Annotated in this window: 211 protein-coding genes, 2 tRNA genes, 1 pseudogene and 1 other annotated feature (1 of these 215 cut by a window edge); of the genes and pseudogenes, 105 read left to right on the plus strand and 109 right to left on the minus strand. The window is 53.9% G+C overall.

The genetic code is table 11. The features are described from left to right. A protein-coding gene (locus RAC65_RS02110) for an MFS transporter (RefSeq protein WP_164481968.1) crosses the window boundary here: on the minus strand, window positions 1-54 show its 5' portion. Its footprint begins 1,326 nt before the window's first position; 54 of the gene's 1,380 nt are visible here — the first part of the coding sequence; the start codon lies at window positions 52-54; its stop codon lies beyond the left edge, outside the window. Between the two features lie 521 nt (window positions 55-575). Here RAC65_RS02110 and RAC65_RS02115 point away from each other — a divergent pair. Beyond that, a complete protein-coding gene (locus RAC65_RS02115) occupies window positions 576-1,208 on the plus strand; it encodes an acyl-homoserine-lactone synthase (protein WP_006119202.1) in 633 nt (210 codons plus the stop codon). Here the strand turns inward: RAC65_RS02115 and RAC65_RS02120 are convergent. Beyond that, on the minus strand, window positions 1,180-1,929 hold the full coding sequence (locus RAC65_RS02120) for a LuxR family transcriptional regulator (protein WP_039340302.1): 750 nt from the start codon (window positions 1,927-1,929) through the stop codon (window positions 1,180-1,182). The genes RAC65_RS02115 and RAC65_RS02120 overlap by 29 nt on opposite strands. Window positions 1,930-2,540: 611 nt before the next feature. On the opposite strand from RAC65_RS02120, the gene RAC65_RS02125 reads away from it, so the two are divergent. Beyond that, window positions 2,541-3,434 carry an SDR family oxidoreductase gene (locus tag RAC65_RS02125; RefSeq protein WP_033741719.1) on the plus strand — a complete coding sequence of 298 codons (894 nt, stop codon included), beginning with the start codon at window positions 2,541-2,543 and terminating at the stop codon, window positions 3,432-3,434. 50 nt (window positions 3,435-3,484) lie between these two features. On the opposite strand, the gene ampC is transcribed toward RAC65_RS02125, so the two are convergent. Next, the gene (gene ampC / locus RAC65_RS02130) at window positions 3,485-4,627 is read right to left on the minus strand and encodes a class C beta-lactamase (protein ID WP_375096309.1); all 1,143 of its coding nucleotides are present in this window, start codon (window positions 4,625-4,627) and stop codon (window positions 3,485-3,487) included. 336 nt (window positions 4,628-4,963) lie between these two features. Beyond that, window positions 4,964-6,145: a glycosyltransferase family 4 protein gene (locus tag RAC65_RS02135; protein ID WP_375096310.1), complete on the minus strand. Its 1,182-nt coding sequence runs from the start codon at window positions 6,143-6,145 to the stop codon at window positions 4,964-4,966. 269 nt (window positions 6,146-6,414) lie between these two features. Here RAC65_RS02135 and hpxO point away from each other — a divergent pair, with 269 nt between their 5' ends. Beyond that, window positions 6,415-7,572, plus strand: coding sequence for an FAD-dependent urate hydroxylase HpxO (gene hpxO, locus RAC65_RS02140; RefSeq protein WP_039340296.1), 1,158 nt, complete (start codon window positions 6,415-6,417; stop codon window positions 7,570-7,572). A 34-nt stretch (window positions 7,573-7,606) separates the two neighbouring features. Here hpxO and dcp read toward each other — a convergent pair whose 3' ends face one another. From dcp to guaD, 5 genes are read right to left on the minus strand one after another with little or no spacing between them, the layout of a single operon-like run. Next, complete coding sequence (gene dcp / locus RAC65_RS02145; RefSeq protein ID WP_375096311.1) at window positions 7,607-9,649, minus strand: peptidyl-dipeptidase Dcp; 2,043 nt, start codon at window positions 9,647-9,649, stop codon at window positions 7,607-7,609. Window positions 9,650-9,709: 60 nt separating this feature from the next. Then, window positions 9,710-10,486 carry a xanthine dehydrogenase accessory protein XdhC gene (gene xdhC, locus RAC65_RS02150; RefSeq protein WP_054633734.1) on the minus strand — a complete coding sequence of 259 codons (777 nt, stop codon included), beginning with the start codon at window positions 10,484-10,486 and terminating at the stop codon, window positions 9,710-9,712. Further along, window positions 10,483-12,840: a xanthine dehydrogenase molybdopterin binding subunit gene (gene xdhB, locus RAC65_RS02155; protein ID WP_375096312.1), complete on the minus strand. Its 2,358-nt coding sequence runs from the start codon at window positions 12,838-12,840 to the stop codon at window positions 10,483-10,485. The genes xdhC and xdhB overlap by 4 nt, the downstream gene beginning before the upstream one ends. Beyond that, window positions 12,830-14,269: a xanthine dehydrogenase small subunit gene (xdhA, locus tag RAC65_RS02160; protein WP_375096313.1), complete on the minus strand. Its 1,440-nt coding sequence runs from the start codon at window positions 14,267-14,269 to the stop codon at window positions 12,830-12,832. Before xdhA ends, xdhB begins: the two co-directional genes overlap by 11 nt. After that, window positions 14,266-15,594, minus strand: a complete 1,329-nt coding sequence (guaD, locus tag RAC65_RS02165) for a guanine deaminase (RefSeq protein ID WP_375096314.1) — start codon at window positions 15,592-15,594, stop codon at window positions 14,266-14,268. Before guaD ends, xdhA begins: the two co-directional genes overlap by 4 nt. A gap of 381 nt (window positions 15,595-15,975) precedes the next feature. On the opposite strand from guaD, the gene ydfG reads away from it, so the two are divergent. Beyond that, window positions 15,976-16,722, plus strand: coding sequence for a bifunctional NADP-dependent 3-hydroxy acid dehydrogenase/3-hydroxypropionate dehydrogenase YdfG (gene ydfG / locus RAC65_RS02170; RefSeq protein ID WP_033742210.1), 747 nt, complete (start codon window positions 15,976-15,978; stop codon window positions 16,720-16,722). A gap of 28 nt (window positions 16,723-16,750) precedes the next feature. Here the strand turns inward: ydfG and RAC65_RS02175 are convergent, their stop codons facing one another. After that, window positions 16,751-17,077 carry a YnfA family protein gene (locus RAC65_RS02175; RefSeq protein WP_054633950.1) on the minus strand — a complete coding sequence of 109 codons (327 nt, stop codon included), beginning with the start codon at window positions 17,075-17,077 and terminating at the stop codon, window positions 16,751-16,753. A gap of 132 nt (window positions 17,078-17,209) precedes the next feature. Here RAC65_RS02175 and RAC65_RS02180 point away from each other — a divergent pair, with 132 nt between their 5' ends. Then, window positions 17,210-17,533: a DUF1283 family protein gene (locus tag RAC65_RS02180; RefSeq protein ID WP_006119218.1), complete on the plus strand. Its 324-nt coding sequence runs from the start codon at window positions 17,210-17,212 to the stop codon at window positions 17,531-17,533. 45 nt (window positions 17,534-17,578) lie between these two features. Next, window positions 17,579-17,875: a DUF1161 domain-containing protein gene (locus RAC65_RS02185; RefSeq protein ID WP_033741733.1), complete on the plus strand. Its 297-nt coding sequence runs from the start codon at window positions 17,579-17,581 to the stop codon at window positions 17,873-17,875. An 88-nt stretch (window positions 17,876-17,963) separates the two neighbouring features. Here the strand turns inward: RAC65_RS02185 and RAC65_RS02190 are convergent, their stop codons facing one another. Next, window positions 17,964-19,427 carry an MDR family MFS transporter gene (locus RAC65_RS02190; protein ID WP_054633730.1) on the minus strand — a complete coding sequence of 488 codons (1,464 nt, stop codon included), beginning with the start codon at window positions 19,425-19,427 and terminating at the stop codon, window positions 17,964-17,966. Between the two features lie 377 nt (window positions 19,428-19,804). On the opposite strand from RAC65_RS02190, the gene RAC65_RS02195 reads away from it, so the two are divergent. From RAC65_RS02195 to osmV, 4 genes are read left to right on the plus strand one after another with little or no spacing between them, the layout of a single operon-like run. After that, a complete protein-coding gene (locus RAC65_RS02195; RefSeq protein ID WP_006119222.1) occupies window positions 19,805-20,521 on the plus strand; it encodes an ABC transporter permease in 717 nt (238 codons plus the stop codon). A 14-nt stretch (window positions 20,522-20,535) separates the two neighbouring features. Beyond that, window positions 20,536-21,447: a glycine betaine ABC transporter substrate-binding protein gene (locus tag RAC65_RS02200; RefSeq protein WP_033741735.1), complete on the plus strand. Its 912-nt coding sequence runs from the start codon at window positions 20,536-20,538 to the stop codon at window positions 21,445-21,447. Window positions 21,448-21,456: 9 nt separating this feature from the next. Further along, complete coding sequence (osmW, locus tag RAC65_RS02205) at window positions 21,457-22,104, plus strand: osmoprotectant ABC transporter permease OsmW (protein WP_006119224.1); 648 nt, start codon at window positions 21,457-21,459, stop codon at window positions 22,102-22,104. Further along, window positions 22,104-23,240, plus strand: a complete 1,137-nt coding sequence (osmV, locus tag RAC65_RS02210; RefSeq protein WP_054633729.1) for an osmoprotectant ABC transporter ATP-binding protein OsmV — start codon at window positions 22,104-22,106, stop codon at window positions 23,238-23,240. The genes osmW and osmV overlap by 1 nt, the downstream gene beginning before the upstream one ends. 109 nt (window positions 23,241-23,349) lie before the next feature. Here the strand turns inward: osmV and bioD are convergent, their stop codons facing one another. From bioD to RAC65_RS02225, 3 genes are all read right to left on the minus strand, one after another. Then, window positions 23,350-24,048 carry a dethiobiotin synthase gene (gene bioD / locus RAC65_RS02215; protein WP_054633728.1) on the minus strand — a complete coding sequence of 233 codons (699 nt, stop codon included), beginning with the start codon at window positions 24,046-24,048 and terminating at the stop codon, window positions 23,350-23,352. Window positions 24,049-24,163: 115 nt separating this feature from the next. Next, on the minus strand, window positions 24,164-25,381 hold the full coding sequence (locus RAC65_RS02220) for an ROK family protein (protein WP_375096315.1): 1,218 nt from the start codon (window positions 25,379-25,381) through the stop codon (window positions 24,164-24,166). 118 nt (window positions 25,382-25,499) lie between these two features. Then, window positions 25,500-26,402 carry a LysR family transcriptional regulator gene (locus RAC65_RS02225; protein ID WP_058701865.1) on the minus strand — a complete coding sequence of 301 codons (903 nt, stop codon included), beginning with the start codon at window positions 26,400-26,402 and terminating at the stop codon, window positions 25,500-25,502. Window positions 26,403-26,500: 98 nt separating this feature from the next. Between RAC65_RS02225 and RAC65_RS02230 the strand changes: the two genes are divergently transcribed. The 6 genes from RAC65_RS02230 to RAC65_RS02255 all read left to right on the plus strand — a co-directional run bounded on the left by RAC65_RS02230 (window position 26,501) and on the right by RAC65_RS02255 (window position 30,935). Then, window positions 26,501-27,748, plus strand: coding sequence for an MFS transporter (locus RAC65_RS02230; RefSeq protein ID WP_054633725.1), 1,248 nt, complete (start codon window positions 26,501-26,503; stop codon window positions 27,746-27,748). Window positions 27,749-27,912: 164 nt separating this feature from the next. After that, window positions 27,913-28,170: a hypothetical protein gene (locus RAC65_RS02235; protein WP_033741742.1), complete on the plus strand. Its 258-nt coding sequence runs from the start codon at window positions 27,913-27,915 to the stop codon at window positions 28,168-28,170. A gap of 203 nt (window positions 28,171-28,373) precedes the next feature. Continuing rightward, the gene (gene cybB, locus RAC65_RS02240; RefSeq protein WP_006119234.1) at window positions 28,374-28,919 is read left to right on the plus strand and encodes a cytochrome b561; all 546 of its coding nucleotides are present in this window, start codon (window positions 28,374-28,376) and stop codon (window positions 28,917-28,919) included. Window positions 28,920-29,084: 165 nt separating this feature from the next. Continuing rightward, window positions 29,085-30,269 carry a sugar transporter gene (locus RAC65_RS02245; RefSeq protein WP_058708116.1) on the plus strand — a complete coding sequence of 395 codons (1,185 nt, stop codon included), beginning with the start codon at window positions 29,085-29,087 and terminating at the stop codon, window positions 30,267-30,269. Between the two features lie 218 nt (window positions 30,270-30,487). Further along, window positions 30,488-30,811 carry a hypothetical protein gene (locus RAC65_RS02250; RefSeq protein ID WP_375096316.1) on the plus strand — a complete coding sequence of 108 codons (324 nt, stop codon included), beginning with the start codon at window positions 30,488-30,490 and terminating at the stop codon, window positions 30,809-30,811. Window positions 30,812-30,836: 25 nt separating this feature from the next. Beyond that, window positions 30,837-30,935: a YoaK family small membrane protein gene (locus tag RAC65_RS02255; protein WP_015700245.1), complete on the plus strand. Its 99-nt coding sequence runs from the start codon at window positions 30,837-30,839 to the stop codon at window positions 30,933-30,935. 2 nt (window positions 30,936-30,937) lie between these two features. Here the strand turns inward: RAC65_RS02255 and RAC65_RS02260 are convergent, their stop codons facing one another. Further along, complete coding sequence (locus RAC65_RS02260; RefSeq protein ID WP_006119238.1) at window positions 30,938-31,204, minus strand: DksA/TraR family C4-type zinc finger protein; 267 nt, start codon at window positions 31,202-31,204, stop codon at window positions 30,938-30,940. A 100-nt stretch (window positions 31,205-31,304) separates the two neighbouring features. Then, window positions 31,305-32,900 carry an ABC transporter substrate-binding protein gene (locus RAC65_RS02265; protein ID WP_039340267.1) on the minus strand — a complete coding sequence of 532 codons (1,596 nt, stop codon included), beginning with the start codon at window positions 32,898-32,900 and terminating at the stop codon, window positions 31,305-31,307. A 127-nt stretch (window positions 32,901-33,027) separates the two neighbouring features. On the opposite strand from RAC65_RS02265, the gene pepT reads away from it, so the two are divergent. Then, entirely contained in the window at window positions 33,028-34,281 is a 1,254-nt protein-coding gene (pepT, locus tag RAC65_RS02270) for a peptidase T (protein ID WP_039340265.1), read from the plus strand. 40 nt (window positions 34,282-34,321) lie between these two features. Here the strand turns inward: pepT and RAC65_RS02275 are convergent, their stop codons facing one another. Then, window positions 34,322-36,004 carry a methyl-accepting chemotaxis protein gene (locus RAC65_RS02275; RefSeq protein WP_375096317.1) on the minus strand — a complete coding sequence of 561 codons (1,683 nt, stop codon included), beginning with the start codon at window positions 36,002-36,004 and terminating at the stop codon, window positions 34,322-34,324. A 171-nt stretch (window positions 36,005-36,175) separates the two neighbouring features. Continuing rightward, entirely contained in the window at window positions 36,176-37,693 is a 1,518-nt protein-coding gene (locus RAC65_RS02280) for a carboxylesterase family protein (protein WP_325990837.1), read from the minus strand. 186 nt (window positions 37,694-37,879) lie between these two features. On the opposite strand from RAC65_RS02280, the gene RAC65_RS02285 reads away from it, so the two are divergent. After that, complete coding sequence (locus tag RAC65_RS02285; RefSeq protein WP_058701859.1) at window positions 37,880-38,314, plus strand: DoxX family protein; 435 nt, start codon at window positions 37,880-37,882, stop codon at window positions 38,312-38,314. Window positions 38,315-38,347: 33 nt separating this feature from the next. On the opposite strand, the gene RAC65_RS02290 is transcribed toward RAC65_RS02285, so the two are convergent. Beyond that, on the minus strand, window positions 38,348-39,688 hold the full coding sequence (locus RAC65_RS02290) for a VOC family protein (protein ID WP_054633717.1): 1,341 nt from the start codon (window positions 39,686-39,688) through the stop codon (window positions 38,348-38,350). Window positions 39,689-39,755: 67 nt separating this feature from the next. Beyond that, a complete protein-coding gene (locus RAC65_RS02295; RefSeq protein WP_033741755.1) occupies window positions 39,756-41,096 on the minus strand; it encodes an aromatic acid/H+ symport family MFS transporter in 1,341 nt (446 codons plus the stop codon). Between the two features lie 314 nt (window positions 41,097-41,410). Here RAC65_RS02295 and RAC65_RS02300 point away from each other — a divergent pair, with 314 nt between their 5' ends. Next, window positions 41,411-42,331, plus strand: coding sequence for a LysR substrate-binding domain-containing protein (locus RAC65_RS02300; protein ID WP_054633716.1), 921 nt, complete (start codon window positions 41,411-41,413; stop codon window positions 42,329-42,331). Here the strand turns inward: RAC65_RS02300 and smrA are convergent. Continuing rightward, window positions 42,328-42,894, minus strand: coding sequence for a DNA endonuclease SmrA (smrA, locus tag RAC65_RS02305; RefSeq protein WP_033741758.1), 567 nt, complete (start codon window positions 42,892-42,894; stop codon window positions 42,328-42,330). The two genes, RAC65_RS02300 and smrA, sit on opposite strands and share 4 nt — an antisense overlap. A gap of 318 nt (window positions 42,895-43,212) precedes the next feature. On the opposite strand from smrA, the gene RAC65_RS02310 reads away from it, so the two are divergent. Next, window positions 43,213-43,953 carry an FNR family transcription factor gene (locus tag RAC65_RS02310; RefSeq protein ID WP_006119246.1) on the plus strand — a complete coding sequence of 247 codons (741 nt, stop codon included), beginning with the start codon at window positions 43,213-43,215 and terminating at the stop codon, window positions 43,951-43,953. A gap of 118 nt (window positions 43,954-44,071) precedes the next feature. Then, on the plus strand, window positions 44,072-45,025 hold the full coding sequence (gene uspE, locus RAC65_RS02315; protein ID WP_006119247.1) for a universal stress protein UspE: 954 nt from the start codon (window positions 44,072-44,074) through the stop codon (window positions 45,023-45,025). Between the two features lie 46 nt (window positions 45,026-45,071). Here the strand turns inward: uspE and pntB are convergent, their stop codons facing one another. Then, window positions 45,072-46,460: a Re/Si-specific NAD(P)(+) transhydrogenase subunit beta gene (gene pntB / locus RAC65_RS02320; RefSeq protein ID WP_205950216.1), complete on the minus strand. Its 1,389-nt coding sequence runs from the start codon at window positions 46,458-46,460 to the stop codon at window positions 45,072-45,074. A gap of 3 nt (window positions 46,461-46,463) precedes the next feature. Beyond that, a complete protein-coding gene (gene pntA / locus RAC65_RS02325; protein WP_205950217.1) occupies window positions 46,464-47,996 on the minus strand; it encodes a Re/Si-specific NAD(P)(+) transhydrogenase subunit alpha in 1,533 nt (510 codons plus the stop codon). Window positions 47,997-48,529: 533 nt separating this feature from the next. Here pntA and ydgH point away from each other — a divergent pair. Beyond that, on the plus strand, window positions 48,530-49,483 hold the full coding sequence (ydgH, locus tag RAC65_RS02330; protein WP_006119253.1) for a DUF1471 family protein YdgH: 954 nt from the start codon (window positions 48,530-48,532) through the stop codon (window positions 49,481-49,483). 205 nt (window positions 49,484-49,688) lie between these two features. Then, the gene (locus tag RAC65_RS02335; RefSeq protein ID WP_205955336.1) at window positions 49,689-51,077 is read left to right on the plus strand and encodes a basic amino acid/polyamine antiporter; all 1,389 of its coding nucleotides are present in this window, start codon (window positions 49,689-49,691) and stop codon (window positions 51,075-51,077) included. Here RAC65_RS02335 and RAC65_RS02340 read toward each other — a convergent pair. Then, window positions 51,074-51,484, minus strand: a complete 411-nt coding sequence (locus tag RAC65_RS02340; protein ID WP_006119255.1) for a hypothetical protein — start codon at window positions 51,482-51,484, stop codon at window positions 51,074-51,076. The two genes, RAC65_RS02335 and RAC65_RS02340, sit on opposite strands and share 4 nt — an antisense overlap. Before the next feature lie 174 nt (window positions 51,485-51,658). Here RAC65_RS02340 and rstA point away from each other — a divergent pair, with 174 nt between their 5' ends. The 5 genes from rstA to RAC65_RS02365 all read left to right on the plus strand — a co-directional run bounded on the left by rstA (window position 51,659) and on the right by RAC65_RS02365 (window position 56,929). After that, the gene (rstA, locus tag RAC65_RS02345; protein ID WP_006119256.1) at window positions 51,659-52,384 is read left to right on the plus strand and encodes a two-component system response regulator RstA; all 726 of its coding nucleotides are present in this window, start codon (window positions 51,659-51,661) and stop codon (window positions 52,382-52,384) included. Then, on the plus strand, window positions 52,381-53,682 hold the full coding sequence (rstB, locus tag RAC65_RS02350; RefSeq protein ID WP_006119257.1) for a two-component system sensor histidine kinase RstB: 1,302 nt from the start codon (window positions 52,381-52,383) through the stop codon (window positions 53,680-53,682). The genes rstA and rstB overlap by 4 nt, the downstream gene beginning before the upstream one ends. Before the next feature lie 18 nt (window positions 53,683-53,700). Beyond that, window positions 53,701-55,188, plus strand: a complete 1,488-nt coding sequence (locus RAC65_RS02355; protein ID WP_033741765.1) for a carboxypeptidase M32 — start codon at window positions 53,701-53,703, stop codon at window positions 55,186-55,188. Between the two features lie 167 nt (window positions 55,189-55,355). After that, window positions 55,356-55,841 carry an acid resistance repetitive basic protein Asr gene (asr, locus tag RAC65_RS02360; RefSeq protein ID WP_006119259.1) on the plus strand — a complete coding sequence of 162 codons (486 nt, stop codon included), beginning with the start codon at window positions 55,356-55,358 and terminating at the stop codon, window positions 55,839-55,841. Between the two features lie 278 nt (window positions 55,842-56,119). After that, window positions 56,120-56,929, plus strand: coding sequence for a serine protease (locus tag RAC65_RS02365; RefSeq protein ID WP_006119261.1), 810 nt, complete (start codon window positions 56,120-56,122; stop codon window positions 56,927-56,929). A 76-nt stretch (window positions 56,930-57,005) separates the two neighbouring features. Here RAC65_RS02365 and hrpA read toward each other — a convergent pair whose 3' ends face one another. Then, window positions 57,006-60,905, minus strand: a complete 3,900-nt coding sequence (gene hrpA / locus RAC65_RS02370) for an ATP-dependent RNA helicase HrpA (RefSeq protein ID WP_375096318.1) — start codon at window positions 60,903-60,905, stop codon at window positions 57,006-57,008. A gap of 247 nt (window positions 60,906-61,152) precedes the next feature. On the opposite strand from hrpA, the gene azoR reads away from it, so the two are divergent. Then, entirely contained in the window at window positions 61,153-61,752 is a 600-nt protein-coding gene (azoR, locus tag RAC65_RS02375; RefSeq protein WP_283786568.1) for an FMN-dependent NADH-azoreductase, read from the plus strand. A 72-nt stretch (window positions 61,753-61,824) separates the two neighbouring features. On the opposite strand, the gene RAC65_RS02380 is transcribed toward azoR, so the two are convergent. The 3 genes from RAC65_RS02380 to RAC65_RS02390 are packed head-to-tail and all read right to left on the minus strand — an operon-like array spanning window position 61,825 to window position 64,963. Next, complete coding sequence (locus RAC65_RS02380; RefSeq protein ID WP_033741770.1) at window positions 61,825-62,145, minus strand: YdbL family protein; 321 nt, start codon at window positions 62,143-62,145, stop codon at window positions 61,825-61,827. 11 nt (window positions 62,146-62,156) lie between these two features. Then, window positions 62,157-62,345, minus strand: coding sequence for a YnbE family lipoprotein (locus tag RAC65_RS02385; protein ID WP_006119266.1), 189 nt, complete (start codon window positions 62,343-62,345; stop codon window positions 62,157-62,159). After that, window positions 62,342-64,963, minus strand: a complete 2,622-nt coding sequence (locus tag RAC65_RS02390; protein ID WP_375096319.1) for a YdbH family protein — start codon at window positions 64,961-64,963, stop codon at window positions 62,342-62,344. Before RAC65_RS02390 ends, RAC65_RS02385 begins: the two co-directional genes overlap by 4 nt. Window positions 64,964-65,116: 153 nt before the next feature. Between RAC65_RS02390 and RAC65_RS02395 the strand changes: the two genes are divergently transcribed. Beyond that, entirely contained in the window at window positions 65,117-66,109 is a 993-nt protein-coding gene (locus RAC65_RS02395) for a 2-hydroxyacid dehydrogenase (protein WP_375096320.1), read from the plus strand. 32 nt (window positions 66,110-66,141) lie between these two features. On the opposite strand, the gene RAC65_RS02400 is transcribed toward RAC65_RS02395, so the two are convergent. After that, on the minus strand, window positions 66,142-66,417 hold the full coding sequence (locus tag RAC65_RS02400) for a DUF333 domain-containing protein (protein WP_006119270.1): 276 nt from the start codon (window positions 66,415-66,417) through the stop codon (window positions 66,142-66,144). Window positions 66,418-66,600: 183 nt separating this feature from the next. Here RAC65_RS02400 and RAC65_RS02405 point away from each other — a divergent pair, with 183 nt between their 5' ends. Together RAC65_RS02405 and ttcA are read left to right on the plus strand one after the other, a co-directional pair. Next, complete coding sequence (locus tag RAC65_RS02405; protein WP_006119272.1) at window positions 66,601-67,257, plus strand: MgtC/SapB family protein; 657 nt, start codon at window positions 66,601-66,603, stop codon at window positions 67,255-67,257. Between the two features lie 433 nt (window positions 67,258-67,690). Next, window positions 67,691-68,626, plus strand: a complete 936-nt coding sequence (gene ttcA, locus RAC65_RS02410) for a tRNA 2-thiocytidine(32) synthetase TtcA (protein ID WP_283786561.1) — start codon at window positions 67,691-67,693, stop codon at window positions 68,624-68,626. Window positions 68,627-68,680: 54 nt separating this feature from the next. Here the strand turns inward: ttcA and RAC65_RS02415 are convergent, their stop codons facing one another. The 3 genes from RAC65_RS02415 to RAC65_RS02425 all read right to left on the minus strand — a co-directional run bounded on the left by RAC65_RS02415 (window position 68,681) and on the right by RAC65_RS02425 (window position 71,817). Next, the gene (locus RAC65_RS02415) at window positions 68,681-68,809 is read right to left on the minus strand and encodes a hypothetical protein (protein WP_255421282.1); all 129 of its coding nucleotides are present in this window, start codon (window positions 68,807-68,809) and stop codon (window positions 68,681-68,683) included. Between the two features lie 288 nt (window positions 68,810-69,097). Continuing rightward, window positions 69,098-70,081, minus strand: a complete 984-nt coding sequence (gene zntB, locus RAC65_RS02420) for a zinc transporter ZntB (RefSeq protein WP_006119281.1) — start codon at window positions 70,079-70,081, stop codon at window positions 69,098-69,100. A 116-nt stretch (window positions 70,082-70,197) separates the two neighbouring features. Next, window positions 70,198-71,817, minus strand: a complete 1,620-nt coding sequence (locus RAC65_RS02425; RefSeq protein ID WP_375096321.1) for an ABC transporter substrate-binding protein — start codon at window positions 71,815-71,817, stop codon at window positions 70,198-70,200. Window positions 71,818-71,971: 154 nt separating this feature from the next. Here RAC65_RS02425 and mpaA point away from each other — a divergent pair, with 154 nt between their 5' ends. Continuing rightward, a complete protein-coding gene (gene mpaA, locus RAC65_RS02430) occupies window positions 71,972-72,679 on the plus strand; it encodes a murein tripeptide amidase MpaA (protein ID WP_039340227.1) in 708 nt (235 codons plus the stop codon). Here the strand turns inward: mpaA and ycjG are convergent. Beyond that, the gene (gene ycjG / locus RAC65_RS02435; RefSeq protein WP_058701846.1) at window positions 72,654-73,637 is read right to left on the minus strand and encodes an L-Ala-D/L-Glu epimerase; all 984 of its coding nucleotides are present in this window, start codon (window positions 73,635-73,637) and stop codon (window positions 72,654-72,656) included. The two genes, mpaA and ycjG, sit on opposite strands and share 26 nt — an antisense overlap. Window positions 73,638-73,789: 152 nt before the next feature. Between ycjG and tpx the strand changes: the two genes are divergently transcribed. Next, a complete protein-coding gene (gene tpx / locus RAC65_RS02440; RefSeq protein WP_006119290.1) occupies window positions 73,790-74,293 on the plus strand; it encodes a thiol peroxidase in 504 nt (167 codons plus the stop codon). A 42-nt stretch (window positions 74,294-74,335) separates the two neighbouring features. On the opposite strand, the gene tyrR is transcribed toward tpx, so the two are convergent. The 7 genes from tyrR to pspA form a co-directional block, all read right to left on the minus strand. After that, window positions 74,336-75,907 carry a transcriptional regulator TyrR gene (gene tyrR / locus RAC65_RS02445; RefSeq protein WP_058701845.1) on the minus strand — a complete coding sequence of 524 codons (1,572 nt, stop codon included), beginning with the start codon at window positions 75,905-75,907 and terminating at the stop codon, window positions 74,336-74,338. A 224-nt stretch (window positions 75,908-76,131) separates the two neighbouring features. After that, window positions 76,132-77,193 (minus strand): YcjF family protein, encoded by a 1,062-nt coding sequence (locus RAC65_RS02450; protein ID WP_033741789.1) that lies wholly within the window; start codon window positions 77,191-77,193, stop codon window positions 76,132-76,134. Next, entirely contained in the window at window positions 77,190-78,587 is a 1,398-nt protein-coding gene (locus tag RAC65_RS02455; protein ID WP_375096322.1) for a YcjX family protein, read from the minus strand. Before RAC65_RS02455 ends, RAC65_RS02450 begins: the two co-directional genes overlap by 4 nt. Continuing rightward, window positions 78,568-78,816: a phage shock protein PspD gene (gene pspD / locus RAC65_RS02460; RefSeq protein WP_006119296.1), complete on the minus strand. Its 249-nt coding sequence runs from the start codon at window positions 78,814-78,816 to the stop codon at window positions 78,568-78,570. The genes RAC65_RS02455 and pspD overlap by 20 nt, the downstream gene beginning before the upstream one ends. A gap of 54 nt (window positions 78,817-78,870) precedes the next feature. Continuing rightward, complete coding sequence (gene pspC, locus RAC65_RS02465; protein ID WP_033741792.1) at window positions 78,871-79,221, minus strand: envelope stress response membrane protein PspC; 351 nt, start codon at window positions 79,219-79,221, stop codon at window positions 78,871-78,873. Continuing rightward, window positions 79,218-79,445, minus strand: a complete 228-nt coding sequence (gene pspB, locus RAC65_RS02470; protein WP_006119299.1) for an envelope stress response membrane protein PspB — start codon at window positions 79,443-79,445, stop codon at window positions 79,218-79,220. Before pspB ends, pspC begins: the two co-directional genes overlap by 4 nt. A 37-nt stretch (window positions 79,446-79,482) precedes the next feature. Next, entirely contained in the window at window positions 79,483-80,148 is a 666-nt protein-coding gene (pspA, locus tag RAC65_RS02475; protein WP_006119300.1) for a phage shock protein PspA, read from the minus strand. A 163-nt stretch (window positions 80,149-80,311) separates the two neighbouring features. On the opposite strand from pspA, the gene pspF reads away from it, so the two are divergent. From pspF to RAC65_RS02515, 8 genes are all read left to right on the plus strand, one after another. Further along, window positions 80,312-81,325 carry a phage shock protein operon transcriptional activator gene (gene pspF / locus RAC65_RS02480; protein WP_283786549.1) on the plus strand — a complete coding sequence of 338 codons (1,014 nt, stop codon included), beginning with the start codon at window positions 80,312-80,314 and terminating at the stop codon, window positions 81,323-81,325. A 345-nt stretch (window positions 81,326-81,670) separates the two neighbouring features. After that, window positions 81,671-83,299 (plus strand): ABC transporter substrate-binding protein SapA, encoded by a 1,629-nt coding sequence (gene sapA, locus RAC65_RS02485; protein WP_283786547.1) that lies wholly within the window; start codon window positions 81,671-81,673, stop codon window positions 83,297-83,299. Beyond that, window positions 83,300-84,265, plus strand: coding sequence for a putrescine export ABC transporter permease SapB (gene sapB, locus RAC65_RS02490; protein WP_039340214.1), 966 nt, complete (start codon window positions 83,300-83,302; stop codon window positions 84,263-84,265). Then, window positions 84,252-85,142 (plus strand): putrescine export ABC transporter permease SapC, encoded by an 891-nt coding sequence (gene sapC / locus RAC65_RS02495; RefSeq protein WP_164481992.1) that lies wholly within the window; start codon window positions 84,252-84,254, stop codon window positions 85,140-85,142. The genes sapB and sapC overlap by 14 nt, the downstream gene beginning before the upstream one ends. Beyond that, complete coding sequence (gene sapD / locus RAC65_RS02500) at window positions 85,142-86,137, plus strand: putrescine export ABC transporter ATP-binding protein SapD (RefSeq protein ID WP_006119309.1); 996 nt, start codon at window positions 85,142-85,144, stop codon at window positions 86,135-86,137. Before sapC ends, sapD begins: the two co-directional genes overlap by 1 nt. A 1-nt stretch (window position 86,138) precedes the next feature. Continuing rightward, window positions 86,139-86,942, plus strand: coding sequence for a putrescine export ABC transporter ATP-binding protein SapF (gene sapF, locus RAC65_RS02505; protein WP_039340210.1), 804 nt, complete (start codon window positions 86,139-86,141; stop codon window positions 86,940-86,942). A 141-nt stretch (window positions 86,943-87,083) separates the two neighbouring features. Next, window positions 87,084-87,872 carry an enoyl-ACP reductase FabI gene (gene fabI, locus RAC65_RS02510; protein WP_006119311.1) on the plus strand — a complete coding sequence of 263 codons (789 nt, stop codon included), beginning with the start codon at window positions 87,084-87,086 and terminating at the stop codon, window positions 87,870-87,872. 198 nt (window positions 87,873-88,070) lie between these two features. After that, window positions 88,071-89,180, plus strand: coding sequence for a CMD domain-containing protein (locus tag RAC65_RS02515; RefSeq protein ID WP_283788878.1), 1,110 nt, complete (start codon window positions 88,071-88,073; stop codon window positions 89,178-89,180). Here RAC65_RS02515 and RAC65_RS02520 read toward each other — a convergent pair. The 3 genes from RAC65_RS02520 to RAC65_RS02530 form a co-directional block, all read right to left on the minus strand. After that, on the minus strand, window positions 89,177-90,073 hold the full coding sequence (locus RAC65_RS02520) for a LysR family transcriptional regulator (protein ID WP_033741802.1): 897 nt from the start codon (window positions 90,071-90,073) through the stop codon (window positions 89,177-89,179). The two genes, RAC65_RS02515 and RAC65_RS02520, sit on opposite strands and share 4 nt — an antisense overlap. A 253-nt stretch (window positions 90,074-90,326) precedes the next feature. Then, complete coding sequence (locus tag RAC65_RS02525) at window positions 90,327-90,464, minus strand: hypothetical protein (RefSeq protein ID WP_162835482.1); 138 nt, start codon at window positions 90,462-90,464, stop codon at window positions 90,327-90,329. A 226-nt stretch (window positions 90,465-90,690) separates the two neighbouring features. Beyond that, window positions 90,691-92,277 carry a PTS transporter subunit EIIC gene (locus RAC65_RS02530; RefSeq protein ID WP_110267455.1) on the minus strand — a complete coding sequence of 529 codons (1,587 nt, stop codon included), beginning with the start codon at window positions 92,275-92,277 and terminating at the stop codon, window positions 90,691-90,693. 251 nt (window positions 92,278-92,528) lie between these two features. On the opposite strand from RAC65_RS02530, the gene RAC65_RS02535 reads away from it, so the two are divergent. The 5 genes from RAC65_RS02535 (at window position 92,529) to pdeR (ending at window position 101,549) form a co-directional block, all read left to right on the plus strand. Beyond that, window positions 92,529-94,832: an FdhF/YdeP family oxidoreductase gene (locus tag RAC65_RS02535; RefSeq protein ID WP_039341548.1), complete on the plus strand. Its 2,304-nt coding sequence runs from the start codon at window positions 92,529-92,531 to the stop codon at window positions 94,830-94,832. 111 nt (window positions 94,833-94,943) lie between these two features. Then, a complete protein-coding gene (locus tag RAC65_RS02540) occupies window positions 94,944-96,875 on the plus strand; it encodes an exoribonuclease II (protein ID WP_033741804.1) in 1,932 nt (643 codons plus the stop codon). A 182-nt stretch (window positions 96,876-97,057) separates the two neighbouring features. After that, the gene (locus tag RAC65_RS02545; RefSeq protein ID WP_033741806.1) at window positions 97,058-99,124 is read left to right on the plus strand and encodes a carbon starvation CstA family protein; all 2,067 of its coding nucleotides are present in this window, start codon (window positions 97,058-97,060) and stop codon (window positions 99,122-99,124) included. Further along, window positions 99,117-99,407, plus strand: coding sequence for a YbdD/YjiX family protein (locus RAC65_RS02550; protein ID WP_039340200.1), 291 nt, complete (start codon window positions 99,117-99,119; stop codon window positions 99,405-99,407). Before RAC65_RS02545 ends, RAC65_RS02550 begins: the two co-directional genes overlap by 8 nt. Window positions 99,408-99,563: 156 nt before the next feature. Beyond that, window positions 99,564-101,549, plus strand: coding sequence for a cyclic di-GMP phosphodiesterase (pdeR, locus tag RAC65_RS02555; protein ID WP_039340199.1), 1,986 nt, complete (start codon window positions 99,564-99,566; stop codon window positions 101,547-101,549). Window positions 101,550-101,561: 12 nt separating this feature from the next. On the opposite strand, the gene RAC65_RS02560 is transcribed toward pdeR, so the two are convergent. Then, window positions 101,562-102,428: a crotonase/enoyl-CoA hydratase family protein gene (locus tag RAC65_RS02560; protein WP_033741810.1), complete on the minus strand. Its 867-nt coding sequence runs from the start codon at window positions 102,426-102,428 to the stop codon at window positions 101,562-101,564. Between the two features lie 269 nt (window positions 102,429-102,697). Continuing rightward, the gene (gene araD, locus RAC65_RS02565) at window positions 102,698-103,396 is read right to left on the minus strand and encodes an L-ribulose-5-phosphate 4-epimerase (RefSeq protein ID WP_006119322.1); all 699 of its coding nucleotides are present in this window, start codon (window positions 103,394-103,396) and stop codon (window positions 102,698-102,700) included. Between the two features lie 344 nt (window positions 103,397-103,740). On the opposite strand from araD, the gene osmB reads away from it, so the two are divergent. After that, a complete protein-coding gene (gene osmB / locus RAC65_RS02570; RefSeq protein WP_006119323.1) occupies window positions 103,741-103,956 on the plus strand; it encodes an osmotically-inducible lipoprotein OsmB in 216 nt (71 codons plus the stop codon). An 80-nt stretch (window positions 103,957-104,036) separates the two neighbouring features. Here the strand turns inward: osmB and yciH are convergent, their stop codons facing one another. From yciH to pgpB, 5 genes are all read right to left on the minus strand, one after another. Continuing rightward, window positions 104,037-104,360, minus strand: coding sequence for a stress response translation initiation inhibitor YciH (gene yciH, locus RAC65_RS02575; RefSeq protein ID WP_006119324.1), 324 nt, complete (start codon window positions 104,358-104,360; stop codon window positions 104,037-104,039). Further along, window positions 104,357-105,070 (minus strand): orotidine-5'-phosphate decarboxylase, encoded by a 714-nt coding sequence (pyrF, locus tag RAC65_RS02580; protein WP_054633698.1) that lies wholly within the window; start codon window positions 105,068-105,070, stop codon window positions 104,357-104,359. The genes yciH and pyrF overlap by 4 nt, the downstream gene beginning before the upstream one ends. Before the next feature lie 206 nt (window positions 105,071-105,276). Next, window positions 105,277-106,446: a lipopolysaccharide assembly protein LapB gene (lapB, locus tag RAC65_RS02585; RefSeq protein WP_375096323.1), complete on the minus strand. Its 1,170-nt coding sequence runs from the start codon at window positions 106,444-106,446 to the stop codon at window positions 105,277-105,279. A gap of 6 nt (window positions 106,447-106,452) precedes the next feature. Continuing rightward, the gene (locus tag RAC65_RS02590; protein WP_033741817.1) at window positions 106,453-106,764 is read right to left on the minus strand and encodes a LapA family protein; all 312 of its coding nucleotides are present in this window, start codon (window positions 106,762-106,764) and stop codon (window positions 106,453-106,455) included. A 128-nt stretch (window positions 106,765-106,892) separates the two neighbouring features. Next, window positions 106,893-107,657 carry a phosphatidylglycerophosphatase B gene (gene pgpB / locus RAC65_RS02595; protein WP_033741819.1) on the minus strand — a complete coding sequence of 255 codons (765 nt, stop codon included), beginning with the start codon at window positions 107,655-107,657 and terminating at the stop codon, window positions 106,893-106,895. A gap of 229 nt (window positions 107,658-107,886) precedes the next feature. On the opposite strand from pgpB, the gene ribA reads away from it, so the two are divergent. After that, on the plus strand, window positions 107,887-108,480 hold the full coding sequence (gene ribA, locus RAC65_RS02600) for a GTP cyclohydrolase II (RefSeq protein ID WP_006119329.1): 594 nt from the start codon (window positions 107,887-107,889) through the stop codon (window positions 108,478-108,480). Between the two features lie 33 nt (window positions 108,481-108,513). On the opposite strand, the gene acnA is transcribed toward ribA, so the two are convergent. The 5 genes from acnA to topA all read right to left on the minus strand — a co-directional run bounded on the left by acnA (window position 108,514) and on the right by topA (window position 116,196). Further along, complete coding sequence (acnA, locus tag RAC65_RS02605) at window positions 108,514-111,195, minus strand: aconitate hydratase AcnA (RefSeq protein WP_054633697.1); 2,682 nt, start codon at window positions 111,193-111,195, stop codon at window positions 108,514-108,516. A 402-nt stretch (window positions 111,196-111,597) separates the two neighbouring features. After that, complete coding sequence (locus RAC65_RS02610; RefSeq protein ID WP_033741823.1) at window positions 111,598-111,777, minus strand: hypothetical protein; 180 nt, start codon at window positions 111,775-111,777, stop codon at window positions 111,598-111,600. A gap of 3 nt (window positions 111,778-111,780) precedes the next feature. After that, window positions 111,781-111,939 carry a YmiA family putative membrane protein gene (locus tag RAC65_RS02615; protein WP_006119333.1) on the minus strand — a complete coding sequence of 53 codons (159 nt, stop codon included), beginning with the start codon at window positions 111,937-111,939 and terminating at the stop codon, window positions 111,781-111,783. 495 nt (window positions 111,940-112,434) lie between these two features. Further along, entirely contained in the window at window positions 112,435-113,409 is a 975-nt protein-coding gene (gene cysB / locus RAC65_RS02620; RefSeq protein ID WP_033741825.1) for an HTH-type transcriptional regulator CysB, read from the minus strand. A gap of 189 nt (window positions 113,410-113,598) precedes the next feature. Next, on the minus strand, window positions 113,599-116,196 hold the full coding sequence (gene topA / locus RAC65_RS02625) for a type I DNA topoisomerase (RefSeq protein WP_006119337.1): 2,598 nt from the start codon (window positions 116,194-116,196) through the stop codon (window positions 113,599-113,601). A 371-nt stretch (window positions 116,197-116,567) separates the two neighbouring features. Between topA and RAC65_RS02630 the strand changes: the two genes are divergently transcribed. Further along, the gene (locus RAC65_RS02630; protein ID WP_375096324.1) at window positions 116,568-116,816 is read left to right on the plus strand and encodes a DUF2498 family protein; all 249 of its coding nucleotides are present in this window, start codon (window positions 116,568-116,570) and stop codon (window positions 116,814-116,816) included. 28 nt (window positions 116,817-116,844) lie between these two features. Here RAC65_RS02630 and sohB read toward each other — a convergent pair whose 3' ends face one another. Beyond that, entirely contained in the window at window positions 116,845-117,891 is a 1,047-nt protein-coding gene (gene sohB, locus RAC65_RS02635) for a protease SohB (RefSeq protein WP_375096454.1), read from the minus strand. Between the two features lie 173 nt (window positions 117,892-118,064). Here sohB and RAC65_RS02640 point away from each other — a divergent pair, with 173 nt between their 5' ends. The 3 genes from RAC65_RS02640 to RAC65_RS02650 all read left to right on the plus strand — a co-directional run bounded on the left by RAC65_RS02640 (window position 118,065) and on the right by RAC65_RS02650 (window position 121,194). Continuing rightward, window positions 118,065-118,826, plus strand: coding sequence for a YciK family oxidoreductase (locus RAC65_RS02640; RefSeq protein WP_006119341.1), 762 nt, complete (start codon window positions 118,065-118,067; stop codon window positions 118,824-118,826). Then, complete coding sequence (cobO, locus tag RAC65_RS02645; protein WP_039340187.1) at window positions 118,826-119,416, plus strand: cob(I)yrinic acid a,c-diamide adenosyltransferase; 591 nt, start codon at window positions 118,826-118,828, stop codon at window positions 119,414-119,416. Before RAC65_RS02640 ends, cobO begins: the two co-directional genes overlap by 1 nt. A gap of 464 nt (window positions 119,417-119,880) precedes the next feature. Next, complete coding sequence (locus RAC65_RS02650; RefSeq protein ID WP_006119344.1) at window positions 119,881-121,194, plus strand: CitMHS family transporter; 1,314 nt, start codon at window positions 119,881-119,883, stop codon at window positions 121,192-121,194. Window positions 121,195-121,282: 88 nt separating this feature from the next. Here the strand turns inward: RAC65_RS02650 and rluB are convergent, their stop codons facing one another. Beyond that, the gene (gene rluB, locus RAC65_RS02655) at window positions 121,283-122,167 is read right to left on the minus strand and encodes a 23S rRNA pseudouridine(2605) synthase RluB (RefSeq protein ID WP_006119347.1); all 885 of its coding nucleotides are present in this window, start codon (window positions 122,165-122,167) and stop codon (window positions 121,283-121,285) included. Window positions 122,168-123,246: 1,079 nt separating this feature from the next. On the opposite strand from rluB, the gene RAC65_RS02660 reads away from it, so the two are divergent. Beyond that, on the plus strand, window positions 123,247-123,888 hold the full coding sequence (locus RAC65_RS02660) for a hypothetical protein (RefSeq protein ID WP_006119348.1): 642 nt from the start codon (window positions 123,247-123,249) through the stop codon (window positions 123,886-123,888). A gap of 5 nt (window positions 123,889-123,893) precedes the next feature. Here RAC65_RS02660 and RAC65_RS02665 read toward each other — a convergent pair whose 3' ends face one another. Further along, window positions 123,894-124,514 carry an L-threonylcarbamoyladenylate synthase gene (locus RAC65_RS02665; protein WP_039340183.1) on the minus strand — a complete coding sequence of 207 codons (621 nt, stop codon included), beginning with the start codon at window positions 124,512-124,514 and terminating at the stop codon, window positions 123,894-123,896. 12 nt (window positions 124,515-124,526) lie between these two features. Next, a complete protein-coding gene (locus RAC65_RS02670) occupies window positions 124,527-125,411 on the minus strand; it encodes a PHP domain-containing protein (RefSeq protein ID WP_006119350.1) in 885 nt (294 codons plus the stop codon). 154 nt (window positions 125,412-125,565) lie between these two features. After that, window positions 125,566-125,668, plus strand: a sequence feature (Trp leader region). A gap of 23 nt (window positions 125,669-125,691) precedes the next feature. Here RAC65_RS02670 and RAC65_RS02675 point away from each other — a divergent pair. The 6 genes and pseudogenes from RAC65_RS02675 to RAC65_RS02700 all read left to right on the plus strand — a co-directional run bounded on the left by RAC65_RS02675 (window position 125,692) and on the right by RAC65_RS02700 (window position 132,713). Beyond that, the gene (locus RAC65_RS02675; RefSeq protein WP_054633693.1) at window positions 125,692-127,254 is read left to right on the plus strand and encodes an anthranilate synthase component 1; all 1,563 of its coding nucleotides are present in this window, start codon (window positions 125,692-125,694) and stop codon (window positions 127,252-127,254) included. Beyond that, a pseudogene (trpD, locus tag RAC65_RS02680) lies at window positions 127,254-128,847 on the plus strand (bifunctional anthranilate synthase glutamate amidotransferase component TrpG/anthranilate phosphoribosyltransferase TrpD). Before RAC65_RS02675 ends, trpD begins: the two are co-directional and overlap by 1 nt. Before the next feature lie 2 nt (window positions 128,848-128,849). After that, window positions 128,850-130,211 carry a bifunctional indole-3-glycerol-phosphate synthase TrpC/phosphoribosylanthranilate isomerase TrpF gene (trpCF, locus tag RAC65_RS02685; protein WP_039342988.1) on the plus strand — a complete coding sequence of 454 codons (1,362 nt, stop codon included), beginning with the start codon at window positions 128,850-128,852 and terminating at the stop codon, window positions 130,209-130,211. A 44-nt stretch (window positions 130,212-130,255) separates the two neighbouring features. Further along, the gene (gene trpB / locus RAC65_RS02690) at window positions 130,256-131,446 is read left to right on the plus strand and encodes a tryptophan synthase subunit beta (protein WP_033741842.1); all 1,191 of its coding nucleotides are present in this window, start codon (window positions 130,256-130,258) and stop codon (window positions 131,444-131,446) included. Further along, on the plus strand, window positions 131,446-132,249 hold the full coding sequence (gene trpA, locus RAC65_RS02695) for a tryptophan synthase subunit alpha (RefSeq protein WP_375092450.1): 804 nt from the start codon (window positions 131,446-131,448) through the stop codon (window positions 132,247-132,249). The genes trpB and trpA overlap by 1 nt, the downstream gene beginning before the upstream one ends. A gap of 149 nt (window positions 132,250-132,398) precedes the next feature. Further along, window positions 132,399-132,713, plus strand: coding sequence for a BON domain-containing protein (locus RAC65_RS02700; protein ID WP_006119359.1), 315 nt, complete (start codon window positions 132,399-132,401; stop codon window positions 132,711-132,713). Window positions 132,714-132,761: 48 nt separating this feature from the next. Here RAC65_RS02700 and ompW read toward each other — a convergent pair whose 3' ends face one another. Continuing rightward, window positions 132,762-133,394 carry an outer membrane protein OmpW gene (gene ompW, locus RAC65_RS02705; protein WP_205953220.1) on the minus strand — a complete coding sequence of 211 codons (633 nt, stop codon included), beginning with the start codon at window positions 133,392-133,394 and terminating at the stop codon, window positions 132,762-132,764. Between the two features lie 252 nt (window positions 133,395-133,646). On the opposite strand from ompW, the gene RAC65_RS02710 reads away from it, so the two are divergent. From RAC65_RS02710 to yciA, 4 genes are read left to right on the plus strand one after another with little or no spacing between them, the layout of a single operon-like run. Then, window positions 133,647-134,063, plus strand: a complete 417-nt coding sequence (locus RAC65_RS02710; RefSeq protein WP_033741845.1) for a YkgJ family cysteine cluster protein — start codon at window positions 133,647-133,649, stop codon at window positions 134,061-134,063. A 27-nt stretch (window positions 134,064-134,090) separates the two neighbouring features. After that, window positions 134,091-134,825: a YciC family protein gene (locus RAC65_RS02715; RefSeq protein ID WP_058708082.1), complete on the plus strand. Its 735-nt coding sequence runs from the start codon at window positions 134,091-134,093 to the stop codon at window positions 134,823-134,825. A 56-nt stretch (window positions 134,826-134,881) separates the two neighbouring features. After that, window positions 134,882-135,421: a septation protein A gene (locus RAC65_RS02720; protein ID WP_006119363.1), complete on the plus strand. Its 540-nt coding sequence runs from the start codon at window positions 134,882-134,884 to the stop codon at window positions 135,419-135,421. Window positions 135,422-135,481: 60 nt separating this feature from the next. Further along, the gene (gene yciA, locus RAC65_RS02725) at window positions 135,482-135,904 is read left to right on the plus strand and encodes an acyl-CoA thioester hydrolase YciA (protein ID WP_033741850.1); all 423 of its coding nucleotides are present in this window, start codon (window positions 135,482-135,484) and stop codon (window positions 135,902-135,904) included. A 103-nt stretch (window positions 135,905-136,007) separates the two neighbouring features. On the opposite strand, the gene tonB is transcribed toward yciA, so the two are convergent. Further along, window positions 136,008-136,766 carry a TonB system transport protein TonB gene (gene tonB / locus RAC65_RS02730; protein ID WP_054633691.1) on the minus strand — a complete coding sequence of 253 codons (759 nt, stop codon included), beginning with the start codon at window positions 136,764-136,766 and terminating at the stop codon, window positions 136,008-136,010. 198 nt (window positions 136,767-136,964) lie between these two features. Here tonB and RAC65_RS02735 point away from each other — a divergent pair, with 198 nt between their 5' ends. Continuing rightward, complete coding sequence (locus tag RAC65_RS02735; RefSeq protein WP_006119366.1) at window positions 136,965-137,261, plus strand: YciI family protein; 297 nt, start codon at window positions 136,965-136,967, stop codon at window positions 137,259-137,261. Window positions 137,262-137,301: 40 nt separating this feature from the next. After that, window positions 137,302-137,475 carry a hypothetical protein gene (locus tag RAC65_RS02740; protein ID WP_006119367.1) on the plus strand — a complete coding sequence of 58 codons (174 nt, stop codon included), beginning with the start codon at window positions 137,302-137,304 and terminating at the stop codon, window positions 137,473-137,475. Between the two features lie 29 nt (window positions 137,476-137,504). Here the strand turns inward: RAC65_RS02740 and RAC65_RS02745 are convergent, their stop codons facing one another. Then, window positions 137,505-137,678 carry a YciY family protein gene (locus RAC65_RS02745; RefSeq protein WP_006119368.1) on the minus strand — a complete coding sequence of 58 codons (174 nt, stop codon included), beginning with the start codon at window positions 137,676-137,678 and terminating at the stop codon, window positions 137,505-137,507. A gap of 162 nt (window positions 137,679-137,840) precedes the next feature. Between RAC65_RS02745 and cls the strand changes: the two genes are divergently transcribed. After that, window positions 137,841-139,301, plus strand: a complete 1,461-nt coding sequence (cls, locus tag RAC65_RS02750; protein WP_033741857.1) for a cardiolipin synthase — start codon at window positions 137,841-137,843, stop codon at window positions 139,299-139,301. A 44-nt stretch (window positions 139,302-139,345) separates the two neighbouring features. After that, on the plus strand, window positions 139,346-139,669 hold the full coding sequence (locus RAC65_RS02755; RefSeq protein WP_006119371.1) for an HI1450 family dsDNA-mimic protein: 324 nt from the start codon (window positions 139,346-139,348) through the stop codon (window positions 139,667-139,669). A gap of 47 nt (window positions 139,670-139,716) precedes the next feature. Here RAC65_RS02755 and oppF read toward each other — a convergent pair whose 3' ends face one another. From oppF to RAC65_RS02790, 7 genes are all read right to left on the minus strand, one after another. After that, window positions 139,717-140,715 carry a murein tripeptide/oligopeptide ABC transporter ATP binding protein OppF gene (gene oppF, locus RAC65_RS02760; RefSeq protein WP_039343011.1) on the minus strand — a complete coding sequence of 333 codons (999 nt, stop codon included), beginning with the start codon at window positions 140,713-140,715 and terminating at the stop codon, window positions 139,717-139,719. Next, the gene (locus tag RAC65_RS02765) at window positions 140,712-141,725 is read right to left on the minus strand and encodes an ABC transporter ATP-binding protein (RefSeq protein WP_006119374.1); all 1,014 of its coding nucleotides are present in this window, start codon (window positions 141,723-141,725) and stop codon (window positions 140,712-140,714) included. The genes oppF and RAC65_RS02765 overlap by 4 nt, the downstream gene beginning before the upstream one ends. Window positions 141,726-141,736: 11 nt before the next feature. Continuing rightward, window positions 141,737-142,645 carry an oligopeptide ABC transporter permease OppC gene (gene oppC / locus RAC65_RS02770; RefSeq protein ID WP_006119376.1) on the minus strand — a complete coding sequence of 303 codons (909 nt, stop codon included), beginning with the start codon at window positions 142,643-142,645 and terminating at the stop codon, window positions 141,737-141,739. A 14-nt stretch (window positions 142,646-142,659) separates the two neighbouring features. After that, window positions 142,660-143,580: an oligopeptide ABC transporter permease OppB gene (gene oppB, locus RAC65_RS02775; protein WP_006119378.1), complete on the minus strand. Its 921-nt coding sequence runs from the start codon at window positions 143,578-143,580 to the stop codon at window positions 142,660-142,662. Window positions 143,581-143,665: 85 nt separating this feature from the next. After that, entirely contained in the window at window positions 143,666-145,306 is a 1,641-nt protein-coding gene (gene oppA / locus RAC65_RS02780) for an oligopeptide ABC transporter substrate-binding protein OppA (protein WP_058701821.1), read from the minus strand. A 155-nt stretch (window positions 145,307-145,461) separates the two neighbouring features. Further along, window positions 145,462-147,081, minus strand: a complete 1,620-nt coding sequence (locus tag RAC65_RS02785) for an ABC transporter substrate-binding protein (protein ID WP_375096325.1) — start codon at window positions 147,079-147,081, stop codon at window positions 145,462-145,464. 585 nt (window positions 147,082-147,666) lie between these two features. Next, complete coding sequence (locus RAC65_RS02790; protein WP_006119393.1) at window positions 147,667-148,314, minus strand: YchE family NAAT transporter; 648 nt, start codon at window positions 148,312-148,314, stop codon at window positions 147,667-147,669. A 425-nt stretch (window positions 148,315-148,739) separates the two neighbouring features. Here RAC65_RS02790 and adhE point away from each other — a divergent pair, with 425 nt between their 5' ends. Beyond that, a complete protein-coding gene (gene adhE / locus RAC65_RS02795; RefSeq protein WP_375096326.1) occupies window positions 148,740-151,424 on the plus strand; it encodes a bifunctional acetaldehyde-CoA/alcohol dehydrogenase in 2,685 nt (894 codons plus the stop codon). 238 nt (window positions 151,425-151,662) lie between these two features. Here the strand turns inward: adhE and tdk are convergent, their stop codons facing one another. Next, window positions 151,663-152,283 carry a thymidine kinase gene (gene tdk / locus RAC65_RS02800; RefSeq protein ID WP_006119396.1) on the minus strand — a complete coding sequence of 207 codons (621 nt, stop codon included), beginning with the start codon at window positions 152,281-152,283 and terminating at the stop codon, window positions 151,663-151,665. Window positions 152,284-152,689: 406 nt separating this feature from the next. On the opposite strand from tdk, the gene hns reads away from it, so the two are divergent. Next, a complete protein-coding gene (hns, locus tag RAC65_RS02805) occupies window positions 152,690-153,097 on the plus strand; it encodes a histone-like nucleoid-structuring protein H-NS (RefSeq protein ID WP_033741865.1) in 408 nt (135 codons plus the stop codon). 92 nt (window positions 153,098-153,189) lie between these two features. Here hns and RAC65_RS02810 read toward each other — a convergent pair whose 3' ends face one another. The 5 genes from RAC65_RS02810 to rssA form a co-directional block, all read right to left on the minus strand. Then, window positions 153,190-154,197, minus strand: coding sequence for an NAD-dependent epimerase (locus tag RAC65_RS02810; RefSeq protein WP_006119398.1), 1,008 nt, complete (start codon window positions 154,195-154,197; stop codon window positions 153,190-153,192). Window positions 154,198-154,211: 14 nt separating this feature from the next. After that, complete coding sequence (locus RAC65_RS02815) at window positions 154,212-155,552, minus strand: UDP-glucose/GDP-mannose dehydrogenase family protein (RefSeq protein WP_006119399.1); 1,341 nt, start codon at window positions 155,550-155,552, stop codon at window positions 154,212-154,214. A 24-nt stretch (window positions 155,553-155,576) separates the two neighbouring features. Further along, window positions 155,577-156,479 (minus strand): UTP--glucose-1-phosphate uridylyltransferase GalU, encoded by a 903-nt coding sequence (galU, locus tag RAC65_RS02820; RefSeq protein WP_006119401.1) that lies wholly within the window; start codon window positions 156,477-156,479, stop codon window positions 155,577-155,579. A 195-nt stretch (window positions 156,480-156,674) separates the two neighbouring features. Then, window positions 156,675-157,691 (minus strand): two-component system response regulator RssB, encoded by a 1,017-nt coding sequence (gene rssB / locus RAC65_RS02825; protein WP_006119402.1) that lies wholly within the window; start codon window positions 157,689-157,691, stop codon window positions 156,675-156,677. Between the two features lie 99 nt (window positions 157,692-157,790). After that, entirely contained in the window at window positions 157,791-158,702 is a 912-nt protein-coding gene (rssA, locus tag RAC65_RS02830) for a patatin-like phospholipase RssA (RefSeq protein ID WP_039343037.1), read from the minus strand. 97 nt (window positions 158,703-158,799) lie between these two features. Here rssA and RAC65_RS02835 point away from each other — a divergent pair, with 97 nt between their 5' ends. The 5 genes from RAC65_RS02835 to xthA all read left to right on the plus strand — a co-directional run bounded on the left by RAC65_RS02835 (window position 158,800) and on the right by xthA (window position 161,581). After that, window positions 158,800-159,255, plus strand: coding sequence for a YchJ family protein (locus RAC65_RS02835; RefSeq protein ID WP_006119404.1), 456 nt, complete (start codon window positions 158,800-158,802; stop codon window positions 159,253-159,255). Window positions 159,256-159,311: 56 nt separating this feature from the next. Next, the gene (purU, locus tag RAC65_RS02840; RefSeq protein ID WP_006119405.1) at window positions 159,312-160,160 is read left to right on the plus strand and encodes a formyltetrahydrofolate deformylase; all 849 of its coding nucleotides are present in this window, start codon (window positions 159,312-159,314) and stop codon (window positions 160,158-160,160) included. Between the two features lie 144 nt (window positions 160,161-160,304). Further along, window positions 160,305-160,389, plus strand: a tRNA-Tyr gene (locus RAC65_RS02845). A gap of 35 nt (window positions 160,390-160,424) precedes the next feature. Further along, window positions 160,425-160,509 (plus strand) — tRNA-Tyr (locus RAC65_RS02850). A 265-nt stretch (window positions 160,510-160,774) separates the two neighbouring features. After that, window positions 160,775-161,581: an exodeoxyribonuclease III gene (gene xthA / locus RAC65_RS02855; protein WP_054633684.1), complete on the plus strand. Its 807-nt coding sequence runs from the start codon at window positions 160,775-160,777 to the stop codon at window positions 161,579-161,581. 39 nt (window positions 161,582-161,620) lie between these two features. On the opposite strand, the gene RAC65_RS02860 is transcribed toward xthA, so the two are convergent. From RAC65_RS02860 to RAC65_RS02870, 3 genes are all read right to left on the minus strand, one after another. Next, on the minus strand, window positions 161,621-161,911 hold the full coding sequence (locus RAC65_RS02860) for a YnjH family protein (protein WP_006119407.1): 291 nt from the start codon (window positions 161,909-161,911) through the stop codon (window positions 161,621-161,623). Then, a complete protein-coding gene (locus RAC65_RS02865) occupies window positions 161,911-163,827 on the minus strand; it encodes a DNA topoisomerase III (protein WP_375096327.1) in 1,917 nt (638 codons plus the stop codon). Before RAC65_RS02865 ends, RAC65_RS02860 begins: the two co-directional genes overlap by 1 nt. A 257-nt stretch (window positions 163,828-164,084) precedes the next feature. After that, entirely contained in the window at window positions 164,085-164,636 is a 552-nt protein-coding gene (locus RAC65_RS02870) for an NAD(P)H nitroreductase (RefSeq protein ID WP_006119410.1), read from the minus strand. Window positions 164,637-164,808: 172 nt separating this feature from the next. On the opposite strand from RAC65_RS02870, the gene sppA reads away from it, so the two are divergent. The 3 genes from sppA to pncA all read left to right on the plus strand — a co-directional run bounded on the left by sppA (window position 164,809) and on the right by pncA (window position 168,398). Continuing rightward, a complete protein-coding gene (sppA, locus tag RAC65_RS02875; protein WP_039343039.1) occupies window positions 164,809-166,674 on the plus strand; it encodes a signal peptide peptidase SppA in 1,866 nt (621 codons plus the stop codon). Between the two features lie 85 nt (window positions 166,675-166,759). Further along, the gene (gene ansA / locus RAC65_RS02880) at window positions 166,760-167,773 is read left to right on the plus strand and encodes an asparaginase (protein ID WP_033741878.1); all 1,014 of its coding nucleotides are present in this window, start codon (window positions 166,760-166,762) and stop codon (window positions 167,771-167,773) included. Between the two features lie 16 nt (window positions 167,774-167,789). After that, entirely contained in the window at window positions 167,790-168,398 is a 609-nt protein-coding gene (pncA, locus tag RAC65_RS02885; RefSeq protein ID WP_006119415.1) for a bifunctional nicotinamidase/pyrazinamidase, read from the plus strand. An 84-nt stretch (window positions 168,399-168,482) separates the two neighbouring features. Here the strand turns inward: pncA and RAC65_RS02890 are convergent, their stop codons facing one another. Continuing rightward, window positions 168,483-168,764: a YeaC family protein gene (locus tag RAC65_RS02890; protein WP_006119416.1), complete on the minus strand. Its 282-nt coding sequence runs from the start codon at window positions 168,762-168,764 to the stop codon at window positions 168,483-168,485. 2 nt (window positions 168,765-168,766) lie between these two features. Further along, window positions 168,767-169,177, minus strand: a complete 411-nt coding sequence (gene msrB, locus RAC65_RS02895) for a peptide-methionine (R)-S-oxide reductase MsrB (protein ID WP_006119417.1) — start codon at window positions 169,175-169,177, stop codon at window positions 168,767-168,769. 340 nt (window positions 169,178-169,517) lie between these two features. Here msrB and gapA point away from each other — a divergent pair, with 340 nt between their 5' ends. Beyond that, the gene (gene gapA / locus RAC65_RS02900) at window positions 169,518-170,516 is read left to right on the plus strand and encodes a glyceraldehyde-3-phosphate dehydrogenase (RefSeq protein ID WP_006119418.1); all 999 of its coding nucleotides are present in this window, start codon (window positions 169,518-169,520) and stop codon (window positions 170,514-170,516) included. A gap of 72 nt (window positions 170,517-170,588) precedes the next feature. Continuing rightward, the gene (locus RAC65_RS02905; protein WP_039343042.1) at window positions 170,589-171,464 is read left to right on the plus strand and encodes a D-hexose-6-phosphate mutarotase; all 876 of its coding nucleotides are present in this window, start codon (window positions 170,589-170,591) and stop codon (window positions 171,462-171,464) included. Window positions 171,465-171,471: 7 nt separating this feature from the next. On the opposite strand, the gene RAC65_RS02910 is transcribed toward RAC65_RS02905, so the two are convergent. Further along, the gene (locus RAC65_RS02910; RefSeq protein ID WP_172912566.1) at window positions 171,472-172,323 is read right to left on the minus strand and encodes an aldo/keto reductase; all 852 of its coding nucleotides are present in this window, start codon (window positions 172,321-172,323) and stop codon (window positions 171,472-171,474) included. Window positions 172,324-172,396: 73 nt separating this feature from the next. After that, the gene (locus RAC65_RS02915) at window positions 172,397-173,146 is read right to left on the minus strand and encodes a MipA/OmpV family protein (protein WP_375096328.1); all 750 of its coding nucleotides are present in this window, start codon (window positions 173,144-173,146) and stop codon (window positions 172,397-172,399) included. Window positions 173,147-173,568: 422 nt separating this feature from the next. Here RAC65_RS02915 and yeaG point away from each other — a divergent pair, with 422 nt between their 5' ends. The 6 genes from yeaG to RAC65_RS02945 all read left to right on the plus strand — a co-directional run bounded on the left by yeaG (window position 173,569) and on the right by RAC65_RS02945 (window position 182,319). Further along, window positions 173,569-175,503, plus strand: a complete 1,935-nt coding sequence (gene yeaG / locus RAC65_RS02920) for a protein kinase YeaG (protein WP_006119423.1) — start codon at window positions 173,569-173,571, stop codon at window positions 175,501-175,503. 93 nt (window positions 175,504-175,596) lie between these two features. Next, the gene (locus RAC65_RS02925) at window positions 175,597-176,871 is read left to right on the plus strand and encodes a YeaH/YhbH family protein (RefSeq protein WP_006119424.1); all 1,275 of its coding nucleotides are present in this window, start codon (window positions 175,597-175,599) and stop codon (window positions 176,869-176,871) included. Window positions 176,872-177,119: 248 nt separating this feature from the next. Then, complete coding sequence (locus RAC65_RS02930; protein WP_033741886.1) at window positions 177,120-178,847, plus strand: potassium/proton antiporter; 1,728 nt, start codon at window positions 177,120-177,122, stop codon at window positions 178,845-178,847. A gap of 77 nt (window positions 178,848-178,924) precedes the next feature. Then, the gene (locus tag RAC65_RS02935) at window positions 178,925-179,158 is read left to right on the plus strand and encodes a DUF1480 family protein (protein ID WP_033741887.1); all 234 of its coding nucleotides are present in this window, start codon (window positions 178,925-178,927) and stop codon (window positions 179,156-179,158) included. A 379-nt stretch (window positions 179,159-179,537) separates the two neighbouring features. Then, a complete protein-coding gene (gene wbaP, locus RAC65_RS02940) occupies window positions 179,538-181,004 on the plus strand; it encodes an undecaprenyl-phosphate galactose phosphotransferase WbaP (protein WP_033741889.1) in 1,467 nt (488 codons plus the stop codon). A 121-nt stretch (window positions 181,005-181,125) separates the two neighbouring features. Further along, the gene (locus RAC65_RS02945; RefSeq protein ID WP_033741891.1) at window positions 181,126-182,319 is read left to right on the plus strand and encodes a multidrug effflux MFS transporter; all 1,194 of its coding nucleotides are present in this window, start codon (window positions 181,126-181,128) and stop codon (window positions 182,317-182,319) included. Here RAC65_RS02945 and dadX read toward each other — a convergent pair. Both dadX and RAC65_RS02955 read right to left on the minus strand, forming a co-directional pair. Next, window positions 182,312-183,382, minus strand: a complete 1,071-nt coding sequence (dadX, locus tag RAC65_RS02950; RefSeq protein ID WP_325990804.1) for a catabolic alanine racemase DadX — start codon at window positions 183,380-183,382, stop codon at window positions 182,312-182,314. The two genes, RAC65_RS02945 and dadX, sit on opposite strands and share 8 nt — an antisense overlap. A gap of 19 nt (window positions 183,383-183,401) precedes the next feature. Beyond that, window positions 183,402-184,703 (minus strand): D-amino acid dehydrogenase, encoded by a 1,302-nt coding sequence (locus RAC65_RS02955; RefSeq protein ID WP_006119433.1) that lies wholly within the window; start codon window positions 184,701-184,703, stop codon window positions 183,402-183,404. 502 nt (window positions 184,704-185,205) lie between these two features. Between RAC65_RS02955 and RAC65_RS02960 the strand changes: the two genes are divergently transcribed. Beyond that, window positions 185,206-186,741 (plus strand): SpoVR family protein, encoded by a 1,536-nt coding sequence (locus RAC65_RS02960; protein WP_375096329.1) that lies wholly within the window; start codon window positions 185,206-185,208, stop codon window positions 186,739-186,741. 40 nt (window positions 186,742-186,781) lie between these two features. Here the strand turns inward: RAC65_RS02960 and fadR are convergent, their stop codons facing one another. Next, the gene (gene fadR, locus RAC65_RS02965; RefSeq protein WP_375096330.1) at window positions 186,782-187,501 is read right to left on the minus strand and encodes a fatty acid metabolism transcriptional regulator FadR; all 720 of its coding nucleotides are present in this window, start codon (window positions 187,499-187,501) and stop codon (window positions 186,782-186,784) included. A gap of 365 nt (window positions 187,502-187,866) precedes the next feature. Between fadR and dsbB the strand changes: the two genes are divergently transcribed. Next, entirely contained in the window at window positions 187,867-188,397 is a 531-nt protein-coding gene (gene dsbB / locus RAC65_RS02970) for a disulfide bond formation protein DsbB (protein ID WP_039343052.1), read from the plus strand. 41 nt (window positions 188,398-188,438) lie between these two features. Here the strand turns inward: dsbB and RAC65_RS02975 are convergent, their stop codons facing one another. The 3 genes from RAC65_RS02975 to RAC65_RS02985 all read right to left on the minus strand — a co-directional run bounded on the left by RAC65_RS02975 (window position 188,439) and on the right by RAC65_RS02985 (window position 190,180). Next, window positions 188,439-188,885: a YcgN family cysteine cluster protein gene (locus RAC65_RS02975; RefSeq protein ID WP_033741898.1), complete on the minus strand. Its 447-nt coding sequence runs from the start codon at window positions 188,883-188,885 to the stop codon at window positions 188,439-188,441. A gap of 63 nt (window positions 188,886-188,948) precedes the next feature. Beyond that, a complete protein-coding gene (locus tag RAC65_RS02980; RefSeq protein ID WP_058701812.1) occupies window positions 188,949-189,608 on the minus strand; it encodes a fumarylacetoacetate hydrolase family protein in 660 nt (219 codons plus the stop codon). 296 nt (window positions 189,609-189,904) lie between these two features. Beyond that, window positions 189,905-190,180 (minus strand): YcgL domain-containing protein, encoded by a 276-nt coding sequence (locus tag RAC65_RS02985; protein WP_375096331.1) that lies wholly within the window; start codon window positions 190,178-190,180, stop codon window positions 189,905-189,907. A gap of 154 nt (window positions 190,181-190,334) precedes the next feature. Between RAC65_RS02985 and minC the strand changes: the two genes are divergently transcribed. The 3 genes from minC to minE are packed head-to-tail and all read left to right on the plus strand — an operon-like array spanning window position 190,335 to window position 192,152. Then, the gene (gene minC, locus RAC65_RS02990; RefSeq protein ID WP_375096332.1) at window positions 190,335-191,033 is read left to right on the plus strand and encodes a septum site-determining protein MinC; all 699 of its coding nucleotides are present in this window, start codon (window positions 190,335-190,337) and stop codon (window positions 191,031-191,033) included. A gap of 33 nt (window positions 191,034-191,066) precedes the next feature. Beyond that, window positions 191,067-191,879, plus strand: coding sequence for a septum site-determining protein MinD (gene minD / locus RAC65_RS02995; protein ID WP_006119445.1), 813 nt, complete (start codon window positions 191,067-191,069; stop codon window positions 191,877-191,879). A gap of 3 nt (window positions 191,880-191,882) precedes the next feature. Then, the gene (gene minE / locus RAC65_RS03000) at window positions 191,883-192,152 is read left to right on the plus strand and encodes a cell division topological specificity factor MinE (RefSeq protein WP_006119446.1); all 270 of its coding nucleotides are present in this window, start codon (window positions 191,883-191,885) and stop codon (window positions 192,150-192,152) included. A 48-nt stretch (window positions 192,153-192,200) separates the two neighbouring features. On the opposite strand, the gene rnd is transcribed toward minE, so the two are convergent. The 6 genes from rnd to RAC65_RS03030 all read right to left on the minus strand — a co-directional run bounded on the left by rnd (window position 192,201) and on the right by RAC65_RS03030 (window position 198,923). After that, on the minus strand, window positions 192,201-193,322 hold the full coding sequence (rnd, locus tag RAC65_RS03005) for a ribonuclease D (RefSeq protein ID WP_033741901.1): 1,122 nt from the start codon (window positions 193,320-193,322) through the stop codon (window positions 192,201-192,203). A gap of 99 nt (window positions 193,323-193,421) precedes the next feature. Beyond that, complete coding sequence (gene fadD, locus RAC65_RS03010) at window positions 193,422-195,098, minus strand: long-chain-fatty-acid--CoA ligase FadD (RefSeq protein WP_152999658.1); 1,677 nt, start codon at window positions 195,096-195,098, stop codon at window positions 193,422-193,424. A 206-nt stretch (window positions 195,099-195,304) separates the two neighbouring features. Next, the gene (locus RAC65_RS03015; protein ID WP_375096333.1) at window positions 195,305-195,898 is read right to left on the minus strand and encodes a Slp family lipoprotein; all 594 of its coding nucleotides are present in this window, start codon (window positions 195,896-195,898) and stop codon (window positions 195,305-195,307) included. Between the two features lie 60 nt (window positions 195,899-195,958). Further along, entirely contained in the window at window positions 195,959-196,657 is a 699-nt protein-coding gene (gene tsaB / locus RAC65_RS03020) for a tRNA (adenosine(37)-N6)-threonylcarbamoyltransferase complex dimerization subunit type 1 TsaB (protein ID WP_375096334.1), read from the minus strand. Between the two features lie 44 nt (window positions 196,658-196,701). After that, window positions 196,702-198,612, minus strand: coding sequence for an ATP-dependent DNA helicase (locus RAC65_RS03025; RefSeq protein ID WP_110267436.1), 1,911 nt, complete (start codon window positions 198,610-198,612; stop codon window positions 196,702-196,704). A 143-nt stretch (window positions 198,613-198,755) separates the two neighbouring features. After that, on the minus strand, window positions 198,756-198,923 hold the full coding sequence (locus RAC65_RS03030) for a hypothetical protein (RefSeq protein WP_006119453.1): 168 nt from the start codon (window positions 198,921-198,923) through the stop codon (window positions 198,756-198,758). Window positions 198,924-199,074: 151 nt separating this feature from the next. On the opposite strand from RAC65_RS03030, the gene RAC65_RS03035 reads away from it, so the two are divergent. Then, window positions 199,075-199,419, plus strand: a complete 345-nt coding sequence (locus RAC65_RS03035) for a RidA family protein (protein ID WP_006119454.1) — start codon at window positions 199,075-199,077, stop codon at window positions 199,417-199,419. Between the two features lie 17 nt (window positions 199,420-199,436). Here the strand turns inward: RAC65_RS03035 and RAC65_RS03040 are convergent, their stop codons facing one another. Further along, window positions 199,437-199,619 carry a YoaH family protein gene (locus RAC65_RS03040; RefSeq protein WP_006119456.1) on the minus strand — a complete coding sequence of 61 codons (183 nt, stop codon included), beginning with the start codon at window positions 199,617-199,619 and terminating at the stop codon, window positions 199,437-199,439. A 108-nt stretch (window positions 199,620-199,727) separates the two neighbouring features. Here RAC65_RS03040 and pabB point away from each other — a divergent pair, with 108 nt between their 5' ends. The 4 genes from pabB (at window position 199,728) to RAC65_RS03060 (ending at window position 204,979) form a co-directional block, all read left to right on the plus strand. Then, window positions 199,728-201,086: an aminodeoxychorismate synthase component 1 gene (pabB, locus tag RAC65_RS03045; RefSeq protein WP_058701807.1), complete on the plus strand. Its 1,359-nt coding sequence runs from the start codon at window positions 199,728-199,730 to the stop codon at window positions 201,084-201,086. After that, a complete protein-coding gene (locus RAC65_RS03050) occupies window positions 201,087-201,650 on the plus strand; it encodes a CoA pyrophosphatase (protein ID WP_006119458.1) in 564 nt (187 codons plus the stop codon). Between the two features lie 185 nt (window positions 201,651-201,835). Continuing rightward, a complete protein-coding gene (locus RAC65_RS03055; RefSeq protein WP_375096335.1) occupies window positions 201,836-203,200 on the plus strand; it encodes an L-serine ammonia-lyase in 1,365 nt (454 codons plus the stop codon). Between the two features lie 216 nt (window positions 203,201-203,416). Beyond that, entirely contained in the window at window positions 203,417-204,979 is a 1,563-nt protein-coding gene (locus tag RAC65_RS03060) for an EAL domain-containing protein (RefSeq protein WP_375096336.1), read from the plus strand. A 62-nt stretch (window positions 204,980-205,041) separates the two neighbouring features. Here the strand turns inward: RAC65_RS03060 and RAC65_RS03065 are convergent, their stop codons facing one another. Then, a complete protein-coding gene (locus RAC65_RS03065) occupies window positions 205,042-206,610 on the minus strand; it encodes a TerC family protein (protein WP_033741917.1) in 1,569 nt (522 codons plus the stop codon). 501 nt (window positions 206,611-207,111) lie between these two features. Here RAC65_RS03065 and manX point away from each other — a divergent pair. From manX to RAC65_RS03085, 4 genes are all read left to right on the plus strand, one after another. Beyond that, window positions 207,112-208,083 carry a PTS mannose transporter subunit IIAB gene (gene manX, locus RAC65_RS03070; RefSeq protein ID WP_039343077.1) on the plus strand — a complete coding sequence of 324 codons (972 nt, stop codon included), beginning with the start codon at window positions 207,112-207,114 and terminating at the stop codon, window positions 208,081-208,083. Between the two features lie 43 nt (window positions 208,084-208,126). Continuing rightward, window positions 208,127-208,927 carry a PTS mannose/fructose/sorbose transporter subunit IIC gene (locus tag RAC65_RS03075; RefSeq protein WP_033742216.1) on the plus strand — a complete coding sequence of 267 codons (801 nt, stop codon included), beginning with the start codon at window positions 208,127-208,129 and terminating at the stop codon, window positions 208,925-208,927. 15 nt (window positions 208,928-208,942) lie between these two features. Further along, window positions 208,943-209,788: a PTS mannose transporter subunit IID gene (locus RAC65_RS03080; protein ID WP_375096337.1), complete on the plus strand. Its 846-nt coding sequence runs from the start codon at window positions 208,943-208,945 to the stop codon at window positions 209,786-209,788. A gap of 73 nt (window positions 209,789-209,861) precedes the next feature. Next, window positions 209,862-210,320 (plus strand): DUF986 family protein, encoded by a 459-nt coding sequence (locus RAC65_RS03085; protein ID WP_058701804.1) that lies wholly within the window; start codon window positions 209,862-209,864, stop codon window positions 210,318-210,320. On the opposite strand, the gene rlmA is transcribed toward RAC65_RS03085, so the two are convergent. The 5 genes from rlmA to RAC65_RS03110 form a co-directional block, all read right to left on the minus strand. Beyond that, window positions 210,317-211,126 carry a 23S rRNA (guanine(745)-N(1))-methyltransferase gene (gene rlmA / locus RAC65_RS03090; protein ID WP_006119468.1) on the minus strand — a complete coding sequence of 270 codons (810 nt, stop codon included), beginning with the start codon at window positions 211,124-211,126 and terminating at the stop codon, window positions 210,317-210,319. The two genes, RAC65_RS03085 and rlmA, sit on opposite strands and share 4 nt — an antisense overlap. A 136-nt stretch (window positions 211,127-211,262) precedes the next feature. Then, window positions 211,263-211,472 (minus strand): transcription antiterminator/RNA stability regulator CspE, encoded by a 210-nt coding sequence (cspE, locus tag RAC65_RS03095; RefSeq protein WP_001062678.1) that lies wholly within the window; start codon window positions 211,470-211,472, stop codon window positions 211,263-211,265. Window positions 211,473-211,552: 80 nt separating this feature from the next. Further along, window positions 211,553-211,621: a DUF2627 domain-containing protein gene (locus RAC65_RS03100; protein ID WP_235318805.1), complete on the minus strand. Its 69-nt coding sequence runs from the start codon at window positions 211,619-211,621 to the stop codon at window positions 211,553-211,555. Between the two features lie 529 nt (window positions 211,622-212,150). Further along, window positions 212,151-213,155: an MBL fold metallo-hydrolase gene (locus RAC65_RS03105; protein WP_033741929.1), complete on the minus strand. Its 1,005-nt coding sequence runs from the start codon at window positions 213,153-213,155 to the stop codon at window positions 212,151-212,153. Between the two features lie 17 nt (window positions 213,156-213,172). Continuing rightward, window positions 213,173-213,445, minus strand: a complete 273-nt coding sequence (locus RAC65_RS03110; protein ID WP_185199370.1) for a YebO family protein — start codon at window positions 213,443-213,445, stop codon at window positions 213,173-213,175. A gap of 218 nt (window positions 213,446-213,663) precedes the next feature. Between RAC65_RS03110 and RAC65_RS03115 the strand changes: the two genes are divergently transcribed. Beyond that, on the plus strand, window positions 213,664-213,903 hold the full coding sequence (locus tag RAC65_RS03115) for a YobH family protein (RefSeq protein ID WP_033741931.1): 240 nt from the start codon (window positions 213,664-213,666) through the stop codon (window positions 213,901-213,903). Window positions 213,904-213,934: 31 nt separating this feature from the next. Here the strand turns inward: RAC65_RS03115 and kdgR are convergent, their stop codons facing one another. Continuing rightward, window positions 213,935-214,729: a DNA-binding transcriptional regulator KdgR gene (kdgR, locus tag RAC65_RS03120; protein WP_006119473.1), complete on the minus strand. Its 795-nt coding sequence runs from the start codon at window positions 214,727-214,729 to the stop codon at window positions 213,935-213,937. A gap of 184 nt (window positions 214,730-214,913) precedes the next feature. Here kdgR and RAC65_RS03125 point away from each other — a divergent pair, with 184 nt between their 5' ends. Continuing rightward, entirely contained in the window at window positions 214,914-216,287 is a 1,374-nt protein-coding gene (locus RAC65_RS03125; protein ID WP_110267432.1) for an MFS transporter, read from the plus strand. 37 nt (window positions 216,288-216,324) lie between these two features. Here RAC65_RS03125 and htpX read toward each other — a convergent pair whose 3' ends face one another. From htpX to RAC65_RS03145, 4 genes are all read right to left on the minus strand, one after another. Continuing rightward, window positions 216,325-217,206, minus strand: a complete 882-nt coding sequence (gene htpX, locus RAC65_RS03130) for a protease HtpX (RefSeq protein WP_033741934.1) — start codon at window positions 217,204-217,206, stop codon at window positions 216,325-216,327. A 245-nt stretch (window positions 217,207-217,451) separates the two neighbouring features. Continuing rightward, window positions 217,452-219,497 (minus strand): carboxy terminal-processing peptidase, encoded by a 2,046-nt coding sequence (gene prc / locus RAC65_RS03135; protein ID WP_033741935.1) that lies wholly within the window; start codon window positions 219,495-219,497, stop codon window positions 217,452-217,454. A gap of 19 nt (window positions 219,498-219,516) precedes the next feature. Continuing rightward, window positions 219,517-220,221 (minus strand): RNA chaperone ProQ, encoded by a 705-nt coding sequence (proQ, locus tag RAC65_RS03140; protein WP_375096338.1) that lies wholly within the window; start codon window positions 220,219-220,221, stop codon window positions 219,517-219,519. A 96-nt stretch (window positions 220,222-220,317) separates the two neighbouring features. Further along, on the minus strand, window positions 220,318-220,818 hold the full coding sequence (locus RAC65_RS03145) for a GAF domain-containing protein (RefSeq protein WP_039343102.1): 501 nt from the start codon (window positions 220,816-220,818) through the stop codon (window positions 220,318-220,320). 209 nt (window positions 220,819-221,027) lie between these two features. Here RAC65_RS03145 and yebS point away from each other — a divergent pair, with 209 nt between their 5' ends. The 3 genes from yebS (at window position 221,028) to rsmF (ending at window position 226,389) form a co-directional block, all read left to right on the plus strand. Continuing rightward, window positions 221,028-222,272, plus strand: coding sequence for a membrane integrity lipid transport subunit YebS (gene yebS / locus RAC65_RS03150; protein WP_033741942.1), 1,245 nt, complete (start codon window positions 221,028-221,030; stop codon window positions 222,270-222,272). Then, window positions 222,241-224,880 carry a PqiB family protein gene (locus tag RAC65_RS03155; RefSeq protein WP_033741944.1) on the plus strand — a complete coding sequence of 880 codons (2,640 nt, stop codon included), beginning with the start codon at window positions 222,241-222,243 and terminating at the stop codon, window positions 224,878-224,880. The genes yebS and RAC65_RS03155 overlap by 32 nt, the downstream gene beginning before the upstream one ends. Before the next feature lie 81 nt (window positions 224,881-224,961). Continuing rightward, entirely contained in the window at window positions 224,962-226,389 is a 1,428-nt protein-coding gene (rsmF, locus tag RAC65_RS03160; protein WP_375096339.1) for a 16S rRNA (cytosine(1407)-C(5))-methyltransferase RsmF, read from the plus strand. Window positions 226,390-226,533: 144 nt separating this feature from the next. On the opposite strand, the gene RAC65_RS03165 is transcribed toward rsmF, so the two are convergent. From RAC65_RS03165 to RAC65_RS03175, 3 genes are all read right to left on the minus strand, one after another. Continuing rightward, window positions 226,534-226,752, minus strand: a complete 219-nt coding sequence (locus tag RAC65_RS03165; RefSeq protein WP_054633659.1) for a DUF1272 domain-containing protein — start codon at window positions 226,750-226,752, stop codon at window positions 226,534-226,536. Between the two features lie 79 nt (window positions 226,753-226,831). Then, a complete protein-coding gene (locus tag RAC65_RS03170) occupies window positions 226,832-228,211 on the minus strand; it encodes an MFS transporter (RefSeq protein WP_375096340.1) in 1,380 nt (459 codons plus the stop codon). Between the two features lie 255 nt (window positions 228,212-228,466). Further along, window positions 228,467-230,497, minus strand: coding sequence for a choline transporter (locus RAC65_RS03175; RefSeq protein WP_033741948.1), 2,031 nt, complete (start codon window positions 230,495-230,497; stop codon window positions 228,467-228,469). Window positions 230,498-230,686 lie beyond the last annotated feature (189 nt).

A 230,686-nucleotide genomic window follows, 5' to 3' on the forward strand; every position in this document is an offset into this window, starting at 1 on the left:
ACCGATGCCGTAACCCAGTTTTTCTTTCGTTTTAAGCTCAGAGGATATAGTCATTATAATTCGCCTTATAATTCGGTAATTACCTGTCTTAATCAGCTATCCCTGGCCCACGCGCAGGCAGGCCCGGCTCAAGTATTAGTAAACTGCGCCAGGTCAACAATTACCGAAATTAACAGCCAAATTATGATTTTTAGTTTTTTCTGTGGTTTGTGATACAGGACATATTGATTACTCTCTAATATAAAATTTTACGCGAACCGGGGATGAAAAATAGCGATGTGCATCTGGCATTAATCTGTTAAAAGCCCCTTTAGCACAAACCGACTGGGAAAATATGCATTTTTGAAATAGTATTGTTTAGTTACTATTTGTATTGTGTTCTGCCGCGTTATGACAAATAATATCCCTTCAGGGACAGTTTTACCGCTTGAGACGCTTTATCCTGCCCATTGACAGACAGAAAACGACGCCATTCGCTCGAATAATGGTTAATTAACTGAACGTCATAGTGAAAAGCTTGTAAAATCAGTGCAGGATAACCGCGAGGGCCGCAGTAACTTTTAAGAGGAAATGGAATGCTTGAACTGTTTGACGTCAGTTACGAAGAACTGCAAACCACCCGTTCAGAAGAACTTTATAAACTTCGCAAGAAAACATTTAGCGATCGTCTGGGATGGGAAGTCATTTGCAGTCAGGGAATGGAGTCCGATGAATTTGATGGGCCCGGTACACGTTATATTCTGGGAATCTGCGAAGGACAATTAGTGTGCAGCGTACGTTTTACCAGCCTCGATCGTCCCAACATGATCACGCACACTTTTCAGCACTGCTTCAGTGATGTCACCCTGCCCGCCTATGGTACCGAATCCAGCCGTTTTTTTGTCGACAAAGCCCGCGCACGTGCGCTGTTAGGTGAGCACTACCCTATCAGCCAGGTCCTGTTTTTAGCGATGGTGAACTGGGCGCAAAATAATGCCTACGGCAATATCTATACGATTGTCAGCCGCGCGATGTTGAAAATTCTCACTCGCTCTGGCTGGCAAATCAAAGTCATTAAAGAGGCTTTCCTGACCGAAAAGGAACGTATCTATTTGCTGACGCTGCCAGCAGGTCAGGATGACAAGCAGCAACTCGGTGGTGATGTGGTGTCACGTACGGGCTGTCCGCCCGTCGCAGTCACTACCTGGCCGCTGACGCTGCCGGTCTGATAAGATCCAGTTCTACACCCAGTCTGATAGCCTGTCGGGCGTTACTGACGCCCAGTTTCACAACCACATTCTTGATGTGAAACTTCACGGTACTCACAGAAATGCCCGTAATAGCGGCTATCTCAGCATAGGTTTTGCCCATACTCGCCCAGTACAACACCTCATTTTCACGCGAGGAAAATATCGTTTTGTCCGCGCTCTGATTTAACGCCGGGGCTCGCTCGCCTTCGGTACCGGCCAGGCGGTACATCTGCTCGTTAAAATCAATCAGCAGCATCTGCATCGTGCCCTGTTCGGCAGCAAGGCGTTGCTCCAGCGCAGCCTGATCGTTGCCTTTAATGATCACGGACAACAGAGCAAGGTTGTTCATGTGGTCGTGCAGGACATAGGTAAAGCCGTTAACAATGTTGTATTGCTTGGATAAAGAGAAAATTTTGGTGAACCGCAGGTCGGACATCAGCGTAATATTCTCATCCCAGGCAAACGGCGAGGTGCGTTTAAAGGCCGTGAGAATAACCGGATCGGTCAGCTGAAAGTTGTTAGCGCGGTATAACCTAATCCATTCGTCAGGATAACTGGAAATAATCAGAACATTTGAAGGATTTTTTTTGCTCACAACAGTGTAAGCGTAATCCGGACTACCCAGCGGAGATAACTTTCTCTGTATGTAAGTCTGAAGCGTATCCGTTATTGTTTGATTTTCAAGGAAAAAAGAAAACATTCAGGCTCCATGCTGCTTCTTTTACTTAACGTGGACTTAACCTGCACTATAGTACAGGTAAGATGATACTTAAGAGTAACTTACAATGAATCATTCAGAGGTTACAATGGCTTCAGTTGTTTAGCGGTAAAAAAAAACCTGACCTGTACGGCCAGGTCGCTAAAACAGCCAACACCAGGGAAAACGTCCGGCCAGACGTCACAAAATATAAAGTGATGCTGGCCGGGACACTCATAGTAACATCTTTGAAACATTTGTACAAACATTCACGGTTACTCAATCTGCAGCAATTCTCCCCCTTAATGACTGTTAATACAATCTCTTATTTTCTCCCGTAATAACTGCTAGTTTCTCAGCCACTTAGGCGCTATTCCCCTTTCGTGCACGCCCTCTCTGTTTCCTGTCAGGCTGGTCTGCGCCCCTGAATGCGGCCCCGCTGGCCCTATATTCCACTATTTCCGCTGCGCTTATCGGTAAATTCAGGGGATTTAAAACGTCTTTTTGCCGTTTTTTTAACTGCCTGAGCGCAAATAATAAGCATTTGAATGTGACAAAAATCACATCTGTGCCAGGCTTAAGTTCTCTGACACGACTGTTTAAGGAGCTTACGCATGACAACGTCAAATAAGGCTATTCTCGATCCCGATCGTTTCCCGAAGCCGCCGTTCAGACAGCAGCCGCAGCAGGCACCCGGCCTGGCGAGCGAAATGGACCCGCCACCCGACCACGGTGAAACCAGCTATCGTGGTCACGGTCGTCTGACTGGCCGTAAAGCCCTGATCACAGGGGGAGATTCCGGTATCGGTCGCGCTGTGGCCATCGCCTATGCACGTGAAGGTGCCGATGTGGCAATTAACTATTTGCCAGAAGAAGAGTCCGATGCGGCTGAAGTGATTAAACTGATTGAAGCCGAAGGCCGTAAAGCCGTGGCCATTCCCGGCGATCTGCGCTCAGAAGCCTTTTGCCAGAAACTGGTGAATGAAGCCGCCGACAAACTGGGCGGACTGGATATTCTGGTCAATAATGCCGGACGCCAGCAGTTTAATGAATCCATTCGTACGCTGAGCACCGAAGATTTCGATGCCACCTTTAAAACGAATGTTTACGCGCCCTTCTGGTTAACAAAAGCGGCGCTGGCTCACCTGCCGCGCGGTGCAGCGATTATTAATACCTCATCTGTGCAGGCGTTTAAACCCAGCGATATCCTGCTGGATTATGCGCAGACCAAAGCCTGTAATGTAGCCTTTACCAAAGCGCTGGCAAAACAGCTGGGGCCGGAAGGCATCCGCGTGAATGCCGTTGCGCCAGGTCCGTACTGGACACCGCTGCAGCCCAGTGGCGGCCAGCCGCAGGAAAAAGTGGAACAGTTTGGTGCTGATGCGCCGCTGGGCCGTCCCGGTCAACCGGTTGAAATCGCACCGCTCTATGTCACTCTGGCTTCCGATGAGTGCAGTTTTGCCTCCGGTCAGGTGTGGTGTTCAGACGGCGGTACAGGCACAGTGTAACGCATCGATCTCCGTCGATATGATGGCCGCCCTGTGCGGCCATTTTTAGTTCAGTCCGATGCCAGCATAGCCATGATGGCAACCGCCGCGTTGATACGCTCCGGATTGGGATAGTTTTTATTGGCCAGCAGGATTACCCCGCTGTTTTGTTGCGGGACGAACGCGATATAGGCACCAAAGCCCTTTGTGGAGCCGGTTTTGTGCACCCAACTGGCGCGATCCATGGGTTGAGCCGGGCTCAGAATGGTCGCGGGCTGTGTGGACAGCGCGGCCTGAGTGTCACTGGCGGCAACGATCGTCTGGCTGTCAATGGGCCAGGGGTAAATTTCCCACCCCAGCCCCTGATACAGTTCACCTGCGCGCAGGTAACGAGATTGCGCGGTCAGAATGCCATTGCGCAATGACGTATTCCCGGACGACAACCCATTGGGATTCGCATTGGCCTGCATAAAAGCCATCATGTCGCGCGCGGTGGACTTCACGCCGCTGGTCTCTGCTGACAGCATACCCGGCGAGACGCGTACCGGTTTACCGTCCTGATAACCCCAGGCGTAATCAAACATCATCGACGGGGGCACCGTATAAAAGGTGCGTGTCAGCCGCAACGGCGTGATAACGTCCTTTTGCATCGCCTCCTCAAATTCCCCCTTCACCATCAAATAGCCCAGCAGACCAATACTGACATGAGAATAGTGACGCTGTGTACCCGGCGCGGCGTCCGGTTGCCACTGCTGCGCGTAAGCCAGTAGTTCATCCTGACTGGTTACCTCATCGGGCAGATGTAACGGCAGTCCGCCTGCGCTGTAGGTGGCAAGATGGACCATCCGTCGGCTTTGCCACTGCGGGCCGTTTAACGCGGGCCAGTAGCGGGAGACCGGATCGTTCAGACGCAGCGCACCGTTACGAATCAGCACGCCCGCCAGCACGCCCGTGAATGTCTTACTGACGGACCCCAGTTCGAACAGCGTATTTTCTGTCACCCGGCGTTCGCTCGCGGTATCGGCCACACCAAAGTTAATGTACTGAGGGCGACCTTTATAGAGCACGCCGACCGACATGCCGGGAATGCCCTGCTGCGCCATCAGCGGATCAATCACGCTTTTCACCCGTTCGGCGATGGTCTGAGACGACAAGTCAGCCGCCTGGGCGCTGGCGGTAAACGCAATCAGTAATGCAGTGAGAAAAGATTTCATCAGTACTCATTCAGGTGACAGGTTATTGACACTGTGCCGCACAGGATTGCACACAGAGCTGTGCCTGAGTACTGCAGTCACTTGAGTTTCGCGTATTACAATGAGATTGCTCAACATAACAGCGAGTCTGACAGCTGGAGAGATCACATTTCGCCGCGACGGGCGTGAGTTGCGGCAACGGTGTGCGAGGGGGAAACGTGTGAGCGGGCTGCGCCAGGGCGCTGCTGCCCATGAAGCAGGTCAGCAGCAGAGCATACAAGTTTTTCATAACCGATCTCCAGAGATATGCGTCAGACAAGTATGATGACTCTGACGCATAACGTCTGGTAAATCTTGCTAAATTGAGAGCGCGGGCGGATGTTCCACGGCCTGGACCACGCCACGGCGATAAATATCGTTCAGTCTGGCGCAATACTGACGCGGATCGTGCTGCTGCTTGATGCGCAGAATCGCGCCCTCGCCTTTTTCCGTTAACTGCTGTGGCTGCGCAAGAATGTCCAGCAGGGTTGTCTTAATGCCGTCTATTAATGCCCGACGTAGCCGGTGTTTCTCGGCTTCGCTGTTGACCTGATATTCGCGGTCATCGTTGAGTTCGCCATCAATCAGCCAACCGGCGGTAGGCGGATTAATTTCAGGCAACGCACGAACGTTACTGGTCAATACCGGACAGCCGCTGGCCTGCATTTCCAGTACGGAAAACCCGTAGGTTTCCTGCCAGGTCGGCAGCAACCCCACATCGCTTTGCTGGAACAACTGCATCAGTTCACGATTATCCTTGCGGGAATGGTGCGTGAAGCAGGCATGGCGCGTGATGCGATCTTCAATGTCCCGATAAAACGCGTCGTTATCCTGGAAAGCGCGATGGGCAACATTATGACGTTTCGTCAGTTCACCAATCAACTGAACGTCGAGTTGGCCAGCATCAATCTGTCCCGTCTCAATCAGTTCACTGATGGCCAGCACGACTTCTGCGCCGCCTTTACGGTAAAACTCGTTGCCAACGAACACCAGGCGGAGTTTATCGCTTTGCCGTGGGCGCTTCTGTTGCGTAAACAGGGTTTGCGGTGGATGCATCACCAACGTTTTTGCGCGAATTTTCGCGGCGACATCGGGTTTAAACAGCTTCATCTGAATATGCAAGGTGGCATCGGAAATGGCGATCAGGCCAAAACAGTTATCCTTGAGCAAATACGGAATCAGTTGTTTGAGTTCAGGATTATTCTGCTTGGCGACGCCCGCTACAGGCAGAACACGCGGCAGCTCAGTCTCGAAGGTCGCGACCCAGTTCATGGGCGTAATGGCGACTTCATTAAACAGATGCAGGATATCGGGCTTCTCCCCCATTGCGAAGGGCACGGGGACAAACACAAAGCGTTTATTCTTCTTGAGTAAACGTGTACGCAGCGGATTGAGGAAATAAAACAGGTTGCGCTTTTTCAGGTTGATGTAGTGATTGTCCGGATTCACCAGGATATTGCGCTGCTCCGGATAGTGCGTATTGCTGATGCCAATTTTCATGAAAGATTCCGAAGTCGTTGTCATAGGGCGTGATCTATATCACGCTCTGAATTGCATGTTTCATAGGCAACATCTTAAAAGCGCGTGGTTTATGTGGTTTACAGAATATTCCTGCACTGGTACGGTGCGGCCTTTTGCACGGTTTGCGTGCAGGCTGAAAAGATTATTCCTCAATATCAGCGAGTTGCATCCTGTTCATGCGGGTTGCCGCCTTTTCATCGCCTGGAACAAAAATTGCAAGATATGACGCAATGCAAAGGAGAGAACATATGAAAGCGATCGTTATCGGTGGCGGAATGGGCGGCATGACGGCGGCCCTCGCGCTGGAGCAACAGGGTTTCCAGACGGAAGTCTATGAGGCGGTAAAAACCATTCGGCCCGTCGGCGCTGCGATTTCGGTCTGGCCAAATGGCGTGAAATGCCTGAATTCGCTGGGCCTGAAAGACAAAGTCCGCGCGCTGGGCGGTAATATGGCCTTTATGGCCTATAAGGATGCATTGTCGGGTGAAACCCTGACACGGTTCAGTTTATCGCCGCTGGTGCAGCAGGTAGGTGAATTCCCCTATCCGATTGCCCGCGCCGAGTTGCAGGCCATGCTACTGGATGCCTACGGCCGCGACAGAGTGCATTTTGGTAAACGTATCGTGCAGGTGGAACAGCACGCCACGGGCGTTGTCGCCACCTTCGAAGACAACAGCCAGGCTGAAGGCGATTTTCTGGTCGCGGCAGACGGCACGCACTCTGTTGTGCGGGACTATGTGCTGGGGGAAAAGCTGCCACGCCGTTACGCGGGCTATGTGAACTGGAACGGTCTGGTGAACATTGATGAGTCCATCGCGCCTGCGGACCAGTGGACAACCTTTGTAGGGGATGGCAAGCGCGTATCGTTAATGCCGGTAAGCGGAAACCGCTTTTACTTTTTCTTTGATGTCCCGCTGCCTGCGGGGCTGGAACAGGACCGCACTACTGCACGTGACGATTTGCGCCGCTATTTCAGCGGCTGGGCAGCCCCGGTGCAAAAACTGATTGCGGCCATTGATGTGGACACCACCAACCGGGTTGAAATTCACGATATCGAGCCGTTTCAGCGCTTCGTGAAAGGCCGGGTGGTGCTGCTTGGCGATGCCGCGCACAGCACCACGCCGGATATTGGTCAGGGCGGCTGTGCCGCGATGGAAGATGCCATTGTACTGGCTTCAGCCCTGGCTGCGCATTCGCTTGGCATCGAAGATGCGCTGCTGCGTTATCAGGCGCGCCGCGTTGACCGTGTCAAAGACCTGGTTCTGAAAGCGCGCAAGCGTTGTGATATCACGCATGCAAAAGATCCGGTGATGACGTCGGAGTGGTATCAGTCATTAAGAAATGAAACCGGCGAGCGCGTACTGGCGGGCTTGTGCGAGACCATTGAAGGCGGTCCGCTGGGGTAAAAAAACAAAGGGCGGATTCTCCGCCCTTTGTTGCTCAGTCGGCCAGGCCGCGATTTTTTAACATCGGCTCAAGCTTCGGTTCGCCCCCGCGCCAGGCTTCATATAACGCTTTGAGATCACTGCTGTTGCCGCGAGACAGGATCTTCTGGCGGAAAATATCGCCATTTTTGCGCGTCAGTCCGCCGTTTTCGACGAACCACTGGTAGCCGTCATCCGCCAGCATCTGCGTCCAGATATAAGCGTAATAACCCGCGGCATAACCACCGCCCCAGATGTGCTGGAAATAGCTGGAGCGATAGCGCGGCGGGACGGCCGCCATATCGAGATCATCACTGCGCAGCGCCTGTTGCTCGAATCCGTCAACAGACTGTACCGGCTGACTGCCATCCAGGCTGTGCCAGTGTAGGTCCAGCAACGCGGCGGCCAGCAGCTCGCTCATCTCGTAGCCTTTATTAAACTTGCCCGCCCTGATGATTTTTTCATGCAGCTCGGCGGGCATCTGCTCACCCGTCTGGTGATGGCGGGCATAATGACGAAACACCTGTGGCTCGCTGGCCCAGTGCTCGTTGATTTGTGAAGGGAATTCAACAAAATCACGTGGCGTTGCTGTGCCGGACAGGCTGGGATAACGCTGGCTGGCAAACAGGCCGTGCAACGTATGCCCGAACTCATGAAACAGGGTTATCACCTCATCCCAGCTCAGGAGCGCGGGTTCCCCCTCCGCGGGTTGCGTGTAGTTGCAGACGTTGTAAATCACGGGTTTGCTGTCGAGGAGCGTGGACTGATTAACAAAGTTGCTCATCCAGGCGCCACCGCCTTTACTGTCGCGTTTGAAGAAGTCCGTGTAAAACAGCGCAAGCCCACTCCCGTCAGCATCGAAAATTTCGTACACCTGTACATCCGGATGGTAAACCGGCAGATCGTGACGTTGCGCGAACGTAATACCATAAAGCTGCGTGGCCGCCCAGAAAACGCCCTGTTCCAGGACCGTGTTGAGCTCAAAATAGGGCTTGATCTGATTCTCATCTAAATCGTACTGCGCTCGCCTGACCTGCTCGGCGTAGAAATTCCAGTCCCAGGCGCTGAGGGTAAAATCCCCCTGCTGCTTGTCGATCGTTTGCTGAATCGCCGCGGCTTCGCGTTCGGCCCTTGCCCGGGCGGCAGGCACAATATTACGCATAAACGCCAGAGCGGCCTCGGGCGTTTTGGCCATCTGATCCTGCAGTTGCCAGGTCGCAAAACTGGCGAATCCTAACAGCCTCGCCTGTTCGGCACGCACCTGTGACAGCCGAAGCACTAACTGTCGGGTATCGTTATCATCGTTTTTCTCACTGCGCGTCAGGGCCGCATGAAACAGGGCCTGGCGCGTTGCGCGCACCGTCAGCGATTGCAGCGCGGGCTGTTGCGTCGTGTTTTGCAGCACCAACAGCCACGCGTTTTCCAGACCGAGCGCCTTCGCGGCGGCCCTGGCGACGGCCAGATCGGACGCGCTCAGACCGGCTAACTGTTGCACATCCTCGACGACCAGACCGCCGGCCTTCGTGGCCGCCAGCAGCTTATTCGTGAACTGGGTACTGAGCCGCGCCGCCTCCTGATTCAGGGTTTTCAGTTGCTGTTTCTGCGTTTCGGGCAGATTGGCACCGGCAAGCTGAAAGCGCTGCCAGAGAATTTCTACCAGACGTCTGGATTCGGCATCCAGCTGGTTTCGTTGCACATAGACCTGATCGATGCGTGAAAACAGCGGACGATTCAGCATGATCTCATCATTAAGCGCGGTCAGTTGCGGCGTAATCTCTTCATCGATCTGTTGTAAATAGGGGCTGGTATTCGCCGAGGTCATGGCATTAAACACCAGGCTTACCCGGGTCAGCAGCTGGCCACTTTTCTCCAGCGCTTCACAGGTATTCTGGAACGTCGGGGCATCAGCGGATGTCGCAATGGCCAGGACTTCCTGACGTTTCTCTTCGATACCGGCCTGCAGCGCGGGCAAAAAGTCCGTTTCCTGAATCTGGTCAAACGGTGGCGTGTGATAAGGCAGACTGCTGACGCTAAAGAAAGGGTTTTGACGGGCGTTCATAGGCGCTCCTGATAGTCTACACAGTGTTTCATAGTGGCAGGTCGCCTCGGGCAGAACAACCTATCCGCGTTGTTGCTGGTACACCGCAATTATCTCACCCGCAATCGCCACGGCGATTTCGGCGGGCAGTTTCCCTTTTACATCGGGTAAGCCCACCGGGCAGCGCAGGCGCGCCAGCCGGACGTCGTCGATGCCTTTGCCGGCCAGACGATAGCGAAAGCGCTGGCTTTTTGTCTGCGAGCCAATGACGCCAGCGTAGTGGAAATCTCCCCGCTTAAGAATGGCTTCACAGAGCGCCAGATCCAACGGATGGTGGTGCGTCATCACGATATAATAGCTGCCAGCGGGCGCCTCAGCCACTGCGTCCAGCGGATCGTCAGGCTGCTGGATGCGCACCCCGGGCGGCACGGATAAAAAAACATTTTCCCGGCTGTCAATCCAGTTAATGTGACAGGGTAACGTTGCCAGCACATTCACCAGCGCCTGGCCCACATGGCCCGCGCCAAACACCAGGATTTCCGGCTGTGCCTGCAACAGGGGTTCGAATAACATGGTGGTCATGCCGCCGCAGCACTGGCCCAGCCGTGCCCCCAGACTGAAATCCTCTGTGTGCGGGCTGGCCTGCCCGCTTTCCAGCAGTGCGCGGGCCTGCGCGATACACTGAAATTCCAGATGTCCGCCGCCAATTGTTAAAAAGGTTTCCTTCGCCGTCACCACCATTTTAGCGCCGCCGTCCCGGGGCACCGAGCCACGATCGCGCAGCACAGTGACCAGTACGCAAGGCTGGCGCGTTTCACGGAGATGGTGCAGGATGCTTATCCAGTCATGGAAAATCATCCGCGCCTCCCGGCCATACGCTGTGCGCCCCAGAATACCCGCTCCGGCGTAGCAGGCGCGTCCAGCCCCGGATGTTGGCGATAGTCCGCGAGACTGGCGACCGCATCCTGTAATGCGCACCAGGCGGCGATCCCCAGCATGAAAGGCGGCTCGCCCACTGCCTTGGAATGGAATACCGTATCCTGCGGATTCTTACGGTTTTCGACCAGTGTGACGCGCATATCGGCGGGCACATCGCTGATTGCCGGAATTTTGTAGCTGGCCGGACCGTTCGTCATCAACTGGCCTTTGTCATTCCAGACCAGTTCCTCACAGGTCAGCCAGCCCAGCCCCTGCACGAAGCCGCCCTCGACCTGACCGATGTCAATGGCTGGATTCAGTGAGGCCCCGACATCATGCAGAATATCCGCCCGTAATAACCGGTATTCGCCCGTCAGCGTATCCACAATCACTTCGCAACAGGCGGCCCCGTAAGCGAAATAGTAAAACGGTTCGCCCCGACCAGCCTGACGATCGTAGTGGATGCCAGGCACGCGATAATATCCCGTCGCGGAGAGCGGCACCTGATTCAGCCAGGCAAGCTGGGCGACCTGAGCGAACGTGTAATAGTGATCGCCTGCGCGCACCACGCCGTTGTTGAAACTTACCGCCTCGGGGAGACAGTTATGCAGCGAACACAGCATAGTGCGCATGCGTTCACGCAGGATCTCCGCCGCATTTTGCGCCGCTTTGCCGTTCAGATCCGTACCACTGGAAGCCGCGGTCGGCGACGTATTGGGCACTTTGCCGGTGTCTGTGGCGGTGATCTGGATCTTATCGATATCGATTTGCAGCACCTGCGCGACAATCTGCGCCACTTTGGTATTGAGCCCCTGGCCCATTTCCGTTCCGCCGTGGTTGAGTTGTACTGTGCCATCGGTGTAGATCAGAATCAGCGCACCGGCCTGGTTGAGAAAACTTGAGGTGAAAGAAATCCCAAACTTCACCGGCGTCAGCGCAAGACCGCGTTTTAGCAGCGGACTGCTGGCATTAAAGGCCGAGATGGCTTCCCGCCGCGTGTGGTAATCACTGCTGATTTCCAGCTGTTCCGTGATCTCATCCAGCAGATTATCTTTCACCTGCTGGTGGTAATGCGTGATATTGCGCTCGTGTTTACCGTAGTAGTTCCGTTTACGCAGCGTCAGCGGATCGATTCCGCGCTCGCGGGCGATATGGTCCATAATCTGCTCTATCGCCACCATGCCCTGCGGGCCGCCAAACCCGCGAAACGCAGTATTGGACGCGGTATTGGTGCGGCAGCGGTAACCGGTAATCCGCGCATCGCCGAGGTAGTACGCGTTATCGGCATGAAACATTGCCCGATCCACAATCGATCCGCTGAGATCCAGTGAGTAACCACAGTTACCTGCCAGATCGATTTTCACGCCACACAAGCGGCCGTCATCCTCAACCCCCACGTCGTAGCGCACAAAAAACGGATGCCGTTTGCCGGTAATACGCATGTCATCACGCCGCGCGAGGCGCATTTTCACGGCGCGCCCGGTCAGCCTGGCGGCGACAGCACACAGGCAGGCAACACCGGCGGCCTGGGTTTCCTTGCCGCCAAATCCGCCGCCCATACGCCGCATATCAATCGTGACCTTGTTCATGGTGATGCCCATGACCTCGGCCACCAGCTTTTGAATTTCAGTGGGGTTCTGCGTCGAACAAAAGACCTGCAATGCGTCGTCTTCACCGGGAATCACCAGGGCGGTTTGCGTTTCCAGATAGAAATGCTCTTGTCCGCCAATGTGGAACGCCCCCTGAACCCGATGCGGCGCACGCGCCAGTGCCGCCTCAACGTCACCGCGCTGATGAATATGGGGTTCCTGCACGAAGCTGCCCTGCTTCAGCGCGTCTTCGACATCCAGCAGCGCCGGAAGAATGGCGTACTCAATCATCGCCGCGTTAGCGCCCTGACGCGCCGCTTCGGGCGTTTCGGCCAGTACGGCAATTACAATCTGGCCCACATAGTGGACGATATCCTGTGCCAGAAGCGGATCGCCTGGCTGTAAGGGCCCGATATCATTGACGCCGGGCACATCCTGCCAGGTCAGTACGCGTACTACGCCCGGAACCGCGTAACAGGGTTGCAGATCGACACGTGTAATACGCGCATGCGCGTGGTCGCTCAGACGCGGACAAAGGTGCAGTAAGCCCGGCTGTTCTGGTTTATCGTCAATATATTGCGCTTCACCGGAGACGTGTTTTTCCGCACTTTCGTGTTTTTGACTGCGTCCTACGCCCGTGGTCATATTGCTGGCGAACAGGACGGGTAACGCAGATTCAGGCAATGCCGGACGATTATGAGACATAGCGGCTTACCTCTGTGATGGCGAGTCCGTTTGAACGGTAAACATAACGACGCAACAGGTTACAGGCGACCTGCAGACGGTAATCTGCGCTGGCCCGGAAATCGCTCAGCGGCTGAAACGTCGCTTCCAGCGCCTGACAGGCTCTCGCCAGCGTTTCCGGCGATAAAGCGGCACCACACAGCGCCTGTTCACAGGCGACCGCACGAAGCGGCGTTGCCGCCATACCGCCGAATGCAATATGCGCACGCGTGACGATGCCGTTATCGGTATGAATATTAAAGGCGGCAAACACCGCTGAAATGTCATCATCCAGTCGTTTTGAGACTTTCCAGGCCACGAAATCCGGTGACACTGTCACTTTAGGAATCAGAATGGTGTGAATAAACTCCCCCGGCCTTAGCACCGTCTGTCGGTAGCCCGTGAAAAAGCCATCGAGCGGCACGGTGCGTTGCGTGTCGCCGTGCTGCAGCAGTAGCGATGCATTAAGCGCCAGCAGCGTAGGCGAGGCATCACCAATCGGCGAAGCGTTCGCAAGGTTGCCGCCCAGCGTGCCGAGTTGACGAATTTGTAGCGAGGCAAAGCGCGTCAGCATTCCGGCAAAACCCGGAATGCGCGTCGCCATAAAATCGGCAATGTGCTCCAGCGACGCAGCGGCACCCAGTTGATAGTGTTTATCGTCCTCGCCGCAGGCTTTCAGTGCGTCAACCTGCCCCAGGGCAATCATTTTGGGGAGATGCTGGTCGCGCTGGGTAATCAGCAGGCTGAGATCGGTGCCGCCCGCCAGCAATGTGGCATCAGGATGGGCGATACAGCATTCGGCAAGCTGCTGCACGGTTTTCGGGATAAAACAGGTGCGACCGTTCTTTTCCAGCGTCTGGATAGCCTCGTGTGTCAGGTTCATCAGCTGTTCAGTCACCTGCTGTGCCTGACGATCAAAGCTGTCGGGCTGAACATCGCTCAGGCTTTGCTCGGCAGCCGCCATGATGGAACGGTAACCGGTACAGCGGCACAGGTTACCCGCCAGCGCATGTTCGGCCTGCTGACGATTCCACTCAGGCTGGTTTTTTTGCAGACTAAACAGCGACATGACAAAACCCGGCGTACAGAATCCACACTGCGAGCCATGGCAGTCCACCATTGCCTGCTGTACCGGATGCAGGCTTTTTCCCTGGCGTAAATCCTCAACCGTAATGAGTTGCTTACCCTGTAGCCCACTGACCAGCATCAGGCAACTGTTCACGGTCTGATAGGTGAGCTTCCCGTCTACGACACTGCCCAATGTGACGCTACACGCGCCGCAGTCGCCGGAGGCACAGCCCTCTTTGGTGCCGCAGCGACGCTGATGCGTACGCAAATACGACAGGACCGTCAGATTGGGATCGAGCTGCTCTTCTGTCACCGGACGGTCATTAAGCAGGAACTGAATCATGCGGCGTTCTCCTTTGCAGCGGATTGCCAGACGGGGCGACCGTTAACCCAGGTTTGTACGATATTTCTGTCATCGCCGAGCGTCATCAGCACAAACAGTTTTTCCCAGATATCTTTACTGTTTGCCATGCGTAACCTCTGCAAGGCGGACACGGCGGGATCGAGCACCACAAAGTCCGCTTCTTTGCCCGGGGCGAAGTTACCGATGTGTTTGTCGAGATCCAGCGCATGGGCGCCGCCCAGTGTGGCGTGATAAAACGCTTCTGCGGCGCTCAGTTTGTACTGCTGCAGTTGCCCCACTTTGTAGGCTTCTCCCAGCGTTTGCAGCATATTGAAGGTGGTGCCGGCGCCTACGTCGGTGCCGATGCCCACCTTAACGCCCTGCTGCCAGCTCCGCTGGATATTGAACAGGCCGCTGCCCAGAAACAGATTTGAGGTGGGGCAAAATGCTATGGCGGAGTTCGTATCATGCAGGCACTGCCACTCCTGTGTTTCCAGATGCAGACAGTGCGCGAATACGCTGCGGCGCCCGGTCAGCTGATACTGATGATACACATCCAGATAACCGTTATGGTCAGGAAAAAGCTGCTTCACCCAGGCCACTTCGTGGGGGTTTTCGCTAAGGTGCGTATGAACCCAGACATCCGGATAACGCTGGCGAAGCGCCTGAACTTTCTCCAGCAGCGCCGGAGAAGAGGTCGGAGCGAAACGCGGCGTCAGCGCATAATTAAGGCGGCCGCGCTCGTGCCAGCGCGCAATCAGCGCCTCCGTCTGGGCATAGCTCTCTTCTGGCGTTTCTGTCAGGTAGTCCGGGGCATTGCGATCCATCATCACTTTGCCTGCGATAATACGCATATTAAGCGCCTCGGCTGCGCTGAACAGCGCATCTACCGACTGCGGGTGCACCGTGCCGAAAATCAACGCGCTGGTCGTGCCGTTCGCCAGTAACTGCTGCAGGAAAAATGCCGACATCTGCGCGGCATGATCCGGGCAGTGATACTGCGCTTCCACGGGAAAAGTGTACTGATTCAGCCACTCCAGCAGTTGCTCGCCAAAGGCACCGATCATTTCCGTTTGCGGATAATGAATATGGCAATCGACAAAGCCCGGGATGATCAGCTTACCGCGCAGGTCAATCATGACGCCTGCATTCAGGCTGTCTGTGCTCTCCTGCCAGGGACGCAGATCGACAACACGCCCTTCACGCAGCGTCAGCACGCCATCGTCCAGATAGCGTGCCTGCGCCAGTATCGATTCGGGATCGTGTGCCACTGCGGCAAAATCGAAGAAGCTGGCGCGAATCGCCGCGTCCGTATATGTCAGCATAATGTTTCCTCTGCCGGGCGGGATAAATGTCGCCCTGTGCCTTAACCCTGGTCTCTGTTTGAACATTTTGCAAGAGTCATGCCAGCCTTGCTTATAAAATAAAAACTTATATATCAGCAACTTAATCAAAAATATTCGTTGCGCAACGAAAAAACGTCTTAATACACGACGCAAACGGTTGCCATTCTTTCGCAATCGGTTGCCTGCATGATGATGGCCAAAATGCGCCTTGCCAGCCTGAGGGGTTTGCACAATAACGGGGCAGGCTGCACAATAACGGCGCAGACCGTGGGCGACCGTGCACGTAAAATTCAGCGGACATCGCCAAAAATGCCGTGTTAAGGTGAAAGGAACACCATGAAACGGAATAAGGGAAACACGATGATTATTTTTGTTACGGGGGCAACGGCAGGGTTTGGTCAAAGCATTACCCGCCGGTTCATCGAAACAGGACACAAAGTGATCGCAAGCGGCCGTCGCGCAGAACGTCTGAAAGCGCTGAAAGACGCGTTGGGCGACAACCTGTATACGGTGCAACTGGATGTGCGCAACCGGGCCGCCATTGAAGAGGCAATTGCACACCTCCCTGCAGAATGGCGCGACATTGATGTGCTGGTCAATAACGCGGGTCTGGCATTAGGCATTGAACCGGCGCACCGGGCAGATGTGAATGACTGGGAAAATATGATCGACACCAACACGAAGGGGCTGGTGTATATGACGCGCGCCGTCTTGCCTGCGATGGTTGAGCGTAACGTCGGTCATATCATTAATATCGGGTCGATTGCCGGAAGCTGGCCCTATGCGGGCGGTAACGTGTATGGGGCCACCAAAGCCTTTGTCCGTCAGTTCAGCCTGAACCTGCGCACCGATTTGCACGGCACCGCCCTGCGCGTAACGGATATTGAGCCAGGCCTGGTTGGCGGCACCGAATTCTCTAACGTGCGCTTTAAAGGCGACGATGACAAGGCTGATAAGGTTTATGAGGGCGCGACAGCACTGACGCCGGAAGATGTGACTGAAGCGGTTTACTGGGTGGCAACCCTGCCTAAACACGTCAACATCAACACCCTGGAAATGATGCCCGTCAGCCAGACGCTGGCAGGCCTTAAAGTGCATAAACCCTGATTAAGAGGCCAGCCCTCGGGCTGGCTTTTTACGCTTTGCCCCAGCCCAGCACGATAATCATCATGCCGCTGAACGCAATCAGCGCACCACTCCAGTCCCAGATACTCAGTTTCACCCCGTCTACGATGCGCAACCAGACCAGCGCCGTGAGAACATAAACGCCGCCGTAAGCCGCGTATACGCGTCCACTTGCCGCCGGATGGAGCGTCAGCAGCCAGACAAACAGCGCGAGACTCAGTGCGGCAGGCACTAACAGCCAGGCCGACGCGCCCTTTTTCAGCCACAGCCAGGGCAAAAAACAGCCTGTGATCTCTGCCAGGGCGGTAATAAAAAACAGTAATGCAGTCTTGATCAGCACGTTAATCTCTCAGGCAGGTAAACGACATGCACACTGCTGGTGAGCATCTGAGCGGCAATGGTATACTATTGCGCACAGGCTGCAAAAGTTTACCCACAGGTAAGCCCGTGTTAACTGAAGGATATTACGATGAAAAAATTGCTTCCGGTTCTGATGGTGGCCCTGCTTTCTGTCACGGCATTTGGCGTGAGTGCAAACACCGATCGCCTGATAATTGAAAATGGCAGTAGCGCGCTGAATAATGAAGCGGCCCGTCAGAGTAAAGAGCAGTGGAATGACACGCACATGCTGCGCAATAAAGTGAACCGCCGGGTGGAAAAAGAGTTTGATAAAGCGGACCGCGCGTTTGATACCCGCGACAAGTGTGAGCAGAGCGCTAACCTGAATGCCTACTGGGAACCCAACACGTTGCGCTGTCTGGATCGCCGCACCGGTCGTCCGGTACTGCCGTAATTTTAAGCTATAGTAATGACTGACGCATGACAAAAGGAAAAGGTTATGAAGATGAAGCATGCATTACTGACAGTGACGTTTTTGGCATTCCCGCTGCTGGCGCAGGCCTCCTGTGAATCCGTAAAAGCGGATATCAGCCAGAAAATTATCCAGAACGGTGTGCCCGAATCAGGCTTTAGTCTGGATGTGGTGCCCAACGATCAGGCCGACCAGGCGGGCGGACAGGTTGTCGGTCATTGCGATAACGACACACAGAAAATCGTTTATAAAAAGCTGGGTCGCGATGACGGGGCGGCGGTCCCTGACAGCGCGGGTAGCTCGCAGGACACCTCAACGCAGTAACGTTCAGGGCGACATTGTCGCCCTTCTCTTTTTCGTTTTCTCTCCTGTTGCCGTCCGAATCGCACCCTGACGACTAAACGGTCCGGTATCAGTCGGCCTGTTGCGGCTGCTGACGCGGCATTTTTCCGGCGACCCACATCGCCGATAACGCGATAACCAACGCCACGATAAACACCCAGTGCAGTGAGGCAGCAATCGCCTGTAACAGGTGCTGCAGCTCATCCGGGGCCAACTGGTCGCGGGTTGTCTGCGACATAATTTGCTGAACCGGATCCTCTGCATGTGGCAACCGCCACTGCAGGTTGAGGTTTAGCACGGCGCCCATCACCGCCGTTCCCAGCGCGGAGCCAATCATACGGCTGAACATTACCGAGGCCGTGCAAATACCGCGAATGCCATATTCGGCATGATTCTGCACAGACACCAGAAACGTCGTGCTGGTCATCCCCATGCCGGTGCCGATGAGGAATGAGGTGAAGCCCGCCTGCAGTAGTGAACTTTCTCTGTGTAACAGCAGCAGTAAGGCGCTGCCTGCAATTAACAATAATGCGCCCAGCTGGGCGGTAAAACGATAGGAAGTGAACAGCATCAGGCGGCCACTGACCGTACTGGCCAGCGGCCAGCCGATGGACATCATCGCCAGCGCGGTGCCGGCCTGAAGTGGCGAACCGCCCGTGACGCCCTGTATCCATGTCGGTAAAAACGCGCTGACGCCCATCATGGTCGCCCCAATCACCAGGTTGCCTATATTGCCGGCAATAATCAGCTTACTCTGCCAGAGACGCATCGGAAACAGGGGCGCCTGTGCCTGCTGTTCATGGCGGGTTAACTGCCAGCCGGCCAGCCCGCCCACGAGTAAAAACAACAGGAGCCAGTAGCCCAGTTGTTCTGCCTGTAACAGGGCAATCAGTACGGCGCTGATGCACAGCGTCAGCCAGCCACTGCCAATCAGATTCAGTGACGGGGCCGGCTGTTTCTGTGGATGTGTTGGCAGCAGGATGGCCAGCAACAGCATACTGATGATGCCAATCGGGACATTGACCCAGAAAATCACCGACCAGTTGAAGTGCTGGACCAGCCACGCGCCCGAGAGCGGCCCGACAATCGCCGCCACGCCCCAGACGCTGGACAGCCAGCCCTGCACGCTGGCCCGCTCACGGGGGGAATAGATATCGGCCACAATCGTGGACGTCAGCGGCATGATGGCCCCCGCGCCCAAGCCCTGAAAGGCGCGGAACACGATGAGCCAAAACATGCTGTGCGCAAAGCCGCATAACACCGACCCTGCCAAAAAAAGCGTGATGCCCAGAAACAGCATCCTCTTTCTGCCCCACAGATCCGCCAGGCGCCCATAAAGCGGTACGCTTATGGCCTGCGTCAGCAGGTAAACCGAAAATACCCAGCCAAACTGCGCAAAGCCCCCCAGCTCGGCGACAATTGTTGGCATCGCGGTGGCCACAATAGTGACTTCGATGGCGGCCATAAACATGGCGAGCATGCAGGCGAAAAGAATCCAGTTGCGGCGCAGCGGCGCGGAAGTGCTGTTGATCATGATGCTCCCTTTTTGCGTTCCCTAAGGCTAGCGCAAATCTGCGCGTCCAGGAATCAATTCAGTGCTTTTGTGACGTTGTCACCTAAATTGGGACGAATCAGGTAGTTTCGCTGTTAAACCAGTTGTAGTAAGGGCTGCGGCGATTTTGCCCCCATGCTATCTCCATGATTTTACCGATAAAAGCTGGCGCGCTTCGCTTGACGTTGCTATAGGTTTAAAACTGCGTTGACTGTGATTAACGAAATTACGCAGAAATTCGCAAACGTTTTACACGTTTAACAATCGGCATGGTTTTGGACGCGGCGGCCCTTTTTGTGGCGTCTGTCATGTCGGTTCAGGGTTTGATAACAACAGAATGGTCTACAGGGAGAATCCGTATGCATAACGCTTCGCTGGCCAAACGTGCCGGTCTGGCGCTGCTTGCTGTGATAGCAGTGTTGGGCGCACTGGTTTGGGGGCTGGGCTGGGATACACTGGTCGCCCGCCGCGTTGATCTCATCTATCTTGGCCAACAGCACCTGTTTTTAGTGTTCTGGTCAATGCTGTTTGCCCTGCTGGTCGGTATTCCCAGTGGGATCCTGCTAAGCCGTCCCTTTGCCCGTCGCTGGGCAGAATATGTCATGCAAATCTTTAACGTGGGCAATACGTTGCCGCCGCTGGCCGTACTGGCGCTGGCCATGGTGGTGATCGGCATTGGCGATAAGCCGGCGCTGTTTGCCCTGTTCCTGGCCTCGCTGCTCCCCATTGTCCGCAACACCTATGCCGGACTGAGCGCCGTTCCGCCCTCACTGATTGAAGCCGCTAACGGTATCGGCATGACAAAATGGCAACGCCTGCGTCAGGTTGAGCTGCCGAATGCGCTGCCAGTCATTCTGGCAGGGGTGCGCATTGCGACAGCCATTAACGTTGGTACCGCCCCGCTGGCCTTCCTGATTGGTGCCAGCAGCTTTGGCGAGCTGATTTTTCCGGGGATTTACCTCAATGACTTCCCGGTCCTGATTCTGGGCGCGGTGGCAACGGCGTTAGTGGCCCTGATACTGGATATGTTGCTGGCGACGTTAGGCCGTTATCTGAGTCCGCACGCTGCGGCATAAAACAGGAGTTGATGATGCTTACGCGTTGGATTAAGCACTGTACGCTGGCCCTGACGGCGACGCTGGCGCTCAGCCAGAGCGTTCAGGCTGCCGCCCCGCTGGTGCTGGCGACGAAAAGTTTTACGGAACAACACATCCTTTCTGCCATGACCGTGATGTGGCTGCAAAAGAAAGGGTTTCAGGTTATCCCAAAACGCAACATTGCCACGACAATCAGTCGAAATGCCATGATTAACAAGCAAATCGACATGACGTGGGAATATACCGGTACCTCACTGATTATTTTCAACCATATCAACAAGCCCATGTCCTCACAGGAAGCTTACCAGACCGTTAAAAATCTGGATGGCAGGCTGGGTCTGATCTGGCTTAATCCAGCCCCGATGAACAACACCTATGCTTTTGCCATGCAGCGGGCGCGGGCGGATAAAGAAGGTATTTCTACCCTGTCGCAACTGGTGGCCAAAATTGATCAGGTGCGCAAAACCGACCCGAAACATAACTGGCGACTGGGGCTGGATCTGGAGTTCTATGGCCGTTCGGATGGGATGAAGCCGCTGCAGAAGACCTACAACCTCACGCTGGACAGACCGCAAATTCGTCAGATGGACCCGGGGCTGGTGTACAACGCGATCCGCGACGGTTTTGTTGATGCGGGCTTGATTTACACCACGGATGGGCGCGTAAAAGGATTCGATCTCAAGGTGCTGCAAGATGATAAGCACTTCTTCCCCAGCTACAACGTGACGCCGGTCGTACGCAAAGATGTGCTGGAGAGCCATCCCGGCCTTGAGGCGGCGCTGAATCAGCTTTCACCGCTGATTACGGATGAGGCCATCACCGAGATGAACAAGCGCGTGGATATCGATCATCAGTCACCGGAACAGGTGGCGCGCGATTTCCTTCAATCCCAAAACATGCTGTAAGGAGGCATCGTGGATACCCTTCATTACATCATTGATAACTGGAATAACCTGCTCACGCTGACCTGGCAGCATACCTGGCTGGTGCTGGTCGCTGTGGGCTGCGCGATTCTGGCCGGCGTGCCGCTGGGCATTTTAATTGTCCGCATTAAATGGCTGGCCACGCCGGTACTGGGCATCGCCACCATCGTGTTGACCATTCCGACCATCGCCCTGTTTGGTCTGATGATCCCGCTGTTTTCGCTGATCGGTCAGGGAATCGGTGCGGTGCCTGCCATCACGGCGGTGTTCCTGTATTCCCTGCTGCCGATTGTACGTAATACCCATACCGCGCTGGAAAACCTGCCGGATGGCTTGCGTGAGGCCGGTCGGGGCATTGGGATGACGTTCTGGCAGCGTCTGCGCTGGGTTGAGATCCCCATGGCCCTGCCCGTCATTTTTGGCGGTATCCGCACCGCCGTCGTGATGAATGTCGGCGTTATGGCCATCGCGGCGGTGATCGGTGCGGGCGGACTTGGCCTGCTCCTGCTTGATGGCATCAGCGGAAGTGACGTGCGCATGCTGATTGCCGGCGCACTGATGATTTGCCTGCTGGCGATTGTTCTTGACTGGCTGCTGCACCGTTTGCAGCTGGCGCTGACTCCTAAGGGAATTCGATAATGATAAAACTTGAAAATCTGACGAAAACCTTCAGCCAGAAAAATGGCACGCTGATGAAAGCGGTGGACAATGTAAGTCTTGAGGTGCCGGCGGGCGAAATGTGCGTACTGCTGGGCCCTTCCGGCTGTGGTAAAACGACCACACTGAAAATGATTAACCGCCTGATTCCGGCCACCAGCGGACGTATTCTCATCAACGGTGAGGACACCAGCACCCAGGACACGACCACGCTGCGCCGCAATATTGGCTACGTTATTCAGCAAATTGGTTTGTTTCCTAACATGACGATTGAGGAAAACATTACCGTCGTGCCGCGCATGCTGGGCTGGGACAAAAAACAGTGCCGCGAGCGGGCCACCGAATTAATGAGCATGGTGGCACTGGATCCCACGAAATTTCTGCATCGCTATCCGCGTGAAATGTCGGGCGGGCAACAGCAGCGTATAGGCGTTATTCGCGCGCTGGCGGCGGATCCGCCGGTTTTGCTGATGGATGAACCTTTTGGTGCGGTGGACCCGATTAACCGTGAAGTCATCCAGAATGAGTTCCTGGATATGCAGCGTCAGTTAAAGAAAACGGTCATGCTGGTCAGCCACGATATTGACGAGGCGCTGAAACTTGGCGATCGCATCGCCGTATTTGGCCAGGGCAAAATCGTGCAGTGCGCCAGCCCGGACGAATTACTGGCGACGCCAGCGAATGATTTTGTCGGGTCGTTTGTCGGTCAGGACCGCACTCTGAAACGTCTGCTGCTGGTGCAGGCGGGTGATGTGACCGATCAGCAACCGACCATCACGGTGAAACGTTCGACGCCACTGATGGACGCGTTCAGCACTATGGACGATAACGATATGCGTTCCATTACCGTCGTGGACGACGATGGTAAACCGCTCGGGTTTGTTAAACGTCGCGAGGCGCGTAACGCCAGCGGTCGCTGTGAGGATATCCTGCACACCTTCCGGGTAACCGGCAAAGCCGAGGAGAACCTGCGCGTGGTGCTGTCAAAGCTGTATGAACACAACACGGTGTGGATGCCGATTGTGGATGAAGAAGGCCGTTACAGCGGGGAAATTTCGCAGGATTATATCGCGGACTACCTCAGTTCCGGCCGTACGCGTCGCCGTCTGAATCCCTGAAAAATCAGGGCCGCACCCCGGTTGCGGCCCTTTTCCATCGAGCGGGTTTCGTGTTTCGCATCCTGTGTCACTGTCTTTCTTATTAGCGTGTGTTTTCAGATGAAGGGCGTCAGGCTATTTTCGCCTTTGCAACCGGCAGCTTGTCGGCATCGAGCAGGGAGATATCCAGGTAGCGGGACACATCACGCTGCTCAACACGCGGCAAATAGGGCAACTCACCCAACAGCGGCGCAGGAAGCTTGTCACGCAGGACTGAAATGATCTCCGCATAGTGCGCCAGCCCCGGATTGATCCGGTTTGCCACCCAGCCTGCCAGCGGTAAGCCATCACCCAGAATAGCCTCAGCCGTCAGCAACGCATGGCTGATGCAGCCCGTTTTAATCCCCACGACCAGGATCACCGGCAACTGTTGTTCCACCACCCAGGCCGATAACGGCTGGGCATCATTCATCAGGCTGCGCCAGCCTCCTGTGCCCTCAACCACGACGCGATCGGCCAGTTGATGCAGGTTCTTTAACCCCTGACTGATTCGCGCATAGTTAACCTCACAAGGCGGATAACCCCCGATTTCTTCTTTTTCGAAAATAACGGGATTCACAGCCTGATAAGGCAACGTCATGGACGAGGCGCTTTGTAAAAACAACGCATCTTTATTTCTCAGGCCCTCTTCCGTTTTGACACCACAACGGGCAACAGGCTTGTAGCCTGCGGCACTGAAACCGGCCTGAATAAAACTCTGTAACAGGGCGCGCGACACAACGGTTTTTCCCACTTCGGTATCTGTTCCCGCAATAAATAGCGTTTTCACTCGACGTCTCCTTCACCAGCGGTTTCGACTCATCGGCGATGAGTCTTTCGTGCGAACAGACATTCTAAGGAAGGAAAAGCACAGGCAGATTGCGTTAGCGCAAGGTTAGTGTTGCTTAACCTTGTAGTAACTTCACTAACAGGTAACCGCTATAGAGCGAATCTTTAATGAGCGCCGCCGCACCGAGTGTGCCAGGCTCAGTAAACTCAGTAGGTGCAAGCTGAATGCCTGCGCTGTAAGCCGGTAACGACTGCTGATGAATGGTGTTTTGTACCGCCGGGAACAGGATATCCGCCGCCTGATTTAGCGGTGAACCGATAAGAATATGTTGAGGATTGAAGATATTTACCATCATGCCAAGCAGCCTGCCCACATGATGCCCTACCGTGGCGATGGCATCGCGGGCCAGCCTGTCACCCGCCCGGGCCGCCTCACAGACCGCCTCCAGCGTTAAGGTTTGATGATGTAACAGGCTGTCGGGCTGTCCCGGCAGACGCTGAGCAACAAGGGCCAGCAGACTGCCGGTACTGGCCACCGTTTCCAGGCAGCCATGATTCCCGCAGTAACATTGCTGACCATAGGGATCGACCTGCGTATGGCCCACTTCGACCAGCGCACGTCCGCTTTTGTGCAGTAACTGTCCGTCCGTGATCACGCCCGCCCCCACGGTTTCATCAATGACAATCTGAATGACATCCTGCGCACCGCGCGATGCGCCAAACAGGGATTCTGCCAATGTCCAGGCCGAGATATTATGCTGGATAAACACCGGCAGGCCGGTTCGGGCCGCCAGGGTGCTGCCCAGTGGCATATCATGGCAGGTATAACCGGGTAACCGGTGCACCACGCCTGATGCGACGTTGATCAGCCCCGGCAACGTGATAGCAATGGCGGTCAGCCTTTCCAGCCGCTTTTGATGGCGGATAAAAAACGCATCAACATGGTCGGTCAGTGTGGTCAGTAAGGATTGGGTGGGATCATCCGGGAGGGGCAAATGGTCTTCAACCAGCGCCCTGCTGCTCAAATCGCGAAGCGTCAGGGTTAATGTGCCACGGTGCAGGCAAAGGGCCAGGTAGTGCCAGGCCTCCGTGTCCAGAATTAACCCGATAGCGGGACGACCACGCGCGCCCGGATCCTGAAATTCGGTTTCCTGAACCAGATGGGCATCCAGCATTTCCCGGACAATTTTGGTAATACTGGCTGGGGCTAACTGGGCGCGCCTGGACAATTCAATGCGCGAGACGGGGCCATGCTGATCAATTAATCGGTAAACGACGCCAGCATTAATTTGTTTAATTTGGTCAATATGGCCAGGTTGGCTGTCCGAAATCACACCCTGCTCCGGTTATTTTCGCGCTTCTAAATAAATATCCGCTATGGTGCGGCAGATTCACCTTTTGCGGCAAATATTTGCTTAGATATGTGATTTATCACACATAATTTTTCCGCCTTTAGCGAGAGCGTTCGTTTTCCCGCCGCAACAGCGCCATCATATGGGCCATCTGCGCGCTCATTTCCCGTTGCGCAGACCAGACCAGCCACATTTCCGAAAGTGCATCCGGTTCCTCAAGCGGCAGCCAGACGACATTCGTCAGGCGGGCATGGCTGAACGATGCCGGTAAAATAGACACGCCTAAACCGGTCGCGACCAGACCGAGAATTGTCATCGCCTCGCCCACTTCCTGAGTGATATAGGGTTTGATCTGATAGCGTTGCAGTAAATCGAGTATTTCGCTGTAAAGCGCCGTTCCCACCTGCGGATCGAAAAAGACAAAAGGCTCACTGGCCAGCGCCTGTAAAGAAATCTTCCCGGCGGATGCCAGCGGATGGGCTTTGTGCACCACCGCGCATAGCGGCTCCTGTAACAGCAGTTGATGATGCAGATCGGCAGGCAGCGGCGTGTTGCGCATCACACCCAAATCGAGTTTCCCTTCATGGAGCGGCGTCAGCTGCTGCCGGGTATTGATTTCCTGCATCTGAACATGAACATCAGGCCAGCGCTGGCGGAACAGATAGAGCGCATCCGAGACGACACCAATAAAAGCGGCAGAGGAGGTAAAGCCAATGCGCAGTTCCCCTTCTTCTCCCCGATGTAGTCGTGCCGCACGCTGGGTCGCCTGCTCAACCTGCAACAGAATGGCGCGCGCATCCTGCAAAAATTGTTGCCCGGCCGGCGTGAGCTGCACGCTGCGGTTGGTGCGGTTAAACAGCTGCGCCCCGGTTTCTGCCTCAAGGTGCATGATTTGCTGACTGAGCGGCGGCTGAGAAATATGCAGCCGCTGCGCCGCGCGGCCAAAATGCAGTTCTTCTGCAACGGCAATAAAATAACGCAGGTGACGCAGCTCAATATTCATAGGTTAAAAATATTATTTGAGATTATTAATATATTAGACAACCTAATCCGCTTTTCCTAGCCTTACGTTATTCGTTGTTTTTACTCATAAGGATTACTGTGAATCGCTCTTCATCGGCTGTCGCCCTGGACAGAAATGTGGCGCAGCAGCCTGCATCACCTTCTCAGGCGTGGATCGTGCGCGGCACTCCGCCCTTTATGCGCGTGACACTGGCGCTGTTTTCGGCCGGGCTGGCCACCTTTGCGCTGCTGTATTGTGTGCAGCCGCTGCTGCCGGTCCTCTCTGAACAGTTTGGCGTGTCACCGGCCGCCAGCAGTATTTCCCTGTCGGTCTCCACCGCGACACTGGCGCTGGGCTTACTGATTACCGGCCCCTTGTCCGATGCTGTCGGTCGCAAATCTGTCATGGTCACCGCGCTGATGCTGGCTTCCGTCTGCACGCTGATTTCGGCCACCATGACAAGCTGGCACGGCATTCTGCTGATGCGGGCGCTTATTGGCCTGTCGCTCAGCGGTGTAGCGGCCGTCGGGATGACTTATCTCAGTGAAGAAATCCATCCCAGCGTAGTCGCCTTTTCGATGGGGCTGTATATCAGCGGAAATTCGATTGGCGGGATGAGCGGTCGCCTGATCAGCGGCGTATTAACCGACTTTTTCTCCTGGCGCGTCGCCATTGCCGCCATTGGCTGTTTTGCCCTGGCGGCCGCCCTGATGTTCTGGAAAATTTTGCCCGCCTCGCGGCATTTTCACCCGACATCCCTGCGCCCCCGCCATCTGGCCATTAACTTTCGCCTGCACTGGCGCGATGCGGGCCTGCCCTTGCTGTTCGCGGAAGGCTTACTGCTGATGGGGGCGTTCGTCACCCTGTTTAACTATATCGGCTATCGGCTGCTGGGTGCGCCGTGGCATTTAAGCCAGGCCGTGGTGGGACTGCTGTCCGTGGTTTACCTGACCGGTTCGTGGAGTTCGCCCAAAGCCGGCGCGTTAACCAGTCGATATGGCCGGGGGCCGGTGATGCTGGGCGCAACGCTTATCATGCTGACGGGCCTGCTCCTGACCGCCTTTCATGCGCTGGTTCTGATCTTTATTGGGATGATGCTGTTCAGTGCTGGCTTTTTCGCCGCACACTCCGTGGCCAGCGGCTGGATTGGGCCACGCGCGCGTCGCGCAAAAGGCCAGGCGTCTTCACTGTATCTGTTCAGTTATTATGTGGGGTCCAGCGTGGCGGGTACGGCAGGGGGCTTTTTCTGGCATCAGTTTGGCTGGCCGGGCATAACCGTGTTTATCTCTACCCTGCTGCTGCTGGCTCTGGCGGTCGCGTGGCGGCTGCATCAACGCAAACTCTAGCAAAACTTAACAAATTTTCCGGGCACAATGCGGCCCGGAAAATCCGCTGTACAAGAATTGTCCGTATTATCAGTATCATTGCTAACTACCGGTGTTTCCCCGCTATAATCGGTTTAATCCCAAAGATTAATGCCATCTTTGAATTCACTGTTAGGGGAGACCTCATGGCGCATTACTATTACGTCAATAAACAATCCGGTTACAACGATAACCACGTGGTACACGCCAAAGGCTGTCGCTACCTTCCGGGTCTGGAAGACCGACTGTTTCTGGGCACGTTTTACTCTGCAACAGCGGCTATACAGCAGGCCCGAAAATATTATGCCAGCGCATTAGGCTGCGACGACTGTTGCCCGGTTATGTCTGCTCAAACCCCACCCCTGCATGACAGCGTTGGACTGAAGCACGGTATCGATTTCTGATCACAGCGCATGCCTTTGCGATCCCATTCAGCCGCGTTTTTCACGAGGATGGCGGAATATCGCCGCCATCTGCCCTGCCAGCCCGCCGTTCAGTTGCTGCCGACCTGCCCCTGTAGCCGTCCCGCTTTAAGTCGCCAATTCGTTAAGCATTTTGCCTTTTTTCCGTTATCTTAGAGGCCTTACTCTTCATACAGGGATTTAACATGCGTGATAAATATGCGGCGTCTCAAATTGCCCTTCACTGGCTGACCGTGCTGCTGCTGATTATTGTCTATGCCACGATGGAGCTGCGCGGTTATGTGGAACGGGGCTCCTGGCAGCGCTTTGTGATGACCGTGACACACTTTAGCGCGGGCGCAACCATTCTGGTGGTGATGCTGTCACGGTTACTACTGAAAATTCGCCATCGCAGCCCTGCGATTACGCCCCCCGTACCGCGCTGGCAAACGGGCCTGGCACACCTGACGCACACGTTGATTTATGCCTTATTTATCAGCCTGCCGGTGCTGGGTATCGCCTCACGTTACCTGAAGGGGCGTGAGTGGTTATTATTCGGCATTCCCATGCCGGTCGCTGCGGAACCTGATTTCGATCTCTCTGATACGCTCGTCGACTGGCACGAAACCCTGGCGCCACTGGGCTACTGGCTCATCGGCTTACATGTCGCTGCAGCCCTGTTCCATCACTATGCGCTGAAGGACAATACGCTGCTGCGTATGATGCCGGGACGCGGGACGCGCCAGCCCTGATTCCCTGACGCTGCACATCGGGCTAAAAAAATCACCATAATCTGCGCCAGGTGGTTCCACCCGGCGCTTGATTCCTACACAATAGCCACTAAATTGTGACGCAGGTCACTTTCGTGGGATGATCGTTGTCATCCTCTTTTGACGCACAGACAGATTTAACTTCTCATGCCTTTAACAACTGTTTCCCGTAAAACGGCCTGGCTACGCGTGGTGCTGCTGGCCATCGCCGCTTTTGTTTTCAATACCACTGAGTTCGTACCGGTGGGTTTACTGTCGGATATTGCTGCCGGGTTTTCGATGAAAACCGCTGAAGTGGGCATTATGCTGACGATTTATGCTTGGGTGGTGGCGCTGCTGTCCCTGCCGTTAATGCTGCTGACGCGTAATGTTGAACGGCGGTTACTGCTCACAGTACTGTTTAGCCTCTTTGTAGCCAGCCATATTCTTTCGACATTCGCCTGGAGCTTCAGTTCGTTAATCGTTTCCCGCATTGGCATTGCGCTGTCACATGCGGTGTTCTGGTCCATTACCGCCTCCCTGGCTATTCGTGTGGCGCCTGCCGGTAAAAAAACGCAGGCGCTCAGTATGCTGGCAACCGGTACGGCACTGGCCATGGTGCTGGGGGTGCCCATTGGTCGCGTTGTGGGGCAGGCGCTGGGATGGCGCACCACCTTTGGCGTGATCGGGCTGTCAGCGTTGATCCTGATGATTATGCTGGCGCGCGTCTTGCCGCGTCTGCCCAGTGAACACACCGGTTCATTAAGCAGCGTACCGCTGTTGTTCCGCCGCCCGGCCCTGGCAGGCATGTACCTGCTGGTTACACTCATTGTGACCGCGCACTATACGGCTTACAGCTATATTGAACCCTTTATGCAACTGGTGGCGAATGCCAGCGAAAGTTTTACCACCCTGCTGCTGTTACTGTTTGGTTCTGCCGGCATTATTGGCAGTCTGCTGTTCAGTTCGCTGGGTAAACGCTTTCCCTCAGCGTTGCTGATCAGCGCCATCGCCCTGGTCACCTTATGCATGGGGCTGTTAATTTTTGCCGCCGTGCGTCCTGGCACGATTATCACCCTCTGCGTCGTCTGGGGAATGGCGATGATGATGATTGGCCTGGCGATGCAAATCCGTGTCCTGTCACTGGCACCCGATGCCACCGACGTGGCGATGTCGCTGATGTCCGGCATTTACAACATCGGCATCGGTGCGGGCGCGTTACTGGGCAGTCAGGTGAGCGTATATATGAGCCTGTCTGACGTCGGTAACGTGGGAGCGATGATCGGCCTGGTCGCGCTGCTGTGGTGCGTGTATATTTTCCGGCGCTACCCACAGTTACGCTCTAATGGTTAACTGAAGCAGGCTTCTGCGCCTCGCAGAAGTCTGCCGATGCGTCTTCGTCTGCTATCATGCACTGCGGCACTGAACGGCCAGACGACCTGTTCCGGCGTCCGAAGGTGCAGCGCGTCAGAGGTGCTAAACACACCGGATAACCGCTTATATTGTCAGAGGATGCCCTTCTACCTGACTCATCCATTACATCCGTTAACCTCGAAAAAGGATCAACGTTCATGACGAGAAAGTGGTTAACGCTGTACCTGTCGCGTAGCCTCAGCCGGGTGATGTTGCAGGATCTCCAGGCCATCTTACCTGCTGAGGCGGTGAAAATTTTCACGAATGATTTAGACGACGTTCGCTACGCTACAGTAGAATGCGTGCAGGCAGAAACGACCTGCGCCTTGATTGCCTCGGCGATCATCGTCTGGCGTCAACTGGGGCATATTCATCTGCTGCTGTATACGCAGGGTGAAGTGCAGCGTCAGATCACGGATGCCACACAGTTTGAATTATTTACTTTGCTGAAGAACAACCGTGCCGCCTTGCGGCTGGCCTGACGTGGCGTAACCTCACAGGATAATTATGAGAATTGGTCTGCTGTTCCCCATCGCTATCATTGTGGCAGGTATTGGCTTTCTCGCCTGGTTTATCGGCAGCGGCCTGGCGATGCCTGGCTCCTGAGATCAGCGTAGCTGGCTGTCTTTACTCCCACGCCGGTTGTAGAGACTGCTCTCTTTTTTCTGCTTATCGATCTTTTCCTGACAGGAAACGCAATAACGCACCCCCTTGAGTGCCTGACGGCGGGCTTCGGGAATCGGCTCGCCGCACAGTTCGCATTCTGTGGCACTTTCCCCCTGTCCCAGTGACTGACGCACACGTTCGATACCGTCATTAACGGTGCTGTCGATTTGCTCCTGTACTGCCCCTTCTGCTGCCCAGCCGTTTGCCATTTTTATGCTCCACTTCATTACCTCTACAGGTTAACTGTACAACATATCAGGGATTTTGCAGGCAAACCGACTCACCTCCTTGTGAAGCCGGTGACGGACATTACGGCTTAATATCGACCTGATAAAAGATATGTTTGCCGAAGGGATCCACTTCGTAACCGGTCACCGATTTGCGGATCGGTTCGAAAATGGTGGAATGGGCAATCATTACGGCCGGCATCTGGTCGTGCATGATTTGCTGCGCCTGCAGATACATGACCGTACGTTTGGCTTGATCGGGTTCGGCACGGGCGGCGGTAATCAGCTTTTCAAAGGGCTGATAGCACCATTTTGATGAGTTCGATCCCCCTTTCGCCGACGTGCAGCTGTAAAGCGGACCAAAGAAGTTATCCGGATCCCCGGTTGCCGTCGTCCAGCCCATCAGGGCCGCCTGATGTTCACCGCTGCGCACACGTTTCAGGTATTCGCCCCATTCGTAACTGACAATATTGGCTTTGATGCCCACTTTTGCCCAGTCTGCCTGGATCATCTCCGCCATTCTGCGTGCGTTGGGATTATAGGGACGCTGTACCGGCATCGCCCAGAGCGCAATTTCCGTCCCTGGTTTCACGCCTGCCTGTTGCAATAACGCTTTCGCTTTTTCCGGATCGTAATCGTAATCCTTCAGGTCTTTGTCGGCACTCCAGACGCCGGGGGGCAGAATGTTTTTCGCCACCACGCCAGTGCCTTTAAAAATCGCCTCGATAATAGCAGGCTTGTTGATCGCCATGGCCAGCGCCTGGCGAACCTGCACATTATCGGTCGGGGCTTTGGTGGTGTTAAAGGCCAGGAAACCGGTATTCAGTCCCGCGGCCTGTTTCAGCGTGATGTCCGGATTTTGTTTCATTTTTTCGAGATCGGCAGGATTCGGGAACGGCATGACCTGACACTCATTTTTTTCCAGTTTGGCGTAGCGCACGGCCGCGTCTGGCGTGATGCTGAAAATCAGCCTATCCAGTCTGGCCTTGCCCTGCCAGTAGTCCGGAAACGCCTTATACAGAATGCGTGAGTCTTTTTGATACTGAACCAACTGGAAAGGCCCTGTTCCGATGGGATCGCTATCCACTTTTTCCGGTGTGCCGGCTTTCAGCATCTTGTCTGCATATTCTGCCGAGTGAATGGAGGCGAAATACCAGGCCAGATCGGCCAGAAATGGCGCTTCCGGGTGCGCCAGCGTAAAGCGCACGGTGTGATCGTCAACGCGGTCAATGTGGGTGATTAACGTGGCCAGTTCAAGACTGTCGAAGTTGGAATAGTGCCCGCCCGAGACGTTGTGATAGGGATGGTTGCTGTCCATCTGGCGCATAAAAGAGAAGATGACGTCATCCGCATTAAAATCACGACTGGGCGTAAACAGCTTATTGCTCTGAAATTTAACGTTATGCCGCAGATGGAACGTATAGACTTTGCCGTCGGGACTGATCTCCCAGCGTTCTGCAAGGCCTGGAATTAATTCTGTGGTGCCGGTTTTAAAATCAACCAGGCGGTTAAACACCGGCACGGCACTGGCATCCACGCTGGTTCCCGAGGTGTAAAGTTGCGGATTAAAGTTCTCCGGTGAGCCTTCTGAGCAGTAGACCAGCGTCGTCGCGTTAACACTTCCTGCCAATGCGATACCGGCCGTCAGCAATCCCAGGGTTGTAAACCTGTTTCTCATTATTATCCTCGCTTTATGTTGACTTCTATATATCAGACTCTCTAAATAAACGGTGCAAACAGTGGATTGATAGCATGAATCTTCACCATAGCGAACCCCTCATGTAGTCAACTAATAAGGATTAGTGATGACCGACAAACTTCAGACGCAGTTGATCACGCGTTTTTTCCGTTATCTGGCGGTGAGCAGTCAGAGTGATGCAAAGTCCAGCACCTTACCGAGCACCCCGAGTCAACATGCGATGGCGGCGCTGCTGGCGGATGAATTGCGCGAACTGGGGCTTGAACAGGTCGTCGTTGATGAACAGGCGACGGTAACGGCAGTTAAACCGGGCAACTGCCCTGACGCGCCACGCATTGGGTTTATTACGCACATTGATACGGTTGACGTCGGTCTGTCACCTGATATTCACCCGCAGATCCTGACCTGGCAGGGCGAAGATCTGTGCCTTAATCCCGAACAGAACATCTGGCTGCGCCGGGATGCGCATCCTGAAATTGCCCCTTATATGGGCCAGGACATTATTTTCAGCGACGGGACCAGCGTGCTGGGCGCCGATAACAAAGCGGCGGTTAGCGTTGTTATGACGTTAATGGAAAACCTGCAGGGTCAGCACGGTGATGTAGTCGTCGCGTTTGTCCCCGATGAAGAGATTGGCCTGCGCGGTGCCAAAGCGCTGGATCTTAACACCCGCTTTAATGTGGACTTTGCCTGGACCATCGACTGTTGTGAACTGGGTGAAGTGGTCTATGAAAACTTCAATGGCGCGGCGGCAGAGCTGCGTTTCACCGGGGTTCCCGCCCATCCGATGTCCGGTAAAGGTGTGCTGGTCAACCCGCTGCTGATGGCCCATGACTTTATCAGTCACTTCGACAGGCAGGCGACGCCCGAACACACGGAAGGCCGTGAAGGCTATATCTGGTTCAATGAAATGCAGGCCAATGCCAGTGTTGCGACGCTGAAAGCATCAATTCGCGATTTCGATCTGGCGAGCTTTGCCGCGCGCAAAGAACAATTGCAGCATGTTGCCAGCCTGATTGCTGAACGCTATCCCACCGGACAGGTCGAGATAACGATTCACGATATTTACAGCAATATCAGCAATGCCATGGGCGACGACCGCCGGGCGCTGGATCTGATTTTTGCTGCCATGCGCGATCTGGACATTACACCCAAAGTGATTCCCATGCGCGGCGGTACCGATGGCGCGGCCTTATCTGCCCGCGGTATTTTCACCCCTAACTTTTTCACAGGCGCGCACAATTTCCATTCACGTTTCGAATTCCTGCCGGTGAAGTCGTTCGTTAAGTCGTATCAGGTCGCGGAAAAACTGTGTTATCTGGCGGCGCAATCGGGGAGTACGGCAAAGACAGGCAGTTGAAACATCACCGCCTTCATGATGAAGGCGGTAGTCATATTGATTAGAAGGTGACCCATTCGCCGTTGTCCGCTGTGGCGGCTTTTGGACGCAGTACAGGAGACGGTGCTGTTGCAGGGCCTGCAGACGCCGCTGGCGGCCTTCTGTCCTGTGTCAGCGCTACCGGCGCATCGCTCGATAACCGGAACTGTGCAACAGAAGCCTGAAGCGCTTCCGTCTGCAGCGCCAGCGCGCTGGCGGCGGCAGAAACCTCTTCAACCAGAGCCGCGTTTTGCTGCGTCACACTGTCCATTTCCGTCACGGCCGTACCAACCTGAGAAATGCCCTTGCTCTGCTCTTCCGAGGCGGCGGCGATCTGCTTCATAATTGCATCCACATCCTGGACGGATTTTAAAATGCCGCTCATCGTGCCGCCGGTGGTATCCACCAGTTCCGCGCCCTTTTCCACGCGCTGCACAGAATCGGCAATCAGCCCGGCGATTTCTTTCGCCGCACCGGCGCTGCGCTGTGCCAGATTGCGCACTTCACTGGCGACGACGGCAAAGCCTCGCCCTTGTTCACCGGCACGCGCGGCTTCTACGGCCGCATTCAGTGCCAGAATGTTGGTCTGAAACGCAATGCCGTTAATGACGTTGGTGATCTCAGCGATTTTCTTCGAGCTGTCGGAAATGCCGTTCATGGTGGTCACAACTTCATCCACCAGGTTGCCGCCCTGCTTCGCCGTCAGCGTTGCCGCTTCGGTCAGTGCACTGGCCTGACGGGCATTTTCCGCATTAAATTTCACGGTCGCGGTCAGCTGTTCCATACTGGCGGCGGTTTGCTCCAGCGCGGCAGCCTGCTCTTCCGTACGGGAGGACAGATCGTTATTACCAATAGAGATTTCGGCGGCACCGCGCGAGATATTCTCTGTGCCGCTGCGAATGGCACTGACCGCATCACGCAGGCTGTCCTGCATCGCACTGAGCAGCGGAACCAGTTTACCAACGCAGTTACGGCCCATATCCTGAACGGGTTTACTGAGATCCCCTTTGGCGATTACGGCAAAATGCTCGCGAATCTTCTCCAGCGGTTTGACCAGCATTGTGACCAGATAACGATCGGTAAACAGCAGAATCAGCAGACCAATCACCACGGTGGCTGAAATCATCGTTTTAGTCACGGCGGTCAGACGATCCACTTCAACACGGGTTTGTCCCAGTTTCTTGTTCGCCACGTTGTTAAACGCTTCGGTGCTGGCACCGAAGGCGCGGCTGAGCGCAGGTGTGACGTCATTCGCCTGTTGACGATAGGCATCCAGCGAATCCTGACGGGCACGCTGCAACTGCACGGTGACGCCCTGATCCAGCAGTTGCTGCCATTTATCAATGACCTCATTCGTCACGGCCGCGTCCATAGGTCCGGGTGACAGCTGTTTAAACAGCGCCAGTTGATGACGCATGTTATCTAACGCCTGCTGTACCGGAGCAAAGGCGGTGTCATCCTGGGCGACACCGGCGACCTTTTTCTCCATCACACGCGACAAACGCGTAATCATACGAAAATACTGGTCGTTACCCTGACTTAACGCGGTCATCTGCTCAACGATATGGCGATCCACATCATTGCCATCACTGAGGGAGTTAAGCGAATGAATGCTGAACAGCCCAATGCCGCTCCACAACAGACTAAACAGTCCCAGAATGGTCAACATAACCGTGCGAATAGTGAAATTTTTAAGCATACCCATACAGAAATCCCTTGAACGTTAATCCGTAAAACCGGACACAGGAGATTTATCGGCAGCTCGCGGGAAAATGTAACGGTATTGTTATTTTTTTTCATCCACCCGCACAGATAATGTGCGGGTGGAAATGTGCAGGCCGGCGTACGTCTGGCATGCACCGCGCTGGTTCACCCTTTACAGTCGCACCAGGCGGGACATCATCAAACGGAACAAAGCGAGGCGGCGGCGCATAAAACCCGGTAACAGTTTGAGAGCCGCTTGACCCTGCCATCCTAGTGACATTGTCACGTCATGCTTTTTGCGCCAGGCGGGCCAGCGTTGTTTGCCTTCAATCATCGTCGTGTGCGGGGTTACATCACGTGCGAAGCGAAACCAGTAATCGCAGACCTGTTGAGAAAAAGCATGGTCTGCGGCGGTAAAGGTGCGGTCGTCGTCGGCAGGCGGCATCATCGCCAGCGTATTCATCACGTAAGGGATTTCATTACCATGCCAGGTGCCGTGCGGGTAGAGATCGCGCGATCGTTCTGAAACGTAGTCGAACCAGTAGCGCCAGCCCGGCATGCCCGCTTTCTCCTGCGCACGCATGATCAGCCAGGGCACAATGCTAAACGTCATATCCCGCGCGACAGCCCGCCCCAGCAGCGCATCATCCCCGGTACGGTAAATCCAGCGCAGTAACCGATAATGAAAATGGTTATTACGCCGTAGCTGTCCCACCACGGCGGCAGCCTCCACGCCAAACCAGACCAGTACGCTCGCTTCATCGCTGTTACTGCCCGCCATCAGCGGCAGGCGGTGCTGTTTTCCCGCCATCAACGTTTTCAGGACCGGCTCGGGCAGCACCGTATCACCGGCAATGGCCACCGGGCCGAGGCCCAGCGAGCTGTCCAGCGGCCAGAAGGCGTCCGCAGGCAGCTCACGCAGCTGCGCCATGCTGGCATCCGCCGGTAAACCCAGCGCGGTCGCCACCATAACGCCTTTTTCACGTGCCGCGTCGCGGGTGACGTCTGGCAGGCTATAGGCACTTTGCACGATCCCTTTGTGGAACAACCCCCGGGACAGCGGTGAGCAGCAAAGCGAAAGCACACTGCGGGCGCCCGACGATTCGCCAAACAGCGTCACGTTGCTGGCATTCCCGCCAAACGCGGCGATATGCTGCTGTACCCATCGTAATGCCGCGATCTGATCAAGCAGCGCGAAATTGTTGATATGGCCCGTGTCAGCCTGCTCTTTTTCCAGTGCGGGATGAGCAAAAAAACCCAGATGTCCCAAACGGTAATTAAGGGTCACCACCACCGCACCCCGCGAGGCTAAGGGTTTTCCACTATAGGGTGCCAGCCCACCTGAACCGATCGTAAAGCCACCGCCGTGAAGCCAGACCATGACCGGGAGTGGAACCTCTGGCTGCAGCTCTGGCGTCCAGACGTTGAGGTACAGGCAGTCTTCACTGAATACACCAGGATCGCCTCCGCCAATCGCCAGGCAGTAGTCACGATTCTGCCAACTCGCTGCAGAAAAGTGCTGTGCATTGCGTACACCGTGCCAGGGCTTAACCGGTTGTGGCGCGCGCCAGCGATACGCGCCGACAGGCGGTGCCGCATACGGAATGCCCTTGAATACAAAGATCCCGTCATCAAGGGTGCCCTGCAGTTCTCCGTCAGTCAGCGCGATTTTCAGGCCGTCATTTTTCATGCAGTGTTCCTTGTTAGCGTGCCTTTTCATTATTTCAGGCAATCTGATGTTGTCCAGTTCTGACGCGCTGTTAAGCAAAACGTTAAATGCGCTGAAAAATCGCCCGAAGGCGTCGCCGTGATTGACCCCTGTCATGAAAATGTTTTTAGTGGAGAGCGTAACGAAAACGCCTTTGAGGAACTGACAATGTTTAGCGGTATCAATCAGGTTTTTGTGCGCATGACCGATCATCCCGATCTCGGCAAACTGTTGCTACGTCTGACTCTGGGGGGATTATTGCTGTTTCATGGTGAGTTTAAGCTCGTGCATGGCGTGGGCTGGATTGCCCATTTACTGCGACAACACGGTCTGCCGGGCTTTATCGCCTGGGGTGCCTGGATAGGGGAAATAATTGCACCGCTGATGCTGATCGCAGGCTTCATGACCCGGCCAGCGGCGTTTATCATTGCCGTGAATATGGTTGTCGCCACGCTGCTGGTCAAAACCGGCGCAGTATGGCATCGCACCGATGTCGGTGCCTGGGCACTGGAAACGGAAGCACTTTACCTGTTCGGCGCTCTGGTGGTGATGTTTCTGGGGGCGGGAAGATTTACGCTGGTCCGTGATACGCGCCTGCAGTAAAGAAAAAACGGGGCGGTTCCGCCCCCGTTCATATTATAAGGTGATGCCGCAGCGCTGTAAGGACGCCCGCTGCCGCTCCGCATACAGCACCATTTCATCCTGCACGGGGCAGCCCAGTGCGGTTTCAAAGCTGCTCCGGCTTGCCTGTCCCGCCGAACGTGTCGGCGTTTTGTCCCCGAGATTAGACTGAAAAATCCCTGCCGCACTGACAGGCAGAAAATCTTCATAAATAACAGGATCCGCCAGAATCCGCCCCTGCTCAATCAGACTTGCCAGTGATTCCCCACGCTGTGGCGGTTCCGCTCGCCCTTTTTCGCTGAGCCGATAAGTAAACCAGGCTAAGCCGGCTTCACGTAATGCGTTTTCATCATCCGGGAAAGCCGCAAAGGTCGCCGTGAGCTGCTGCTGGTGCTGCTGATTATCCGCACCGCTCCCGGCTTCGCTGAGCAGACGATCGTAAAGCGCGCGGCCCTGCGGCGTTAAGGCCGCGCCGCGCTGTTCGATCTCACCGAAGCGCGCCGTGTGCGTGCCCTGAAAACCGTCGGTGAAAATGACGGGTTCTTCCAGTGCCTTGAAGCTGGTCTGGCGTAACAAAACAGGCACCTTGCGCCGGGGTGGACCTTCGATCACCGTTTTGGGATCAATGCCATACGTCGGCATCAGCGCCTGAACACGATCAATATCCAGCGTGCGTGGCGTAAGATGATTGATATGGCAGGCCGGAAAACATACTACATCCGCGATCAACCGATGTTGTTGGTTCAGCGCCTGATAGGTGCGGCTCTCCACAAGGCTGTGTGAATGCCAGCGGAAGGTTTCGAGCGCTTCGTTGATAAACGCCTGCGCCTGGGGCGCCGTCAGTCCGCCCTGCTGTTGATGCAGCGCGATAAGGTTTCGGCATTCCGGCGTGAAAATATCGCGCGAGGCTAATATCCGTGCGGCTTCATCCCGAAGCGCCGGGTCGGCAATCAGCTCCAGCCGTAACAGCGAGGTAAAAATACGAAAAGGATTGCGCTGCAGCGCTTCATCATCAATGGGGCGAAACGCGGTGGAGTGCACCGGTACGCCCGCCTGCGACAGATCATAATAGCCCACCGGAAACATGCCCATGACGGCAAACATCTGGCGCAGCATGGCAAGCTCGTCCGCGCTACCGACGCGAATGGCCCCGTGGCGCTCCAGACTGAGGCGGCTGAGTTCATCGGCCTCGGTCAGCCGTTGCTCTAGCACGCTATCAGCCGCAAGCGTTGCCTCATTAACCGCTTTCACCAACTGCATCAGCGTCCCGTAGAGCGGCACTTCCTGCTGATACATGTCCGACATGGCCTGGGAGAAGCCCGTGCGAATCGTATCCGCACTGATAAAGTTATCCATATTTACCACCTGACAGCATGAGCGTTGCAGCTACTGTAATCCAACGCGCTGCGGTCAGCGGAAAATATCATGAATTTGTGATCGGCTTAAAACCGTAGCGATTTTTCACCACCAGCATCACGGTGGTCAGCAGTGCCGGTATGGCGAGCAGCAAGAAAATAACGCTGAACGACCAGCCGAGTGACAACATTTCAGCCCCGACAAAGGCACTGAGGATGGCGCCGATTCGGCCCACCCCGTGCATCCAACTGGAACCGGTTGCGCGGGCATGGGTAGGATAGTAGCTGGCGGAAAGCGCATTCATGCCGGTATTCGCTCCGTTAAAACAAAAACCGCTGCAAAAGGCAATGGCGCTCATGATAACGACCTGCGGCGGTGAAAAACCCAGCGCGACAATAGCGATACCGCCGCAGAAGTAGATCACAGCCAGCGACAGACTGGCATTGAAGCGATCCATCAGCCAGCCGGCAAACAGCGATCCCAGCGTGCCGCCTGCCTGGTACATCGCGGTGATTATCGCCGCTTCCGTCACGGACATTCCCTGTGTATTGACCAGGGATGGCAGCCAGCTGCCGATCAGATACACCAGGAACAGCCCCATAAAATAGCCGCCCCAGAGCATCAGGCTGCCGATGCGGTAGCGAGGAGAAATGACCGTTGCGATGGCGCTGTGTTCAGCAGGTGATTTTTCCGCTTCGGTCGCATGGAAATGCGTATCCGGGCTCGTACTGCCGGGAAGAATACGTTCAAGAATGGCGCGAATGTGCTGCGCGGGCGCACCGCGACTAATCAGGAAACGTACCGATTCAGGAAGCTGACGGATCAGGACCGGCAGGACCAGCAAAGGAAGAATGCCGCCCAGCAACAGAACGGAATGCCAGTCGTAACGCGGTAACAACCATGACGCGGCAAAGCCGCCGCTGGCGGCCCCAAAGGTAAAGCCACAAAACACCACGGTGATAATGAATGAACGGCGCCGCTCCGGCGCATATTCAGCCACCAGCGTACTGACGTTGGGCATGGCCGCTCCCAGCCCCAGCCCGGTCAAAAAACGGAACAGGATCATCTGTTCGATACTATGGGAAAATGCGGTCACCAGCGTCCACAGACCAAAAAACAGGACGCTGAAAATGATCATTAACCGGCGGCCAAAGCGGTCGGCCAGCGGCCCGGCGACCATCGCCCCCAGCGCCAGACCAATCAGCGCTGCACTGATCACGACACCCAACTGATGAGTACTGACGTGCCAGGCGGTTTTCAGCGTCGGCGCGATAAAACCCATCAGGGCAATATCCATACCATCGAGCGCAACCACGATAAAACAGAGTACAATTAACCGAATTTGGCCACCACTCAGAGTACCCTGATTAATTAACTGGCGAACATCTACCGCCTCGACACTGCTCACGGGTAAACTCCTCAACGGCTGACTTAATCAACTATCAGATTTGGTAAAAAAAACGGCACTTATGATAGCTGATCGTTAACGATAAAACGCATGAAATTTCCGACCGAAGCAGAAGCAATGCGGTAAGTTGATGTTTTTTCAGCAACCGTGAAAAACGTTGTGTCAGGCAAAAAAACAACGGCATCATTAATAATCAACCACTTAAAACGCTCCGCTGCAAAAAGTACACATTGTTAATAAAAATTTGCAGCAAAGTTAACAAAATCCAGCTTAAATAGTTGCCTGTCACCTGGCAATGTCATTAAGTTGGGTAAATGGAAAAAAATATCCTTTTCAATCAGCGCATTCGCTTGCGCCATTTACATGCCTTTGTTGCCGTCGCGCAGCAGGGAACCCTGGGGCGTGCAGCCGAGACCTTAAGTCTCAGTCAACCTGCGCTTTCTAAAACCCTCAACGAACTTGAAGAACTCACCGGCGTCCGCCTGTTCGAACGCGGTCGGCTGGGCGCACAACTGACCACCATGGGAGAACAGTTTCTTATCCATGCGGTAAAAGTGTTAGAAGCGCTGAATCATGCCGGCCAGAGTTTTAATGAACAGATTAACGAGCGTCCGGTAGTCATTCGTCTTGGTGCCTTAACCACGGCGGCGATGGGCATGTTGCCACAGATTCTTGACCGTTTTCACCAACTGCGTCCCAACACGACCATTCAGGTTGCCACCTTACATAATAATGTGTTGCTGGCGGGGCTGAGAGCGGGCGAGTTTGATCTGGGCATCGGCCGAATGGCGGATAAAGAGATGATGACCGGCCTGACCTATGAACTGCTGTTTCTGGAGTCATTAAAGCTGGTCGTCAGACCGGAGCATCCGCTTTTAAGTGACAACGTCACGCTTTCACGTGCCATGCAGTGGCCTGTTGTGATTTCCCCGGAAGGCACCGCGCCGCGCCGCCTGGCACAGCAGATGCTGGATGAGCAAGGGTGCTGTCTGCCGCCCCATTGCGTCGAAACGTCTTCAACGTCGCTGGCCCGTCAGCTGGCGCTGCGCTATGACTACATCTGGTTTGTGCCTTCCGGGGCCGTCAAAGAAGATCTCAACCACAATGCCCTGATATCGTTGCCCATCACCTCTCCCGGCCCGGGTGAACCCGTAGGGATAATCACGCGCACCGGTAACACCTTAAGCCTGAGCGCCGAAGTGTTGATGAGTACCATTCGTAAGTTTCACAGCTAGCGACTGCGTTTAGCATGGCGCTCCCAGTTTTCCTGACGCGCTTTTTCCGTTTTGCGTAGACCGACATAGAGCGCACCGGAGCCGCCATGCTGCTTCTGTGCGACACAAAAGGTCTGGACGTCGTCAAATTCACGCAACCAGCGGTCAAGATAGCTGCGCACAATGTTGGCATGAGAGTCATTGTCCCGGCCTTTGCCGTGAATAATCAGCAGGTTTCTGTATCCGGCTTTACGGACATCCTGCATGAAGGTAAACAAATTTTGACGGCAGGTTTCAACAGGCTGGCGTAGCAGATTCAGGCTGGCATCCAGCGCATATTGCCCCTTGCGTAATTTATCCAGCACGCCCTGCTGGATGCCTTCAGCTTTAAACTCAAGTTGCTGCTCAAGAGGAATGATGTCCAGGTAACCGCGGGTTAAAAAGTTTTCGTCTTCAGGTTCTGGTGACCGAGGCGGCACTTTTTTGCTGGCGGCGCTGTGATTCCAGCGCGTATTTTCTGCATCTTTGAGTGGCGTAACGTCATTCATCGCGTCACGAAACAGATTGTCATCGTCAAGGTTCATGGCTCGCCCCTGGTAAATGATATGACGCAAAATTGACTTGAAACCAAATAGTAGCAAAATCGGTAAAGCCTGCGCTAATCCCGTTTTTATCGTCCCTTCTGGCCTTTCAGATTAAGATAAATTCTGTATGAGATCAAAAATCCGTAAAGATTTGTTTACGATCTTAATAAGATGACATCAAAAAACCCTGTCATAACAGCCTTTAGCAGTATTGCGGAAACCACACTTTTTGTATGCCTAAAAACTGCTCGGATGAGTTCCCTTACACCGAGAAAATGGTAAAATTGACCCCAGTCAATTATCGTCGAGCAAACTACTATGTTCCCTGAAAAACGTATTCAGTCAGGCGGTTGTGCGATTCACTGCCAGGATTGCAGCATCAGTCAGCTATGCATCCCTTTCACCCTTAATGAACATGAGCTGGATCAGCTTGATAATATTATTGAGCGAAAAAAACCCATTCAAAAAGGCCATACGCTGTTCAAAGCGGGTGATGAGCTGAAGTCGCTCTACGCAATCCGTTCCGGCACCATTAAAAGCTATACCATCACCGAGCAGGGAGATGAACAAATCACCGGTTTTCACCTGGCCGGCGATCTGGTGGGATTTGACGCCATTATGAACGCCAGTCATCCCAGCTTCGCCCAGGCGCTGGAAACGGCGATGGTCTGCGAAATTCCTTTCGATACGCTGGATGACCTGTCCGGCAAAATGCCTGCCCTGCGTCAGCAGATGATGCGCCTGATGAGCGGTGAAATTAAAGGCGACCAGGACATGATTTTGCTGCTGTCCAAGAAAAACGCGGAAGAGCGCCTGGCCGCCTTCGTCTGGAACTTATCCCGCCGCTATGGTCAGCGCGGCTTCTCACAGCGTGAGTTCCGTTTGACGATGACGCGCGGCGATATCGGGAACTATCTGGGTTTAACCGTTGAAACCATTAGCCGACTGCTGGGGCGTTTCCAGAAATCGGGTATGCTGGCCGTAAAAGGCAAATATATCACCATTGAGAACCACGCGATGCTGGAAGCGCTGGCCGGTCAGAGTCACCAGGCGGCGTAATCCTCAGGCCGGGTTAACAAATCTTATTTTGTTGATCCGGCTACATCTTTTCACTTTCTTAGTGCACTTAACATAGGCTATCTTTAAACCAGTCGCGTCGGTCTAAGGAGAGTAGCCTATGTCCCAGTATCAAAACATTCTGGTCGCCATTGATCCTCAGCAGGATGACCAGCCCGCGCTGCGACGTGCGGTCTATCTCAACCAGCTTATCGGCGGCAAAATCAAAGCATTTCTGCCCATCTACGACTTTTCATACGAAATGACCACCCTGCTGTCACCAGATGAACGCACCGCGATGCGTCAGGGTGTGATCAGCCAGCGCTCGGAATGGATTCGTGAACAGGCGCAGGCTTATCTGGATGCTGGTGTGGATATAGACATTAAAGTCATCTGGCACAACCGGCCCTATGAAGCAATCATCCAGGAAGTGCTGGCGCATCAACATGATTTAGTGCTGAAAATGGCGCACCAGCACGACCGGCTGGAAGCCGTTATTTTTACACCGACAGACTGGCACCTGTTACGTAAGTGCCCTTGCCCGGTGTGGATGGTTAAGGATCAACCCTGGCCCGAAGGCGGCAAAGCGCTGGTGGCGGTCAATCTGGCCAGCGAAGAACCGCACCACGATGCGCTTAATCAGAAACTCATTCGCGAAACCGTTAAACTGGCCGAAAGCGTCAATCATACCGAAGTGCATCTGGTGGGCGCCTATCCGATTACGCCAATCAACATTGCTATCGAACTGCCCGATTTTGATCCCAGCGTCTACAACGATGCCATTCGCGGCCAGCATCTGGTAGCCATGAAGGCCCTGCGACAAAAATTCTCCATCAGTGAAGAGTTTACCCACGTTGAAAAAGGCCTGCCGGAAGAAGTGATCCCGGAATTGTCCGCCCACCTTGGCGCGGGCATTGTGGTGTTAGGGACGATTGGACGGACCGGACTGTCGGCAGCTTTCCTGGGGAATACGGCTGAGCAGGTGATCGATCACCTGCGCTGTGACCTGCTGGCGATTAAGCCGGATGATTTTGTCTCGCCCATTACGCTTGACGACGAAGACGAGCACGATTAACGCGGCCTTCAGTAAAAAGGGCGACGGTTATCGTCGCCCTTTTCTTTTACAGCGCTTTCAGAATACTTTCTACGCTGGCTTTGGCATCCCCAAATAGCATGTGAGTATTTTCTTTAAAGAACAGCGGATTTTGCACACCGGCATAGCCCGTATTCATTGAGCGTTTGAACACAATAACGTTTTGCGCTTTCCACACTTCCAGCACCGGCATACCGGCAATCGGGCTGCCCGGATCATCCTGCGCCGCAGGATTAACCGTGTCGTTGGCCCCGATAACCAGTACTGTATCGGTATCGCTAAAATCATCGTTGATTTCGTCCATTTCCAGCACCACGTCATAAGGCACTTTCGCCTCTGCCAGCAGAACGTTCATATGGCCAGGCAAACGGCCGGCGACCGGATGAATACCAAAACGCACGTTGATGCCGCGGGCGCGGAGTTTTTCCGTGATTTCCGCTACCGGATACTGTGCCTGTGCAACGGCCATGCCGTAGCCGGGCGTAATGATCACGGAACGGGAAGATCGGAGCATCTCTGCCGTTTCTTCTGCGCTGATTTCACGATGTTCGCCGGTCTCATCACTTGCCGTTGAAGCTGTGCCATCGCTGCCAAATCCACCGGCAATGACGCTGATAAACGAGCGGTTCATGGCCTTACACATTATGTAAGAGAGAATTGCCCCCGAGGAACCAACCAGCGCACCGGTCACGATAAGCAGATCGTTACTGAGCATAAACCCTGCCGCTGCGGCCGCCCAACCGGAATAAGAGTTGAGCATCGAAACAACGACCGGCATGTCTGCACCACCGATGGAGGCCACCAGGTGCCAGCCAAACGCCAACGCTATGATAAGCATGATCACCAGCGCAAACACCTGCGCACCGCGACTTTGCGTGTTAACAAACCACAGTAGCAGTAAAAACGAGACGACCAGCGCCAGCAGATTCAGCTTATGCCGCTGAGGCAGCATTAAGGGCCGCGACGAGATTTTGCCACACAATTTGCCAAAGGCGACCAGCGAGCCCGTAAAGGTGACTGCACCGATAAAGATGCCGATAAAGACTTCGCTGAGATGGATGTTTTCAATAACCGCCGGCAAGCCAGGAGCATGATCGATATAGCTGTTAATGCCTACCAGTACGGCGGCCAGGCCGACGAAGCTGTGCAGTATCGCCACCAGCTCGGGCATTTCGGTCATTTCTACCCGTTTCGCCAGCCGAATACCGATGGCACCGCCAATAACCATCGCCAGCAAAATCCAGACAACATGACTGCTGTCGGGACCAAATACAGACGCGATCAGCGCAATCGCCATGCCGCTGATACCAAATATATTGCCCTGTCTTGAGGTCTCATGTTTTGAAAGACCCGCCAGACTCATAATGAACAGAATTGCAGCAACGATATAGGCTGCCGTCACTAATCCGCCAGACATAGCTTACCCCTTACGAAACATTTTCAGCATACGCTGCGTGACGGTGAAGCCACCGAAGATATTGATGCTGGCGATCAATACGGCAATAAAAGAAAGAAAACTCACCCAGCCGCCGTGCCCCATTTGCAATATTGCCCCTACCACAATAATGCCCGAAATCGCATTGGTGACTGACATGAGCGGCGTATGCAGCGCATGACTCACATTCCAGACCACGTAGTAGCCCACCACACAGGCCAGCGCAAAGACGGTGAAATGTGACAGGAATTCACTGGGGGCAACATTCGCGAGGCAGGCGAAGAGTACGACAGCGCCTGCCAGCAGCCCATATTTACGCCGGGGGGAAACGGGTGCCGCCGGGCTTTTCGTTTGCGCCGGTGCAGCGGCAGCCGCGGTCTTCGGCGCGGCGGAGACCTGAACTGGCGGCGCAGGCCAGGTGATCTCGCCGTCTCGAATCACCGTGACACTGCGGATGACGACGTCATCAAAGTCAATGACGATCTCGCCATTCTTTTCTTTACAAAGCAATTTCATCAGGTTGACGAGATTGCTGCCGTAGAGCTGAGATGATTGCGTCGGTAACCGGCTGGGCAGATCCGTATACCCGATAATTTTTACGCCGTTGTCCGTTACAGTGACCCGATCGGCGACGGTAAGCGCACAGTTGCCGCCGGTTTGTGCCGCCAGGTCAACAATGACGCTGCCAGGCTTCATGCTGGCCACCATTTCCCTGGTGATCAACGTCGGCGCAGGTTTACCCGGAATCAGCGCCGTGGTGACAATAATATCCACCTCCTGGGCCTGCTGAGCGAACAGCGCCATTTCTGCTTTAATAAAAGCATCCGACATGACTCTGGCGTAACCATCACCACTGCCCGCCTCTTCTTTGAAATCCAGTTCAAGGAACTCTGCGCCCATACTTTGCACTTGTTCCTTCACTTCCGGACGCGTGTCAAAGGCGCGAACAACCGCGCCCAGGCTGCCTGCGGCACCGATTGCCGCCAGACCCGCCACGCCCGCACCAATCACCATCACTTTGGCAGGCGGGACTTTCCCGGCAGCGGTGATCTGGCCGGTGAAAAAGCGACCAAATTCGTGTGCCGCCTCCACGATGGCCCGATAACCTGCAATATTGGCCATTGAGCTCAGCGCATCCAGCGACTGCGCACGGGAAATACGGGGCACGGCGTCCATCGCCATAACGGTGACCTTACGCGCAGCCAGTTTATCCAGCAGTTCAGGGTGCTGAGCAGGCCAGATAAAACTGACCAGCGTGCTGCCCTCGCGCATCAGTGCAATGTCGTCTTCACCGGGTGCATTCACTTTCAGCACAATATCGGCTTGCCAGACCTGCTGGCGATCGGTCAGCGTGGCGCCGGCGTTGACATAGCTGTCATCATCAAAACTGGCAGGCTTACCCGCACCCTGTTCAATCGTGACGCTAAAACCCAGCCTGATGAGTTGTTCAACGGTTTTCGGCGTGGCAGCCACGCGCGACTCATTGGCTGACCGCTCTTTGGGTATTCCAATTAACATAGTGTTCCCTTTCATCGATTAAAGGATGATGACCCTTTTGGTACAGACTGCTCTGACGTCATCTGCGTTCAGGCGGTGTGAATAAATGCAAGGGCATAATCGTGTCTAAACCTACTGAAAATGTTACAGGTGATCTACTGCACAGACGCACCAATGTCACATTCGCGGTAATATCCAGTTTTGGCCTCGTTATGCCGCATAACGTCACTGTCTGATCGCATCACTGGCAGATAATTAACTAACTAAGCGCCCTTCGATACGAATATTCCTTTCGGAAAAACCTAAATTTAACAACGCATTAACGGTTTTGATAAAGCTACGAACATTTATTTCATCTGCCTGTCTTAAGCGTAAGGTAAAATACCGAGTCGTGACGCCGTGATAAAAAAAACCGGATCACAACGAGAGAGAAATCGCAAAAATTGGCTGCGACAGCGTGTTTATAACATGTAATAATCAGCAGCTATTCTGTTATACATCAAGAGTCCAGCACGTTTTCGTACTCATTTTGCGTAAGGCGAAGGATCATTTTTATGAAGCTGAAGAACACTATTCTGGCATCTACATTGTTATCTCTGCTGGCGGGAAATGCGTTTGCCGCTAAAGAGCTGACGCCAGAACAAGCGGCCGCGTTGAAGCCATTCGAACGTATTAATATCACCGGTCGTTTTAATGCAATTGGCGATGCGGCGGATGCCGTCTCCAAACGTGCTGATGAACTGAATGCAGATTCGTATTACATTCAAGGTATTAACGACAGCAACGGTAACAGTGGTAACTGGCGCGTAACCGCGGATCTGTATAAGGCGAATGCGCCTAAAGCGAGTCAGGAAACCGACTACCGGATGTTTAATGGCCTGAAAGAGCTGCCGAAAGCGGAAGCCTATCGCCTTGAACCCTTTGATACAGTGACGGTGACCGGCTTTTTCCCCAGCCAGCCCGATGTGAACGAGGCAATTTCTAAAGCCGCGAAAGAAAAAGGCGCTGCGTCCTTCTTTATTGTGCGTCAGGTTGATGCCAATACCGGTGGCAACCAGTTCATTACCGCTTACATCTATAAGGCGGATGCAAAACAGCGCGCCGTGCAGAGCCCGGATAGCATTCCGGCTGATTCTCAGGCAGGTAAAGCCGCGCTGGCCGCGGGCGGTGCTGAGGCGAAAAAAGTCGAGATTCCGGGCGTTGCCTCCTCTGAAACCCCAAGCAATGCCGTGGGACGCTTCTTTGAAACGCAGAGTTCAACCGGTAAACGCTATTCTGTGACGCTGCCAGACGGCCGGGAAATCCAGGAGCTGAACGCAGTCACCGCGGCACAGATGCAGCCGTTTGATACGGTCACCTTCAGCGGCCATTTCGGCACACCAACCGAAGTCTCGCAGGAAGCCGCCAAACGTGCGGCTGGCAAAGGTGCGAAGTTCTACCACATCACACGCCAGTGGCAGAACCAGAGCGGGGGTAACCTGACCGTGACCGCCGATCTGTTCAAATAAGCAATTAAGGGCGGCGCAAGCCGCCCAACTGTTTGCATAATCCCTGCGCAATTTTGCATAGTCACGCATTGCCATCCTTCACCGCACTCCGTAAAATCCTCCGCCTGTTTTTCAGCGTATTACACGCGATTTACGCAACACAACACCGATATAATAGGGTGTTTATGCTGGTCACCCAGCCACTTATGCTCGCAGGAAGAATGTTTTGGAGAAAAAATTAGGCCTCAGTGCCCTGACCGCGCTGGTACTCAGCTCCATGCTGGGTGCGGGTGTTTTCAGCTTGCCACAAAATATGGCGGCGGTCGCAGGTCCGGCCGCGTTGCTGACTGGCTGGCTGATCACCGGCGCAGGGATTATTTTCCTGTCGCTGGCGATGCTGCTGCTGACGCGACTCAAACCCGATCTGGATGGCGGTATCTTTACCTACGCCCGCGCTGGATTCGGTGAGTTGACGGGATTTTGTTCCGCCTGGGGTTACTGGCTGTGTGCGGTTATCGCCAACGTGTCCTATCTGGTTATTGTTTTCTCTGCCCTGAGTTTCTTCACCGATACGCCGGACAGGGTTATTTTTGGTAACGGGAATACCTGGCAGGCGATGCTGGGCGCATCCATAGTGCTGTGGCTGGTTCACTGGCTGGTATTGCGGGGCGTTCAGACCGCCGCCAGCATTAACCTGCTGGCGACACTGGGCAAACTGGTGCCGCTGCTGCTGTTTGTGGTGCTGGCCGTCATGGCCTTCAATTATGACCGCTTCCATTTTGACTTTTCCGGGCTGAGCCTCGGCGTTCCGTTATGGCAACAGGTCAAACAGACCATGTTAATCACGCTGTGGGTTTTTATCGGCGTGGAAGGTGCTGTAGTGGTCTCGTCGCGTGCTCGCCATAAAAAGGATGTCGGACGGGCGACGCTGCTGGCCGTGCTGGCCGCCCTGCTGGTTTATCTGCTGGTCACCCTGCTCTCGTTAGGGATCGTGCCGCGCGCGGCGCTGGCTGAAATGCGTAACCCTTCGATGGCGGGCCTGATGACGCAACTGACGGGAAGCTGGGGTAACGCAATCATTGTCGTGGGCTTGATTATTTCTGTCTGCGGTGCCTATCTGAGCTGGACCATTATGGCGGCAGAAGTGCCGTTTATTGCCGCGCAGCAAGGTGCCTTCCCCCGCAGTATTGCCCGCCAGAACGTCCGTAATGCGCCAGCCGCCTCACTGTGGCTGACAAACGGTAGTGTGCAGGTTTGCCTGATCCTGATCGCCCTGACCGGTGCGGATTACAACATGCTGTTGACCATTGCCTCAGAAATGATTCTGGTGCCCTATTTGCTGGTGGGATTGTATTTGATCAAGGTGGTCAAAGGACAACATAAACCCTGGGCGCTCGTGACAGGCATCGGTGCCAGCGTGTACGGCATCTGGTTGCTGTATGCCTCCGGTCCACTGCATCTGTTTATGTCTGTCGTGCTCTATGCGCCGGGCATTTTGCTGTTTATGTTCGCACGTCGGGGCGGACATGCGGTGGCACTGCGGCCCGTTGAGCGGGTTGCCATGGTCTGTATTATGGTGGCAACCCTGCCTGCGATGTGGGCCCTACTGACTTAGTGAGACTGACCGAGAACCACGCACAGCAGGTCATCCTGCTGTGTCAGCGTCACGGGCTTACGGTACTCTTCATGAATCGCCTCCAGCTGTTTCTCTGACAGCGGATACGGAAGCTGGATATCCACGCGGGCAATGTGCTGCTGCTCGGCTAACGTAATCAGGCGGGCGATGTTGATTTCGTCGCTGACCTGGGTTGATATGATTTGCAAGGCTAATTCTTTCAGGTGATCTTCACTTGCCTGTAAACTGTGCGCAGATTTGCGTGTCACCATGCCGAATATGGGCAGTACGCCATAGATGGCATCCACAAAGCTCCAACGTTTTTTGCAGGATGCCGACAGGAAATCACTGTAGTTAAAGCGGATGCGATCACGGTATACCGCTGATGCCAGCTCTTTATCAAACACTTTGGCTCCTCAAGGTGATCACAATGAATCCGGAACTCATATTAAACGCAGGGTTAATGATTGCATATTTTGCGGATTATATACCAGTTACTCAAGGATATTTCGTGTGATTGGATAGAGCTCTGCGCCAGGAAAAGTTATGCTTTATCCCTCCTTTTTACGTTAGTGTGAATTATGCATAAAATCGTTTACGTAGAAGATGAACCGGAGGTCGGTTCGCTCATTGCCGCCTACCTGGGACGCCATGATATTGAAGTGATTGTTGAGACGCGCGGCGATCGGGCTGAAGCCACCATTGCCGAACAGCAACCTGACCTGGTCATGCTCGACATCATGCTGCCCGGCAAAGATGGCATGTCAATCTGCCGTGACTTACGGGCAAACTGGCAGGGGCCGATCGTGCTGCTGACCTCCCTTGACAGCGATATGAACCATATCCTCGCGCTGGAGATGGGCGCGCAGGACTATATTCTGAAAACGGCCCCCCCAGCCGTTCTGCTGGCGCGATTGCGTCTGCACCTGCGTCAGTCACAACAGGTGCAAAGTGAAGAAGCCCCTGCGCCGACGAAAAATACACGCATGTTGCGCTTTGGCTCACTGACCATCGATGCCCTGAATCGCCAGGTCGTGCTGTTTGAAGAAAATATCGCCCTTTCCACGGCGGATTTTGATCTGCTTTGGGTGCTGGCCAGCCATGCCGGACAAATTCTTAACCGTGATGCCTTGCTGAAAACCTTACGCGGCGTCAGTTACGATGGCATGGATCGCAGTATTGATGTTGCCATCTCGCGTTTGCGTAAAAAACTGCACGACAGCGCAACAGAGCCATTCCGTATCAAAACCATCCGCAACAAAGGCTATTTGTTTGCGCCGCAGGCCTGGGACACGCGTTCGGTATGAAAAAACTTTTTATTCAGTTCTACCTGCTGCTGTTTGTCTGTTTTCTGGTGATGTCGCTGATGGTCGGGCTGGTCTATAAATTTACCGCCGAACGCGCAGGCCGCCAGTCCATGAACGACTTGATGGCCAGCTCGCTCTACCTGATTCGCAGTGAACTGCGTGAAATCCCGCCGCGCGACTGGAATAAGACGATCAAAAGTCTGGATCTCGGTTTGTCATTTGAGCTGCATATTGAGCCCATGAGCCGGTTCGAACTGGATGAAAATGAGTTACGCCGTCTGCGTGCGGGCGAAATCGTTGCGCTGGACGACAAATACACCTTCCTGCAACACATTCCGCGCAGTCATTATGTCCTGACCGTCGGACCTATACCTTACCTTTTTTATCTGCATCAAATGCGCCTGCTGGATATGGCACTGGTCGTATTTATTGGCATGTCGCTTGGGCTGCCGGTATTTATCTGGCTGCGTCCGCACTGGAAAGAGATGCTGCGACTGGAACATGCCGCTCAGCGTTTTGGTCAGGGGCAACTGGACGTGCGTACTCATTTCGACAGCACCTCCAGCCTGTTTCGCGTTGGCGTCGCATTTAACCAAATGGCTGAGAATATCAATACGCTCGTCGCCAGCAAGAAACAGCTTATTGATGGTATCGCTCACGAGTTGCGTACACCGCTTGTGCGGCTGCGCTATCGTCTGGAGATGAGCGATAACCTGAGCGAAGCCGAATCTGCGGCGCTGAATCGTGATGTGAGTCAGCTGGAAAGCCTGATTGAAGAGCTGCTGACCTATGCCCGTCTGGATCGTCCACGCGTCGACCTTAATTTGCAGTCGCTGGATCTGGCCAGCTGGTTGCGTGAACGCATGGAAGACTTCCAGGCCATCAACCCGGATACGCAGATTGAGCTGGACTTACCCCAGCGGGAAAATTACGGCGTTTCAGACACCCGGCTTATGGAGCGCGTGCTGGACAACCTTGTCAATAATGCGCTGCGCTATGCAAACCAGCGCCTGCGGGTCAGCTTATGGTTTGACGGCGCAGTCGGTAATTTGCAGGTCGACGATGACGGTCCGGGGATCCCCCATGAAGAACGTGAACGTGTATTTGAACCCTTTGTCCGGCTCGATCCGAGTCGCGACCGCGCAACGGGCGGCTGTGGACTTGGCCTGGCCATCGTTCACTCCATCGCCCATGCGCTCAGCGGCCGGGTTTCCGTTGAAACCAGCCCGCTTGGCGGTGCCAGCCTGCGTTTTAGCTGGCCGCTCGATCTCCCCTTTCGGGAACTTCCACGACGTTAACGCATTCAGGAGCTTTGTGTGACTTCAGCCTATCAACACCTTTGTAAGACCTTCCAGCGCCTGTCGCGTTTCAGTCATCTCAGCGCCATCGCCGGATGGGACATGCAAACCATGATGCCCGCCGGTGGCAGCGCCGCACGGGGCGAAGCGCTGGCGGAAATGAGTGTGCTGCAACATCAGATTCTGACGGATAAACGCATTGGTGACTGGCTGGATCAGGCAGAACAGCAATCGCTGAATGATGTTGAACGCGCCAATCTGGGCGAAATGCGCCGCGCTTATGTTCAGGCAACATTACTGCCCGCTGAACTGGTCGAAGCCAAATCCATTGCGGGATCGCGCTGTGAGCATGCCTGGCGCACACAGCGTCCGGCAAACGACTGGCAGGGTTTTGCGACCAATTTGAAAGAGGTCGTACGCTTAAGCCGTCAGGAAGCTGAACTGCGTGCGCAAGCGAACGGCTGCTCCCGCTATGACGCGCTGCTTGACGTTTTTGAACCGGGCATGACCAGCGCCACGCTGGATCATACCTTCGGGCAGTTAAAAACCTGGCTTCCACACTTGTTGCAGCAGGTCGTCGAAAAACAGGCTCAGCAGCCGGTGATCACGCCCCAGGGACCGTTCCCGATAGCCTCACAGCGCGAACTGGGTTTACGCGTGATGGCCGAGCTGGGGTTTGATTTTAACCATGGCCGCCTGGACATTAGCGCGCACCCTTTCTGCGGCGGCGTGCCCGAAGATGTGCGTATTACCACCCGCTACAATCAGGATGAGTTTCTGAGCGCCATGATGGGCGTCATTCATGAGACTGGCCACGCGCGCTACGAACAGAATTTGCCTGAGCAATGGCGCGGTCAGCCGGTTGCGCTGGCGCGATCCACGGCGATCCATGAGTCACAAAGTCTGTTTATGGAAATGCAACTGGGACGCAGCGCGCCTTTCCTGCAGCGTATCCTGCCGCAAATCATCAGTCAGCTCGGTGACCAGCCCGCCCTTCAGGCAGATAACTTTGTCCGGCTGACGCAGCAGGTTAAACCGGGCCTGATTCGGGTGGATGCGGACGAACTGAGCTATCCGGCGCACGTCATTCTGCGCTACGAGATCGAACGCGCGCTGATTGAAGGCGAGATTGAGGTTGAAGACATTCCGGCGCTGTGGGATGAAAAGATGCAACAATCCCTGGGTCTGGATACGCGCGGCAACTACCGCAATGGCTGCATGCAGGATATTCACTGGACCGATGGCGCCTTCGGCTATTTCCCGACATACACACTCGGGGCGATGTACGCTGCGCAGCTGTTCCAGGCGTTACAAAACGCAATTCCGCAATCCGCCGAGCTGATACAGCATGGCGACCTGCAGCCGGTATTTGACTGGCTGCAGCAGAATATCTGGCAACATGGCAGCCGTTTCACCACCGAACAGTTGATTGTCAATGCTACTGGCGAAGCGCTCAACCCAGACTATTTCCGCAAACATCTTGAGCAACGTTACCTGAACAGTTAAGGTAGCAGGCGGCCTGAGGGCCGCCTTTTCCTCCCGTACATCCCCTTTGTACAATCGGTTACACAGCGATACCAATCACCCACGGACGCGCCAGTTTTATTTTCATATAGTCTTCTCACCGGCCCCGCAGTGGGCTACACATGAAAAAATAGTCCGAGGATTTTGCAATGAAAAAATTATTTGCACTGGTAATCGCCGCTGCTATGGGTCTGTCTTCAGTTGCTTTCGCTGCTGAGACAACTGCCGCTCCTGCAACTGCTGCTCCAGCGGCTGCGACCACCACCGCTGCACCTGCTAAAGCTGAGCACAAAGCTGCTGTCCATAAGAAGCATCATAAAGCTGCACAGAAAGCGCAGGCTGCTAAGAAACACCACAAAAAAGCTGCCCAGAAAGCGCAGGCCGCTAAGAAGAAAGTAGCGAAGAAAGACACTGCACAGAAAGCGCAGGCTGCTAAGAAACACACCAAAAAGCCAGCTCAGAAAGCCCAGGCTGCTAAAAAACACCACAAAAAAGCTGCCCAGAAAGCTCAGGCCGCTAAAAAGCACCACAAAAAAGCAGCCCAGAAAGCTCAGGCCGCTAAAAAACACACCAAAAAGCCAGCTCAGAAAGCCCAGGCAGCTAAAAAGCACCACAAAAAAGCCGCTAAAAAATAAGGTCGCCCTTTAGGGTCCGAGTAAGCGTTAATAATTAAAAACACCCGGTTCTGCCGGGTGTTTCTTTACTGGAGTGGCTAATATGGTCCGTCGCTATCGCTTCGAAATTATTCTGATTGTGATGATCTTATGTGGCGTTATCGCGGCCAGTTTTTTTATTTAGTCGCTGTAGCGTACTGATTCACTGAAAAAACTCCCTTTTTCACGCCTCACTGACTATAGTTATGTCACTTTAGTAATAACAAAAACGTTTTCTTTTTCTCGCTATTGAGAGTTCTATGCGCCTGGCTACCCTGTTAATCGTTGGACTTTTCAGTTTCACCGCGTTTGTTCATGCTGATGATAATGATGATTCACCGACACCCGCCGAAATTAAAATGTTGTTTTTTGGCAAAGATCATCGCCAGGCCATTACCGATGTCAGCGCGGCCCCCTGGGATGCGATAGGACAACTGGAAACCGAGAGCGGTAATCTGTGCACCGCCACGTTAATTTCTCCCCATCTTGCCCTGACGGCGGGCCACTGTTTACTGACACCTCCAGGTAAATTTGATAAACCCGTAGCGCTACGTTTTATGTCTACCAAAAAAGGCTGGCGCTACGAAATTCATGACATTGATGCGCGCGTTGAACCGTCGCTGGTGCATAAGCTGAAAGCGGATGGCGAAGGCTGGATCGTCCCCAGCAATGCAGCGCCGTTCGATTACGGTTTGATTATTTTGCGCAATCCCCCTTCTGCCATTACGCCGATTCCGCTGTTTGAAGGTTCGCGTAGTGACTTAACCGAGGCGCTGAAAGCGGCGGGCCGCAAGGTGACCCAGGCAGGTTATCCCGCCGATCATCTCGACAGCCTGTATTCACACAGCGACTGCCTGATTACCGGCTGGGCGCAACGGGCGGTTTTATCGCATCAGTGCGATACCTTGCCTGGCGACAGCGGTTCTCCGCTCCTGCTGAAAGGCGATAAGGGCTGGCAACTGATAGCGGTGCAGAGTTCTGCCCCGGCGGCGAAAGACCGTTATCTGGCTGACAACCGCGCGATTGCCGTGACGTCATTTAAAGACCGGCTGGAAGCGCTGGCGCAGTAGCTCTCACCGTTACACAAAAAAGCCCGCATTCTTAAATGCGGGCTTTTTTATTCTTACAAGACCCTGTTTGCCGCCGTCAGGCGGTGATCTGCTCCATCGCCTGCATGATGCGCTTATCTGAAATGGGATAAGGCGTGCCAAGCTGCTGTGCGAACAGGCTGATGCGGAGTTCTTCCAGCATCCAGCGAATATGCAGCACATCCTCATCATCCTGACGCTGCGGCGGCAGTTTGTTGCGCCAGGCCTGCCAGGCCTGTTCAACGGCCTGAACCCGGAGCATACGGGCGCGGTCGCTGTGGGGATCAACCGGCAATTTTTCCAGCCGACGCTCAATACCGTGCAGGTAACGTAAGGTATCTGCCAGATGCCGCCAGCCATTTTGGGTCACAAATCCCCGGTACACCAGCCCATTCATCTGCGCCTTAATATCGGCCAGCGCCAGTGCCAGTGTCATATCAACCCGACCTTTAAGGCGCTTATTGATATTGAAGACCGCCGTCAGAATCTGCTCAACCTGCTTTGCTATCTCCACCACGGTATCATTCAGCTCGGCGCGGACCTTCTCGCGCAGCGCATCGAAGGCCGCCTGTTCCCAGGCCGGTCCACCCGCCTCGGCAATCAGCTTATCGATACCGCAGGCAATACAGTCATCGATCAGCTCCATCACTTTGCCATAGGGATTAAAATAGAGGCCCAGCTTGGCTTTATTCGGCAATTTTTCGTGCAGATATTTCACCGGCGACGGAATATTCAGCAACAGCAACCGACGCTGACCGCGCCACATCATTTTCTGCTGCTCATGCTCACTGTCGAATAACCGGATGGCCACACTGTCTTTCTCATCGACCAGCGCGGGCCAGGCTTTTACCTGGTAGTTGCCGCGTTTTTGCTCGTAGCTGCGAGGCAAATCGCCAAAGCTCCAGAGGTGTAAACCGCGCTGTTCCAGACCATCATCCGCCACGTTGGACAGCGTTTCCTGCACCTTGCCTTTAAGCAGCACTTTCAGCGCCGCGAGATCTTTACCTTCCTGCAGCTTACGGTTGTGTTCGTCGACCACCCGGAAGGTCATTTTCAGATGATCGGGCACCTGTTCCCATTGCCAGTCGTCCCGCTCCAGCGTCACGCCCGTCATCCGGCGGAACTCGCGCGACAGGGCATCAAGCAGCGGCATTTCCATTGCGGTCACGCGGCCTAAAAACGCCTCGGCATAGTTTGGCGCGGGCACCAGATGACGACGCAGCGGCTTCGGTAACGATTTAATCAGCGCAATAATCAGTTCACGCCGTACACCGGGAATCTGCCACTCAAAGCCGGCTTCATCGACCTGGTTCAGCAGCGGAAGCGGAATATGGACCGTCACGCCATCGGCATCCGCACCGGGTTCAAACTGATAACTCAACCTGAGTTTGAGATTGCCCTGATGCCAGACATTGGGATAGTCGAGCTGGCTGACCGTATCGGCGCCCGCTTTGATCAGCATCTGCTTATCAAAATTGAGCAGTTCCGGGGTGGTTTTGCTGACCTGTTTCCACCAGCTGTCAAAGTGGCGTGCGGAAACCACCTCTTTCCCTACACGTTGGTCGTAAAAGGCAAACAAGGTTTCGTCATCTACCAGAATGTCGCGGCGACGCGATTTATGTTCCAGGTCTTCCACTTCACTGCGCAGCTTCTGATTAGCACGGAAAAAAGCGTGGCGCGTTTGCCAGTCGCCTTCCACCAGCGCGTGGCGAATAAACAATTCGCGACTCAGTGTAGGATCGATCGCGCCATAGTTGACCTTGCGCGCGGCCACAATCGGCAAGCCGTACAAGGTGACTTTCTCACTGGCCATGACGGCGCCCTGCGATTTCTCCCAGTGCGGTTCACTGTAGCTACGTTTGATCAGATGCTGTGCCAGCGGTTCTATCCATTCCGGATCGATACGCGCGGCAATACGGCCCCAGAGTCGGCTGGTTTCCACCAGCTCCGCCACCATTGTCCACTTGGGCGGTTTTTTGAATAAACCTGAGCCCGGAAAAATGGCAAAGCGCGCATTGCGTGCACCGGTAAACTCCTGCTTTTCCGCATCTTTCTGGCCGATATGCGACAGTAAACCGGTCAGTAACGCGCAGTGGATCTCGCGATACTCCGCCGGTTCGCTGTTCACCGGAATACCAAGCTCACGGACCACCTGACGCAGTTGGGTATAGATATCCTGCCATTCCCGTACGCGCAGGTAGTTAAGGAAATCGGCTTTACACTGGCGACGGAAGACATTGCCGGACAGCGCTTTTTGCTGCTCGCCCAGGTAGTTCCACAGGTTAACAAAGGCCATAAAATCAGACTCTTTGTCAGCAAAACGCCGGTGTTTTTCATCGGAGGCCTGCTTCTTCTCTGCAGGGCGTTCGCGCGGATCCTGTATCGACAAACCTGCCGCGATAATCATCACTTCGCGCACACAGCCGTACTGCCGGGCAGCCAGCACCATGCGTGCCAGGCGCGGATCCACCGGCAGTTGCGCCAGCTGGCGGCCAGAGCCGGTGAGTTTATAATGGCCTTCTTCGCTCAGGGTCAGCGCGCCCAGCTCCTCCAGCAATCTGACGCCGTCCTGGATATGGCGTTTATCCGGCGCTTCCACAAACGGGAACGCCGCAATATCGCCCAGTCCCAGCGCGGTCATCTGCAGAATGACTGAGGCCAGATTGGTGCGCAGAATTTCGGGATCGGTAAAGGCCGGACGGCTCAGGAAATCCGCTTCAGAATACAACCGGATACAGATCCCTTCCGATACGCGGCCGCAACGTCCTTTACGCTGATTCGCGGAAGCCTGAGAAATGGGCTCTATCGGCAGACGCTGAACTTTGGTGCGGTAGCTGTAGCGGCTGATGCGCGCCGTGCCCGGATCGATGACGTACTTGATGCCCGGCACGGTGAGCGAGGTTTCGGCAACGTTCGTCGCCAGCACGATACGTCGCCCGCTGTGTGACTGAAATACCCGATTTTGCTCACTGTTCGACAGACGCGCATACAGCGGCAGCACTTCGGTATGCGGCAAATCGCGCTTCATCAGCGCATCGGCGGTATCGCGAATCTCCCGCTCGCCGCTCATGAAGATCAGAATATCGCCCCGGCCCTCCTGGCTCAGCTCATCAACCGCATCAAAGATCGCCTGAAGCTGATCGCGTTCCACATCGTCCGCCTCTTCGACGACCGGACGATAACGGACTTCCACCGGATAAGTCCGGCCCGATACTTCAATCACCGGCGCGTTGTTAAAGTGGCGGGAGAAGCGCTGCGGATCGATGGTCGCCGAGGTGATAATGACTTTAAGATCGGGACGGCGCGGCAGCAGCTCACGCAAATAGCCCAGCAGGAAGTCGATATTCAGACTGCGTTCGTGCGCTTCATCAATGATGATGGTGTCATACTGCATTAACAGGCGATCCTGCTGGATCTCCGCCAGCAGAATCCCGTCGGTCATCAGCTTAATCTGCGTGGTTTCACCGACCTGATCATTAAAGCGCACTTTGTAGCCGACGCAGCCGCCCAGCGACGTTTCCAGCTCTTCGGCAATGCGGTTCGAGACGGTGCGCGCCGCAAGACGACGAGGTTGCGTATGGCCAATTAAACCGGTGATACCGCGTCCCAGCGCCAGGCAAATTTTGGGCAACTGGGTGGTTTTTCCCGAGCCGGTTTCACCTGCCACGATCACGACCTGATGAGCGCGAATCGCATCCGCGATATCCTGCTGTTTCTGACTGACCGGAAGATTATCCGGGAACGTGATGCGCGGTGTGGCGGCAATACGCTGGGCCACGCGTTGCTCAGCCGCGAGAATATCCTGCTCCAGTTCGGCGGCAATACCGTGTTGGGCATCAGGATTTTTCACTTTTCTGGCACCGTGCAACCGGCGTTGCAGCCGCTGCCGGTCGCGCAGCATCAGGGCATCAAGCCGCGACCAAAGCGGCGTTAAGGGAGATGAAACCGGAGAAGACATAGTAATGACGTACCTTACTCAGGCGGTATGGACTCAGCGTACAGTGCTAAGATAACCCGCTGATTAACGATAATAATTGCGCCTATCATAGCACATTCCCGTTTGCCGCGCGGACCTCGCGCATGACGGGTTGTTCAATTAATTCGAATATAGCTCTCGAAATATTGCGCTTTCCCGCTCCGTTCAATGTTTGTAAAGTGTAAGCCATTGAGCGGGAAGCCTTCCGCGTAACAGACAGGAAACTACGATGAGCAAAGTATTAGTTCTGAAATCAAGCATTCTTGCAGGCTATTCACAATCTGGTCAGCTGGCTGACTTCTATGCTGAGCAGGCAAAGGCCAAAGGCGATCAGGTGACCGTGCGTGACCTGGCAGAAAACCCGGTACCGGTGCTGGATGGTGAGTTAGTGGGCGCGCTGCGTCCTTCCGATGCGCCGCTGTCTACGCGTCAGCAGGAAGCCTTATCACTGTCTGATGCGCTGATTGCAGAGCTGCAGGCACATGATGTGGTGGTGATTGCTGCCCCAATGTACAACTTCAACATTCCCACGCAGTTGAAGAATTATTTCGACCTGATCGCCCGTGCTGGCGTGACCTTCCGTTATACCGAAGCCGGCCCGGAAGGCCTGGTCAAAGGCAAGCGCGCCGTGATTCTGTCCAGCCGTGGTGGCATTCACAAAGATACCGCTTCTGACCTGCTGACTCCTTACGTCAAGCTGTTCCTGGGCTTTATCGGTATCACTGATGTCGAGTTCGTGTTTGCCGAAGGCATTGCCTATGGCCCGGAAGTCGCGACAAAAGCCACCGCCGAAGCAAAAGACGCGATCAAACACATCGTTGCGGCCTGATTCGCCGATCTTATCTGGAAAACCGGGCTGAGCCCGGTTTTTTTATGCCTGCCGTACAACGTTGTCGCCCGGCTATTTCCTGAGCCACTGTCCGTTGATGCCACGTACATATTCCCCCGCTGCGGCACGGTTTACCAGCTTCTGTCCGGCGATTCTGGCCACCTCATCCGTTGTCAGGTTGTTCTGCTCTGCCAGACGTTGATACTGTGCAGCACGACCGTCATTAATGCGTTTAACCAGTGCCAGCGTGTCGCTGTCATCTGCGCGCGGCGCAATATATCCTGACAGTGTTTCTCCCACCCGGCCTGACTGACGGGCTTCATCCAGCGTCAATGCCCAGGCGGGCAGGCTCATCGTAAGGGCCAGTAAGCATGTGATGCCGATGCGTTTCATGCGGGCTCTCCTCAAAACAGGTCGCTCTGATTTTTCAGTAACGCTTCCACATCCTTGTCCACTTTAATGTGGATCTCATGCTCGATTTTCACATTCATGTTGATGGTAATCGGATCTTTTGGCGCGGCAACTTCGATGCGCGGTACACAGCCCGTCAGCGGAAGTCCGGCTATCAGCAGCAGTAAGGCCCTGAGGCTCATGGTGAGGGTTCCTTTTTCGACGGCAGAGTGGCATTTTCCTCCACCCAGGATTGCAAATTATCGCCAAAGCGCAGGCTGCGCCACAACTGGAACAGGTTTTCCTGATGACGATAGTTTAAATTTACGGTCTGGTTGCGGTTGCTGAAACGGCTGGTGCCCTGCACCTGCGCGACCATGGTCAGTTCGCCCAGATTATCCAGATTCAGCGTGGCCCAGGAACGCGAAATCTCCATATAGCGCAGCCAGTCCATCGCGGCGCCTGCCGCAATATTATTTTGGGTGATGGCATCGGCCATGTCTTTATCCATCCGGAAGGTCAGCGGCCCGCTGTTGGCAATCCAGCCATTTTCGATGATCCAGCGCGCATTCGTGATCCACAGCGGTAATTCGCCATTCACCCTGCCCGACATCGCGAACTGCCTGGGTTTAATCGCGCTGACGAGTTTACTCAGGCTGATATCCCGAAGCGACACGCGCGCCGGGCTGTGCTGTGGCATCCGCAGAGACGGCATCGTAATTTTCCCGCCCAGCAGATCCATGCTGACATCCTGCAACCAGAGCGGATCGTTTTCCCGCCATGGCCAGGCACCTTGTAAGTCAGCCTGAATATTCTGCATGGCAAACTGATTCTTGATTTCTGCGATGCGCAATGAAACTGGTCCACGTAAGCCAAAATGCCACTGTTGGTTTTGCAGACGGAATGGCAGCGAGAAATCGATGCCGTTAATCTGGCTGTCTGGCGTCCAGACGCTGCCGTTTTTCACCGTCCAGTGTCCGCCCGCGTGAAAACCCTGCAGAGCGGCGGCAGAAAACGCCACCTGAGCGCGCAGTTCGCCCGCGCGAATTTTCATTTTCAGATCGGGGCTGAGCAACGGCTGAAAAACCGTCAGCGACTGCGTGGGCCACCAGGCCTGACCGCGCAGGCGCTCGCCATCCCAGCGCCCGTTAACCCGTACCGGGCCGACCTTGCCGGCTTTCAGTTCGCCGCCCCAGACAAAATGACCGGGATCGCGCCCGCGGGCGGCAAAATCCAGCGTTGAGTGAGCCAGCCAGCCCCCGTAGCTGAAGTGCGTCTGACCGGCCTGCATCTGAAATTTTCCGTCAAAGGAAGGATTGTCCGCCTCTCGCTGCCAGTTCACCGGGGCAGTCAGGATTAAACGCGGCTTTTCCACCCGCACGCTGCCGTATTGCATCTGGTTAAAACCGGTCGACAAGGTGTCAAGATGGATAAGCGTGCCGCGCCAGCCACCGGTTCCCCTGACATCCCATTTCGCCTGTAACGGATGCATCTCGCCTTCTCCCCAGTAGCGCCAGCGCCATTCACCCGTATCCGGCCAGAAGTCACGGGCCCCGCCGTCCAGATGCAGGGTGAAGCGACCAAAGCTGGGATCGTGCGCGCGCAGAATGGCCTGCAGGCGTCCAGAAATGCCCCGGGACGATAAGCGCACCCCCGCCAGCGGCCAGCGCGCTTCATCCACGTTCAGCGTTGAAAGTAAACGCCCGCGCAGGCGCAACAGTGCGTTGGGTTTAACAATCAGTTCGGGATTCAGTAATGATCCGGTCAGTTGCCCAGGAATACTGCCGAACAGCTGCATGGCAGCAAATTTACTGTCGCCGGTCAGTTGTAACGGCAGCTGGCTTTGCGTCAGGCTGAGATGACCCGGACCTATGCCCAGAACGACATTGCCTTTGCCGCCCCGTCCCTGCGTCAGCAGGTTAAGGCGACCAGTGACCGTTGTGGCATCCAGCCCGGCCTGCCAGTTATCCAGCGTCAGCGTCACAAAGCCCGACAAGGGTTGCGCCGTGAGTGGCCAGTAATATTCACCCTTCTCAATAGTGATGCGGTCACGGCTGGCCTGCCACGGAAGACGCAGCAAGGGACGGGCAGCATCCGCTGTGGTGATGTTCAGCAGGCCGCTTTCATGCTGCCAGCTCAGTGCCGCTTTTAGCGGTTGCGGAAACCCGTCCAGGGCCAGCGCGCCCGCGATCTCGCCGTTAACCGGCAGGCCGTTAGCGTATTGCGGCAGTTCAAAATGACCTTTGAGGCTGAGCGGCTCGGTAAGCGCCGGATGGGTGATCGTCAATTGTCTGACCATCAGCTGCTGACCTTCCAGCGTGGCCTCAAGCTGTAAATTATCGCCCCGGTAATGCAGCTGCTGGCTGGCTTTATTGAGGTTCAAATCCAGGCCACCGGCATAGTCCTGCCAGGGCGAGATCGTCAGCTTATCAATGTGAATATCTGCGCCCGGCAGCATGGCCTGCCACTCTGCCAGCGTTTTCGGTGCGGTTGAGGCGGTTTGTGATTCGGGCAGATGTTGCAGGCATTCGCTTTGCAACGTGACCTGTTGTACGTTGAGCGTCCAGCGCGACTGTTGCCGGCCCAGCGCCGCGTTTTTGACGCTCGCCAGGCGACAGTCACCGGCTAAATAATGAAGAGATGGGAAAATGAGTTGCCCGTCATGCCAGCGTGGGCTGTTTTCCAGTTCGACGCGCGTGCCTGCAGGTAGCCAGAGGCCCACCAGACGCGGCAGCCACTGTGTAAGGGTTAGCAGTAATCCCAGCAGCAATAAAATCAGCGCCAGAATCGCGGCCAGGCGTCGACGGAAACTCCGTGGCATGAAAACAAGACTCCTTTTTTTTCAATATCCTGGGCGTAATGATGGCACGTAACACGCCGAAGGTGAAGGTTTGACCGGCAAGGTTAAAGAGGTGTCAGCAAAAAGTAAGAGAAAACGTTATCCTTGTTGCATCCCTTTTCCAGGAGCACCACGATGAAAATCGCCGTATACAGTACTAAACACTACGACCAGAAATATTTTGAACAGGTCAATAAACAGTATGGTTTCGATCTGGTCTTTTATGATTTTTTGCTGAGCGAAAGCACGGCCAAGACCGCCGTAGACTGTGATGCGGTTTGCCTTTTTGTGAATGACGACGGTAGCCGCCCGGTGCTGGAGGAACTGGCGGAATTGGGGGTGAAATTTATCGCCCTGCGCTGCGCCGGATTTAATAATGTCGATCTGAAAGCCGCGGCTGAACTGGGTCTGGAAGTGGTTCGCGTGCCCGCCTATTCCCCGGAAGCCGTCGCTGAACATGCCGTCGGCCTGATGATGACATTGAATCGCCGTATTCATCGCGCCTATCAACGCACCCGCGATGCGAATTTTTCGCTGGACGGCCTGACCGGTTTTAATATGCATAACAAAACCGCCGGCATTATTGGCACCGGCAAAATAGGCATAGCCACCCTGCGCATCTTAAAAGGATTTGGCATGCGTTTACTGGCCTTCGATCCCTATCCTTCGGAACAGGCGTTATCGCTGGGCGCGGAATATGTCGATCTGAAAACCCTGTTTGCCGAGTCGCATGTGATTACACTGCATTGCCCGTTAACGCCGGAAAACCATCATCTGCTTAATGCTAACGCGTTTGCGCAGATGCGCGATGGCGTCATGATTATTAATACCAGTCGGGGTGGGTTAATTGATTCTCAGGCCGCCATTGATGCACTTAAGCAGCAAAAAATTGGCGCGTTAGGCATGGACGTTTATGAGAATGAGCGGGATTTGTTCTTTGAAGATAAATCGAATGATGTCATTCAGGATGATATTTTCCGCCGCCTGTCAGCCTGCCACAACGTGCTGTTCACAGGCCATCAGGCTTTTTTGACCGCTGAAGCTCTGACGGCGATTTCAGAAACCACGCTGGAAAACCTCAGCTGGCTTCATCGTGGCGAAGACTGTCCGAACCGGGTGACGGCCTGATAACGCAGGCCGGTCACAGCCGGCCTCCGCGTTTAGCGGGCGCAGTTACCGCCGAGCAATGCCTGCTCGCTGCAGCGGCGTCCGTTGACTAACTGACACATGCCGATGCGCGAGCCGTCCAGTTGATTTGAAAACGCCAGCGTTCCCCCTGCATTGGTACAACTGGCCTCCGCCATTGCAGACATAACCACACGTGGCTGAACGTGGGCGGCGGTGGCTTGTTGTGGCGGCTCGTTGTCATCGCTGTTACTGCTGCAGGCAGACAATAACAACGCGGCACCTGCCAGCAGAAAAGTCGCGGCTTTCATCAATCAGACTCCGGGAAGGTGAGTTAAAGGCTAAGCAAGAATATGTCAGCCCTGACACGGGGTCGAGAGAAGAAATAGCTTTTTACAAAAAATATCCTGACCTATTACAAGCAGAATTATCCTGTTATCACATAGTCACGTGGCGGAATATAGTTTAACCATGATGTCGAACGGAGAAAAAGAATGTTAATGGATATGCTGATTCGTATCGCGCTGGCGGGCATTCTGGGCGGTCTGATTGGCCTGGAACGTCAGATGCGTGCCAAAGAAGCCGGATTACGTACTCATATTCTGGTCGGGATTGGCAGTGCGATGTTTATGCTGGTGTCTAAATATGGCTTTGCCGACATGTTGATGAAGGATCACGTTGCACTCGATCCCAGCCGCGTCGCGGCACAGGTTGTCAGCGGCATGGGTTTTCTGGGTGCCGGAACGATTCTGATCCAGAAACAGGTGGTTAAAGGCCTGACGACGGCAGCCGGGCTTTGGGTTACCGCCGCAATCGGCCTGGTCATCGGGAGCGGCATGTATGAAATCGGCATTTACGGCACCGTGCTGGCTCTGGTGGTGCTCGAGGTTTTCCGCCGTTTGAGTCATTTACTGATTGGTAAACACCATACGTTAATTGTTTATCTCAAGGCGAAAAGCGTGCCGCTGGTGCTGTTGGTCATGCAACGCGAAGGCATCCGCTATGGCAATATTTCGGTCATTAACCGGGACGAGGAAAGCGGTTTATGTGAATTAAGCGTTCAGGTTACCCTCTCCCGGAAATCCAGCGATGCGCATCTGTATGACAAAATCATGGAAGTAAAGGGCGTGCAGTCGCTGGAGATGATGTAGGACATGGATGCTGCGTTGTGCCGCTTCCGCACGATAAAGCGTAGATGCACGTTCTTGTCGGGCGGGATAAATCCCACCCGACAGTAGACATATCCTTACCCTCACCATGAGATCTTCATTTCTGCTTTCATTGCGGCTTATTGTCGGCGTGAATAACGCTTTTATCTGACCGTGTTTATTCTCTGCTTTTCATCTTATCTCTCTTGCCAGTGCAGTTGGCAAAAATAAGACGGAAGGCAAAATATCGTGGTCAGTCACCATCAGGTTTATGCTTAACGATAATTGATATTGGAAATTGCACGCGTAATCCGTACCATACGCGGCATACTTTGCCTGCTGACAATCTTCGGCGGGTGATAACCTGTCATAAAGCAAATCAGGGGGCACGGCAACAGGCTCAAATGTGCCCCTTTGATTATTGAGAAGCGACGTAATGCTGCAAAATCAAGAAATTAACAAGAAAGAACAATACAACCTCAACAAGCTCCAGAAGCGTTTGCGTCGTCACGTAGGCGAGGCCATTGCCGATTTTAATATGATCGAAGAAGGCGACCGCATCATGGTTTGCCTGTCCGGTGGTAAAGACAGCTATACCATGCTGGAGATCCTGCGTAGCCTGCAGAAGAGCGCGCCGGTGAGTTTCAGTCTGGTGGCAGTCAATCTTGATCAGAAGCAACCCGGTTTTCCGGGGCATATCCTGCCGGAATATCTTGAGGCGCAAGGTGTTGAGTACAAAATTGTCGAGGAAGACACCTACTCTATCGTTAAAGAGAAGATTCCAGAGGGCAAAACCACCTGCTCGCTGTGCTCGCGTCTGCGTCGTGGCATTTTGTACCGCACAGCCACAGAGCTGGGCTGCACCAAAATTGCGCTGGGCCACCATCGCGATGACATCCTGCAAACGCTGTTTTTAAATATGTTCTACGGCGGCAAGATGAAAGGCATGCCACCGAAACTGATGAGCGATGACGGGAAACAAATTGTCATTCGTCCACTGGCCTACTGCCGCGAGAAAGATATCATTCGTTTCTCCGAAGCGCGTCAGTTCCCGATTATCCCGTGTAACCTGTGTGGTTCGCAGCCTAACCTGCAGCGTCAGGTGGTGGCAGATATGCTGCGCGACTGGGATAAACGCTATCCGGGCCGGATTGAAACCATGTTCAGCGCGATGCAGAACGTCGTGCCGTCACACATGGCCGACGTGAATCTGTTTGATTTCAAAGGCATTAAGCACGGGGATGCGGTGGTGGATGGCGGCGATCTCGCTTTCGATCGCGAAACCCTGCCGGTGAATCCGGTTGGCTGGCGCAGCGATGAAGACGATGCACCCGATGTCAGTGAACGCCTTGATGTTTTAGAAATTAAATAACGCTGCTGAATACATTAAAGGTAAAGGGCATGCGCGTAAACGCATGCCCTTTTTTTATACGTTGCGGTGAGGCGGCGGGTCCATTATCGGCGGAAACTCCGGATCCGGTGGCGGATCGGGTTGCGGCTGAGGAATGGGGGGCGGATCGGTTGGAATCGGCTCGCTGTTATGTATCGCCTTCATACCGTGCTCCTCTGTAGCGAATGAACATTAAGCTTAGGAAAGATTAGGCCTTTCAGCCAGCAGGTAAAAAAAAAGCCGGCAACAAGGCCGGCGTAGGTCGAATCAACTGTACTATGCAGTTATTCAAAAAAAGGAAGTAAGACAATATGGAGCGCAACGCCCATCGCTTGACGTTGCATTCACCTGCGGGAGAGAGTTTGCGTCAGTTGCCTCCGGCAGGTATTGATGTCGATCAGCTTTACTTCTGTTAAGCCCTCTGTCACTAAGGCAATTCACAGGCTTTGTCTGTCAAAGCCAACGCCGCTTACGTAAATATCCCGCCACGCCTAACGCCAGTATGACCAGTAAAATACAGAACACGCTGAAGCCGTAGCGCCATCCGCCGCCGGGAATGCCGCCCAGGTTGACACCAAACAGCCCGGTTAAAAAGGTAGCGGGCAGAAAAATCATCGCCATCAGCGACATCGTATAGGTGCGGCGATTCATGGATTCGGCCATTACCGAGGCGACTTCATCGGCCAGCACGGCCGTTCTGGCTACGCCCGCGTCCAGATCGTCCAGGCCGCGCCCCAGCCGGTCGGCAATCTCCTGCATGCGGCGGCGCTCACTGTCGTCCATCCAGGGCAGTTTTTCACTGGCGAGCCGGGCAAAAACATCACGCTGTGGAGCCATGTAACGGCGCATCACAATCAGCTGTTTGCGCAGCAGGCCCAGTTCACCCCGCGGGGGAATGCGTTGGTCCAGTAAGGCATCTTCGAGTTCAATGATTTTGTCATGCAGATCTTCGATAAATTCGCTGGTGTGACCGGTTAACGCATCGCAGACCTCGACCAGCCAGCTGCCACAGTTGACCGGGCCGTTACCGTTTTCGAGATCCGTCAGCACTTCATCCACGGCAAACACTTTACGTCGCCGGGTGGACACAATGAGCTGATCGTTAATAAACACCCGCATTGCCACTAACTGGTCAGGGCGCGCATCGCTGTTATGGTTCACGCTGCGCAGGACAATCATAAAACCGTCCCCCAACCGGGACACGCGAGGCCGCATGCTTTCACCGGCCAGCGCATCACGCACGGCATCCGGGATCTGAGGCGTGGATTGCAGCCATTCAGCGCTGCGGGGATGGGTATAATTGAGATGCAGCCAGCAGGGATGCTCATCGTGCAGCACCTGGGTTTCATCAATCGGTATCATGCCGCCCTTCCCATCCAACTGGCAGGAAATGATGGCATCTGTTACCTGAAGCGATTTTCCTTTCACACCGTCCACACCGTTACCCCGCTATCAAAATCAATACGATACAGTCTAGCGTGGCGGTGTTGAGTTGCAATCCTGAGCCTGTGTACAAAGATGTCAGAAGGCGGCCCGAGGCAGGCCGCCTTAGATCAGTGTTTCTCAATCCACAGTTCACGGCTGTAGGCGACATCTTCCGGGTTGGTGATCGGATAGCCTTTCACCCACGGCTTGATCAGGCGGCCATTGGTGTACTGGTAAATGGGCGCGATGGGGGCCTGTTCCGCAATGATTTGTTCGGCCCGGTTGTAATCTGCATTGCGGGCCTGGTCACTGGTTTCCATGCTCGCCTTAGCGATCACGGCATCATATTCGGCATTTTTGAAGCGCGGAATATTACTGCTGTTGCCGGATGTCAGCAGAGTTAAAAAGGTCGACGGCTCATTGTAGTCCCCCACCCAGGAGGCGCGGATGACGTTAAAGCGTCCAGAGTTTCGGCTGTCGATGTAGGTTTTCCACTCCTGATTTTCCAGCTTCACGTCCACGCCAAGATTCTTCTTCCACATGGATGCAACCGCAATGGCAATCTTCTGGTGGCTTTCAGACGTGTTATACAACAGCGTCAGCTTCAGGGGTTTCGCCGGCCCGTATCCTGCCGCCGCCAGCAACGCTCTGGCCTGCGCGTCCATCTCTTGTTGATTATGCTGTTGCTGCAAGGCAGGCAGCGGTGTAAATCCGGCGGTCACATCTGGTGTAAAGTGCCAGGCCGGTTTTTCACCCGTGCCCAAGACTTTGTCCGCGATAACCTGGCGATCGATACTCCATGACAGCGCTTTGCGTACGCGCGCATCGGCCGTAGGGCCCTGCTGCGTATTAAACGCGTAATAGTAGGTTCCGAGTTGATCCGGCGTATAAACCTGCCCCGGCAGCGTCTTTTTCAGCAGGGCATACATGTTTTTAGGAAACGATTCGGTAATGTCCACATCGCCCGCGCGGTAGCGCTTGGTGGCGCTGGATTCTTCGTTGATGGGCAAAAAGGTCACTTTAGTTAACACGGCGTGCGCGTTATCCCAGTAGCGCGGATTACGCACCAGTACGATTTTTTCGTTAACCACTCGGCTGTCAAGTTGGTAAGCGCCGTTTCCGACCAGCTTGCCGGGCTGTGTCCACTGATCGCCCTCTTTCTCAATCACGCGTTGCGGGACGGGATAGAAAGCCACATTAGACACCATGGCCGGAAACCAGGGCACCGGGCGCGAGAGCGTCACTTTCAGGCGGTGTTTATCCAGCGCGGTGACGCCCAGTTTGTCCGGTGTTGTCGTCCCTTTAGTGATAGCGTCCGCCTCACTTAAACCACTGAGCGCGACAAAAGAGGCCTGAGACGAACTGGTTTTAGGATCCACTACGCGCTGCCAGCTGTAGACAAAATCCTGTGCAGTGACGGGCTCGCCATCAGACCAGCGTGCATTATTGCGCAGGGTGAAAATCCAGACTTTGTTATCACTGCTGCTCCAGCTTTGTGCCACGCCCGGCACAATTTTCCCGTGAGCATCCTGGCTGGTGAGCCCTTCGTAGAGATCGCGCATCACCTGGATTTCGGGCAGTCCCACGGCTTTAGCCGGGTCAAGTGACGCAGGCTCATCTTTGATGTGACGGACAATCTCTTGTTTTGCGGCGAGCTGCGCGCCTGCGGGCACCTCTGCGGCAAAAACGGGTAAGGTGGCGCTAAGCAGACTCAGGGCGGTTAGCGTTGGAGAAAAGCGAATAATCATGTTCACCCCTTTACGATAAAGAAGTGCTGCATCAGCGTCTCACTGAGTCAGCCTGTTACCGGCCACTTTATCGCAAATTGCTGATTGATAAATAGCTATTTTCCCCCGGCGGCTTTTCCGCTACTTTTAAGGAAACCCTCTGGAGAATGTCACTATGCCGTCAATGCATCCCCGCTCACAGCGCGGAAAACTGGCTATTTCCTGGCAGCAATACGGGCGTTCCGTTCTGGGTGCCCCGCTGCTCTGGTTTCCCGCCAATCAGACTGACAGCAACAGTGGACTGATTCTGGCTGGCACGCACGGTGATGAAAACGCCGCGATTGCGGCCCTTTCTGCGGCGCTGCGCACCCTGCCTGACGGCCTGCGCCGTCATCACGTTGTTCTGGCGGTCAATCCCGATGGCTGCCAGCTGGGGCTGCGGGCGAATGCTAATGGCGTTGACCTGAACCGTAACTTCCCGGCGGCTAACTGGCAGTCAGGTGAAACGGTGTACCGCTGGAACAGCGCGGCAGACGCGCGGGATGTGACGCTTTCGACAGGGGCACATCCCGCCTCAGAGCCGGAAACCCAGGCATTATGCAGCCTGATTCATCAACTAAAACCGGCCTGGGTGGTTTCCTGGCATGAGCCGCTGGCCTGTATCGACGATCCGCATCACGCCGAGGTCGGTGCTTGGCTGGCCGCGCAGACGGGTTTGCCGCGCGTCAGCAGCGTGGGCTATGCCACGCCCGGCTCCTTTGGCAGTTGGTGTCACGACCTGAGTCTGCCGTGCGTGACCGCAGAGATGCCCGTCATTGCGGTAGATGAGGCGACGGAAACGTGGCTGGAGGTGATGGTTAATCTGCTGCGCTGGCAGCCGTGATTAATGCTCCGTTCTGTACCTTCAGGGCGGGCTCGACATCGACAGCCAGCCAGGTGGCACCATCCAAATCGGCAAAGCGCACCATAGGTACCAGCGGCAAGGCGGCGCGAATCGCCCGGGACGTACAGATCATGCAGCCCAACATCAGCGTAAAGCCCTGATCGCGCGCAGCCTGTGCCAGCGCCAGCGCTTCCGTCAGCCCACCGGCTTTATCAAGCTTGATATTCACCATGTCGTAGCGCCCATGCAGCGCGGGCAGGCTTTCCCGCGTGTGGCAACTTTCATCGGCACAGATGGGTAAAGGGTGAATAAAATTTGCCAGCGCCTCGTCTTCTCCAGCCGGTAACGGCTGTTCCAGCATAGCGATTTCCAGATCGGCTAACAGCTGGCAGCGTGCCGCCAGGCCTTCAGCGTGCCATGACTCATTCGCATCCACGATTAACGTGGCGTCGGGCACCGCCGCACGGATCGCCATCAGGCGCTCGGTGATAAAGTTGTTGTCCATTTTAATTTTGAGCAGCGTTGCGCCATGCTGCCACAGTGCCTGGGCACTGCTGGCCATCGCCTCTGGTGTATCAATGCTGACCGTTTGTGCGGTGATCACTGACGCGATCGGTGCAATGCCGACGACCTGCTCCAGCGTGCGGTGCTGCTGCCGGGCGGCCAGATCCCACAGCGCGCAGTCAATGGCGTTCCGGGCGGCCCCTGCGGGCAACAGCGTTTGCAGTGCCTCGCGGGTCAGGCCCTGCTGAAGCTGGGGCATCACCGTCGCGATGTGCTCCAGCACCAGCGCTTCGCTTTCGCCATAGCGCGTATAGGGCGTGGCTTCTCCCGTGCCTTTTACTCCGTTTTCTTCAATTTCCACCACCACGACTTTGGCTTCAGTGCGGCTGCCGCGCGCGATGACAAACGGCGTATGCAACGGCCAGGCTTCGGGATAACATTTTACCGTCCTCATTAGCGCTCCTTGTTGTCAGCGATTCATCACTGTCATTTAAATTCAGGCAACAATTACACTCGTAAACCCTTAAAATTTATGTCATAAACAAAGGCTATATCTGTACTGATGCCCTATTTTTTTGTCAGATAACATCATTAGAAGGAATTCGTATGTCTCAGACTGTTCACTTTCAGGGCAACCCGGTAGCGGTTGCTGGCCAGTTTCCGCAGCCCGGCGATAGCGCTAAACCTTTTACGCTGGTGGCCAAAAACCTCGCGAATGTCTCACTCTCTGAGTATGCAGGAAAACGCAAGATTCTGAATATTTTTCCCAGCGTCGATACTGGCGTGTGTGCGTCTTCGGTACGTAAATTTAACCAACTGGCGGGCGAACTGAATAATACCGTGGTGTTATGCATTTCAGCCGATCTGCCGTTTGCTCAGTCGCGCTTTTGCGGCGCAGATAACCTGAATAACGTGGTCACGCTGTCCACGCTGCGCGGTGGCGAGTTCAAACAGGATTATGGGGTGGAAATTGCTGACGGTGCCCTGCAGGGCCTGACCGCGCGTGCCGTCATCGTGCTGGATGAGCATGACAACGTGCTGTACAGCCAGCTGGTGAATGAGATCACCACCGAGCCGGATTATGATGCTGCGCTTGCCGCACTGAAATAAGACGGGACACAGCGGATAAGCGCCCGCTTATCCGCTGTGTTGTTATTCGCCGTCGCTGTCCCCGCGTTTCTGCCCTAACCCGTATTCCCGCAACTTATTGGCAATCGCCGTGTGCGAAACGCCAAGCCGTTTTGCCAGTTTTCGCGTACTGGGATAAGAAAGATACAAACGCGTGAGGATGGAACGTTCAAAGCGACGGGTAATCTGATCCAGCGTCCCTTCCATCGCCTCTTCTCCCAGCGACACATCAAGCGCCTGTTCCGGCAGTACGATGTCCTGAGGGCGCAATTCGTGGCCTTCGAGCTGGGTCAGCGCCCGATACAGCGCGTTTTTCAACTGACGCACATTGCCCGGCCAGTTGTAACGCACCAGAAACGCGTTGAGCTGCGAAGAAAGGCGTGGTCGGGGAATCCCCTGTTCATCGGCAAAACGCGCCACAAACATTTCCGTCAGCGGCATGATGTCCTGCACACGCTCGCGCAGCGGCGGCAGGTTAAGCGTCAGGACGTTAAGGCGATAGAACAAGTCTTCCCGGAACTCGCCACGCTGCACCAGTTCGAATAAATTCTTCTGCGTGGCGCAAATGACGCGCACGTTGACATGCACTTCATGCTCTTCCCCGACGCGACGGAAGGTGCCGTCATTCAGGAAGCGCAGCAGCTTGGTCTGCATCGTGGGCGACATTTCGCCAATTTCATCCAGCAGCACCGAGCCGCCATTGGCCTGTTCGAAAAAGCCCTTTTTGCCTTCCAGCGCATTGGGATACGCGCCCGCCGCGTGACCAAACAGCTCACTTTCCGCCACATCATCGGGAAGTGAAGCGCAGTTAAGTGCCAGAAACGGCATTTTTCCACGCGCACTGCGTAAATGGCAGGCACGGGCCAGCATATCTTTACCGGTGCCGGTATCACCAATAATCAGTAATGGGGCATCATGCATCGCCAGTTTACGTGCCTGCTCCACCACCTGACGCATTTTGGGCGTCACGGCGACGATATGATCGAACTCCGTTTCGTCCGTCACCACCAGGTTTTGTAACTGACGCCCCATCCTGGCGGTGGACTTCAGCATTACCATCGCACCTACCAGCTGATCCTGCTGTTCGCTGTCGGCAGACAGATAGATGGGATGGGCTTCCATCAGAAAATCGCGCCCTTCAATGACCACATGCTGCGCCTGCGCCTGGACACGTTCGCTTTCCAGCCAGCGGCCAAAATTAAAACCGTTGATCAGGTGGTCGGCATTCACATTGCGGATCTTGTTCTCATCCAGATTAAACAGGTTTTGCGCGGCCGGATTGGCCAGTTCTACCTTGCTTCTGAGATCAACAGAAAAAACCGGCTCGGGCATGGCAACCAGCAAGGCGCTCAGTACCCGATGCTCCCGCTCTGAAGGCATATAGGGCACCGTGCGAACATCCGTTACGCCCGGCGTGCGACGGATTTCTGCCATCAGGTTACTGAACTGCTCAAACTCAAGCGTGGAGAAATTAAGATAGATGCGGCCTGATGAGGCCACTTCGATGCCGCGAAGATCGATTCCGCGCGCCACCAAAAGATCCAGTAATTCGCGCGCCAGGCCGATTCGGTCCTGACAAAACACTTCTAAACGCATTGCGTGGGCCTTATCCGTTTATTATCCGGCGATAATACGCTAAACCCCTACGCCGCAGAAAGGGGGCTGTCAGGAAAAGTTGACAGCCTTTATGCAAGCGCGTTTTTTTAAACGGCAGGCTGCGGCGATGGCGGGAGAGCCCTGACGGTGACATTCGCTCAACGTTGTCAGGAGATAAAGCACAGAAGGCACAGCATCTGCACTCACGTTTCAGTGCACAACCGTTACTGGCGTTTCTCTCCGCCCCTCTGCAGCGCTTCTTTTATCTGGCCGATCAATTCACGACGGTAGTCGCCCAGGCGGGGTTTGTCGTTTTCCAGCCAGGGTAACGGCCGACACAGCTCCATGGCTTTAATGCCAAGACGCGCGGTCAGCAGGCCTGCGCCAATGCCCTGCGCGGCACGGGCGGACAGGCGCGCCGCGATATCCTGCGACATCCAGTCCATGCCCACTTCACGCACCAGCTCAGACGCGCCGGCAAATGCCATATTCAGCAGCACCAGCCGGAACAGGCGCAGTCGGCTAAAGTAGCCCAGTTCAATACCGTAAATAGCGGCAATACGGTTGACCAGCCTGATATTGCGCCAGGCAATAAAGGCCATATCGACCAGCGCCAGCGGACTCACCGCAATCATCAGGGCGGATTCTGCGGCATGACGACTGATTTCCCGCCGGGCCTGCCGATCGAGCACCGGCTGCACCAGTTGGGCATACAACCGCACGGTTTCACCGTCATTATGGGTTTCATGGAGCGAAGCATGCCAGCGTTGTAACGCAGGATGCGCCTGATCGAGTTCGGCCTGGCGAGCCAGTTTTTCGCAAAAATCCCGCCCTTTACCCACGCTTTGGCTGTTAAGCAGTTCCCGACCCAGATCGCGCTCTTCTGCACGCTGACGCAGCTGATACAGTCGTCGCCACTCGCGGGTTAACGCGCCGACACCCGCGGCCACGATCAGTCCCCCGGCCATCCCGCTGCCCAGCGCAAACCAGTCGTGCGCCAGCCAGGCGTTGTGGCTCCACTGCACGCCCTGCGCCACGATGCTGATCCCAAACAGGCCCAGCCCGGCACCGACCATGTTGCGCCACAAACTGCGTTTGGGTTTCAGGGCCGCTTCGACGGCGCGCTCCCCTGCGCTTTCCTCTTCCACCGCCGTCTCGCTTTCTGCAACGGCTAAAAACGCGTTCCGGGCTTCCGCGTCGAAGGTTTGCGCCGGACGCAACACGTCATTCGGCTTGTCGTTCAGCGGCGTGGCAAAATCAATACGCGGCTTTAACGGATCGCTCATCGCAATTTATCTCCCAGTAAAAACTCCAGTGCCGCATCCATGCGGATGTGCGGCAGAGGACGATCGATATCCAGTTGCTGTGGGCGAAACTGCTCAAACTGAAAACCCTGTTGTTGCCAGAACGCCGCCCCCGGCAGGCGCGGGGGAACTTCGCCCGGATAGACCGTCAGTGCCTCGCCATCCGCTAAGCGGTGCCCGCGCAATGCGGGGATTTTTTCACCCTGATGATCAACCTGTCCACTCTGTGTCGCCTGTACCGAAGCCAGACCAGTACAGTCCATGCTGATACCTTCAAACGCGGCATTTTGCCAGGCATCCTGCACCAGTTGCTGTAACAGGGACACCATATTGCCGTGCTGGTCGTGAGTAATGTGATCGGCTTTGGTGGCGGCGAACAGCAGCTTATCGATCACCGGCGAAAAGAGACGGCGAAACAGCGTGCGCTGACCGTAGTGAAAACTCTGCATAAGCTGCGTAAGGGCTAACCGCATATCGTTAAAGGCCTGCGGGCCGCTGTTAAGCGGTTGCAGGCAGTCCACCAGCACAATCTGGCGGTCAAAGCGTACGAAATGGTTTTTATAGAATCCTTTAACAACATGCTGGCAGTAGTAATGAAACCGCTGTTGCAGCATGGCGAAATTGCTGCCTTTGTCCACCTGCGCCAGTTTCGCCGCCTGGGCATCGTCAGCGGTAGGCCACGGAAAAAACTGGAGTGCGGGCGCGCCCGCCATATCGCCGGGCAGCACGAAGCGGCCTGGCTGGATAAAGTGTAATCCTTCGGCTTTGCAGCGATGCAGGTAGTCAGTCCAGGCCTCGGCAATGTCGGCTAAACGGTTCTCGTCAGCCGGTGCCAGCGGATCGAGGCGCTGACACAGGTCGCGCCAGGGTTGCGCCCACAGGGCGCGATCGCCCTGCAACAAGCCGTTCATCTGGCGTGACCAGGTCAGGTAATCCTGTGCCAGCATTGGCAGATCAAGCAACCATTCGCCGGGGTAATCAACGATTTCAAGATAGAGCGTGGCGGTCTCTTTCAGATGACGCAGCAGCGAGTCATGCGGACGGTAACGTAACGCCAGGCGCATTTCACTTACGCCACGCGTGGGCGTGGGCCAGGCAGGTGGTGAACCGTAAAGCTGCGCCAGCCCTTCATCATAGGTGAAACGGGCCGTGCCCATGTCACGTTGCGGCACGCGTTTCACCCCTAACAGGCGTTCATCACGCACAACGGAAAACAGCGGCAAACGAGCGCCGCTGTGGACAGAAAGAAGTTGGTTGACCAGCGAGGTGATAAAAGCTGTTTTACCACTGCGGCTGAGACCGGTGACCGCCAGGCGAAGGTGGCGGTCGACGCCGCGATTCATTAATGCTATCAGTTCAGTTTGCAGTCTTTTCATCGTTTTCCCTGATGAAGCGCGACGCTACCCGGTTCATCACGCGTTTCAATAGCGGCTCAAGCGCCAGGCCAAGCAAAATGCGCAGTGGACGGCGCGCGACCGATTTGACGGCCCAGCCGGTCACACCGGCAGGCCCGTAAGTAACAGCATTGATAATGATGAATCTGGCGGCTGACTTCAATGCAGGTGTGGCACGATGGCGAAACGTTGCTGCGCGCGAAACGGTCATGAATACCTCCCGGTCATCAGCAGACGGGCCGGTCTGGCCCGTAGCAGACGATAATTAAATCTGACGGAAACGACTGCGCACACTAAACGTTTCAGAGGTGACGTAACGTTCTATGTCGCGAACATTACGCTCATCCTGTTGCAGCGCGGTTTCCAGTTGGTCAAGCAGTTCGCTGGCTGTGGGCTGAGCTTCACCGTTGTCCACGCCAGCAGGTTTTACGTCCAGCACAAAACCCAGCGCAAAGTAGGCGATCACGGTAAACACAAACAGCCCAAAGAACAGCGATAACATCACAATGATACGCAGCAGCCGCACCGGCACATCCAGATACTCAGCCAGCCCGGCACAGACGCCCATCAGCTTTCCTTCGTCAGGCTTACGCCATAATTTACGGCCTCTTATCATGGCTGCCTCCAGTTAGGATGTTCTGCATCCAGGATCGCTTCTAACGCATCAATGCGTTCGCGCATGCGCTGAGCATCCCGGGTCACCTGTTGCAGACGCTGCATCTGACTCTGTGACAGCTCCGCTCCGCCGCTGCGCTTGTTACTGTAGTGTAACCACAGCCAGACGGGGGCCACGAACAGCACAAATATTGTAAGAGGTATCGCCAAAAATAGTGCGCTCATTGACTCTCCTTAATCCTTTCCTACTGTCAGCGGCGGTTTATTCGCTGCGGTTCATTTTGGCTTTCAGCGCATTCAGTTGCTGACTGATTTCGTCATCGGCTTTCAGCTCAGTAAACTGCTGATCCAGGGTTTTAGGTTTACCAAAACCGTGGCTCTCCGCTTCCGCTTCCATATGATCGATTCGGCGTTCAAACGATTCGAAACGCGCCATGGCTTCATCAATTTTACCACTGTCCAGCTGACGGCGGACATCACGGGATGACGAGGCGGCCTGATGGCGCAGCGTCAACGCCTGCTGGCGCGCGCGGGTTTCGCTCAGTTTTTTCTCCAGCTCAGCAATCTCACCTTTCATGCGCGTCAGCGTTTCGTCAACCTGTTCGACTTCGCGTTTGAGCGAGGCGATCAGATCGGTCAGCTTCTGTTTTTCGATAAGCGCAGAACGGGCCAGATCTTCTTTATCTTTGCGAATCGCCAGTTCTGCTTTTTCCTGCCATTCAGCCTGCTGTAGCTCAGCCTGCTCGATACGGCGTGACAGCTGTTTCTTTTCGGCCAGCGCGCGGGCTGACGTCGAACGCACCTCGACCAGCGTATCTTCCATCTCCTGAATCATCAGGCGCACCAGTTTCTGCGGATCCTCTGCGCGTTCCAGCAGTGAATTGATGTTGGCATTAACGATGTCAGCGAAACGAGAAAAAATACCCATAATGATGCTCCTCTTGATGGTCATAGTTTTAGCTTGCTGGTGAGGACTAATTCAAGATGCGTGCCAATTTTTATCTTATTGATTTTAATTACGATAATAAGCTGGCAGTTTTTTTTGCCTGACCTAATATAGTTAAATTGATTAATCAGTGGCGAAATTCATCATGTCTGTGAACAACGACAATTTGCTGGGCGAATCAAATAACTTTCTGGAAGTGCTGGAGCAGGTGTCTAAGCTCGCGCCGCTGGAGAAGCCTGTGCTGGTGGTGGGCGAACGCGGGACAGGTAAGGAGCTGATTGCCAGCCGTCTGCACTACCTTTCTGACCGCTGGCAGGGCCCTTTTGTCTCTCTTAACTGTGCGGCGCTGAACGAGAATCTGCTTGATTCTGAGCTTTTTGGCCATGAGGCAGGTGCCTTTACCGGTGCGCAAAAACGTCATCTGGGCCGCTTTGAGCGCGCGGATGGTGGCACCTTGTTTCTTGATGAACTGGCGACAGCCCCCATGCTGGTTCAGGAAAAACTGTTGCGGGTAATTGAATACGGCCAACTGGAACGCGTGGGCGGAAACCATGTTTTTCAGGTTAATGTGCGTCTGATCTGCGCCACCAATGAAGATTTACCCGCGCTGGCCGAAGCCGGTAAGTTTCGGGCCGATCTGCTGGATCGCCTGGCCTTTGATGTGGTGCAGTTGCCGCCGCTTCGGGAGCGCCGCAGCGACATTCTGGTCATGGCTGACCATTTTGCCATACAGATGTGTCGGGAGCTCAAACTGCCGTTGTTTCCCGGCTTTACGCCCCGCGCACAGCAAACCTTGCTTGAGCATCACTGGCCGGGCAACGTGCGCGAGCTGAAAAACGTGGTTGAACGATCCGTCTATCGCCATAACACCAGCGATACCGCGCTGGATGAAATCATCATTAACCCGTTTGCCCGCCGCAGTGAAGCCGCAGACAGGGCCGCGCCCTTGCCTGCTACCGAGTCGCCAACCGCCCTGCCTTCACTTCCGCTTGATCTGCGCCAGTGGCAGAATCAGCAGGAACGTGACGTGGTGGAAATCAGCCTGCAACAGGCAAAGTATAATCAGCGCCGCGCGGCCAGCTTACTGGGCGTCACCTATCATCAACTCCGTGCCATCATGAAAAAACACGCTATTCAGGCGCGCGACGGACAACATTAGCGGGCTTTTATATACGTACAGAAGCTGACAACGTGCCGGGGCATGCTGTAATGCATTCAGGCGGGTAAAAAAAGGGCCCGCCGAAGCGGGCAACTGGAAGCAATGTGAGCAATGTCGTGCTCTTCTTCGGTAGAGCCCCGTCGAAGTGCAACTGAATAATAATCATTCCTGTTTGCATCTGTAAAGTGTTATTGAGAATTTTTCTCATCTCCACACCAACGCTGCGCCTTTTTGCCCGGGTCGTTTACACCTGCTGTACGAATCGTCGGCAATCGATGACGCAGAGTTGGGACCACGCGCGCTTTGCGATACACTTTGCCCAATGCCCGAGAATCGTTGAGTTCTATGTTAAAACTAATGCCTTCGCTGTTGCTGAGTCTCAGCGTGTTGAGCGCACCTGTGTGGTCCGCGCCCGCACCTGCCACGGATATTCGTCAAAGCGGCTTTGTCTATTGCGTCAACGGGACGCTAAATACGTTTAACCCGCAGATGGCCAGTAGTGGTTTAACGGTGGACACACTGGCGGCGCAGCTCTATGACCGCCTGCTTGATGTCGATCCCTATACCTATCGTTTACAGGCTGACCTGGCCGACAGCTGGGATGTACGTGATAACGGCGCGACCTATCGCTTTCACTTGCGTCACGGTGTGCAGTTTCAGCACACCTCAAACTTTACGCCTACCCGCACGATGAATGCCGACGATGTGGTCTTTAGCTTTGCGCGCATGTTTGACCGTAAACATCCCTGGCATGACGTTAATGGCGGCTATTATCCCTATTTCGACAGCCTGCAGTTCGCTGACGCCGTGCAGAGCGTGAAAAAGATCGATAACTATACGGTCGAAATTCGCCTGAACAGCCCTGATGCGTCGTTTCTCTGGCACATGGCAACCCACTATGCGCCCATCCTCTCGAAGGAATACGCAGACAGCCTGGACAAAACAGGTCATCAGGAAACGCTGGATCGGTTACCTGTGGGCACCGGCCCGTTTCAGCTGAGTGAATACCGCAGTGGGCAATATATTCGCCTGGCCCGCAATCCCTACTACTGGAAAGGCGTACCGCGCCTGCAACAGGTGGTGATTGATCTTGGCGCGGGCGGCACCGGCCGGTTATCGAAACTGCTGACCGGTGAGTGCGATGTGCTGGCCTATCCTGCCGCCAGCCAGATTTCCATTCTGCGCGACGATCCCCGGCTACGTATGACGTTGCGGCCCGGTATGAACATCGCCTATCTGGCCTTCAACACGCGAAAACCCCCGCTCGACAGACCGGAAGTGCGTCACGCGCTGGCGCTGGCCATTAATAATGAACGCCTGATGGAGTCGATTTATTACGGCACGGCAGAAACTGCGGCCTCGATTTTGCCGCGTGCCTCCTGGGCTTACGATACGGATGCCAGCATCACCGCCTACGATCCGAAAAAGGCCAGGGCTGCGCTGGAAGCGGCGGGCGTGACCGATCTTCACCTGCGTCTGGTGGTGCCTGCCGCCTCGCAGTCCTGGAACCCCGCGCCGTTGAAAACGGCAGAACTGATTCAGGCCGATCTGGCACAAATTGGCGTTAACGTCACTATCGTGCCGGTTGAAGGCCGTTTTCAGGAAGCACAGTTGATGGCGATGAACCACGACCTGACCCTGGCAGGCTGGGCAACCGACAGTAACGATCCTGACAGTTTCTTTCGTCCCCTGCTGAGCTGCGCGGCGATTGCCTCACAGACCAACTATGCGCACTGGTGCTCGCCTGCGTTTGACAGCACGCTGAAAAATGCTCTGCTGTCGCAACAGCTGTCCGGACGCATTGAGAGCTATGATAAAGCCCAGCAAATTTTAGCTCAGGAACTGCCCGTCCTGCCGCTGGCTTCATCCTTGCGCCTGCAAGCCTACCGGCATGATATTAAAGGCCTGGTACTGAGTCCGTTTGGTAACGCTTCCTTTGCTGGCGTTTATCGTGATGAGCGGGAGGATCGATAAGTGATCATTTATATTTTGCGTCGGCTGGTGTTACTGGTGATTACGCTGTTTTTTCTCTCGCTGGTGAGTTTCAGCCTGAGCTACTTCACACCGAATGCCCCGCTCGAAGGCGCCTCACTGTTCGATGCCTGGTGGTTTTGGTTTAAAGGCATGCTGCAACTGGATTTTGGTGTATCCAGCACCAATGGTCAGGAAATTGGCCTGCAACTGCGCGAGGTCTTTCCGGCCACCATGGAGCTGTGCCTGATGGCCTTTACGCTTGCCTTAATCGTCGGCATTCCGCTGGGGATTTGTGCGGGTGCCCTGCGTCATAAATGGCAGGACAAAGTTATCAGCGCGTTTGCCTTGCTGGGATTTTCGATCCCGGTCTTCTGGCTCGCCCTGCTGTTTACCCTGTTTTTCTCGTTAACGCTGGGCTGGCTGCCGGTTTCCGGTCGCTATGATCTGCTCTATCCGGTCCAGAACATAACCGGTTTTGCTTTAATCGATGCCTGGCTCAGCCCTTCACCGTGGCGGCATGAAATGATGATCAGCGTGCTGATGCACCTGATTTTACCGGTGACCGTGCTGGCGATGGCCCCGACCACTGAGATTGTGCGTTTACTGCGCATCAGCACCAGCGATGTCGTCGATAAAAACTATGTTAAAGCTGCGGCGACCCGCGGGCTCTCGCGCTTTACCGTTATTCGCCGTCATGTGCTGCATAACGCCCTTCCGCCTGTCATTCCGCGCCTGGGTTTACAGTTCTCCAGCATGTTAACGCTGGCGATGATTACGGAGATGGTTTTTAACTGGCCTGGCCTGGGGCGCTGGCTGATTAACGCCATCCGTCAGCAGGACTATGCGGCCATCTCAGCAGGCGTAATGGTGACCGGTGGACTGGTGATTGTGGTGAATGTGCTCGCTGACATCGTCGGTGCGGCGCTGAATCCGCTGAAACATAAGGAATGGTATGCCGTCCGATAACATCTACGCCGAAAAACGCCTGCCCAGTGCGTTTCGCCAGAGCTGGCACCATTTTTATGGCGATATGCCGGCGATGATTGGCCTGTACGGCTTTGGCGCGCTGCTGCTACTGTGTCTGTTCGGCCATTTTCTGGCCCCTTACAACATCGACCAGCAATTTCTGGGTTATCAACTGCTACCGCCCTCCTGGTCGCGCTACGGTGAGGTTTCCTTTTTTCTCGGGACGGACGATCTGGGGCGTGATTTACTGAGCCGCCTGCTGAATGGCGTGGCCCCCACGGTTGGATCGGCCATTCTCGTCACGCTGTTTGCCACCTTCTGGGCGCTGGTGCTGGGGATTGTGGCGGGCATGACGCACGGTGTGCGTTCTGCGGTGCTGAATCATGTCCTGGATACGCTGCTGTCCATTCCCTCACTCTTGCTGGCCATTATCGTAGTGGCGTTTCTGGGGCCGCGCTTGGAGCACGCATTACTGGCCGTGTGGCTGGCGCTGATGCCGCGCCTGGTGCGCGAAATCTACAGCGCCGTTCATGACGAACTGGAAAAAGAGTATGTGATTGCGGCTCGCCTGGATGGCGCCACCAGCATCAATATTTTGTGGCACGCCATTTTGCCTAACGTTTTGCCTATGCTGATCAGTGAAATTACGCGCGCGCTGTCGATGGCTATTCTCGATATCGCCGCACTGGGTTTTCTTGACCTCGGCGCGCAGTTGCCCTCGCCTGAGTGGGGTGCGATGCTGGGTGATTCGCTGGAGCTGGTGTATGTTGCGCCCTGGACTGTCATGCTTCCCGGTGCCGCGCTGATGGTCAGCGTGTTAATGGTTAATCTGCTCGGTGACGGCATTCGTCGGGCCGTCGAGGCAGGAGTGGAATAATGCCGTTACTGGATATTCGTAATCTGACGATTGAATTTATGACCGCTGACGGGCCGGTCAAAGCGGTAGACCGCATCAATTTATCACTGACTGAAGGCGAAATTCGCGGTCTGGTGGGTGAGTCGGGCTCGGGCAAAAGTCTGGTTGCCAAGGCGATTTGTGGCGTGACCAACGACAACTGGCGCGTCACCGCAGACCGTATGGTCTTTGATGACGTGGATTTGCTGCGTTTGTCGCCGCGTGAGCGTCGCCGCATCGTAGGTCACAATGTGTCGATGATTTTCCAGGAACCGCAGTCCTGTCTTGATCCCTCGGAAAGTGTCGGCCGTCAGCTGATGCAGGCGATTCCGCGCTGGACGTACAAAGGACCGTGGATGAAGCGCTTTTGGTTCTGGCGAAAAAACCGCGCCATCGAGCTGCTGCACCGCGTCGGTATTAAAGATCACAAAGACATCATGCGCAGCTTTCCCTACGAACTCACCGAGGGCGAGTGTCAGAAAGTGATGATTGCCATCGCACTGGCGAATCAGCCGCGCCTGCTGATTGCCGACGAGCCGACCAACGCCATGGAGCCGACGACGCAGGCGCAGATCTTTCGCCTGTTGAGCCGTCTGAATCAGAACAACAACACCACGATTCTGCTGATCAGCCATGACCTGCGTACCCTGAGTCACTGGGCTGACAGGATCAACGTTATGTACTGCGGACAAACCGTGGAAACGGCGCAGAGTGAAGACCTGATGACCACGCCGCACCATCCGTATACCCAGGCGCTGATTCGTGCGATGCCAGACTTTGGCCGACCGCTTCCACACAAGAGCCGCCTGAATACCTTATCCGGCGCGATTCCATCGCTCGAAAGCCTGCCCATTGGCTGCCGTCTTGGGCCGCGCTGCCCGTATGCACAGCGTAAATGTGTGGAAACGCCACGGCTGACGGGCTCCCGTTCGCATCTCTATGCCTGCCATTTTCCGCTCAACGTGGAGGGCCAATAGCATGGAAACGCTACTGGAAGTGCGCAATCTCAGCAAAACGTTTCGTTATCGTACCGGTCTGTTTCGCCGTCAGCATGTCGAGGCGGTGAAGTCCGTGAGCTTCACGCTGCGGGAGAAGCAGACGCTGGCGATCATCGGCGAAAATGGCTCCGGCAAATCAACGCTGGCAAAAATGCTCAGCGGCACCGTTGCCCCAACGGAGGGGGAAATCATTATTGACGATCATGCGCTGAGCTTTGGGGATTATGGCTACCGTAGCCAGCGCATCCGTATGATTTTCCAGGATCCTTCTACGTCGCTTAATCCCCGGCAGCGCGTCAGTCAGATTCTGGAGCTGCCGCTGCGCCTGAATACCGATCTTGACGCCGAGGCGCGCGAGAAACGCATCATTGGCACGCTGCGTCAGGTGGGATTACTGCGCGACCATGCCGGTTATTATCCGCATATGCTGGCACCAGGCCAAAAACAGCGTCTGGGCCTGGCGCGGGCATTAATTCTGCAACCCAAAGTGATTATTGCTGATGAAGCGCTAGCCTCACTGGATATGACCATGCGCTCACAGTTGGTCAACCTGATGCTGGAGCTGCAGGAAAAACACGGCATCGCCTACATCTACGTGACGCAACATTTAGGGATGATGAAGCATATCAGCGACAAAGTGTTGGTCATGCATCAGGGCGAAGTCGTGGAACGCGGCGGGACGGCCGACGTGCTGGCTTCTCCGCTGCATGATCTGACCAAACGTCTGATCAACAGCCATTTCGGCGAAGCGTTAACGGCCGAAGCGTGGCGACGCGAGCGTTGATTTTTCGGGGTTTTGTGGAAAACTGTGCGCAGTTTTCCTGATTTAAGGCAGACGTGCTAGAATCCGCACGTCGATTAACGTCGGTCGTCTATTATTTAAACAACGCGACCGCCAACTACCATGACCATAAGGATTACAGCTATGGGTTTTCTTTCCGGTAAGCGCATTCTGATTACTGGTGTTGCCAGTAAACTTTCCATCGCCTACGGTATTGCACAGGCGATGCACAAACAGGGCGCAGAACTGGCTTTCACCTACCAAAACGACAAACTGAAAGGTCGTGTGGAAGAGTTCGCCAAAGATTTGGGTTCTGACATCGTACTGCCATGTGATGTTGCAGAAGATGAAAGCATCCAGTCCCTGTTCGCTGAGCTGGCAAAAACCTGGCCGAAATTTGACGGTTTCGTTCACTCAATTGGTTTTGCCCCAGGCGACCAGCTGGATGGCGATTACGTGAATGCCGTAACCCGCGAAGGTTTCAAAATTGCGCACGACATCAGTGCCTACAGCTTTGTTGCCATGGCAAAAGAGTGCCGTGCGATGCTGAACCCCAACTCAGCGCTGCTGACGCTGTCCTACCTGGGTGCAGAGCGCGCTATCCCTAACTACAACGTAATGGGCCTGGCAAAAGCGTCTCTGGAAGCAAACGTACGTTACATGGCCAATGCCATGGGACCAGAAGGCGTGCGTGTGAACGCCGTTTCTGCCGGTCCAATCCGTACGCTGGCGGCTTCAGGCATCAAAGATTTCCGTAAGATGCTGGCTCACTGTGAAGCGGTAACCCCGATTCGCCGTACCGTGACCATCGAAGACGTGGGTAACTCTGCGGCCTTCCTGTGTTCCGATCTGGCGGGTGGTATCACCGGCGAAATCGTTCACGTCGACGGCGGTTTCAGCATCGCCGCGATGAACGAACTGGAACTAAAATAAGTTTCCTCATGGGCGAGCGCTGCTCGCCCTGTCCTTCCCCGCCTGCGCCCTCGTTATTCCTTATTGCTATTAATTATCACCGATCGGTCTTTTGCCGTGCCCTGCCCGTGGGCGAGGATAAGTCAGCCCTGCGGCCTGCGACCGGTTCACTGACTCTGTCCCGCATGTGCCGCATCAGATTTTGCAAAAGGACTGATGATGCAACAACGCCGCTATACTGGCCAGGATCACTGGTTTTACGAGAGCCAGACCTGTCCGCGTACCGTTCCGGCTGCCCCGCTTTTTCCTGAAGCAGCGCATATCGACGATCGGTTCTTGTTGGGGTTAGCGCAGGAAACCTCTTCTGTTCAGCCGTTATTGCAGGCCGGACAACCCGCCATTCAGATTGCTCATGAGATTGTTGACCTGCTGTTTCCCGACCAGGTTGACGTTACGCTGACCCATACGCTGACGCTTTACGATCGGTTAAGCAGCGCGCTGACCGTGGCGCAGGTTACGGGCATTCAGCGGCTCTGCAATCACTACTCTGCAAGACTCAATCCTCTGCCTGGTCCTGACTCGTCGCGCGAGAGCAATAACCGCCTGACACAAATTACCCAGTACGCCCGACTGCTGGCCATGCAACCCACTCTGATTACTGCCGACAGTGTGCGCGCCCTTCACGCCGCAGGTCTGAGCGAAGCCGATATTGTCACGCTTAATCAGTTGGTCGGCTTTGTCTGTTACCAGGCACGCGTGATCGCCGGTATTCATGCTCTGCTGAACATGCCGGTACGCTGGATCCCCGGCATGTCACCTGCACCGGATGCGCCAGCCACCGATGCCCCCGGCGTCTGGCAGCCAGTCCTGAAACCGCTTGAGCCCCGCTATGCCAGCGAGGCGCAGCATAAGGCTGTGGCGCAATGCCAGACATCGTCTGCGCCAGAGGACGCCCTCTGGTTGCTGGCGCACGCACCGGCGTTATTAGAGCATTGGTACAGGTTGAATCATCAGGAGGAGACGGTCTTCACCGCCCGGGTTGAGGCTACAGCGGCCAGCCTGCTGGGAAATCGCTGGCGTCCACCTTCGTTAACGCCCTGTAGCGGCCAGGCTGGCACCGTTGATAATGCTAACCTGACCGACGCTGACCGGGCGGTCAGCGCGTTAACCGCCCTGCTGACCCGCCAGCCAGAACGTTTTTGCGCCGCCGATCTCCAGCCATTGCAAGAATCCGGCTGGTACGTTGCCGATCAGTTCGCGCTTATCCAGGCCATCGCGCGGGCAAACTGGAACAGCCGTTTATTTTATGCCTGTGGTGAGGCGCGCTAAAGATCCAGATGACTGCGCGCTTCGTCATAGAAGTGCTGTGCCAGCGGCGTTGCCCGACCCGGTTCAGCGACCACCAGGGCCGCCTGGCGCGCCATCTTTGGCATTATGACAGGTCGCTGTTCCAGTCCGTGTAAAGACGCGGGCAGCAGATGACCGCGTGGCGAAACCAGTACGCCCAACCCGACCTGCGTACACTGCAGCAGTTGCATAATGGAGGCGCTTTCTACCACCACGCGCGGCATCAGCGACATCTCCCGCAGCGCCATATCCAGATAGCGACGAAAATAGCGCGTGGGTTCAGCCAGACACAGCGGCTGACGGGCCAGCGTTGGCAGATCCAGGCTTTCAACCTCGCCTAAGTGCTGAAAATGTCCGGGATGAAACACCGCTTCAACGCCACGGTCCGCCAGCAACGCGGCCTGAAAATGCAGTTCACGCAGCGTCGCCATTTCAAAAAAACCAATCCCGACATCGACCGTATGACTGTTCAGTGCCTCCAGCAACTGGTCGGCGCTCAGGACGGCAATACGGTAATCGAGTTGTGGATAGCGCACCTGAACCGCTTTGAGCAGCTGGGCCAGCGACACGCTGCACTGCGGTACCACACCCAGCCGCAATGTGCCGTTAACGCCGTGTTTCAGTGACTCGACTTCCAGCTTCAGCCCCTGATAAACGGAGACGATTTCCCGCGCCCAGGCCAGCACCCGATCCCCTTCTGGCGTGAATCCGGCAAAGTTATTGCTGCGGTTGATCAGGGATAACCCCAGTTCGCGTTCCAGATTTTTTAACCGCATTGATAAGGTAGGCTGGCTGACAAAACTCGCCTCAGCGGCACGGCCAAAATGGCGTTCGCGTTCGAGGTTGCAGAGGTAGATGAGTTGCTTAATGTCGATTTTTTGTGCCCGCCATAACGTCGCTCAGTTGAACGTCTATTATGTGCCGAGGGCGCAACAGAATGCCAGTCAGTGTACGTTCAGGACTCTGGCACAGGCAGAGTGCAGTAATACAGCCCGAGTGTCCGGCTGACAGGAGATACTTTTGGGGGCGAGACGAAAGGCGTAATGGGCGCGCAACAGGCCGGACTCTTTCAGGTCAGGCTGGCAGAATTATTATTTTTTATGGTGTTTTCCCTGGTGTTGCCCGTTGTTACTTCGTTGGATAAGGCCAGGCGTGATCAATGCCCGTTGACGACAGTACGCCCGTCGCCAGTAAATAGATCACGACAAGTGTGAAAACAACAATTGCCGATATTTCAACGACTTTAACTAACCTGTTTTTCGCCATAAATAACCCCGTGTTAATTGCGTGTATTGCACTTTCCACCTCTTACCATAGAGTGTTACCGGTAAAATTCAAGCACAGATCACAAAATGAAACATAAAGCATTGCTTATATTTTGTGTTAATCGTGAACGTGAGGGGAACGGATAAAAACGGAGCTTAGAACGGAACGGAATGCCGTAATATGTCAGACAGGGAGGGCGCACCTGCTGCGCCCAGTGAGGCCGCCGTCAGCCGACGCCAAGCGTCGACTTCACTTCCTGCGCAATCTTTTCGACCTGAGGACCGTAAATCACCTGAACATCCTGCTCACTGACGCGATTCACCCCATTCGCGCCCGTACTCATCAGGGTGTGATCCACCACCTCTTTCATATCTTTTACCCGCACCCGTAAGCGCGTGAAGCAGCAATCGATGTCCTCTATATTGGCAGCCCCACCCAATCCACTGATAATGACCTGAGTGCGTTCACTGCCATCAACGACCTGCGGTTTTTCCTCCTCGGTTTCCCGTCCCGGTGTTTCAACATTCATGCGGGTAATGACAAAACGGAACCCGTAGTAATAGATCGGTGCGTAGATCACGCCAAGCACCAGCGTCCACCACCAGTGGGTTTTACTGCCACCCAGCACACCGAAGACTACCAGGTCGATAATGCCGCCCTGCACGTTGCCAATCATCAGATGCAGCATGGACATCAACATAAATGAAAGGCCGGTCAAAAACGCATGCAACACATAGAGCACGGGCGACACAAAAATAAAGCAGAACTCCAGAGGTTCGGTGATCCCGGTGGTAAAGGAGGTCAGCGCGCCGGCCAGCACCAGCGCTTTCACGCGTTGTTTATGCTCCGGACGTGCGGTGTGATAGATCGCCAGTGCTGCAGCGGGCAGCCCAAACATCATCACCGGTATTTTTCCCTGCGCCAGGAACTGGGTAGCCGTTCGCAGCGTGGCATCCGGGATGAGGCCAGGATGTGTCAGCGAGGCATTGAAAATATTCAATGCGCCGACAATAGTCTGTCCGTCCACAACCGCCATACCGCCAATCGGCGTAAAGCGGACCGTTTCATTGAGAATATGGTGCAGCCCGGTGGGAATCAGCAGGCGTTCAGCCGCCCCCAGCAGAAATGCACCGTACTGACCACTGTGGCCAATCATCTGCCCCACCCAGGCGATGCCCTCTCCAAGAGTTGGCCAGATCAGCGCCAGCAATACACCTACCAGCGGCAGAACCACGACGGTGACAATGGGCACAAAACGTCGGCCGCCAAAGAAGCTGATCGCTGTAGGAAGTTGCTGCGTATAAAAACGATTGTGCAACATTACGGTGAGCAGGCCGGCCACCACGCCGCCCAGCACGCTCATGTTGTAGGTAAAAATCCCCAGCATCTGGATATATTCCGCCGAGGTCATCATGGCGGTCGTTTGATCCAGTCCCGCCTGTTGCAGCGCCTGAGGCGTCGTGGTGGCCGCCGTTATGCCTTTTGCGGCCAGCGTCGCATTAATCCCCACGTTCATGGCGATATAGCCAATCACCGCCGCAAAGGCGGCGGTCGGTTTCTCGGCTTTTGCCAGACCAATCGCACTGGCGACGGCAAAGAACAGGGGCAGATTGGCAAACAGCGCCCCTGCGACTTTGCGAATAAAACCGATAATGAGCTGCGCCACCTGCATTTGCGCAAAGGCTTCCCCCGTCACTGCGGGGTTCTGCATGGCCGCGGCCAGCCCCAGAAAAATACCGGCTGCCGCGATCACCGAAATAGGCATCATCAACGCCTTGCCAAATGCATGAATCTGGCTGGTCAGGTGTTTCATGGTTTCGCGCCTTTTTGTGTCATAAACAGCAAGTATTAGCGCGATGTGCCGATAACACCTGATACGGAGAAGTTATGAAAGGGTAAAATATGAACAGCATCACAGTTGTTGTGCCGTCACGATAAACGCGACCTATCGCACCATTAAGTCAATCAATTAGACAAGCTATGTCGTCGAACGCACACTAATCTTCACTATCAGGATATATCCTTGCAACATTCGTCCAACAAAAAAATAAGCCTGCACCTATGATGAAATTTAAGCGCCAAATTAAACCATACCGCGCCGCCGCGGGTGGCTGGGGTTCACTGGAAGCCACGACACGTTTTGTTTTCGACAGTAAAGCTGCCCTGAAAAACCTGCGCAATCTCATGCGCATGAACAAGGCGCGTGGCTTTGACTGCCCGGGCTGTGCCTGGGGCGATGACAATAAAAGTACTTTCAGCTTTTGTGAAAACGGAGCGAAAGCGGTAACCTGGGAAGCGACACGCCGCGTTGTGGATGCCGACTTCTTTGCGAAACACAGCGTGACCACGCTCTATGCTCAAAGCGATTATTTTCTGGAGTATCAGGGCCGCCTGACGCATCCCCTGCGCTACAACCGTGAAACCGATCACTACGAGCCCATCAGTTGGGATGACGCCTATGCGCTTATCGCGCAGCACATCAAAGCGATGGACAATCCAGACCAGATGGAGCTTTACACCTCAGGTCGCGCCAGTAATGAAGCGTCATGGCTTTATCAGCTGTTTGGCCGCATGCTGGGCACCAATAACTTCCCTGACTGCTCGAACATGTGTCACGAAGCCAGCGGTGCGGGACTGAAGCGCAGCATTGGCGTGGGTAAAGGCACGATTCGTCTGGATGATTTTGACCACGCGGATGCGATTTTTGTTTTTGGACAGAACCCGGGCACTAACCATCCACGCATGTTGCACAGCCTGCGTCACGCTGCCGATCACGGTGCAAAAATTGTGACCTTTAATACGCTGCGCGAACGCGGTCTGGAACGGTTTGCCGATCCGCAGAAGCCGCTGGAAATTGTTACCTCGAAAGCCGGTACCATCAGCTCGGCCTATTATCAGCCGCACCTGGGTGGCGATATGGCCGCGGTGCGCGGCATGGTTAAAGCCCTGCTGGAAACGCATCGCGCGCGCATTGCGGCAGGCGAAAGCGGCCTGTTCGATCAGGCGTTCCTGAATGCCAAAACGCACGGCGTTGAAGCCTACTTTGACGCCGTGGATAACACCGACTGGATGCAGATTGTGGCGCAATCCGGCCTGACTGAAGCGCAGATCCGTGAAGCGGCCGCGATTTACCAGAGCGCCGATCGGGTCATCTGTACCTGGGCGATGGGTATCACTCAGCACAAACATTCCGTCGATACCGTGCGCGAAATTACTAACCTGCAGCTGCTGTTTGGCCAGTTAGGTAAAAAAGGTGCGGGTCTGTGCCCTGTTCGTGGTCACAGTAATGTGCAGGGTAACCGCACCATGGGCATTGATGAGAAACCGGCAAAACCGTTCCTGGATGCGCTGGGTCAGCACTTCAATTTTGAGCCACCGCGTGCGGCAGGTCATAACACCGTTGAAGCACTGAATGCCATGCTGCGTGACGAAATCAAAGTGCTTATCGCGCTGGGTGGCAACCTGGCGGCGGCGGCACCGGATTCACCGCGCACCGAAGAAGCGCTGTCACGTTGTGGCCTGACCGTGCATATCAGTACCAAACTGAACCGCAGCCATCTGGTTCCCGGTCATGAGGGCCTGATTCTGCCTACGCTGGGCCGCACCGAGCGCGATTTGCAGGCGACGGGCAATCAGTATATTACCGTGGAAGATTCCTTCAGCATGGTGCACGCGTCTGAAGGCGTGGGTATTCCGCTGGCGGATACACAACGTTCAGAAACGTCGATTGTCGCCAGCATTGCGCATGCGGTACTGGGCGATGAAAAGGTGAAGTGGCTGGATCTGGCGGCGGACTACAACCTGATTCGCGATCACATCGCAGCCACGATTCCTGGCTTTGCCGACTTTAACAGCAAATGCGATCAGCCTGGTGGGTTCTATCTGGGTAATGCCGCCGCCGAACTGCGCTTCAACACGCCGACCGGTAAGGCCGAGTTCAGCCCTGCCGCGCTGCCTGACTCGCTGTTTCCGCAGTTGGATCAGGAGGTGCCCTTCACGCTGCAAACCCTGCGTTCGCACGATCAGTACAACACGACGATTTACGGCCTTGATGACCGCTATCGCGGCGTTTACGGTCAGCGTGAAGTCGTCTTTATCAACCCGGACGATATGGCGGCATTAGGCTTCAGCGAAGGCCAGAACGTTGACATTGAAACCCTGTGGAATGATGGCGTAACACGTCGCGTGAGCGGCTTTAAGCTGGTGCCTTACAACATCCCGCGTGGCAACCTGGCGGCCTATTATCCAGAAACCAACCCGCTGGTTCCGCTGAACAGCTACGGTGATATTAGCGGTACGCCAACCTCGAAATCGGTGCCGGTTAAGCTGGAATTGTCGCAGGCAACGGTCACCCAACGCATTGCCTGATTCAGGCTTTGCTCCAGGCAAAAAGCCGGTTCGTCCGGCTTTTTGCCTTGCCGCGGGACCGCGATTCGCGTAAAACTGTCAGCCGCTATTAGGCCACGAAACGTAAAAATCATGTTCCAGGATAATCCGCTGCTTGCGCAGCTTAAAGAGAAGCTCCATTCACAAACGCCGCGTGCAGAAGGCGTTGTAAAAGGCACCGAAAAGGGATTCGGCTTTCTGGAAGTCGATGCACAAAAAAGTTATTTCATCCCGCCCCCGCAGATGAAGAAAGTGATGCACGGCGACCGTATTATTGCCGTCATCCACACCGATAAAGATCGTGAAAGCGCAGAGCCAGAAACGCTGGTCGAGCCTTTCCTGAGCCGTTTTGTAGGCCGTGTGCAGAAAAAAGACGATCGTCTTTCTATCGTGCCCGATCATCCCCTGCTGAAAGAGGCCATTCAGTGCCGTCCGGTACGTGGGCTGACCCACGATTTCCAACAGGGCGACTGGGCCGTCGCGGAAATGCGACGTCATCCGTTAAAGGGTGACCGCGGCTTTTATGCCGAACTGACCGAATTTATTGTCAGCGCAGACGACCATCTTGCGCCGTGGTGGGTGACACTGTCACGTCACAATCTGGAGCGCCAGGCCCCTGAAATGGGTTTTGGCGAGATGCTGGACGAAAACCTGCAGCGTGAAGACCTGACCGCGCTGGATTTCGTGACCATCGACAGCGCCAGCACAGAAGATATGGACGATGCGCTCTACGTTGAGGCGCTGGAAGACAATGCCCTGCGCCTGACGGTCGCCATTGCCGATCCGACCGCTTACGTGGCTGAAGGCAGCGAGCTGGATAAGCTCGCCGCGCAACGTGCGTTCACCAACTACCTGCCGGGCTTTAATATTCCGATGCTGCCGCGCGAGCTTTCCGATGATGTCTGCTCCCTGCGCCCTGATGTGCGTCGCCCGGTACTGGCCTGTCGCGTCACCGTGGCGCAGGATGGTAGCCTGTCTGATGTGCACTTCTTCGCGGCCTGGATCGAATCGAAAGCCAAACTGGTTTACGACGAGGTTTCTGACTGGCTGGAAAACAGCGGCGAGTGGCAGCCGCAGAATGACGCGATTGCGAATCAGATCCGCCTGCTGCATCAATTGTGCCTGTCTCGCGGCGAATGGCGCCAGGCCCACGCGCTGGTGTTTAAAGATCGCCCGGATTACCGCTTCCTGTTGGGCGAGAAAGGCGAAGTGCTGGATATCGTCGCTGAACCGCGTCGCATTGCCAACCGAATCGTTGAAGAAGCCATGATTCTGGCCAACATCTGTGCGGCCGAGGTGCTGCGCGATAAGCTGGGCTTTGGGATCTATAACGTCCATGCAGGCTTCGATACTGCCAACGCCGAGCAGGCCGCCGCCGTGCTGGCGACACATGGGATTACGGCAGATCCTTCAGCGATTACCACGCTGGACGGTTTCCGCGTGCTGCGCCGGGAACTGGATGCCCAGCCGACCCAGTTCCTGGACAGCCGTATTCGTCGTTTCCAGACGTATGCGGAAATCACCACCGAACCTGGCCCGCACTTCGGTCTGGGCCTGGAAGCCTATGCGACCTGGACCTCACCGATTCGTAAATTTGGCGACATGATCAACCATCGCCTGCTGAAAGCCATCGTACGTGGTGAGTCGATCGCCCGGCCCGATGACGCTGTCACGGTCACCATGAGCGAGCGCCGCCGTCTTAACCGCATGGCCGAGCGTGACGTGGGCGACTGGCTTTATGCCCGTTACCTGTCACCTTTTGCGGCGACAGATCGTAAATTCAGCGCGGAAATTATCGATATTTCCCGTGGTGGCATGCGCGTGCGTTTGCTGGAGAATGGCGCAGTGGCGTTTATCCCTGCTCCGTTCCTGCACTCCGTTCGTGACGAACTGGTGTGCAGCCAGGAAAGCGGCACAGTGCAGATTAAAGGTGAAGTGGTTTACCGCGTGACCGATGTGATCGACGTGACCATCGCCGAAGTGCGTATGGAAACCCGCAGCGTCGTCGCTCGCCCCGCAGCCTGAGTATTATCCAGCGGGACAGGATAGCCTGTCCCGCTCATTCCTGACGTACCGCTTCCGCACACGCTAAATTTGCACTGCGCTTCACAGTTCTCTCCTTATTAACTTTCACTTACATTCCATTACATTAACGTTAGCTCGTTGTATTCGATCGCCTTCCATTCGGTCTCTACAAGGAGTGAGTTATGAAGAACGTCAAAACCGGCGTGATCTGGTTAGCGGTGGCGTTAACTGGCGCGGGCGCGTTCGCGATGCTGGCGCTTAATCGCGGCGAACACGTCAACGCAGTCTGGCTGGTGGTTGCCGCAGTCGCCTGTTACAGCATTGCCTATCGTTTTTACAGCCTCTTTATCGCCCGCAACATTTTCGAACTCGACGATCGTCGCCTGACGCCTGCTGAACGTCTCAGCGACGGTCTGGACTACGTCCCCACCAACAAATGGGTGCTGTTTGGTCACCATTTTGCCGCTATCGCCGGTGCGGGCCCGTTGGTCGGCCCGATTCTGGCCGCGCAGATGGGCTTTTTACCTGGCACGATCTGGATTCTGGTCGGCGTGATGCTGGCCGGTGCGGTTCAGGATTTCCTGGTGCTGTTTATCTCGACCCGACGCGATGGCCGTTCACTGGGCGAAATGGCCCGTCAGGAGCTGGGGGCCTTCGCTGGCGTCATCACTATGCTGGGTGCGCTGGGCGTGATGATTATTATCCTTTCCGCGCTGGCGCTGGTGGTGGTGAAGGCACTGGCGAACAGCCCCTGGGGCCTGTTTACCATTGCCGCAACGATCCCTATCGCGCTGTTTATGGGCATCTACATGCGCTTTCTGCGCCCCGGTAAAATTGCTGAAGTCTCACTGATTGGTTTTGTGCTGATGATGGCGGCCATTATTTACGGTGGCGATGTTGCACAACATCCCTACTGGGGGCCGTTCTTTACCCTGAAAGGCACGTCACTGACCTGGGTGCTGGTCATTTATGGTTTTATCGCATCGGTATTACCGGTGTGGCTGCTGTTAGCACCGAGGGACTACCTCTCGACCTTTCTGAAAATTGGCGTCATCGTTGGTCTGGCTGTAGGTATTGTGTTCGCCATGCCAGAGATGAAGATGCCCGCCGTGACCCGCTTCATTGACGGCACCGGCCCGGTCTTCTCAGGGGCTCTGTTCCCGTTCCTGTTTATCACTATTGCCTGCGGGGCGATTTCCGGCTTTCATGCGCTGGTTTCCAGCGGAACCACCCCAAAACTCGTGGAGCGGGAAAGCCACATTCGCTTTATTGGCTACGGCGCGATGTTGATGGAGTCGTTTGTCGCCATAATGGCGCTGATTTGCGCCTCAGTGCTGGATCCCGGCGTGTATTTTGCGATGAATGCCCCGGCGGCGCTGATTGGCACCACCGTTGAAAATGCCGCCCAGGTGATCAACGGCTGGGGCTTTGTCGTTACACCGGAGATGTTAAGTGGAATTGCACGGGATGTAGGGGAAGCCTCCATTCTGTCCCGTGCTGGCGGCGCCCCGACGTTCGCCGTCGGTATGGCCCATATCATTACCGAGGTGGTTAACAGTCGCGCCATGATGGCCTTCTGGTATCACTTTGCCATTCTGTTTGAAGCCCTGTTTATTCTCACTGCCGTCGATGCCGGTACGCGTGCCTGTCGGTTTATGGTGCAGGACCTGGTGGGCACCGTGGTGCCGTCGATGGCCAATAACCGCTCCTGGCTGGGTAACCTTGCGGGTACAACCGTTGCGGTGGCAGGCTGGGGATTCTTTGTGTATCAGGGCGTGATTGATCCGCTGGGCGGCATTAATACGCTATGGCCATTGTTTGGCATCGGTAACCAGATGCTGGCCTCCATGGCGCTGATTCTGGGCACCGTGGTGCTGTTTAAAATGAAGAAGCAGCGTTATGCGTGGGTGACCATTCTGCCAACGATCTGGCTGTTTATTACCTCAATGACCGCGGGATGGCAGAAGATTTTCCACGAAAAACCGTCCATCGGCTTTCTGGCGCAGGCCAATAAATTCCGTAAAGGTCTGGATGAAGGCGTAATTATCGCACCGGCGAAAACCGTCGCCGATATGCACACCATCGTTTTCAGTAACCAGATTAACGCGGCCCTGTGCGGGTTCTTCATGCTGGTCGCCGTCACCATGCTCATTGCGGCTTTTTTTGTGATTCGTCGTGCCCTGCGCAGTGAGGTACCTACCACGCATGAGTCCGCGACCACGTTGCGGAAGGAGATTCGCCATGTCTGACAGCATTCATCGTGTAACACGGCCAACAGGGACGTGGCAAATTGTGCGCTGCGAATTACGCTATGCTCCCGTCCGCCCTGGCTTTCGCTGGCGGGCATTCTGGCAGGGGCTACAGCAAAGCTTTCGTCTGATGGTGGGCGTTCAGGACTACCAAAAATACCTGCAGCACATGCGGCAGCATCATCCAGACCTGCCGCCGATGAGCGAGCGTGACTTTCATCGTTATTGTCTGGACGCCCGCTTTCCCAGTCAGGCTGGAAAACTGGGTAAATGTCCGTGTTAAACCGCCTGCCGGCCCCGCTTCGGCGGGGTTTTTTGTTCCTGTTTTTTCTGGAAAGTAAAATAAATACACTTTCATCTTGTGCTGACATCAGTAGATGAATACTGTTGCTAAAATAATGAGATAACGTCAGCTATGGACTTCCCGGAGGGAGTGATCATGACCGATGAACAAGGGCAATCATTGTTGTATACCTTGTTTGGTACAACCAGCCCTCATTGGCGGTTAAGCGCGGACAGCGATGCGCTGCTTTTTGCCTTAGATGAATCATCGAATACGAGTGTTGCTGTGCCGCTGACGCCTGGCCAGTGCAGTTTACTGCGAGCTATGCCAGTGATTACTTCCAGTATCAACCTGACGTTAACAATCCATGGTGAGCAGGTGGCCATGCATTTTGTCGGACGGCGCATCAATCAGTCCGTCTGGGCCGGTACCGCATCCGCCTGGGGCGATACATCGGCGGTCGCACGCGATCTGACGCTGGGGCTGTCCTTTGCGGAACAGGTAGTTTCAGAGGCCAATTCCGTTATCGTCATTCTTGACCAGCGGGGCAATATTCAGCGCTTTAACCGACTCAGCGAAGAGTACACCGGCCTGTATGAGCAGGATGTGATTGGCCGGAATGTTTTTCAGCTGTTTATGACCAAGCAGGAGGCGGCAGCGTCACGTCGCAACATTGCGGGCTTCTTCCGTGATGGTAACTCTTATGAAGTCGAACGCTGGATCAAAACGATGAAGGGACAGCGACTCTTTCTGTTTCGTAATAAGTTTGTTCACAGCGGCAGCGGAAAAAATGAAATTTTCCTCATCTGTTCCGGAACGGATATTACCGAAGAACGTCGCGCTCAGGAGCGACTGCGTGTCATGGCCAATACGGATGGTATTACCGGCCTGCCAAACCGTCACGCGATACATCAGCAAATCAGTCAGGCGCTGGAGCGGGCGGAAGGCAGTGAAACCGGTGTGGTCTATCTGGACCTGGATAATTTCAAAAAAGTGAATGACGCTTATGGCCATATGTTTGGCGATCAACTGCTGCAGGCGGTGTCGCTGGCTATTCTGAGTTGTCTGAGTAAGAACCAGACGCTGGGACGCCTTGGCGGTGATGAGTTTGTGGTGCTGGCCGAACAGACCAGCCAGGCGGCGCTGGAAGCGATGGCGACGCGCATTCTGGATCGGTTACGTCAGCCCTTCCGCATTGGCCTTATCGAAGTTTACAGCGGCTGCTCCATCGGCATTGCCATCGCGCCGCTGCACGGGGAAGATCGTGAATGCCTGATCCGCAATGCCGATACGGCGATGTATCACGCCAAAGAGAACAATCGCGGTAAATATTGCGTTTTTGCTGAAGAGATGAACCGGCGGGTATTTGAATATCTGTGGCTTGATACCAATCTTCGCAAAGCGCTGGAGCAGGACCATTTACTGGTGCACTACCAACCCAAAGTGGACACGGACGGAAAAGTACGCAGTGCCGAAGCGTTGGTGCGCTGGCATTCACCCGAGCGCGGACTGGTCTCGCCTGCTGACTTTATTCCCTATGCTGAAGATTCAGGACTGATTGTGCCGCTGGGGCGCTGGGTAATGCTCAATGTGTTGAAACAGATTATCGCGTGGCGCCAGCAGGATATTCATCTGCGCGTGGCCGTCAACGTCTCCGCGCGCCAGTTGATGGATCAGTCGATCTACAGCGATCTGAAGCAGGCGCTGACTGACGCCGGTTTAACGGAAAGCCCGATCGATATCGAACTCACGGAGAGCTGTCTGATTGAGAACGAAGCGGAAGCGCTGAAGTTAATGCACAAGTTCCAGGAGCTGGGTGCCCAGGTCCATCTGGATGATTTTGGTACCGGTTATTCCTCGTTATCACAGCTGGCACGAGTGCCTATTAACGCCATTAAGCTGGATCAAAGTTTTATCCGCAATGTGAATAAACGCCCTGTCTCCCAGTCGCTGGTGCGCGCGATTGTTGCGGTTGCCAAGGCGCTGGATTTACAGGTTATTGCCGAAGGCATAGAAACCGCCGATGAAGAGGCCTTCGTGCTGAAGAATGGCGTCGATGGTCGACAAGGCTATTTCTACGCAAAACCAATGCCCGCCGAACAGTTTGGGCATTGGCTGGCTCAGCATCCTGCCCGCAAGTAAACGCTTAAGTCCCTAACCCGCTTTACGCAGTGATGCGGTGTGGCGGTTTTGTAACTGGACTAAACGCTCCATATAGGCGATATCTTTTGCTTCAAGCGAAAAGGCGTAATCGACCCAGTCTTCCGTGATGTCCATTAACTCGGCGCGGGAAAGCTGCAATACGCGCTGGCGCGCCTTCAGCATAGCGCGCACTCCATTGAGTTTGGGCCGCAAGGTATCAATGAACGTCCGGGTGGCACGGTAGCTGTCGCCTGGCTGAAACACTTTGTCAACCAGCCCCCGCGTTTCGTACCACTCTGCGCTGTGGGATTCGCCTTCGATGATCAGCTCCTCCGCCAGCTTCATGCCCGAACGCCGGGCGACTAATGAATAGCCGCCCATACCCGGAAACAGGTTAAACGCAATCTCCGGAAAACCCATACGGGCGTTGTTTTGCGCCAGGATAAAGTGATGCGCCAGCGCTGCCTCAAAACCGCCGCCCAGTGCACTGCCCTCAATCATTGCCAGCGTCACGGCTCCGGTGTCAAAGCCACGCGCGGCAGAATGAATGCAGTCAACACAGGCGCGTGCATAGGCACGCAACGCTTCCCGGCGATTATTGCGGATACACTCCACAAAGAAGCGCAAATCACCACCGGCATTAAACATTTGTGGCACTAACGAGCCGGTGACCCAGAAGTCGATGGGTAAGCCAGAACGCTGGGCCGCGTAACTGAGATTCATGATCTCTTCAATCAGTTCATGATTAAAGCTGGGGCGCGGTTGGGCGCGTAACATCATCCACATGGTACGTCTCCCTTCTTCGTAATAAGCCACTAACTGCGTGGTTTGTCCGGCTTCGGAAAACAGTCTGCATGTGGGTTGGTTAATCACGGTCATTGTCTCATCCTCTGTTATTTTGATGCGCTAATTGCGCCACATCAGCCTAATCCAGAGTGAGGCCAGACCAAATGAGAGATTGATTTACAAGATAAATTCCAGAGTGATCCCTGATGCACGACATTTAATTGATTAGTATGATTTCTTGATAGCACGCGACTCGCTGGCAGAACAGCGCCAACCGATAACGGGCACTGAAGAGACTTTCACGCCACGTAAGCCGTGCGTAACGCGCTAATCAGGACGCAGACCAGGCTGCGCCCTCAACCTTATTTCTGGCCGTACCAGGCATTTTCACCATGCTTGCGCAAGTAATGCAGATCGAGCAGGGTTTGCTGGATGGGGGGAAGACCGGCCGTCAGCTGCTGACTGAACAATCCCATATACGCCACCTCTTCCAGCACCACCGCGCTGTGCACCGCCGCATGGGCATCTTTGCCCCACGCGAAGGGGCCATGTGAATTCACCAGCACGGCGGGAATCGCAGTGGGAGAAAGCCCACGCTGCGCAAAGGTTTCAATAATCACTTCACCCGTATTCCACTCGTATTGCTGTTGAATCTCCTCGTCACGCATGGCGCGGGTACAGGGAATTTCACCGTAGAAGTCGTCCGCGTGTGTGGTTCCCCAGGCCGGAATGGCACGACCGGCCTGCGCCCAGATGGTGGCGTGGCGTGAGTGCGTATGGACAATTCCACCTACTTCGGGCCAGGCCAGATAAAGCGCCCGGTGCGTAGCCGTGTCAGAGGAAGGACGCTTTGTGCCTTCGATAACCTCTCCGCTCGCCAGATCCACCACTACCATGTCATCCACTTTCATTACATCGTAACTGACGCCGGAAGGCTTAATCACCAGCAAACCCTGCTCACGATCGAGGGCGCTGACATTGCCCCAGGTGAAGGTAACAAGGTTATGTTTAGGAAGATCGAGATTGGCTTCCAGAACCTGTTGTTTCAGATGTTCCAGCATTTTTTTCTCCTGCTGAATAAGGTCTTAACATTTTGCGGAGCAGGCAGAAAAAACGTTATGGAGCAAATGGCTAAAAAGCAGCGGAAAATAGCTGTGAATGGAAAATTGTGCTGAGAATTAAGAATTATCCCTCTTCGGAAAACCTTCAAAATGAATAGAATTCTGTCAGGCGTCGGGCAGGTCCACCTGCTACTGGTGCTTTTCAGCCGCTACAAACAGATCGTCCATGGTGTCCGCGTTTTTATACTAAAAGGATGCGGTAATAATGCGGCACAGGCGGCCTGAAAAAATTTCAAAGCTATACTTAGTGTGTTGCCTCTGCAAACACAATAAAGGAGAAGTTTATGACAATTACAATGAAAAAATTGACCGTTGCGGTATTAGCGACCACCCTGGTTGTGGCGTTAAGCGGCTGTTCTAACTGGTCTAAGCGTGACCGCAATACTGCGATTGGTGCAGGTGCGGGTGCCATTGGTGGTTCAGTACTGACCAACGGCAGCGCGCTGGGTACAGTCGGCGGCGCCGCAGTAGGTGGCATTATCGGTCATCAGATTCACTAAGAACCGCAATTAAAACAATTAACGGCTACGCAGCGCATCTACACCATAAGCCGGGCTACACAAGTCGCCCGGTTTTTTATTTAACCGCCCGCCAGTTTTACTTTCATACCTTTGGCTTCCAGCAGGCTTTTAAGTAAATCACGTTTGTCGCCCTGAATTTCAATCACACCGTCTTTCACCGATCCGCCGCAACCGCATTTCTTTTTTAGCTCGGCAGCCAGAAGATTCAGTGCACCGTCATCCATGTCCACGCCAGTTATCAGGCAAACGCCCTTGCCTTTCCGGCCGCTGGTCTGGCGCTGGATACGAACAATGCCGTCCCCTTTAGGACGTTCCACTTTCTGTTCGGGTTGCACAATGCGGCCTGAATCTGTGGAATATACGAGTGGGTTGTCACGACTCATTTTACCGCCTCCAGATCATTGATTATGGCTTTCAGCGTCGCCGCCGGGTTAGCAGACTGTGTAACCGGGCGGCCAATGACCATATAATCCACCCCGGCGAGCTTCGCCTGCTGCGGCGTCATTACGCGACGCTGATCGCCGGCGTCGCTGCCTGCTGGCCGGATGCCTGGCGTGACCAGCGTGAAGTCCCTGCCAATGACCTGTTTAAATTGGGCGGCTTCGTGGGCGGAACAAACCACACCATCCAGGCCACATTCGTGGGTCAGCTTTGCCAGGCGCTCGGCCTGCTCTGCCGGAGAAAGCGTGATACCCAGACCCAGCAAGTCATCTGCATTCATACTGGTCAGGACGGTGACGGCAATCAGTAACGGCGCTTGCTGCCCAAAAGGCACTAACGCTTCCCGGGCGGCGTTCATCATACGCGCACCGCCGCTGGCGTGCACATTCACCATCCAGACACCAAGATCGGCGGCGGCGGCGACAGCATGGGCCGTTGTATTGGGAATATCATGGAATTTCAGGTCGAGGAAGATTTCAAAGCCGCGTTGTTGCAGCGTTTTGACCAACTGAGGGCCAAATAAGGTGAACATTTCTTTGCCCACTTTCAGGCGACAGCTACCTGGCTCTATCTGATCAACAAAATGCAGCGCGCTGTTTAAATCGTGGTAATCAAGCGCCACTAACACGGGTGAAGTCGGGGATAAGGCCATGCTATTTCCTCTGCGGTAGGCACCTGCTGGCGCGTTAGACAAACGGCACGCATTCTACCTGCCCGCATTTCCCATCACAATCCCTGTTATCCTGCGAGGCGATATTTGCATGGTGGTGATGCAGGCTGGTGAACAGGTTCTTTATAGTATGTTGTAACTAAATTAGGCACCAGAAAGACAGGCAACAGTGCGCATCGCGTGCGCAGTTATTGCCCGTCGAGTCCCCGAATCGGTTTGACCGATGACCAGGTGCGGCAGGAAGGACAATGCCAGTAGAGCGCATGGGCAGTAAACCCGCATTTCTGGCAACGGTAGCGCGGCTTGGTCCGGATTTGTTCGCCGACCAGGTCGCGCAGGACCATCAAACTCTCTTTGGCGCGACCGTCTTCCGCCTCATGCAGGTGAAACTCCATCAGGCGATGAAACACGCGCATATTGGGATGACGCTGTAGCTGATGATTAATGTAATTTTGTGCGGCTTCCGCGCCCTGCTCTAGCTCCAGAATCGCGGAAAGATAAAGTTCTGCGGCGGCGCCGGTATTTTCTTCCACGCAGCGTTTGAGAAAGGCGGCCCAGGCGTCGGGCTGATTAAGTCGCTGAAAACAGGTCTCCAGCATCGGCAGCGTTTCACTGACCAGTTCTTTGTCCTGATCCAGTACACGTTGCAGATGCTCAACCGCTTTGCCGTACTCCCCTTTCTCCATCAGAATACGTCCCATCATAATGGAGACTCGCGCGCTCTGGCGATCTGCCGCCTCGCCCTTTTTCAACAGCGTCATTGCGCGGTCAAGATCGTCGCTGCTCATCGCCTGCAAAGCCAGTTCACAGTAGAAATGCGCGATCTCGCCCTTCTGCTTGTCTTTGCCTAATTTCACCAGGCGCTCAGCGACCTCAATCGCCTGAAGCCAGTCGCTGGTCGCCTGATGAATAAGCAACAACTGCTGCAGGGCACCAATGCGGAAATCCGTTTCATCGGTGAGCTGTTTAAACATGTCTTCTGCGCGGTCATAAAGCCCCGCGGCCATGTAATCGCGCCCCAGTTGCTGGATAGCTAATAAACGCTGCTCATAGCTCAGAGAGGCACTTTCCATTAACGACTGATGGATTCGAATCGCACGGTCAACTTCACCGCGGGAGCGGAACAGGTTTCCCAGCGTAAGATGCGCCTCAACGGTGCCGCTGTCTTCCTTCAGCATATCAAGGAACAGATCGACCGCTTTATCCTGTTGGTTAGACAGCAGAAAGTTAACGCCCGCCACGTATTCGCGTGACAAGCGGTTGGATTCCTGTTGCTTGTCCTGCTGCGCACTACGGCGTCCCATGTACCAGCCATAGGCCGCCGCAACAGGCAGTAACAGAAACAGCAGTTCTAACATGGAATCTTATTCCTGCACGGTTGGCGGCAACGGTTTACCACCTGTGCCAGGCGCATTCTGATCAACCTGAGCCTGCAGACGTTTAATTTTACGTTGGGCGTTCGCCAGCGAGACGCGAACACGCAGCCAGAACAGCCCACAGATGACCCAGCCCAGCAGGAAGCCCACGCCGAACAACGTTGCCAGTAAAGTGGAGATACGGAAATCGCCCTGCGCCAGCAGATAGTTAAAGGTGATAACCTGGTCGTTGTGTGCGCCAAGGGTCACAGAAATGATAAAAATGACCAAAACCACTAAAAAAATCAGCAAATATTTCACAGTGCATCCTGTTGTGAGGTTGTCGAATCAAAGTATGCCAAAATTACGGCAGAAATACTGCTCCTTGCAGCATCAGGCGAAGCACTTTTGCGCGGTTCAGTCGCAAGATATGAGGCTGAACGGCGCAATTACAATCCCTGGTCGCGTTCTGCCACTTCCTTTTGCTCGTCGGGGGGCAACGTCAGCGGTCCACAAAAGCGCTGGGCAAGCCAGGTGGCGATGACCACCAAAAACCAGGACAGCACGGTGGCAACGGCAAGATCGCGCGGCCAGTGCATACCCAGTAACAAGCGGCTTCCCATAACGCCCACCGCCCAAACGCCGACCAGCACTATCGTTTTATAATGCCGGCGCGGCCATAGCAGGCCAATGACCAGTAATGCCCAGCTCGCCGCGAACAAGGTATGACCTGACGGGAAGGCGAACCCTGTTTCAAACGCCCAGTGCTTTTTCAGCCAGACCGGAATATGCGATTCATCCGCAATCAGTGCGGTAACGCGTTCACCACGCTGGGTGCGGTTTAACTGATAGAAGGTTTTGTCATCCAGACCGTGCGTTTTCTCCAGCCATACCACATAAGGTCGGGGTTCCTGCACCCGCTCTTTAATGAATGATTTGGTATACTGGCCCGCCAGAATCGTGACATTCATGATCAGCAACAGCAGCAATGCCGGTTTAAGCCGAAAGCGAAGACACCATAATACCCAGGCACTTAACACCAGGCTGGTCAGTATGCCCCATGGCCGGGTCACCGTTTCTGTCATCCAGAACAGGACTCTCAGAAACGTGTTACTTTCCTCGGGTTGCCATTGCCAGCCGGACAGCCACACGGCTAATGGCATCATCAGCAGTAACACCATCCCTGCTGTGGTACGTTGCAAAATTTTAACCATCCCTTTTCCCTTTTTGCTGATGAAAAGCCGTCATACCGGTAAAACTTTAGCTTAAAAAAGAATAACATAACCTTTACGGATTAGATAATCGTGCTTTATCACAACAATCGTTTACACAGATTAACAGCCAACCTCGCGGTTGTGGCACAATATTGCACGTTTGTCGGGCCACATCGGCCTGTGCACTATCATGATGATAGTGCATCCTCTGATGGTTCTGGAGAGTCACATGCAGCTTAAACGGGTGGCAGAAGCCAAACTGCCAACGCCATGGGGAGATTTCCTGATGGTAGGTTTTGAAGAACTGGCAACCGGTCACGACCACGTTGCTCTGGTCTTTGGCGATATCAATGATAACGAACCGGTCCTGGCGCGCGTTCATTCGGAATGTCTTACCGGTGATGCGCTGTTCAGCCTGCGTTGCGATTGCGGCTTTCAACTTGAAGCTGCGCTGAATGCCATTGCCGAAGAAGGACGTGGTGTATTGCTTTATCACCGCCAGGAAGGCCGCAATATCGGTCTGCTGAATAAAATTCGCGCTTACGCTTTGCAGGACAAAGGGTATGACACGGTTGAAGCTAACCATCAGCTCGGTTTTGCCGCTGATGAACGTGACTTCACGCTCTGCGCAGATATGTTTAAGCTCCTTGGGGTGAACGAGGTTCGCCTGCTTACAAATAATCCGCGGAAGGTTGAAATCCTGAGCGAAGCCGGTATTAACATCGTTGAACGTGTGCCGTTGGTGGTGGGACGGAATCCCAAAAATGCGCACTATCTCGATACCAAAGCCGAAAAAATGGGCCATCTGTTGCCGAAGCAGTGAATAAAAAAGCCGGGTTTCCCCGGCTTTATCGTATCAGTTGAGCATATTTCGAATCACATAATGCAGAATACCGTCGTTGCGGTAATAGGTCAGCTCATTACCGGTATCAATGCGACAGCGGGTATTCAGCTTCTCTTTGCTGCCATCGGCACGCGTGATTGTCACTGGCACGGTGCAGCCCGGCGTGAGCTGTGACAGGTTCTCAACGTCAACCGACTCATCCCCTTTCAGTCCTAATGTTTTACGCGTTACGCCCTGCGGGAATTCCAGCGGTAAGATCCCCATACCGATCAGATTAGAGCGGTGGATACGTTCGAACGATTCGGCGATCACTACGCGAACGCCCTGCAGACGCGGTCCCTTCGCTGCCCAGTCACGACTCGAACCTGACCCGTACTCTTTACCGGCAATGACGGCCAGCGGCACGCCTTCGGCCTGATATTTCATCGCGGCATCGTAAATGGCCAGTTGTTCACCACTCGGATAATGTTTGGTATAGCCACCCTCAACGCCCGGCACCATTTCATTGCGGATACGAATGTTGGCAAAGGTTCCGCGCATCATGACTTCGTGGTTACCACGACGCGAGCCATAGGAGTTGAAGTCATTGCGCTCGACACCATGCGCCAACAGATAGCGCCCTGCCGGGCTTTCTGCTTTGATGCTACCTGCCGGTGAAATATGGTCTGTTGTGACCGAATCCCCCAGAATAGCCAGCAAACGCGCACCACGAATGTCTTCGACCGGTTTGGGCGTTTTTTCCATGTCATCAAAGAACGGTGACAGACGGATATAGGTTGATCCTTCGTCCCAGTCATAGGTCGCGGCTTCGCTGACTTTGATGGCCTGCCATTCGGGCGTACCGTCAAAGACTTCCGCATACTCTTTGTGGTACATATCGCTGGTAACCTGCTGTACCGCTGTCGCGATTTCTTCAGGCGAAGGCCAGATATCTTTCAAAAAGACCGGCTTGCCATCCCGATCCTGTCCGAGCGGATCAGTTTGCAGGTTGATCTTCATATTCCCCGCGAGCGCATAGGCCACCACCAGCGGCGGTGAAGCCAGCCAGTTGGTTTTAATCAGCGGATGAATACGGCCTTCGAAATTACGGTTACCCGACAGCACGGCCCCCACTGTGAGGTCGCCCTCTTTAATCGCCGATTCGATCGCATCCGGCAGCGGGCCGGAGTTACCGATACAGGTTGTACAGCCATAACCGACCAGATTAAAGCCCAGTTTATCGAGGAACGGCGTCAGTTGTGCGACGGCCAGATAGTCGGAAACCACTTTAGAGCCCGGGGCAAGCGATGCCTTGACCCACGGCTGGCGTTTCAGGCCCCGCTCTACTGCCTTTTTCGCCAGTAAACCTGCGGCCATCAGGACACTTGGGTTTGAGGTGTTTGTACACGAGGTGATCGCCGCAATGGCCACCGCGCCGTCGGTCAGGGTATGGGAAAGTCCGGTGTCGCTGTCCGTGTAGGTGACTTCTTTGTGAGGTTTCTGCGCGTGGTTGACTTCCAGTTCATTGCTGGCGTCGAACGCCGCCGGGACATCGCCCAGGGACACGCGATCCTGTGGGCGTTTTGGTCCGGCCAGACTTGATTCAACATCATTCATGTCCAGCGCAAGACTGCTGGTGAAGACAGGTTCATCGCCCGCATTACGCCACATTCCCTGGCGTTTAGCATAATGTTCTACCAGCGCAACCTGTTCGGCATCGCGTCCGGTTAAGGTCATATAGCTCAGTGTCACTTCATCGACAGGGAAGAAACCGCAGGTAGCGCCGTATTCCGGTGCCATATTGGCGATGGTTGCGCGGTCCGCCAGCGGCAGATCGGCCAGGCCATCACCATAGAATTCCACAAATTTGCCCACCACGCCGTGCTTACGCAACATTTGCGTCACCGTTAGCACCAGATCGGTCGCGGTAATGCCCGGCCGCAGTTTGCCAGTGAGTTTGAAGCCCACGACATCCGGGATCAGCATAGACACCGGTTGCCCCAGCATCGCCGCTTCGGCTTCAATCCCGCCGACGCCCCATCCCAGCACGCCAAGCGCATTGATCATCGTGGTATGAGAATCCGTCCCGACTAAGGTGTCCGGCCAGGCATAGGTTTCGCCGTTTATCTGCTGCTGCCAGATTGCTTTCCCCAGGTATTCAAGGTTTACCTGGTGACAGATCCCGGTCCCCGGTGGCACCACCCGGAACTGGTCAAAGGCTTTCTGGCCCCAGCGCAGGAAGACGTAACGCTCATGGTTGCGTTCCATCTCCAGCCGCACGTTCTCTTCAAAGGCATCGTCGTCGCCAAAATGGTCAACGGTGACGGAGTGGTCAATGACCAGATCGACCGGGGACAGTGGGTTGACTTTATTCACGTCTCCGCCCAGTCGGTTCACCGCTTCGCGCATCGCGGCTAAATCAACAACGGCGGGTACGCCGGTGAAATCCTGCATTAAAACACGGGCCGGGCGGTAAGCAATTTCCCTGTCGGCGTGGCCGGTTTTTTGCCAGTCAACTAACGCCTGAATATCTTCCTCAGTGACTGAGTCGCCATCCTGCCAGCGCAACAGGTTTTCTAACAGCACTTTGAGGGATTTAGGCAACCGATCAATGTTACCGAGATGTTGTGAAGCGCGAGGTAGACTGAAGATGTGATAGTTGTGATTATCTACCTGCAGTGTTTCCTGACTCTGCTCGCGTAGGGATGACGACATAGCTCCTCCTTTATAATACATGGTCTTTAAACCTCAGAGACAACAAGGTTTAGTATAAAGATAGACCACTTTTTTGTTAACGTTTTGATTACAACACAGATTGCTACAATCGGACGCAAACAAAAATGCCCCGCAATGTTGCGAGGCATTATTGAGAAAGAGACACGTTTAAATTATAGCGCTGCCCAGAGCGCTGCCATCCACACGGTAAATGAGAACGCATAAGCACTAAACCAGGTCATTTTAATCATATTCATAGCAATACTCCTGCGTAGAAAGGGCAATAAAAGCCGTACTCGCATCCTGATAAGGGATGACATCATTTATGCAACGTGTGAAGAGCGCTTAATTAAGTAAGTCTGAAAGACAGAAGAAATGTCGAAAGAAAAACGCGATGTAAAATTATTTTGTTTTCGGGTCCAGAAAGGACTCGATGAAATTACGCTGATGCTCGTTGAGATCCCAACTTTCGGGAATAGTCACTTTTTCCGCCTTTGCAACCGGCTCTTTCGCTTTATAGCCAGAGAGACGATGCTGACGAGTCGTCATGGTGTGCTTATGGCAGAGTGCGTTTGCCCACATGGCTTAACCCCAGATGCGCCAAATCATTAATGCTACAACCACCCAGAACAGCGCTGAGGCAGCGAACACAGTTAACCAGGCATTGCGACGAGTGTTACCTGTACGCTTAACCTTGGTGCTTTTAGCCGGGAAGCCCGGATCAACAGTCAGTCTCGTAGCCATAGTTTTTGATAATCACTCTCAATAAAACGATTGATAACATCGATTAAGATTTAGGAGGAATCCTAAACCCGTTAAGGCCAAAAATCCAGTCATTTTTATTGCACAAAACGATTAACGCAATTTATCAAAACTGTAAAATTACTTAAGTAACGATTAATGACTTATTACCCATACTATTAAAATCCGCCTGACAAAAATTTGAGTTAATTTAACTTCAGATCCAGTCATTACTAAAGACCGTGTTAACTAACCCCTAAATAAAAGCTTCTCCATCAAGCGTTAACTGGAGTATGGGAATAATCCTGGCAGCCCGCAAAGAAATCGCGTCAAAAATGTGTCGTATTTCGCATTTAAGATACAGCAAGCTTTAAACATGTGATCGACGTTACATTTACAAAAAGATAATGAAACTTCTCAATATAAACATGGCGCTAACATTCTTGCATAAAAAAGGCTGCACTAAGCAGCCTGAGAATACGCGACGACAGATAACCGTTACTTAAACGGCAGCTTGATATCTTTAAACATGGCCTCAATGTCCTCGTTGGAACGCAACGCCACTGCCGTATCCACAACATCGCGCGTCAGATGGGGGGCGAAGCGCTGGATGAAGTCATACATATAACTGCGCAGGAAGGTGCTGCGGCGGAAACCAATCTTCGTCGTACTGTTGGTGAAGATTTCAGAGGCTTCAATTCTGACGAGGTCAGGATCAGCAACGGGATCCACCGCCATACTCGCAATCACCCCTACGCCCAGCCCCAGGCGAACATACGTTTTAATGACGTCGGCATCCGTTGCGGTAAAGACGATACGTGGCGTCAACCCCGCGCGCATAAAGGCGGTATCCAGCTCGGAGCGTCCGGTGAAGCCGAAGGTATAGGTTACCAGCGGAAAATCGGCCAGCTCCTCTATCGTCACCTGCCCTTTTCCCGCCAGCGGATGGTCTGGCGTGACCACGATAGCGCGGTTCCAGTGATAGCACGGTAGCATAATGAGATCGTCGTAGAGGTGGAGCGCTTCCGTGGCAATTGCAAAGTCTGCGTTGCCTTTAGAAACCGCCTCGGCAATCTGCGTTGGTGAACCCTGATGCATATGCAGCGAGACACGTGGATAACGTTCGATAAAGCCCTTAATCACGCCGGGCAGCGCATAGCGCGCCTGAGTGTGCGTAGTGGCAACATATAACGAGCCTTTATCCGGCCAGGTATGTTCACCTGCGACAGATTTAATGGCATCCACTTTGGAAAGCACTTCGCGTGCAATGCGAATGATTTCTTCACCGGCGGGCGTAACCTGCGTCAGGTGCTTACCGCTGCGGGCGAAAATCTGCACCCCAAGCTCATCCTCCAGCATACGGACCTGCTTACTGATGCCCGGCTGCGAAGTGTAAAGCCCTTCTGCTGTCGATGAAACATTCAGGTTATGGTTCACGACTTCTACGATATAGCGCAACTGCTGTAATTTCATATCTGTTGTTATCCTTGTCGGTTACAGAGTCGCATCCCCGGGTGGCGTACTGTCGCCCAGGCGGGTGAAAGGTGCTGAGCAGAAAGAAGGGATCGGAAATGCTATAACCACTATAACATTTTAAGTATCAATGTAGAACGGAATGATATAAGGCGGGGAAAAAAGGCCAGCAATGCTGGCCTTACAGGGTTACTTTTTCGCTTCCTGCCACTTGCCGTCAATGTAAAACGCTGACCAGCCTGTCGCTTTGCCGTCTTTTTCAGACGCCACATACTGCTGTTTCGTTTTACGGCTAAAGCGCACCAGCGTCTTGTTGCCTTCCGGATCGGTTGCTGGCGCTTCGGCCAGATATTTCAACTTCTCAGGTAAACGGTCGTGGAAACGCTGCAGCTCTTCCACCAACGGTGCGCGGGTTTCACGCGATTTGGGGAAGGTATTGGCGGCCAGGAACACACCGGCAGCACCGTCACGCAACACAAAATACGCATCCGATTTTTCACACGGCAGTTCGGGCAGCGGCACGGGATCTTCTTTCGGCGGGGCGACATCGCCATTACGCAAAATCTTACGGGTATTCTTACAGTCATCATTGGTACAGGCCATGTACTTACCGAAACGCCCCATTTTCAGGTGCATTTCAGAACCACATTTTTCGCACTCGACGACCGGACCATCGTAGCCCTTGATACGAAACTCCCCTTCTTCGATTTCATAACCATCGCACTCAGGGTTGTTACCGCAAACGTGCAGCTTGCGTCCGTTATCAATCAGATAGCTGTCCATCGCTGTGCCACATTTCTGGCAACGACGACGGGCACGCAGCGCGTTGGTTTCGGCATCGTCCCCTTCCAGAATATTCAGAACTTCATTTTCCGGAATCAGGTTGATGGTTTGCTTGCAACGCTCTTTCGGCGGTAACGCATAGCCTGAACACCCCAGGAAAACACCGGTGCTGGCTGTCCGAATCCCCATTTTACGGCCGCAGGTTGGGCAGTCGATGGAGGTCAGGACCATCTGATTCGGCTGCATTCCGCCTTCTTCCGGATCTTTCTCAGCCTGTTCCAGCTGCTGGCTGAAATCGGAGAAGAAGCGATCCAGAACCGCCTTCCACTCCGCCTGATTGTTGGCGACCTGGTCGAGGCTGTTTTCCATGTGAGCGGTAAAGTCGTAATTCATCAGCTCGCGGAAGTTCTCTTCCAGACGATCGGTGACAATTTCACCCATTTTTTCAGCGTAAAAGCGGCGGTTTTCCACCCTGACGTAGCCACGATCCTGGATAGTGGAAATGATGGCCGCATAGGTCGAAGGACGGCCGATACCGCGTTTTTCCAGCTCACGGACCAGTGAAGCTTCACTAAAGCGGGCCGGTGGCTTGGTAAAGTGCTGGCTGGGTAACAGGTCCTGCAGGCTCAGCTCATCGCCAACGTTAACCGGCGGTAAAGTACGATCCTCATCATTCTTACGCAGCGCAGGCATGACTTTGGTCCAGCCATCAAAGCGCAGCGTACGCCCTTTGGCCTTCAGTTTGTAATCCCCTGCCGTGACTGTCAGCGTGGTCGAATCGTACTGTGCCGGTGTCATCTGACAGGCGACAAACTGACGCCAGATAAGCTGATACAGTTTCTGCGCATCCGCTTCCATATCTTTGAGCTGCTCGGCCAGCACTTCCACATCTGATGGACGGATGGCTTCATGCGCTTCCTGCGAATTCTCTTTGCTGGCGAAGGTATTCGCCGCATCGGGCAGGTACTTTTTACCAAAATGGCCTTCAATGTAGCCGCGCACCATCGAAACCGCATCCTGGCTCAGGTTCGTGGAATCGGTACGCATATAGGTGATATGGCCCGCTTCATACAGGCGCTGCGCCATCATCATGGTCTTTTTCACGCCAAAGCCCAGCCGGGTACTCGCCGCCTGCTGCAACGTGGAGGTAATAAACGGCGCGCCGGGTTTGCTGCTGGTTGGCTTGTCTTCACGGTCCGTGACCGCAAAGCGCGCTTTTTCCAGCAGAGCCAGCGCGGCGTGCGTCTGGTCGTGATTGACCGGACGGAACGGTTTATCGCCCGCATGAGTGACGTCCATCGTCAGCTCATCGCCCTTCGGCGTGGTCAGGTTAGCGCTCAGTTCCCAGTACTCTTCGGGCACAAAAGCTTTGATTTCACGCTCACGCTCAACCACTAACCGGACAGCAACAGACTGCACGCGACCGGCAGACAGGCCTCGCGCGATTTTTTTCCATAATAACGGGGAGACCATGTACCCCACGACACGGTCCATAAAGCGGCGTGCCTGCTGTGCATTGACGCGGTCAATGTTGAGTTCGCCCGGCGTTTCAAACGCCTGGCGAATCGCATTTTTGGTGATCTCATTGAACACCACGCGGCTAAAGCGCTTATCGTCACCCCCGATCACTTCCCGCAGGTGCCACGCAATGGCTTCCCCTTCGCGGTCAAGGTCGGTTGCGAGATAGATATGGTCGGCGTTCTCGGCTAAAGCTTTGAGTTCCGCTACCACTTTCTCTTTATTGGGCAGGATTTGATAATCCGCTTCCCAGCCGTGATAGGGATCAACGCCCATACGACTGACCAGTGCGGCTTTCTCATCCTTCTTAACTTTTTTGGCTTTCTTATCTGTCGGGGTTTCAGCACTTTTTTTGGCGGTTGAACCACTGGTCGGCAGATCCCGGATATGGCCCACGCTGGATTTCACCACGTAGCCACTGCCGAGGTATTTATTGATTGTTTTAGCCTTTGCCGGGGACTCAACAATAACGAGTGCTTTACCCATATTTACCTTTACCTAATGAATACATCCTGCTCAACGGGAGAGGATTGGACGCCCTGAAAACCCATCGGGTTCAATATTGCTACGCCTGTTTGGTATTTCAAGACGTGGGGCTCAATCTCTGGTCAGTCGATTCTTTACAGTGCAACTTTATGATAAAAATCGCTTTTTCTGCCTGACTTAATCGCACTTCCCGGTGCAATATCCCTGGAATCTGAAACGCCCACACTGTACCTGATAAAATCTGTTACGCAACTTAATTAGCATCTGGTGTGAGGAAAGCCCTTTTTTTACCCCTGCCCACGATTTGTCGAACAGTGCAGTACGGAAGTAATATAGAAAGAATTATCAGACTGTCAAAAAGGCACAGACATATGCAGAATCTGACTGAGGGAGTGTCGTCCCAGGCACTGTTAGATATCGCTAACGCGATGCTCAGGGAACATGATGATTTTATCGCCGGTATGGAAGCTACTGCCGTCAGCCAGCAGGGCGACGTGCTGGTGTTTAAAGGGCCGTACTTTTTGGACACGGAAGGCCTGCCGACCGCAAAAACCACGGCGGTGTTCAACCTGTTCAAACACCTGGCCGTTCTGCTGTCACCCCGTTATCACCTGGTATAAAAAACCCGGCCTGAGCCGGGTCGATGCATCACAAAAACCGTTTGTCGCTGCGCTGCCACCATTTGAGCATAATGCGCTCAAGCACCTGCCCTGCGTTTTGCGTCAGGCGATCGATTTTTGAACGACGGCGCACATGCGTCACGCCCAGTACCGTGAATTTCGCCATATTCGCGATAATGAGATCGTCACTGGTCGAAATGCGATCGATCAGGCCCAGTCCAAGCGCCTGCCGGCCATACCAGTGCTCGCCGGTTGCCACCCGGTCAATGTCGAGGGAAGGACGCATTTCATGAACAAACTGTTTAAACAACAGGTGGGTTTCGTTCAAATCCTGCTGAAATTTTTCACGTCCTTCTTCGGTGTTTTCACCAAACAGCGTCAGCGTACGTTTGTACTGACCCGCCGTGTGTAACTCAACGTCAATGTCATTACGTTTCAACAGACGGTTGAAGTTAGGGATTTGCGCGACAACCCCGATGGAACCGATGACGGCAAAAGGCGCGGCTACGATGGTATTGGCCACACAGGCCATCATATAGCCGCCGCTCGCCGCCACTTTGTCCACGGCCGCTGTCAGGTTCAACCCGGCATCACGCAGGCGCTGCAATTGTGACGCCGCCAGGCCATAACCGTGAACCATGCCGCCCGGGCTTTCCAGACGCAGTAATACTTCATCGCCCGGCTGGGCAACCGCCAGAATGGCTGAAATTTCTTCGCGTAGCGATTTCACTTCACTGGCATCGATGCTGCCATTGAAATTAAGCACGTACAACGTGGGTTTAACGGTGTCGACATTGCCCTGCTTCGCGTCGCGCTTCTCTGCTTTCGCCTTCTGTTTTTCAGCCTTTTTATGGTTTTTTAACCACAGTTTTTGCGCCTGCGGTTTCATTTTCTCAAGCTGCAACGCCTCTTTCATCTTGTTGTAATCGTCATCTAACCGCGTTAATCGCAGTTGTCCGCCCGAGTGACGTTTACGCTGAGCGGCATGCACAACAATCATGACGATGGCAGCAATGGCAACGACCACCGTCACCGCTTTTGCTAAAAACAATCCATAACTCAAAAGAAGATCCATCATGTCGCCTTATTAAACAGAGGATTACTGACAAACGCCTAGTTTAACGGGTTTATGCTACTGCGTCGCCTGAAATGCCAGCATCTGGCACAGATTGTCCCTATTGCTAATTGCGTCGTGCCCTGAATTAGGGCATAAAGCGAAAAACCCAGACGTTGCGGGAGGTTCCCAACATGCATTATCAACCGAAAGATGATCTACTTGCCCATCGTATTATCCTGGTGACGGGTGCTTCTGACGGCATTGGACGCGAAGCGGCCCTGACCTACGCACGCTTCGGCGCGGAGGTGATTTTACTGGGGCGCAGCGCTGAAAAGCTGCAGCAGACAGAAGCGTTGATAAACCAACTGAACAAGCGCCCTGCCCATTCGGTGGTATTGGATCTTTCAGACGCCACGCCGGCACGCTGTGCGCAGCTAGCGCAGGAACTGGCGCAAACATTCTCCCGTCTGGATGGTGTGTTACATAACGCCAGTATCTTAGGTGAGATTGTTCCGCTGGCCGACCTGGATCCTCAAATCTGGCAACAGGTCATGAAAATTAATGTTGATGCCACGTTTTACCTTACCCAGGCGCTATTGCCGTTGCTGCTCAAATCCGAAAGCGGCTCGCTGGTATTTACGACGTCAAGTGTGGGCCGTACCGGGCGCGCGGGTTGGGGTGCCTACGCGGTATCAAAGTTCGCCACAGAAGGCATGATGCAGGTGCTGGCCGACGAGTATAAAAATCAGGCATTGCGGGTTAACTGTATTAATCCTGGCGGTACGCGTACGAAAATGCGCGCCAGTGCGTTTCCTCAGGAAGACGCCGGTAAACTCAAAACGCCTGCCGATATCATGCCTCTTTACCTCTATTTAATGGGCGATGACAGCCGCCGTAAAACCGGTATGAGCTTCGATGCGCAGCCAGGCAGAAAACCCGGGGCCGCAGAGTAATGACCAGCGATCGTCATCAACAGCGGCAACAGCGTCTGAAAGAACAGGTGGATGCCCGCATTGCTGCCGCTCAGCAAGTCAGAGGCATTTTGATGGTGTTTACCGGAAACGGTAAAGGGAAAACCACCGCTGCGTTTGGCACGGCTCTACGCGCCTGCGGGCATGGCAAACGTGCCGCGGCCATTCAGTTCATTAAGGGAGAATGGCCCAACGGCGAACGCAACCTTCTGGCCCGGCACGGAGTGGAGTTTCAGGTAATGGCCACGGGTTTCACCTGGGAAACGCAAAATCGCCAGACCGATACAGCGGCCTGCCTGGCCGTCTGGGATCATGCCAGACGCATGCTGTCGGATGACACGCTTGATTTAGTGATTCTGGATGAGATCACCTACATGATCAGTATGGATTATCTGCCACTCGACGAGCTGGTAACCGCTCTGCAAGGCCGTCCTGCCCACCAGAGCGTCATCCTTACGGGTCGGGGTTGCCATCGCACCTTACTGGATATGGCTGACACCGTGACGGAAATGCGTCCGGTGAAACATGCCTTTGACGCCGGTATCCAGGCACAGCAGGGAATAGACTGGTAGCCTTTACCGCAGGCTGGCTGCCCTTATGCATCCGGCCTGCTTATCTTACGCAGTGCCCCCTCTGTACTTCCTTTTCCCTGTTTATCGGCCTGCATGCCCGCTTATTGTCATTGCAGCCTGGCACAGCTGGTCCTCAGGGCTTTTCCCGCTTTTATTTTCCATTCATGTTAATTTTGCGAAACGTTTTACGCGCCTTTTCCAGAAACCCTGCCTGCAAACCGGCGTCATCCGCCGCCGCCATGATTGATCTCAATCACATATTTTTACCGTTGAGAGACGTAAAACCGATCGGGATCACTCTTCAATGTTAAATAAATGATAAAAAATATTTAGCTTTAATATCATCCCATTGCGCGTGGTTAATCAAATCAACAGGTTAATCATTACCGTGCTAATCGATTCCATAATTAAATGTTCTCTCTGATAACAATTGAATAACTTTTGCCAATAAGAGGGCTCTTATTTTGCTGACCATACTGGGCTTTACGATGGTGGTTTGTTTCATGTATCTGATCATGACCAAACGCATGTCAGCGCTAATCGCGCTCATTCTTATCCCGACGCTTTTTGCGCTTATCGGCGGGTTTTATCACGGACTTGGGGAAATGATGCTGAACGGGGTCAAAACGCTGGCTCCAACGGGTGTGATGCTGACGTTTTCTATTCTCTATTTCGGCCTGATGATCGATGCCGGACTGTTTGATCCGCTGGTGCGTTTCATCCTGAAAATTGTGCGTGGCGACCCGCTTAAAGTGCTGGTCGGTACCGCTGTATTAACCTTGCTGGTCTCGCTGGATGGCGACAGTTCCACCACCTATATGATTGCCATTGCCGCGTTTCTTCCCCTCTACCGGAAACTGGGCATGAATGTGCTGGCAATGACCTGCCTGGTTAACCTGGCCAGCGGCATCATGAACCTGTCGCCGTGGGGAGGCCCCACAGCCCGCGCGGCGGCCGCGCTGCGCATTGATGCGCTGGATATATTCATTCCCATGCTACCGGCCATCCTTATCGCCTGTGTTGCTCTTGTCGGTCTGGCCTTCGTGTTTGGGCTACAGGAACGTAAACGTCTGGGCGTCATGCGCATCAGCGACGACCATCTGAATAATATCGAACTGGGCCTGGGTGATGCAGACGAATGCGCAGCAAATCGCCGGCCCAAAATGTTCTGGCCAAACTTTATTCTGACCACGGTACTGCTGGTGCTTCTGGTGGTGGGTGCCATGCCCATCCAGATTCTGTTTATGCTGGCTTTTGCAATTGCCGTCATGCTTAATTACCCCTCGCTTGAGGAGCAAAAAGCCCGTATCGGTTCACACGCCAGTAATGTGCTGGCGGTGACTGCCTTGATTTTTGCGGCAGGTATTTTTACCGGCATACTGTCAGGTACCGGCATGGTGGACGCCATGGCGAAAAGTCTGCTGGCGTTTATTCCGCACAGTTTCGGACCTTATCTTGCGCTATTTACCGCCCTGATCAGTCTGCCGTTTACCTTTTTTATGTCCAACGATGCTTTCTACTTTGGCATTCTGCCTGTCATCGCGCAGACGGCCGCCAGCTATGGCATTTCAGCAGAAGAAATTGCCCGAGCCTCCATTGTGGGCCAACCCTTCCATCTGCTGAGTCCACTGGTGCCGTCGGTCTATCTGTTAGTCGGTCTGGCCAAAGTGGATATCGGTGACCATCAACGTTTTGCCATAAAATGGGGGATTTTGATTAGCCTGGTGCTGATGGCGGGCGGCTTAGTAACCGGCGCGTTTCCCCTCTTCCACCGGTAAGATGTCCGGGAGCGTCAGCCAGAAAGTAAAAAGCCGCAACAGACGATGTTGCGGCTTTTTTATAGCCTTATATCAACCCGGCAGACACTCAGGTTGCGTTGCGTTTGCTACTGGCATTACGACGAGCGGGTCTGCCACTGGCCTGGCTGTGACGTTTCACGGCCCGACGAATCTGATTGGCTTTTGTACGACGGCGATCTTTCTCAACCGCCAGTTTGGTGACGGTTTCGTCATCCATTCCTACGAGATTGCGCAGATAATTGACCGCTGGCAGATCCAGTTCCATCCAGCCACCGCGTGGTACACCTTTTGGCAAGGTGATGTCGCCATAGCGGACACGCATCAGGCGGCTGACCTGTACACCCACGGCTTCCCATAAACGGCGAACTTCACGGTTGCGTCCTTCAGTCAGGGTGACGTTGTACCACTGGTTGATGCCTTCTCCACCCGCAAAACGCAATGTTTTGAACGCTGCCGGACCATCTTCCAGTTGCACACCTTTACTGAGCTGACGAATTTTGTCATCGTCAACCTGGCCAAACACGCGCACCGCGTATTCACGTTCCACTTCCCGGCTGGGATGCATCAGGCGGTTAGCCAGTTCACCATCCGTTGTAAAAAGCATGAGTCCACAGGTATTCACGTCAAGGCGGCCAACGGCAATCCAGCGTGAACCGCGCAGGCGCGGCAGACGATCGAAGACCGTAGGCCGCCCTTCAGGATCGCTGCGTGTGCAGAGTTCACCTTCAGGTTTATAATACGCCAGCACACGGCACACTTCTGTTGCAGATTCAGCAATCGATACCAGATGGCCATCAATACGGATTTTCAGGGCTTTATTATTTTCGATGCGATCGCCGAGTGTGGCAAGCTTACCGTCAACGCTCACGCGTCCGGCCGCAATCATCGCTTCAATTTCACGACGCGAACCGTGACCGGCACGCGCTAAGACTTTTTGTAACTTCTCGCTCATGGAGCTACCTCATTGTCGCCTTCCCAGGCGTCGGATGGATTAGGTAATTAAACCTTTAAAATCAATAGCTTATATTTTCCTGTTGGCCCCATTATACAGCATGTCTGAGGCATTGTAACCCGTAATGTGCCGCCCGGAAGCGGCGTACGGGGCCTGGCTGCTGACCCGAGCCTTACGACACCTGTCCCGGGCGTGACGATCCCTACGCGCTCACGCCAGGTCCGGTTAAGATCTGGTCGAATTAGATGGCTGCGTTGCGTCCTGGTGATCGCGCGAGAAGATCATTATAAGCACACACGTTTATTTAGGGTAATTAAGTCAAATGACACAACCGTAGCCGGGGAGGATATTATCTGAATGTCACACTTGGTTACTTCATTTTAATTAATGTTACTTATCGCAGCTATTGGCTTTATTTCCGTCTTTACTCGCTCTTATAAATCATTTCCTGCCAAAACCGGTAGTGCATTAATGATTAAGTCTCCAGGTATCTGGCCTGACACTTTTCATTAACGGCTCACACTCAGTCGGCGCGCTAAACAGTTTTATTTTTGTGGCTGTTTACAAAAAAATAAAAACAAAATACCGCTACTTAAGTCAAATAAAATCATTGTGGGCCCCGGCAGCCCTCTGTTAGCCCGCCTCGCATCTCCAATGCATCCTGTTTACTCTATTATCAACAGGTTGCGTCGGGAAAAGCTATACAACATAAAAATCACTGTACAATTTTATTCATCAGCCGATAATGAAAGAATAAGAAGGTGGTCATCACCCTGTTTTTTATCATTAAGTCCGCAATGGCTTTTTTTTCTACCCTCGTAAAGTTAAAAAAAATTGGACTATTGCAATCTATTGCCGATAACACATTATGCGACCGGACAGTGAGCAGATTTTAATCCGTACGGTGTCAGTTATTTCTGACCCGGGCATTAAATTGCAGCACGCTAAAGGGTTGTTATTAATCTTAATACTGGCGCATCGGGAAACGCTGCGTTAATACGGCTCACGATGAGCTTTAATTTGCATGTCCTTAATCTTCACCAGGGATTTTACTGGCATGCTTAAGCGAAGACACTACCATGAAAAAACGTTTTGTAAGTTCAGCGTTGATTGCGTTGGCGCTGAGCGGTTGTTCCGTGGGCCATACCGAGTACAGCCGAACGGCAATGCAGCACGTGGATATGAGCGTGACAGGCATTCCGACGATTCTGGGTTTAGGCACGCTGGGCACCACTATTCCGTTGACGCCTGAATACAGCCTGACTGCCGCGCATGTGGCAAAATTTGCCGTGCAGCGCGTGAAGTCTTATCACCCTTACTGCGACCTTGCGATTATTTATCACAAGAATCCGCCTGATACGCTGGCTCACTTCCGCAGCACCGATATTGGCGATCACGTAAAGATGTACGGTTACAGCTATATTTCGGCGCTACCTGTTGAATCAAAAGGTGTGAATCTCGCACGCACCGCCATTCGTAACCTCTGGAATAAAAGTCCGTGCATCGCGATGGCTTCCAATGCTGGCGTGGTTCAGGGGATGTCTGGCGGTGGGGTCTTCAATAGTGACGATACCATCGGCGGCGTGATCGTCGGGTATTCCGATTCAATTAAAAATGGCCGTAGCGGGAAAGTGATACTGAAAGATGTGTCACTCTATATCCCTTACGGCCAGTTTAAAAACTGGTTACAGGCGACGATTCCTGACACCCGTAAAACCTGACTGGCTTACATAAAAGGCGTTGTGTCGCCAGCGCCTTCACGGACAATTTCAGGGGCATCACTGGTCAAATCAATCACGGTGGTAGGCTGCTGTCCCAGCGTGCCGCCGTCAATGATTAAGTCCACCAGCTTACCAATACTGTGCTGAATGTCTTCCGGATCAGATTCAGTGAAATCATTGCCTGGCAGAATCAATGATGTCGACATCATCGGTTCATTAAGCGCTTCCAGTAACGCCAGGGCCACTGGATTCGACGGGACACGTAAACCAATAGTTTTACGTTTCTCGTTCATCAGACGGCGCGGGACTTCTTTCGTCGCCTTCAGAATAAACGTGTAATTGCCCGGCGTGTTATTTTTAATCAGGCGGAACGCGCTGTTGCCCACCTGTGAATACACCGACAACTCAGACAAATCGCGGCACATCAGTGTGAAATTATGATGGCCATCGAGTTGTCGTATACGGCAAATGCGCTCCATCGCCCCTTTTTCTTCCAGACGACATCCCAGGGCATAGCCTGAATCGGTCGGATAAACAATCACGCCACCTTTGTTCAGGTACTCCACAGCCTGGTTAATCAGACGCGGTTGCGGATTATCCGGATGAATATGAAACAGTTGACTCATAAAAACCTCTTGTCACCTTTCCGTGCATTCAGCAGCCGGAGCCAGTGCGGGAAAGCGTTCCCAGACGGGTTCTACGGCTGCGGGTAACCACAGTTTGCGGCCTAACTCAATCCACGGGCAGGGTTGATGAAAATCAGAACCTTGCGATGCGGCCAGATCGTTATCCCGGGCGTACCCGGCTAACGTGGTACGCTCATCGGGTGCCTGCTGACATTGTGCCACCTCGATAGCATCACCCCCCGCAGCGCGAAAATACGCGATCAGGCGTTTCAGCCATTTTGCCGACAATCCGTAGCGTCCCGGATGAGCCAGCACCGCACAGCCACCAGAATGGTGAATGGCATCAATGGCTTGATTAATTGTACACCATTGCGGCGGCACGTAGCCGGTTTTGCCTCGGGCCAGATAATTTTTGAATACCTGCGCCATAGTGCTCGCTTTGCCAACCTCAACCAGATAGCGGGCAAAATGTCCCCGCGTGATCATCCCCCCTTCGGCTAAACGCAGGGCGCCCGCCAGTGCATCGGGAATCTGGGCTTTTTCAAGTCGCTCAGCAATGCGTTGGGCGCGTTCCAGTCGGGTCGTATACTGACCAGCAAGGAACTGCGTCATGACGGGATGATGAATATCGATATTTAATCCAACAATATGGATCTCATGATTTTCCCACAGCGTGGAAATCTCGACGCCGGCTATGACATTGACTGGCAACGAAGCACGTAATGCGGCCTGCTGTGCCTCGGCGACGCCCGCCACGGTATCGTGATCGGTAATGGCCAGCACACCTACGCGCATTTCAACCGCACGCTCGACCAGCGCCTGCGGGGATAGCAATCCATCGGAAGCCCGTGTATGACTATGTAGATCGTAAAGCGGAAAACGGGCGATATCGCTCAAAACAACTCCTGCTGGCGATGGAACAGGTCAGCATGATAACGATTTTATGGGTCACTGAAAAAGTGTATTGACATTTTTGTCACGAACCAGTTAACTAGTACACAAGTTCACCGCAGACGGGTATGTGTTTATGAAAATGGTTATTACGCTTTTCACTGGTTGGTGGCGCAATGTTTCCCGGTCGGGCGGCGTTGTCGTGCACACTTAGCGTAAACCTGTGCAGATACCTGAGCCCGCCAACAAGCGGGCTTTTTTTTGGACGACATTCAGAGAAATCATCATGCTCAATGCAAAACCTACAGTGAAGTTAATTACCGGTAACGCCCCTTATCGGGAAGATCCCGCCGCGGTTTTTCATCAGTTATGCGGCGCACGCCCGTCAACGCTGCTGCTTGAATCTGCGGATATCGACAGCAAGGAAAATTTAAAAAGTCTGATGATCATCGACAGTGCCCTGCGTATCAGCGCGCTGGGTAACTGCGTCACTGTGCAGGCCCTGTCTGATAATGGTCGGGCGCTGCTGCCGCTGCTGGACGAGGCGCTTCCCGCCGAAATCAAAAATGAATCGCGCCCTGATGGCCGGGTGTTAACATTTACGACGACCCACGATCAGCAAGATGAAGACTCTCGCTTACGCGCCCTGTCGGTGTTTGATGCCCTGCGTGTGATTCCGCAGTTAGTGAACTCGCCCGCCGATGAGCGCGAAGCCGTGTTCGTTGGCGGCCTGTTTGCCTATGATCTGGTCGCGGGTTTTGAGGACCTGCCGACGCTCAGCAGTGAGCAGCGCTGCCCTGACTACTGTTTCTATCTGGCGGAAACCCTGCTGGTGCTCGATCACCAGGCACACAGTGCCCGCCTGCAGGCCAGCCTGTTTTGTCCGTCCACCCACGAATTCCAGCGTCTGCAAAGCCGTATTGAGCAGTTACACGGACAAATGCTGCAACCTGCACCTGCGTTGCCCGTCAAGCCGGTCGAAACGATGACGCTGACCACCAGCCAGAGCGATGAGGAATACTGTAATGTGGTGAGGAAGATGCAGGATGCTATTCGTATTGGTGAGATCTTCCAGGTCGTGCCATCACGTCGCTTCTCACTGCCCTGCCCGTCGCCGCTGGCCGCTTACGATACGTTAAAACGCAGTAATCCCAGCCCGTATATGTTCTTTATGCAGGATCAGGATTTTTCGCTCTTTGGCGCCTCGCCGGAAAGCTCGCTCAAGTACGACGCCGCCTCACGACAGATCGAAATTTACCCGATTGCCGGAACGCGTCCACGCGGTCGACATGCGGATGGCTCGCTGGACCGCGATCTGGACAGCCGTATCGAACTTGAAATGCGCACCGATCATAAAGAGCTGGCCGAGCACCTGATGCTGGTCGATCTCGCACGCAATGACCTGGCGCGCATTTGTCGTCCCGGAAGCCGCTACGTTGCGGATCTGACCAAGGTTGATCGTTATTCCTTTGTTATGCACCTGGTCTCCCGCGTGGTGGGGACATTGCGTGAAGATCTGGATGTGCTACATGCCTACCGCGCCTGCATGAATATGGGCACGCTGAGCGGCGCGCCTAAAGTTCGCGCCATGCAACTGATCGCTGAAGCCGAAGGCACCCGACGCGGTATTTACGGCGGCGCTGTCGGCTATTTCACCGCCAACGGTGATTTGGATACCTGTATTGTCATCCGCTCAGCCTACGTGGAAGACGGCGTGGCCACTGTACAGGCCGGCGCGGGCGTGGTGCTCGACTCTAACCCACAGGCCGAGGCCGATGAAAGCCGCAATAAAGCCCGCGCGGTGCTGCGCGCTATCGCCACTGCTCATCACTGCAAGGAGATCTTCTGATGGCTGACATCCTGCTGCTGGATAACATCGACTCATTTACCTACAACCTTGTCGATCAACTGCGCACCTTTGGGCACAACGTGGTGATTTACCGCAACAACGTACCGGCCGCTTTGCTGACTGAACGTTTGCAGAGCATGGACAATCCTGTCCTGATGCTGTCACCCGGCCCTGGCGCGCCGAAAGACGCGGGCTGTATGCCCGAACTGCTGCGTGCGCTACGCGGAAAGTTACCGATTATCGGGATCTGCCTGGGCCATCAGGCGATTGTGGAAGCGTATGGCGGCCATGTCGGTCAGGCCGGTGAAATTTTGCATGGCAAAGCGTCATCCATTATCCATGACGGCGAGGCGATGTTTGCCGGACTGAGTAATCCTCTTCCCGTTGCCCGTTACCACTCACTGGTGGGCAGCAATACACCAGACGAATTAACGGTCAATGCCAGCTACAACGGCATGGTGATGGCCGTCCGTCATGAACACGATCGGGTTTGCGGATTCCAGTTCCATCCTGAATCCATTTTAACCACTCAGGGCGCACGTCTGCTTGAACAGACACTTGCCTGGGCGCTGGCGAAGTAACAGGGAGAACGCAATGCAACCGATTCTGGAAAAACTTTACCAGTCGCATAGTCTGACGCAGGCAGAAAGCCACCAGCTGTTCAGCGCCATTATTACCGGCCAGCTTGAACCTACCCAACTGGCGGCGGCGTTGGTTGCGATGAAAGTCCGGGGCGAGAACCCGGAGGAAATCGCCGGGGCAGCCTGTGCCTTACTTGAAGATGCCAAACCGTTTCCGCGTCCGGATTATGCGTTCGCCGATATTGTGGGCACCGGCGGGGATGGCAGTAACAGCATTAATATTTCAACCGCCAGCGCCTTTGTCGCCGCTACCTGTGGTCTGAAGGTGGCAAAACATGGCAATCGCAGCGTATCCAGCAAATCGGGGTCATCCGACCTGCTGGCCGCTTTCGGGATTAACCTGGATATGCCCGCTGAGCTGGCGCGGCGCGCACTGGACGATCTGAATGTCTGCTTCCTGTTCGCACCGCAGTACCACACGGGCTTTCGCCATGCTATGCCGGTGCGTCAGCAGTTGAAGACCCGCACGTTGTTTAACGTTCTGGGGCCACTGATCAACCCTGCGCGCCCACCGTTAGCCGTTATTGGCGTGTACAGTCCTGAGCTGGTCTTGCCGATTGCTCAGACGCTGAAAGTATTAGGCTACCAGCGTGCAGCCGTGGTACATGGCGGCGGCATGGATGAGGTTGCCCTGCACGATGTGACACAGGTGGCCGAGCTGCGCGAAGGGGAAATCACCCGCTATCAGTTAAGTCCGGAGGATTTTGGTTTCGGATTCCATCCTAAAGACGCGCTGGCAGGCGGCACGCCCGAAGAAAACCGTGACATTCTGACACGTTTACTCCAGGGTAATGGCGAGCAGGCCCATGAGGAGGCGGTTGCCGTGAATGTGGCCATGCTCCTGAAAGTGTTTGGTAATGAAGATCTCCGTGAAAATGCACAGCGTGCACTTAACGCCATCCGTAGCGGTCAGGCTTATGAGCGCGTGGTGGCTCTGGCATCAAGAGGATAATCATGCAGGGTACAGTGTTAGATAAAATCGTGAAAGACAAAGCCGTCTGGGTTGAAGCGCGTAAGCAGCAGCAACCGCTGGAAAGCTTCCAGCCGCGCATTGTTCCTTCCAGCCGTAGCTTTTATGACGCACTGCAGGGCACCCGCACTGCCTTTATTCTGGAATGCAAAAAGGCTTCGCCTTCAAAAGGGCTGATCCGCGATGATTTCGATCCCGAAATGATCGCCGGGGTGTATCGCCATTATGCTTCTGCCGTTTCGGTATTAACCGACGAAAAATATTTCCAGGGCGACTTTGCCTTTTTGCCCGTCGTCAGTGCTGCGATTACGCAGCCGGTGCTGTGTAAAGACTTTATCATCGACCCTTATCAAATTTATCTGGCGCGTTTTTATCAGGCTGACGCCATCCTGCTGATGCTGTCGGTCGTGGATGATGAGCAGTATCGTCAGCTTTCCGCCATCGCACACAGCCTGCAGATGGGCGTTTTGACTGAAGTCAGCAATGAGCAGGAGCTGGAACGCGCGATTGCGCTGGAAGCCAAAGTGGTCGGCATTAATAACCGCGACCTGCGCGATCTGTCGATTGATCTCAACCGGACGCGTCAGCTTGCGCCGCGCCTGGGGCAAGGTGTGACCGTTATCAGCGAATCGGGCATCAACAATTACCGCGATGTGCGTGAACTGAGTCATTTTGCAAATGGCTTCCTGATTGGTTCGGCATTGATGGAAGAAGAGGATCTTCATGCTGCGGTGCGACGTGTCACCCTGGGCAGCAACAAGGTATGCGGACTGACGCGCCCTGAAGATGCCTGCGCGGCCTGTGATGCCGGCGCTATTTACGGCGGAATTATTTTTGCCGAGGGCTCGCCGCGTCAGGTGGATACCGAGAAAGCACGTGCCGTGATAGCCGGTGCCCCGCTTAACTATGTGGGTGTGTTCCGCAATGCGGCAATAAGTGACATTGTCACTAAAGTGGAATCATTGCAGCTGGCTGCTGTGCAGTTGCATGGCGATGAAGACCACGCTTATGTGGCTGCGCTTTATCAGGCACTGCCTGAACAGGTACAAATCTGGAAAGCGCTCAGCATCAGCGACGCGTTGCCAGAACGTAACTGGCCGCATATTGACCGTTACGTTTTCGATAATGGTCAGGGCGGTTCGGGCCAGACCTTTGACTGGTCGCTGCTACACGGGCAGGACCTGAAGAATGTTCTGCTGGCCGGTGGGCTGAGCGCGGATAACTGTGTGGAAGCCGCACAGTTGGGTTGTGCAGGACTCGATTTTAATTCCGGTGTAGAAAGCGCGCCAGGCATCAAAGATGCCAGCAAAATTGCGGCGGTGTTCCGAACGCTTCGCGCCTACTGACTGGACTGGCCCGCCTGAAGGCGGGCACACAAAAGGATAGATCCATGACTTTACTTAATCCCTATTTCGGCGAGTTTGGCGGCATGTACGTGCCACAAATTCTGATGCCTGCGCTGAAGCAGCTTGAAGAAGCCTTTGTCAGCGCCCAAAAAGACCCTGAGTTTCAGGCTGAATTTACCGACCTGTTGAAAAACTATGCCGGCCGCCCGACAGCCTTAACCCTGTGCGGTAACCTGACCAAAGGCACTCAAACCCGCCTTTACCTGAAACGTGAAGATCTGCTGCACGGCGGCGCGCACAAAACGAACCAGGTACTGGGACAAGCGTTGCTGGCTAAACGGATGGGCAAAAACGAGATTATAGCGGAAACCGGAGCCGGTCAGCATGGTGTGGCTTCAGCCCTGGCCTGTGCGCTGCTGGGCATGAAATGCCGCATCTACATGGGCGCCAAGGATGTTGAGCGTCAGTCACCTAACGTCTTTCGTATGCGCCTGATGGGTGCCGAAGTGATTCCGGTTCACAGCGGTTCCGCCACCCTGAAAGATGCCTGTAACGAGGCGCTGCGTGACTGGTCGGGCAGCTATGAAACCGCCCACTATATGCTGGGCACCGCGGCCGGCCCGCACCCCTTCCCGACCATCGTGCGTGAGTTCCAGCGCATGATCGGTGAAGAGACGAAAAAACAGATTCTGGAAAAAGAAGGACGTCTGCCCGACGCCGTCATCGCCTGCGTCGGCGGCGGCTCCAATGCGATTGGCATGTTTGCCGATTTCATCGAGGAAGAGAGCGTCAAACTGATTGGCGTTGAGCCAGCGGGCCACGGTATCGAAACCGGTGAGCACGGCGCACCGCTGAAACACGGCCGGGTCGGCATCTACTTTGGGATGAAAGCCCCGATGATGCAGACCAGCGAAGGGCAAATCGAAGAGTCCTACTCGATTTCTGCCGGCCTCGATTTCCCGTCAGTCGGCCCTCAGCACGCCCATCTGAACAGCATCGGCCGCGCGGACTATGTTTCCGTCACCGACAATGAAGCGCTGGCAGCCTTTAAAACGCTGTGTCGTGCGGAAGGCATTATCCCTGCGCTTGAATCCGCCCATGCGCTGGCCCATGCGTTAAAAATGGCGAAGGCGGAGCCGGAGAAAGAGCAGCTGATTGTGGTGAACCTTTCTGGTCGGGGTGATAAAGATATCTTCACCGTTCACGATATTCTGACTGCGCAGGGAGAAATTTGATGGAACGTTATGATCGACTGTTTACGCGTCTGGCGGCGAAGAAAGAAGGTGCGCTGGTTCCCTTCGTAACTCTGGGTGACCCGTCACCTGCCCTGTCATTACGCATTATCGATGCGCTGGTAGAAGGCGGAGCTGACGCACTTGAACTGGGAATTCCCTTTTCTGATCCTTTAGCAGATGGTCCTACTATTCAAAGTGCAACACTGCGTGCCTTCGCTGGCGGAACGACGACGGCACAGTGTTTTGAAATGCTCGCGGCGATTCGTCAAAAATATCCCGAACTCCCGATAGGTTTACTGATGTATGCCAATCTGGTGTTCAGCAATGGTATTGATGACTTTTATGCGCGTTGTGCCAAAGCGGGGGTCGACTCTGTCCTCGTGGCTGATGTGCCCGTAGAGGAATCGGCACCGTTCCGTCAGGCGGCTATGCGTCACGGTATTGCGCCCATTTTCATCTGCCCACCTAACGCCAGCGATGAACTTCTGCGCGAAATCGCTTCTCACGGTCGCGGTTACACCTATCTGTTATCACGAGCGGGCGTCACGGGTACTGAAAAGCGGGCCAGCCTGCCACTTGATCATCTGATAACCCGCCTGAAGGAATACCATGCAGCCCCGCCGCTACAGGGCTTTGGCATTTCCGAACCTTCCCAGGTAAAAGACTCTCTCGTGGCAGGCACAGCCGGTGCAATTTCAGGTTCCGCTGTTGTGAAAATTATTGAAAAGCATCACGCCGAGCCAGAGGTCATGCTGGACGCATTGAGAACATTTATCCACGATCTCAAAGCCGCCACCCGCTAACAGCCTTCACCTTATGCCTTACCGCCCGGTAAGGCATGATTTCGCTGTTTTTTTTCGCTGTCCGTTTGCCCATTTCGGATTTTCTGCACCACAATTAACAGGCGCCGTTATGGTAACGACGTATCCTATTTGTGACAGGGAGAGAAGCAATGAAATGGTTTAAAGTGCTGGCAAGTGCCATGGTCGCGGCTGTTGTTGCATTAACACTCAGCGCCTGTGCGCCAACGCCAACGAAAGAAGGCACCGGCGGTTACATTGATGACACCGTGATTACCACCAAAGTGAAAGCCGAATTGTTAAAAGATGAGTCGCTGAAATCAACCGAAATCAACGTTGAAACCTTTAAAGGTAAAGTGCAGCTCAGCGGCTTTGTCAGCTCACCACAAATGGCTAACCGTGCCGTTCAGGTGACCCGAAGCGTTGCTGGGGTAAGATCCGTCGTAAATAACATGCAAATTAAATAACGCCGTTTTAAACCCAAAAGGGCCACGCATTGCGTGGCCCTTTTTTCTTCAGAAGCGATAACCTGCGCCAAAGAAGAATACCCAGGGGTCAACACGCATATGAATATTTTGCTGCTGATCGCCCGCTTTAAATTTCACGTTCGTATCAATATCCATGTACCACAATGATGCATTCAGCAGCCAGTCACGGTTAATCTGATAATCCAGCCCTACCTGACCGGCAATGCCCCACGAGTCTTTCACACTGAGATCACTTAATCCCGCATCACGACCGGTCTGATTAAACTTTGCATCGTAAAACGTCGTGTAGTTAATGCCGACGCCGACATAGGGTCGCGCTTTGCTTTGGCTGTCAAAGAAGTAGTACTGTGCCATCAGCGTGGGCGGCAATTGCCGGACCGTCGCCAGCGTGCCCGTTGGGCCAAGGCCAACTTTATGGCGGAACGGTGTGGCGGCCAGTAGCTCGACGCCAATATTGTCTGTCGCCATATAGGTGAACGTTAAACCCAGTTGGGTATCATTACTGGCACTGAATCCGCCCATACCCAGTACGTTATCCGAGCCTTCGTTAGGTCGAACGGTGGCGCTACCTGCGCGAATAAAAAAATCACCTGCCTGGTGGGCCAGTGCCAGTTGAGGTAACGCAAGCGCCAGCAGCATGGCGCATTTAGCCAGTTTCATAGTCACTCCTGTGAGAAAGTAAGGTGCCTGCACTGAATCATTTTTTTGTGCGCACAGGTTTAGCGCGATTTTTTTATAAATGCATCTAAATCAAGACGGAAAAATGATTTAAAAAACAATGGATTGACTCAGATCAATTTTATGCCCGTATCCCGGACACAAATAGTGCTTGCCGAAAAAATGGAGCGGCATTACTTTGCTCATCTCCCCCTGTGATTTTGGTTCGATGCCTTAGAGGTGGCGGGCGATCAAATGAGTGAAACTACAAACCCCTGTATTAGCTGTGGTGCCTGCTGTGCCCACTTCCGCGTCTCGTTTTACTGGGCTGAAGCCGACGATGCGGGCGGCCCCGTTCCCACAGAATTAACGGAACCTTTAAGTCTGATGATGCGAAATATGCGTGGGACGAACGATCGTTCGCCGCGCTGTATTGCGCTTGAAGGGGAAATCGGCCACTGCGTGTCGTGCAGTATTTATGAGAACCGCCCCTCGCCTTGCCGGGAGTTTGCTATGTCCGGCGAAAACGGGATCGGGAATGAAGGCTGCGATCGGGCCCGGGCACGCTATGGCCTTCCCGCACTGTTTCACCCATCTTTACCTGTTATGACAGAAAGTTATCCGGTTGCGGGTGCCAGCGAGCCGCCAGAACATGTACAATCGACGGGTTAATTAACCCGGTTCTTTCAAGGAGTGTACATGTCTATCACGGCAAGCTCGTTATACCGTGACACAGGAAATTTTTTTCGTCATCAACTGATTACCCTGGTGCTGATGTCACTGTTGACCGCGTTTGTCACAGTGATGCTTTTACATGCGTTCACACCGGGTGACGATCAAATGGCGATCCTGCAGCAAGGCGATATCAGCAGTGCCTCGCTGTTTGAAATGGTGCAGAGCATGTCGCCCGAACAGCAGCAGGTTCTGCTGCGTGCGTCTGCTGCGGGTACTTTTGCAGGCCTTGTCGGCAATACGCTGCTGTTGGGCGGTATGCTGTGCCTGATTCCGCTGGTATCGTCTGGCCAGCGCGTGAGCGCGCTGCGTGCCATTGGTACAGCCGCGCCTTTATTACCGAAACTGCTGCTGCTGACCTTTTTGATCACCCTGGTCGCCCAACTGGGTTTTATGGTTCTGGTGGTGCCTGGCGTGCTGCTTACCATCGTGCTCTCGTTGTCGCCAATCATTCTGGCAAATGAAAAACTGGGCGTTATCGCCGCCATGCGCGCCAGCATGCGCATGGCCTGGAAAAACGTCAGACTGATTGCGCCAGCCATTATTCTGTGGCTGCTGGCAAAACTGGCAGTGATGTTTTTCTTTACCTCGTTAGTGGTGCTGCCGATGAACGTGTCGACGGTGATTTTCACCGCTATCGGGAATCTGATTTCAACCCTGTTAGTAATTTACCTGTACCGGCTTTATATGCTGTTACGTTGATTGTCCGTGCGCCTTCGGGCGCACTGGCCGGGAATACCGCCTTAACTGGAATGACTATGAAGCAGTTACTCGACTTTCTTCCCCTTGTGGTTTTCTTTATTTTTTATAAGTTGTACGACATCTTCGTCGCCTCAGGAGCCCTGGTTGTCGCGACCGGCCTGGCGCTGGTGGCAAGCTGGGTGCTCTATCGCAAGCTTGAAAAAATGACCATTTTTACGTTTGTGCTGGTGGCGGTGTTTGGCACGCTCACCCTGGTTTTCCATAATGATGAATTTATTAAATGGAAAGTCACGGTGATCTACAGCCTGTTTGCGCTGGCGTTACTGTTCAGCCAGTGGTTTATGAAACAGCCGTTAATTCAGACCATGTTGGGAAAAGAGCTGGAGTTACCCAACACCGTATGGCGCAATCTGAATATTGCCTGGGCCCTCTTCTTTTTATTGTGTGGTCTGGCGAATATCTATGTGGCATTTTGGTTACCTCAGTCAGTCTGGGTTAACTTTAAAGTGTTTGGGCTGACCGGCCTGACGCTACTCTTTACCTTACTGAGTGGGCTCTATATCTGGCGTAAAATGCCGCAACAACAGCAAAAATAAACCTGCTGCCCGTCTGTGCGGGCAGACTTTCTTTCATTCATTACATAAGAAAACAACACAATGGACGAAAAACATAAATTGCCCCAGGGCGAAATGGTCATGCGGACGCTCGCGATGCCTGCGGATACTAACGCAAACGGCGACATCTTCGGTGGCTGGTTAATGTCGCAAATGGATATGGGCGGTGCCATTCTGGCAAAAGAAATCGCCGAGGGCCGTGTCGTCACCGTCAGAGTGGATGGCATGACCTTTTTAAAACCCGTCGCGGTCGGCGATGTTGTCAGTTGCTACGCACAGTGCATTCGCACAGGCAACAGCTCAATGACGATCAATGTGCAGGTATGGATTAAGAAAGTGTCGTCTGAGCCTATTGGTCAGACCTATTGCGCAACCGAAGCGGTCTTTATTTATGTTGCGGTGGACAATGAAGGCCATCCCCGTCAGTTGCCTGCGGGACGGGATAATCAGTCAGCCCCTGCCTGAGTGCGGTTCAGCCTGACATCGCAGACAGGCTGAATCTGAACCGGACCCGGGCGGGTCCGGGCCCGCTTAGCCGACTTCACGTTGCTGAAACGCCTCACAAGCCTTATTCAAGGCTGGCCCCGCCGTTAATTTTAAACACAATATTCATCGTCAGACCGGTACCGGGCTTACCGCTCTGATAGCGCCACGAACGCATGGCCTGTTTGACGCTGCGCTCAAACATGTTGCGCGGTTCCGCAGACAGAATATCGATGTTGTCGACCCGTCCGTCACTGTCCACATCAAATTTCACTCTGACACGGCCTTCTACTCGCAGGGCCGCCGCGCGTGGCGGATAGGCTGGCTTGCTGATATTCAGCGCTTTTGGGCCGGTTGAGGCCGTCTGCGCAGGTGTCGCTGACGGTGTGGCTTTCGGCGCTGTCGCAGGCTTAGTCTGTGTTGCAGGCGCATCCTGCTTAAAGGGGTTGGCCTGGGGCTTCGCTTCCTCACGCGGTTTTACTTCGCGTTTTGGCTGTGTATGTTTGGGCTGGTGCCGCGGTCTGGGTTTTGGCTCAGGTTTGGGTTCCGGTTTGGGAATCGGCACTGGCTCAGCTTTAGGCGGTTCCGGAGCGGGTTTCGGCTCGGCCACAGGCTCAGGGGCTGGCTGGGGGTCCGGTTGCGGTGTCGGTTGTGTGATTGCGGGTTCAGGCTGAACCTCGGGCGCGACCATTGTCACACTGATTGGCTGGGATGCTTTGGGCAGTTCTCGGGTTTGATGAAAAGACGCATAGAGAATACCGGCAATGACTGCACCATGGAGCACAACGGACAACATCATGGCGACAGGCGTGCGTTTCGGTAAAGGCATAGTCAGCGTGGTCATAACAATCGCAGTTATCAAATGAAGCCCAGATTTTAAATGCAAATAGCAATCAGTTTCAATAATCACCTTAGTGCCGGGAGAAAAAAGCCCCTTTAGCCCATTATGCTCAGCACGTTATTGACGCAAGGTTTCGTTTGCACTCTACTTAACTATCCCTTACCGTGTTGCAAAATTTATAGAGTCAATGGGAGCGCCCTAGTGCTTTACGTCATTTATGCTGAAGATAACGCCGATTCTCTGGAAAAACGCAACGCGGTGCGCCCCGCTCACCTTGCGCGTCTGAAGCTGCTGCATGAAGAAGGCCGTTTGATCGTTGCAGGCCCCATGCCTGCGGTTGACAGTAACGATCCTGGCGTAGCCGGTTTCACCGGCTCCACGGTGATTGCAGAGTTCCCGTCACTGGAAACGGCCCAGGCCTGGGCAGCGGACGATCCCTATATTGCGGCGGGTGTTTACAAACACGTCAGCGTCAAGCCGTTTAAGCGGGTTTTCTGAGCCCGCCGACAACACTGACGCTTCTACAGAGATAGTCTGAATGCATGCCATTATCATGGCCCTGCTGCTGGTCATCACCCTGCTTGTGGGTGGCGCGTTGTATCTGTGGCGAAAGCACGGCTGGCGAAACAAAAAGCACCTGATCGTCATGCTGATTGTACTGGCGGCAGCCGTCCAGTTGGTTAACGTCAACTTATTGATGACCGGACAGTAATTTAACAGCCGCTTCGCGCGGCTGCGTCATCAGAGATTTTGTGTGATAAACAGAATGGAACGACGTTGCTGTTGCGCCAGTTGATGGCGAATCCCGTGGATGCGTTTATAGCGGCGTGACTGCCCTTCCAGCCAGCGCGAACGTCGACGCTGCACCTGACGCAACATTCTCCAGCGGGCCACTTCGTTTCTGCTTCGTCTCATAACTTCCTCTCTGACATCTGACTCACGCGCACGCATTATAGAGATCTCTGCGCTAATGCCAAATCGGATCTCGCATTGACATACCACGATGATTAAGGGTTTCACTCCCTACCATCTCCACGTAAACTTCTCAGATTCAAGCGCGAACAGGATGTCCACTTAATGACGACGTTTTATACGCTTATCAGTTGGTTATTGGTATTTGGTTACTGGTTATTGATTGCGGGTATTACCCTGCGCATTCTGATGAAGCGACGAGCCGTAACCTCGGCAATGGCATGGCTGCTGATTATTTTTATTCTGCCACTGGTTGGCATTATTGCTTATCTGTCGTTTGGTGAATTGCATCTGGGTAAACGCCGGGCTGAACGCGCGCGAACGATGTGGCCCTCTACCGCCCGCTGGCTGAATGATCTTAAAAAGCGTACCGAAATCTTTGCCACCGATTACAGCGATGTCGCGCAGGCGTTATTTCAGTTATGCAACAACCGTCAGGGCATCGCAGGGGTAAAAGGGAATCAGTTACAGCTGTTGACCAGTTCGGACGATGTAATGAAAGCCCTCATCAGGGATATTCAGCTGGCCCGGCACAATATTGAGATGGTGTTTTATATCTGGAATCCGGGCGGACTGGCGGATGAAGTCGCCGAATCCCTGATGGCCGCGTCGCGGCGCGGTGTTCACTGCCGCCTTATGCTGGATTCCGCAGGGAGCGTCGCCTTCTTCCGCAGCCCGTGGGTCGGGATGATGCGTAATGCGGGTATTGATGTGGTTGAGGCGCTACAGGTCAGCCTGCTACGTGTCTTTCTGCGTCGTATGGATTTACGTCAGCATCGCAAAATGGTGCTGATTGATAACTATATTGCCTATACCGGCAGCATGAATCTGGTGGACCCGCGCTTTTTTAAACAGGACGCGGGCGTGGGTCAGTGGGTCGATCTGATGGCGCGTATGGAAGGGCCGGTATCAACCGCCATGGGGATCGTTTACAGCTGTGACTGGGAAATTGAGACCGGCAAGCGTATTCTGCCCCCACCGCCCGACCGCAATATTATGCCGTTCGAACAGGAAAGTGGTCATACCGTTCAGGTGATCGCTTCCGGTCCCGGTTTTCCCGAGGATTTAATTCATCAGGCGTTGCTTACGGCGGTCTACTCTGCCCGCGAACAGCTGATCATGACCACGCCTTATCTGGTGCCCAGTGACGATCTGCTGCATGCCATCTGCACGGCTGCGCTACGTGGCGTCAATGTGAGTCTGGTGGTTCCCCGGCACAACGACTCTCTGCTGGTAAGCTGGGCCAGCCGCTCGTTTTTTAGTGAGCTGCTTGAGGCCGGCGTTAAGATCTACCAGTTTGAAGATGGCCTGCTGCATACCAAAAGCGTGCTGGTCGATGGTCAGTTGAGTTTAGTGGGGACCGTAAATCTCGATATGCGCAGCTTATGGCTGAATTTCGAAATCACACTCGCCGTCGATGATGCCGGATTTGGCAGCGATTTGGCCTGCGTCCAGGACGACTATATTGCCCGTTCGCGTCTGCTTGACGCCAGACGGTGGGCAAAACGTGCCTGGTGGAAGCGGATTGTCGAACGACTGTTTTACTTCTTTAGTCCTTTACTGTAAAACGAGCGAAATTACGAACCGCCCTCAGATAAACGGGACCGAAAATGGATCTGAACAACCGCCTGACAGAAGACGAAACGCTGGAACAGGCCTACGACATTTTTCTTGAACTGGCAGGTGACAACCTTGACCCTGCTGACATTATTCTTTTCAATCTGCAGTTTGAAGAGCGTGGCGGCGCAGAACTGTTTGATCCGGGCGAAGACTGGCAGGAGCACGTGGACTTCGATTTGAACCCCGACTTTTTCTCTGAAGTGGTCATTGGTCTGGGCGAAGCAGACGGCGAACCTATTACCGATGTGTTTGCGCGCGTACTGCTGTGTCGGGAAAAAGATCACAAGCTGTGCCATATTTTGTGGCGTGAGTAGTCCTCACCTCGTAACGAAAACGCCGGGCAACAGCCCGGCGTTTTGGTTTAAAGCGGATCCACCTTCAGGCAGGACACCGCATGGCGGAAGCTGCCTTCGAGCAGCGGCCGCGTTTTGGCGCATTCCGGTCCGGCAATCGGGCAGCGGGTGCGGAAAACGCACCCGGATGGCGGATTGATCGGCGACGGTAACTCCCCTTCCAGCAACTGAATCTGCTTATTTTTTTCCAGATCCGGATCGGGAATCGGTACGGCTGACATCAGCGCTTTGGTATAAGGATGCTGCGGATGGGTATACACCTCATCGTAGGTGCCCAGCTCCACCGCGTGCCCCAGATACATCACCAGTACGCGATCCGAGATATGCTTCACCACCGCCAGGTCGTGGGCGATAAAGATCAGCGACAGCCCCATTTCTCGCTGCAGTTGCTGTAGCAGGTTGACCACCTGCGCCTGAATGGACACATCCAGTGCAGAGACCGGTTCATCACAGATGATCAGTTTAGGCTCAAGAATCAATGCACGCGCAATGCCGATACGCTGACACTGACCGCCTGAAAACTCGTGCGGATACCGGTTAATCAGGTTAGGCAACAAGCCCACTTTCATCATCATCGTTTTGACGCGATCTTTGATGTCCTGGCGAGAAAGCTCAGGGTGATAGGTACGTAAGGGCTCGGCGATAATATCGCCGATGGTCATGCGCGGGTTAAGCGAGGCCAGCGGATCCTGAAATATCATCTGGATATCGCTACGCGCCTTACGCCACTCTTCCTCACTCTGCCCCAGCAGGTTACGGCCAAGCCAGGTGACACGGCCTTCCGTGGCTTTCACTAACCCGATAATCGCACGTGCCAGCGTGGATTTACCGCAGCCGGATTCGCCCACCACACCCAGCGTTTCTCCTTCGTACAGGCGCAGACTGACGCCATCCACGGCCTTCAGCGTTTTTGGCGGCTGCCAGAACCACTGCTTGTCATCCTTGATGTCGAAATGAACTTTCAGATCGGCAATTTCGAGTAGGACTTTTTTTTCTGCCAGGCTCATACGAGTTCCTCCACCGGCTTAAAGCAGGCGCGTAAGCGCCCTTCTGCAAACGGTAACAGCGGCGGTGCTTTGGAACAGATATCCATGGCATGCGGACAGCGCGGCTGGAACGGACAACCCTGCGGCAGACGCAGCAGGTTTGGTGGATTACCCGGAATGGTGGTCAGGCTTTCACCTTCTGCATCCAGTCTAGGCACCGCATTCAGGAGACCAATCGAGTAGGGGTGAGCCGGCTGATAAAACACATCGCGCGCGCGACCGTATTCCATGGTGCGGCCTGCATACATCACCAGCACTTTATCGCAGATCCCCGCCACCACGCCCAGATCGTGGGTAATCATGATGATCGCCGTATTGAACTCGCGCTTTAGCTCATTCAGCAGCGTCATAATCTGCGCCTGCACCGTAACATCCAGCGCGGTCGTCGGTTCATCCGCAATCAGCAGCTTAGGCCGGCACAGGAGCGCCATCGCGATCATCACGCGCTGACGCATCCCGCCCGAAAACTCATGTGGGTACATCTTCATGCGTTTGCGGGCTTCAGGCATTTTTACCGCGTCCAGCATTTTCACTGACTCTTCAAAGGCCTGAGCGCTGCTCATGCCTTTGTGCAGTTTCAGCACTTCCATTAACTGTTCGCCGACCCGCATATACGGATTCAGTGATGTCATGGGATCCTGAAAAATCATCGCGATTTGTTCAGCGCGCAGCCGGTTTAACTGTTTTTCCGGCAGATTAAGAATCTCTTTACCGTTGAACAACGCAGAGCCGCCAATGCGGCCATTGCTGGCCAGCAGGCCCATCAGCGCAAACGCGGTTTGCGATTTACCCGAGCCTGACTCACCGACAATGCCCAGGGTTTCCCCGGCTCGCAGTGAGAAATTGAGATCGTTCACGGCGGTGACATCACCGTCATGGGTGCCGAACGTAACACGTAAGTCTTTCACTTCAAGCAACAGGTCGCTTCCCGCGCGTGCAGCCTGAGCAGGCTGAAATTCATGAATAGTCATCGGGAAACTCCTTAACGATCTTTGGGGTCGAGGGCATCACGCAGGCCATCGCCAATAAAGTTAAAACAGAACAGCGTGACCACCAGGAAAATGGCCGGGAACAGCAACAGCCACGGCGAAACTTCCATGGAGTTAGCCCCATCGCTCAACAGCGCCCCCCAGCTACTCAGCGGCTCCTGGGTGCCCAGACCGAGAAAGCTCAGGAATGATTCGAACAGAATCATGCTGGGTACCAGCAGCGAGGCGTAAACCACCACCACGCCCAGCACGTTAGGCACGATATGGCGCGTCACGATTTTCCAGGTCGAAACGCCGCCAACATGCGCCGCTTCAATAAACTCTTTGCGCTTCAGGCTCAGAGTTTGTCCACGCACGATACGCGCCATGTCCAGCCACGACACCATACCGATAGCAGCAAAAATCAGCAGGATGTTACGGCCAAAGAAGGTGACCAACAGAATGACGAAAAACATAAACGGGAAGGAGTTAAGGATTTCCAGAATACGCATCATCACGGAGTCGATTTTTCCGCCAAGGTAACCGGCAATGGAACCGTAGAGCGTTCCCACCACCACGGCGATCAGCGCGGCGGCAATGCCCACCATCAACGAAATACGACCACCAATAGCGACGCGCACCAGCAGATCACGCCCCGACGAGTCGGTGCCAAACCAGTGTCCGGACGTGGTATCTGGCGGCGATGACATCATTCCCCAGTCGGTATCGAAATAGGAGAACGGTGACAACATGGGCGCGAAAATTACAAACAGCGTGATTAACATCAGCACCATCAGGCTGATTAACGCGGCCCGGTTATGAATAAAACGGCGACGGGCATCCTGCCACAGGCTACGCCCTTCGACTTCCAGTTTTTCACTGAATGCATCAAGAGCTTCGCTATTTTTCTTACTTAACATCATGGCGAACTCCAGAATCAGTAGCGAATTTTCGGGTCGATAACGGCATAGAGCACATCGACGATCGCGTTAAACAGAATGGTCAACAGCCCCACCAGAATCGTCAGGCTCAGTACCAGCGAGTAGTCACGGTTAAGCGCGCCGTTGACAAACAGCTGACCGATACCGGGCAGTCCGTAAATAGATTCAATCACCATAGAGCCAGTAATAATGCCCACAAATGCCGGCCCCATATAGGAAATAACCGGCAACAGTGCTGGCTTGAGCGCGTGACGTAAAACGATACGACGTAACGGCAACCCTTTGGCTCGCGCGGTACGGATAAAGTTGGAATGCATCACCTCAATCATCGAGCCACGAGTGATACGCGCGATACTGGCAATGTAAGCCAGGGATAACGCCACCATCGGCAGCAGCATATAGTTCCACTGTCCACCGTTCCAGCCGCCACCCGGCAGCCATTTCAGCGTAATGGCGAAAATCAGGACTAACAGCGGGGCAACCACAAAACTCGGTATGACCACGCCGGTCATTGCCACCCCCATGACGACGTAATCCCACAGGGTGTTTTGCTTCAGCGCGGCGATAACCCCTGCCGTCACGCCCAGTACCACGGCCAGGATAAAGGCAGCCAGCCCCAGTTTGGCCGACACCGGAAAGGCATGACCAACCAGGTAGTTCACCGAATAGTCTTTATATTTAAACGAGGGGCCAAAGTCGCCATGGGCCAGTTGAATCAGGTAATCAACATATTGCTTGCCAATGGGATCGTTGAGGTGATATTTCGCCTCGATATTCGCCATCACCTCTGGCGACAGCGTACGCTCACCCGTGAACGGACTGCCGGGGGCCAGTCGCATCATAAAGAAGGAGATAGTAATAAGGACGAAAAGCGTCGGGATGGCTTCAAGTAACCGACGCAAAATGAATTTTAACATTGCCGTACCTACCAGGCTGGTGCTTCACATTGCATTAAAAAATACAGGCGGCGCTCATGGCGCCGCCGCTGTTCTTGGTGTTCTGTTAGTGCTTAATGATGTACAGGTTTCTGTCTGCGACGTTATCCAGCGGATCTTTACCGGTATAACCACCGACATACGGTTTCACCAGACGGGTGTTCACGTAGTAGTACAATGGCACGATGGCAGAGTCTTTATCCAGCTGCTGCTCAGCTTTTTCATAGTCAGCCGACCGGGCTTTATCATCGGTTGTGGCCAGGGCATCTTTCATCAGCTTGTCGAAGGCCGGGCTCTTGTAGTGCGCGGTGTTGTTACTGCTGTCAGACAGCATGGTATTCAGGAACGACGTCGGTTCGTTATAGTCTGCACACCAGCCTGCACGTGCAACGTCGAAGTTGCCCTGATGACGCGTATCCAGGAAGGTTTTCCACTCCTGGTTCTCCAGCTTCACTTTCACACCCAGATTTTTGGCCCAAATCGACGAGGCGGCAATGGCCAGTTTTTTATGCAGATCGGAGGTGTTGTACAGGAGCGTAAACGTTAACGGTTTTTCTGCCGTGTAACCGGCTTCAGCCAGCAGCTTTTTGGCTTCAGCATTACGTTTTTCCTGTGACCAGGTAAACCACTCTGGCTTCACCAGCTCCATACCATCTGTTGCAGGTGGCGTGTAGCTGTAGGCTGGCTTCTGGCCCTGCGCCAGCACTTTATCCACGATAATGTCGCGGTCGATACCCAGTTTCAATGCGGCACGTACGCGCGGATCGGTGAAAGGCGCTTTCTGGTTATTAATTTCGTAATAGTAGGTGCACAGATAAGGGTCAACATGCAGCTCTTTACCGTTGTCACGCTGTAATTTTTTGAACAGCTCAATCGGCAGATTGTTATAGGTCATGTCACTGCCGTTATCAGAGAAGTAACGGTTAACATCACTGACTTCTGACGAAATGGGCAGGAAGGTGACTTTGTTCAGAACGGTATGCGCGTTATCCCAGTAATCAGGGTTGCGCACAACGGTAATACGTTCGTTAATGACGTGAGATTCCAGCTTAAAGGCACCGTTGCTGACGATATTTTCAGGCTGGGTCCACTTATCACCGAATTTCTCAATAACCGCTTTGTTTACCGGCGACATTGAGGAGTGAATCAGTAATTTATAGAAATACGGAACCGGCTCGCTCAGGGTCACTTGCAGCGTATGATCGTCAAGCGCCTTCACACCCAAATCTGTTGGCGGTTTCTTACCGGCGATAATATCGTCAACGTTGGCCAGGTGACCGTATTGCAGATAGCTGGCATAAGGAGACGCGGTTTTCGGATCGGCCAGACGCTGCCAGCTGTAAACGAAATCCTGAGCAGTCACCGGCTCACCGTTTGACCATTTGGCATTTTTGCGCAGATGGAAGGTCCAGACTTTAAAGTCTTTATTATCCCAGCTCTCTGCCACGCCAGGAATCGGATGGCCGTTGGTATCGCTGATCACCAGTCCTTCAAACAGGTCACGGCTGACGTTCGATTCCGGTACGCCTTCAATTTTGTGCGGATCCAGCGACTGAACCTCGCTACCGTTTCCTTTTACCAGCTCTTGCTTCGCGGCCAGCTCAACCCCGGCAGGAACCGTGGCGGCGATAACGCTGTTGGCTGTGAGCGCACTCATCGCTGCAAAGACGCTGGCAGCAATCAGGGTTTTCTTCGTGATGTTGTTCATTCTTAACTCCAGTTTTTTTATTTTCACCGAGGGTGTTTGCGACCTCAGTGTTCCCCGTATTCGGGCCCCGGTGTTTTCACCTGGGGAGCATTGACCCTGTAGCGTGGTCAGCACGGTAACGCCCTTCCCTGCTGTGCCGCCGGATAAGCGCGTTATCAGTGTTGTTTAATGAAATAATATTTCAGATCTGTCATGTCCTGCGGATCGTGGCCGGTGAACCCGCCAACCCAGGGTTTAACCAGCCTCACGCTGACGCGGTAGTAAACTGGCACAATTGCCGAGTCTTTGTCGAGTTGTGTTTCAGCCTGCTGATACAATGCCGCGCGGTCAGCATCCTTTGTGACGCTTAGCGTGTCTGCCATCAGCCGATCAAAGGCCGCACTACGATAAAACGCGGTATTGGTCGACGACTGACTCAGGAACATATTCAGGAAAGTAGAGGGCTCGTTATAATCCGCGCACCATGTGGCCCGCACCACGTCATACTGTGCCTGATGACGCGTTTCCAGCAGCGTTTTCCATTCCTGATTTTGTAAGGTGACCTGCGCCCCGAGGTTGCGTTGCCACATTGACGCTGCAGCAATCGCCTGGGTTTTATTTTGATCGGAGGTGTTATAGAGCAGCGTAAAACGCAAAGGATTTTTACTGTCGAAACCCGCTTCCGCCAGCAGTTTCTTTGCCGCCTCATTGCGCTGCGACTGGGACCAGGTCATCCATTCCGGTGTGGCTAACGCCGCCCCATTGGTATAGGGCGGTGTAAAACTGTAAGCCGGAATCTGGCCCTGTCCCATAATCTTTTTGGCGATAATGTCGCGGTCCAGCGTCATCTTTATAGCCGAGCGCACGCGCGCATCAGTAAAAGGCGGCTTTTTGTTGTTGATTTCATAATAAAACGTACACAACAAGGGGCTGACTTTGACTTCGTCGCCGATGTCCTTACGCAGCTTCGCGAACATATTGGGCGGGATGGCGCTGTTGGTCATATCCAGGCCACCGCTGCGATAGCGGTTGATGTCGCTGTTCTCAGAACTGATCGGCAGAAACGTCCCCTGCTCAATCACGGTTTGCGCGTTGTTCCAGTAAAGCGGATTGCGCTTCAGGACAATTTTTTCGTTGACGACCCAGTCACTTAAGGTATAAGCACCATTACCAACATAATGCCCGGGTTGAGTCCATGCCTCGCCCCACTTCTGGATAGCGGGCGCATACACGGGTTTCATGGCCGTATGCGCCAGCATGGCAATCAGATAGGGAACGGGCTCTGTTAAAGTGACCTGTAAATGGTGATCGTCAATCGCTTTTACGCCCAGTTGGTCTGGTGCCGCTTTACCCGCAATGATCTCGTCGGCATTGGCAATATGCGCCGCCTGCAGATAACTGGTGTAAGGAGATGCAGTTTTCGGATCGGCCAGGCGTCGCCAGCTGTAAACAAAATCGTTAGCCGTTACCGGTTCGCCATTGCTCCATTTTGCATCGTTGCGCAGCGTGAAGGTCCAGATTTTTCCTTGCTGATTTTCCCAGCTCTCAGCCACACCGGGGACAACCTTACCGTTATTATCTGTATTAACCAGCCCGTCCAGCAGATTCAGGATAATATTGGATTCCGGCACACCTTCCGTCTTATGCGGGTCAAGCGAGGCCACTTCGGAGCCATTGTTAATGACAATTTGCTGCTGTGGCGATAAGGTCACGCCGGCGGGTACGCTGGCCGCACAGACGGGTAAAGCAGTCATCACACCTAGTGCCAGACAAGACCAATATTGCTGAGCGTTCATTTACCACACCTTGTTGACCTGCCCGTTTTTATTCTGCAATCCCGTCTGCATCAAGAAAAAAATCTTGCTATTTCGACCTTCGGGAAAACATGCTCAATGCGCCGAAAATTAGCAGAAGCTGAATGACGGCGCCAAAACTAAATAGTTAAAATGTTATCTGTTTCTCTTTTATCATGAGATTTTTCCCAGTGGAAGTGTTAATTTTTAGCCTAAAAATACATTAACCTACTGAATTATAAAAATATTCATAGATTTGATGCTATTCTAACCAGAATATTACATTCACCGATTTTGACTGCGTTGTTGTAGCGTCATTCTTTCCCGATGTGCCATTTAAAAAGGCATTAATGGGCCTTTACCAGCATTAATCATGCCAACATGCATCGTCAAAGCAGAATATAAGGTGAGATTGATGACAGGAAGGCCAGGCGCGTACTATCGGGACGCGCACTGAGTATTAGGGAAAGTGATAACCCGGAGAGGATATACAGCGGTGCAAATAATTGCCCGTTTAGAGTGCAATATTGTGTCGTATTGCACTCTTTTGATGCCTGTCTTTTTATGCTTGTTAAAATAAGTGGGTATTCAGCTTACCAGCCCTGGAAAAATCGCTTTAATGCCTGTTACCACAAATTCGATGCCCAGCGCCATTAACAGCAGCCCCATGATACGGGTGATGACGTTGATGCCCGTTTGCCCCAGTACTCTGACCATAATAGGGGCGGCACGAAACAGTAACCAACAACTGAAGGCAAAAATGGCCACTGCCACGGTAAATCCCAGCAGATTTAACCAACTGTGATAGCGCGTACTCCAGACGATAGTTGAGCTGATTGCGCCGGGCCCGGCCATCAGCGGTAAAGCCAGCGGAACAACGCCAATACTTTCGCGAATCGCGGTTTCTGTTTTTTCCTGCTTGTTTTGTTTATCTTCGCCCAGCTTTCCGCTGATCATCGACATCGCTATCGTGACAACCAGAATGCCCCCGGCAATACGGAAAGAATCAATTGAGATGCCAAACACATGCAGAATGGCATCCCCTAAAAACAGCGACGTCCAGAGAATAATGGCCACAGCAAGGTTTGCGGTGAGATTCGTTTTATTACGTTCTGCCACGCCCTGATAACGCGTCATGCTGATAAACACCGGAATGATGCCAATGGGATTCACCAGTGCAAACAGGCCTACGAAAAACTTGATATAGCCAGAAAGATCTAACAGCGCAGGATTCACGGTTCACTCCACATCCCAGATGAAAAACGCGCCTAATGTAAGGTAAAAACGCCGCGCACGCCAGTTGAAGCGAGAGTTATTTATTCTGTTAATTTACTTACAGTTTAGGGCGTTAAACCAGCCATTCCACAATGGCTGGCAGATGTTACTTTTGTTACCGCTTTTAACCTCATCGCCCTCCCCCTCATGAACCGCAGGCTGAAAGGTGTCAGCTGTGGTTTAAATTGATTTGGATCATCATTGCTGTCCCCTAAACCCGATACTCTTTTGTTGTCAGCCACGATACCACCGGAGAAAAAGAATTCTTTTAGTAAACAACTGAAAAACCGCACTTTCATGCTCCGTGATTGAGCGGTTTTTACCCTGGCTATACTTTCCGTTCAGGCTTGTTTCCTAAAAAAGTTTAACTTCCTCAGGAGATCACAATGGCCGTTACTAATGTCGCTGAACTCAATGCACTGGTTGAACGGGTAAAAAAAGCCCAGCAAGCTTTCGCCAGTTTTTCTCAACAACAAGTCGATGCTATTTTCCGCGCAGCCGCACTGGCCGCTGCTGATGCCCGTATTCCCTTAGCGAAGATGGCGGTCGCAGAATCGGGCATGGGCATTGTCGAAGACAAAGTCATCAAAAATCATTTTGCGTCCGAATATATTTATAACGCCTATAAGGATGATAAAACCTGCGGCGTACTGGAAACCGATGATACCTTTGGCACCATTACGATTGCCGAACCCATCGGCCTGATTTGTGGGATCGTCCCGACCACCAACCCCACCTCTACCGCCATCTTCAAAGCTCTGATCAGTCTTAAAACCCGCAACGGTATTATCTTCTCGCCGCATCCTCGCGCCAAAGATGCCACCAATAAAGCCGCCGATATTGTGCTGCAGGCCGCGATTGCTGCTGGCGCCCCTAAAGACATTATCGGCTGGATCGATGCGCCCTCTGTTGAGCTGTCGAATCAGCTGATGCACCACCCGGACATCAATCTGATTCTTGCCACAGGTGGACCGGGCATGGTGAAAGCCGCTTACAGTTCCGGCAAACCGGCTATTGGTGTCGGTGCCGGGAATACACCTGTCGTGATTGATGAAACGGCAGATGTTAAACGCGCGGTGGCGTCCATACTGATGTCGAAAACGTTTGATAACGGCGTGATTTGTGCCTCAGAGCAGTCCGTTATTGTTGTCGATGCAATCTACGATGCCGTTCGGGCACGTTTCGCCGGTCATGGTGGCTACCTGCTGCAGGGCCATGAACTTCAGGCGGTTCAGAATATTATCCTGAAAAATGGCGGCCTCAACGCCGCGATTGTGGGCCAGCCCGCAGTAAAAATTGCTGAGATGGCGGGCATTACGGTACCAACCGATACCAAAATTCTGATTGGTGAAGTTGAACGGGTCGACGAATCCGAACCTTTTGCCCATGAAAAACTGTCGCCAACGCTGGCGATGTACCGGGCTAAAGATTACGAAGACGCCGTCAGTAAAGCGGAAAAACTGGTCGCCATGGGCGGCATTGGCCACACCTCCTGCCTGTACACGGATCAGGATAACCAGTCCGCACGTGTCCACTATTTTGGCGACAAAATGAAAACGGCCCGTATCCTGATTAATACCCCCGCTTCTCAGGGTGGGATTGGCGATTTATATAACTTCAAACTCGCGCCTTCGTTGACGCTGGGTTGTGGCTCCTGGGGAGGTAACTCAATTTCCGAAAACGTCGGACCTAAGCATCTGATCAATAAGAAAACCGTCGCCAAGCGAGCTGAAAATATGTTGTGGCATAAACTTCCGAAATCTATCTATTTCCGTCGTGGGTCATTGCCTGTCGCCTTAGAAGAGGTCGCTACCGACGGCGCGAAACGTGCATTTGTTGTGACTGACCGCTTCCTGTTCAATAACGGCTATGCCGACCAGGTTACCCGCGTCCTGAAATCCCACGGTATTGAAACGGAAGTGTTCTTCGAGGTCGAAGCAGACCCAACACTGAGCATTGTTCGCAAAGGCGCAGAGCAAATGCATAGCTTTAAACCCGATGTGATCATTGCGCTGGGCGGCGGCTCGCCAATGGATGCGGCGAAAATCATGTGGGTGATGTATGAGCATCCCGAAACCCACTTTGAAGAGCTGGCATTGCGCTTTATGGATATTCGTAAACGTATCTATAAGTTCCCGAAAATGGGCGTCAAAGCCCGCATGGTAGCCATCACCACTACCTCCGGCACCGGTTCAGAAGTGACCCCGTTTGCGGTGGTCACGGATGATGCCACCGGTCAAAAATATCCGCTGGCAGATTATGCACTGACCCCGGATATGGCCATTGTGGATGCGAACCTCGTAATGGATATGCCGCGTTCACTCTGCGCCTTTGGCGGTCTGGATGCGGTTACCCATGCACTGGAAGCCTATGTTTCCGTTCTGGCGAATGAGTATTCTGATGGTCAGGCACTGCAGGCGCTTAAGTTGCTGAAAGAGAACCTGCCCGCCAGTTATGCCGAAGGCGCCAAAAATCCGGTTGCGCGTGAACGTGTGCACAATGCCGCCACCATCGCCGGTATTGCCTTTGCCAACGCCTTCCTCGGCGTATGTCACTCGATGGCCCATAAACTGGGTTCCGAGTTCCATATTCCCCACGGACTGGCTAACTCTCTGCTGATTTCCAACGTCATTCGTTATAACGCAAATGACAACCCGACCAAACAGACTGCATTCAGTCAGTATGATCGTCCACAGGCGCGTCGTCGCTATGCGGAAATCGCCGATCATCTTGGTTTGACCGCCACAGGCGATCGTACTGCCCAGAAAATTGAGAAACTGCTGGTCTGGCTGGATGAAATTAAAACGGAACTGGGTATTCCCGCCTCGATTCGTGAAGCTGGCGTGCAGGAAGCGGATTTTCTGGCGAAAGTGGACAAACTGGCTGAGGATGCGTTCGACGATCAGTGTACCGGTGCTAACCCACGTTATCCGTTAATTGCTGAACTGAAACAGATCATGCTGGACAGTTACTACGGCCGCAAATTTGTTGAGCCTTATGCCCAGGTTGAACAGCCCCTGAATCAACCTATCAGCGATATCAAAGCCGCTAAAAAGGTTAAAAAAGCCTAATCAGGAACAAGCCCGTTAGTGCGGGTGCGCCATCCCCCTTGTGGCTCGGTCACAAGGGGGTTTTTTATGGCTGTTGAGGATAAGCAGGCTGTTTGCCCGCTGTCAGTGAATGTGAAATAGTGCAATCGCTATCACACACGAACAGACCGACTCCCAGGTCGCCATAAAGATAAAGAGACGAATGAGGTTCACCAGGAAAGATTTTTGCGACTGCGTGAACCTGAGGTGAGGAACAGGATTACGCGACTGGCGTTTGCGCGCCGTGGATAGCCTGCAAACAGCCCTGCTCAATCGCTTTTTTATAGTGCTTACGGCACACCGAGATATAGCGCTCATTGCCGCCAATCACCACCTGCTCCCCTTCCCGGAAGGGTTTGCCTTCGCTGTCGAGACGCAGCACCATGCCCGCTTTACGTCCGCAATGACATACGGTTTTAAGCTCCACCAGTTTATCGGCCCAGGCCAGCAGATACTGGCTACCGGTAAACAATTCTCCCAGAAAGTCGGTTCTTAACCCATAACACAGCACCGGAATATCCAGATTATCCACCACGTCAGACAAGGCCTTCACCTGTTCCCGTGTCAGAAACTGACTTTCATCCACTAACACACAGTGTACGGGCTGGCGCGCATGCTCTTGTGCAATTTCCACATCCAGCTGGCTTTCGGCATTATAAAGAACGGCCGGTGATGACAAGCCAATGCGTGAACTGACTTTACCGGTACCAAAGCGATTATCAATCTCAGCGGTATAAACCAGGGTCCGCATACCGCGCTCCTGATAATTATAGGAAGACTGCAAAAGCGCGGTTGATTTACCCGCGTTCATTGCCGAATAGTAGAAATAGAGTTGAGCCATTGGCACGGTATCCCAGTGTGGATGAAACAAAATAAGTGCGATTTTACCATATCTGACCGGCAATGCCGTGTTGATTTTCAGCCCGTTACGTTCAGACGAGAGCCAGCGTCGGGTATTGCCTGTCCTGCAACGGCAGCGCATTATTTTTGACTATATGAATATTAAAGACAGTATAGCGTTAAGCTTTATTTTCATTGAACCGTGTCAGGGCTTTATAGGTTGCCGGTTAAACATCAACGTTTCATTGGTCCTTACATCGCGCTTTATCTGGCGGAATTTATAATTTAATAAATTCACCTTTGAACTTTTAAAGCTAAAAATTAATTTAATGTTGAAGTTATTTCCCCCCACCACTACTATTAGCGGGCAGAACAACTCTCCTATTCATTATTCAGAGATCAGGACAATGAGCGAAGCACTAAAAAATCTTAATAATATCCGCACGCTGCGTGCCCAGGCCAGAGAGTGTTCTTTGGAAACACTGGAAGAAATGCTGGAAAAGTTTGAAGTCGTAGTAAATGAACGCCGCGATGAAGCGTCACATTCTAAAGCAGAAACGGAAGAGCGTGCGCGTAAACTTGAGCAATATCGCGATATGCTTTTAGCGGATGGAATCGATCCCAATGAGTTATTCAACGCATTGTCAGAGTCCAAAACGTCTGGCAAAGCCAAACGTGCTGCCCGCCCTGCCAAATATCAGTTTGTTGATGAAAACGGGGAGACCAAAACCTGGACCGGTCAGGGACGTACACCAGCAGCAATCAAAAAAGCCATGGAACAACATGGTAAGCAGTTAGACGACTTTTTGCTGTAAATCCTGGCGTGCTTTAGGCTTTGCTGGCTTCATTTTAGCGACCTGATTACCAATACCAGAAAAAAAAGGAAGCGGTCGCTTCCTTTTTGTTTTCATACCGAATAAAAGTTTCGGTACCAGTCAACAAAACGTCTGACACCTTCATCCACGCCTGTTTGCGGTTTAAAGCCGACAGCGTTAAATAAATCGCTGGTATCTGCGCTGGTAGCTAACACGTCACCGGGTTGCATTGGCATCAGATTTTTATTTGCCGTTACACCTAATGCTTTTTCAATCGCTTCAATATAGCGAATCAGGCTCATCGGCTGACTATTGCCTAAATTGTAAATACGATACGGCGCTGAACTCGACGCGGCAGACCCGCTCTCTACCGTCCAACTTTCATCCGGCTGCGGAATACGATCCTGCAGACGAATAATAGCCTCGACAACATCATCGATATAGGTGAAATCGCGTTGCATTTTACCCTGGTTATAGACGTCAATCGCCTCACCCGCAATCATAGCCCGGGTAAATTTAAACAAGGCCATATCGGGGCGTCCCCAGGGACCGTATACAGTGAAGAAACGTAAACCGGTGGTGGGTAACTGATACAGATGCGAATAGGTGTGCGACATCAGCTCATTGGCTTTTTTGGTCGCGGCATACAACGACACCGGATGATCGACACTGTCTTCCGTAGAGAACGGCAGCTTACTGTTCAGTCCATAAACGGAGCTGGACGACGCATAGAGCAGATGTTCAACACGATGATGACGGCACCCTTCAAGAATATTCAGATGCCCAATAACATTGGCATCCACATACGCATGCGGGTTTTCAAGGGAATAGCGCACACCAGCCTGAGCGGCCAGGTGGATAACGCGCTGAAATTTGTGCTGTTCGAAAAGTGCTGCAATGGCCTGACGGTCGGCCAAATCGGTTTTAACAAACGTAAAAGATGGGTTGTCGCCGATCAAATCAAGACGGGCTTGTTTGAGGCTGACATCATAATAGTCATTCAGGTTGTCAATACCGACAACCTGGTGACCGGCGGCCAACAGGCGTTGGCTCACATGGAAGCCAATAAAGCCTGCTGCGCCGGTTACCAGAAAATTCATAAATCCCTCATTAATCACACAGCCTGGATGGACGCTCCGCGGCCAATAGCGTAATAAACGAAGCCGCGCTTGCTGAGACGCTCTGGATCATACAGGTTACGTCCATCAAAAATCACGGGTTGTTTCAGTGCATTTTTGATCACGTCGAAGTCAGGGGCACGGAAATTTTGCCACTCAGTGCAAATTACCAGGCCATCTGCGCCCTGTAACGCTGATTCTTTGGTGCCCATCAGCTTCAAATCGTCGCGGTGACCGTAGATGCGTTGTGCTTCATCCATCGCTTCCGGATCGAAAGCCTGTACAGACGCACCTGCTTCCCACAGCGCTTCCATCAATACACGGCTCGATGCTTCACGCATATCGTCGGTATTCGGTTTGAACGACAGTCCCCACAGCGCAAACGTCTTCCCTTTCAGATCGTCACCAAAATGACGTTTGATAAAGGCGGGCAGCTTAGTTTTCTGGCTGTCATTGACGTCTTCCACCGCTTTTAACAGACGTGGTGTATAGCCAATGGATTCCGCCGTACGAATGAGCGCCTGCACATCTTTCGGGAAACAGGAACCGCCATAACCGCAGCCAGGATAGATAAAGTGATAGCCGATACGTGAGTCAGAACCAATCCCCTGGCGCACTTTTTCGATATCCGCACCTAAACGTTCCGCGAGATTGGAAATTTCATTCATAAAGCTGATTTTGGTCGCCAGCATACAGTTGGCAGCGTACTTCGTCAGCTCTGCACTGCGAATATCCATCAGGATCATACGATCGTGGTTACGGTTGAAGGGCTCATAGAGCTCACGCAACAGTTCCACGACAGCATCATTATCCGTGCCGACAACGATGCGCTCGGGACGCATACAGTCAGCAACCGCCGCCCCTTCTTTCAGGAACTCGGGGTTGGATACCACATCAAAGCTGATATTGGCATCACGCGCCTGCAGGGTTTCCGTCATGACCGCACGGACTCTGTCAGCCGTTCCAACCGGTACGGTAGATTTATCGATGACCACTTTATGATCGGTCATATGCTGAGCAATGGTACGTGCCACGGCAGTAACATATTTCAGATCGGCCGAACCATCTTCATCAGGCGGTGTGCCTACGGCGATAAACTGCATCACGCCATGGTTAACGCCCAGTGCAGCATCGGTGCTGAACTTCAGGCGACCGGATTCATAGTTAGACTTAACCAGCGGCGTCAGGCCCGGTTCAAAAATAGGAATCTGACCCTTTTTGAGGTTCTCAACCTTTTTTTCATCGACATCAATACAGAGAACGTCATGTCCGACTTCGGCCAACACCGCAGCCTGAACCAGACCGACATAGCCGATACCAAATACAGTGACTTTCATTACGCTATCCTGTGTTGTAAATTTTTAATCGCTAACGGTTTTATTGAGCCACTCAGAGAACTCTTTGCCCAGCACCGGATGGCGAACACCATATTCGACGAAAGCCTGCATGTATCCCAGTTTGTTACCGCAGTCATGGCTGACCCCTTTCAGGTGGTAAGCTTCAACGGTCTCTTTTTCCATCAGCATGGCGATAGAATCCGTGAGCTGTACTTCACCGCCTGCACCTGGAGGCGTTTTTGCCAGCAGTGGCCAGATATCTGCGGACAGAACATAACGCCCCACCACAGCCAGATTAGAAGGCGCTTCAGACGCTTTTGGTTTCTCAACCACACCGACCATCGGTGCGCTGTCGCCCGGGTTCAGTTCTGCGCCCTTGCAGTCAACAACACCATAAGCGGTTACATCGCTGACAGGCTCAACCATGATCTGGCTGCGGCCAGACTCTTCATAACGGCTCAGCATTTCTGCCAGGTTATCTTTGGTTGGGTTTGATTCATATTCGTCGATGATCACATCAGGCAGGATGACGGCAACAGGCTCATCGCCGACCAGCGGGTGCGCGCACATTACCGCGTGGCCCAGGCCTTTAGCGATGCCCTGACGGACCTGCATGATAGTCACGTGTGGAGGACAGATGGACTGAATTTCATCCAGCAGCTGACGCTTAACGCGTTTTTCCAGCATCGACTCCAGTTCGAAACTGGTATCAAAATGGTTTTCAATGGCGTTCTTAGACGAGTGGGTTACCAGCACAATTTCATTGATACCCGCAGCAATACACTCGTTAACGACATACTGAATTAACGGCTTATCAACCAGCGGTAACATTTCTTTTGGAATCGCTTTCGTCGCAGGAAGCATACGCGTACCCAAACCTGCTACCGGGATTACCGCTTTTTTAACTTTGGTCTTATAGGCAGACATCAAAATACCTCTCTTATAGGCCGTTCAAGTTTTAATGCTTGATATGTCGGTTTAAATTCGGAAATGAGTATATCAGTTACTCGCGAACGGATTTATCCTGGAAGGCATCTATCCGTAGAATTTAAGACTATTACCCAAGTGTAAAGCTAACTTCTGGCACTGTCTTGCGGGTAAGTATAAATTACCCTTCGGTGTTTATTGCTCAGACGATAACATCAGTCGTATACGGCCCCCGGCGCCCCAAATATGGCACTGCCAGTCGTCCGCACGCTGGCTAATCTGGTTAATATGCGTACTGCCCATAGTGCCAAGCGGAACGCCATTACTGAGTTGAATTTGATGGGCCTGAACATGTAATGTGGCATTCAGGCCAGCAGAAACCAGCACCAGGTTTTTTAATCCGCGATGGTAGTATCCAACTAACAGAGGGAACTGTCCGGTTAAATTCGCCTGCCGTAGCAGCAGATTAACCTGTCTGAGTAAACTGCTTAACTCAGGTAATCGCTGTTTCTGTCCTGATAACTGTTCTTGTAATAATCCGTTAAACAGGGCGCGCAATAATAAAGCCGCCAGCACGCCATTGTCGCCCGCACGCGTGACATCGAGACAATAAAAAGCCAAATCTTTGTCAGATAACGCCGCAATATCCAGCACCAGCCCGGGCTGCTCTGCCATGGTTAACTGGCGATAATTTACCCGACAATGGGCAATGCGCTGCTGGACCGGGGGCTGCAGTTCTTTCAGTAATTTTGCCGCAGCGGAAGGATCGCGCACCAATGCATCCCAGTCCTGAAACAGCTGTTCATCTTCCTCGACTTTCGAGGTAAACATCGACGGATAGAGGCATTCGTATACCGCTTCACGGAAACGTTCAAAATTCTTCAGGGGTTTTAGCAACACATCCTGTACGCCCAGACGTAAAACCTGCGCGATGTCGGACATATTTTCGGTCGCGGAAATTATCAGAATGGGCAAGGTATTGCCGTGGCTGCGCAGATGTTCGACAAACTGAATTCCGTTCATGCGCGGCATTTCCAGGTCACAAATCACCAGTTCGACGGCATGTTTATCCAGTTGCGCAATAGCTTCCAGACCATCTTCAGCCTCAACAGTGACAGCCCCCATTGATGTTAAAAACTGGTTTAAAAGCGAACGGAAAACGGCCTCATCTTCGACAATGAGTATCTTTTTGCCGATCAGTGGTTTTTCCATTCCATCCCCCTGCGTACCCGATAAATCAATAGTGGTTCATAAAACGCAGTTGCGCCTTTCAGAATAGACCGAAGTAACATCTGTGCGTGAACAACCAGATTATCTTCTACGGACCAGCGGTAATAATTCATCCATTTGTTTCTCAACGGCAACCTTCCCAGCCGCAATTGCTTCTTCTGCACGATGAAAATCCAACGTGGATATCTGTGGACAAAATGGCTGGATAAGCACATCAGGCGGATCGCCTGCCATCCGGTTTCGCTTCAGGCGATTTTCCAGCACCTGGATGGACGTGGCCATGATCTCCATGGCGCCCGGCATTTGCGAGGCCCGGCGCTGCGTAAAATTGACCAGACGCTGTCGCAGTTTCCCACGCCAGTCGAGATTGAGCGCCACAGCTGCCGCATGTTCTTCTGAACTCTGCGGCGTCAGCGCCATCGCATTCTGCGGCATCAGATGCGCGTCGTGCTGAAGATCGACAGCAATCACGACATCCGCCCCCAGCGCGCGCGTCAGGGAGATCGGTACCGGATTCACCACCGCACCATCCACCAGCCAATATCCATTGTAGCCGACGGGCGGTAATAAACCTGGCATACTGCAGGACGCACGTACCGCCTGATGTAATTCACCCTCGGTCAGCCACAGCTCGCGACCGGTACTTAAATTGGTTGCCACCACACCAAACGGCTTTCCGCACGATTCAATCGCGTCGTGCGTAATGAGTTGCCGGACATGGTTGAATACCCGTTCTCCGCGTAACAGTCCGCCTCGCTGCCAGGACAGATCCATCAGACGGATGACATCCCAGTAGCTAAACGCACTCACCCACTTTTTCATGTGCGGGAGACGATGATTGACGTAAGCTGCGCCCACCAGTGCACCGATGGAACAGCCTGCCACGACATCAATGTTGATACCTGCGCTCTCCAACGCTTCGATAACGCCAATATGCGCCCATCCTTTGGCGGCACCGGAACCCAGAGCCAATCCAATTTTTTGCTTTCTCATCTTACTCGGGTCCTGGCGTCAATACATGGCATCACACGCGTGGGTCGGATAAAGTAAACGATATCATTAACAATCACTGTTATTAACAGGAGAATGTGTGTCCGAATCTTGCCCATGCTGTAGCGGCAAGCAGTATAGCCTATGTTGTCAGCCCTTTGTTAAAGGAACAGAAATTCCCTTATCAGCTGAACAACTTATGCGCTCCCGCTACTGCGCTTATGTCAAACAAGACGTCGATTACCTCGTCGCCACCTGGCATCCCACCAGCCGCGTTCCGGCGCTGGCTGACTTAGTGACTGAAAGTTTCGCGGGTACTGAATGGCTCAGCCTGAACATCACACGTTGTGATGAGGGGCGCCACAAAGACGAATCTTTCGTCACTTTTTTTGCACGTTTTGCTGAAAACGGTGTTAATCGGGCGATGTACGAGCGTTCACGCTTTCTTCGCGAGGACAGTCGCTGGTACTATGTCGACGGAATGACGCCCGCCATCGGGCGCAACGATCGCTGTCCATGTGGCGCCGACAAAAAATACAAAAAATGTTGCGGTTAAGGCAGTTGCCTGCGTAACGGTTTTACCCTTAATGCTTTGACAGGACTCTGATTGAGATGCAAGCGCAAACCATGCAAAGAAAAGTTTTACGAACCATTTGTCCCGATGCAAAAGGTCTGATCGCCAAAATCACCAATATTTGTTACAAGCACGAACTGAATATCGTGCAAAACAATGAGTTTGTTGATCATCGCACCGGGCGTTTTTTCATGCGCACAGAGCTGGAAGGGATTTTTAACGACAATACTTTACTGGCCGATCTTGACAGCGCCCTTCCTCAGGGCTCGGTACGTGAACTGCACAGCGCAGGCCGTCGCCGCGTCGTTATTCTGGTCACCAAAGAAGCCCACTGCCTGGGCGACCTGCTGATGAAGAGCGCGTTTGGCGGGCTGGATATGGAAATAGCCGCCGTCATCGGTAACCATGAAACGCTGCGCTCGCTGGTCGAGCGTTTTGATATTCCGTTTGTGTTGGTCAGTCATGAAGGGCTTTCGCGTGAAGAGCATGATAATAAGATGGCGGACGAAATTGATCGTTACCAGCCAGATTATGTCGTGCTTGCCAAATATATGCGCGTGCTGACGCCGGGCTTCGTCCAGCGCTACCCGAATCAGATCATCAATATTCATCACTCGTTCCTGCCAGCCTTTATCGGCGCACGCCCTTATCACCAGGCTTATGAACGCGGCGTTAAAATCATTGGTGCGACGGCGCACTACGTTAATGACAACCTGGATGAAGGTCCGATCATTATGCAGGACGTCATCAACGTCGATCACAGCTATACAGCAGAAGAGATGATGCGTGCCGGACGTGATGTAGAAAAGAATGTGCTGAGCCGCGCGTTAGATAAAGTGCTGGGTCAGCGTGTGTTTGTTTACGGCAACCGCACGATTATTCTTTAACCGCCACGGGCGCTGGACTGGCTGACATTCCAGCGCTACGCGTAAAAAGTGGGCAAACGGTTCGTGATTTGCCTGAGTCCGCTTTACAGTCTGAATACATTTGGTATGATGCGCCCCGCTTCAGAGCACAACAATTCAGTCCCTGGTGGGATTCCCGAGCGGCCAAAGGGAGCAGACTGTAAATCTGCCGTCACAGACTTCGAAGGTTCGAATCCTTCTCCCACCACCATCTGAATCTGCTGCCTGAGCCTACAAATCATCCCCGGTGGGATTCCCGAGCGGCCAAAGGGAGCAGACTGTAAATCTGCCGTCACAGACTTCGAAGGTTCGAATCCTTCTCCCACCACCATCTCGCATTTAGCATCTTCATTCCGACATGCAAATCAGTCAGCCTGTTCTGTGCGAAAAGGGATAAGAACCTTTGTTCAGCGTTCGTGCCGGGCATCGCCTGAGAAAACGCCTCTGGAAACCACTCTGGTTTTCTGTTCCCGCTGACCATGGGTCGTGCTCTCTCGCCCGTGCTGTCCACCACTCGCTGAAATTGCCCTGCTCTGCCATGACATTTCCGGCAAAAATCGCTACCATCCTGCCTATCATTCGCTGAAGGTTATCTCATGAAATTTATTTCATTCAATATTAACGGCTTGCGGGCACGTCCCCATCAACTCGAAGCACTGGTCGAGAAGCATCAGCCTGACGTCATTGGTCTGCAGGAAACGAAAGTCCATGATGATATGTTCCCGCTCGAGGATGTGGCTAAGCTGGGCTACAACGTGTTTTATCACGGTCAGAAAGGCCATTACGGTGTGGCACTGTTGACCAAGGTTCAGCCGGTCTCCGTGCGTCGGGGGTTTCCGGGCGATGGCGAGGATGCGCAGCGTCGCCTGATCATGGCTGAAATCCCCAGCCCGATTGGCGATATTACCGTGATAAATGGCTATTTTCCGCAGGGCGAGAGCCGCGACCACCCGACAAAGTTTCCGGCCAAAGAAAAATTTTACCGCGATCTGCAAAGCTATCTGAGCGAGAGTCTTACGGCGGATAAGCCCGTGCTGATCATGGGCGATATGAATATCAGCAGCACCGACCTGGATATTGGGATTGGCGAAGACAGCCGTAAACGCTGGCTGCGTACCGGTAAGTGTTCTTTCCTGCCCGAAGAGCGGGAATGGATGGACAGGCTGTTAAGCTGGGGGTTGGTCGATACCTGGCGTGCGCATAATCCCGATACCTGTGACCGTTTTTCCTGGTTCGATTACCGTTCTAAAGGGTTCGATGACAATCGCGGTCTGCGCATTGACCTGCTGCTGGCCAGCACCGGGCTGGCCTCGCACTGCATTGAAAGCGGTATCGACTACGATATTCGTGGCATGGAAAAACCCTCTGACCATGCCCCGGTCTGGTCAACCTTCCGCTTCTGATAGCGCTGACGCGTGGTGCGCCCGCCCACCACGCGTTTTCTATTTCACTATTTTCCAGATCAGATTGTTCGTCCCCAGCGATTTTTCGTCACGCGCGCACTGTAACAGGACGCCTTCTGATTTCACGACTGCGCCCTCGGTATAATTGCGGTTTTCGAAAATACAGCACTGCATACAGTTCTGCTGATTATTTTGTCCCTGAGTCCAGGCTTCCCGCGGCATATCAACAATCACATCCGTATTAGTTCCGCCTGTAGACGGATGATAATTCGCCTGGGCCGGCCCACAGACAATCAGTGCGGCCAGCATGAGCAGTGCAGTTTTACGCATTATTCGGTTTCCTTAGTTTTACGCCGTGCTTTGCGCTGCGGACGTTTTTGTCCGGTGGACGGTAACCCACGAAACGCCTGTCCCGACGGTTGCTGCCGTGCCTGATGAATAAGCCCACTCAGCGTGTGCACCAGCGGTTGCATAAACTCATCGTAACGGCAGGCCTTTTCACTAATCCGTGTCAGTGTCGATTCCCACTGGGCGGTCATGTCCGGCCGGGCTGCCAGATCCGGTAACGAATGGATCAACGCCTTACCCGTGTCGGTAGAATGAATATAGCGCCCTTTCTTCTGTAAAAATGACCGGCGGAACAATAATTCTATGATCCCCGCGCGCGTGGCTTCCGTTCCTAAACCATCGGTCGCACGAAGCACTTTCTTTAATTCTTTATCCTGAACAAAACGCGCAATACCGGTCATGGCTGACAGAAGCGTGGCATCTGTAAAATGGCGAGGTGGCTGCGTTTGCTTGGCCAGCACCTCGCCGTGCTCACACAGCAGGACGTCCCCTTCCGCCACGACCGGCAGCGGCATGCCGTCATTTTCTTCATCACGCTCTTTACTGCCCAGCAAAGCACGCCAGCCCGCCTCAGCCAGAAAGCGGGCCTTCGCCACGAATTTACCGCCCGCAATATCCAGTTCAATAGTGCATTTACGAAACATCGCATCCGGGCAGAACTGCATCAGATACTGACGCGCGATCAGGCCATAAACCTGCTGTTCATTGTCATTCAGCCTGACAGCGCTGGCGCGTGCTGTGGGAATAATGGCATGGTGCGCATCCACTTTTTTGTCGTCCCAACAGCGGTTTTTACGATCGGCATCAAACTCCGCAGGCGGCGTCAGATCGGGCTGGTGAACCTGAATGGCATTCAGCACTGCGTGACGACCAGCAAAATGCTCATCGGGCAAATAGCGACTGTCGGAACGGGGATAGGTAATCAGTTTGTGGGTTTCATACAACCGCTGACAGATATCCAGCACCGCCTGCGCGCTCAGGCCAAAGCGTTTTGCCGCCTCAATCTGCAGTGCCGAGAGCGAAAACGGGAGTGGCGCAGTGTCGCTTTCGCGCTTATCACTGTATGCGGTGACACGCGCAGGCTGACCGGTAATGCGGGCAACCACATGCTCTGCCAGACTCCGCTTGAGTAAGCGCCCTTCTTCATCCTGCCAGGGCTCACAGGCTTCACTGGGGACCCAGTTGGCAACAAAGCGGATGTCATCTGGCGTCACGATATGCGCTTTAACTTCAAAATAGTCTTTCGGCACAAAGTTTTCGATCTCTTCGTCGCGGCGCACCACCAGCCCCAGCACGGGTGTTTGCACCCGCCCCACCGACAATACGCCATCGTAACCGGCATTACGGCCCATTAACGTCCAGGCGCGGGTCATGTTGATGCCATACAGCCAGTCCGCCCGGGCGCGAGCCAGGGCGGAAACACACAGGGGGATAAACTCACGGTTTTCACGCAGGCGACTGACTGCGCGTTCGACCGCCTGAGGATTGAGATCGTTGATCAGGCAGCGCTGCACCTTACTGCGTTTCTCGGCGGGCAGTTGCAGGTAATCCAGCACTTCGTCCACTAACAGTTGCCCTTCCCGATCCGGGTCACCGGCGTGAACCACTTCGTCCGCCTGCGCCAGCAACCCCTCAACCACTTTAAGCTGCTTAGCGACAGAGGGCCGCGGCTGCAGGCGCCACTTTTCAGGAATAATGGGCAGATCGGCCAGTGACCAGCGTGCATAACGGCCGTCATAAGCATCGGGCTGCGCCTGCTCAAGTAAATGCCCTATGCACCAGGTGACGACCTGATCATTGCCACAGGCAATGAATCCCTCACCGCGGCGGTGCGGTTTAGGTAACACATCGGCAATGGCCCGTCCGAGGCTGGGTTTCTCTGCTATAAACAAACGCATTAAATCGGGTAATCCTTAACGTCAGCGAACAACAATGATGGCAGCGCCTGCCCCGTGCACGACGACAGTGCAGGATCACGGCCTGGCGCCATCGGATGCAGGCAGCCGGTTTCCCCGGACACAGCACGCGGCGCTGCCAGTGAAGACAGCGCTATAGTAGCCTGGCGGCACGCTGCTGATAAGCGTGCCGGATCTGCGAGGAAACGCTTCGCTCATTACGTGCGCAGTTTACCGCGCATCGCGCGGTTCAGACAGGTTCAGAAATAGCGGACGAAGGGTGCCGTGTCGGGATGAACCACGGTGGTGCTGGACTTAAGCTGCGGCGTGCCCAGATAGAGGAAGCCCACAATCGCGTCCTGCTCACGGCAGCCGAACGCCTCACGCACCTGCGGATCGTCGGTCCAGACGCCGCTCCGCCAGATGCCATTAAAGCCCTGGGCGACAGCAGCCATCTGCATCGCCATCACGGCACAGCTGGCAGAGGCGATTTGTTCCCAGCGCGGTACCTTGTGATTGATCTCGCAGTGCGCCACGACGGTGATGATCATGGGCGCACGGAACGGCGCCTGACTGGCTTTATTGATGGCTTTCTCATCCATCTGGTTGTCCCGCGCCGCTTTTTCCAGTAGCTGACTCAGGCGATCGCGGCCTTCATTTTCAACAATAATAAATCGCCAGGGTTGCAGGCCGCCGTGATCGGGTGCGCGCATGCCCGCGCGCAGGATGTTATCCAGCGCTTCACCGCTGGGGGCCGGTTCCGCCAGACGCGAGGCCGAACGACGATTAACCAGTAATTCTAGTGCGTCCATGTTTTTCTCCTGACAGTAAAAGCACGGGTAATCCTGGCACAAGTGGATTTTTTGTAACAGTCCAGGGTGATTTCCTGCTGACTTTTGTTTCGCTGCTCTTTAGGATGAGGTCGTTAACGGAGACCTGGCCCGCCTGGTGGCTATTTCCGGCTATATCAAAATGGAGAATGTGATGCGCACACTGTGGCGAATAATTGCGGGTCTGTTCCGCTGGACCTGGCGAGTGTTGAATTTTATCAGGGAATGTATTCTCAACCTGTTTCTGGTTTTCTTAATTATTGTCTGTGTTGGGATCTGGCTTCAGATCAGCGGCTCAGGCAGCCGTTCCTCCGCCCCGGTACAGCAAGGTGCGCTAAAAGTGGATTTGACCGGTGTGCTGGTCGACAAACCCTCCGTCAGCAACCGTCTGAGCAAAATTGGTCGTCAGTTATTAGGCACCAGTAGCGATCGTCTGCAGGAAAATTCCCTGTTTGATGTAGTGGATGCTATTCGTCAGGCCAAAGGTGACAGCAATATTAAAGGTCTGGTTTTAGACCTGCGTGATTTTGCTGGCGGCGATCAGCCTTCTCTGCAATATGTAGGTAAAGCGTTACGCGAGTTCCGCGACAGCGGTAAGCCTGTTTACGCCTTAGGCGACAGCTATAGCCAGGCGCAGTACTACCTTGCCAGCTATGCGACGAAAATCTATCTGTCGCCACAGGGCACCGTTGATTTGCACGGCTTTGCCACCAACGGTCTCTACTACAAAACGTTGCTCGACAAGCTGAAAGTCAATTCACACGTTTTCCGCGTGGGCACCTATAAATCAGCCGTTGAGCCCTTCCTGCGTGACGATATGTCGCCAGCGGCGCGTGACGCAGATAGCCGCTGGATTGGCCAGCTCTGGCAAAATTATCTGAATACCGTGTCTGCTAACCGCCAGATTACGCCTGAGCAGCTGTTCCCTGGCGCTGCCGCTATTATCGCAGGTCTGCAGGCTGTTAAGGGCGATACCGGAAAATATGCGCTGGATAACAAACTGGTCGATGTGCTGGGCTCACGCGCTGACGCGGACCAGGCGCTTATCCAGGCATTTGGCTTCGATAAGCAAAACAACGATTACCGTAACGTCAGCATTTATGATTACAACGTTAAACAGGATGCCAGCCAGCAAAAAGGCAACATTGCCGTGATTCTTGCCAGCGGTGCCATAATTGATGGTGATGAAACACCGGGTAATGTGGGCGGCGATACGACAGCGGCGCAGATCCGCGATGCGCGACTGGATCCCAAAATCAAGGCCATTATTTTGCGGGTGAACAGCCCGGGCGGCAGCGTTACGGCGTCCGAAGCGATTCGTTCGGAACTGGCCGCAGCGAAAGCGGCAGGCAAACCGATTGTGGTCTCCATGGGCGGTATGGCAGCCTCGGGCGGCTACTGGATCTCGACGCCAGCCAGCTACATTATTGCCAGCCCCAGCACGCTGACCGGCTCTATCGGCATCTTTGGCGTGATTAACACGCTGGAGAACAGCCTGGCCTCGATTGGTGTGCATACCGATGGCGTCGCGACCTCACCCCTGGCAGACGTCGCAAGCACCAAAGCGCTGCCTGAGGAAGTGCAGCAACTGATGCAGTTGACCATTGAAAACGGCTACCACAACTTCGTGGGGCTGGTGGCGACATCGCGCCATAAAACACCGGAACAGATCGATGCCATCGCGCAGGGGCACGTCTGGACGGGCAGCGATGCCAAAGCCAATGGTCTGGTCGATGCGCTGGGCGATTTTGACGATGCGGTGAAAAAAGCGGCTGAGCTGGCGAAGGTTTCCCAGCCAGAGCTTGACTGGTATCAGGAAGATCCCGGCTTCCTTGACGTGATGCTGAATCAGATGAACGCGTCTGTTCAGGCCGTGCTGCCTGACACGATGAAAGCCTGGCTGCCTGCGCCCATGTACGATGTGATGAGCGCGATGAAGAATCAGCCCGGCCTGTTTGACCATCTGAACGATCCGCAAAACCGCTATGCCTTCTGCCTGAACTGCGGCGAAGTGCGATAAACCTCTCAGCCCGACTGCTTGTCGGGCTGCTTTTCCCTGCTGTTCCCCTTATACTGCCCGTTTTACGGCAAGTCTGAGTTTACCTATGCAAAAGAAAAATATTTACGTTGCCTACACGGGCGGTACCATCGGTATGCAACGTTCTGCTCAAGGTTATATTCCGGTTTCTGGTCATCTGCAGCAGGAACTGGCGAAGATGCCTGAGTTCCATCGCCCGGAAATGCCTGACTTCACGATTCATGAGTATCAGCCTCTGATTGACTCTTCTGACATGACCCCGCAGGACTGGCAGTCGATCGCCGAAGATATCCGGCTGAACTATGATCGCTATGATGGTTTTGTCATTCTGCACGGCACGGATACCATGGCATTTACCGCCTCTGCCCTGTCGTTTATGCTCGAAAATCTGGCTAAGCCGGTCATCGTTACGGGCTCACAGATTCCGTTAGCCGAACTGCGTTCCGATGGCCAACAAAACCTGCTTAATTCCCTTTACGTCGCTGCGAATTATCCCATCAATGAGGTGACGCTGTTTTTCAACAACACACTCTATCGCGGTAACCGTACCACTAAAGCGCACGCGGACGGTTTCAACGCTTTTGCGTCGCCCAACCTGTCAGCCTTGCTGGAAGCCGGGATTCATATCCGTCGTCTTAATACGCCGCCTGCACCTCAGGGCAAAGGCGAGCTGATTGTTCATACCATTACCCCGCAACCTATTGGCGTGGTGACAATTTATCCGGGCATCTCTGCAGATGTCGTGCGTAACTTTTTACGTCAGCCGGTTAAGGCGCTGATTTTACGCTCGTACGGTGTCGGTAACGCGCCGCAAAACGCCGAGTTTCTGTCTGAACTTCAGCAGGCCAGCGAACGCGGCATTGTGGTCGTCAACCTGACCCAGTGTATTTCTGGCAAGGTCAATATGGGTGGCTATGCCACCGGGAATGCTCTGGAGCACGCTGGCGTCATCAGCGGCTTTGATCTGACGGTTGAAGCAGCGCTGACGAAACTTCACTATCTGTTGAGCCAGGATCTGTCCAGCGATCAGATCCGCGCCAAAATGCAGCAGAACCTGCGTGGCGAACTGACAGACGACTAAGATGGAGTCAACGGCAATGAAACGGGCATTAATCATTATCGACATCCAGAACGACTTCTGCCCCGGCGGCCCAATGGCCGTCAAAGAAGGCGATCATACGGTCGAGGTTGCTAACCGCTACGCCCGTGCTTTTCATGAGAATGGTGAGTGCGTCGTAGCCCTGCAGGACTGGCATCCAGCCGATCACGGTAGTTTTGCTTCCGTATCCGGCGAACCTGTCTATACTCTCGGTGAACTCAACGGCCTGCCACAGATCTGGTGGCCGGATCATGGCGTGCAGCATTCTGCGGGGGCTGATTTTCATCCCGGACTTGATCGCAGCCTGTTCGATGCGGTTTTCCATAAAGGGCAAGATCAGGACGTAGACAGCTACAGCGCCTTTTTTGACAACGGACACCGACGCAAGACAGAACTGGACAGTTGGTTACGCGCACGCGATATCACGCATCTGGTCATGCTGGGCCTGGCGACGGATTACTGCGTGAAGTACAGCGTGCTGGATGCACTTGAACTGGGTTATCAGGTCGAGGTCGTGGCGGCAGGCTGCCGTGGCGTTAATCTCAACCCAGAAGACAGCGACATCGCGCTGGCGCAGATGGCGGCTCAGGGCGCCGTCATTATCTGAAAAAGGGCTGGCTATACGCCAGCCCTTTTTGCTCTTCCATACCATGCCCGCCTGTGCGTGGCTGACTGGCGACTTACCGCGCCATTAATGCAGATGAATGCGCGTGACGTCCGGTTCGATACCAAACTCTTCTTTCAACTGCTTTTTCGATTTGGTCACCATTTCGCCATTTTTGCCGATGGTCATATGCTGTGGCGCATCATTATTGCGCGCCTGCCACATCATAACCAACTGCAGGCTGTTATCACGCTGTTGCTGCGTCAGCGCCACTCCATCCGGCCATTTTCCGGTTTCAACGGCCGTCATCAGGCGTTCATAAATTTCAGGTGTCATAGCATCAAGCATGGCTTCAAGTTGCTGTTTCATTGTTAGCCCTTAATCTCGTCGCCTTGTGGACTGGTGAAGTTCAGCGAGGCTGAGTTCACACAGTAACGCTCACCGGTCGGCTGCGGCCCATCAGGAAAAACATGGCCGAGATGAGAATCACAGTTGCCGCAACGGATTTCAATACGCTGCATACCGTGCGAGTTATCTTCCAGATAACGAATAGCCTCATCGCTGACGGGCTCATAAAAACTCGGCCAGCCACAGCCTGAATCGTATTTCGTCTCTGAAAGAAACAAGGGCGCGTTGCACACCAGGCAGTGATAAATCCCTTCCTGCTTGTTATGCAGCAGCGCACCGCTGTACGGCGGCTCCGTGCCACGCTGTTGCGTGACATAGCGCTGCATCTCAGTTAACTGGGCGATTTTTGCGTCGGGTGCGGTTTCTTTAGGCATTTGAGCAATTCCGGGATGTCATTCTGAAAAAATCGACTAGTATTCTAACAAATGATCAACATTAGTCGGGTCTTTTTTTGTGCTCTGCCCTTCGGTCCGTATCTTACAAGGTGGATTTGTGATTTTGATCACCTTTTCTCTGGCATATCCCTATATATTCGGCGAAGGTTTCAACAGAGCACGATGTTCGCGGAAGCGCGCAAGCGGTTGCGCATCAAATAATTCCTGTTCGGTGGATTGACCTGTCGCAACAATTGACACGATTCCGCTTGACGCCTGGTAAGGTTTTTGTAATTTTACAGCCAACCTTTTATTCACTAACAACTAGCTGGTGGAATATATGACTATCAAAGTAGGTATCAACGGTTTTGGCCGTATCGGTCGCATCGTTTTCCGTGCTGCTCAACAGCGCTCTGACATCGAAATCGTTGCTATCAACGACCTGCTGGACGCTGACTACATGGCGTACATGCTGAAGTACGACTCTACTCACGGCCGTTTTGACGGCACCGTTGAAGTACAGGACGGCGCTCTGGTTGTTAACGGTAAGAAAATCCGTGTTACCGCTGAGAAAGATCCGGCTAACCTGAAGTGGGGCGAAGTGGGCGTTGACGTCGTTGCTGAAGCAACCGGTATCTTCCTGACCGACGAAACCGCACGTAAGCACATCACTGCTGGCGCGAAAAAAGTGGTTCTGACCGGTCCATCTAAAGATGACACCCCAATGTTTGTTCGTGGTGCTAACTTCGACAAATACCAGGGCCAGGACATCGTTTCTAACGCCTCTTGTACCACTAACTGCCTGGCCCCGCTGGCAAAAGTCATCAACGATAAATTTGGTATCGTTGAAGGCCTGATGACCACCGTACACGCCACTACCGCAACGCAGAAAACTGTTGATGGCCCGTCTCACAAAGACTGGCGCGGTGGTCGTGGTGCATCACAGAACATCATCCCGTCTTCTACCGGCGCCGCTAAAGCGGTAGGTAAAGTGCTGCCAGAACTGAACGGCAAACTGACCGGTATGGCATTCCGCGTACCTACGCCTAACGTTTCTGTTGTTGACCTGACCGTTCGTCTGGAAAAAGCTGCGTCTTACAAAGAAATTTGTGCCGCTATCAAAGCCGCGGCTGAAGGCGAGATGAAAGACGTGCTGGGCTACGTTGAAGATGACGTGGTTTCTACCGACTTCAACGGCGAAGTTCTGACCTCAGTATTCGATGCCAAAGCCGGTATCGCGCTGAATGACAACTTCGTTAAACTGGTTTCCTGGTACGATAACGAAACCGGTTATTCAAACAAAGTTCTCGACCTGATTGCGCTGGTTGCTGCTAAATAAGGCAGCCAGACACGAGACAATAAGGGTGACTTCGGTCACCCTTTTTTTGATCCCTTTACTATGGAGTCAGGCATGCAAGACAAACTCTTTTCCCTTCCCGTGGTTAAACAAATCACGCCTTATCTGTCGCAACGTCAGGTGGGTGAACTCCCGGTTATCATTGTCAGCCATCCGCGTGTACGGGCGGCCGTGACCTTACAGGGCGCGCATCTGATTGCCTGGCAACCGAGCGGTGAGAAGCCCGTCATCTGGCTGAGCGATAAGAGCCCTTTCCTGCCTGGTAAGGCGATTCGCGGCGGTGTACCGATTTGCTGGCCCTGGTTTGGACCGGCAGGAGAGCCTGCCCATGGCTTTGCCCGAAATCAGTCATGGACGCTCTCTGCGCATGATGAAAACGAAGACGGCGTGCTGCTGACATTTGTGCTGGAAAGTACCCCACAAACGCTGAAGCTGTGGCCGCATGACTTTACCCTTATCGCCCGCTTCCGTCTGGGCCAGCATTGCGAAATTGAGCTGGAAGCCTACGGTGATTATGAATCGACAGCCGCGCTACACAGCTATTTTAACGTGGCGGACAGTGCGAGCGTTGAGGTCACCGGACTGGGTGAACATTACATCGACAAGGTCAAAGATAACCAGCCGGGTCAGAGCGAGGGTAAACAGCGCTTTACCGAGCGCGTGGATCGTATCTTCACTGCGCCAAAAGACTGTTCAGTTATCAACGATCTGGCTGGAAAACGGCAAATTGAAGTGTACCACCATCACCATAGTGACGTTGTCACGTGGAATCCCGGTGTGGCGCTGTCGTGTAGCATGGCGGACATGCCAAATGAGGGTTATAAAACGATGGTGTGTGTTGAAACCGCGCGCATCAGCAAACCGTTGCGCAGTGCAGGCGACAAGCCTGCCCGACTGGCGACGACAATACGTTTGAAAAATAAGGCCTGAAGCGCGTTCAGACCACATCCAGCGGCAGTTTGTGTTGTGGCGGCGGAAAAGCCCTGTCGAGTCTGAGACAGTCCTCCTCGCTCAGGGTAATGTCCAGCGCAGCCGCATTTTCACGAACATGTACCAGTGAACTGGCTTTAGGGATGGCAAGGACATCGCCATCCCGAATCGCCCAGGCCAGCAGAAGCTGTGCCACGGTGATGCCTTTTTGGCGGGCAATTGCGTTCAGAGCGGGGTCGGTAAACAGCTGACTGCGTAACCGACCGGCCTGTGCCAGGGGACAATACGCCATGACCGGCATCGCGCGCTGGCGACAGAGCGGTAGCAAATCGTATTCAATACCGCGGGAACCCAGATGATAAAGCACCTGATTGGTGGCACAATTTTCGCCACCCGTTTCGGCCCACAGGGCGTCCATGTCCTCGCTGTCGAAGTTTGAAACACCCCACGCACGAATTTTGCCCTGCTGCTGCAAAGTCTGCATCGCGCTGATGGTTTCGTCGAGTGGCACACTGCCGCGCCAGTGCAAAAGATACAAATCAATTCGATCCGTTTGCAGACGACGCAGGCTGGCCTCGCAGGCGGCGATGGCATCCTGTTTCCCGGCATTCCATGGATAAACTTTCGATACCAGCAGGGCCTCATCACGCCGTCCCTTCAGGGCATCGCCTACCACTTCTTCGGCGCCACCCTCTGCATACATTTCAGCGGTATCCACCAGCCGCAAACCGGCATCCAGCCCTGCCTGAAGCGCACTGATTTCCTGTTGCCGGCTGGCGGGATCCTCCCCCATATACCAGGTGCCAAGACCGATTGCCGGAATCTGACGCTGACCTGCAATATCGATATATTTTGTCATCGGGTTCTCCTGCACTAAATGGGGGCATATGCACCCTGATAGAGCACAGCCTGCACTCCCAGGGTGCGCCGCATCAGAAGGTATAGCTGACGCCTGTCCAGACCGTAAACTGTCCGCTTTTATCAACCATCGGACTGTCTTTGATTTCGCTGGCAAAGCGGGTGTAACGCCCTGAAAGACTGGCATTCCACTGCGGGGTAATGCTGTAGCTGGCGTTCATTTCCACATAAGGCGACCAGCTGTCATCCGGATGATAACGACGAATTCCGGTCCGATCGCTTTCGTTACCCGATACGCCATAGTAGTAGCGGTTTTGATTCGCGCTGTTCCACAATGCACCAATTCCCGGCGTAAAGGTAAAGTCGCCAAAGCTGAAACGGTAAAGATAGGTCAAATCCCAGACGATACCGTTGCTGTTGTTAAGCACATCGCCTAACAATGAGGTCCGTATGATGCCCCAGTCATCCGTGTGCCGGTAAGTCACCCCGCCCATCAACGTCATCCGGCGCTTATCCAGCCCCTTCATATCCCCCAGATCATTGTCATCCGGGTCGTATTGCTGCGGCGAACCCAACAGCGACAGAGAGAGCTGATCCTGTGGGTCTTTCCACACGTAATAGCCACCCTGCAGGGTGTTAAACCAGAATTTTTCCCCTTCGTAATTGATGATGGGAACAGGCAAATAGCGGTCCTGTCCACCATGATAAGGTGACTGCGCATAAATCACTGATGCACCGAGTGATAAGGGTGCGGCTTGTACTGACTGGCCCAGAAAATAACAAGGGATAAGTGCAATAAGCACGTTAAGTTTGAATTGGTTCACAATTTATTCATTCCATAAATATAACAATCACACATAGAGTCTAACGCTTTTTACAGACTGAATTAACCTTATATCAAAATCATCTACCGCGTTTGCCGCAGAATGTGGCATAACCGGGTTGAAGGCATCACAGAACGGGGGTTAACTGAGGAAAAACGTTTCGCAACAAAATGATTTTGTTATTGATATGTGGCTCACTAATCAAAAATCTATGATGAAATTTCCTGAATGCCTTCTACAGTTAAACTTAATACCCGAGTTTTTGTACTTACCAAGTAACCATAAAAGTTGTGCATCCCGATAAGAACGATCAGGTTGGCATAAGGGTTGCTGTAGTAAACAGATTAATATCTTCCGGGAGCTGTACGAGCACTGATTATTGCTCCTTTACCTGTGCTAAAAACGAAAGGACGGGCATCGCTATGAATATATTCGATCACTATCGTCAGCGTTATGAAGCTGCCAAGGACGAAGAGTTCACACTGCAGGAATTTCTGACTATCTGTAAACAGGATCGCAGTGCATACGCCAACGCAGCAGAGCGACTCTTAATGGCTATTGGTGAGCCAGTAATGGTCGACACTGCCCAGGAGCCACGCCTTTCCAGAATCTTTTCTAACCGGGTTATGGGACGTTACCCAGCGTTCGAAGAGTTTTACGGTATGGAGGAAGCGATTGAGCAGATCGTTTCCTATTTGAAACACGCAGCGCAAGGCCTTGAAGAGAAGAAGCAGATTCTCTATTTACTGGGTCCGGTGGGTGGCGGTAAGTCCTCCCTGGCTGAGCGCCTGAAATCGCTGATGCAACGCGTCCCTATCTACGTGCTCAGCGCCGACGGCGAACGCAGTCCGGTCAACGACCATCCGCTGTGCCTGTTCAACCCGCAGGAAGACGCTAACATTCTGGAAAAAGAGTACGGCGTACCGCGTCGCTACCTTGGCACCATTATGTCGCCCTGGGCCGCCAAACGTCTGCATGACTTTGGCGGGGATATTACACGCTTTAAAGTCGTTAAAGTCTGGCCATCGATTCTTGAGCAGTTAGCCATCGCCAAGACAGAGCCGGGCGATGAGAATAACCAGGATATCTCTGCGTTGGTCGGTAAGGTCGACATTCGCAAACTTGAAAACCACGCGCAAAACGATCCTGATGCCTACGGTTACTCTGGCGCACTGTGCCGGGCCAACCAGGGCATCATGGAATTCGTTGAGATGTTTAAAGCGCCGATTAAGGTTCTGCATCCTCTCCTCACCGCCACGCAGGAAGGAAACTACAACGGTACGGAAGGGATTTCAGCCCTGCCGTTTAACGGCATCATCCTGGCGCACTCAAACGAATCCGAATGGGTGACCTTCCGCAACAATAAAAACAACGAGGCTTTCCTCGACCGTGTTTACATCGTTAAAGTGCCTTACTGCCTGCGCGTGTCTGAGGAAATTAAGATTTATGAAAAGCTGCTGAATCACAGTGAGCTGTCCACTGCGCCTTGTGCACCTGGCACGCTTGAGACGCTGGCGCGCTTCTCTATCCTGTCGCGTCTGAAAGATCCCGATAACTCGAGCATCTATTCGAAAATGCGCGTGTACGATGGTGAAAGCCTGAAGGATACCGACCCGAAAGCGAAATCCTGGCAGGAGTACCACGATTATGCGGGCGTGGACGAAGGCATGAATGGCCTGTCGACGCGTTTCGCCTTTAAAATCCTGTCACGCGTGTTTAACTTTGACCATGCTGAAGTTGCCGCCAACCCGGTGCACCTGTTCTATGTGTTGGAACAGCAGATTGAACGTGAGCAGTTCCCACAGGATCAGGCGGAAAAATACCTTGAGCATCTCAAAGGCTATTTAATTCCTAAATATGCGGAGTTTATTGGCAAAGAGATTCAAACAGCTTATCTGGAATCCTATTCCGAATATGGTCAGAATATTTTCGACCGTTATGTAACTTATGCGGATTTCTGGATTCAGGATCAGGAGTATCGCGATCCGGATACCGGACAATTATTTGACCGTGAATCGCTGAATGCCGAGCTGGAGAAAATTGAGAAGCCTGCCGGGATTAGTAACCCTAAAGATTTCCGTAATGAAATTGTCAATTTTGTGCTGCGTGCAAGAGCGCATAATAATGGCAGAAATCCCAACTGGACCAGCTATGAAAAACTCCGTACGGTCATTGAGAAAAAGATGTTCTCCAATACCGAAGAGCTGTTGCCGGTTATCTCGTTCAACACCAAAACCTCTACGGATGAGCAGAAGAAACACGACGATTTTGTCGATCGCATGATGGAAAAAGGCTATACCCGCAAACAGGTTCGCCTGCTGTGTGAATGGTATCTGCGCGTGCGTAAATCGTCCTGATCAAAGTCTGTAAGCAAACCGGTGCGGGACAGCACCGGTCATATTAAGGTCGGGCCAGCCCGGCCTGCTTGCAATGTAGTTTGGGGGAACATCATGGCCTATTTTATCGATCGCCGACTGAACGGTAAAAACAAGAGTGCGGTTAATCGCCAGCGCTTCTTACGTCGTTACAAGTCGCAGATTAAGCAGTCGATTTCCGAGGCCATTAACAAACGCTCGGTAACCGACGTCAGCAGTGGCGAATCCGTCTCTATTCCCGTAGATGATATCAATGAACCCATTTTTCATCAGGGGCGTGGTGGACAACGTCATCGCGTTCATCCAGGCAATGATCACTTCGTGCAAAATGACCGTGTTGAACGCCCACAAGGCGGGGGCGGTAGCGGTTCAGGTCAGGGAAATGCCAGTCAGGATGGTGAAGGTGAGGATGAATTTGTTTTTCAAATTTCCAAAGATGAATATCTGGATCTGCTGTTTGAGGATCTGGCGCTGCCCAATCTGCGGAAAAATCAGCACCGCCAGTTGAATGAGTACAAAACGCACCGTGCCGGATTTACCTCGAATGGCGTTCCCGCCAACATCAGCGTGGTCCGTTCTTTACAAAATTCCCTGGCCCGACGTACTGCGATGACGGCAGGTAAGCGCCGCCAGCTCCATGAGCTTGAGGATGCCCTCAGCGAAGTAGAAAAGTCAGAGCCCGCTCAGTTACTCGAAGAGGAACGCCTGCGCAAGGAGATTGCCGAACTGCGCGCGCGCATTGACAGAGTGCCCTTTATTGACACCTTTGACCTGCGCTATAAAAACTTCGAGAAGCGGCCCGAGCCTTCCAGTCAGGCGGTCATGTTTTGCCTGATGGATGTCTCCGGCTCGATGGATCAGGCGACGAAAGATATGGCAAAACGCTTTTATATTTTGCTCTATCTGTTCCTCAGCCGGACTTATAAAAACGTCGAGGTAGTCTACATCCGCCATCATACTCAGGCCAAAGAGGTCGATGAGCAGGAGTTCTTCTATTCGCAGGAAACCGGCGGCACCATCGTCTCCAGCGCACTGAAACTGATGGATGAGGTTGTGAAGGAGCGCTACGATCCGGCGCAATGGAATATCTACGCCGCGCAGGCGTCGGATGGTGACAACTGGGCAGACGATTCACCGCTCTGCCACGAGATTCTGGCAAAAAACCTGTTGCCGGTGGTGCGTTACTACACCTACATCGAGATAACACGTCGCGCGCATCAGACCTTATGGCGCGAATACGAACATCTGCAGTCAATGTTCGACAACTTTGCGATCCAGCACATCCGGGAGCCCGAAGATATTTATCCTGTGTTTCGTGAGCTGTTTCACAAACAGGCAATGGAAGCCTGAGACACTAAGCCGACGCCCAGTCGGCTTTTTTTATTGTATTTATAACCTCTTAAAATGCGGTCTTGCCTGCTGCAAGCTATCTAACTCCCCTATTAGCCTTGTTAACTGGGATTATCCAGTGCATTAGCAATTAAGATAAATTGCAAAATGACAATGACAACTCATTGATAAAAAATTATCTTGCAGACATAGCATGGATGTTTCTACACCTTAGTTAACATTGTCTGCCGTATCTCAGGAGACCGCGTTTGAACCACACTATTGTTTATAGTCTTTTCATTATTGGATCCGTGCTGGTTGCGTCGAGTATCTTGCTCAGTTCCTTTTCGTCCCGATTGGGCATTCCTATCCTGGTGATTTTTCTGGCGCTGGGCATGCTGGCCGGCATTGACGGTATTGGCGGCATCGCATTTGATAACTATCCGGCGGCCTACCTGATCTCTAACCTTGCCCTGGCAATCATCCTGCTGGACGGCGGCATGCGCACCAAAGCCAGCTCCTTTAAGGTGGCGCTCGGACCGGCCTTATCACTGGCAACCGTAGGCGTGATCATTACGGCAGGCCTGACTGGCATGGTCGCGGCCTGGCTGTTCAGGCTCGATATGATGCAGGGCTTCCTGATTGGTGCGATTATCGGCTCCACCGACGCGGCAGCGGTATTTTCCCTGCTCGGTGACAAAGGTCTGAATGAACGTGTCAGTGCCACGCTGGAAATTGAGTCCGGCAGCAATGACCCAATGGCGGTGTTTCTGACCATTACGCTGATCGAAATGATTGAGCAGGGACGAACCGGTCTGGACTGGATGTTCGTGGTGCATCTGATTCAGCAGTTCGGTCTGGGGATTGTCCTCGGTCTGGGCGGTGGCTGGGCCCTGCAGCAACTGATTAACCGCATGAATCTGGCTCCCGGCCTGTATCCCTTACTGGCACTGAGCGGCGGCATTCTGGTCTTTGCGTTGACCACCGTGCTGGAAGGCAGCGGCATCCTCGCCGTCTATCTGTGCGGCTTCTTACTGGGTAACAGCCCTATCCGCAACCGTTTCGGCATTTTGCAGACCTTTGACGGTATGGCCTGGCTCAGCCAGATCGGCATGTTTATCGTACTGGGATTGTTAGTCACCCCCTCCGACCTCTGGCATATCGCTGTTCCGGCGATGATTCTGTCCCTGTGGTTAATTCTGGTAGCACGTCCGCTGTCGGTGTTTATCGGCCTGTTACCGTTCCGTGGCTTCACGGCGCGGGAGCGTATCTTTATCAGCTGGGTCGGTCTGCGCGGAGCAGTGCCGATTATCCTGGCCGTCTTCCCGATGATGGCCGGTCTGGAGAATGCCTCGCTCTATTTTAATATTGCGTTTTTCGTGGTGCTGGTTTCCCTGATGCTACAGGGCACCTCGCTGGGCTTTGCGGCGAAGAAAGCCAAAGTGGTGGTTCCGCCTACCGCCTCTCCGATTAGCCGTATCGGGCTGGATATTCATCCGGAGAATCCGTGGGAGCAGTTCGTCTATCAGCTCAGCGCCGACAAATGGTGCGTGGGCGCGGCGCTGCGGGATTTACAGATGCCACGTGAAACCCGTATCGCCGCACTGTTTCGGGATAACGTGTTAATGCACCCCAACGGCGCAACGCGTTTAAAAGAGAATGACGTGATTTGTGTGATTGGCCGTGAGCGCGATCTGCCTGCGCTGGGTAAAATGTTCAGTCAGTCGCCGCCTGTCTCGCTGGATCAACGTTTCTTCGGCGACTTTATTCTGGATGCCGACGCGCGACTTCATGATGTCGCGCAGATTTATGGCCTTGAACTCGACGAAGATACGAACGCGCAACAGTCGCTGGGTCAGTTGATGATGAGTATGTTAGGCGGGGCACCTGTGGTCGGTGACCAGATAGAATGGAATCAACTGACATGGACGGTGGCGGAGAAAGAAGATAATCATATTGTTAAAATTGGCGTACGCCCCAATGAAGACAAAGAATAATCTTATTTAAATAGCGCGGTTTAATTAGCTGAATTGCACTACGCTTTTATAACATTCAGTTAAAACGGGAGTTATCCATGAGTCACGTGGTTAAAATTGGTCGCTATGAAATTGTTGATGCGGAATTCAGCAGCGAAGACCCGGTGACGGTGAGTATTCCCTGCCACACCAATCCCGGCCTGAGTTATCAGCTTGACGGCTGGGATCAGGAAACCAGCGTACCGGCCTGGATCGACGGTAAAGAAGTGATATTAGCGATCGGTCATTACGATAAACAACAAGACCGCTGGGTATTAAAAAAACCCGCGTAAGCCCGGAGGATTACCGCCAGTCAGCCCGTTTGGCGGTAATTCCTAAAAATGGACCTGAATATCTCCGTGCATCACGCTTATCCCTGATACATTATTCTGCATATCAATAACTTAAACAAAACCCGCGCGATTATCCCCTGACTTTTTAAGAATTATTCCGTATTAACTCTGTCAAACATCTCCTGCATACTCTTCTCCAGTGCTGCATTTTTACGTGACTTGTCTCACGTTTAGAGAATCTGTTTTTTGCAGCGTCAATGGCTCTAATGACTGTAACAAACTGAAAACGTCCCGGTTTCGGGTTTTCAGTCGTTAACCCCTGAACGCGTACTTGATTCTGGTCAGGCCATCTTTTACTTCATTAAAGAGAGCAGGTTTTATGGCAAGTACAATTGTAATGAACAATGCGACTCGCTCGTGGAGCGGTCTTCGTAAAAATATTCTTGTAAAGCTTGCGTTGAGTTTTTCAGATCTCATTGCGCTGAATTTAGCGCTGTTTCTCTCTGCCGCGACCGTGCAGGGAATTTGGGGCGACCTTGATGCCTTTATTCCACCCCATCAAATTGAGAACCGTTTTATTGCGCAGTTTATTATGTCGGTGCTTTGCACCGGTTGGTTCTGGATGCGCCTGCGTCACTATACCTACCGCAAACCCTTTTGGTTTGAACTGAAAGAGATTGTTAAAACCCTCGTCGTGTTCTCTCTGCTGGATCTGGCGTTAATCGCCTTCTCCAAATGGGACTTCTCCCGCATGGTCTGGGTGTTCAGCTGGAGCTATGCCCTGCTGTTGCTGCCGTTAATGCGTGCAGGCGTGAAAAGCGCGATTAACCGGGCCGGACAATGGCAAAAAGAAACCATCATCATTGGCTCGGGCCGTAACGCTACCGAAGCTTACGCCGCATTACAAAGCGAGGAGATTCTCGGGTATAACGTTCAGGCGTTTATTTCCGTTGAAGACGCACCGCTGCAGCAGAGCGTTAATGGTGTGCCTGTTATCTCCGCCAACGATATTAACTGGCAGACCATCGACCGTGACAATGTGCAGTTCATTGTGGCAATGGAATACGAACAGCAGCCTGAGCGCGACCGCTGGCTGAAATTCTTGTCTAAAATGAACTGCCGTTCCGTGTCGGTTATCCCAACATTACGCGGTGTACCGCTTTACGGCACAGACATGTCCTTTATCTTCAGCCATGAAGTGATGATTCTGCGCGTCAGCAATAACCTGGCGAAGCATTCGTCACGCTTCCTGAAACGGGGATTTGATATTGTGGTAGCTTCGCTGCTGCTGCTCTTCCTGGCACCGGTTTTTGCCTTACTTTGCTATATGGTGAAGCGTGATGGCGGTAATGCCATTTATGGTCACGAGCGCGTGGGTCAGGATGGCAAGAAATTTAAATGTCTGAAGTTCCGTTCGATGGTCACCAATTCCAAAGAGGTGCTGGAAAACCTGCTGGCGACCAGCGAAGAAGCGCGTCGCGAATGGGACAAAGACTTCAAGCTGAAAAATGATCCGCGCATTACCCGCATCGGGGGCTTCCTGCGCAAAACCAGCCTGGATGAGTTACCTCAGCTCTGGAACGTGATTCGGGGTGAAATGAGCCTGGTCGGCCCACGTCCGGTTATCGAAGCGGAACTGGAACGTTATGCCGGCGACGTGGATTACTATCTGATGGCGAAGCCCGGGATGACCGGCCTGTGGCAGGTGAGCGGACGTAACGACATTGACTACGATACCCGTGTCTACTTTGATTCCTGGTATGTCAAAAACTGGGCGCTGTGGACGGATATTGCCATCCTGTTTAAAACAGCCGGTGTGGTATTACGCCGCGACGGCGCGTACTGATTTAGCCTGCGATGCCTGTTTCAGACAGGCATCGCTATTTCGCTGGTAATTCGCTTTCCTTTTGCTTTATTAATCATTACCCTCTTCCCTCGCTTTATCGTACGTTTACCCTCTGGTTGCTATGCAAAAATATACCCTGTTGCTGTTAAGCTTGGTGCTCCTGGCGCCTTTAGGCATCGATCTCTATTTACCCACGCTGCCGCAGATCGCAGAAGGTCTGTCAACACCGGTGACGCTGATACAAACAACGATCCCCCTTTTCCTGCTGATAATGGGACTGGGTCAGCTGGTGAGCGGCCCGCTGGTCGATAACTATGGGCGCAAACCTATTGCGCTGCTGGGCCTGACGCTCTACATAGCGGGCAGCGCCATTGCGGCCACCGCCACCTCCTTCCCGCTGTTCCTGCTGGCCCGCGTCGTACAGGGCTGTGCGGTATGTTGTAGTGCCGTCGTTGCGTTCAGCGGCGTACGCGACCGGTTAAGTGGTGATGATGCCGCCCGGGCTTATGGCTTTCTGAATGGCGCACTGAATATCGTGCCCGCACTGGCACCGTTGCTGGGTGGACTGCTGGCCAGCGCCTTTGACTGGCGCGCGCCCTTCTGGTTCCTGTGTACTTATGCCGCCGTCGTGATGCTGATGGTCATTATCTGGCTGCCGGAAACCCGTCCGGCCGATACGCTGCGTGTAAAAGGGCTTCCCGTTAATCAGTATGCCGCCATTTTACGTCAGCCGCGCTTTCTGGCCTTTGCCTTCGCGAATGCGGGCGCACTGGGCATGGTGCTGACGTATGTTTCACTGGCACCCCACATTCTGATGACCGAGGGCGGCCTGTCGCCTCTGGCATTCTCTTTTGCCTTTGGCGCGAATGGCTTTTGGATCATGCTGGTGAGCGTGGTGGTAAACAAGGCGATTCGTAAGGCGGGCAGGCCATTTTGCCTGGCGATGGGTTGCCTGACCATGCTACTGGGTGCTGGCCTGCTGCTGGCCGGTATGACACTGCTGCCTGACAGCCTGCAGTCACACTGGGCGCTGTATATGTTCCCGGTCGCCGTGGCCGTAGCCGGACTGGCCTTCACCGTCGGCCCGGCCACCAGCTATGCGCTGGAACCTTACCAACAGCAGGCTGGTGTCGCATCGGCGTTACAGGGTTTTATTCAGATGGCAGGCGGTGCAGCGGGGAGTTTGCTTATTGTCGCCCTGCCACTGGCAGAGAAAATGTCGCTGGCGTTGATGATGCTGCTGGGTGCAGCGCTGGCGTTCCTCGCCTGGCGCTGCAGTAAAAACATGCACAGCCGGATTACAGCGATTAAATAACGTTCACCGGAACACGTGGGGCCAGGGCACACATCAGCTCATAACCTACCGTTCCGGCCGCTTTTGCTACCTGATCGATTTTGACATTGTTTCCCCACAGCTCGACAGGTGAACCAATGCCCGCCTGTGGGCAGGGTGTTAAATCAACGGTAATCATATCCATCGACACCGCACCCACGACCTGCGTCAGCACGCCATCAACAAAAACCGGCGTCCCGTTGGGCGCATGGCGAGGATAACCATCGGCATAGCCACAGGCGACAACGCCTATTCGCTGCGGCTGGGATGCCCGGTAGCGATAGCCATAACCCACGCCATCTCCGGCCTGAAGCTGCTGCACACCAATGATTTCACTGGACAGGGTCATCACCGGCTGAAGTCCACTGCTGGCCACGTCCTGCCAGTCACCGCTGGGTGACGCACCATACAAAATGATCCCCGGTCGCACCCAGTCCCGGTGCGCCTCAGGATGCCACAGCGTACAGGCCGAATTGGACAGCGAGACCGGGCTGTCCAGCCCTTCGGTAGCGTCGGCGATTCGCTGTAGCGGCGCCACAATGCCTTCCGGATTTTCGGCATCAGCGAAATGCGCCATCAACGTAATATCCCCGACGTTTTCCAGCGCACGCAGTTTATGCCAGATGCCATTTACCTGTTCAGGGCGAAAGCCCAGTCGGTTCATACCGCTGTTTATCTTCAGGTAAATATCGACAGGCGCCGAGAGCGTCGCATTGGCCAGGGCATGAATCTGCCAGTTGCTGTGCACGCTGGTCGTCAGACGGTAACGATCGATTAAGGTCAGATCGTCAGGGTGAAAAAAGCCTTCAAGCAGCAGGATGGGTTTCTTCCACCCCTGCTCCCGCAGCAGAATGGCTTCTTCCATATTCAGTAACGCGAAGCCATCGGTGCTGGACAGACTTTCCCACACGCGGGCAATGCCATGGCCGTAGGCATTGGCTTTCACCACAGACCAGACACGTGATGCGGGGGCCGCACGACGCACAATGGCCAGGTTATGTCGCAACGCCTGTTGATTGATGGTTGCGACAATTGGACGTGACATACTTCCTCTCCCTGAAGGCTTAACGTGTAGCGTTAACGTTACGAAGCGGTGATCGGCTGGCCGCAAAACCAGGCAAATAACGGAAGACCGTGAGATCGTCCGATGCAATCGCTGGCGACGTGCCGGAAATGACATCAGCCAGTAACTGACCGGAGCCACAGGCCATTGTCCAGCCCAGTGTGCCGTGTCCGGTATTCAGATAAAGATTGGACAGCGGCGTCGCCCCGACAACCGGCGTACCGTCTGGCGTCATAGGACGCAGGCCTGTCCAGAAACTGGCCTGGCTGACATCACCCCCTTCAGGATAAAGATCTGTAACCACCATCTCCAGCGTTTCGCGACGCGCTTCAGGCAGTTTGGTGTTAAAACCCACAATTTCTGCCATACCGCCGACTCGAATACGGTTATCAAAACGTGTGACGGCCACTTTGTAGGTTTCGTCCAGGATGGTGGAGACGGGTGCCGCATCGGCATTCGTCACCGGAATCGTTAAGGAATAGCCTTTCAGAGGGTAGACCGGGATATCCACAATATTTTTCATCAACGCGGTGGACCAGGAGCCCAGCGCAACGACGTAGCTGTCGGCTTTAATCACCTCATCGCCGCACTTCACACCGTAAATCCGGTTACCGTCGCGCAGCAGCTGATCGATGGGTGTATTGAAGCGGAAGACCACACCGGCTTCCTCGGCCATTTTGGCTAGGCGCTGGGTAAAAAGCTGGCAGTCGCCGGTTTCATCATTTGGTAACCGCAGACCGCCGGTAAGTTTATGCTGCGTCGCCGCAAGGGCAGGCTCAACGCTGGCCAGCTGATGCGACTCCAGTAATTCATAGGGCACGCCGGCCTCGCGCAGAACGGCAATGTCTTTGCTTGCGCTCTCGAATTGCTGTTGCGTACGGAATAGCTGGAGCGTGCCGCCCTGTCGGCCTTCATAGGCAATGCCCGTTTCGGCGCGGAGGGCCTTCAGGCAATCGCGGCTGTATTCAGCAAGCCGGACCATGCGACTTTTATTCTGCTGGTAGTGCTGCATGTCACAGTTACGCAGCATATGCCACATCCACTCAAGCTGAAAGCGGCTGCCATCCAGCCGGATGGCCAGAGGCGCATGACGCTGAAACATCCATTTCATCGCCTTAAGCGGCACACCGGGTGCAGCCCAGGGCGCCGCATAGCCTGGCGAGATCTGCCCGGCATTTGCCGCGCTGGTTTCCATGGCGGGTTGAGGCTGACGATCGATCACGGTGACCTGATGGCCGGCGCGCGCCAGATACCACGCGCTGGTTACGCCCACAACGCCACTACCAAGAATAACTACGTGCATAAGTCCCCCGCGAAAATAAAAAGCATAATCCACTATTCACCGGTTAACATTCAGAGTGATCACAAAGTGGAAACATCCTTTACACAATCCATCCATTTCACCTCTTTTTGCGCCTACAGGTAACTAAAATCATTTCACGCCCTCAAATTCAGAGAATTATGCGTCCTTTATTAAAAAATCAGGCATAAATGACACCAGTTCTGGTTAATTATGCCTTTCACAGGAGAATCCTTCATAATCTCCCCCTCTGAAAAAAGTCAGAATTTAATGCTTAAAAGTGGTAGATATTCAGTGTGTAGAACTATTTAATCCCAGCGCGGTAAACCTGAAATGATTTTTCTGCCAAAGAATTCGTTTGAGTTCCCGGATCGGATAAGCGACAGTGAACTATCATTGATCTGTTCACTCAGTTTTTTTGGGTTCCTTTCTCAGGAAGAGCCTTAAATAAATCGTAACGGACAACGCGTCAGGGTGAGTCCGTTCGCCAAAACAGAGGTGCGCTATGACAACAATCTTTGACGATTCCATCATGGACAGCAAACGACTCAGCGACGGGCCCGACTGGACATTCGAGTTACTGGATGTCTATCTCGCTGAAATCGACCGCGTAGCGAAACACTACGGTCTGGATACCTACCCGCACCAAATTGAAGTGATTACCTCCGAGCAGATGATGGACGCCTACTCCAGCGTCGGTATGCCCATCAACTATTCGCACTGGTCGTTTGGCAAAAAATTTATTGAGACTGAGCAACGTTACAAGCATGGGCAGCAGGGCCTGGCTTATGAGATCGTGATTAACTCTAATCCCTGCATCGCCTATCTGATGGAAGAGAACACCATGACCATGCAGGCGCTGGTTATGGCGCACGCCTGCTATGGGCATAATTCCTTTTTCAAAAATAACTACCTCTTCCGCAGCTGGACCGATGCCAGTTCGATTGTGGATTACCTGTTATTTGCCAGAAATTACATTGCTGACTGCGAAGAGCGCTATGGCGTTGAAGAAGTGGAGCGCCTGCTCGATTCATGTCACGCCCTGATGAATTACGGTGTGGACCGCTATAAGCGTCCGCAAAAAATTTCCCTGCAGGAAGAGAAGGCCAGGCAAAAAAGCCGCGAAGAGTATCTGCGAAGCCAGGTCAATACCTTATGGCGCACCTTACCGCGGCGTGAAAAAGAAGCCGCGCATTTTGAAGCGGCGCGCTATCCTTCTGAACCGCAGGAAAACCTGCTCTACTTTATGGAAAAGAACGCGCCGCTACTGGAGCCGTGGCAGCGTGAAATTCTGCGCATTGTGCGTAAGGTGAGCCAGTATTTTTATCCGCAGAAACAAACTCAGGTGATGAATGAAGGCTGGGCGACCTTCTGGCATTACACCATCCTGAATCACCTCTATGATGAAGGCAAAGTGTCAGAACGCTTTATGATGGAGTTCCTGCACAGCCACACCAACGTAATCTATCAACCGCCCTACAACAGCCAGTGGTACAGCGGTATCAATCCGTATGCGCTGGGCTTTGCCATGTTCCAGGATATTAAACGTATTTGTCAGTCGCCGACGGAAGAGGATCGCTACTGGTTCCCGGATATTGCCGGTTCTGACTGGCTGAAAACCCTGCATTTCGCAATGCGTGAATTTAAAGATGAAAGCTTTATCAGTCAGTTCCTGTCGCCTAAGGTCATGCGTGACTTCCGGCTGTTCACTGTGCTGGACGACGACCGCAACAATTATCTGGAAATCGCCGCGATCCACGACGAGTCCGGCTATCGGGCCATTCGGCAGCAGCTTTCGGCACAGTACAACCTGAGTAATCTGGAGCCCAATATTCAGGTTTACAATGTGGACTTACGGGGTGATCGTTCCCTGACGCTGCGCTACGTGCCACAAAGCCGTGCACCACTCGATAAGAGCCGTCGGGAGGTGCTTAAGCACGTGCACCGCCTGTGGGGCTTTGATGTGATTCTGGAACAGCAGAATGAAGATGGCAGCGTCGAACTGCTGGATCGCAATCCGCCGCGCAATGTTCCCCTCTAAAACAGGCATAAAAAAAACCGGACGCGCAGTCCGGTTTTTTTTAGCGCTTAGCGCCTAAGTCGTTCGGCATACTCTTTTGCATCGAATGCCAGATATCTCCACTCTGGCGTCCGTAATGCCGGACACACTCCACGATTTCATCCTGAGTGGGCTGTTTGTCACACAGGTCGAGCAGTGTCAGATAAAACTCGCGGGCGACTTTACGGGCTTCCGGATTGGAGAAATAGTGCCGCCCAACGCGCGTATACAGCCCTTTCAACCCATTCAGGATCAGGCCATAAATCGGATTGCCCGAGGCGAACGCCAGGCCGCGAAACACCCGATAATCGAGTTCCGTGTAGCTGTCCACCTGATCGTTGGTTTGCGCGACGGCCTGCAGCACCTCACGCGCCTTCTCAGGATAGTGGCGCAGCGCGCGGCTGATAAAGATAGAAGAAATATTGGTGCGCACCGACAACAGGTTATCGATCAAAGCCGGTACACTATCGTGGTCCAGACGCGCCAGGGTTTCCAGAATGTTCAGACCCGACGTTTCCCAGAAATCGTTAACGCGCGTGGGCTTGCCATGCTGAATGGTTAACCAGCCGTCTCGCGCCAGGCGTTGTAACACTTCACGTAACGTTGTACGCGTTACGCCAATCAGTTCAGAAAGCTCACGTTCGGCAGGAAGGATCGATCCGGGTGGAAAACGGCTGTTCCAGATGCTTTCAATAATATACTCTTCAGCAAATCCGGCTGGACTCTGCGCCTTAATAACCATAACTGTGTGTTCTCATTGCTTTCTGGATCGTAATGGGCACTCATCATACCAGAGCGCCTATAGCGGATATAGCCTTGTCAACGATTAAAAATGCGGTTCAGCACAAAAATAAGACAGATTACCGTGCTGCGCCATTCGTGCGAGGATGCCTTAGGTTAAGCCCTGAAAACCGCCTCGGGCAGCAGCGCGTTGATGAATAATCCGCCGAATGAGGCAGAAGGTGCCAGCCGCATTCGCAAACAAACAAAGAATTAATCTGGATCAGGGCCAGGTTAGGTTTGCACACGATTTTTTCTTACCACAGGATGGCGCGCCGCGTCTTTTGGTTTACACTGCGGGGCATTAACGTTTACAGGGAATGCACTATGTTGCGATATTTAAACCAATGTTCGCGGGGTCGCGGTGCCTGGTTATTATTGGCCCTTTCCGCTCTGGCGTTGGAACTGACAGCATTATGGTTTCAGCATGGTCTGGGCTATAAACCCTGCGTCATGTGTATTTACGTGCGTTGCGCGCTTTTTGGCGTGATGGGCGCAGGCATCCTTGGCTTCCTGATGCCACGTTCGCCGGTGAGACTGGTGGCGATTGTGTTATGGATATACAGCGCATGGGAAGGCCTGAGACTTTCTTACGAACACACCATGATCCTGCTGCATCCGAATCCCTTTGTAACCTGTGACTTTGCCGCCCGCTTCCCCGCCTGGTTGCCGCTGGATAAATGGTTGCCATCGGTATTTGTCGCCAGCGGCGATTGTTCGGAACAGGCCTGGCGCTTCTTATCACTCGCCATGCCACAGTGGATGATCGGCATCTTCGCGGCTTATCTGCTGGTGGGTGTGCTGGTGTTGCTTGCTCAGCCGTTTAAACCTAAACGCCGCGACTTATTCGGTCGTTAATCCGTTAAAAGGCTGCCAGGGGCAGCCTTTATCGTCAGGACTTAGCCATTCCGGTCAGGGCGATCGATAATATGATCTTCCCAGTCGCGCACTTCACTTTCCCGCACTGCAATGTAACGTACAGAAATTCGCTGCGCATGCATCGCATTTTTTGAGCCCGTCAGCAGCGGATGCCAGGCAGGCAGCGGCTTCCCCTCGCCCAGTAAACGGTAGGCACAGGTGCGCGGTAACCAGTCAAAGGTGGTCAGATTTTCGCGCGTCAGCTTGATACAGTCTTCTTCATATTCAAAGCGACGCGCATAGTTACGGCACTGGCAGGTTTTGATGTTGAGCTGATTACAGGCGACATTGGTGAAATAAATTTCATCCGTGTCCGCGTCCTGAAGTTTGTTCAGACAACACTGACCACAACCATCACACAAGGATTCCCATTCCTCATCGCTCATTTGTGCCAGGCGTTTGTGTTGCCAGAAAGGGGTTTCAGTCATGATGATTGTCCAGATTTAGCGTAAACCGCACCTTATAAAGCGATCAGCACGCTGATGCAAGTTTTACAGCACGCGCGTACTGATTCCGTGACCGGCAAAGGAGACTTCCAGCGTGTCGCCTGACCGCATTGGGCCCACCCCTTCTGGCGTACCGGTCAAAATGACGTCGCCAGCATGTAGCGTAAAATACTGACTCATATGGGCAATCAGCGGCAGGATTTTGTGAATCATATCTGACGTATTGCCATCCTGACGGACTTCCCCGTTTACCACCAGCTTCAGATCGGTATTCTGGGGATCGCCCGCAAACTCCGCGACCGGTATGAAACCTGACAGCGGACAGGCGTTATCAAACGCTTTTGCTTTTTCCCAGGGTTGTCCGGCTTTTTTTAAGCCCGCCTGCAGATCGCGCAGCGTCAAATCCAGCGCCACACCATAACCGGCAATGGCTTTCGCCACGTGCGCTTCGCTGGCCTGTTTTAGCGTGGTGCCGATCAACACCGCCAGCTCGACTTCATGATGCACTTCACCAAACGCATCAGGAATGGACAAAGGCTGCCGCAGATCGCACAAGGCCGACGCCGGTTTAATAAAGATAACCGGTTCGGTCGGCGTCGCACTGCCCATTTCTTTAATGTGTTTCGCATAGTTGCTGCCCACGCAAACCACTTTGCTGACGGGATAATCTAACAAAGCGCCTTGCCAGTTACGATGCTGATACATGCTAATCCCCTGTTTCATGATGCCGGACGGTCAGTCTTCGACGATTAAAAAGCATACAGGGCAGCACCGCACAGCGCTCCCCTGCGTAGCCATTGCGATGATTTAACCTGACAGATGCGCAGGAATTGTCAACCTGCCCACCAGGCTATTTGTGCGTCAGTACAGGAAAACGCGGTGCGGCAGGTTACCGGGGAGGGGAAAACAGCGGCGCTGCACAATTAATATTCAGCGCGGGTGCAAAATATAAATTTGCCGTTCACTGCCGCACATCAATAATATTAACGGAACAATCCGAGTTAATCTTTTTTGTCCGCCTCAAGATGGGTTTTTAACAAACTTTCAATCGGCGGAGGAATTTGCAAATAATATCCCTGCTCGCTTAACCCCTGCTTAACTTTATTGATGTCGGCGTTGGCCAGCTTGTCGCGTTGGGCAAGGTTAGTCACCATGGCCAACTGCGGTTTACCAAAGCCTTTCAACAGCGCGTCAGGCACGCGCGAAAAATCGTCTTTTTTTTCAACATAAAGATAAGTCTGGTCACGGACGGGACTTCTGTAGATCACACAAAACATATTTTTTACTCGAATTAACCCGCGCTGAGGCTTGTTTGAATATAGCGCTAACTATAACATGCTTGCAGTACTTCGAATATTCGCCGATCGCGCTTTAACGATGCTTTTATCATCGCTTAGCACAGGGTAGTAAAACAGGACTGAGTCGGGACAGATGCCGCAATCGCCAATCGAATTTAAGGGAAGCAGTTTTACCTTGTCTGTTGTTCATTTGCATCACCATGAGCCAGAGGTGATCCGCAAAGCGCTTCAGGACAAAATTGACCAGGCACCCGATTTCCTGAAAAACGCACCAGTGGTGCTGAATGTTGCGGCACTCAGTGCCGCCGTAAACTGGAAACAGATGCTGCAGGCGGTAAGCGCTACGGGACTGCGTATTGTCGGTGTCAGTGGCTGCAAAGACGAGGCGTTGAAAAAGCTGATCGCCCGCGCCGGTCTGCCGGTGCTGGCAGAGGGGAAAGAGAGCCAGAAACGTGAGGAGCCAAAACCTGAACTCAAACTGGTTGCTGCGGAACCTCTGGCCGCGAAGACACGCATCGTCAATACACCGGTCCGTTCAGGCCAGCAAATCTATGCCCGTAATGCGGATTTGATTGTGACCAGTAGCGTCAGTGCCGGTGCAGAACTGGTCGCTGACGGCAATATCCATATTTACGGCATGATGCGTGGTCGGGCGCTGGCAGGCGCCAGCGGCGACAGAGAATGCCAGATTTTTTGTACCAACCTGTCCGCAGAGTTGGTTTCTATCGCCGGGGAGTACTGGATTATGGATCAGATCCCCGAAGAATATTTTGCTAAAGCAGCGCGGCTTTGCCTTCAGGATGGCGCGCTGACTATCCAGACACTTAATTAGGCCCCTTTTCTTTCGTTAAGGAAATCAATATTTATGGCACGCATTATTGTAGTTACATCCGGTAAAGGGGGCGTTGGTAAGACCACGTCAAGCGCGGCCATCGCCACCGGTTTAGCGCAGAAAGGCAAGAAAACGGTTGTCATCGACTTTGATATCGGCCTGCGTAACCTTGATTTGATCATGGGCTGCGAGCGCCGGGTTGTTTATGATTTCGTGAATGTTATTCAGGGTGATGCCACGCTGAATCAGGCCCTGATCCGCGACAAGCGCACTGAGCAGCTGTATATTTTGCCTGCCTCACAAACCCGTGACAAAGACGCGCTGACCCGCGAAGGCGTCGAGAAAGTCCTGAATGATCTTGCGGAGATGGAGTTCGATTTTATTGTTTGTGACTCCCCTGCGGGCATTGAAACCGGTGCGTTAATGGCGCTCTATTTTGCCGATGAAGCCATCATCACCACTAACCCGGAAGTCTCTTCGGTTCGCGACTCTGACCGTATTCTCGGTATCATTTCGTCCAAATCACGCCGTGCGGAAACCAGCCAGGAGCCGGTTAAAGAGCATCTGCTGCTGACCCGCTATAACCCGGGTCGTGTTAACCGTGGCGATATGCTGAGCATGGAAGATGTGCTGGAAATTCTGCGCATACCGCTGGTCGGCGTCATCCCGGAAGACCAGTCTGTGCTGCGTGCCTCAAACCAGGGTGAACCCGTGATTCTGGACGCGGAGTCCGATGCGGGTAAAGCCTATGCCGATACCGTTGAACGGTTGCTCGGTGAAGTTCGCCCCTTCCGCTTTATTGAAGAAGAGAAGAAGGGTTTCCTGAAACGCCTGTTCGGGGGATAAACCATGGCATTACTCGATTTCTTTTTATCCCGGAAGAAGAACACTGCCAACATAGCCAAGGAACGGCTGCAGATTATTGTGGCAGAACGGAGAAGGGGCGACAGTGAGCCCCACTATCTTCCGCAACTCAAGCGCGACATTCTGGACGTGATTTGCAAGTACGTGAAGATTGATCCGGACATGGTGACAGTTCAGCTTGATCAGAAAGGAGATGATATCTCGATTCTGGAACTGAACGTCACCTTACCTGAAACGGAAGACGTAACGAAATGACGCGTCTGGTTTCCTGAGATTCCCCTGCGCAGTAGCAGGGGAATTTTTTTATATCTCGGCAAGTATCTCGCTAATGCCGGGTTTCAGAAGCGCACCGCGCCAGCCTGCCAGCAGTTCGGGCTCACGGTTCTGTGGCTTTAATCCCCAGTGCTGACTCAACACCTGATTAATCTGTCGACGTGATGCCAGCAGTTCCTGGCTTAATCCGCTCTGTTCACTGACCTGCTGTACCAGTGCTTTAATCGCTTTAAAAGCCCGTTTGTAATGCACGTGATCCACCAGATTCGCTAACGGCGGTGGTAACGCACTGTCCTCCAGCGCGGCGGCTTCAGCAACCCGCGCCAGCATTGCCCTGCCGTGGAAACGGATCTCGTGGCCGGACAGGCCCAGATGGTCTAACTCTCCTTGCGAGCCCGGCATAAAGCGCGCCACTTTCCACAGGTTTTCTTCACGCACCACAAAATTGACCGCCATGTCTTTTTCGCGGGCAACGTTAAGCCGCCATGCCGCCAGGCGCTGCAGCGCGGCCAGTTGACGCGGACGCAGTTGCCAGGCGTTGGTGATGTCCCGCCATGCGTCCTCGGGATCAAGCACATCTAAACGGCGCTGACACAGGTTTTCACATTCGCTCAGTGCCGCCGTCACGTTCCCCACCTGTTCCACCTGCGCCATCAGCTGATGCGCAATGGGCAGCAGGTAATGCACATCCGCTGCGGCGTACTGACACTGCCGCTCAGTCAGCGGACGGGCCAGCCAGTCGGTCCGGGCTTCACTTTTGTCTAATTCTACCTGAGTGAAATGCGCCACCATTGAGGCAAAACCCCAGGAAAGTGGCTGACCGCTGAACGCCGCCAGAATCTGTGTATCGATCATGGGCTGTGGCAGTACCCCAAAGCGGTGCAGGAACACTTCCAGATCTTCCCCCCCGGCGTGCAAAAATTTGGTCACGCGGGTATCCGTTAAGAGCGCAATAAACGGTGACCAGTCACGGACAGGTAACGGATCGATCAGGACTAACTGCTCGCCATCAAACAGCTGGATTAACCCCAGCTGAGGATAGTAGGTCCGGGTACGGACAAATTCGGTATCCAGGGCGACAGCCGTATGCTGGCGTGCTTTTTGACACACCTCGGCCAGGTGATCATCGTTATCGATCAGAGAATAGTTCACGTTCAGTTTCCACCGCAGCTGACAACGTGCGGTGCTCCATGTTAAAAGCAATAAAAACGCCGGACAGTGCCGGCGTTCAACCTGAATCCTGACGGCGAATCAGCTTGCGCTGGTTTTCACCTCGTCGCGCAGTTCACGACGCAGAATTTTTCCTACATTCGTTTTAGGCAGTTCATCACGAAACTCAACAATCCTGGGCACTTTGTAGCCTGTCAGTTGACGGCGACAATGGTCCAGCAGCTCTTCTTTGGTCAGCGACTGATCTTTCTTGACCACACAAACCTTCACCGCTTCACCGGACAACTCACTCGGCACACCAATGGCTGCCGCTTCACGCACTTTCGGATGCTGCATCAGGACATCTTCTATCTCATTAGGATAGACGTTGAAGCCCGAAACCAGAATCATATCCTTTTTGCGGTCAACGATGCGGATAAATCCTTCGTGATCAACGGTAACAATATCGCCGCTGTGGAGCCAGCCATTTTTCAGGACCTCTGCCGTGGCCTCCGGATGCTGCCAGTAACCCAGCATTACCTGCGGCCCACGAATGCATAACTCGCCGGGCTCACCAGTGGGGACTTCATTACCGTTTTCATCCAGAATAATGACATCCGTTGAGGGAACCGGCAAACCAATACTGCCGGTGTGGCAGTTAATGTCGTAGGGATTAACCGACACCAGTGGGGAACATTCCGTCAGCCCATAGCCTTCCAGCAGATAGTGCCCGGTCAGTTTTTCCCAACGTTCCGCCACTGCTTTTTGCACCGCCATCCCCCCGCCCGCGGACAGACGTAACGTCGAGAAATCAAGTTTGTTAAAATTATCGTCGTTGAGTAAGGCATTGAACAGCGTGTTCACGCCGGTTATCGCCGTGAAAGGATACTTCGCCATTTCTTTCACAAAAGCGGGAATGTCGCGCGGATTGGTGATCAATACGTTTTGCCCACCCAGTTCCACAAACAGCAAGCCGTTCACGGTCAGCGCAAAGATATGGTAGAGCGGCAAGGCCGTCACGACGCACTCTTTGCCGTCGCGGAGTAACTTGCCATACGTCGCCTTGGTCTGCTCAAGGTTTGCCTGCATGTTTCGGTGCGTCAGCATCGCACCTTTCGCGACGCCGGTCGTCCCGCCCGTGTATTGCAGGAATGCCAAATCATCATTACTGACCTGTGGACGTCGATACGGCATTGACGCGCCCGTTTCCAGCACATGGCGAAACGATATCGCCCCCGGCAAATGATACTTGGGCACCAGCCGCTTCACATACTTCACCACAAAATTCACCAGCGTGGCTTTTACCGGTGCCAGTTGATCCCCCATCCGGGTCAGCACCACATGTTTGACCGCCGTCTCAGCGACGACTTTTTCCAGCGTATGTGCAAAGTTCGACACGATGACGATCGCACTGGCACCGCTGTCATTTAGCTGATGCTTCAGTTCACGCGGGGTATAAAGCGGATTGACGTTAACCACGACCATGCCGGCCCGGAGCACACCAAACAGCGCGACCGGGTATTGCAGCAGGTTCGGCATCATGAGCGCGACGCGCGCGCCCGGTTGTAACCTGAGTTCGTGTTGCAAATATGCCGCAAACGCCCGGCTTTTCTCATCCAGTTGGCGATAGGTCATTTTTTGACCCATGTTGTAAAATGCGGGCTGTCCGGCGTAACGCACGACAGCCTGCTCAAATAAATCGACCAGAGACGTATAACGATCAGCATTAATTTCGGCAGGGACGTCTGCCGGGTAGCGTTTCAGCCAAACCTTATTCAAGGATTCACCCCGATAATCTTGTTGTGTACTCATCGCCGCCTCAACAATCGTATTTGTTAACAATATTTTAACTGATTGTACCAGTTTGCTCTTATTGGCATGTTGAGGTTGCGAAGCCCATCACTAAATTTCGTGTTGGTTAACGATGCAAATAAAAAGCCCGGTTGCGAGCACCGCGACCGGGCCTGTTCAAAACGGATGTCACACTATTGCGTGAGGATGGTCTCGACCTGAGCCGGACCGGGGTTGTACATGCCCCAGTAAGGATTCGGACCCCAGTAACCACCACGATGGCGCGTGGGGCCATACCAGATCCAGGGTTCGAGAGGCTCTGGCGGTGACACGATCTGACGGGTCAAATGCCAGCGCTGGTAACCCCGAACGTCAACGACCACAAACGAGTAGTTTGCTTCGCCGATTTTACCGGGCTCCGTTCCCTTAATCGTGCCGAGAACGGTGACGTACTGGTCTTTGACATCCGTCGGGTCAACAAAACCGGGAATGTCGGCATAGATACGCCCTACCGAGCTGGCCCCCAGCACCGGGCGCGCGCCGTCATCCAGCGGCTGGGTCGCAATTTCCAGCCGGGTTTTGCCATTGCGGTTAATTACGTTGACCACTTTACCGCCAAAGCGCGACTCCTGGCCGACATAGAGGGCCGGATTGCTCATCACCCGCAGTAAATCCTGCTGGGGCAACGCTGAGTTACCTTTAATCGTATCCGGTACGGAAACACAACCACTTAACACCAGGGCGCAGACCAACATCACACCGGCAACGCCTCTACGACACATTGACATAGACATTCTCCTGAAGGTTGATGTTTAGAGTGCCCCGATAACAATAAGTTGCGTTGCCTGTCAGCGGCCCGGCAGTTTTTTCCATGCCACTTCATTACGCAGATAGGTTGGCTCTGCCTGTTCGGGCAACACGGTTTGCCCCTGTGCTAAGGCGCGCGCCGCCAGGGGCAACATGTCCTCAGCCGCTGGCAGCAAAACGCCGCTGTCTTTGAGCTGGAGTGCATGGCCCTGCTGCAGTACCGGCCAGGCCTGCCATCCGGTACCGGCGGTATACCACTCCCCGATCAGCGCCTGCATGCGCTCCAACGCGGCCTCGGGCGTAAGCACGCTTTCCGTTGCTTCACCTTGCCAGATACCGTCCTCATCGCGCTGATATTCTGCCCAGTACACTTCACCCATGCGCGCATCAATTGCGGTGAGTACCCGACAGGCACCGTGCTGACGCCAGGCGCCCTGCGCCAGCGTGGCCAGGGTGGAAATACCCGCCATCGGTAACGCCGCGCCGAGTGCCAGCCCCTGGGCAATACCAATCCCGATACGCACGCCCGTAAAACTGCCGGGCCCGCGACCAAAGGCCAGCACATCGAGTTCGGTGAGTTCCAGTTGCTGAGCCTGCAGCAGCTCGGCGACCAGCGGCAAAATGCGCTGTGTGTGATCGCGCGGCGCAATTTCAAAACGTGCGTCACTCTCTTGCCCGTTAAGCAATGCCGCAGAACAGGCTTCTGTCGCTGTATCCAGCGCTAAAATTCGGACCGACATATCGACCTCTGAAGATTCAAAACGGCGCGCATCTTAGCACACAATTACGCGCCAGGTTGCTGATGAATAAAGGCAATAGCTTGCGCAAGATCACGCGTGCGTGGTGTGGGCGGCAGACTGCTCAGAAAAAGTGCGCCGTAGGGCCGTGACACCAGCCGCTGGTCGCAGATAACCAGAACGCCGCGGTCGTCCGTATCACGAATCAACCGGCCCACGCCCTGTTTCAGCGTAATCACGGCATCCGGCAGTTGCACATCGCTGAAGGGATCGCCGCCCCGGATGCGGCAATCTTCCATCCGGGCCTTAAGCAGCGGATCCTCTGGCGACGTAAACGGCAGCTTATCGATAATGACCAGCGACAGCGCATCTCCCCGCACATCCACGCCTTCCCAGAAGCTGCTGGTCGCCACCAGCAAGGCATTCCCTTTATCGATAAACTCTTTGAGCAACTGTCCTTTGCTGGTTTCGCCCTGCACCAGCACCGGCAATGTCATGGAGGCCCGGAACTCGGCGGCCAGCTCACGCATCATCAGATGAGAAGTGCATAAAAAGAAGCAGCGGCCTTTGTTCGCCTCGATCAGCGGCTTCATCATTTTTGCCAGCTGACGCGCGCCACCGGGGCGATTGGGCTCAGGCAGATTGCGTGGCACACACAGCAGCGCCTGCCGCGCATAGTCAAACGGGCTGTTGAGAATCAGGTTTTTTGCCTGACTGACGCCCAGTCGCTCGGCAAAGTGATCCATCTTTTCATCTACAGCCAGGGTGGCAGAGGTAAAAATCCAGGCCGCTTTACGGTTATCCATGACCTCGCGGAAACGTTCGGCAACCGACAAAGGCGTCAGCGCCAGCACAAAGTGACGCGATGTACATTCATACCAGTAGCTAAAGCCCGGTTCGCTGATGGCACGAATCCGTTTCAGTCGCGTGCGATAGAGCGCCGCGCGCTCAAAGGCCGCATCCAGCAGGGCAGAACGCCCAAGCGAAAGTTTGATCACGTCGTAACAGAGTTCCAGCGCATCATCCAGCAGCGTAAACATGCGCATGATGTTGTTATCGCTGAGGAGGTCGCGCAGGTTGCCGCGGTAGCCCGGTTCTCCCAGCGTCAGGCGAAAGTCCTGGGCACACTGGGCCAGACGGTCAGCGGATTTTTGCAACTGCTGAACGTCCCGCACTTCCGTGCGGTAGGCGATAATGATGTCTTTGGCGAGATCGGCTAACTGACGACTCGACAGCTGCTGACCAAAATACTGACTGGCGATATCCGGCAGTTGGTGCGCTTCATCAAAAATCATGACGTCCGCTTCAGGGATCAGTTCCCCGAATCCGCCCTCTTTTACCACCAGATCGGCCAGGAAAAGATGGTGGTTGACCACGACGACATCGGCGTCCATCGCTTTTTTACGTGCTTTAACGACGAAACAGTCTTTATAAAGGGGGCAGTCGCTGCCCAGACAGTTGTCGTTGGTGCTGGTAACCAGCGGCCAGAGCGGACTGTCTTCGGTGACGCCGGCACAGGTACTGATATCGCCATCCGGGGTTTGCGAGGCCCAGCTGCGGAGCGTGACAAAATCCGTGAGAGCCTGAACGCTCATATCGGCCCCGGTCGCGGACTGCTGCTCCATACGCTCCAGGCACAGATAGTTTGACCGGCCTTTAAGCAGCGCAGTTTTACCGGTAAACGTAAGCGCTTTCGCAATGGTGGGAAGATCGCGCGCGTAGAGCTGATCCTGCAGGGCTTTTGAGCCCGTTGACACGATCACCTTTTTCTTCGCCCGCAGCGCCGGAGCAAGATAAGCGTAGGTTTTACCGGTGCCGGTCCCCGCTTCGACGACCAGTTCACCCTGATTCTGTACCGCCTCGGTGACCGCCTGCGCCATTTCACGCTGGGCCTCACGCGGTTTAAAGCCCGCAATGCCTTTTGCCAGCGCGCCATCAATTGCAAAATCGTCTGCCACGTACCCTCTCAATTATGGCCGAAAACACTGTATATTATGTCAGCATTGCAGCCCCGAAGGAAATCACAAACGGCAGCATTCTGCATGAAGTCTGCTGACCCGATGCGTTCAGTCAGTCTGACGGGCCAGGCCGCCCGTTATCGTCACGGGCTGATGTAGAGCGCACCCGCAACCAGTATCGCCATCAGGACGACAAGCGTAAAAAAACCGTGTTTTGCGGTACGCGACATACCGACAAACGTGGCGATCACAATAAACAGCAGCGTCAGTGCCCCGAACATTACCCAAAAGAGATAGTGCGTATTGGCCATGCGTTAATCCTGATTGTTCTGAACAAGTAAGCGACGCTTTATACCACTTTTCGCTGACGGTTGCGCGACTGACGGCGACCGTCTTCTGCAAGGGATGACAATCGTACCGGGAATATGTCAGGCTAGACGTTCAGAAAATCAGGAGAAGAAAATGAGCATTACGCGCGTTGATCCCGAACACCGTATGTCCGAAGCCGTTATTCATAACGACACCATTTATTACACCAGTGTGCCCGAAAACCTCGACGCTGATGCCGAGGCGCAAACGGCTAATGCGTTAGCGGTGATCGATGCCCTGCTGACGCGCGTAGGCAGCGACAAAAGCAAAATCCTTGACGCTACCATTTTTCTGGTCGACAAGGCGGATTTTGCCGCGATGAATCGCGCCTGGGATGCGTGGGTTTCACCCGATAACGCCCCGGTTCGCTGTACGGTCCAGGCCGGGTTGATGAATCCGAAGTATAAAGTTGAAATAAAAATTATCGCGGCCCGCTGATCCCGAGGCCCCGGGCGTCAGCCTTCATCGTCCTCTTCGAAGCGCGCCCGGATCATTTCACCTGTATGGCTTTCACGTATCTCCTGTGCCACAACGGTAATCGCTTCACCGCTGGACATCCCTTCGGCCATTAACTGTTGAATGCGCTCTACGGCGCGCTGCTGCTGATCGTGTGAGAGTGCGGGTAATCCTGTCATCATCATTTTCTCCTGTTAAGGGCTGTCATTATTTCATGGGGAACAAACAGGTGCCAGTCAGGGAAAAATATGTCAGTCTAACGGCCTTACTGATGTCAAATTTCGTGCTCAATGATCGTTCAAACTCATAACCTGTGTTATTCGCCCGACGCTATCACCCACTATTTTTCACGCATTGCGCATTTACCCTGGGCGATGCTGCTTTCGTCCGGCCAGGCCAGTCACAGTGATAACCGTTTTGATATTTTGACGGCGGACCCGCTTACCACCCTGACAACCCGTGGCAGCATAACAGAAATTCAGCAGGGCGATCGCGTTGAAACGCGTACTGACGATCCGCTCTCCTTATTACAACAGCAGTGTGATGCGCTGGGCGCTAAGCCACCGCGTCACCCCGATTTGCCCTTTCAGGGCGGGGCGCTGGGGCTGTTTGGCTATGATCTGGGGCGACGCTTTGAAACGCTGCCCGACACCGCCCTTCACGATCTGACTACGGCAGACATGGCCGTGGGCATCTATAACTGGGCACTGATTGCCGACCATCACCTCGGTAAACTCACCCTGGTCGCCCTGGACGATATCGCCTCGCGCCTTGCCTGGCTGGAAAACTGGCCCGAACGTGACGCGGCGGCGTTTTCCCTTACCAGTGACTGGCGATCAAACCTCAGCATAGACGACTACGCGGAACGTTTTAATAAGGTACAGGCCTATATTCAGGCCGGTGACTGCTATCAGGTCAATCTGGCACAGCGCTTCAGCGCCAGCTATCAGGGGGATGAATGGCGGGCATTTTGTATGCTCAACCAGGCCAATCGCGCCCCGTTCAGCGCATTTTTGCGCCTGCCCGACAGCGCCATTCTGAGCCTGTCTCCCGAGCGCTTCCTGGCACTGGATCAGCAGGTTATCACCACCCGTCCCATCAAGGGTACGCGTCCGCGTGCGGCCGATCCTGAGGCGGATGCGGCCCAGGCTGAAAGTCTGCGCACGGCGGCGAAGGACCGCGCAGAAAACCTGATGATAGTCGACCTGCTGCGCAACGATATCGGTCGGGTCGCCGTCGCGGGCTCCGTGCACGTGCCCGAACTGTTTGTGGTCGAGCCGTTCCCGGCAGTCCATCATCTGGTCAGCACTATTCAGGCCACGTTGCCGGATCATCTTCATGCCTGCGATCTGCTGCGTGCCTGTTTTCCCGGCGGCTCGATTACCGGTGCGCCTAAAATTCGCGCCATGACGATCATTGATGAACTGGAGCCTCACCGCCGCAATGCCTGGTGCGGCAGCATTGGTTATCTCAGTGTCTGCGGCAGAATGGATACCAGCATCACCATTCGTACGCTGATTGCTGAGCGTCAGCATCTTTACTGCGCTGCGGGCGGCGGCCTGGTCGCCGACAGTGATATGGCCTCGGAATATCAGGAAACGCTGGATAAGGTCAGTCGCATTCTGCCTGCACTGGAAAAAGGAGCCTGAATGGCGCTGACGCTGGCTGATTTTCGCACCCGTTTTCTCCTGCAGCAGCCGCTGCATAACGCCCAGCCGCTGTCGGGGCGACATGCCGCTGTGTTAATCCCCGTCGTTGCCCGTCAACAGCCCGGCTTGCTGCTGACGCAACGTTCGCACGCCTTACGTAAACATGCCGGTCAGGTGGCCTTTCCCGGCGGGATGCAGGATCACGACGACAGCTCACTGGTGGCGACAGCGCTGCGAGAAGCGCAGGAGGAAGTGGGCATCGCACCCGATCGGGTTGAGGTGCTCGGCTGCCTGCCTCCGGTGACCAGCAGCACAGGTTTTCAGGTCACACCGGTGGTCGGCATTGTGCCTGCAACCCTCGAATTGCGCCTTAATCCTGACGAGGTTCAGAGCGCCTTCGAAATGCCCCTGACCGAAGCGCTTCGTCTTAGCCGCTACGCCGAACTTGACTATTATCGTGCCGGCATTCGCCACCCGGTGTGGCTTTCCCATTATCAGGGCTATCTGGTGTGGGGAATGACAGCAGGCATTATTCGTGCCCTGAGCCAGCAAATTGCATTTTAGTTGAGGGCGAGCCCATTTCTGCGTCTGAATTCAGCCTTTTGCGCCATGTCACACTATAATTTTTTCTGGTGGAGTTAATTAGTTTATTTCATGCGAAAAGCAGCACGTTTACCCTGCCTCGCCGTTTACTATTAGCGCCATTAACTGCCACGGCAGTCTGCAAGTTTTTGTGAGGAGTGTCACCCATGATTTCGGTTTTTGACATGTTTAAAGTGGGCATCGGCCCATCCAGCTCTCATACGGTCGGTCCGATGAAAGCGGGTAAACAGTTTGTGGAGTTGTTGTCTGAACAAGGCAAGCTGCATGAGGTGACACGCATAGCGGTCGATGTCTATGGTTCCCTGTCGCTGACCGGTAAAGGTCACCATACGGATATAGCGATTATTATGGGCTTAGCCGGCGAATCGCCTGACAGCGTCGATATCGACGCCATCCCCGCGTTTATTAAGGATGTGCAACAACGTGAACGCCTGCCCCTTGCCAAAGGCGCGCATGAAGTCGATTTTCCGCGTGAAGGCGGCATGGTGTTCCGCAGCGAAAATCTCTCCCTGCACGAAAATGGCTTGCGCCTGCTGGCGTTCTCCGGCGACCTGCTGGTGCTGTCTAAAACCTATTACTCTGTCGGCGGCGGCTTTATTGTCGATGAAGAGCATTTTGGTCAGTCGGCCCTGGACGAAGTCACGGTGCCCTGGCCCTTCCACTCGGCCAAAGAACTGCTGGCCCACTGTCGCGAGACCGGACTTTCCCTGTCCGGGCTGGTGATGAAAAACGAGCTGGCACTGCACTCACGTGAAGAGATCAATGCGTATTTTGCGACCATCTGGCAAACCATGCAGGCCTGTATTGACCGCGGTCTGAATACTGAAGGTGTGCTGCCCGGGCCGTTGCGGGTACCGCGCCGGGCGGCGTCACTGCGGCGTTTGCTGATCTCCTCAGCCAAACACTCTAACGATCCGATGGTGGTGATTGACTGGATCAACATGTTTGCGTTGGCGGTTAATGAAGAGAACGCGGCGGGCGGTCGGGTGGTGACCGCACCGACCAACGGAGCCTGCGGTATCGTCCCCGCCGTCCTAGCTTACTATGATCACTTCATTGAACCCGTCACGCCCGACATTTTTATTCGCTATTTCCTCGCCTCCGGTGCCATTGGCATTTTGTATAAAATGAATGCCTCTATTTCCGGCGCGGAGGTCGGTTGTCAGGGGGAAATCGGCGTTGCCTGCTCAATGGCTGCTGCAGGTCTGGCCGAACTGCTGGGCGCCAGCCCTGAGCAGGTGTGCGTGGCCGCCGAAATCGGGATGGAACATAATCTGGGTTTGACCTGCGATCCGGTTGCCGGCCAGGTTCAGGTGCCCTGTATCGAACGTAACGCAATCGCCTCGGTGAAAGCGATCAACGCGGCACGTATGGCCCTGCGCCGTACCAGCGAACCGCGCGTCTCACTGGATAAGGTCATTGAAACCATGTACGAGACCGGCAAAGACATGAACGCGAAATACCGCGAGACATCACGGGGCGGACTGGCGATAAAAGTTCAATGTGACTAATCATTCAGTCTGTTTATTTTTAAATTGCGCCCGTTAAACAGTGCATTAGCAAGTCCTGCCTGATATAAATATTAACAACGCTAAAGCGACCCGACAGTCGCTTTAGCGCGTTCTTCACAGCCTTTCATTTTACGCACCGGTCCTAAATTTGCTCCAGGCCGTGCCGATAACAACCCAGCTATATCTATTTTTCTGGTTTTGGGAAGGTGATTCTTGATGTTCATGGCCCAGCAATATGTTGGACAGTACAGACGTAAGCGTTTGCTTATTGCTGTGGTGATTGCTTCTATTGTTCTTACGTTAACGCTGGCTTTGCGCTATTTCGAAGAAAAATCACGGATTCAGCAGCGTGCAATTAGCTTTGCCGATAACGCGATTAAGCGTTTTGATCGCATGTTTTCTCCGCTGGATGTGGCAGCCAATAACACGCTGGGTTTAGTGGGCATGCCCTGTGAGGACGCGCGTTTTCCCTTAATCGAAAAGATTGCGTCCTTACAAACCGTGCGGGCGATTCTGCTGGTGAATGATGACTTACTGTACTGCTCCAGTATTTTCGGCTCACGGGATATCACCTTTAGTCAGACCTACCCTGAACTGGCGCTTAACGATAAGCGCATGATCCTGTCTACAGATGACTATCTGCTTAAAGGTTCGCCGGTCTTATTACTCTGGACGCCAACAACGCTGGATAACCGCTCAGGCATCCTGCAGGCCATCAACATTGAACTGATGAGCAGTTATCTGCTGGAACCGCAGTCGCCCTGGGTGGAGCGCGCCATCTTTAACGTTAACGGCAAGAGCCTGGAATACGGCAATCCGCTTATTGAGTCGGCGGTCCCTTCGGAAGATGAAGTCACCTATAATGAAGCGTCACTGCGTTATCCCTACACGGTAACGCTTTATGGCCCTTCCCCATCCCGTCTGGCACTGGCCTCGTTGCCTTCTCAGTTGCCGCTGGCGCTAATGCTGAGTTTGTTAATAGGCTATGTCATGTGGCTGGCAACCGCCAACCGCATGAGTCTGAGCTGGCAAATCAGCTATGGCATCACCGCCAGGGAGTTTATTGTTTACTGCCAGCCGCTCATCAATGCCCGAAACGGTCAGTGTGACGGAATTGAAATCCTGCTGCGCTGGCATAACCCGCGCCAGGGCTGGATCCCGCCCGATGTGTTTATTCCGCTGACTGAGCGTCAGAATCTGATTAAGCCTTTAACCCGTTTCGTGTTAAATCGCGTTGTCGAAGCCTTGCCGGATCTGCCTCACAGCCCGGATTTTCACATTGCTGTGAACGTCGCCGCCAGTCATTTTCGTGACCGCGCCATTCTGGAAGATCTGCAAACTATCTGGTGGCCTGCCAATCCGGTGCCAAAGCTGGTCGTCGAGCTTACCGAACGTGATGCGCTGCCGGTGGTCGATCAAACGGTCATTTCACAACTGCATGAGATTGGCGTACGGCTGGCAATTGATGATTTTGGCACAGGCCACAGTTCGCTGTCTTACCTGAAGGACCTGCAACCGGACGTGCTGAAGCTGGATAAAATCTTCACCGCCTCGATTGGCACGGATGCGATTAACGCGACCGTAACGGATATGGTGATCTCACTGGCGCAACGGCTGAATATCAGCCTGGTGGCGGAAGGCGTGGAAACCCCGGAGCAGGCTGACTATCTGCGCGACCGCGGCGTGGATCACCTGCAGGGCTACTATTTTGCCCGCCCCATGCCGCTGGAGGATTTCCCCGCGTGGCTACGGCAACATCAACTGATCAGCGACCTGTAGTGCCATGCCTGGGGCAAAAAAAACGCATCACAGTGTGATGCGTTTTGCGTTTTCCGGGGAGGTTAACCTTCTTCGTCCTCGTCATGCTGCGGATCGCGCGTCACACGAACCAGATCAATGCGGTATTCTGTCGCTTCAATAATTTGGAAGTGAAGCGGCGCGATATCAATGACGTCACCCGGCTTCGGTAATTGTCCTTTCTGAGCAATCAGCAACCCTGCCAGTGACGCATGATCGTCGTCCGGTTTCACCAGCTCATGAAAATCAAGCAGCTGCTGGAGCGAGTGGAGATCGGTTCCCCCCTTCACTAACCAGCCGTCGCCGTCCATGATGATATCCGGCGTTTCGTCTTCATCCGGGAATTCACCTGCTATCGCTTCCAGCACATCCAGCGGGGTAATCAGGCCCTGTACCACACCAAACTCGTTGGTGACGATCACAAAGCTCCCTTTGGCACGACGCAGTACACCCAGCAGGTTAATCGGATCGAGCGTTTCCGGCACCACGATAATCGGCGTGTTTGCCGCAAAGGTGGCAACATCCACACCATGATCCAGTGCGACCAGCAGCTCTTTGGCCCTGACAACGCCGATAATCTCGTCCAGTTCTCCCCGGCAGACCGGGAACAGGCTGTGCGGTGTGTCCAGCAACTGGATACGAATCTCGTCTACCGGACGACTGGCATCCACCCAGGAGATATCGCCACGCGGCGTCATGATGCTGCGAATTGAACGGGAAGCCAGCGTCAGTACGCCGTTAATCATATAGCGCTCTTCATCCTTAAAGGCTTCCTGTGGGATCGCAACGGCTATCGCCTGCTCTTCAGTGCTGGCCGGGGCCGTCTGTACGCGGTTGCGGCCCCCCATCAGGCGCAAAATGGCCTCAGCGGTACGCTCACGCATAGGACGATGCGACTGATGGCGAAGAAAGTTGCGACGCGCAATCTGGTTAAACAGCTCGATCAGGATCGAGAAACCAATCGCCGCATACAGATAGCCTTTAGGAATATGGAAGCCAAACCCTTCCGCCACCAGCGACAGACCGATCATCAGCAGGAAACTGAGACACAGGACAACGACCGTAGGATGGGCGTTAACAAATTTTGTTAACGGTTTAGAGGCCAGCAACATCACAATCATGGCGATCACCACCGCCGTCATCATGACCGGCAGGTTATTCACCATCCCCACGGCCGTAATCACCGCATCCAGTGAGAAGACCGCATCAAGTATGACGATCTGTGCCACAACGGCCCAGAAGCTGGCATAGCTGCGGTTGCCGCTGTTTTCCAGCTGACGGTTTTCCAGCCGCTCATGCAGTTCCATCGTGGCTTTAAAGAGCAGGAAGATCCCGCCCGCCAGCAAAATAAGATCGCGTCCGGCGAAACTAAACCCGCCCACGCTAAACAGCGGCCGCGTCAGTGTGACCATCCAGGAGATCAGCGACAGCAGGCCCAGACGCATAACCAGCGCCAGCGAGAGGCCAATCAAACGCGCTTTATCGCGCTGCTTCGGCGGTAACTTATCGGCCAGGATGGCAATGAATACCAAGTTATCAATGCCGAGCACAATCTCGAGCACGATGAGCGTGAGCAATCCCGCCCAGATTGAGGGGTCGAACAGAAATTCCATTAGTGACTCCTGAAAAAGGATGTGATTACGCTAAAACGTACCAGCGTCTGACGACGTGACGGTGAGCAAGGTGTAAAAGCAAAGAAAACGCGGTCTGGCGTAAATTGACGCGCTGAGGAGCGCAAAGACAAGGTTAAGCAACGTCGGTGACGGTCCATAAGGGTGGGCTGAAGCCCATTACTCCTGAATAATTAACAGATCGCTAATGTATCAGTTCGGTCAACAAGGTCAAAAAATTTTCTTATTTTTACATTCTGTCATCACTTCGTTTATGCGCCATTAAAACGTAATTTCACGCTTTTATGCTGTAAATAGCCAACCGACATCACAAAATTTATTTTTTCGGTCACTAAAATAAATCCGGCATGCACGTAGTGAGTTGGTTATCCCTGCAATGTGGATATCGGGCCGGCAGGCTCAATAAAGAAGTCAGCATTGTTAACGCGATAATTCTTAACGGTTCCTCACCTTATGGAATCAACAAGCGAACGGAGGTAGCACGTGACCATTGCTCTGATCATTGGTACACACGGCTGGGCAGCAGAACAGCTGCTTAAAACGGCAGAGATGCTTTTAGGCGAACAGGAAAACGTCAAATGGATTGATTTTGTACCGGGCGAAAATGCAGAAACGCTGATTGAAAAATATCAGGCAAAGCTGGCCGAACTGGATACCTCAAAGGGGGTGCTTTTTCTGGTAGATACCTGGGGCGGAAGTCCTTTTAATGCGGCAAGTCGGCTGGTCATGGATCACGACAGCTATGAGGTCGTGGCCGGGGTGAATATTCCCATGTTAGTGGAAACCCTGATGGCGCGGGATGACAATCCAACCTTCGATGAGCTGGTGGCGATTGCGGTTGAAACTGGCCGTGAAGGCGTCAAAGCGCTGAAAGCCCAACCTGAAGTCAAACCCGCGCCCGTTGCTGCCGCACCGACTCCACCTCCCACCCCTGCCGCTGTCAGACCCCTCTCGCCTGACGAACACATGATTATCTGCCTGGCCCGTATTGATGACCGCCTGATTCATGGCCAGGTCGCCACACGCTGGACCAAAGAGACCAATGTCAGCCGCATCATTGTCGTCAGTGATGAGGTGGCAAACGACAATGTGCGCAAGACACTCTTAACCCAGGTCGCGCCGCCGGGCGTGACCGCGCACGTGGTTGGCGTCGATAAAATGGTGCGCGTCTGGAATAACCCCAAATATGCCCGTGAGCGCGTCATGCTGCTGTTCACCAATCCCACCGATGTCTTGCGGGTTGTGGAACAGGGCGTCGATATCAAAAGCGTCAACATTGGCGGCATGGCCTTCCGGCAGGGCAAAACGCAGGTCAACAATGCCGTGTCCGTTGATGAGAAAGATATCGCCGCGTTCCAAAAGCTCAATGAACGCAATATCGAGCTTGAGGTACGTAAGGTTTCAGGTGATCCCAAACTGAAAATGATGGATCTGATAGCCAAAGTAGGCGCTTAACGGGCCAGCACTCTTTTCTATCCTGTAGAGGACACGAAGTATGATGGAAATAACCACACTTCAAATTATTTTGATCTTTATTATCGCCTGTATTGCCGGTATGGGATCCATCCTGGATGAGTTCCAGTTTCACCGCCCTCTGGTGGCCTGTACCCTGATTGGGATCGTACTGGGGGACATGAAGACAGGCATCATCATCGGCGGAACGCTGGAGATGATTGCACTGGGCTGGATGAACATTGGCGCGGCGGTCGCCCCTGATGCGGCGCTGGCGTCCATTATCTCCACCATTCTGGTCATTGCAGGCGGGCAAAGCGTCGGCGCCGGTATCGCGCTGGCTATTCCCCTCGCCGCCGCCGGCCAGGTGCTGACCATTATCGTGCGCACGTTGACCGTGGCATTCCAGCATGCGGCGGACAAAGCCGCAGAGAAAGGCAATCTTACGGCCATTTCGTGGATCCATGTCTCCGCCCTGCTGCTTCAGGCCATGCGCATCGCCATTCCGGCGTTGATCGTTGCGATTTCGGTTGGCACGGACGCGGTGCACTCTCTGCTCAGTTCGATTCCTGAAGTCGTGACGAACGGACTCAACATTGCGGGCGGCATGATTGTGGTAGTGGGTTACGCCATGGTCATCAATATGATGCGGGCCGGTTACCTGATGCCGTTCTTCTATCTCGGTTTCGTGACGGCGGCTTTCACCAGTTTCAACCTGGTGGCGCTGGGGGTGATTGGCGTGGTGATGGCCGTGCTTTATATCCAGCTCAGTCCGAAATATAACCGTACCGCCGGTGCGCCTGCGGCCTCGCCGTCAGCTAACGATCTTGACAACGAACTCGATTAAGGAACAGGTGACAACATGGTTGATATAACAAAAGTCGAAAAGAAACTGACGCCAAGCGATGTCCGTGCTGTTTTTGTACGCTCAAACCTGTTTCAGGGTTCCTGGAACTTCGAACGTATGCAGGCGCTGGGATTCTGTTTTTCTATGGTGCCGGTGATTCGCCGTCTCTATCCTGAAAACAACGATGACCGCAAGCAGGCGATAAAACGTCACCTTGAGTTCTTTAACACACATCCTTATGTTGCGGCCCCGGTCCTGGGCGTGACCATGGCGATGGAAGAGCAGCGCGCCAATGGTGCCGCAATTGATGATGGTGCAATAAACGGCATCAAAGTGGGCCTGATGGGGCCGCTGGCTGGCGTAGGTGACCCGATTTTCTGGGGAACGGTTCGTCCGGTGTTTGCCGCCCTGGGTGCGGGCATCGCAATGAGCGGCAGTTTGCTTGGTCCATTGCTGTTCTTCATCCTGTTTAACCTGGCCCGCCTGCTCACCCGTTATTACGGTGTCGCCTACGGTTACCGGAAAGGGATTGATATCGTCAGCGATATGGGCGGTGGCTTCCTGCAAAAACTGACCGAGGGTGCCTCTATCCTTGGGCTGTTTGTCATGGGCGCGCTGGTCAATAAGTGGACGCACGTCAATATTCCGCTGGTGGTGTCACGCATTACCGACCAGACCGGCAAGACCACAGTCACTACCGTCCAGTCGATTCTGGATCAGTTAATGCCCGGCATCGTCCCGCTCCTGTTGACCTTTGCCTGTATGTGGCTGCTGCGGCGTAAGGTCAATGCCCTGTGGATCATTGTTGGTTTCTTTGCTATCGGTATCTTCGGCTACTGGATCGGCCTGCTTGGGCTGTAATCCTGACGCAATCGGGAGCAAGGCTCCCGATTTTTTTGGCGGTAACATCCACTGAAGCTCGAAAGGAAGCCCCATGTCATTGACGGACATCATCATCGCTCTCTGCATCGCTGCTCTGCTGGTGTTTGCGATCTACGACGAGGCGATTCTGCCCCGACGTAAAGGCCCGACGCTGTTACGTGTGCCGCTGCAGCGCCGTCATAAAGCCGACAGCCTGATTTTCATTGGTTTACTGGTCATCCTGCTCTGGAACAACGTCACGCATCAGGGACCCGTGCTGACCACCACGCTCTTGATGATGCTGTGCTTTTTGTCCTTCTGGCTGTTCTGGCTCCGCCGTCCCACGCTGGTCATGAAACGGGAGGGATTGTTCTTCGCGGGTATCTGGATCGCCTATTCCCGTATCCAGAGCATGAATCTGTCTGAAGACGGCATTTTAGTCATCCAGCTTGAACAGCGGCGCTTACTGATCGCCGTGCAGCAGCTTGACGATCTTGAGCGGATTTATCAAACCCTGGTCGAGGTGCGTTAGTCGCGTTGCCACAGGGTTATCACAAAATCCGCTTCGCAGTGAAACTGCGCGCTTTCGGCTAACGTCTGCCAGACGTCTGGCCGCGCGCGCCAGGCAAAGGGCGTCATCTGCAATAATGTGGTGGCGGCCTGTCCGGTAAGGGCCATCGGATAGGTTAATGCATGCCGGGCACGTTGCTGAAAGCCCTGATACACTTTCCCTTCCGGTGCGTGCAGCTGAACATCGCGATAGATCAGCGCTTTGAACTGCGCCAGATGGTGTGGGCCCGGCGTAACCGTTAACAGGTATCCACCGGGTTTGATGACGCGATTAAGCTCCGCTTCATTACAGGGCGCATAGATGCGAACCACTGCATCAAGGGAATGGTCCGCAAACGGCAGACGCTGACTGGAGGCGACACAGAACAGGACCTGCGGATAGCGCTTCGCCGCGAGCCGAATGGCCATTTTGGCCACGTCCAGGCCAAAGACCTTGCCCGCTGGCGCAAAGTTATCCGCCAGCGCACCGGTGTAGTACCCTTCCCCACAGCCTGTATCCAGGATCTGAGCGGCCGGTACCTGCAGATGCTGATTCAGCACGTCAACCACCTTGTCCCGCAGGGGCTGATAGTAACCGGCCTGCAGAAAGTCACGTCGCGCCTGCATCATCTCCGCGCTGTCGCCCGGCTCGCGGGAGCCTTTATGTTGAACGGGCAGCAAATTGACATAGCCCTCTTTCGCCTGATCGAACTGATGGCGATTTTCGCAACACCAGCTGCGTTCGGTCAGGTTCAGGGAAGAGTGACAAAGTGGGCAAATCAAGGACATAAGGCGCTCCGGCATCTATCGACGCGCAGCAGTGTACTCGACAGGGAACCCGAGCGAAAGCGTAAAAAAAGCCTCGGCCAGAAGGCCAAGGCTTTAATATCTGAGACCGGGCGCAGGGCACCCGTCTGAGGCGAAATCAGATAGCAGTAACGTTAACAGCTGCCGGGCCTTTCTGGCCGTCCTGAATTTCGAACTCAACGTTTTGGCCTTCGGCCAGCGTTTTGAAGCCGTTGCCCTGAATAGCAGAGAAGTGTACGAACACGTCTTTGCTACCGTCAGCTGGAGTGATAAAACCGAAGCCTTTAGACTCGTTGAACCACTTAACCTGACCTTTAATCTTTGCCATTTTACTAATTCCTTAAAGTGTTTATTTGCCCGGAGGCTAACCTACAGATAAAACAGAGACATTACTGAATGAGGCACTGATTAAAGTTCGGCAAGGAAGCGGTATTCAACGTCTTTACTCGTAACTTCTTTACTGAAGATGCCATACATAAACAGAACTGTACCTCGTTTAACCCACGAATTGTTATCACATATCCGCTAAATAATGGCAAGCCATTTTTAATATGTCGATCGTTAGTTTTCGCATAATTGCAGGGTAGCTCCCAGAGAATGTACTTTATGGTACAAAATGCTGCGAACCGAAACCCAGCGACCGTCATAACTTCACGATAAAATAAAGGCTTCCTGCATCCCGGATGGGATAACGTACTACTTTTCCTGCTTTTATCATGATGTATGACAATAAATAAATTACATTGCACTAATATGGCAATAATGCACCAAATAAAGGAATGGATAAGGGGAACGGTAAACCCGGACGGCTTCAGCTTGTACAGCTTTTATTATTTCGTACAAATATAAAAATTATTATTAGTAAAATCAAAAGTTGAGACTTCCCCTCCGCACTAATCATTTTCTTGACAGCTGACGTTTGAATTACCCCGAGCGCGTAAAAGAAATAAAAAGCGAATACGCCGGAGCCTTGCCGTTTCACAAACACAGGGCCCCGTATTTCGGATTAGGTCGGATTGAGATCGCTCAGACTGTGGCTCGCCCCAATTTTCCAGGGCGCAAAATTTTGCTGACCCTCGCCGCTCTGCGCGAGTGCTCGCTGGAGTTCAGCCGGGGGCGCATCCAGTGACTCATCCGCCAGTTCGAAAACGCCCCAGTGAATGGGAAGGGTCAGTGGCTGACCTATCGCGCGCCACAACGCCACCGCCTGCTGGGGATCCATGTGTTGTGCCCCCATAAACCAGCGCGGAGCATAAGCGCCTATCGGTAAAGCGGCCAGATTAAAGGGGCCATAATGCTGCGCAATCGCCAGAAGACTGTCGCTGTAGCCGCTGTCACCGGAAAACCAAAACCGCAGCGAAGCGGTCCTGATCACCCAACCGCACCACAGGGTTCGGTTGCGATTAGTAACGGTGCGCATGCTCCAGTGGCGCGCAGGGACCGCATCAAACTGTATTCCCGCAAACACTTTCTGTTGCCACCAGTCAAGCTCATGCACCTGTTTGACCCCATGACGCTTACACCACTCCGCCAGCCCCAGCGGCACCAGAAAAATAGTGTCCGGAAAGCGGCGCACAATCTGTTTGATGGTAGGCTTATCCAGATGATCGTAATGATTATGGGATATCAGGACGTAATCCAGCCGCGGTAACTGGTCAATGGCCAGCGGAGACGGCGTTTTACGTTCAGGTCCGATAAACGGCAAAGGGGAAGCCCGCCGGGACAGCGCGGGATCAATCAGAATATAGTGTTGGTTTATGCGCATCAGCAGCGCCGCATGGCCCAGCCACCAGAGACGGTCATCCTCCCCGTTCAGATCGGCAGGTTGCCACCACTGCGTAATAAACTGGTCATAGCCCTGACGAGGCGGATGGGGTAATCCCTGGGCTTTGCGTTCACGTCGCCAGCGCTGCAGGTCACCTTGCTGGCGGCTGTCGGGCTCAGGGTTACGAAACCCCTCAGCGGTGTGATGGGGTTTACTGCTGTCATACCAGGGATTTTTCCAGGCCATCCGGCCTCCATGCAGGGTTAACGTTCCGGGATTAAACGAATCAGTCCGTCGTTTTCCGACGGCGCTTCGGGGGACGGCTCATCTGCACCATTCTGCGCCTCAATCATCCGCCGCAGCAGTGCATTCTGTTTCTTTTGCTCTTCTAACAATGACGTCAATAACGCAACCTGTTCGTTCGCCCGAACGCTGGCGCGATTAACGTAAAACCACAGCATTAATGCCACAATCAGCGCCAGCAGAAAAACGCCGTAACAGATTACCGGTCCCGCATTCGCGGCTAACTCATTCATAACTGCCTCAAGATACCTGATGAAATCACAAAAAAAGAACGACCGTCTATTCTACTCCGCGCCGCCGCAAAAGATAATGGTGACGTCAGCGATATAGCGCTTTCTGCGCTTTCAGTTATCTCTGATCGCATCCTGCCTGAAAGCGAGGCATGCTAATCCTGTACATCATGTTAAGCAGCAGTCACTGGAACGCTGCGTGGGTATCATAAGGAGATACAATGAAACTCTTCATTCGGGCGATTATCGTTATCGGCATCCTCTGGCTGGCTATGCTGTTCACGGGTTACGGCGTGCTGGCGGGCAGCAACAAGAATGCCGCGGGACTGGGGCTGAAATGTAACTATCTGACCGCAAGAGGGATGGTGACCGCGCAATATCTGCATACAGACAGCGGTGTGGTGGGCGTGACGGATTGCCCGCTGCTAAAGAAAAGTAGCGAAGTGGTCGACAACGGATAACGGAGGAGCGGGCCAACTGGCCCGCTTTTTTTTAACCCCCGTCATTGCCGGTATAGCCCAGCTCTGACGAAAGACGTTGGCCCGCTTCACGTAACAGCGTCACATACTGTTGCTTGTTCGCGGCAGAAAAGCGCAGCGTGGGAAAGGAAAGGCTCAGTCCGGCGACGGCAACACCAAAGCGATCAAAAACGGGCACGGCGATGCAGCGCACGCCCACCTCCTGTTCTTCGTTATCCTCACCATAACCCTGTGCCCTGACCTGACCCAGTGCTTCGCGTAACGCGCCTGCGTCCGGTAAGGTGTTAGCGGTGTTAATAGTGAACGTCATACGCTCCAGAATGGCATTCACCTCCTCCCGACTGCGCCAGGCCAACAACACTTTTCCCAGTGCGGTGGAGTGCAGTGGATTGCGGTGACCAATACGTGAGGCCATACGCAGGTTATACAGCGAGTCAATTTTATGCACATAGACCACGCTGTCATCATCCAGCGCGCCCAGATGGATTGTCTCTTTGGTCAGACGCGATAACTCGCGCATGTGTACATCGGCGCTGCGGATAAGATCGCTATGCTGCAACGCGTTGGATCCCACCTCAAACAGTTTCAAGGTCAGCGAATATTTCTCACTTTCCCCTTCCTGCGCGACATAACCTAATGCTTTCATGGTTTGCAGGAATCGGTAGACCGTACTTTTGGACATCATCAGCCGTTGTGCCAGCTCGGTAATACCGTGATCGCGCTCTTCGCTTAACGCCTGCAAAATCCCGAATACTTTTTGCACCGAAGAGACGGCATCCGGCTGTTTATCCTTTTCGTCAGCGGCCATTTGTCACCCTGAATACGTGTTTCAAAAAAACTGGAACAGAGTTGCAGTATAGAGTGACAGCGCCGATCCCGGCAATCTTCCGGGTTTGAAACATCTCTAAAATATATTTTTTCCGTGGGTACGATGCAATTTGGCGGCCAATTGATTAGCATGATGATATTCACACTCTTTAATATTAGCCTCTATGTCACTTTCCTCTTCTGACGGCGGACTCGCAGTACCCCAACGCTACTGGGCTATTCTGACGATCGCCATCGGCCTTATCATGGCGGTACTGGATGGATCGATTGCCAATGTCGCGCTGCCAACCATCTCACGTGAGCTACAGGCCAGTCCGGCCCAGTCAGTCTGGGTGATTAATGCTTATCAGATTGCCATTGTCGCCTCGCTACTGTCGTTGTCCTTTTTAGGCGATATCGTCGGCTACCGCCGCGTGTACCAGGCAGGGCTGGTGGTGTTTGCCATCACGTCGGTGTTTTGCGCCCTTTCGCCCTCCCTTCCCCTGCTTACGCTGGGCCGGGTGCTTCAGGGCCTGGGGGGTGCGGCGATCATGAGCGTTAACACCGCTCTGATTCGTATCATTTATCCCCCACGTTATCTGGGCCGCGGCATCGCGATCAACGCCCTGCTGGTGGCGATCTCGACGGCGGCCGGCCCCACGGTTGCGGCAGCCATCCTCTCATTTGCCAGCTGGCGCTGGTTGTTCCTGATCAACCTGCCACTGGGCGTTGTCACGCTCTGGCTGGCGTTACGTTATCTGCCGGATAACCCGCAACGGGCCAAAACACAGAAGTTTGATGTCACCAGTGCGGTAATGAATGCGCTCTTTTTCGGCCTGCTTATTTCGGCGCTGGGTGGCTTTGCCCAGGGACAATCGATCTGGCTTATCGCAGGAGAACTTATCACGCTGCTTGTGGTGGGCTACTTTTTTATCCGACGCCAACTGACGATGGCCGTGCCGTTGCTGCCGGTTGATTTGCTGCGCATCCCTATTTTTGCCCTGTCGATGTGCACCTCCGTCTGCTCTTTCTGCGCGCAGATGCTGGCGATGGTATCACTGCCCTTCTACCTGCAAAGCGTGCTGGGGCGTACAGAGGTCGAAACCGGTTTATTGCTTACGCCGTGGCCGCTGGCCACCATGCTGCTCTCACCGGTCGCGGGACGTTTAATTGAACGAGTGCATGCGGGCTTACTCGGGGGATTAGGGCTGGCCCTGTTTGCCATCGGGCTTTTTCTGCTGGCTCACTTACCTGCGAAGCCAGACGACATGGACATTATCTGGCGCATGATGCTGTGCGGGGCGGGCTTTGGCCTGTTTCAGTCCCCGAATAACCACACCATTATTACCTCCGCTCCGCGTCAACGCAGCGGTGGTGCCAGCGGTATGCTGGGCACGGCACGGTTACTGGGTCAGAGCAGCGGTGCCGCACTGGTAGCGCTGATGTTCAACTGGCTGGGCAATGACGGCACCCATGCGGCGCTGTTACTGGCGGCTGGATTCTCAACCGCAGCGGCCCTGCTCAGTCTGTCGCGCATAAAAACACCGCGCGTACAGTGATAAAAAAAGGCGACTTCTCAGTCGCCTTTTTGCCGGGTTACTTCAGGTATTCGCCGCTACGCAGCGCTTCAATACGTTTATCTAACGGGGGATGCGACATAAACAGCTCGCTGAATGACTTCCCTTTACCGTTGATACAAAACGCCATCATGCTGCTGGGCTCCTGCGGCTCGTAGCTGGTTTTCAGGCGCTGCAGTGCCGCAATCATCTTCTCACGGCCCACCAGTTTCGCTGAACCGGCATCCGCATGGAACTCACGGTGACGAGAGAACCACATGGTAATGATGCTGGCAAGGATACCAAACACCAGTTCCAGCACCATAGAAACGGCAAAGTACACCAGCGGATTACCGTTGCTGCTTTCTTCCCCATCGCGGTTACCAGACATGAAGCCTGCCGCAATCTGCGCCAGAATACGCGAAACGAAAATCACAAAGGTGTTCACGACACCCTGAATCAGGGTCATGGTGATCATATCGCCGTTGGCAATATGCGCGACTTCGTGCGCCAGCACCGCTTCAGCCTCGTCGCGGCTCATGTTTTGCAGCAGCCCGGTCGATACAGCCACCAGTGACGCATTACGGCGGGCACCGGTTGCAAAGGCGTTGATGTCAGGCGCGTGGTAAATCGCGACCTGCGGCATCGCAATACCAACCTGCCGGGCCTGCTGGCTAATGGTCTCTAACAACCAGCGCTCGGTTTCGTTGCGTGGTTGTTCAATCACTTCACCGCCGACCGAACGCAACGCCATCCACTTCGACATCAGCAGTGAGACAAACGCACCGCCGAAGCCAAACAGACCTGCCATAATCATCAGGCCCTGAACACTGCTTGACTGAATTCCTGTCAGGCTGAGAATCAGCCCGAATACCAACATCACTGCCAGGTTGGTCAGCAGGAAAAGAGCAATACGCATCATAACGGTTAATCATCCTCAGTAGTTCATGCGCTCATGCGCGGATACATATCCTATGAGCATTGTGCGGGTTTTCAAGCGACCTTAACGTTTAAGTGCCTAAAAAGACATAACTTTACAATATGACATAACCTTTACCGCAACCCTACTGCATGCGCGCAGTACAACACATTAACGTGACGCATCCTTGCCAGACTTATCATAAAAAAAGCACCGCAGTGCGGTGCTTTTTATTAAACCAGAACGTATCAGTTGCTTTTCGCTGCGGACGCGTCGGGAAGCGTCTTTTCCAGCTGCGCCAGATCGTTGGCAATCTTGACGGTTTCATCCAGATAAGGATCGGGTTCTTTGTAATCCTTAGGCAGGTCATCCAGGCTCTTCAGCGGCTTTTTGCCTTCGGCCTGATAGCGCGCATTAATGCGTTCCAGACGCAGCGCATCGTCTTCGTGGTTCTCTTTCTCGCGTTGAGCAAGATTGAGCGACACGATATTGCGCTTGTCCTTCATGGCATTAAAGCGGGCAATGTCCTTCATGATGTACTGGAACTCACGATCTTTCGCGATACGTTCATCATGTTCTTTCGTCAACTGCGGCACCAGCGCTTTCACATCTCCGGTTTTCGCGTAGGTGGCAGCCGTGATGCTGTCCCACGGTAAGGCGTTATCTTCAAACTTCTCGCCTGTCTCCGCCGCTTCAACGCCGGTAGGCATCAGCAGATCGGGGGTGACGCCTTTACGCTGTGTACTGCCACCGTTAATACGGTAGAACTTCTGAATCGTGTACTGAACCGATCCCAACGCAGGCCATTCCGGACGCAGCATCTGATCGTAAATGCGGTTCAGCGAGCGATACTGCTGAACGGTGCCTTTACCAAAGGTCGGCTCGCCAACAATCAGCGCACGCCCATAGTCCTGCATTGCCGCCGCAAAGATTTCAGAGGCAGACGCACTGAAGCGGTCAACCAGCACCACCAGCGGCCCTTTATAGTACACAATGCCGTCGTTATCGCTGTCCTGACGGATGCGACCATTATTGTCGCGCACCTGCACCACGGGGCCACTTGGGATAAACAGGCCAGACAGTGAGACCGCCTCGGTCAGTGCGCCACCGCCGTTGGTCCGCAGATCAATCACGATGCTGTCGACATTCTGCTTTTGCAGTTTCTGCAACTGCACTTTGACATCATCGGTCAGGCCCACGTAGAAGCCCGGAATATCCAGTACGCCGACTTTCTGCTTGCCCACATTGTGAATACTCATTTTAACGGCGCGATCTTCCAGACGGATTTTCTCACGCGTCAGTGTCACAATGCGGGTTTTAGTACCTTTACCGGCAGGCAGGATTTCAAGGCGAACCTTACTGCCTTTCGGTCCTTTAATTTTGGCGACGACATCATCCAGACGCCAGCCAATCACATCTTCCATTGGCTTGCCTGGCTCACCGACGCCGACAATACGATCGCCAACGGTGATGGCTTTACTTTTCGCCGCCGGGCCACCCGCGACCATAGAATTGATCACGGTATAATCGTCATCCATCTGCAATACGGCGCCAATCCCTTCGAGCGACAGGCTCATTTCAGTATTGAACTGCTCGGTATTGCGCGGCGACAGATAGTTGGTGTGCGGATCGATTTCGTGGGCAAATGCATTCATTGCCAACTGGAACACATCTTCGCTGTTGCTCTGTGCCAGGCGACGGATGGCGAAGTTATAGCGTTTGGTCAGCACGTCACGAATTTCTTTTTCGTCTTTACCGGCCAGCTTCAGGCTCAACTCATCGTATTTCACCTTGGCATCCCACAGCGCATTTAATTCGTTCTGGTCTTTCGGCCAGGGCGCTTTGGAACGGTCAATATCGATGGTGTCATTACCGGTAAAGTTCATCGGGCGAGCCAGGACCGTGAGCGCGTACTGATAGCGTTCGAAGCGGCGTTTCTGGGCCAGATTATAAAGATCGTAAAAAATATCCAGCTTACCGCTACGCAGTTCGTCACCCAGCTGTGTTTTCTTGCTGGCAAACTGTGCTACATCCGACGCCAGCAGCACGTTGTGGCTGTAGTCGAGCATGTTGAGGTAGCGGTCAAAAATTTTGGCGGAAAACGCCCCGTCCAGATCGAACTGACGATAGTGAGAACGCGTGAACCGTGAGGTGACGCGCTCGCTGACGGTAGGATCCTGGGGATCTTCATGCAACTGAGGAATTTGATCGGCACGAGTGATGTTCTCGGCGGCAAAGGAAGGGCCTGACAACAGCAGGCCCGCGATCAATCCAACTTTTAACAAGGTGTTCATGCCGGGGTCAGCCTCCGTTTCAGAACTGCAGGTGTTCTGCGCGCACAATCATTGCCATGCCGGAAGCGAGCTGTACCCGGACGCCGTCTTTAGAAACTTCCAGAACGGTTGCGTCCATTGCACTTTTGCCTGCTTTAACTTTAATACTCTGGCCGGGTTGCAAAGTTGAGGTATCAGTGATGGGTTTAGCCTGCTGCTGCTCCGGACGGGGTGCCGGTTTGCGATGCTGCGATGCAGTAGGACGCTCAGCAGACTGCGGACGCGGCTTACGCGCGGCGTCACCCTCTGCGGCTTTACGCGGAGCAGGTTTGCGTGGACGACGAGGCGCGTTGGCCCCTTCTTCGCCCTCACCGGCTTCACGACGCGCGGCCCGCTGCTGATCGCGTTGCGCCTGAACACGCGCTTTCGCGTCTTCCAGCTGCTTGCGGGCATGCTCAACGTGCTGCTCATCGAGAACACCGCACGGATTGCCGTCGAGATCCACGCGGGTCGCACCCGCTTTAATACCGTACAGATAGCGCCAGCTGGAGGTATAAAGACGTAATGCTGAACGTAACTGTGTTTTGCTCAGGTTCATTTCGCCCTGAACGCGCTCGACCAGATCCTGAAAGATACCGATTTTGAGCGGACGCGCTTCACCTTCAGCGCTAAAGCAGTGCGGAAAGCGCTCCGCCAGAAAGCTGATCACTTCTTTACTGCTATTCAACTTAGGTTGATTTTCCATGAAATTTCCTGATTACTACGGGTTTGCCGACCAGAGCAGGCATGAACAGGCGACATTATAATGACAACATCGCTAAATGCCATGCAATCCAGTCGATTAGCTACGCGTCAGCTGCAAATATTTTTCTAAGTCCGTGTTCGCGAGCACGTCGCAAAGCCCGTCAGTCAAGGCTACCAGCCCTTTTTCATCATCACTATCAAAGCGATTGTATTCCACACTGTCGATATCCAGCACGCCCACAACGTGACCGTTTACTTTCAGAGGAATCACAATTTCAGCATTACTGGCCGCATCGCAGGCGATGTGCCCCGGAAACGCATGCACATCATCCACACGCTGGACCTGATTTTCCGCCAGCGCTGTACCACAGACACCTTTACCCACGGGGATGCGCACACAGGCAATTTTACCCTGGAACGGGCCAAGAACCAGTGTGTCTGCTTCCGTCAGCAGGTAGAAGCCTGCCCAGTTCACGCCTTCGAGACGTTCATACAACAGCGCGCTAAAGTTACCCATCGCGGCGAGGAACGCCGTTTCTCCCGCCAGCAAGGCGCGCATATCGCGATCTAAATCGGCGTAAAAGGCAGTTTTGTTCATTATTCAACCGTTACCAGTGACATCCGGGCGGCTAACCACTCCGCCAGTTAAAAATAAGCACTAAAAATCCATAGCCATAAGGTGAATCATAGCGTTAGTTACTATAACCTTAACATTCTGTGGATCGAAGCGTGATACCCGAAACAGGTACACAGCAATGTCTTAACAACCCTTTGCGTAAATAACAATAAGCGAACCCTGCACTCTTTATGAAAATTCACGCGATTAGCGAGACATTGCCCCACGCACGTTATCAGCGTTGTCCGCAATGCGATACCCTTTTTTCCTTACCAGATGTGAAATCGCATCAGTCGGCACATTGCCCCCGTTGTAATGCGCAAATTGTCAGCGGCTATGACTGGTCGATGACGCGTCTGCTGGCGATGGCGGCCACCATGCTGGTCCTGATGCCGTTCGCCTTCAGCATGCCGTTGATTGATATCCGGCTGCTGGGTATGCGCATTAACGCCAGCCTGCTGGAAGGCATTGTGCAGATGACGCTGCAGGGCAACGTGTTAACGGCCTCCATGGTGGCGTTCTGTACTATCGGTGCGCCCGTCACGCTTGTGGCCGGCATTGGCTACCTGGCGCTGGGCCAGCGTTTGGGCATGAATCTGCGCCCGGTTCTGCTGATGCTGGAGAAGCTGAAAGAGTGGGTCATGCTGGACATTTTCCTGATTGGCATCGCGGTGGCGTCGATTAAAGTTCAGGAATACGCCGATCTCGAAATGGGCTACGGTCTGGTGGCTTACATTGCCCTGACCGTCCTGAGCGTGATGACGCTGATTCATCTCAATATTGAGCAGCTATGGGAACACTTTTATCCGCAACAGCCTCAGGTGACGCGACGGGAGGATCTGCAGGTTTGTCTCAACTGCCATTATACCGATGTTCCCGACGCACGAGGCCGTTGCCCCCGCTGCCATACACCGCTCGACTTCCGTCGCCGTCACAGCCTGCAAAAATCCTGGGCTGCGCTCATCGCCTCCATTGTGCTGCTGATCCCGGCCAATCTGCTGCCCATTTCGGTGGTGTACCTCAATGGCTCGCGGCGGGAAGATACGATCTTCTCCGGCATTCTTTCCCTGGCATCCGGTAATATTCCGGTCGCCGCCATCGTCTTTATCGCCAGTATCTTAGTGCCCTTTACCAAGGTTCTGGTCATGCTGGCGCTGCTTCTCAGCATTCATTTTCGCTGCGAGCAAGGCCTGAAAACCCGCATCCGTCTCCTGCGTTTTGTAACCTGGGTCGGTCGCTGGTCTATGCTGGATCTGTTTGTCATTTCGTTAACCATGTCACTGGTCAATCGTGACCAGTTACTGGCTTTTACCATGGGACCTGCCGCGTTTTACTTTGGCGCGGCTGTGATCCTGACCATTATGGCCGTTGAGTGGCTGGATAGCCGCCTGCTCTGGGATGCACATGCAACAGGAAACGCCGACTACACCGACTAATGCTACGCTGCGTAATAAGCGTAAAATTTCCCCTTTTTGGCTGCTGCCCGTTATCGCCATGCTGATTGCGGGCTGGCTGCTATGGACGAATTTTCAGGAGCGCGGCACTACAATCACCATTAATTTCCAGACGGCAGATGGGATTGTGCCCGGGCGCACGCCTGTGCGCTATCAGGGCGTGGAAGTCGGTACCGTGCAGGGCATCAACCTGAGCGACGACTATCGCAAGATCCAGATCAAAGCCAGTATCAAAAGTGATATGCGTGATGCGCTGCGTGAGAATACGCAATTCTGGCTGGTGACACCGAAAGCCTCGCTGGCCGGGGTTTCCGGCCTTGATGCGCTGGTCGGCGGTAACTACATCGGCATGATGCCGGGCGATGGTAAAGAGAGCGACACCTTCACCGCCCTGGATACGCAACCGAAATACCGTGTTAATACCGGCGAGCTGATGATCCACCTTCATGCACCGGATCTGGGCTCGCTGAATACCGGCTCACTGGTCTATTACCGCAAAATTCCGGTAGGCCGCGTGTACGACTACAGTATCAACGGTCAAAACAACGGCGTGTCAATTGACGTGCTTATCGAACGTCGCTTCGTCAACCTGGTGAAAACCAACAGCCGTTTCTGGAACGTGTCCGGCCTGAACGCCGATGTCAGCCTGAGCGGTGCCAAAGTGCAGCTGGAAAGCCTGGCGGCACTGGTCAATGGCGCGATTGCCTTTGACTCGCCCGAAGGCGCGGAAGCCGCAAAGAGCGACCAGAATTACACCCTCTATCCTGATCTGGCTCACAGCCAGCGCGGTGTGCTGATTAGCCTCGATCTGCCCAACGGCGATAACCTGTCGGCTAACCGAACGCCGCTGATGTACCAGGGTCTGGAAGTCGGTACGCTCACCAAACTGAATCTGCAGGACGGCGGCAAAGTCACCGGCGAGATGACGGTTGATCCGTCTGTGGTCGGCCTGATGCGCGAAGGCACACGCATTGAAATGCACAGTCCGAAACTCAGCCTGACTGACACCAGCCTGAGCAGTCTGCTGACCGGCAATACCTTTGAACTGGTGCCCGGCGACGGTCCACCCGTACAGCATTTTACCGTGGTTGCGCCTGACAAAACGCTGCTGCAGCAACCCAATGTGCTCACCGTAAAACTCAGCGCGCCGGAGAGCTATGGCATCGATGCGGGGCAACCGCTGATGTTATACGGTATGAAAATCGGCCAGGTCATCTCGCGCGATCTGGATGAAAATGGGGTGAATTTTGTTGTGGCAATCAATCCTGACCACCGGCAACTGGTGCACAGCGACAGTAAATTCATCGTGAACAGTCGTCTTGATGTGAAATTCGGTCTGGACGGCATGCAGGTGCTGGGAGCCAGCGCACGTGAATGGGTCGATGGCGGTATTCGTCTGGATCCCGGCAAGCGCGGCGCGCCAAAAGCCGCCTATCCGCTGTTTGCGGATGCGGAACGTGCGGAGGAAGGTATTGTGGGTGACGGTCCGTCGACCACGCTGATGCTGACCGCGAAAAGTCTGCCGGATGTTCAGGCGGGATCTGTCGTGCTGTACCGCAAGTTCCAGGTGGGCGAAATCACGAAAGTCACACCGCGCGCGGATGCGTTTGATATTGCCGTTCATATCAAACCGGAATACCGTAAGCTCCTCACCAACGAAAGTGTCTTCTGGGCGGAAGGCGGCGCACGCGTGCAGCTTAACGGCAGCGGATTAACGGTGCAGGCCTCCCCGCTGAACCGGGCTTTAAAAGGCGCGATCAGCTTTGACAACCTGACCGGGGCGAAAGTGGATAAAGGCGTAAAACGCGTGCTTTATCCGTCCGAAACGGCCGCTCGCGCGGTGGGCAGCCAGATTACCCTGCACACCTATGATGCCAGCAAACTGTCTGCGGGCATGCCGATTCGCTATCTGGGCATTAACGTGGGTCAGATCGAATCACTGTCGCTGAGTGATGACAATAATCAGGTGGTGGCCAAAGCCGTACTTTACCCGGAATACGTGCAGAACTTCGCGCGCGTTGACAGTCGTTTCTCCGTGGTGTCGCCCGAGATTTCGGCCGCCGGGGTGAATCATCTGGAGACGATCCTGCAGCCTTACGTTAACGTTGACCCGGGTAAAGGACGCGGCGCGCGGACCTTTGAGCTGCAGGAAAGCACCATCACCGACTCGCGTTACCTCAACGGCCTGAACATCTATGTGGATGCCACCGAAGCGGGTTCTCTGTCATTAGGAACGCCGGTCCTGTTCCGGGGCGTCGAAGTCGGTACCGTGACCGGCACCTCGTTGGGTAATATGGCGGATCGCGTGCAAATCGCCCTGCGCATCAGTAAAAAATATCAGCATCTGGTACGTAATAACTCGGTGTTCTGGCTCGCCTCCGGCTATAACCTGGACTTTGGGCTGATTGGCGGTGTGGTGAAAACCGGTACCTTCCAGCAATTTATCCGCGGCGGCATTCAGTTTGCTACGCCACCGACGGTCCCGCTGGCCCCGCAGGCGAATGCGAATAAGCACTTCCTGCTGCAGGACGAACCGCCGAAAGAGTGGCGTAACTGGGGTACGGCCATTCCTGACCCGAACCAACCTTAATCCTCCCAAAACGGGCAGCCAGGCTGCCCGTTTTCTTTCCGCGTGTTACACTCCCGCCTTTGCCTCAAAGAGAACTTATCCGTGTCCGACGCCGCTTCACGTTTTCCTGCCGATTTTCTTGACCTTATGCGCCAGAGCCTGCCCGATGAGGCCAGCCTGCAGCAGTTTATCGACATTAGCAAGCAGCCGTTACGCCGCAGCCTCCGAGTCAATACGTTAAAAATCAGCGTCAGCGCGTTTCTGGCCCAAACGGCTCACTACGGCTGGCAGCTTACGCCGGTGCCGTGGTGTGAAGACGGCTTCTGGATCAGCCGGGAGGATGAAAGTTTACCGTTGGGTAGCGTGGCAGAGCATCTGAGTGGCCTGTTTTATATTCAGGAAGCCAGCTCGATGCTGCCGGTGACGGCGCTGTTTGATGCCTGTCCCGATGCACAGCATGTCATGGATATGGCGGCCGCCCCCGGCTCGAAAACAACACAGATTGCCGCCCGAATGCACAACCAGGGAATTGTCCTTGCTAATGAGTTCTCTTCCAGCCGGGTAAAAGTGCTGCACGCGAACATTACCCGCTGTGGCGTGACCAATACCGCGCTGACTCACTTTGACGCCCGCGTCTTTGGGCCTGCGCTGCCGGAACAGTTCGATGCGATCCTGCTGGATGCGCCCTGCTCTGGCGAAGGCGTGATACGTAAAGATGCGGATGCGCTGAAAAACTGGTCGCTTGCCAGCACCCACGATATCGCCCAGACCCAACGCGATCTGATTGACAGCGCGTTTCATGCCCTGAAGCCTGGCGGTACGCTGGTGTATTCCACCTGCACACTCAATCCGATCGAAAACCAACAGGTTGTGGCCTGGCTGCTGGCGCGCTACCCCGCAGCCGTCGAGGTTGCGCCGCTGACGACGCTGTTTCCAGGCGCAGAACAGGCAGCCACGCCCGAAGGTTACCTGCACGTCTTTCCTCAGCTGTTTGACAGTGAAGGCTTCTTTGTCGCGCGGTTACGCAAAATCGCCTCTGTTGAGCGGCTGCCTGCGCCGACATACAAAGTCGGCAAGCTCCCGTTTACCCCCGTAAACCGCAAACTGGAAAACGATATTGTTCAGGCGGCCGCGAAGGTGGCGCTTCAGTGGGATGAGCGCCTGCAACTGTGGCAACGCGATAAAGAGATTTGGCTGTTTCCCGCCGACATCGTCCCGCTGTTAGGACAGGTCCGTTTCTCGCGGATTGGCCTGAAGCTGGCTGAAACCTTTGCGAAGGGTTATCGCTGGCAACATGAGGCCGTTGTCGCGCTGGCGTCACCGCATCCAGCGCAGACAGTGGAACTCAATGAGGCGGAAGCGGAAGCGTGGTATCGCGGTCGCGATATCTACCCTGAAAACCCACCCACCGTTGATGAGATGATTGTGACCTATCAGGCTCAGCCGCTGGGGCTGGCAAAACGGGTTGGCAGCCGGATTAAAAACAGCTATCCGCGCGAACTGGTGCGCGACGGTCGGCTGTTCCGTTAAGCCGTCACACCCTGCAAGTGACACTGTCACGCATTCGGCGCTGTTTTGCTGATAACAGCGCCAGAAATGTGGCTCAGTGCGGACGGACCTGCACAAGCGGCAGGCATCGCGCCGGCGTATTCTGGCGTGATGACCGACGGTAACTCAGGCGGTGCGCGCTTTTGCCGGATGGGTCAGCAATTTGGCGGCGGGCCGAATGGGACGTCGCACTAATTCTCCCCCGCAGTTGGGACAATGCCCCTGCAGATGCTGCTCAGCGCAGGTCGCGCAGAAGGTACATTCGAACGAACAGATGCGCGCATCACGCGATGCCGCAGGCAGATCGATATCACAACGTTCACAGTTTGGGCGCAGTTCTAACATGACATTCTCCCTTGCGGTAACGGCTTTCAGCGTGGCAAAACCAATGCAGCGTGTCGAGGATTTTCAGCGCCCGTAACGCTTATCCGTCAGGAGATGTGGAACCCGACGTGGCACTGCTGCGGCTTTCATCGTCGCGCGCCTGGGTCACGTCGCCTTCGTCCTCATTCTCACCCTCGTCCTCTGCGCCCTCTTCATCACTGGTGACCATCGCCGCCTGAATCGCCTCGTCTTCCAGCACCGGGTTAAGCGCCGCGCCTAAAGGCGAGGTAGCCAGGCTGTCCGGTAACACCACGTGGGGCAAAGGTACCTCGGTAGTCGGTAACGGAAGCGGCGCTTTCTTCACATAGCTCAGCACAGCAATCAACAGGGTGCACACCGTGAAGAACAGATAAAGCATGTTACTGCCGAAAGGCTGCATCAGCGAGCCCACCAGCAACGGGCCGATACTGGCTCCGATACCAAACGCCATCAGCAGACAGGCCGTCAGTGAAACGCGCTGCTCCGCCGCCACCTGATCGTTTGCCAGCGCCACCTGCAAAGGATATAGGGCAAACTGCACCATGCTGGCAAGAAAGGCGATGCCGAGCACCCAGTGAAATGACAGCCTGGGCAGCAACACCAGCGGCAAACAGGCCAGCGCCAGCAGCGCCGCAATATAAAACAGCAGCCGCTGACGATCGTAACGGTCGGACAGCCAGCTTAAAGGAAACTGCGATACCAGCCCGGCAAAGATCGTCAGGCTCATAAAAATACCGGTCTGCGCATCGCTGAATCCCTTGCTGCTGGCATACACCGGCGCCAGGCCATAAAAGGCGCCGACGACCATGCCGGTTAATAGGGTGGTGCTGAGCAATTTAGGAATGGTGCGAAGAAAGTAGCCCAGTTCCATCGGCGCAGGTGACATCGCGCGAACATGCGTGCGCGTCGTCAACGCAATCGGCACCAGACAAAGGGCAAAACAGAGCGCCACGATTAACAACGTCTGAAGACCAAAGTCACTTTGTAAGGTCAGCACCACCTGACCGCTACTTAAGCCAAGGTAGGTCGCTACCATATAGAAGCCAAAGATTAGCCCACGCTGTGACGATTCCGCCTGGTCGTTAAGCCAGCTTTCCAGCACCATGTACTGGCACATCATGCACAGCCCGATGATCAGGCGCAGGAAAACCCAGAGGGGGATAAAATCTGTCAGCCCGTGTCCGATCACTGACGCCGTAATAATGCCGGCACAGGCTACATAGGCACGAATATGGCCGACGCGCGCAATCAGGTTGTGCCCCACCTTGCCACCGATCACCAGGCCAATATAGTTTGCCGCAATGATGGTCCCAATCAGCACACCATTAACCTGATCATGGGCCAGACGCAGTGACACGTAGGTAGTGAGTAACCCTGAGCCCAACAGCATCAACAACGTGGTGGTGTAAAGCGGCAGAAATGTTCTGAGAATTTTTCGCATACGACTCCCTGTCCACACCAGTCATTGGTGTCCTCTAAAGTTTAAAGATAGTTGAATTTGCCCCGCTTTAGGTCGGGACAATTCCGACAGTAAACTCCCGTTGTCATGTGGACGGCAGTGATGACACATTTCCCTGTCCCCGGATGCATCGTAGGCCTCCGGCAAAACCTGACTGGCTGTGGACCATGTTTACGCGGCCGGTTTTTCCGTCAGCCATAAAAAACCCGTTAACCTGGCGGCTAACGGGCTGTGGGATCAGGCGCTGGGGAACGTAATGTTGCTGCCCGGTGCCTCTCGATGCAGATGGATAAAGTTCAAGTGGCGCTCATACTGATCGAGTATATCGATGATCACCTGCTCTTTGCTGTAATCCATCAGGTCATTACCCTGACTGCCCTCCAGCAGGAACGTCTCCAGCCGGTAATAGGTAGATTTCCCGCTGCGCGCACGGTAGGTAAAGCCCGGAATGGAATACTGCTGTGGCCAGACCTGATAGAGGAAATCCTGCTCCTCGCCAAGCTGTACGCGCAGGTCCAGATAACCCAGGGGATGCTCCCCGTCGGCGGCCACGCGGTCCAGCGTGACGCGCGCGCCACGCAGCTCCAGCTCTTTTGCAACGTCCTCCATGGCGGGAAAGATCGTGTCATCCATCATTTTCAGGGTGTAGCGCGAGCCAGGATAGTTCATCAGGCGCGACAGCCGTTTTTTCCAGGTCAGGCGGTCAGTGGCATGTGCCAGATAAGGCGCAGTATCCCGCGTCGCACTCACGCGGCGATAATCTTCCACCTTGAGCGATTTATACAGCCCTGCCATCACGAAGAAGATGACGAAACTGAACGGCAGCCCCATGATGACCGTGGTATTTTGCAGCGCCGTAATGCCGTTGGTCATCAGCATACTCAGCGTCAGGACGCCGATGGCGACCGACCAGAAAATACGCAGCCAGTTTGGCGCATCACTGTTGATGTCTTTCAGTTTGGAGGTGAAATTACCCAGCACCAGCGAACCGGAATCCGCCGAGGTCACGTAGAACAACATACCGGTAATGGTCGCGACGGAAGCACTCAGCTTGAAGGCCGGGTACTGCGCCAAAAGACTGTAGAAACCGCGTTCCGCATGGCCCATCACTTCCTGTGCAAAACCCGCATCGCCATGAAGGATTTCATACAGGGCCGCGTTACCGAAGACCGACAGCCACAGCAGCGTAAAGGTAAAAGGAATCACCAGCGTACCGAGCACAAACTCACGGATGGTACGGCCACGGGAGATACGTGCCAGAAACAGGCCCACGAACGGCGACCAGGCCACCCACCAGGCCCAGAAAAACAGGGTCCAGCTGTTCATCCACTCTGTTGGCCGGTCAAAGGCAAACGTATTCAGCGTCATGCCCATAAAGCGATTGATGTAATCCCCTACGTTGAGCACCAGTGCGTTAAGCAGGAAGCCGGTATTGCCAGCGAACAGGACGAACAGAATCAGGCCGAGAGCCAGCGCCACATTCAGTTCCGATAAAATACGAATGCCTTTGTCAACGCCCGACGTCACGGAAATGGTGGCAATGATCACCGACAGAATAATCAATGCCGTCTGAGCCGTTAATCCTTCCGGAATATCGAACAGGACCTTCAGCCCATAGTTTAACTGCACCACACCAATTCCCAGCGTGGTAGCGATACCAAAGATCGTCCCAATTACCGCGGCAATGTCTACGCTGTGGCCGATGGGACCGTTAATGCGTTTACCAAAAATGGGATACAGGGCGGAACGGATGGTTAAGGGCAGATTGTAGCGGTAGCTGAAATAGCCAAGGGCAATCCCCATCAGGGCGTACATTGACCAGCCGGTTAAGCCATAGTGGAACAGGGTCCAGACCATCGCCTGACGGGCCGCTTCAAGCGTTTGCCCTGTCCCTTCCGGCGGCTGCATATACTGCGAAACCGGTTCCGCCACCGAGAAAAACATCAGGTCTATCCCGATACCGGCGGCAAACAGCATTGCCGACCAGCTCAGTATGCTGAATTCCGGTTTCGACTGCTCAGGCCCGAGTTTAATGGAGCCAAAACGGGAACAGGCGATATACACCACGAACACGATATAAAGCGTGGCGGCCAACATGTAATACCAGCCAAACGCTTCGGACACCCAGTTTACCGCCCTCAGTATCCAGTTGGCGGCTTCGCTGCTGAATAAAATAGTGATGAGTGAAAAGGTCAGAATCAATCCTGCGGAGGTGTAGAACACCACGGGGTTGATTCTGTCTTTTTCACTCGCTGGTGGACTCATCATCGTTTACCTCTGGTTGTTGGCTTATCAATTTTGCAAGAGTTCAAACCGGTAAAAACATCCGGTGACCCGAGGGGTAAGTGTTTTTTACGCTTCGTTTCCTGCCGTTACATTCTGGTCAAAACTAACGAATCTGCCACACTTACCGCTTCACTTACTCAACTTTTAAGACACAGCATCCTAACAAGGTTT

Origin of the sequence: Pantoea sp. BS_8, from assembly GCF_041954965.1 — a bacterium.
GTDB classification, from domain to species: domain Bacteria; phylum Pseudomonadota; class Gammaproteobacteria; order Enterobacterales; family Enterobacteriaceae; genus Pantoea; species Pantoea stewartii.

Coding starts and splice junctions, on each gene's coding strand:
- RAC65_RS02115 (WP_006119202.1), top strand. CDS start 576: ATGCTTGAACTGTTTGACGTCAGTTACGAAGAACTGCAAACCACCCGT.
- RAC65_RS02120 (WP_039340302.1), bottom strand. CDS start 1,929: ATGTTTTCTTTTTTCCTTGAAAATCAAACAATAACGGATACGCTTCAG.
- RAC65_RS02125 (WP_033741719.1), top strand. CDS start 2,541: ATGACAACGTCAAATAAGGCTATTCTCGATCCCGATCGTTTCCCGAAG.
- ampC (WP_375096309.1), bottom strand. CDS start 4,627: ATGAAATCTTTTCTCACTGCATTACTGATTGCGTTTACCGCCAGCGCC.
- RAC65_RS02135 (WP_375096310.1), bottom strand. CDS start 6,145: ATGAAAATTGGCATCAGCAATACGCACTATCCGGAGCAGCGCAATATC.
- hpxO (WP_039340296.1), top strand. CDS start 6,415: ATGAAAGCGATCGTTATCGGTGGCGGAATGGGCGGCATGACGGCGGCC.
- dcp (WP_375096311.1), bottom strand. CDS start 9,649: ATGAACGCCCGTCAAAACCCTTTCTTTAGCGTCAGCAGTCTGCCTTAT.
- xdhC (WP_054633734.1), bottom strand. CDS start 10,486: ATGATTTTCCATGACTGGATAAGCATCCTGCACCATCTCCGTGAAACG.
- xdhB (WP_375096312.1), bottom strand. CDS start 12,840: ATGTCTCATAATCGTCCGGCATTGCCTGAATCTGCGTTACCCGTCCTG.
- xdhA (WP_375096313.1), bottom strand. CDS start 14,269: ATGATTCAGTTCCTGCTTAATGACCGTCCGGTGACAGAAGAGCAGCTC.
- guaD (WP_375096314.1), bottom strand. CDS start 15,594: ATGCTGACATATACGGACGCGGCGATTCGCGCCAGCTTCTTCGATTTT.
- ydfG (WP_033742210.1), top strand. CDS start 15,976: ATGATTATTTTTGTTACGGGGGCAACGGCAGGGTTTGGTCAAAGCATT.
- RAC65_RS02180 (WP_006119218.1), top strand. CDS start 17,210: ATGAAAAAATTGCTTCCGGTTCTGATGGTGGCCCTGCTTTCTGTCACG.
- RAC65_RS02185 (WP_033741733.1), top strand. CDS start 17,579: ATGAAGATGAAGCATGCATTACTGACAGTGACGTTTTTGGCATTCCCG.
- RAC65_RS02190 (WP_054633730.1), bottom strand. CDS start 19,427: ATGATCAACAGCACTTCCGCGCCGCTGCGCCGCAACTGGATTCTTTTC.
- RAC65_RS02195 (WP_006119222.1), top strand. CDS start 19,805: ATGCATAACGCTTCGCTGGCCAAACGTGCCGGTCTGGCGCTGCTTGCT.
- RAC65_RS02200 (WP_033741735.1), top strand. CDS start 20,536: ATGCTTACGCGTTGGATTAAGCACTGTACGCTGGCCCTGACGGCGACG.
- osmV (WP_054633729.1), top strand. CDS start 22,104: ATGATAAAACTTGAAAATCTGACGAAAACCTTCAGCCAGAAAAATGGC.
- RAC65_RS02225 (WP_058701865.1), bottom strand. CDS start 26,402: ATGAATATTGAGCTGCGTCACCTGCGTTATTTTATTGCCGTTGCAGAA.
- RAC65_RS02235 (WP_033741742.1), top strand. CDS start 27,913: ATGGCGCATTACTATTACGTCAATAAACAATCCGGTTACAACGATAAC.
- cybB (WP_006119234.1), top strand. CDS start 28,374: ATGCGTGATAAATATGCGGCGTCTCAAATTGCCCTTCACTGGCTGACC.
- RAC65_RS02245 (WP_058708116.1), top strand. CDS start 29,085: ATGCCTTTAACAACTGTTTCCCGTAAAACGGCCTGGCTACGCGTGGTG.
- RAC65_RS02250 (WP_375096316.1), top strand. CDS start 30,488: ATGACGAGAAAGTGGTTAACGCTGTACCTGTCGCGTAGCCTCAGCCGG.
- RAC65_RS02255 (WP_015700245.1), top strand. CDS start 30,837: ATGAGAATTGGTCTGCTGTTCCCCATCGCTATCATTGTGGCAGGTATT.
- RAC65_RS02260 (WP_006119238.1), bottom strand. CDS start 31,204: ATGGCAAACGGCTGGGCAGCAGAAGGGGCAGTACAGGAGCAAATCGAC.
- RAC65_RS02265 (WP_039340267.1), bottom strand. CDS start 32,900: ATGAGAAACAGGTTTACAACCCTGGGATTGCTGACGGCCGGTATCGCA.
- pepT (WP_039340265.1), top strand. CDS start 33,028: ATGACCGACAAACTTCAGACGCAGTTGATCACGCGTTTTTTCCGTTAT.
- RAC65_RS02275 (WP_375096317.1), bottom strand. CDS start 36,004: ATGGGTATGCTTAAAAATTTCACTATTCGCACGGTTATGTTGACCATT.
- RAC65_RS02280 (WP_325990837.1), bottom strand. CDS start 37,693: ATGAAAAATGACGGCCTGAAAATCGCGCTGACTGACGGAGAACTGCAG.
- RAC65_RS02285 (WP_058701859.1), top strand. CDS start 37,880: ATGTTTAGCGGTATCAATCAGGTTTTTGTGCGCATGACCGATCATCCC.
- RAC65_RS02290 (WP_054633717.1), bottom strand. CDS start 39,688: ATGGATAACTTTATCAGTGCGGATACGATTCGCACGGGCTTCTCCCAG.
- RAC65_RS02300 (WP_054633716.1), top strand. CDS start 41,411: ATGGAAAAAAATATCCTTTTCAATCAGCGCATTCGCTTGCGCCATTTA.
- smrA (WP_033741758.1), bottom strand. CDS start 42,894: ATGAACCTTGACGATGACAATCTGTTTCGTGACGCGATGAATGACGTT.
- RAC65_RS02310 (WP_006119246.1), top strand. CDS start 43,213: ATGTTCCCTGAAAAACGTATTCAGTCAGGCGGTTGTGCGATTCACTGC.
- uspE (WP_006119247.1), top strand. CDS start 44,072: ATGTCCCAGTATCAAAACATTCTGGTCGCCATTGATCCTCAGCAGGAT.
- pntB (WP_205950216.1), bottom strand. CDS start 46,460: ATGTCTGGCGGATTAGTGACGGCAGCCTATATCGTTGCTGCAATTCTG.
- pntA (WP_205950217.1), bottom strand. CDS start 47,996: ATGTTAATTGGAATACCCAAAGAGCGGTCAGCCAATGAGTCGCGCGTG.
- ydgH (WP_006119253.1), top strand. CDS start 48,530: ATGAAGCTGAAGAACACTATTCTGGCATCTACATTGTTATCTCTGCTG.
- rstA (WP_006119256.1), top strand. CDS start 51,659: ATGCATAAAATCGTTTACGTAGAAGATGAACCGGAGGTCGGTTCGCTC.
- rstB (WP_006119257.1), top strand. CDS start 52,381: ATGAAAAAACTTTTTATTCAGTTCTACCTGCTGCTGTTTGTCTGTTTT.
- asr (WP_006119259.1), top strand. CDS start 55,356: ATGAAAAAATTATTTGCACTGGTAATCGCCGCTGCTATGGGTCTGTCT.
- RAC65_RS02365 (WP_006119261.1), top strand. CDS start 56,120: ATGCGCCTGGCTACCCTGTTAATCGTTGGACTTTTCAGTTTCACCGCG.
- hrpA (WP_375096318.1), bottom strand. CDS start 60,905: ATGTCTTCTCCGGTTTCATCTCCCTTAACGCCGCTTTGGTCGCGGCTT.
- azoR (WP_283786568.1), top strand. CDS start 61,153: ATGAGCAAAGTATTAGTTCTGAAATCAAGCATTCTTGCAGGCTATTCA.
- RAC65_RS02380 (WP_033741770.1), bottom strand. CDS start 62,145: ATGAAACGCATCGGCATCACATGCTTACTGGCCCTTACGATGAGCCTG.
- RAC65_RS02385 (WP_006119266.1), bottom strand. CDS start 62,345: ATGAGCCTCAGGGCCTTACTGCTGCTGATAGCCGGACTTCCGCTGACG.
- RAC65_RS02390 (WP_375096319.1), bottom strand. CDS start 64,963: ATGCCACGGAGTTTCCGTCGACGCCTGGCCGCGATTCTGGCGCTGATT.
- RAC65_RS02395 (WP_375096320.1), top strand. CDS start 65,117: ATGAAAATCGCCGTATACAGTACTAAACACTACGACCAGAAATATTTT.
- RAC65_RS02400 (WP_006119270.1), bottom strand. CDS start 66,417: ATGAAAGCCGCGACTTTTCTGCTGGCAGGTGCCGCGTTGTTATTGTCT.
- RAC65_RS02405 (WP_006119272.1), top strand. CDS start 66,601: ATGTTAATGGATATGCTGATTCGTATCGCGCTGGCGGGCATTCTGGGC.
- ttcA (WP_283786561.1), top strand. CDS start 67,691: ATGCTGCAAAATCAAGAAATTAACAAGAAAGAACAATACAACCTCAAC.
- RAC65_RS02415 (WP_255421282.1), bottom strand. CDS start 68,809: ATGAAGGCGATACATAACAGCGAGCCGATTCCAACCGATCCGCCCCCC.
- RAC65_RS02425 (WP_375096321.1), bottom strand. CDS start 71,817: ATGATTATTCGCTTTTCTCCAACGCTAACCGCCCTGAGTCTGCTTAGC.
- mpaA (WP_039340227.1), top strand. CDS start 71,972: ATGCCGTCAATGCATCCCCGCTCACAGCGCGGAAAACTGGCTATTTCC.
- ycjG (WP_058701846.1), bottom strand. CDS start 73,637: ATGAGGACGGTAAAATGTTATCCCGAAGCCTGGCCGTTGCATACGCCG.
- tpx (WP_006119290.1), top strand. CDS start 73,790: ATGTCTCAGACTGTTCACTTTCAGGGCAACCCGGTAGCGGTTGCTGGC.
- tyrR (WP_058701845.1), bottom strand. CDS start 75,907: ATGCGTTTAGAAGTGTTTTGTCAGGACCGAATCGGCCTGGCGCGCGAA.
- RAC65_RS02450 (WP_033741789.1), bottom strand. CDS start 77,193: ATGAGCGATCCGTTAAAGCCGCGTATTGATTTTGCCACGCCGCTGAAC.
- RAC65_RS02455 (WP_375096322.1), bottom strand. CDS start 78,587: ATGAAAAGACTGCAAACTGAACTGATAGCATTAATGAATCGCGGCGTC.
- pspD (WP_006119296.1), bottom strand. CDS start 78,816: ATGACCGTTTCGCGCGCAGCAACGTTTCGCCATCGTGCCACACCTGCA.
- pspC (WP_033741792.1), bottom strand. CDS start 79,221: ATGATAAGAGGCCGTAAATTATGGCGTAAGCCTGACGAAGGAAAGCTG.
- pspB (WP_006119299.1), bottom strand. CDS start 79,445: ATGAGCGCACTATTTTTGGCGATACCTCTTACAATATTTGTGCTGTTC.
- pspA (WP_006119300.1), bottom strand. CDS start 80,148: ATGGGTATTTTTTCTCGTTTCGCTGACATCGTTAATGCCAACATCAAT.
- pspF (WP_283786549.1), top strand. CDS start 80,312: ATGTCTGTGAACAACGACAATTTGCTGGGCGAATCAAATAACTTTCTG.
- sapA (WP_283786547.1), top strand. CDS start 81,671: ATGTTAAAACTAATGCCTTCGCTGTTGCTGAGTCTCAGCGTGTTGAGC.
- sapC (WP_164481992.1), top strand. CDS start 84,252: ATGCCGTCCGATAACATCTACGCCGAAAAACGCCTGCCCAGTGCGTTT.
- sapD (WP_006119309.1), top strand. CDS start 85,142: ATGCCGTTACTGGATATTCGTAATCTGACGATTGAATTTATGACCGCT.
- sapF (WP_039340210.1), top strand. CDS start 86,139: ATGGAAACGCTACTGGAAGTGCGCAATCTCAGCAAAACGTTTCGTTAT.
- fabI (WP_006119311.1), top strand. CDS start 87,084: ATGGGTTTTCTTTCCGGTAAGCGCATTCTGATTACTGGTGTTGCCAGT.
- RAC65_RS02515 (WP_283788878.1), top strand. CDS start 88,071: ATGCAACAACGCCGCTATACTGGCCAGGATCACTGGTTTTACGAGAGC.
- RAC65_RS02525 (WP_162835482.1), bottom strand. CDS start 90,464: ATGGCGAAAAACAGGTTAGTTAAAGTCGTTGAAATATCGGCAATTGTT.
- RAC65_RS02530 (WP_110267455.1), bottom strand. CDS start 92,277: ATGAAACACCTGACCAGCCAGATTCATGCATTTGGCAAGGCGTTGATG.
- RAC65_RS02535 (WP_039341548.1), top strand. CDS start 92,529: ATGAAATTTAAGCGCCAAATTAAACCATACCGCGCCGCCGCGGGTGGC.
- RAC65_RS02540 (WP_033741804.1), top strand. CDS start 94,944: ATGTTCCAGGATAATCCGCTGCTTGCGCAGCTTAAAGAGAAGCTCCAT.
- RAC65_RS02545 (WP_033741806.1), top strand. CDS start 97,058: ATGAAGAACGTCAAAACCGGCGTGATCTGGTTAGCGGTGGCGTTAACT.
- RAC65_RS02550 (WP_039340200.1), top strand. CDS start 99,117: ATGTCTGACAGCATTCATCGTGTAACACGGCCAACAGGGACGTGGCAA.
- pdeR (WP_039340199.1), top strand. CDS start 99,564: ATGACCGATGAACAAGGGCAATCATTGTTGTATACCTTGTTTGGTACA.
- RAC65_RS02560 (WP_033741810.1), bottom strand. CDS start 102,428: ATGACCGTGATTAACCAACCCACATGCAGACTGTTTTCCGAAGCCGGA.
- araD (WP_006119322.1), bottom strand. CDS start 103,396: ATGCTGGAACATCTGAAACAACAGGTTCTGGAAGCCAATCTCGATCTT.
- osmB (WP_006119323.1), top strand. CDS start 103,741: ATGACAATTACAATGAAAAAATTGACCGTTGCGGTATTAGCGACCACC.
- yciH (WP_006119324.1), bottom strand. CDS start 104,360: ATGAGTCGTGACAACCCACTCGTATATTCCACAGATTCAGGCCGCATT.
- pyrF (WP_054633698.1), bottom strand. CDS start 105,070: ATGGCCTTATCCCCGACTTCACCCGTGTTAGTGGCGCTTGATTACCAC.
- lapB (WP_375096323.1), bottom strand. CDS start 106,446: ATGTTAGAACTGCTGTTTCTGTTACTGCCTGTTGCGGCGGCCTATGGC.
- pgpB (WP_033741819.1), bottom strand. CDS start 107,657: ATGGTTAAAATTTTGCAACGTACCACAGCAGGGATGGTGTTACTGCTG.
- ribA (WP_006119329.1), top strand. CDS start 107,887: ATGCAGCTTAAACGGGTGGCAGAAGCCAAACTGCCAACGCCATGGGGA.
- acnA (WP_054633697.1), bottom strand. CDS start 111,195: ATGTCGTCATCCCTACGCGAGCAGAGTCAGGAAACACTGCAGGTAGAT.
- RAC65_RS02610 (WP_033741823.1), bottom strand. CDS start 111,777: ATGTGGGCAAACGCACTCTGCCATAAGCACACCATGACGACTCGTCAG.
- RAC65_RS02615 (WP_006119333.1), bottom strand. CDS start 111,939: ATGGCTACGAGACTGACTGTTGATCCGGGCTTCCCGGCTAAAAGCACC.
- cysB (WP_033741825.1), bottom strand. CDS start 113,409: ATGAAATTACAGCAGTTGCGCTATATCGTAGAAGTCGTGAACCATAAC.
- topA (WP_006119337.1), bottom strand. CDS start 116,196: ATGGGTAAAGCACTCGTTATTGTTGAGTCCCCGGCAAAGGCTAAAACA.
- RAC65_RS02630 (WP_375096324.1), top strand. CDS start 116,568: ATGCAGAATCTGACTGAGGGAGTGTCGTCCCAGGCACTGTTAGATATC.
- sohB (WP_375096454.1), bottom strand. CDS start 117,891: ATGGATCTTCTTTTGAGTTATGGATTGTTTTTAGCAAAAGCGGTGACG.
- RAC65_RS02640 (WP_006119341.1), top strand. CDS start 118,065: ATGCATTATCAACCGAAAGATGATCTACTTGCCCATCGTATTATCCTG.
- cobO (WP_039340187.1), top strand. CDS start 118,826: ATGACCAGCGATCGTCATCAACAGCGGCAACAGCGTCTGAAAGAACAG.
- rluB (WP_006119347.1), bottom strand. CDS start 122,167: ATGAGCGAGAAGTTACAAAAAGTCTTAGCGCGTGCCGGTCACGGTTCG.
- RAC65_RS02660 (WP_006119348.1), top strand. CDS start 123,247: ATGAAAAAACGTTTTGTAAGTTCAGCGTTGATTGCGTTGGCGCTGAGC.
- RAC65_RS02665 (WP_039340183.1), bottom strand. CDS start 124,514: ATGAGTCAACTGTTTCATATTCATCCGGATAATCCGCAACCGCGTCTG.
- RAC65_RS02675 (WP_054633693.1), top strand. CDS start 125,692: ATGCTCAATGCAAAACCTACAGTGAAGTTAATTACCGGTAACGCCCCT.
- trpCF (WP_039342988.1), top strand. CDS start 128,850: ATGCAGGGTACAGTGTTAGATAAAATCGTGAAAGACAAAGCCGTCTGG.
- trpB (WP_033741842.1), top strand. CDS start 130,256: ATGACTTTACTTAATCCCTATTTCGGCGAGTTTGGCGGCATGTACGTG.
- trpA (WP_375092450.1), top strand. CDS start 131,446: ATGGAACGTTATGATCGACTGTTTACGCGTCTGGCGGCGAAGAAAGAA.
- RAC65_RS02700 (WP_006119359.1), top strand. CDS start 132,399: ATGAAATGGTTTAAAGTGCTGGCAAGTGCCATGGTCGCGGCTGTTGTT.
- ompW (WP_205953220.1), bottom strand. CDS start 133,394: ATGAAACTGGCTAAATGCGCCATGCTGCTGGCGCTTGCGTTACCTCAA.
- RAC65_RS02710 (WP_033741845.1), top strand. CDS start 133,647: ATGAGTGAAACTACAAACCCCTGTATTAGCTGTGGTGCCTGCTGTGCC.
- RAC65_RS02715 (WP_058708082.1), top strand. CDS start 134,091: ATGTCTATCACGGCAAGCTCGTTATACCGTGACACAGGAAATTTTTTT.
- RAC65_RS02720 (WP_006119363.1), top strand. CDS start 134,882: ATGAAGCAGTTACTCGACTTTCTTCCCCTTGTGGTTTTCTTTATTTTT.
- yciA (WP_033741850.1), top strand. CDS start 135,482: ATGGACGAAAAACATAAATTGCCCCAGGGCGAAATGGTCATGCGGACG.
- tonB (WP_054633691.1), bottom strand. CDS start 136,766: ATGACCACGCTGACTATGCCTTTACCGAAACGCACGCCTGTCGCCATG.
- RAC65_RS02740 (WP_006119367.1), top strand. CDS start 137,302: ATGCATGCCATTATCATGGCCCTGCTGCTGGTCATCACCCTGCTTGTG.
- RAC65_RS02745 (WP_006119368.1), bottom strand. CDS start 137,678: ATGAGACGAAGCAGAAACGAAGTGGCCCGCTGGAGAATGTTGCGTCAG.
- cls (WP_033741857.1), top strand. CDS start 137,841: ATGACGACGTTTTATACGCTTATCAGTTGGTTATTGGTATTTGGTTAC.
- RAC65_RS02755 (WP_006119371.1), top strand. CDS start 139,346: ATGGATCTGAACAACCGCCTGACAGAAGACGAAACGCTGGAACAGGCC.
- oppF (WP_039343011.1), bottom strand. CDS start 140,715: ATGAGCCTGGCAGAAAAAAAAGTCCTACTCGAAATTGCCGATCTGAAA.
- RAC65_RS02765 (WP_006119374.1), bottom strand. CDS start 141,725: ATGACTATTCATGAATTTCAGCCTGCTCAGGCTGCACGCGCGGGAAGC.
- oppC (WP_006119376.1), bottom strand. CDS start 142,645: ATGATGTTAAGTAAGAAAAATAGCGAAGCTCTTGATGCATTCAGTGAA.
- oppB (WP_006119378.1), bottom strand. CDS start 143,580: ATGTTAAAATTCATTTTGCGTCGGTTACTTGAAGCCATCCCGACGCTT.
- oppA (WP_058701821.1), bottom strand. CDS start 145,306: ATGAACAACATCACGAAGAAAACCCTGATTGCTGCCAGCGTCTTTGCA.
- RAC65_RS02785 (WP_375096325.1), bottom strand. CDS start 147,081: ATGAACGCTCAGCAATATTGGTCTTGTCTGGCACTAGGTGTGATGACT.
- adhE (WP_375096326.1), top strand. CDS start 148,740: ATGGCCGTTACTAATGTCGCTGAACTCAATGCACTGGTTGAACGGGTA.
- tdk (WP_006119396.1), bottom strand. CDS start 152,283: ATGGCTCAACTCTATTTCTACTATTCGGCAATGAACGCGGGTAAATCA.
- hns (WP_033741865.1), top strand. CDS start 152,690: ATGAGCGAAGCACTAAAAAATCTTAATAATATCCGCACGCTGCGTGCC.
- RAC65_RS02810 (WP_006119398.1), bottom strand. CDS start 154,197: ATGAATTTTCTGGTAACCGGCGCAGCAGGCTTTATTGGCTTCCATGTG.
- RAC65_RS02815 (WP_006119399.1), bottom strand. CDS start 155,552: ATGAAAGTCACTGTATTTGGTATCGGCTATGTCGGTCTGGTTCAGGCT.
- galU (WP_006119401.1), bottom strand. CDS start 156,479: ATGTCTGCCTATAAGACCAAAGTTAAAAAAGCGGTAATCCCGGTAGCA.
- rssB (WP_006119402.1), bottom strand. CDS start 157,691: ATGGAAAAACCACTGATCGGCAAAAAGATACTCATTGTCGAAGATGAG.
- rssA (WP_039343037.1), bottom strand. CDS start 158,702: ATGAGAAAGCAAAAAATTGGATTGGCTCTGGGTTCCGGTGCCGCCAAA.
- purU (WP_006119405.1), top strand. CDS start 159,312: ATGCAAGCGCAAACCATGCAAAGAAAAGTTTTACGAACCATTTGTCCC.
- xthA (WP_054633684.1), top strand. CDS start 160,775: ATGAAATTTATTTCATTCAATATTAACGGCTTGCGGGCACGTCCCCAT.
- RAC65_RS02860 (WP_006119407.1), bottom strand. CDS start 161,911: ATGCGTAAAACTGCACTGCTCATGCTGGCCGCACTGATTGTCTGTGGG.
- RAC65_RS02865 (WP_375096327.1), bottom strand. CDS start 163,827: ATGCGTTTGTTTATAGCAGAGAAACCCAGCCTCGGACGGGCCATTGCC.
- RAC65_RS02870 (WP_006119410.1), bottom strand. CDS start 164,636: ATGGACGCACTAGAATTACTGGTTAATCGTCGTTCGGCCTCGCGTCTG.
- sppA (WP_039343039.1), top strand. CDS start 164,809: ATGCGCACACTGTGGCGAATAATTGCGGGTCTGTTCCGCTGGACCTGG.
- ansA (WP_033741878.1), top strand. CDS start 166,760: ATGCAAAAGAAAAATATTTACGTTGCCTACACGGGCGGTACCATCGGT.
- pncA (WP_006119415.1), top strand. CDS start 167,790: ATGAAACGGGCATTAATCATTATCGACATCCAGAACGACTTCTGCCCC.
- RAC65_RS02890 (WP_006119416.1), bottom strand. CDS start 168,764: ATGAAACAGCAACTTGAAGCCATGCTTGATGCTATGACACCTGAAATT.
- msrB (WP_006119417.1), bottom strand. CDS start 169,177: ATGCCTAAAGAAACCGCACCCGACGCAAAAATCGCCCAGTTAACTGAG.
- gapA (WP_006119418.1), top strand. CDS start 169,518: ATGACTATCAAAGTAGGTATCAACGGTTTTGGCCGTATCGGTCGCATC.
- RAC65_RS02905 (WP_039343042.1), top strand. CDS start 170,589: ATGCAAGACAAACTCTTTTCCCTTCCCGTGGTTAAACAAATCACGCCT.
- RAC65_RS02910 (WP_172912566.1), bottom strand. CDS start 172,323: ATGACAAAATATATCGATATTGCAGGTCAGCGTCAGATTCCGGCAATC.
- yeaG (WP_006119423.1), top strand. CDS start 173,569: ATGAATATATTCGATCACTATCGTCAGCGTTATGAAGCTGCCAAGGAC.
- RAC65_RS02925 (WP_006119424.1), top strand. CDS start 175,597: ATGGCCTATTTTATCGATCGCCGACTGAACGGTAAAAACAAGAGTGCG.
- RAC65_RS02935 (WP_033741887.1), top strand. CDS start 178,925: ATGAGTCACGTGGTTAAAATTGGTCGCTATGAAATTGTTGATGCGGAA.
- wbaP (WP_033741889.1), top strand. CDS start 179,538: ATGGCAAGTACAATTGTAATGAACAATGCGACTCGCTCGTGGAGCGGT.
- RAC65_RS02945 (WP_033741891.1), top strand. CDS start 181,126: ATGCAAAAATATACCCTGTTGCTGTTAAGCTTGGTGCTCCTGGCGCCT.
- dadX (WP_325990804.1), bottom strand. CDS start 183,382: ATGTCACGTCCAATTGTCGCAACCATCAATCAACAGGCGTTGCGACAT.
- RAC65_RS02955 (WP_006119433.1), bottom strand. CDS start 184,703: ATGCACGTAGTTATTCTTGGTAGTGGCGTTGTGGGCGTAACCAGCGCG.
- RAC65_RS02960 (WP_375096329.1), top strand. CDS start 185,206: ATGACAACAATCTTTGACGATTCCATCATGGACAGCAAACGACTCAGC.
- fadR (WP_375096330.1), bottom strand. CDS start 187,501: ATGGTTATTAAGGCGCAGAGTCCAGCCGGATTTGCTGAAGAGTATATT.
- dsbB (WP_039343052.1), top strand. CDS start 187,867: ATGTTGCGATATTTAAACCAATGTTCGCGGGGTCGCGGTGCCTGGTTA.
- RAC65_RS02975 (WP_033741898.1), bottom strand. CDS start 188,885: ATGACTGAAACCCCTTTCTGGCAACACAAACGCCTGGCACAAATGAGC.
- RAC65_RS02980 (WP_058701812.1), bottom strand. CDS start 189,608: ATGTATCAGCATCGTAACTGGCAAGGCGCTTTGTTAGATTATCCCGTC.
- RAC65_RS02985 (WP_375096331.1), bottom strand. CDS start 190,180: ATGTTTTGTGTGATCTACAGAAGTCCCGTCCGTGACCAGACTTATCTT.
- minC (WP_375096332.1), top strand. CDS start 190,335: ATGCCGCAATCGCCAATCGAATTTAAGGGAAGCAGTTTTACCTTGTCT.
- minD (WP_006119445.1), top strand. CDS start 191,067: ATGGCACGCATTATTGTAGTTACATCCGGTAAAGGGGGCGTTGGTAAG.
- minE (WP_006119446.1), top strand. CDS start 191,883: ATGGCATTACTCGATTTCTTTTTATCCCGGAAGAAGAACACTGCCAAC.
- RAC65_RS03015 (WP_375096333.1), bottom strand. CDS start 195,898: ATGTCAATGTGTCGTAGAGGCGTTGCCGGTGTGATGTTGGTCTGCGCC.
- tsaB (WP_375096334.1), bottom strand. CDS start 196,657: ATGTCGGTCCGAATTTTAGCGCTGGATACAGCGACAGAAGCCTGTTCT.
- RAC65_RS03030 (WP_006119453.1), bottom strand. CDS start 198,923: ATGGCCAATACGCACTATCTCTTTTGGGTAATGTTCGGGGCACTGACG.
- RAC65_RS03035 (WP_006119454.1), top strand. CDS start 199,075: ATGAGCATTACGCGCGTTGATCCCGAACACCGTATGTCCGAAGCCGTT.
- RAC65_RS03040 (WP_006119456.1), bottom strand. CDS start 199,619: ATGATGACAGGATTACCCGCACTCTCACACGATCAGCAGCAGCGCGCC.
- pabB (WP_058701807.1), top strand. CDS start 199,728: ATGATCGTTCAAACTCATAACCTGTGTTATTCGCCCGACGCTATCACC.
- RAC65_RS03050 (WP_006119458.1), top strand. CDS start 201,087: ATGGCGCTGACGCTGGCTGATTTTCGCACCCGTTTTCTCCTGCAGCAG.
- RAC65_RS03055 (WP_375096335.1), top strand. CDS start 201,836: ATGATTTCGGTTTTTGACATGTTTAAAGTGGGCATCGGCCCATCCAGC.
- RAC65_RS03060 (WP_375096336.1), top strand. CDS start 203,417: ATGTTCATGGCCCAGCAATATGTTGGACAGTACAGACGTAAGCGTTTG.
- RAC65_RS03065 (WP_033741917.1), bottom strand. CDS start 206,610: ATGGAATTTCTGTTCGACCCCTCAATCTGGGCGGGATTGCTCACGCTC.
- RAC65_RS03075 (WP_033742216.1), top strand. CDS start 208,127: ATGGAAATAACCACACTTCAAATTATTTTGATCTTTATTATCGCCTGT.
- RAC65_RS03080 (WP_375096337.1), top strand. CDS start 208,943: ATGGTTGATATAACAAAAGTCGAAAAGAAACTGACGCCAAGCGATGTC.
- RAC65_RS03085 (WP_058701804.1), top strand. CDS start 209,862: ATGTCATTGACGGACATCATCATCGCTCTCTGCATCGCTGCTCTGCTG.
- rlmA (WP_006119468.1), bottom strand. CDS start 211,126: ATGTCCTTGATTTGCCCACTTTGTCACTCTTCCCTGAACCTGACCGAA.
- cspE (WP_001062678.1), bottom strand. CDS start 211,472: ATGGCAAAGATTAAAGGTCAGGTTAAGTGGTTCAACGAGTCTAAAGGC.
- RAC65_RS03105 (WP_033741929.1), bottom strand. CDS start 213,155: ATGGCCTGGAAAAATCCCTGGTATGACAGCAGTAAACCCCATCACACC.
- RAC65_RS03110 (WP_185199370.1), bottom strand. CDS start 213,445: ATGAATGAGTTAGCCGCGAATGCGGGACCGGTAATCTGTTACGGCGTT.
- RAC65_RS03115 (WP_033741931.1), top strand. CDS start 213,664: ATGAAACTCTTCATTCGGGCGATTATCGTTATCGGCATCCTCTGGCTG.
- kdgR (WP_006119473.1), bottom strand. CDS start 214,729: ATGGCCGCTGACGAAAAGGATAAACAGCCGGATGCCGTCTCTTCGGTG.
- RAC65_RS03125 (WP_110267432.1), top strand. CDS start 214,914: ATGTCACTTTCCTCTTCTGACGGCGGACTCGCAGTACCCCAACGCTAC.
- htpX (WP_033741934.1), bottom strand. CDS start 217,206: ATGATGCGTATTGCTCTTTTCCTGCTGACCAACCTGGCAGTGATGTTG.
- prc (WP_033741935.1), bottom strand. CDS start 219,497: ATGAACACCTTGTTAAAAGTTGGATTGATCGCGGGCCTGCTGTTGTCA.
- proQ (WP_375096338.1), bottom strand. CDS start 220,221: ATGGAAAATCAACCTAAGTTGAATAGCAGTAAAGAAGTGATCAGCTTT.
- RAC65_RS03145 (WP_039343102.1), bottom strand. CDS start 220,818: ATGAACAAAACTGCCTTTTACGCCGATTTAGATCGCGATATGCGCGCC.
- yebS (WP_033741942.1), top strand. CDS start 221,028: ATGAAAATTCACGCGATTAGCGAGACATTGCCCCACGCACGTTATCAG.
- RAC65_RS03155 (WP_033741944.1), top strand. CDS start 222,241: ATGCAACAGGAAACGCCGACTACACCGACTAATGCTACGCTGCGTAAT.
- RAC65_RS03165 (WP_054633659.1), bottom strand. CDS start 226,752: ATGTTAGAACTGCGCCCAAACTGTGAACGTTGTGATATCGATCTGCCT.
- RAC65_RS03170 (WP_375096340.1), bottom strand. CDS start 228,211: ATGCGAAAAATTCTCAGAACATTTCTGCCGCTTTACACCACCACGTTG.
- RAC65_RS03175 (WP_033741948.1), bottom strand. CDS start 230,497: ATGATGAGTCCACCAGCGAGTGAAAAAGACAGAATCAACCCCGTGGTG.